The sequence below is a fragment of the Chitinophaga skermanii genome (assembly GCF_003259335.1).
GTDB lineage: Bacteria > Bacteroidota > Bacteroidia > Chitinophagales > Chitinophagaceae > Chitinophaga > Chitinophaga skermanii.
The window spans coordinates 1-230,686 of the sequence record NZ_QLLL01000009.1 but is presented as its reverse complement, the minus strand read 5'-3'; the positions used below and the strand labels follow the sequence as shown (position 1 = coordinate 230,686).

General features: G+C 41.5%; 212 protein-coding genes, 9 tRNA genes, 1 other RNA gene, 1 pseudogene and 1 riboswitch (1 of these 224 cut by a window edge). Of the genes and pseudogenes, 148 read left to right on the top strand and 75 right to left on the bottom strand.

The features are described from left to right. The 5 genes from LX64_RS21930 to LX64_RS21910 form a co-directional block, all read left to right on the top strand. Positions 1-745, top strand: the 3' portion of a protein-coding gene (locus LX64_RS21930) for a Nif3-like dinuclear metal center hexameric protein (protein WP_111599835.1). It extends 356 nt beyond the left edge of the window; 745 of the gene's 1,101 nt are visible here — the last part of the coding sequence; the start codon falls outside the window, past its left edge; its stop codon occupies positions 743-745. A gap of 3 nt (positions 746-748) precedes the next feature. Further along, a complete protein-coding gene (locus LX64_RS21925) occupies positions 749-1,501 on the top strand; it encodes a zinc ribbon domain-containing protein (RefSeq protein WP_111599834.1) in 753 nt (250 codons plus the stop codon). Between the two features lie 131 nt (positions 1,502-1,632). Next, on the top strand, positions 1,633-3,123 hold the full coding sequence (locus LX64_RS21920; RefSeq protein WP_111599833.1) for a tetratricopeptide repeat protein: 1,491 nt from the start codon (positions 1,633-1,635) through the stop codon (positions 3,121-3,123). Positions 3,124-3,216: 93 nt separating this feature from the next. Further along, positions 3,217-4,872, top strand: a complete 1,656-nt coding sequence (recN, locus tag LX64_RS21915) for a DNA repair protein RecN (protein ID WP_111599832.1) — start codon at positions 3,217-3,219, stop codon at positions 4,870-4,872. Positions 4,873-4,972: 100 nt separating this feature from the next. Further along, a complete protein-coding gene (locus LX64_RS21910; RefSeq protein WP_111599831.1) occupies positions 4,973-5,788 on the top strand; it encodes an enoyl-ACP reductase FabI in 816 nt (271 codons plus the stop codon). A gap of 119 nt (positions 5,789-5,907) precedes the next feature. Here LX64_RS21910 and LX64_RS21905 read toward each other — a convergent pair whose 3' ends face one another. Beyond that, on the bottom strand, positions 5,908-6,129 hold the full coding sequence (locus tag LX64_RS21905; RefSeq protein ID WP_012794455.1) for a DUF2795 domain-containing protein: 222 nt from the start codon (positions 6,127-6,129) through the stop codon (positions 5,908-5,910). Positions 6,130-6,228: 99 nt separating this feature from the next. Between LX64_RS21905 and LX64_RS21900 the strand changes: the two genes are divergently transcribed. Beyond that, entirely contained in the window at positions 6,229-6,912 is a 684-nt protein-coding gene (locus LX64_RS21900) for an ABC transporter ATP-binding protein (RefSeq protein WP_111599830.1), read from the top strand. Between the two features lie 18 nt (positions 6,913-6,930). Here LX64_RS21900 and rfbD read toward each other — a convergent pair whose 3' ends face one another. From rfbD to LX64_RS21870, 6 genes are all read right to left on the bottom strand, one after another. After that, positions 6,931-7,794 carry a dTDP-4-dehydrorhamnose reductase gene (gene rfbD, locus LX64_RS21895; RefSeq protein WP_111599829.1) on the bottom strand — a complete coding sequence of 288 codons (864 nt, stop codon included), beginning with the start codon at positions 7,792-7,794 and terminating at the stop codon, positions 6,931-6,933. A gap of 5 nt (positions 7,795-7,799) precedes the next feature. Beyond that, entirely contained in the window at positions 7,800-8,363 is a 564-nt protein-coding gene (gene rfbC, locus LX64_RS21890; RefSeq protein ID WP_111599828.1) for a dTDP-4-dehydrorhamnose 3,5-epimerase, read from the bottom strand. Positions 8,364-8,387: 24 nt separating this feature from the next. Further along, entirely contained in the window at positions 8,388-9,443 is a 1,056-nt protein-coding gene (rfbB, locus tag LX64_RS21885) for a dTDP-glucose 4,6-dehydratase (protein ID WP_111599827.1), read from the bottom strand. A gap of 77 nt (positions 9,444-9,520) precedes the next feature. Continuing rightward, a complete protein-coding gene (locus LX64_RS21880; protein ID WP_111599826.1) occupies positions 9,521-10,465 on the bottom strand; it encodes a UDP-glucuronic acid decarboxylase family protein in 945 nt (314 codons plus the stop codon). A gap of 12 nt (positions 10,466-10,477) precedes the next feature. Beyond that, a complete protein-coding gene (locus LX64_RS21875; protein WP_111599825.1) occupies positions 10,478-11,791 on the bottom strand; it encodes a UDP-glucose dehydrogenase family protein in 1,314 nt (437 codons plus the stop codon). A 7-nt stretch (positions 11,792-11,798) separates the two neighbouring features. Continuing rightward, positions 11,799-12,926, bottom strand: coding sequence for a DegT/DnrJ/EryC1/StrS family aminotransferase (locus tag LX64_RS21870; RefSeq protein ID WP_111599824.1), 1,128 nt, complete (start codon positions 12,924-12,926; stop codon positions 11,799-11,801). A 105-nt stretch (positions 12,927-13,031) separates the two neighbouring features. Here LX64_RS21870 and LX64_RS21865 point away from each other — a divergent pair, with 105 nt between their 5' ends. Beyond that, positions 13,032-14,294 carry a 3-deoxy-D-manno-octulosonic acid transferase gene (locus LX64_RS21865; RefSeq protein WP_245952774.1) on the top strand — a complete coding sequence of 421 codons (1,263 nt, stop codon included), beginning with the start codon at positions 13,032-13,034 and terminating at the stop codon, positions 14,292-14,294. Here the strand turns inward: LX64_RS21865 and LX64_RS21860 are convergent. Continuing rightward, entirely contained in the window at positions 14,264-15,103 is an 840-nt protein-coding gene (locus LX64_RS21860; protein WP_111599823.1) for a hypothetical protein, read from the bottom strand. The genes LX64_RS21865 and LX64_RS21860 overlap by 31 nt on opposite strands. Positions 15,104-15,193: 90 nt before the next feature. Here LX64_RS21860 and LX64_RS21855 point away from each other — a divergent pair, with 90 nt between their 5' ends. After that, positions 15,194-15,763 carry a thymidine kinase gene (locus LX64_RS21855; RefSeq protein WP_111599822.1) on the top strand — a complete coding sequence of 190 codons (570 nt, stop codon included), beginning with the start codon at positions 15,194-15,196 and terminating at the stop codon, positions 15,761-15,763. A 35-nt stretch (positions 15,764-15,798) separates the two neighbouring features. On the opposite strand, the gene LX64_RS21850 is transcribed toward LX64_RS21855, so the two are convergent. Further along, on the bottom strand, positions 15,799-16,329 hold the full coding sequence (locus LX64_RS21850; protein ID WP_111599821.1) for a GtrA family protein: 531 nt from the start codon (positions 16,327-16,329) through the stop codon (positions 15,799-15,801). An 87-nt stretch (positions 16,330-16,416) separates the two neighbouring features. Next, positions 16,417-17,892 carry an acetyl-CoA carboxylase biotin carboxylase subunit gene (gene accC / locus LX64_RS21845; RefSeq protein WP_111599874.1) on the bottom strand — a complete coding sequence of 492 codons (1,476 nt, stop codon included), beginning with the start codon at positions 17,890-17,892 and terminating at the stop codon, positions 16,417-16,419. A 95-nt stretch (positions 17,893-17,987) separates the two neighbouring features. On the opposite strand from accC (LX64_RS21845), the gene LX64_RS21840 reads away from it, so the two are divergent. Further along, complete coding sequence (locus LX64_RS21840; RefSeq protein ID WP_111599873.1) at positions 17,988-18,650, top strand: heme exporter protein CcmB; 663 nt, start codon at positions 17,988-17,990, stop codon at positions 18,648-18,650. Positions 18,651-18,657: 7 nt separating this feature from the next. Here the strand turns inward: LX64_RS21840 and LX64_RS21835 are convergent, their stop codons facing one another. Next, positions 18,658-19,617, bottom strand: coding sequence for a hypothetical protein (locus tag LX64_RS21835; protein WP_111599820.1), 960 nt, complete (start codon positions 19,615-19,617; stop codon positions 18,658-18,660). Positions 19,618-20,406: 789 nt separating this feature from the next. On the opposite strand from LX64_RS21835, the gene ccsA reads away from it, so the two are divergent. From ccsA to LX64_RS21820, 3 genes are read left to right on the top strand one after another with little or no spacing between them, the layout of a single operon-like run. Beyond that, positions 20,407-21,222 (top strand): cytochrome c biogenesis protein CcsA, encoded by an 816-nt coding sequence (ccsA, locus tag LX64_RS21830; protein ID WP_245952772.1) that lies wholly within the window; start codon positions 20,407-20,409, stop codon positions 21,220-21,222. Continuing rightward, on the top strand, positions 21,215-21,454 hold the full coding sequence (locus LX64_RS21825) for a CcmD family protein (protein ID WP_111599819.1): 240 nt from the start codon (positions 21,215-21,217) through the stop codon (positions 21,452-21,454). Before ccsA ends, LX64_RS21825 begins: the two co-directional genes overlap by 8 nt. Before the next feature lie 28 nt (positions 21,455-21,482). Further along, on the top strand, positions 21,483-22,913 hold the full coding sequence (locus tag LX64_RS21820; protein ID WP_111599818.1) for a Glu/Leu/Phe/Val family dehydrogenase: 1,431 nt from the start codon (positions 21,483-21,485) through the stop codon (positions 22,911-22,913). A 74-nt stretch (positions 22,914-22,987) separates the two neighbouring features. On the opposite strand, the gene LX64_RS21815 is transcribed toward LX64_RS21820, so the two are convergent. From LX64_RS21815 to LX64_RS21795, 5 genes are all read right to left on the bottom strand, one after another. Then, the gene (locus tag LX64_RS21815; RefSeq protein WP_148707425.1) at positions 22,988-23,506 is read right to left on the bottom strand and encodes a DUF6169 family protein; all 519 of its coding nucleotides are present in this window, start codon (positions 23,504-23,506) and stop codon (positions 22,988-22,990) included. Next, a complete protein-coding gene (locus LX64_RS26095) occupies positions 23,490-23,645 on the bottom strand; it encodes a hypothetical protein (protein WP_158538706.1) in 156 nt (51 codons plus the stop codon). The genes LX64_RS21815 and LX64_RS26095 overlap by 17 nt, the downstream gene beginning before the upstream one ends. Before the next feature lie 634 nt (positions 23,646-24,279). Continuing rightward, on the bottom strand, positions 24,280-24,819 hold the full coding sequence (locus LX64_RS21810) for a hypothetical protein (protein ID WP_111599816.1): 540 nt from the start codon (positions 24,817-24,819) through the stop codon (positions 24,280-24,282). Positions 24,820-25,707: 888 nt separating this feature from the next. Continuing rightward, a complete protein-coding gene (locus LX64_RS21800) occupies positions 25,708-26,064 on the bottom strand; it encodes a DUF6717 family protein (protein ID WP_111599815.1) in 357 nt (118 codons plus the stop codon). Then, positions 26,064-26,510: a type I restriction enzyme HsdR N-terminal domain-containing protein gene (locus tag LX64_RS21795; RefSeq protein WP_111599814.1), complete on the bottom strand. Its 447-nt coding sequence runs from the start codon at positions 26,508-26,510 to the stop codon at positions 26,064-26,066. The genes LX64_RS21800 and LX64_RS21795 overlap by 1 nt, the downstream gene beginning before the upstream one ends. Positions 26,511-26,574: 64 nt before the next feature. Between LX64_RS21795 and LX64_RS21790 the strand changes: the two genes are divergently transcribed. The 4 genes from LX64_RS21790 (at position 26,575) to LX64_RS21775 (ending at position 31,038) form a co-directional block, all read left to right on the top strand. Beyond that, positions 26,575-27,345: an AMP nucleosidase gene (locus tag LX64_RS21790; protein ID WP_111599813.1), complete on the top strand. Its 771-nt coding sequence runs from the start codon at positions 26,575-26,577 to the stop codon at positions 27,343-27,345. Continuing rightward, on the top strand, positions 27,345-29,105 hold the full coding sequence (locus LX64_RS21785) for an ABC transporter ATP-binding protein (protein WP_111599812.1): 1,761 nt from the start codon (positions 27,345-27,347) through the stop codon (positions 29,103-29,105). Before LX64_RS21790 ends, LX64_RS21785 begins: the two co-directional genes overlap by 1 nt. 105 nt (positions 29,106-29,210) lie before the next feature. Further along, positions 29,211-30,260 carry a tRNA preQ1(34) S-adenosylmethionine ribosyltransferase-isomerase QueA gene (gene queA / locus LX64_RS21780; RefSeq protein ID WP_111599871.1) on the top strand — a complete coding sequence of 350 codons (1,050 nt, stop codon included), beginning with the start codon at positions 29,211-29,213 and terminating at the stop codon, positions 30,258-30,260. A 106-nt stretch (positions 30,261-30,366) separates the two neighbouring features. Further along, a complete protein-coding gene (locus LX64_RS21775; RefSeq protein WP_111599870.1) occupies positions 30,367-31,038 on the top strand; it encodes a 2-C-methyl-D-erythritol 4-phosphate cytidylyltransferase in 672 nt (223 codons plus the stop codon). A 40-nt stretch (positions 31,039-31,078) separates the two neighbouring features. On the opposite strand, the gene LX64_RS21770 is transcribed toward LX64_RS21775, so the two are convergent. Beyond that, positions 31,079-32,251 carry a chondroitinase-B domain-containing protein gene (locus LX64_RS21770; RefSeq protein ID WP_111599811.1) on the bottom strand — a complete coding sequence of 391 codons (1,173 nt, stop codon included), beginning with the start codon at positions 32,249-32,251 and terminating at the stop codon, positions 31,079-31,081. 279 nt (positions 32,252-32,530) lie between these two features. Here LX64_RS21770 and LX64_RS21765 point away from each other — a divergent pair, with 279 nt between their 5' ends. Continuing rightward, positions 32,531-33,505, top strand: a complete 975-nt coding sequence (locus tag LX64_RS21765) for a Gfo/Idh/MocA family oxidoreductase (RefSeq protein WP_111599810.1) — start codon at positions 32,531-32,533, stop codon at positions 33,503-33,505. Between the two features lie 53 nt (positions 33,506-33,558). Here the strand turns inward: LX64_RS21765 and radC are convergent, their stop codons facing one another. Then, positions 33,559-34,275, bottom strand: coding sequence for a RadC family protein (gene radC / locus LX64_RS21760; protein ID WP_111599809.1), 717 nt, complete (start codon positions 34,273-34,275; stop codon positions 33,559-33,561). Positions 34,276-34,482: 207 nt separating this feature from the next. Here radC and LX64_RS21755 point away from each other — a divergent pair, with 207 nt between their 5' ends. From LX64_RS21755 to LX64_RS21740, 4 genes are all read left to right on the top strand, one after another. Then, a complete protein-coding gene (locus tag LX64_RS21755) occupies positions 34,483-35,433 on the top strand; it encodes a ribose-phosphate pyrophosphokinase (protein WP_111599808.1) in 951 nt (316 codons plus the stop codon). 41 nt (positions 35,434-35,474) lie between these two features. Further along, positions 35,475-36,056 (top strand): 50S ribosomal protein L25, encoded by a 582-nt coding sequence (locus tag LX64_RS21750; protein ID WP_111599807.1) that lies wholly within the window; start codon positions 35,475-35,477, stop codon positions 36,054-36,056. Positions 36,057-36,213: 157 nt separating this feature from the next. Further along, positions 36,214-36,783 carry an aminoacyl-tRNA hydrolase gene (gene pth, locus LX64_RS21745; RefSeq protein ID WP_111599806.1) on the top strand — a complete coding sequence of 190 codons (570 nt, stop codon included), beginning with the start codon at positions 36,214-36,216 and terminating at the stop codon, positions 36,781-36,783. Between the two features lie 193 nt (positions 36,784-36,976). Beyond that, positions 36,977-37,588: a fumarylacetoacetate hydrolase family protein gene (locus tag LX64_RS21740; RefSeq protein WP_111599805.1), complete on the top strand. Its 612-nt coding sequence runs from the start codon at positions 36,977-36,979 to the stop codon at positions 37,586-37,588. A gap of 86 nt (positions 37,589-37,674) precedes the next feature. On the opposite strand, the gene LX64_RS21735 is transcribed toward LX64_RS21740, so the two are convergent. Next, positions 37,675-38,109 (bottom strand): MarR family winged helix-turn-helix transcriptional regulator, encoded by a 435-nt coding sequence (locus tag LX64_RS21735; protein WP_211324867.1) that lies wholly within the window; start codon positions 38,107-38,109, stop codon positions 37,675-37,677. Positions 38,110-38,193: 84 nt separating this feature from the next. On the opposite strand from LX64_RS21735, the gene LX64_RS21730 reads away from it, so the two are divergent. The 3 genes from LX64_RS21730 (at position 38,194) to LX64_RS21720 (ending at position 41,039) form a co-directional block, all read left to right on the top strand. Further along, entirely contained in the window at positions 38,194-40,305 is a 2,112-nt protein-coding gene (locus tag LX64_RS21730) for an alpha-ketoacid dehydrogenase subunit alpha/beta (protein ID WP_245952771.1), read from the top strand. A 100-nt stretch (positions 40,306-40,405) separates the two neighbouring features. Next, a tRNA-Met gene (locus LX64_RS21725) sits at positions 40,406-40,479 on the top strand. A 74-nt stretch (positions 40,480-40,553) separates the two neighbouring features. Further along, a complete protein-coding gene (locus LX64_RS21720; protein ID WP_111599804.1) occupies positions 40,554-41,039 on the top strand; it encodes a phosphatase domain-containing putative toxin in 486 nt (161 codons plus the stop codon). A gap of 84 nt (positions 41,040-41,123) precedes the next feature. Here LX64_RS21720 and LX64_RS26520 read toward each other — a convergent pair whose 3' ends face one another. The 6 genes from LX64_RS26520 to LX64_RS21685 all read right to left on the bottom strand — a co-directional run bounded on the left by LX64_RS26520 (position 41,124) and on the right by LX64_RS21685 (position 45,471). Then, the gene (locus LX64_RS26520; protein WP_111599803.1) at positions 41,124-41,981 is read right to left on the bottom strand and encodes a DUF7003 family protein; all 858 of its coding nucleotides are present in this window, start codon (positions 41,979-41,981) and stop codon (positions 41,124-41,126) included. Continuing rightward, positions 41,978-42,703 carry a DoxX family protein gene (locus LX64_RS21710; RefSeq protein ID WP_111599802.1) on the bottom strand — a complete coding sequence of 242 codons (726 nt, stop codon included), beginning with the start codon at positions 42,701-42,703 and terminating at the stop codon, positions 41,978-41,980. Before LX64_RS21710 ends, LX64_RS26520 begins: the two co-directional genes overlap by 4 nt. A gap of 83 nt (positions 42,704-42,786) precedes the next feature. Next, positions 42,787-43,128: a hypothetical protein gene (locus LX64_RS21705; RefSeq protein WP_111599801.1), complete on the bottom strand. Its 342-nt coding sequence runs from the start codon at positions 43,126-43,128 to the stop codon at positions 42,787-42,789. 55 nt (positions 43,129-43,183) lie between these two features. Next, on the bottom strand, positions 43,184-43,636 hold the full coding sequence (locus LX64_RS21700) for a hypothetical protein (protein WP_111599800.1): 453 nt from the start codon (positions 43,634-43,636) through the stop codon (positions 43,184-43,186). Positions 43,637-44,008: 372 nt separating this feature from the next. Then, a complete protein-coding gene (locus LX64_RS21690) occupies positions 44,009-44,818 on the bottom strand; it encodes a TlpA family protein disulfide reductase (RefSeq protein WP_111599798.1) in 810 nt (269 codons plus the stop codon). Between the two features lie 62 nt (positions 44,819-44,880). Next, positions 44,881-45,471 carry a hypothetical protein gene (locus LX64_RS21685; RefSeq protein WP_111599797.1) on the bottom strand — a complete coding sequence of 197 codons (591 nt, stop codon included), beginning with the start codon at positions 45,469-45,471 and terminating at the stop codon, positions 44,881-44,883. Between the two features lie 175 nt (positions 45,472-45,646). Here LX64_RS21685 and LX64_RS21680 point away from each other — a divergent pair, with 175 nt between their 5' ends. Then, on the top strand, positions 45,647-46,900 hold the full coding sequence (locus LX64_RS21680) for an erythromycin esterase family protein (RefSeq protein ID WP_111599796.1): 1,254 nt from the start codon (positions 45,647-45,649) through the stop codon (positions 46,898-46,900). Between the two features lie 614 nt (positions 46,901-47,514). Here LX64_RS21680 and LX64_RS21670 read toward each other — a convergent pair. Then, positions 47,515-48,624 carry a suppressor of fused domain protein gene (locus tag LX64_RS21670; RefSeq protein ID WP_111599794.1) on the bottom strand — a complete coding sequence of 370 codons (1,110 nt, stop codon included), beginning with the start codon at positions 48,622-48,624 and terminating at the stop codon, positions 47,515-47,517. A 194-nt stretch (positions 48,625-48,818) separates the two neighbouring features. Between LX64_RS21670 and yiaA the strand changes: the two genes are divergently transcribed. Next, complete coding sequence (gene yiaA / locus LX64_RS21665; protein WP_111599793.1) at positions 48,819-49,217, top strand: inner membrane protein YiaA; 399 nt, start codon at positions 48,819-48,821, stop codon at positions 49,215-49,217. 389 nt (positions 49,218-49,606) lie between these two features. Then, positions 49,607-49,993: a hypothetical protein gene (locus tag LX64_RS21660; RefSeq protein WP_148707424.1), complete on the top strand. Its 387-nt coding sequence runs from the start codon at positions 49,607-49,609 to the stop codon at positions 49,991-49,993. 82 nt (positions 49,994-50,075) lie between these two features. On the opposite strand, the gene LX64_RS21655 is transcribed toward LX64_RS21660, so the two are convergent. The 5 genes from LX64_RS21655 to LX64_RS21635 all read right to left on the bottom strand — a co-directional run bounded on the left by LX64_RS21655 (position 50,076) and on the right by LX64_RS21635 (position 53,827). After that, a complete protein-coding gene (locus LX64_RS21655) occupies positions 50,076-51,002 on the bottom strand; it encodes a DUF6528 family protein (RefSeq protein WP_148707423.1) in 927 nt (308 codons plus the stop codon). A gap of 93 nt (positions 51,003-51,095) precedes the next feature. Beyond that, on the bottom strand, positions 51,096-52,370 hold the full coding sequence (locus LX64_RS21650) for an MFS transporter (RefSeq protein WP_111599790.1): 1,275 nt from the start codon (positions 52,368-52,370) through the stop codon (positions 51,096-51,098). 31 nt (positions 52,371-52,401) lie between these two features. Beyond that, complete coding sequence (locus LX64_RS21645; RefSeq protein WP_111599789.1) at positions 52,402-52,653, bottom strand: hypothetical protein; 252 nt, start codon at positions 52,651-52,653, stop codon at positions 52,402-52,404. A gap of 16 nt (positions 52,654-52,669) precedes the next feature. Beyond that, positions 52,670-53,263 carry a TetR/AcrR family transcriptional regulator gene (locus LX64_RS21640; RefSeq protein WP_111599788.1) on the bottom strand — a complete coding sequence of 198 codons (594 nt, stop codon included), beginning with the start codon at positions 53,261-53,263 and terminating at the stop codon, positions 52,670-52,672. A 93-nt stretch (positions 53,264-53,356) separates the two neighbouring features. Continuing rightward, a complete protein-coding gene (locus LX64_RS21635) occupies positions 53,357-53,827 on the bottom strand; it encodes a hypothetical protein (protein WP_111599787.1) in 471 nt (156 codons plus the stop codon). A gap of 417 nt (positions 53,828-54,244) precedes the next feature. On the opposite strand from LX64_RS21635, the gene LX64_RS21630 reads away from it, so the two are divergent. The 5 genes from LX64_RS21630 (at position 54,245) to glpK (LX64_RS21610) (ending at position 62,140) form a co-directional block, all read left to right on the top strand. Then, complete coding sequence (locus tag LX64_RS21630) at positions 54,245-57,325, top strand: SusC/RagA family TonB-linked outer membrane protein (protein WP_111599786.1); 3,081 nt, start codon at positions 54,245-54,247, stop codon at positions 57,323-57,325. A gap of 11 nt (positions 57,326-57,336) precedes the next feature. Continuing rightward, positions 57,337-58,911, top strand: coding sequence for a RagB/SusD family nutrient uptake outer membrane protein (locus LX64_RS21625; RefSeq protein ID WP_111599785.1), 1,575 nt, complete (start codon positions 57,337-57,339; stop codon positions 58,909-58,911). Positions 58,912-58,928: 17 nt separating this feature from the next. Further along, positions 58,929-59,699 carry a hypothetical protein gene (locus LX64_RS21620; RefSeq protein ID WP_148707422.1) on the top strand — a complete coding sequence of 257 codons (771 nt, stop codon included), beginning with the start codon at positions 58,929-58,931 and terminating at the stop codon, positions 59,697-59,699. 566 nt (positions 59,700-60,265) lie between these two features. Further along, complete coding sequence (locus tag LX64_RS21615; protein ID WP_111599783.1) at positions 60,266-60,616, top strand: PadR family transcriptional regulator; 351 nt, start codon at positions 60,266-60,268, stop codon at positions 60,614-60,616. Positions 60,617-60,640: 24 nt separating this feature from the next. After that, entirely contained in the window at positions 60,641-62,140 is a 1,500-nt protein-coding gene (gene glpK / locus LX64_RS21610) for a glycerol kinase GlpK (RefSeq protein WP_111599782.1), read from the top strand. A gap of 72 nt (positions 62,141-62,212) precedes the next feature. Here glpK (LX64_RS21610) and LX64_RS21605 read toward each other — a convergent pair whose 3' ends face one another. Next, a complete protein-coding gene (locus LX64_RS21605) occupies positions 62,213-62,995 on the bottom strand; it encodes a hypothetical protein (RefSeq protein ID WP_111599781.1) in 783 nt (260 codons plus the stop codon). A 429-nt stretch (positions 62,996-63,424) separates the two neighbouring features. On the opposite strand from LX64_RS21605, the gene LX64_RS21600 reads away from it, so the two are divergent. The 3 genes from LX64_RS21600 (at position 63,425) to LX64_RS21590 (ending at position 67,391) form a co-directional block, all read left to right on the top strand. Beyond that, positions 63,425-64,984, top strand: coding sequence for a glycerol-3-phosphate dehydrogenase/oxidase (locus LX64_RS21600; RefSeq protein WP_111599780.1), 1,560 nt, complete (start codon positions 63,425-63,427; stop codon positions 64,982-64,984). Between the two features lie 46 nt (positions 64,985-65,030). Beyond that, a complete protein-coding gene (gene glpT, locus LX64_RS21595) occupies positions 65,031-66,371 on the top strand; it encodes a glycerol-3-phosphate transporter (protein ID WP_111599779.1) in 1,341 nt (446 codons plus the stop codon). Positions 66,372-66,452: 81 nt separating this feature from the next. Next, positions 66,453-67,391 carry a glycerophosphodiester phosphodiesterase gene (locus tag LX64_RS21590; RefSeq protein ID WP_111599778.1) on the top strand — a complete coding sequence of 313 codons (939 nt, stop codon included), beginning with the start codon at positions 66,453-66,455 and terminating at the stop codon, positions 67,389-67,391. A 679-nt stretch (positions 67,392-68,070) separates the two neighbouring features. Here LX64_RS21590 and LX64_RS21585 read toward each other — a convergent pair. The 4 genes from LX64_RS21585 to LX64_RS21570 are packed head-to-tail and all read right to left on the bottom strand — an operon-like array spanning position 68,071 to position 70,226. Then, positions 68,071-68,667: a nitroreductase family protein gene (locus tag LX64_RS21585; protein ID WP_111599777.1), complete on the bottom strand. Its 597-nt coding sequence runs from the start codon at positions 68,665-68,667 to the stop codon at positions 68,071-68,073. 19 nt (positions 68,668-68,686) lie between these two features. Then, on the bottom strand, positions 68,687-69,130 hold the full coding sequence (locus tag LX64_RS21580) for an acyl-CoA thioesterase (RefSeq protein WP_111599776.1): 444 nt from the start codon (positions 69,128-69,130) through the stop codon (positions 68,687-68,689). A gap of 1 nt (position 69,131) precedes the next feature. Further along, entirely contained in the window at positions 69,132-69,707 is a 576-nt protein-coding gene (rdgB, locus tag LX64_RS21575; RefSeq protein ID WP_111599775.1) for an RdgB/HAM1 family non-canonical purine NTP pyrophosphatase, read from the bottom strand. A gap of 21 nt (positions 69,708-69,728) precedes the next feature. Beyond that, entirely contained in the window at positions 69,729-70,226 is a 498-nt protein-coding gene (locus tag LX64_RS21570) for a hypothetical protein (protein ID WP_111599774.1), read from the bottom strand. 125 nt (positions 70,227-70,351) lie between these two features. Between LX64_RS21570 and LX64_RS21565 the strand changes: the two genes are divergently transcribed. From LX64_RS21565 to rpsG, 4 genes are all read left to right on the top strand, one after another. Next, positions 70,352-71,461, top strand: coding sequence for a branched-chain amino acid aminotransferase (locus LX64_RS21565; protein WP_245952768.1), 1,110 nt, complete (start codon positions 70,352-70,354; stop codon positions 71,459-71,461). A 210-nt stretch (positions 71,462-71,671) separates the two neighbouring features. Beyond that, positions 71,672-71,971, top strand: a complete 300-nt coding sequence (locus LX64_RS21560; protein WP_111599773.1) for a hypothetical protein — start codon at positions 71,672-71,674, stop codon at positions 71,969-71,971. A gap of 132 nt (positions 71,972-72,103) precedes the next feature. Continuing rightward, positions 72,104-72,484, top strand: a complete 381-nt coding sequence (gene rpsL / locus LX64_RS21555) for a 30S ribosomal protein S12 (RefSeq protein ID WP_111599772.1) — start codon at positions 72,104-72,106, stop codon at positions 72,482-72,484. Positions 72,485-72,515: 31 nt separating this feature from the next. After that, positions 72,516-72,983, top strand: a complete 468-nt coding sequence (gene rpsG / locus LX64_RS21550; protein WP_111599771.1) for a 30S ribosomal protein S7 — start codon at positions 72,516-72,518, stop codon at positions 72,981-72,983. Positions 72,984-73,550: 567 nt separating this feature from the next. Here the strand turns inward: rpsG and LX64_RS21545 are convergent. Genes LX64_RS21545 through LX64_RS21530 form a run of 4 tightly spaced genes read right to left on the bottom strand, consistent with a single transcriptional unit; the run spans position 73,551 to position 79,405 of the window. Further along, on the bottom strand, positions 73,551-77,198 hold the full coding sequence (locus LX64_RS21545) for a collagen-like domain-containing protein (RefSeq protein WP_111599770.1): 3,648 nt from the start codon (positions 77,196-77,198) through the stop codon (positions 73,551-73,553). 2 nt (positions 77,199-77,200) lie between these two features. Further along, the gene (locus LX64_RS21540) at positions 77,201-77,665 is read right to left on the bottom strand and encodes a hypothetical protein (protein WP_148707421.1); all 465 of its coding nucleotides are present in this window, start codon (positions 77,663-77,665) and stop codon (positions 77,201-77,203) included. 36 nt (positions 77,666-77,701) lie between these two features. Next, on the bottom strand, positions 77,702-78,868 hold the full coding sequence (gene porV / locus LX64_RS21535) for a type IX secretion system outer membrane channel protein PorV (protein WP_158538705.1): 1,167 nt from the start codon (positions 78,866-78,868) through the stop codon (positions 77,702-77,704). Positions 78,869-78,898: 30 nt separating this feature from the next. Next, positions 78,899-79,405, bottom strand: coding sequence for a T9SS type A sorting domain-containing protein (locus LX64_RS21530; RefSeq protein ID WP_111599767.1), 507 nt, complete (start codon positions 79,403-79,405; stop codon positions 78,899-78,901). A 525-nt stretch (positions 79,406-79,930) separates the two neighbouring features. Here LX64_RS21530 and fusA point away from each other — a divergent pair. The 38 genes from fusA to carA all read left to right on the top strand — a co-directional run bounded on the left by fusA (position 79,931) and on the right by carA (position 108,899). Further along, a complete protein-coding gene (fusA, locus tag LX64_RS21525; protein WP_211324866.1) occupies positions 79,931-82,078 on the top strand; it encodes an elongation factor G in 2,148 nt (715 codons plus the stop codon). A 214-nt stretch (positions 82,079-82,292) separates the two neighbouring features. After that, entirely contained in the window at positions 82,293-83,750 is a 1,458-nt protein-coding gene (locus tag LX64_RS21520; RefSeq protein ID WP_158538704.1) for a S41 family peptidase, read from the top strand. A gap of 326 nt (positions 83,751-84,076) precedes the next feature. After that, positions 84,077-84,706 carry an outer membrane beta-barrel protein gene (locus LX64_RS21515; RefSeq protein WP_111599764.1) on the top strand — a complete coding sequence of 210 codons (630 nt, stop codon included), beginning with the start codon at positions 84,077-84,079 and terminating at the stop codon, positions 84,704-84,706. 736 nt (positions 84,707-85,442) lie between these two features. After that, positions 85,443-85,748, top strand: a complete 306-nt coding sequence (rpsJ, locus tag LX64_RS21510; protein ID WP_012789286.1) for a 30S ribosomal protein S10 — start codon at positions 85,443-85,445, stop codon at positions 85,746-85,748. A 157-nt stretch (positions 85,749-85,905) separates the two neighbouring features. Next, the gene (gene rplC, locus LX64_RS21505) at positions 85,906-86,523 is read left to right on the top strand and encodes a 50S ribosomal protein L3 (RefSeq protein WP_111599763.1); all 618 of its coding nucleotides are present in this window, start codon (positions 85,906-85,908) and stop codon (positions 86,521-86,523) included. Between the two features lies 1 nt (position 86,524). After that, positions 86,525-87,166, top strand: a complete 642-nt coding sequence (gene rplD / locus LX64_RS21500) for a 50S ribosomal protein L4 (RefSeq protein WP_111599762.1) — start codon at positions 86,525-86,527, stop codon at positions 87,164-87,166. Between the two features lie 85 nt (positions 87,167-87,251). Further along, positions 87,252-87,551 carry a 50S ribosomal protein L23 gene (gene rplW / locus LX64_RS21495; protein ID WP_111599761.1) on the top strand — a complete coding sequence of 100 codons (300 nt, stop codon included), beginning with the start codon at positions 87,252-87,254 and terminating at the stop codon, positions 87,549-87,551. Positions 87,552-87,636: 85 nt separating this feature from the next. After that, positions 87,637-88,470 (top strand): 50S ribosomal protein L2, encoded by an 834-nt coding sequence (gene rplB, locus LX64_RS21490; protein WP_111599760.1) that lies wholly within the window; start codon positions 87,637-87,639, stop codon positions 88,468-88,470. Positions 88,471-88,544: 74 nt separating this feature from the next. Then, positions 88,545-88,811, top strand: a complete 267-nt coding sequence (gene rpsS / locus LX64_RS21485) for a 30S ribosomal protein S19 (RefSeq protein ID WP_111599866.1) — start codon at positions 88,545-88,547, stop codon at positions 88,809-88,811. Between the two features lie 128 nt (positions 88,812-88,939). Further along, a complete protein-coding gene (gene rplV, locus LX64_RS21480) occupies positions 88,940-89,290 on the top strand; it encodes a 50S ribosomal protein L22 (protein WP_111599759.1) in 351 nt (116 codons plus the stop codon). 66 nt (positions 89,291-89,356) lie between these two features. After that, positions 89,357-90,154, top strand: coding sequence for a 30S ribosomal protein S3 (gene rpsC / locus LX64_RS21475; RefSeq protein WP_111599758.1), 798 nt, complete (start codon positions 89,357-89,359; stop codon positions 90,152-90,154). A gap of 76 nt (positions 90,155-90,230) precedes the next feature. Then, the gene (gene rplP, locus LX64_RS21470) at positions 90,231-90,650 is read left to right on the top strand and encodes a 50S ribosomal protein L16 (RefSeq protein ID WP_111599757.1); all 420 of its coding nucleotides are present in this window, start codon (positions 90,231-90,233) and stop codon (positions 90,648-90,650) included. 60 nt (positions 90,651-90,710) lie between these two features. Then, complete coding sequence (gene rpmC, locus LX64_RS21465; RefSeq protein ID WP_111599756.1) at positions 90,711-90,911, top strand: 50S ribosomal protein L29; 201 nt, start codon at positions 90,711-90,713, stop codon at positions 90,909-90,911. A gap of 108 nt (positions 90,912-91,019) precedes the next feature. Further along, entirely contained in the window at positions 91,020-91,277 is a 258-nt protein-coding gene (gene rpsQ, locus LX64_RS21460; RefSeq protein ID WP_111599755.1) for a 30S ribosomal protein S17, read from the top strand. A gap of 80 nt (positions 91,278-91,357) precedes the next feature. After that, positions 91,358-91,726, top strand: coding sequence for a 50S ribosomal protein L14 (gene rplN / locus LX64_RS21455; protein ID WP_111599754.1), 369 nt, complete (start codon positions 91,358-91,360; stop codon positions 91,724-91,726). A gap of 155 nt (positions 91,727-91,881) precedes the next feature. Then, positions 91,882-92,220 carry a 50S ribosomal protein L24 gene (gene rplX, locus LX64_RS21450; protein WP_111599753.1) on the top strand — a complete coding sequence of 113 codons (339 nt, stop codon included), beginning with the start codon at positions 91,882-91,884 and terminating at the stop codon, positions 92,218-92,220. Next, a complete protein-coding gene (gene rplE, locus LX64_RS21445; RefSeq protein WP_111599752.1) occupies positions 92,220-92,795 on the top strand; it encodes a 50S ribosomal protein L5 in 576 nt (191 codons plus the stop codon). The genes rplX and rplE overlap by 1 nt, the downstream gene beginning before the upstream one ends. 96 nt (positions 92,796-92,891) lie before the next feature. Beyond that, positions 92,892-93,161 (top strand): 30S ribosomal protein S14, encoded by a 270-nt coding sequence (rpsN, locus tag LX64_RS21440; protein WP_111599751.1) that lies wholly within the window; start codon positions 92,892-92,894, stop codon positions 93,159-93,161. Between the two features lie 104 nt (positions 93,162-93,265). After that, complete coding sequence (rpsH, locus tag LX64_RS21435) at positions 93,266-93,664, top strand: 30S ribosomal protein S8 (RefSeq protein WP_111599750.1); 399 nt, start codon at positions 93,266-93,268, stop codon at positions 93,662-93,664. Between the two features lie 126 nt (positions 93,665-93,790). Then, complete coding sequence (gene rplF, locus LX64_RS21430) at positions 93,791-94,345, top strand: 50S ribosomal protein L6 (protein ID WP_111599749.1); 555 nt, start codon at positions 93,791-93,793, stop codon at positions 94,343-94,345. A gap of 165 nt (positions 94,346-94,510) precedes the next feature. Further along, positions 94,511-94,864: a 50S ribosomal protein L18 gene (rplR, locus tag LX64_RS21425; protein ID WP_211324865.1), complete on the top strand. Its 354-nt coding sequence runs from the start codon at positions 94,511-94,513 to the stop codon at positions 94,862-94,864. A gap of 66 nt (positions 94,865-94,930) precedes the next feature. Then, positions 94,931-95,449, top strand: a complete 519-nt coding sequence (gene rpsE / locus LX64_RS21420; protein WP_111599747.1) for a 30S ribosomal protein S5 — start codon at positions 94,931-94,933, stop codon at positions 95,447-95,449. Positions 95,450-95,500: 51 nt separating this feature from the next. Beyond that, the gene (gene rpmD, locus LX64_RS21415; protein WP_111599746.1) at positions 95,501-95,686 is read left to right on the top strand and encodes a 50S ribosomal protein L30; all 186 of its coding nucleotides are present in this window, start codon (positions 95,501-95,503) and stop codon (positions 95,684-95,686) included. A gap of 111 nt (positions 95,687-95,797) precedes the next feature. Beyond that, entirely contained in the window at positions 95,798-96,244 is a 447-nt protein-coding gene (rplO, locus tag LX64_RS21410; protein ID WP_111599745.1) for a 50S ribosomal protein L15, read from the top strand. A 78-nt stretch (positions 96,245-96,322) separates the two neighbouring features. Continuing rightward, on the top strand, positions 96,323-97,669 hold the full coding sequence (gene secY / locus LX64_RS21405) for a preprotein translocase subunit SecY (RefSeq protein WP_111599744.1): 1,347 nt from the start codon (positions 96,323-96,325) through the stop codon (positions 97,667-97,669). Between the two features lie 167 nt (positions 97,670-97,836). Continuing rightward, on the top strand, positions 97,837-98,637 hold the full coding sequence (gene map, locus LX64_RS21400; protein WP_111599743.1) for a type I methionyl aminopeptidase: 801 nt from the start codon (positions 97,837-97,839) through the stop codon (positions 98,635-98,637). 160 nt (positions 98,638-98,797) lie between these two features. Beyond that, positions 98,798-99,016 carry a translation initiation factor IF-1 gene (gene infA, locus LX64_RS21395; protein ID WP_012789309.1) on the top strand — a complete coding sequence of 73 codons (219 nt, stop codon included), beginning with the start codon at positions 98,798-98,800 and terminating at the stop codon, positions 99,014-99,016. Positions 99,017-99,125: 109 nt separating this feature from the next. Continuing rightward, positions 99,126-99,242, top strand: coding sequence for a 50S ribosomal protein L36 (gene rpmJ / locus LX64_RS21390; protein WP_072360626.1), 117 nt, complete (start codon positions 99,126-99,128; stop codon positions 99,240-99,242). Positions 99,243-99,297: 55 nt separating this feature from the next. Beyond that, positions 99,298-99,678 (top strand): 30S ribosomal protein S13, encoded by a 381-nt coding sequence (rpsM, locus tag LX64_RS21385; protein WP_111599742.1) that lies wholly within the window; start codon positions 99,298-99,300, stop codon positions 99,676-99,678. Between the two features lie 115 nt (positions 99,679-99,793). Beyond that, the gene (gene rpsK, locus LX64_RS21380; protein WP_111599741.1) at positions 99,794-100,192 is read left to right on the top strand and encodes a 30S ribosomal protein S11; all 399 of its coding nucleotides are present in this window, start codon (positions 99,794-99,796) and stop codon (positions 100,190-100,192) included. Positions 100,193-100,351: 159 nt separating this feature from the next. After that, positions 100,352-100,957: a 30S ribosomal protein S4 gene (gene rpsD, locus LX64_RS21375; RefSeq protein ID WP_111599740.1), complete on the top strand. Its 606-nt coding sequence runs from the start codon at positions 100,352-100,354 to the stop codon at positions 100,955-100,957. 74 nt (positions 100,958-101,031) lie between these two features. Further along, positions 101,032-102,027, top strand: coding sequence for a DNA-directed RNA polymerase subunit alpha (locus tag LX64_RS21370; protein WP_111599739.1), 996 nt, complete (start codon positions 101,032-101,034; stop codon positions 102,025-102,027). Positions 102,028-102,126: 99 nt separating this feature from the next. Then, complete coding sequence (rplQ, locus tag LX64_RS21365) at positions 102,127-102,612, top strand: 50S ribosomal protein L17 (protein WP_111599738.1); 486 nt, start codon at positions 102,127-102,129, stop codon at positions 102,610-102,612. Positions 102,613-102,700: 88 nt separating this feature from the next. Beyond that, positions 102,701-103,732: a hypothetical protein gene (locus tag LX64_RS21360; RefSeq protein ID WP_111599737.1), complete on the top strand. Its 1,032-nt coding sequence runs from the start codon at positions 102,701-102,703 to the stop codon at positions 103,730-103,732. 204 nt (positions 103,733-103,936) lie between these two features. Beyond that, positions 103,937-105,541 carry a hypothetical protein gene (locus LX64_RS21355; protein WP_148707419.1) on the top strand — a complete coding sequence of 535 codons (1,605 nt, stop codon included), beginning with the start codon at positions 103,937-103,939 and terminating at the stop codon, positions 105,539-105,541. Positions 105,542-105,544: 3 nt separating this feature from the next. Further along, a complete protein-coding gene (locus LX64_RS21350) occupies positions 105,545-106,606 on the top strand; it encodes a hypothetical protein (protein ID WP_148707418.1) in 1,062 nt (353 codons plus the stop codon). A gap of 170 nt (positions 106,607-106,776) precedes the next feature. Further along, a complete protein-coding gene (locus LX64_RS21345; protein WP_148707417.1) occupies positions 106,777-107,529 on the top strand; it encodes a flagellar basal body-associated FliL family protein in 753 nt (250 codons plus the stop codon). Between the two features lie 260 nt (positions 107,530-107,789). After that, complete coding sequence (carA, locus tag LX64_RS21340) at positions 107,790-108,899, top strand: glutamine-hydrolyzing carbamoyl-phosphate synthase small subunit (RefSeq protein WP_111599865.1); 1,110 nt, start codon at positions 107,790-107,792, stop codon at positions 108,897-108,899. Between the two features lie 921 nt (positions 108,900-109,820). Here the strand turns inward: carA and LX64_RS21335 are convergent. Both LX64_RS21335 and LX64_RS21330 read right to left on the bottom strand, forming a co-directional pair. Further along, positions 109,821-111,014: a pyridoxal phosphate-dependent aminotransferase gene (locus LX64_RS21335; protein ID WP_111599733.1), complete on the bottom strand. Its 1,194-nt coding sequence runs from the start codon at positions 111,012-111,014 to the stop codon at positions 109,821-109,823. A gap of 158 nt (positions 111,015-111,172) precedes the next feature. Beyond that, entirely contained in the window at positions 111,173-111,571 is a 399-nt protein-coding gene (locus LX64_RS21330; RefSeq protein WP_111599864.1) for a DUF1573 domain-containing protein, read from the bottom strand. A 247-nt stretch (positions 111,572-111,818) separates the two neighbouring features. Between LX64_RS21330 and LX64_RS21325 the strand changes: the two genes are divergently transcribed. The 5 genes from LX64_RS21325 (at position 111,819) to LX64_RS21305 (ending at position 117,313) form a co-directional block, all read left to right on the top strand. Then, a complete protein-coding gene (locus LX64_RS21325) occupies positions 111,819-114,218 on the top strand; it encodes an alpha-ketoacid dehydrogenase subunit alpha/beta (RefSeq protein WP_111599732.1) in 2,400 nt (799 codons plus the stop codon). A 132-nt stretch (positions 114,219-114,350) separates the two neighbouring features. Beyond that, positions 114,351-115,280, top strand: a complete 930-nt coding sequence (locus tag LX64_RS21320) for a DnaJ C-terminal domain-containing protein (protein WP_111599731.1) — start codon at positions 114,351-114,353, stop codon at positions 115,278-115,280. Positions 115,281-115,286: 6 nt separating this feature from the next. Further along, positions 115,287-115,643, top strand: coding sequence for a hypothetical protein (locus LX64_RS21315; RefSeq protein ID WP_111599730.1), 357 nt, complete (start codon positions 115,287-115,289; stop codon positions 115,641-115,643). A 355-nt stretch (positions 115,644-115,998) separates the two neighbouring features. After that, entirely contained in the window at positions 115,999-116,262 is a 264-nt protein-coding gene (locus tag LX64_RS21310) for a hypothetical protein (protein ID WP_148707416.1), read from the top strand. Positions 116,263-116,353: 91 nt separating this feature from the next. After that, positions 116,354-117,313 carry a D-2-hydroxyacid dehydrogenase gene (locus LX64_RS21305; protein WP_111599728.1) on the top strand — a complete coding sequence of 320 codons (960 nt, stop codon included), beginning with the start codon at positions 116,354-116,356 and terminating at the stop codon, positions 117,311-117,313. A gap of 77 nt (positions 117,314-117,390) precedes the next feature. On the opposite strand, the gene LX64_RS21300 is transcribed toward LX64_RS21305, so the two are convergent. Further along, positions 117,391-118,101, bottom strand: coding sequence for a YebC/PmpR family DNA-binding transcriptional regulator (locus tag LX64_RS21300; protein ID WP_111599727.1), 711 nt, complete (start codon positions 118,099-118,101; stop codon positions 117,391-117,393). Positions 118,102-118,303: 202 nt separating this feature from the next. Next, positions 118,304-119,752: an amino acid permease gene (locus LX64_RS21295; protein WP_111599726.1), complete on the bottom strand. Its 1,449-nt coding sequence runs from the start codon at positions 119,750-119,752 to the stop codon at positions 118,304-118,306. Between the two features lie 280 nt (positions 119,753-120,032). Here LX64_RS21295 and LX64_RS21290 point away from each other — a divergent pair, with 280 nt between their 5' ends. The 4 genes from LX64_RS21290 (at position 120,033) to LX64_RS21275 (ending at position 123,853) form a co-directional block, all read left to right on the top strand. Then, positions 120,033-121,283: a dicarboxylate/amino acid:cation symporter gene (locus LX64_RS21290; protein WP_111599725.1), complete on the top strand. Its 1,251-nt coding sequence runs from the start codon at positions 120,033-120,035 to the stop codon at positions 121,281-121,283. Positions 121,284-121,368: 85 nt separating this feature from the next. Next, on the top strand, positions 121,369-122,055 hold the full coding sequence (locus LX64_RS21285; RefSeq protein WP_111599724.1) for a DedA family protein: 687 nt from the start codon (positions 121,369-121,371) through the stop codon (positions 122,053-122,055). A gap of 33 nt (positions 122,056-122,088) precedes the next feature. Next, positions 122,089-123,363 carry an MFS transporter gene (locus LX64_RS21280; RefSeq protein WP_111599723.1) on the top strand — a complete coding sequence of 425 codons (1,275 nt, stop codon included), beginning with the start codon at positions 122,089-122,091 and terminating at the stop codon, positions 123,361-123,363. An 85-nt stretch (positions 123,364-123,448) separates the two neighbouring features. Then, complete coding sequence (locus tag LX64_RS21275; protein ID WP_111599722.1) at positions 123,449-123,853, top strand: VOC family protein; 405 nt, start codon at positions 123,449-123,451, stop codon at positions 123,851-123,853. On the opposite strand, the gene LX64_RS21270 is transcribed toward LX64_RS21275, so the two are convergent. From LX64_RS21270 to LX64_RS21255, 4 genes are all read right to left on the bottom strand, one after another. After that, positions 123,854-124,315, bottom strand: coding sequence for a MarR family winged helix-turn-helix transcriptional regulator (locus LX64_RS21270; protein WP_111599721.1), 462 nt, complete (start codon positions 124,313-124,315; stop codon positions 123,854-123,856). A 222-nt stretch (positions 124,316-124,537) separates the two neighbouring features. Further along, positions 124,538-125,113, bottom strand: coding sequence for a YceI family protein (locus tag LX64_RS21265; RefSeq protein ID WP_111599720.1), 576 nt, complete (start codon positions 125,111-125,113; stop codon positions 124,538-124,540). Positions 125,114-125,284: 171 nt separating this feature from the next. Further along, positions 125,285-126,226 (bottom strand): malate dehydrogenase, encoded by a 942-nt coding sequence (mdh, locus tag LX64_RS21260; protein ID WP_111599719.1) that lies wholly within the window; start codon positions 126,224-126,226, stop codon positions 125,285-125,287. Between the two features lie 90 nt (positions 126,227-126,316). Further along, positions 126,317-126,844, bottom strand: coding sequence for a peroxiredoxin family protein (locus tag LX64_RS21255; protein ID WP_111599718.1), 528 nt, complete (start codon positions 126,842-126,844; stop codon positions 126,317-126,319). A 218-nt stretch (positions 126,845-127,062) separates the two neighbouring features. Between LX64_RS21255 and efp the strand changes: the two genes are divergently transcribed. The 3 genes from efp (at position 127,063) to accC (LX64_RS21240) (ending at position 129,639) form a co-directional block, all read left to right on the top strand. Continuing rightward, a complete protein-coding gene (gene efp, locus LX64_RS21250) occupies positions 127,063-127,629 on the top strand; it encodes an elongation factor P (RefSeq protein ID WP_111599717.1) in 567 nt (188 codons plus the stop codon). A gap of 52 nt (positions 127,630-127,681) precedes the next feature. Beyond that, positions 127,682-128,167 carry an acetyl-CoA carboxylase biotin carboxyl carrier protein gene (gene accB, locus LX64_RS21245; RefSeq protein WP_111599716.1) on the top strand — a complete coding sequence of 162 codons (486 nt, stop codon included), beginning with the start codon at positions 127,682-127,684 and terminating at the stop codon, positions 128,165-128,167. A 134-nt stretch (positions 128,168-128,301) separates the two neighbouring features. Next, positions 128,302-129,639, top strand: a complete 1,338-nt coding sequence (gene accC, locus LX64_RS21240; RefSeq protein ID WP_111599715.1) for an acetyl-CoA carboxylase biotin carboxylase subunit — start codon at positions 128,302-128,304, stop codon at positions 129,637-129,639. Between the two features lie 116 nt (positions 129,640-129,755). Here accC (LX64_RS21240) and LX64_RS21235 read toward each other — a convergent pair whose 3' ends face one another. Both LX64_RS21235 and LX64_RS21230 read right to left on the bottom strand, forming a co-directional pair. After that, on the bottom strand, positions 129,756-130,166 hold the full coding sequence (locus LX64_RS21235) for a hypothetical protein (RefSeq protein WP_111599714.1): 411 nt from the start codon (positions 130,164-130,166) through the stop codon (positions 129,756-129,758). A gap of 121 nt (positions 130,167-130,287) precedes the next feature. Continuing rightward, a complete protein-coding gene (locus LX64_RS21230) occupies positions 130,288-130,485 on the bottom strand; it encodes a hypothetical protein (RefSeq protein WP_148707415.1) in 198 nt (65 codons plus the stop codon). A 1,190-nt stretch (positions 130,486-131,675) separates the two neighbouring features. Here LX64_RS21230 and LX64_RS21225 point away from each other — a divergent pair. Next, a complete protein-coding gene (locus LX64_RS21225; RefSeq protein WP_111599712.1) occupies positions 131,676-134,033 on the top strand; it encodes a TonB-dependent receptor in 2,358 nt (785 codons plus the stop codon). A 2-nt stretch (positions 134,034-134,035) separates the two neighbouring features. Then, on the top strand, positions 134,036-135,085 hold the full coding sequence (locus LX64_RS21220) for a PepSY-associated TM helix domain-containing protein (protein ID WP_158538703.1): 1,050 nt from the start codon (positions 134,036-134,038) through the stop codon (positions 135,083-135,085). Between the two features lie 274 nt (positions 135,086-135,359). Here LX64_RS21220 and purL read toward each other — a convergent pair whose 3' ends face one another. Further along, complete coding sequence (gene purL, locus LX64_RS21215; RefSeq protein WP_111599710.1) at positions 135,360-137,588, bottom strand: phosphoribosylformylglycinamidine synthase subunit PurL; 2,229 nt, start codon at positions 137,586-137,588, stop codon at positions 135,360-135,362. A gap of 398 nt (positions 137,589-137,986) precedes the next feature. Between purL and LX64_RS21210 the strand changes: the two genes are divergently transcribed. Next, positions 137,987-140,179 carry a glutamine synthetase III family protein gene (locus LX64_RS21210; protein ID WP_111599709.1) on the top strand — a complete coding sequence of 731 codons (2,193 nt, stop codon included), beginning with the start codon at positions 137,987-137,989 and terminating at the stop codon, positions 140,177-140,179. A gap of 722 nt (positions 140,180-140,901) precedes the next feature. Then, on the top strand, positions 140,902-141,384 hold the full coding sequence (locus LX64_RS21205) for a hypothetical protein (RefSeq protein WP_111599708.1): 483 nt from the start codon (positions 140,902-140,904) through the stop codon (positions 141,382-141,384). A gap of 142 nt (positions 141,385-141,526) precedes the next feature. Here the strand turns inward: LX64_RS21205 and LX64_RS21200 are convergent. The 3 genes from LX64_RS21200 to LX64_RS21190 all read right to left on the bottom strand — a co-directional run bounded on the left by LX64_RS21200 (position 141,527) and on the right by LX64_RS21190 (position 144,653). After that, positions 141,527-141,600, bottom strand: a tRNA-Thr gene (locus LX64_RS21200). Between the two features lie 579 nt (positions 141,601-142,179). Next, complete coding sequence (locus LX64_RS21195) at positions 142,180-142,902, bottom strand: DUF92 domain-containing protein (protein WP_394337185.1); 723 nt, start codon at positions 142,900-142,902, stop codon at positions 142,180-142,182. A gap of 509 nt (positions 142,903-143,411) precedes the next feature. Next, the gene (locus LX64_RS21190) at positions 143,412-144,653 is read right to left on the bottom strand and encodes an aminotransferase class I/II-fold pyridoxal phosphate-dependent enzyme (RefSeq protein ID WP_111599706.1); all 1,242 of its coding nucleotides are present in this window, start codon (positions 144,651-144,653) and stop codon (positions 143,412-143,414) included. A gap of 130 nt (positions 144,654-144,783) precedes the next feature. On the opposite strand from LX64_RS21190, the gene pafA reads away from it, so the two are divergent. From pafA to LX64_RS21175, 3 genes are all read left to right on the top strand, one after another. Continuing rightward, positions 144,784-146,436, top strand: a complete 1,653-nt coding sequence (gene pafA / locus LX64_RS21185) for an alkaline phosphatase PafA (protein ID WP_245952766.1) — start codon at positions 144,784-144,786, stop codon at positions 146,434-146,436. A 145-nt stretch (positions 146,437-146,581) separates the two neighbouring features. Continuing rightward, a complete protein-coding gene (locus LX64_RS21180; protein ID WP_111599704.1) occupies positions 146,582-147,358 on the top strand; it encodes an enoyl-CoA hydratase/isomerase family protein in 777 nt (258 codons plus the stop codon). 57 nt (positions 147,359-147,415) lie between these two features. Further along, entirely contained in the window at positions 147,416-148,078 is a 663-nt protein-coding gene (locus tag LX64_RS21175) for a DUF4412 domain-containing protein (protein WP_111599703.1), read from the top strand. Positions 148,079-148,319: 241 nt separating this feature from the next. Here the strand turns inward: LX64_RS21175 and LX64_RS21170 are convergent, their stop codons facing one another. After that, positions 148,320-148,748: a hypothetical protein gene (locus LX64_RS21170; RefSeq protein WP_148707414.1), complete on the bottom strand. Its 429-nt coding sequence runs from the start codon at positions 148,746-148,748 to the stop codon at positions 148,320-148,322. A 129-nt stretch (positions 148,749-148,877) separates the two neighbouring features. Between LX64_RS21170 and LX64_RS21165 the strand changes: the two genes are divergently transcribed. The 7 genes from LX64_RS21165 (at position 148,878) to LX64_RS21135 (ending at position 156,022) form a co-directional block, all read left to right on the top strand. Next, a complete protein-coding gene (locus tag LX64_RS21165) occupies positions 148,878-150,308 on the top strand; it encodes a tetratricopeptide repeat protein (RefSeq protein WP_111599701.1) in 1,431 nt (476 codons plus the stop codon). Positions 150,309-150,498: 190 nt separating this feature from the next. Further along, a complete protein-coding gene (locus LX64_RS21160) occupies positions 150,499-151,263 on the top strand; it encodes a phosphosulfolactate synthase (protein ID WP_111599700.1) in 765 nt (254 codons plus the stop codon). Positions 151,264-151,358: 95 nt separating this feature from the next. Further along, entirely contained in the window at positions 151,359-152,102 is a 744-nt protein-coding gene (locus tag LX64_RS21155) for a shikimate dehydrogenase family protein (protein WP_111599699.1), read from the top strand. Between the two features lie 28 nt (positions 152,103-152,130). Continuing rightward, on the top strand, positions 152,131-152,814 hold the full coding sequence (truB, locus tag LX64_RS21150) for a tRNA pseudouridine(55) synthase TruB (RefSeq protein WP_111599698.1): 684 nt from the start codon (positions 152,131-152,133) through the stop codon (positions 152,812-152,814). A 164-nt stretch (positions 152,815-152,978) separates the two neighbouring features. Further along, positions 152,979-153,323, top strand: a complete 345-nt coding sequence (locus LX64_RS21145) for a hypothetical protein (protein WP_148707413.1) — start codon at positions 152,979-152,981, stop codon at positions 153,321-153,323. A 105-nt stretch (positions 153,324-153,428) separates the two neighbouring features. Further along, complete coding sequence (locus tag LX64_RS21140; protein WP_111599696.1) at positions 153,429-153,788, top strand: heavy-metal-associated domain-containing protein; 360 nt, start codon at positions 153,429-153,431, stop codon at positions 153,786-153,788. Beyond that, positions 153,785-156,022 carry a TonB-dependent receptor gene (locus LX64_RS21135; RefSeq protein WP_111599695.1) on the top strand — a complete coding sequence of 746 codons (2,238 nt, stop codon included), beginning with the start codon at positions 153,785-153,787 and terminating at the stop codon, positions 156,020-156,022. Before LX64_RS21140 ends, LX64_RS21135 begins: the two co-directional genes overlap by 4 nt. A 46-nt stretch (positions 156,023-156,068) precedes the next feature. On the opposite strand, the gene LX64_RS21130 is transcribed toward LX64_RS21135, so the two are convergent. Further along, on the bottom strand, positions 156,069-156,563 hold the full coding sequence (locus LX64_RS21130) for a hypothetical protein (protein WP_111599694.1): 495 nt from the start codon (positions 156,561-156,563) through the stop codon (positions 156,069-156,071). Between the two features lie 543 nt (positions 156,564-157,106). Further along, positions 157,107-159,548 carry a translocation and assembly module lipoprotein TamL gene (gene tamL, locus LX64_RS21125; protein WP_111599693.1) on the bottom strand — a complete coding sequence of 814 codons (2,442 nt, stop codon included), beginning with the start codon at positions 159,546-159,548 and terminating at the stop codon, positions 157,107-157,109. Positions 159,549-159,646: 98 nt separating this feature from the next. Between tamL and LX64_RS21120 the strand changes: the two genes are divergently transcribed. Beyond that, positions 159,647-160,393 (top strand): TrmH family RNA methyltransferase, encoded by a 747-nt coding sequence (locus LX64_RS21120; RefSeq protein WP_111599692.1) that lies wholly within the window; start codon positions 159,647-159,649, stop codon positions 160,391-160,393. On the opposite strand, the gene LX64_RS21115 is transcribed toward LX64_RS21120, so the two are convergent. Then, on the bottom strand, positions 160,394-161,626 hold the full coding sequence (locus LX64_RS21115) for an ABC transporter permease (protein WP_111599691.1): 1,233 nt from the start codon (positions 161,624-161,626) through the stop codon (positions 160,394-160,396). 120 nt (positions 161,627-161,746) lie between these two features. On the opposite strand from LX64_RS21115, the gene LX64_RS21110 reads away from it, so the two are divergent. Further along, positions 161,747-163,039, top strand: coding sequence for a type IX secretion system plug protein (locus tag LX64_RS21110; RefSeq protein ID WP_111599690.1), 1,293 nt, complete (start codon positions 161,747-161,749; stop codon positions 163,037-163,039). Between the two features lie 90 nt (positions 163,040-163,129). Here LX64_RS21110 and LX64_RS21105 read toward each other — a convergent pair whose 3' ends face one another. From LX64_RS21105 to LX64_RS21060, 10 genes are all read right to left on the bottom strand, one after another. After that, on the bottom strand, positions 163,130-164,482 hold the full coding sequence (locus LX64_RS21105) for an NAD(P)/FAD-dependent oxidoreductase (protein ID WP_111599689.1): 1,353 nt from the start codon (positions 164,480-164,482) through the stop codon (positions 163,130-163,132). A gap of 221 nt (positions 164,483-164,703) precedes the next feature. Continuing rightward, positions 164,704-165,411, bottom strand: a complete 708-nt coding sequence (locus LX64_RS21100) for an MIP/aquaporin family protein (RefSeq protein WP_111599688.1) — start codon at positions 165,409-165,411, stop codon at positions 164,704-164,706. Positions 165,412-165,461: 50 nt separating this feature from the next. Beyond that, positions 165,462-166,961 carry a glycerol kinase GlpK gene (glpK, locus tag LX64_RS21095; protein WP_111599687.1) on the bottom strand — a complete coding sequence of 500 codons (1,500 nt, stop codon included), beginning with the start codon at positions 166,959-166,961 and terminating at the stop codon, positions 165,462-165,464. Positions 166,962-167,186: 225 nt separating this feature from the next. Next, a complete protein-coding gene (gene fsa, locus LX64_RS21090; protein ID WP_111599686.1) occupies positions 167,187-167,843 on the bottom strand; it encodes a fructose-6-phosphate aldolase in 657 nt (218 codons plus the stop codon). Positions 167,844-167,996: 153 nt separating this feature from the next. After that, positions 167,997-168,096: signal recognition particle sRNA small type (gene ffs / locus LX64_RS21085), an RNA gene on the bottom strand. Between the two features lie 130 nt (positions 168,097-168,226). After that, the gene (locus LX64_RS21080; protein ID WP_158538701.1) at positions 168,227-168,934 is read right to left on the bottom strand and encodes a hypothetical protein; all 708 of its coding nucleotides are present in this window, start codon (positions 168,932-168,934) and stop codon (positions 168,227-168,229) included. Between the two features lie 10 nt (positions 168,935-168,944). Next, entirely contained in the window at positions 168,945-169,727 is a 783-nt protein-coding gene (locus LX64_RS21075) for a glycoside hydrolase family 16 protein (protein ID WP_111599684.1), read from the bottom strand. Between the two features lie 32 nt (positions 169,728-169,759). Beyond that, positions 169,760-170,902: an MFS transporter gene (locus tag LX64_RS21070; protein ID WP_111599683.1), complete on the bottom strand. Its 1,143-nt coding sequence runs from the start codon at positions 170,900-170,902 to the stop codon at positions 169,760-169,762. A 636-nt stretch (positions 170,903-171,538) separates the two neighbouring features. Then, entirely contained in the window at positions 171,539-172,534 is a 996-nt protein-coding gene (locus LX64_RS21065; protein WP_245952765.1) for an NAD(P)H-dependent flavin oxidoreductase, read from the bottom strand. A gap of 32 nt (positions 172,535-172,566) precedes the next feature. Then, positions 172,567-173,187: a riboflavin synthase gene (locus LX64_RS21060; RefSeq protein ID WP_111599682.1), complete on the bottom strand. Its 621-nt coding sequence runs from the start codon at positions 173,185-173,187 to the stop codon at positions 172,567-172,569. A 162-nt stretch (positions 173,188-173,349) separates the two neighbouring features. Between LX64_RS21060 and rpsU the strand changes: the two genes are divergently transcribed. The 22 genes and pseudogenes from rpsU (at position 173,350) to LX64_RS20950 (ending at position 193,131) form a co-directional block, all read left to right on the top strand. Next, on the top strand, positions 173,350-173,547 hold the full coding sequence (gene rpsU, locus LX64_RS21055; protein ID WP_111599681.1) for a 30S ribosomal protein S21: 198 nt from the start codon (positions 173,350-173,352) through the stop codon (positions 173,545-173,547). 77 nt (positions 173,548-173,624) lie between these two features. After that, positions 173,625-174,551: a tyrosine-type recombinase/integrase gene (locus LX64_RS21050; protein WP_111599680.1), complete on the top strand. Its 927-nt coding sequence runs from the start codon at positions 173,625-173,627 to the stop codon at positions 174,549-174,551. A 258-nt stretch (positions 174,552-174,809) separates the two neighbouring features. Then, the gene (locus tag LX64_RS21045) at positions 174,810-175,109 is read left to right on the top strand and encodes an HPF/RaiA family ribosome-associated protein (protein WP_111599679.1); all 300 of its coding nucleotides are present in this window, start codon (positions 174,810-174,812) and stop codon (positions 175,107-175,109) included. A 244-nt stretch (positions 175,110-175,353) separates the two neighbouring features. Continuing rightward, positions 175,354-175,430: transfer RNA gene (locus LX64_RS21040), tRNA-Thr, on the top strand. A gap of 48 nt (positions 175,431-175,478) precedes the next feature. Next, positions 175,479-175,561 (top strand) — tRNA-Tyr (locus LX64_RS21035). Positions 175,562-175,709: 148 nt separating this feature from the next. After that, a tRNA-Gly gene (locus tag LX64_RS21030) sits at positions 175,710-175,782 on the top strand. A 92-nt stretch (positions 175,783-175,874) separates the two neighbouring features. Then, a tRNA-Thr gene (locus tag LX64_RS21025) sits at positions 175,875-175,946 on the top strand. A gap of 99 nt (positions 175,947-176,045) precedes the next feature. Further along, positions 176,046-176,123 (top strand): annotated as a pseudogene (locus LX64_RS21020). A 70-nt stretch (positions 176,124-176,193) separates the two neighbouring features. Further along, complete coding sequence (gene tuf, locus LX64_RS21015) at positions 176,194-177,381, top strand: elongation factor Tu (protein ID WP_111599678.1); 1,188 nt, start codon at positions 176,194-176,196, stop codon at positions 177,379-177,381. Between the two features lie 102 nt (positions 177,382-177,483). Next, positions 177,484-177,554 (top strand) — tRNA-Trp (locus LX64_RS21010). Between the two features lie 109 nt (positions 177,555-177,663). Next, on the top strand, positions 177,664-177,855 hold the full coding sequence (gene secE, locus LX64_RS21005; protein ID WP_111599677.1) for a preprotein translocase subunit SecE: 192 nt from the start codon (positions 177,664-177,666) through the stop codon (positions 177,853-177,855). 1 nt (position 177,856) lies between these two features. Next, positions 177,857-178,423, top strand: a complete 567-nt coding sequence (gene nusG / locus LX64_RS21000; protein ID WP_111599676.1) for a transcription termination/antitermination protein NusG — start codon at positions 177,857-177,859, stop codon at positions 178,421-178,423. 417 nt (positions 178,424-178,840) lie between these two features. After that, entirely contained in the window at positions 178,841-179,527 is a 687-nt protein-coding gene (locus LX64_RS20995) for a response regulator transcription factor (protein ID WP_111599675.1), read from the top strand. A 3-nt stretch (positions 179,528-179,530) separates the two neighbouring features. Continuing rightward, positions 179,531-180,895: a sensor histidine kinase gene (locus LX64_RS20990; protein WP_111599674.1), complete on the top strand. Its 1,365-nt coding sequence runs from the start codon at positions 179,531-179,533 to the stop codon at positions 180,893-180,895. Positions 180,896-180,965: 70 nt separating this feature from the next. Then, positions 180,966-182,255 carry a TolC family protein gene (locus tag LX64_RS20985; RefSeq protein WP_111599673.1) on the top strand — a complete coding sequence of 430 codons (1,290 nt, stop codon included), beginning with the start codon at positions 180,966-180,968 and terminating at the stop codon, positions 182,253-182,255. 8 nt (positions 182,256-182,263) lie between these two features. Then, positions 182,264-183,376 carry an efflux RND transporter periplasmic adaptor subunit gene (locus LX64_RS20980; RefSeq protein WP_111599672.1) on the top strand — a complete coding sequence of 371 codons (1,113 nt, stop codon included), beginning with the start codon at positions 182,264-182,266 and terminating at the stop codon, positions 183,374-183,376. A gap of 3 nt (positions 183,377-183,379) precedes the next feature. Continuing rightward, on the top strand, positions 183,380-186,517 hold the full coding sequence (locus tag LX64_RS20975; RefSeq protein WP_111599671.1) for an efflux RND transporter permease subunit: 3,138 nt from the start codon (positions 183,380-183,382) through the stop codon (positions 186,515-186,517). Positions 186,518-186,898: 381 nt separating this feature from the next. Further along, the gene (locus LX64_RS20970) at positions 186,899-187,108 is read left to right on the top strand and encodes a hypothetical protein (protein WP_111599670.1); all 210 of its coding nucleotides are present in this window, start codon (positions 186,899-186,901) and stop codon (positions 187,106-187,108) included. A 221-nt stretch (positions 187,109-187,329) separates the two neighbouring features. Next, positions 187,330-188,214 carry a helix-turn-helix domain-containing protein gene (locus LX64_RS20965; RefSeq protein ID WP_111599669.1) on the top strand — a complete coding sequence of 295 codons (885 nt, stop codon included), beginning with the start codon at positions 187,330-187,332 and terminating at the stop codon, positions 188,212-188,214. Between the two features lie 80 nt (positions 188,215-188,294). After that, entirely contained in the window at positions 188,295-190,970 is a 2,676-nt protein-coding gene (locus tag LX64_RS20960; RefSeq protein ID WP_111599668.1) for a sigma-54-dependent Fis family transcriptional regulator, read from the top strand. Between the two features lie 2 nt (positions 190,971-190,972). Continuing rightward, the gene (locus tag LX64_RS20955) at positions 190,973-192,349 is read left to right on the top strand and encodes a sigma-54-dependent transcriptional regulator (RefSeq protein ID WP_111599667.1); all 1,377 of its coding nucleotides are present in this window, start codon (positions 190,973-190,975) and stop codon (positions 192,347-192,349) included. A gap of 365 nt (positions 192,350-192,714) precedes the next feature. Continuing rightward, positions 192,715-193,131, top strand: a complete 417-nt coding sequence (locus LX64_RS20950; RefSeq protein ID WP_111599666.1) for an OsmC family protein — start codon at positions 192,715-192,717, stop codon at positions 193,129-193,131. A gap of 59 nt (positions 193,132-193,190) precedes the next feature. Here the strand turns inward: LX64_RS20950 and LX64_RS20945 are convergent, their stop codons facing one another. Next, a complete protein-coding gene (locus LX64_RS20945; RefSeq protein ID WP_111599665.1) occupies positions 193,191-195,311 on the bottom strand; it encodes an outer membrane beta-barrel protein in 2,121 nt (706 codons plus the stop codon). A gap of 310 nt (positions 195,312-195,621) precedes the next feature. Here LX64_RS20945 and idi point away from each other — a divergent pair, with 310 nt between their 5' ends. Next, positions 195,622-196,137 carry an isopentenyl-diphosphate Delta-isomerase gene (idi, locus tag LX64_RS20940; protein ID WP_111599664.1) on the top strand — a complete coding sequence of 172 codons (516 nt, stop codon included), beginning with the start codon at positions 195,622-195,624 and terminating at the stop codon, positions 196,135-196,137. Here the strand turns inward: idi and LX64_RS20935 are convergent. Further along, positions 196,134-196,544, bottom strand: coding sequence for a hypothetical protein (locus LX64_RS20935; protein WP_148707412.1), 411 nt, complete (start codon positions 196,542-196,544; stop codon positions 196,134-196,136). The genes idi and LX64_RS20935 overlap by 4 nt on opposite strands. Positions 196,545-196,855: 311 nt before the next feature. Continuing rightward, positions 196,856-197,428, bottom strand: coding sequence for a DUF1579 domain-containing protein (locus tag LX64_RS20930; RefSeq protein WP_111599662.1), 573 nt, complete (start codon positions 197,426-197,428; stop codon positions 196,856-196,858). A gap of 317 nt (positions 197,429-197,745) precedes the next feature. On the opposite strand from LX64_RS20930, the gene rplK reads away from it, so the two are divergent. The 8 genes from rplK to LX64_RS20890 all read left to right on the top strand — a co-directional run bounded on the left by rplK (position 197,746) and on the right by LX64_RS20890 (position 210,824). Then, the gene (rplK, locus tag LX64_RS20925) at positions 197,746-198,189 is read left to right on the top strand and encodes a 50S ribosomal protein L11 (RefSeq protein ID WP_111599661.1); all 444 of its coding nucleotides are present in this window, start codon (positions 197,746-197,748) and stop codon (positions 198,187-198,189) included. A 47-nt stretch (positions 198,190-198,236) separates the two neighbouring features. Then, entirely contained in the window at positions 198,237-198,926 is a 690-nt protein-coding gene (gene rplA, locus LX64_RS20920; protein WP_111599660.1) for a 50S ribosomal protein L1, read from the top strand. 11 nt (positions 198,927-198,937) lie between these two features. Beyond that, complete coding sequence (rplJ, locus tag LX64_RS20915) at positions 198,938-199,474, top strand: 50S ribosomal protein L10 (protein WP_111599659.1); 537 nt, start codon at positions 198,938-198,940, stop codon at positions 199,472-199,474. 119 nt (positions 199,475-199,593) lie between these two features. After that, positions 199,594-199,962 (top strand): 50S ribosomal protein L7/L12, encoded by a 369-nt coding sequence (gene rplL, locus LX64_RS20910; RefSeq protein WP_111599658.1) that lies wholly within the window; start codon positions 199,594-199,596, stop codon positions 199,960-199,962. Positions 199,963-200,182: 220 nt separating this feature from the next. Then, positions 200,183-203,992: a DNA-directed RNA polymerase subunit beta gene (gene rpoB / locus LX64_RS20905; protein ID WP_111599657.1), complete on the top strand. Its 3,810-nt coding sequence runs from the start codon at positions 200,183-200,185 to the stop codon at positions 203,990-203,992. Positions 203,993-204,113: 121 nt separating this feature from the next. Next, on the top strand, positions 204,114-208,409 hold the full coding sequence (rpoC, locus tag LX64_RS20900; RefSeq protein ID WP_111599656.1) for a DNA-directed RNA polymerase subunit beta': 4,296 nt from the start codon (positions 204,114-204,116) through the stop codon (positions 208,407-208,409). 255 nt (positions 208,410-208,664) lie between these two features. Beyond that, positions 208,665-209,267 carry an OmpH family outer membrane protein gene (locus LX64_RS20895; RefSeq protein WP_111599655.1) on the top strand — a complete coding sequence of 201 codons (603 nt, stop codon included), beginning with the start codon at positions 208,665-208,667 and terminating at the stop codon, positions 209,265-209,267. A 120-nt stretch (positions 209,268-209,387) separates the two neighbouring features. Continuing rightward, entirely contained in the window at positions 209,388-210,824 is a 1,437-nt protein-coding gene (locus LX64_RS20890; RefSeq protein ID WP_211324864.1) for an APC family permease, read from the top strand. Between the two features lie 99 nt (positions 210,825-210,923). Here LX64_RS20890 and LX64_RS20885 read toward each other — a convergent pair whose 3' ends face one another. Beyond that, positions 210,924-211,301 (bottom strand): hypothetical protein, encoded by a 378-nt coding sequence (locus LX64_RS20885; protein WP_111599654.1) that lies wholly within the window; start codon positions 211,299-211,301, stop codon positions 210,924-210,926. 503 nt (positions 211,302-211,804) lie between these two features. Between LX64_RS20885 and LX64_RS20880 the strand changes: the two genes are divergently transcribed. The 4 genes from LX64_RS20880 to LX64_RS20865 all read left to right on the top strand — a co-directional run bounded on the left by LX64_RS20880 (position 211,805) and on the right by LX64_RS20865 (position 218,493). Then, positions 211,805-212,761: a FecR family protein gene (locus LX64_RS20880; protein ID WP_158538700.1), complete on the top strand. Its 957-nt coding sequence runs from the start codon at positions 211,805-211,807 to the stop codon at positions 212,759-212,761. 86 nt (positions 212,762-212,847) lie between these two features. Continuing rightward, positions 212,848-216,054, top strand: coding sequence for a TonB-dependent receptor domain-containing protein (locus LX64_RS20875; RefSeq protein ID WP_111599652.1), 3,207 nt, complete (start codon positions 212,848-212,850; stop codon positions 216,052-216,054). Between the two features lie 66 nt (positions 216,055-216,120). Then, positions 216,121-217,563, top strand: a complete 1,443-nt coding sequence (locus tag LX64_RS20870) for a T9SS C-terminal target domain-containing protein (RefSeq protein ID WP_111599651.1) — start codon at positions 216,121-216,123, stop codon at positions 217,561-217,563. A gap of 114 nt (positions 217,564-217,677) precedes the next feature. Next, a complete protein-coding gene (locus tag LX64_RS20865) occupies positions 217,678-218,493 on the top strand; it encodes a hypothetical protein (protein ID WP_148707411.1) in 816 nt (271 codons plus the stop codon). Positions 218,494-219,478: 985 nt separating this feature from the next. On the opposite strand, the gene LX64_RS20860 is transcribed toward LX64_RS20865, so the two are convergent. Both LX64_RS20860 and LX64_RS20855 read right to left on the bottom strand, forming a co-directional pair. Next, on the bottom strand, positions 219,479-220,828 hold the full coding sequence (locus tag LX64_RS20860) for a S41 family peptidase (RefSeq protein WP_111599649.1): 1,350 nt from the start codon (positions 220,826-220,828) through the stop codon (positions 219,479-219,481). Positions 220,829-220,853: 25 nt separating this feature from the next. Beyond that, a complete protein-coding gene (locus LX64_RS20855) occupies positions 220,854-221,378 on the bottom strand; it encodes an RNA polymerase sigma-70 factor (protein WP_111599648.1) in 525 nt (174 codons plus the stop codon). Positions 221,379-221,518: 140 nt separating this feature from the next. On the opposite strand from LX64_RS20855, the gene LX64_RS20850 reads away from it, so the two are divergent. The 7 genes from LX64_RS20850 (at position 221,519) to LX64_RS20820 (ending at position 226,998) form a co-directional block, all read left to right on the top strand. Continuing rightward, positions 221,519-222,121, top strand: a complete 603-nt coding sequence (locus tag LX64_RS20850) for a DUF4254 domain-containing protein (protein ID WP_111599647.1) — start codon at positions 221,519-221,521, stop codon at positions 222,119-222,121. Between the two features lie 8 nt (positions 222,122-222,129). Further along, positions 222,130-223,158, top strand: coding sequence for a glycosyltransferase family 9 protein (locus LX64_RS20845; protein WP_111599861.1), 1,029 nt, complete (start codon positions 222,130-222,132; stop codon positions 223,156-223,158). 113 nt (positions 223,159-223,271) lie between these two features. After that, a tRNA-Gln gene (locus LX64_RS20840) sits at positions 223,272-223,342 on the top strand. A gap of 54 nt (positions 223,343-223,396) precedes the next feature. Next, positions 223,397-223,467 (top strand) — tRNA-Gln (locus LX64_RS20835). Positions 223,468-223,665: 198 nt separating this feature from the next. Next, complete coding sequence (locus LX64_RS20830) at positions 223,666-224,109, top strand: GNAT family N-acetyltransferase (RefSeq protein WP_111599646.1); 444 nt, start codon at positions 223,666-223,668, stop codon at positions 224,107-224,109. A gap of 74 nt (positions 224,110-224,183) precedes the next feature. Next, positions 224,184-224,374: riboswitch (cobalamin riboswitch) on the top strand. Positions 224,375-224,515: 141 nt separating this feature from the next. Then, a complete protein-coding gene (locus LX64_RS20825) occupies positions 224,516-225,829 on the top strand; it encodes a DUF5074 domain-containing protein (protein WP_111599645.1) in 1,314 nt (437 codons plus the stop codon). A gap of 305 nt (positions 225,830-226,134) precedes the next feature. Then, a complete protein-coding gene (locus LX64_RS20820; protein WP_111599644.1) occupies positions 226,135-226,998 on the top strand; it encodes a pirin family protein in 864 nt (287 codons plus the stop codon). 68 nt (positions 226,999-227,066) lie between these two features. Here the strand turns inward: LX64_RS20820 and LX64_RS20815 are convergent, their stop codons facing one another. After that, positions 227,067-229,436, bottom strand: coding sequence for an ABC transporter permease (locus LX64_RS20815; RefSeq protein WP_111599643.1), 2,370 nt, complete (start codon positions 229,434-229,436; stop codon positions 227,067-227,069). Positions 229,437-229,629: 193 nt separating this feature from the next. On the opposite strand from LX64_RS20815, the gene LX64_RS20810 reads away from it, so the two are divergent. Beyond that, the gene (locus tag LX64_RS20810) at positions 229,630-229,869 is read left to right on the top strand and encodes a hypothetical protein (RefSeq protein WP_111599642.1); all 240 of its coding nucleotides are present in this window, start codon (positions 229,630-229,632) and stop codon (positions 229,867-229,869) included. The last annotated feature ends 817 nt before the right edge of the window (positions 229,870-230,686 follow it).

Here is a 230,686-nt window from a genome sequence, read left to right as displayed (position 1 = left end):
GGGATTGGAAAATAACGTGATTCTGTCGCCAAAACGTGATTTGTTAAAAAAGTTATATACATTCGTACCACTTGCCCAGGTAGAACAAGTAAAGCAAGCATTATTTAATGCAGGTGCGGGCGACATTGGGCAGTATAGTGAATGTAGCTTTAGTAATGAAGGGCAAGGAACCTTTAAAGCCGGCGGGAGTGCAAATCCATATGTTGGCGAGGTAGGCAGTCGCCATACCGAGCCGGAAATGAAGCTTGAAGTTATTTTCCCCCTTCCATTACAGCGAAACATAATAAGTGCATTGTTATCGGCGCATCCTTATGAAGAGGTGGCGTATGATATAATAAGTTTGGATAATGAGTACCAACAAGTGGGCGCAGGATTGATAGGCGAGCTGAGAGAGCCGTTGGACGAGATGGCGTTTTTGAAGATGGTGAAGGAGCAAATGCACACCGGTTGCGTACGTTACACCCCGTTACGCGGTAAGCCCGTGAAAAAAGTAGCCGTATGTGGTGGCGCAGGTAGCTTCCTCTTAAAATCAGCCAGGGCCGCCGGGGCAGATGCATTCGTGACAGCAGATTTTAAATACCATGAGTTTTTTGATGCTGAAAATCAATTGATTATAGCAGATGTAGGGCATTTTGAGAGTGAGCAGTTCGTAGTGGAATTATTTTATCATATATTGACTGAAAAATTCCTTAATTTTGCGCCTCTTAAATCTACCATTTGCACAAACCCGGTAAATTATTTATAATACATGGCTACTGTTAAAGAATACTCTGTAGAGGAAAAATTAGTGTCTGTACTGAAGTTACAGAAGATTGACTCTAAGTTGGACGAGATCCAAATCCTTAAAGGGGAGTTGCCGATCGAAGTTAAAGACTTGGAAGATGAGATCGAGGGCCTTAACCACCGCCAATCTCATATCGAAGAGGAAGTGAAAGGCATCCAAGACTTCATTAGTTCTAAAAAGAACTTGATGAAAGATGCGGACGCTTTGATCAAAAAGTACGAGAAACAACAGAACAACGTTAAAAACAGCCGTGAGTTTGAAGCGATTAGCAAGGAAATTGAAATGCAAACGCTTGAAATTAAACTAGCTGAAAAGCATATCAAAGACGCTAACGAAGAAATTAAAGATAAATCTCGTGTTCTTGAATCAGCAAAAAGAAGCATTAGTGATAAAGAAAGTAACCTGAAACACAAGAAAGGTGAACTCGAAAAAATCATCGGCGAAACTGAGAAAGAAGAAAAAGCATACCGTAAACAAAGTGACGAAGCTCGTGAGAAAGTAGATGCTCGTTTATTGTCGGCTTACGAAAAAATCCGTAAAAACTACCGTAACGGTTTAGCCGTGGTAACAATCGTAAGAGATTCTTGCGGTGGTTGCTTCAACGCTATCCCGCCACAACGCCAAGCAGAAATTCGTCAACGTAAGAAAATCATCGTTTGCGAACACTGTGGTCGTATCTTGGTAGATAATGATCTCGATGCATCCACCGAGATTTAATTGAAATAAGGGTTTATAAAAATACAAGAAAAAAGAGGGCATCTTAGGATGCTCTTTTTTTTATTGCCCGATTTTTGCTAGTCCTAGGCAAAAACAAATCATATCTGCCCATTATTATTAGAATTTCGATTATGCGTTTCGTACTGTTCCTATTACTCGTATGTGTATTCCCTGCTTCAGCACTATTCGCCCAGCAGAAAACTTACGATTTCAACCCACGCTGCCAAGAGGCCTACGATGCTATTATGCAACTCCGCCTTGGTACCGGTAAAGCTTTGTTAGAAGCGGAGAAAAGAGAGAACCCGAATAACCTCATACCGTATTTTTTAGATAATTATTGCGATTTCTTCCCCCTTTTCTTTAATGAAGATCCCGCTGAATATAATAGTAAGAAGCAGTTACGCGCCGAAAGGATCTCCAAAATGCAGGAAGGCCCCTCCGAATCGCCTTATTACCTCTATACCCAAGCCGCCATCAAGTTCCAATGGGCGCTGGTAAGGGTTAAATTCGGGGAGAAATGGGATGCCACTTGGGAAATCCGCCGCGCATACCAACAATTCAAAGATAATAACCGCAAATTTCCCTCCTTTCTACCCAACACGATGATGATTGGCACGATGCAAACCGTGTTCGGTACCATTCCCGAAGGGTATAAATGGATTACCAATATCCTTGGACTCAAAGGCAGCATTAAAACCGGCATGCAAAACATGAATAATTTCGTGAATAGCCAAGCCCCCACTGCCGTTATATTCAAAGAAGAGTCGTATTACTATTACTGCTACTTAAAACTATTTATAGAAAATAAACCCGAAGAACTCTGGCAATTCATTCAACAACGCCAGCTCGATACCAAGCACAATTACCTCTTTGCCTTAATGGTGGCTAATTTGTCGATGAATAACCAAAAGGCTGCCCAAGGCTTAGAAGTACTCGCTAACCGGGTGCCGAGCAACGAGTATACCGATTTATATTACCAATATTACCTCGCCGGCGTAATGCGTCTCGACCATCTCGACGATAGTGCCGTGGTGTATTTCGATAAGTTCTTACGTAATTTCAAAGGCAAGTTCTATGTGAAGGAAGCCTTACAGCGGATGAGTTGGGCCTATTATATTAAAGGCAACCAGGATATGGCAAATAAATACCGCCAAATGATCCTGAACCGTGGCAACACGGAAACGGATGCCGACAAACAAGCCCTCAAGGATGCGAAAAGCGGCAAATGGCCAAATGTAACTTTGCTGAAAGCCCGCTTGTTGAGCGATGGCGGTTATTTCAATGAAGCCTTGCAATTACTGCAAACTAAGAAGGCGGCCGATTTTAGTACCATCAGCGAGCAATTGGAGTATGCCTACCGTTTAGGTCGTATTTACGACGATATAGGTAATGATGATCAAGCAATTAGGATGTACCAGGTAACCATGCGTTTGGGCGCTAACAGGCCGGAATATTTTGCGGCCCGGTCGGCATTACAAATGGGTTATATTTATGAAAAAAGAAAAGATAAAGACAAGGCCATCGAGTGTTTTAACGCATGTTTAGATATGGAAGGCCACGACTATAAAAATTCCTTGGATCAACGCGCAAAAGCAGGCCTATTAAGGGTTAACGGCGGTTGAGCATGCAAACCTGCAATAAATGTGGGTAAATGTAATTTTCTTTGTTGATTTTTATTTGGAATTTGGTGGTCGCAAATAGGAACTACCTGTGATATGTTGCAACGTTTAATTATTCAGAACTACGCCATTATTGAGCACCTTGAAGTTGACTTTTCGGGCAACTTAAATGTGATTACCGGGGAAACGGGCGCCGGTAAATCTATCCTATTGGGTGCATTATCGCTTATTTTAGGCGATCGTGCCGATCCCGGGGTGCTTTTCGATAAAGACCGCAAGTGTGTAATCGAGGGCATTTTTACCGTACGTAAACAGCAAATACAGCCATTTTTCGAGGAACATGAGCTCGACATTGAAGGCGAGCAGGTGATTATTCGTCGTGAAATTAGTTCGGCGGGTAAATCACGGGCGTTTATCAACGATACGCCGGTGAACCTATCCCAATTATCCGATCTCACGAGTTTCTTCGTGGATTTACACCAGCAATTTGATACCCTGGATTTAGGCTTATCGGAGTTTCAACGTGAGGTTATTGATACTTTGTCGTTGAACGCAGAGGTTTTGCATACTTACAGCATTGGGTATGCTAAATACCTCAGCACCCAGCAATCGCTGGCAAATGCTATCCAATTACGCGACGACTCCAATAAAACCACCGATTACAATAAGTTCTTATTAGACGAGTTAGTAGAAGCCAATTTCAGTGAAAACGAAATTGAGCAGGCCGATGCCGATTTGAAAGTATTAAGTCATAGCGAAGAGATTAAGAACACGCTGAATAGGATTTATTATCAATTGGAAGAAGATGAACAACCCATTCTGCAAACACTTAAACAGTTGCAGTCGAGTTTACAATCCCTCGCCAATTTCCATAAAGACATCCCTAGCCTCGCTGGCAGGATGCAATCCTCTTACGTTGAGTTACAAGACATTACCCAAGAGATTGAGCGTTTAAACGACCAAGTGAATTTCGACGGGGCTAAAATGGAACAGTTGAGTGATCGGCTGGCTTTGGGTTATAAACTGTTCAAAAAGCACGGTGTACAAACTACGAACGAGCTATTAGCCATCCAACAGCACCTCCAAGAAGGTTTGGATAATGTGCTGAACCTCGACGATAAGATCAGCCAATTGGAAAAAGAATTGGCCCAACAACAAAGCAAATTACAGCAACAAGCCGATGCCATCACTAAGCGCCGTGCAGCCCAAGTTACGCCGTTCGAGCAAAAAGTAAACGAACTGCTGGTGCAAGTAGGTATGCCAAATGCCCGTATCAAAGTAAGTATGAACACCACCGCTTTAGGTCCTTTCGGGCAAGACGAGATCGTGTTCCTCTTCGATGCGAACAAAAGCAACCATTTTGCGCCTATTAGGAAGGTAGCGAGTGGGGGTGAGCTAAGCAGGTTGATGTTGTGTATAAAATCGCTTGTAGCGAGCAAAGAAGCGTTACCAACCTTAATCTTTGATGAGATTGATACCGGTATTTCCGGGGAAGCTGCCAAACAGGTAGGTATTATCATGAAAGAACTGGCCAAGGCGCACCAAGTAATTTGTATTACGCACCAGCCGCAAATTGCAGGTAAAGCAGATGCACATTATTTCGTGTATAAGAAAACCGAGAACCAGAAGGTGACTTCGCACATTAGGGTACTAAGCCGCGAAGAACGCATTCAAGCCATTGCCCAGATGCTAGGAGGTGAAAAACCAACGGCAGCAGCATTGGAAAATGCAAGGGAGATGGTGATGAATTAAGCCCATGTAACGTAGTCAAAAACTTGACTATAAAACATATAAGGATTTTTCAACTTTAGAAATTCGACTTTAACAACTATTTTTGCCAAAATTTAGATCAATGGCTCAAAACTTATTACAAGGTAAGAAAGGCATCATCTTTGGTGCATTGGATGAAAAATCCATTGCCTGGAAAACAGCTAAGCGTTGTGTGGAACAAGGTGCACAGATCGTACTTACCAACGCTCCAATTGCATTGCGCATGGGCGAAATTAAGAAGCTAGCAGAAGAATGTAACGCGCCGGTTATCCCTGCCGATGTTACCAATATGGACGATTTGAACAATTTGTTCACGAAATCTATGGAGCATTTCGGTGGTCAAGTTGACTTCGTTTTACACTCTGTTGGTATGAGTATCAATATGCGTAAAGGCAATCCTTACACGGATTTGAACTACGACTTCACGCAAAAAACAATGGATATTTCAGCTTTGTCATTACACCGTGTATTACAAACTGCTTATAAATTGGATGCGATCTCTGAATACGGTTCAGTAGTAGCACTTACTTACATCGCGGCACAACGTGTATTCCCTGATTATAGCGAAATGGCAGATGCTAAAGCTATGTTGGAATCAATCGCACGTAGCTTCGGTTACCACTATGGTGTTAAAAACAAAGTGAGAATCAATACCATCTCTCAATCTCCAGTTAGAACAACTGCAGGTAGCGGCGTTAAAGGTTTCGATGGCTTCGTGAACTACGCAGACCAAATGAGCCCATTAGGCAATGCTTCTGCTGACCAATGTGCTGATTACACGGTGACTTTATTCTCCGACTTAACGCGCATGGTAACGATGCAGAACCTTTACCACGACGGTGGTTTCTCTTCAATGGGTATTTCTTTACCGGTTGCTGAGAAAATGGCGTCTGAATAATACTTTCACACGAAAACGTGTACAAATAAAAAAGCCGTCTCTACATTGTAGAGACGGTAAATTTTTTTAGAGCATAAGGAACTATGCTGGGGCGTCTTTCCAAAGACTAAAGACGAATATTAATATTCATCTTCGTTAAAGAAGAAATCGTCTTGTGAAGGATAATCAGACCAAATGTCTTCAATACCTTCATAAATTTCTCCCTCGTCTTCCAGTTCCTGCAAGTTTTCGATCACTTCGATAGGTGCACCGGAACGGATGGCGTAGTCAATGAGTTCGTCTTTGGTAGCCGGCCATGGAGCATCCTCCAAGTAAGAAGCTAATTCTAAAGTCCAGTACATCGTATTAAAAGTTTTACTTTTCTAATTTTTCGCAAAAGTATTATTTAATTTGAAATAAACAACGTTTACTATTTTAACGGTTAATTACATTAAATACTTATGCTTACTGCACACGGTCTCACCAAAAATTATTCCAATCTGCCCGTTTTAAAGGGAGTTGACATTATTGTCAGTAAAGGTGAAATAGTGACCATCGTGGGCTCGTCGGGTGCAGGCAAGAGTACATTACTGCATATTTTAGGGACCTTAGACAGACCCACAGGCGGCGAAGTATGGTTGGGGGATGTCAATATTACAGCCCTGAAAGGCAATAAGTTAGCCGATTTTAGGAACCGGAACATGGGATTTATTTTCCAGTTCCACCATTTATTACCCGAATTCTCGGCCTTAGAGAATGTTTGTATCCCGGGGTATATCAAAGGTTCCAAGAAAGAAGAAGTGAAAGAAAGGGCTATGTATTTGCTCGAAATTTTGGGATTAAAGGATAGGATGGACCACAGGCCTTCCCAATTATCCGGTGGCGAAGCACAACGCGTAGCCGTGGCAAGAGCCCTTATAAATAACCCAAAAATCGTTCTCGCCGATGAACCAACGGGCAACCTCGACTCGAAAAATGCCCGTGAACTCCACGAATTATTCATTTCCCTCAGTCAAAAATTAGATCAAACCTTCGTTATTGTTACCCACAATGAAGATTTAGCACGTATGAGTACCCGCCAGCTAATTATGAAAGATGGCAGAATTGTAAGCGAATCTTCACCTACAACCCCGCCATCGATCTAAAAGAAATAAGGCTATTATTTATTTACCTAGGCAAGTTCTTAAGCTCTCTTTCCAATAAGGAATTTTGATACCGAACGTTTCCTTGATTTTTGTTTTGTTTAATACACTATAAGTAGGGCGCTGTGCCGGGGTAGGGTATGCTTCCGATGTAATAGGGAATACTTCGCAGGCAGCACCTGTTAATTCCTTAATTGCATATGCGAAATCGAACCAAGAGGCAACTCCTTCATTGCTGAAATGGTACACGCCACCCAGTTGGTGATCGCGGTTTACACTAACGGTTTCGATGATGGCCATAATCGCTTGGGCTAAATCGCCGGCATAAGTAGGTGTACCTACTTGGTCGAATACAATGTTTAACTCGTTGCGTTCAGCCATAAGTTGTTGCATTCTGTTAGCGAAGTTTACACCGTAATTAGAATAAAGCCAAGAAGTACGCAGCACAATAGAGCGTGGGTCGCTACCTAATGCCACGGCTTCGCCGCGGGCTTTAGAGGCACCGTATACGCTATTAGGACTGGCTTCTTCGGTTTCTTTATAAGGTTTGTTGGCTTTACCATCGAATACGTAATCGGTAGAAACGTGGATAAGCTGCGTGTTATTAGCTGCACAAGCTTCTGCTAAATACAAGGTGGCTTCGAAGTTTAGTTTAAACGCTATTTCTTCTTCAGTTTCAGCTTTATCTACAGCTGTATAGGCCGCGCAATTGATCAAGTAAGCAAATTGACCACCTGCCAAAAAAGCATTCACAGCATCTTGATTGGTAATATCAAGCTGTTCAACGTCGGTAAATGTAAAATTGTATTGCGGGTAGCGGCCGGCTAATGCCTGGAACGTTTGGCCCAATTGGCCATAACCGCCGGTTACGAGAATATTTTCCATGAGATTTATTGAGCGTTGTAAACGAAATTATGTACACAATTTTCTAAAGTAGGTAACACAACATCTTTTTCAGATACTTGTGCCAGCGAAAGATCGAATCCCCAATCAATGTTCAAAGCTGGGTCGTTATAGATAATGCCGCCTTCGCTGGGTTTGTGATAAAAGTTATCACATTTATACATTACTTCGGCAGTTTCACTAAGTACGGAATAACCATGGGCAAAACCTTTCGGTACGAGTAATTGTAATTTATTTTCTGCTGATAACTCGATCGAGAATACCTTACCGTAAGTAGGAGAACCTTTGCGGATATCTACCACCACATCTAAAATTTTCCCTTCCAATGCACGGATCAATTTTGTTTGTGCATAGGGTTCTTGTTGGAAATGCAAGCCGCGTAATACGCCAAATGTAGAGCGTGCTTGGTTGTCTTGCACAAATTTTATGTCAACGCCCTCTGCCAAGAACGTATTGTAATTATAGCTTTCGAAGAAATAGCCACGACTATCGGGGAACACGCGCGGTTCATAAATCAATAAGTCGGGTATTCCTGTTTGTGTAAACGGCATTGCTAGCAGGTTTGAAATATTCAGTTATCGTTGTTCGTATTGCGTTTCGTAGTATTGTTTGTAGGTGCCGCTCGTAACGTGGTCGAGCCATTCTTGGTTAGCTAAGTACCAATCGACTGTTTTCTCTAAACCTTCTTCAAATTGCAAGGAAGGTGCCCAGCCGAGTTCTTTGTTCAGCTTGGTAGCATCAATAGCATAGCGGAGATCGTGGCCGGCACGGTCTTTTACGAAGGTAATGAGTTGAGCGGATGTACCGGGTTCGCGCCCCAATTTCTCGTCCATAACCTTGCAAAGCAAGTGAATGAGATCGATGTTTTTCCATTCGTTGAAGCCGCCGATATTATAGGTTTCGCCGGTTTTACCATCGTGGAAAATAGTATCAATAGCACGGGCATGATCTTCTACAAACAGCCAGTCGCGTACGTTTTCGCCTTTGCCATATACGGGAACAGGTTTGTTGTTCTTGATGTTGTGGATGGCTAAAGGAATTAATTTTTCCGGGAAGTGGTTAGAACCGTAGTTATTAGAGCAGTTCGATAACACCACCGGTAAATGGTAGGTATGATAATAAGCGCGAACAAAGTGGTCGGAGCTAGCTTTGGATGCTGAGTAAGGAGAGCGTGGATCGTAGGCGGTTTCTTCTGTGAATAGGCCTTCTTCTCCTAATGTGCCGTACACTTCGTCGGTCGACACATGGTAGAAACGTTTGCCCTCGCTATTGTCTTTCCAAATTTTGCGCGCAGCATTTAATAAGATGGCAGTACCTAGTACGTTGGTTTTAATGAAGGCCAACGGGTCGAGGATAGAACGGTCAACATGGCTTTCAGCCGCGAGATGGATAACCCCGTCGAATTGTTGATCTTCAAATAATTTGTTGATAAAAGTTTCGTCGGTGATATCGCCTTTCACGAAAGTATAATTCGGAGCTTGGTCAACATCTTTCAAGTTTTCCAAGTTACCTGCATAGGTTAATGCATCGAGGTTGAAGATGCTATAGTCGGGATATTTATTCACAAATAATCTTACGACGTGCGAACCGATAAAGCCGGCACCACCGGTTATCAACAATTTCTTCTTCATATCTATTACTGGTTAGAATATGGTTCTTTATAAGAAACAATGGCCGACAAATTTGAGGATTGCCGGCCAGTTGTGTTTTATTTTTTGAGTGCTTGTTTAAAGTACTCGTAGGTAATTTTTAGACCTTCTTGGCGGTCGACTTTCGGTTCCCAGCCAAGGATTTCTTTTGCTTTCGTGATATCAGGTTTGCGTTGTTTCGGATCGTCTTTAGGCAGTGCTTGGAAAACGATTTTTTGATCGGCCCCTGTTAATGCTAAGATCTCTTCTGCGAATTGTAGCAGGGTGATTTCGCTTGGGTTACCGATGTTTACCGGCAAATGATAATCGCTGAGCAATAAGCGGTAGATACCTTCCACTAAATCGGCTACATAACAGAAAGAGCGGGTTTGAGAACCGTCGCCAAATACTGTTAAATCCTGTCCGGTTAATGCTTGGCTCATGAAAGCAGGCAATGCTCTACCATCATCGAGTCGCATGCGTGGACCGTATGTATTGAAGATGCGGATGATTCTTGTTTCTACACCGTGGAAATTGTGGTAAGCCATGGTGATCGATTCCATGAATCGTTTTGCTTCATCGTATACGCCTCTTGGGCCTACTGGGTTTACGTTACCCCAATACTCTTCCGTTTGCGGGTGTACCAAAGGATCACCGTATACCTCGGAAGTAGAAGCCACTAAGATGCGTGCCTTTTTCGCTTTCGCCAAGCCTAACAAGTTGTGTGTTCCTAATGAACCCACTTTCAATGTTTGGATCGGCATTTTTAAATAATCGATAGGGCTTGCCGGTGATGCGAAGTGAAGAATATAATCCAATTCACCAGGGATATGCACGAATTTCGTTACATCATGATGATAGAATTCGAAGCTCTCTAAGGGGAATAGGTGTTCAATATTTTTTGCATTACCTGTAGAGAAGTTATCCATACCAATAACATGGTAACCTTCTTTGATAAAGCGATCACACAAATGCGAACCGAGGAAACCTGCGGCGCCGGTGATCAAGATGCGTTTTTTACTCATAGCAAGTAGAAATTAAAGGTTTACAGGTGTGCGTCCAACACTTTCGTAATGGAAACCCAGTTCTTGCATACGGCTCACTTCAAACAAGTTTCTACCGTCGAAAATAACTTGGTTTTTCAATGACGATTTAATTTTATCGAAATCAGGCGTTCTGAAAACACTCCATTCCGTTGCAATGATCAGCGCATCAGCGTTTTCTAAACTATCGTATTGATGTTCGGCGTAAGTAACAATATCACCCACAACACCTCGTACATTCGGCATTGCTTCGGGATCAAATACACTTACTGTAGCGCCAGCTTTCGTTAACGCCTCAATGATGTATAAAGCAGGAGCCTCGCGGATATCGTCGGTATTCGGCTTGAAGGCTAAACCCCACAATGCGAAATGCTTCCCTTTTAAGTCGTTATTAAAATACGCTTCAATCTTCGGCAATAAGAACAATTTTTGCTTCTCGTTCACATCCATTACCGCGTTCAATATTTTGAAGTCGTAACTTACCTCTTCTGAAGATTTCACCAACGCTTGCACGTCTTTAGGGAAACAGCTGCCACCGTAACCTATGCCCGGGAATAAAAAGCGTTTACCAATACGCTCGTCGCTACCAATACCTCTACGAACCATGTCTACATCCGCGCCTAATTTTTCGCAAAGGATGGCGATTTCGTTCATGAAAGAGATTTTAGTCGCTAAGAATGAGTTCGCAGCGTACTTCGTTAATTCAGCCGATTTCTCGTCCATATAGATCACTGGGTTACCTTGGCGAACGTAAGGAGCGTATAAATCGCCCATGATTTTACGTGCTCTTTCGCTTTCAGTACCAATTACCACGCGGTCTGGTTTCATGAAATCGTCAACAGCAACACCTTCACGTAAGAATTCTGGGTTCGACACTACATCGAACGGAACTTTACAATGTTTGGCAATTACTGCGCGTACTTTTTCCGCTGTACCTACAGGAACGGTACTTTTATCAACGATTACTTTGTAATCTGTTAATATTTTACCCAATTGCTCTGCCACTCCCAAAATATAAGAGAGATCCGCAGAACCATCTTCACCCGGAGGGGTTGGTAATGCTAAGAAAATAACTTGTGCATCGGCAATGCCTTCTGCCAAGTTGGTGGTAAAGTGTAGTCGGCCTTCTTTGAGGTTACGTTCAAAAAGCTTTTCTAATCCTGGCTCGTAAATAGTTACTTGGCCGCTAGATAGTTTTTTTACTTTGTTGGCATCAATATCTACACAAACTACGTCATTGCCCGTTTCGGCAAAACAGGTCCCGGTTACTAAACCTACATAACCGGTTCCCACTACTGAAATCTTCATAAGGGGGTTATTTTAAGTATGATAGAACAGATTCTATGATGTGACGCAGTTGGTCATCATCCATTTCAGTGTGTATCGGTAAGGAAATTACTTTCGTTGTTAATTCATCGGTGATTGGCAAGTTGAATTCGTCGCTACCAAATGCTGCGAACATTTTTTGTTTGTGTGCTGGCACAGGGTAGTAAATCATAGCCGGTACCCCTTTTTCGGCTAAGTAAGCCACGAATGCATTTCTATCTACATTCTCGATTTGTAGGGTGTATTGGTGGAAAACATGATAGCTATAAGGTGCTCTAAATGGCGTTGTAATTTGTGGGTGGTTCGCAAAAGCTGCATCGTAGGCATCAGCAACTTTCCTGCGAGCATTGATGTACTCGTCTAACAAAGGCAATTTCACACGTAATACCACTGCTTGCAAGGTATCTAAACGAGAGTTTACACCTACTACATCGTGGTAGTAACGGGCAGATTGACCATGGTTAGCCACCATTCTAATTTGTGCTGCCATTGCATCGTCGTTGGTGAATAAAGCACCACCGTCGCCATAGCAACCCAAGTTTTTAGAAGGGAAGAAAGAAGTACAGCCAATATGACCGATTGTACCTGCTTTTCTTGTTACGCCATCTTTACCGGTATAAGTACCGCCAATGGCTTGTGCATTATCTTCGATAACCAGCAAATTGTGTTTGTTGGCTACTTCCATAATAGCATCCATATCGCAAACATGACCGTATAAGTGTACCGGAACAATTGCTTTTGTTTTCGGTGTTATAGCAGCTTCGATCTTAGTAGGATCGATGCAATAAGTTTGAGGGTCGATATCCACGAACACCGGTTTCAAGTTCAACAAGGCGATCACTTCTGCCGTTGCGATAAAAGTGAAAGAAGGGGTAATAACCTCGTCGCCCGGTTGTAAACCGGCGGCCATCATAGCAATTTGGAGGGCATCGGTACCATTCGCGCAATTGATAACGTGTTTAATACCCAGGTAAGCTTCTAGTTCTTTACCGAACAACTGCACAGGTGCGCCATTAATAAAAGCAGCGCTTTCCAGTACTTCTTGCATGCCTGCATCAATTTGTGACTTTATCTTCGCGTACTGGCGTTTCAGATCAACCATTTGTATTGGAACCATGTGGGATATATATTTTTATTTTAAGTGTGCAAATTTACAAAAAATGAAATTGGCTAGGGGATTATATTTGCATGATTTTAATAACATTTCGTTAAAGTATTTTTAGTGGCATTGCAGATATTTTTCTATAACGTAGGTATTCGCCTGTATTCCTTTGTGGTAGGGCTTGTAGCGATTTTCGGAAACAAGAAAGCGCAGCTGTGGAAAGCTGGTCGGAAGAACTGGCCCGAACGCCTTCAACAGGCCATCCCAACAGGCAAACCCCTTATTTGGGTGCATGCCGCCTCGCTCGGTGAATTTGAACAAGGTCGCCCCGTGATCGAACAGCTCCGGGTCGATTACCCGCAGCACGGGATTCTTCTCACGTTCTTCTCACCCTCCGGCTACGAAATACGCAAAAACTACAATGGCGCCGATATCGTGTGCTACCTGCCTGCCGATACCAAGCGTAATGCCCGTCAATTCGTAAAAATTGCCCAACCCAAGCTGGCTATTTTCATAAAATACGAGTTCTGGTATCATTACCTAACCACCCTCTTTCAACAGAACATTCCCACTTTGCTTATTTCCGGTATTTTCCGCCCGAAGCAAGTATTTTTTAAGCCCCATGGCGGCTTATTCAGGCAGCTATTGGAGAAAATGACGCATCTCTTCGTTCAAAACGAAGAATCGTTACAATTGTTGCAAACCATTCACTTACAAAACGCCAGCCTCGCGGGCGATACACGTTTCGATAGGGTATGGGCTATGCGCGAAAACCCTACGGAGTTACCGGTAATTGAAACTTACGCCACGGGCAGGAAAGTAATTGCCTGCGGCAGCACTTGGCCGGCCGACGAAACTCTACTGGCCAACTGGTGGAAAAACGCCAAGCAAGACGGCCGTGCGTTGATTATAGCGCCGCACGAAATTGGGGAATCGCACATCCAGCAAATTGAACAGTTGTTCCCTGGCGCTGTACGTTATTCACAATACAAAAATGCGCCCGGTCAACAGGTGAACGTGTTAATTATCGACAATGTAGGTATGCTTAGCGCTTTATACCGCTATAGCTACATTTCGTATATCGGTGGAGGATTTGGAAAGGCGGGGATTCACAATATTTTGGAAGCGGCCACGTACAATAAACCGGTGTTATTCGGGCCTAATATCGAGAAGTTCCATGAAGCAGTAACGCTAGTGGGGTTAAAAGGCGCCTTCGTGGTACAAGATGAGTTTACCTTAGCTACCACGGTAGCGGCTTTAAGCGAGGCCGACCTCTACAAGAAAACCGCTACGATCGCCGGCAAATTTGTGGGCGATAACCAAGGTGCTACGAATAAGATTATGCAATATATTCAGGAAAAACGCTTCTTAACGATAGCGTGAAATTGCTGTACCAGGTGATCTTCTTCCTGCCAACCCAACTTAATCACCAATTCTCGCTCGATCCAGTAATTGGCTGAATGATAAGAATCTGCTTCGTTGATGGTTTTAATGGAACGATCGTACATCGCTTTGTCGCCACGGAAGAGCTCCTGTATAAACTGGAACTTGTCGTTAATACCAATGGCATTCCTTAAATCTTGCACTTTCATATCACCGAGCCTTTGCCCTACTTCCACGGTATTTTTACGTAAAATATCGTTTAATGAAGCCCCGTTTGTTTTAGGCGCTTCGGGTTGCTGGGTGTGCTGGTGGCCATTCGAACTACCATTATGATGGGTAGGTGGTTCGTAATGGGGTACTTCGAAAAGTGAAGCTTGGATTTTTTCTTCGATGCTTTGTTTTACCTTCGGCAATTCTTGCACTACCGGTACTTCCATTTGAACAGGTTGCACAGGTGGAGAAACGGGCTGTATGGCCGCTGCTGGAGCAGGAGTTGCTACTGGTGCTACGGGTTGTACAACGGGAATGTCCACATGCTGAACCGGTTGAACCGGAGGAGTAGCGGGGGTAGGAGCAGGAGAGGGTTGAACAGGGCTTGTATGCGCTGTTGGGATGTCTTCTACCACGGCCCTGTTGGGCATTATAACGGCCACATGGCTTTGTGGAGAAGGTCGCTGCTCTTGTAGTAAATGCAAATGATGCATTACCTCGGCCTGCAATAATTGTGAATAATACGAGATAGTGTGCAGGTCCGACCTGGAATTTTTCAATTCCATCAATTTCTCAATTAATGCATTTATTTTTTCCATGCCTTAATTGTTAACGCTTTTAAGGATGATTTTATTTTATTTGCATAAAGTTAAATCAATTTAACAACTTAATAATCAAAATACTAATATATGTTTATTGAACCTTCTCTTTCGGGGGGGCGTAGGGGTTGGATAGAAGTAGTTTGCGGCTCTATGTTTTCTGGTAAAACAGAAGAGCTGATCCGCCGTTTGAAACGTGCCAAGATTGCCAATTTAAAAGTTGAGATATTTAAACCACACGTAGATACACGCTACGATGTGGAAAACATTGTGTCGCACGACGAGAACAAGATATTATCTACCCCGTTGGAAAGCTCGCAGCAGATTTTGTTGTTGGCCACGGATGTGGATGTAGTGGGAATTGATGAAGCCCAATTCTTCGACGAGGAGCTGCCGAATGTGTGTGAACAATTGGCATTAAGAGGTATCCGAGTAATTGTAGCGGGTTTGGATATGGACTTCCAAGGTCGCCCTTTTGGTCCTATTCCCCAATTACTCGCCAAGGCCGATTATATTACGAAACTGCATGCTATTTGCGTAAAATGTGGCAATATCGCCAATAATTCATACCGGAAAGTAGCCGGTGGCAATACGGTATTACTCGGGGAGAAAGATCTCTACGAACCGCGTTGTAGGCATTGTTACCACGAAAATAATTAGGAAGGATTCCGTACCGCGAGGCTACGGAATTTTTTTTATGCAATATTGTTGCCGATCATTTCTTCTTCCAAGTTCTTCTCCACCTCTTCGATGGCTTTCACTTTGAAGGTAAACTTCTTCTGGGTAATGTAACTGAAGCAAACAACGATAATTACGGTTAATATCTTCGCCAGGATAGCGTTGATATGTAATTGTTCTACAAAGAGTTTCAGGAACCCGTAATTCAATAATATACAAGCACCTACGAGTAAAAAGTACCGGAATAGCTGCACGCGCCCACGGAGGTTTGATTCCGAGAACACCACGAATTTCGATAATAAAAACCCTGTAGGGAAGGTAATCGTAAAGGCGATGATAAAAGAAGCAATTGGCGCACTTACCGTTACCAAGTTGCCGATGTGCAGGTTTTGTTCATGCAACACGAAGTAGTAAGAAATCGTGTACAACACAATATCCAACAAAGTATTCCCACCGCCACACGCTAAATAGCGGAACGTTTGAAAAGAAATGTACTTCTCAAATGGTCGGTAGAAAAACGAAAGAATATTGATGATTAATTGTTGCATAAATTACCGGCGCAAAGGTACTCGTTTTTATGTAGTCCGCCAATCTGCTATGATAATTAACAATAAATTATGTTCCGGGTATATATCTTACCGCATTTCTTGTCGTTTCGACCAAGCAGTATCTTGATTAACAGGCAATTGCAAGGTGTTTACTTCTTCCCAAATTTGTGCTGCTAAGATGGCAGCTGCTTGTGTAGCATCTGCATCGTTACTGTCGAGCGATTGGGGGGTGAAGTACTTGCCAATGAAGCCGGTATCGAAATTACCGTCTATGAATTGTGGTTGTTGGAGGGCCCATTCGCCGAAAGGCAGGGTCGTGCGAATGCCTTTTACTTGGTACTCGCCGATGGCGCGGATCAAGCGTTTGCGGGCTTCTTCGCGGGTGCTGCCCCAGGCAATTAACTTCGCGATCATAGGATCGTAGAAAATTGGGATGGTCATACCTTCTTCATACCCATCATCAACACGCACACCGTAGCCTTGGGGGCGGATGTAGGTTTGTAAAGAGCCGGTGTCGGGTAAGAAGTTATTAGCAGGATCTTCTGCGCAGATGCGGAGTTCTATCGCGTGGCCATTTATTTTGAGATCGTTTTGAGAGAAGGTAAGTTTTTCGCCGCGGGCGATGTTGATTTGTTCTTTCACCAAATCTAGCCCAGTAATCATTTCTGTTACAGGGTGCTCTACTTGTAAGCGGGTGTTCATTTCCAAGAAGTAGAAGTTCAATTGTTCATCTACCAAGAATTCCACCGTACCGGCACCGTAATAGTTACAAGCGCGGGCTACATCAACCGCGCAATTACCCATTGCTTCGCGGATATCGGCCGTTAGTACAGATGATGGTGCTTCTTCAATCAATTTTTGGTGACGACGTTGGATAGAGCATTCGCGTTCGAACAGGTATACATAGTTACCGTGTTGATCGCCGAGGATTTGAATTTCTATATGTCGTGGTGCGGCTACATATTTCTCGATAAATACAGCATCGTCGCCGAAAGCGCTTTTCGCTTCGCTTTTCGCGAGGCGGATTTGTTCTTCCAGTTCATTTTCATTTTCAACGATACGCATCCCTTTACCACCGCCACCGGCAGACGCTTTCACAAGAATAGGGAAGCCGGTACGTTTCACAACTTCGCGGGCCTCGTCGAGGTCGCGTAATGGAGTTTCGGTGCCGGGTACCATGGGTACGCCGAATTGTTGTGCGGCTTGTTTAGCGGCTAACTTGCTACCCATTGTTTCGATGGAAGCGGCGGAGGGACCGATAAAAGTGATACCGGCCTCGGTTACTTGTTGCGCGAATTGCGCATTTTCGCTTAAAAACCCGTAGCCTGGGTGAATGGCATCAACGCCTAGTTGTTTCGCTACTTCGATGATCTTGCCCCCGAGCAAATACGATTGCGCGGAAGGAGCAGGCCCGATACATACGGCTTCGTCGGCATATTGCACGAATGGCATCGTACGGTCGGCTTCAGAAAAAACGGCTACTGTTTTAATGCCTAGCTCGCGTGCTGAACGCATCACTCTTAACGCTATTTCCCCTCTGTTTGCTACAAGTATTTTTTTCATGCGAAATTTTATAAAGGTGGGTAAAGTTAAGTAATTCGACATTAGGTTCCGTTTATGAGTGGGAACCTGGATAAAATGATTGTATTTTTGTGCCCGTGAATACAGCAATACAACAAATTTGGTTCTTAGTAAAGAAAGACTTGGTGCTTGAATGGCGCCAGCGGCATGCATTTTTCGGGATATTGATCTACGTTGTTTCAACGGTGTTCGTGATTCAATTGATGGTACATCAACCGGAGGAAAAAATTTGGAACGCCTTATTTTGGGTGGTACAGTTATTTGTATGTGTAAATGCCGTGGCCAAAAGTTTCTTACAAGAGAGCCGAGGACGCTTGTTGTATTATTACTCAATCGTTCACCCCCGCAACTTCATCATCGCGAAATTGCTGTATAACGTGGTGTTGATGATCATCATGAGTTTGATCACGCTAGCATGTAGCGTGGCCTTACTGGGTAACCCACTTATCAAACCCCTTTATTTCACCGGCATTGTAGTGTTAGGTGGCGTTAGCTTATCCTTACTTTTTACCATGCTTGCTGCCATTGCTGCCCAAGCTAGCCAGAATGCTGCGTTAATGGCGATCATGGGTTTCCCCTTAATTCTACCTGTATTGATGTTGCTTGCTAACATTGCCCGTAGTGCCTTTGTAACAGTATTACAACCCGGTTTACCGAGAATGTTTTTGCTGTTAGTGGGCATGGATATTCTTACGATAGCCTTGGCTTGCGTATTATTCCCGTATTTGTGGAAGGATTAGGCAACCGTTAACACTGTAATGTTTCTACGTACCGTTGCCTATTAATAGCCCGGTTGTAGCGTTGTTGCCCAAATACACCTTGCTTCTTTCGTAATTTATTTTGTGGAAATACTGGGGGGATGAGCCTTTCGGGGTGTTCTATTTGCACCTTTTTGTTGGAGGTGTGTATAACTTCTTCTACTACCTTTTCTCCAGTTACTATGGTTGTTTCTTTTGTGGTGGCTTGTTTCGCATAAACAGCAGTCATCGTCATGGCGTTCTGGTAGCCTCCACGGACCTTGTATTCGCGTTCATTTACCATTTCAATAAACACAATGCCGATCGATACAAACATGTGGCGTGGATCGTAAGGTTTTCCTTGCACCTGTAGTATAAGATCGTTGGTGATAGGCGTATTGATGGGTAGCGCTTGTGTAATAACGGCCGTACTATCCATGTCATTGGTATCGAAATTAATAGCATGGAGGCTCATGACCATCTTAAAATGGGTGGTATGTTTGGGGGCGCGTATGCGATCGCTTGGATCGAAAGCCGGTATTGTTAAGGTAGCCAAACCTTGTTGTCGATCGAGATGCACGCTATGTTTGGCCATGCAGGTACGGCGGAAGTAGGCATTTTGATTGAATTCGAAATTGGCGAGTGTTTGGATATCGCCATCTTCCACTGTTCTATTGCCCCGCTCGTGCGTAGTATCGTTTTTCAGTGCCAGCAATAGTTGCGACGATAACCGGCGGTACATCGTATTATCGGGAAACAGCGCAGCTACATCTTTTAAAGCGAATTGCATATCTGCCGCTGTTTGTGCTGCCCGCCCAAACTCCTGGCGGTGAGCGCGAATGCGGTCGTATTTGCTATCTTCCCAGTTAATTGTTTTACGGGATGTGGTATATGTAATGAACCCATTTTTAGTAGGGTAGAAGGAAACGCGTTCCAGTTTTTTCGTGTTTAAATGGATGACTTTGCCCATTGGGATTAAGATTTAGGTTGAACAAATTGTTTCCCTATATACGTCAAAAACCATGCTGAACATGCATCCTGCCAGTAATTTATAATATTGATTATCAATTCATAATGAATAAATTTAACTAACAACAATAACCCCTTGAAACAACCCTATAATAAGCGTTCACCTTACCTCTCCAAGAAGAAGTTCAACAATAAAACCCCATTCAACAAACAGCAACTAAAGGAAAGCCAAGTATGCATACGATAAACACAAAGGAAAACACGACGCTAATAGCATTGAAACACAATGCCTTTACATGGATTTACATGACAAGTACATGGACACTACAAGGAACATACGAACAAACTACATGGCAACTAGCAAACAAACACAATAACTTAATTATATATCACCATTATTGAAACAATAACAATATTGAAAGAAGTAATTCGCCCCCACCCAACAATACACGCCCCCCAACGCCCCACCGCCATTCACCACAGTACTACAAAAGCTAAATCAACGACCCGATCAAACGCCGACGCAGTCTTTCGGCGTTTGTCCTCCTTTCTTTGGTTACTTTCTTTGGAGAAGCAAAGAAAGTAACAAATAGGATTTAAAATAAACAGATATATACGCCCCCGCACAGGCTAACATATAGTAACATTTACTAATTTCGAAGAAAAGCATTACGATGCTAAAGGTTTTTTTAATGGATAGCAAAGCCGTTGGATAGATGTAAATTTCCTGGAAAAGCTTTGCCGTTATTTTTAAAACCTGTAGGTTTGCCCCCACATATATAAAGGAATAATGAAGAAAAGTTGGCTTAGTATTTCAAATATTGCAGTTATACTAGTGAGCGTAGTCATTGCCTTATTGGGTAAAGAAAGCATGGCAATTTCCTTGCCAATCGCAGCAGGCTTATTAGTTGTATACTTCATATTAAAGAGAATGGGCGTACCGATGCAGAATGCATGGAAAGTGCTCAGTGTTTTACTCCTCTTATTTACCATCATCGCCGGTTTCAATGTGAAAGTCCCTTCTATCGGCACCAACGGTCAAACTTCCCGCAACCTCGTTTTTCACGTCCCTATGTGGATAGCCATGTATACTTTGTTTACCATTTCGGTGGTGAATTCGTTACGTTATTTGGCGACGAACGATTTGCGTAAGGATATTTTGGCATCGAGTGCAGGTAGCGTGGGAGTGTTGTTTGGTGTGATGGGTTTTGTAACGGGTTCTTTATGGGCTACGTATACATGGGGTGGCACAATTACCGATGATCCGAAGCAATTGAGCACCTTCATTGCGTTGTTGATTTACTTGGCTTACTTGGTATTGCGGATGTCGTTTACAGATTTGGATAAGCGCGCCCGTGTGTCGGCGATTTATAACATCTTCGCTTTTGCGTTGTTGATCCCGTTGACTTACATCATCCCGAGAATGCAAGATTCGCTACATCCTGGTAGTGCTAGCACCCCTGGGTTTAAATCATCTGATACGGAACATACCTTGCAATTGGTTTTCTACCCGGCATTTATCGGTTGGACATTACTTTCGATTTGGATTTACACTCTCAGAGTGAGATATAAAAGATTAGCGCTTAAAAATATACTTCATGGTTAAGAGAACCTGCTTTTTATTGGCCAACTTATGCTTACTGTTCATTTCAACGGTGGCGATGGCGCAACAACAAAATACTGAAACCGGTGCTGTGAACCAGTGGATGCGTGAAGACGGCAAAATCAATGTTGTCGTATCGGTTTTGGTAATCATTTTCCTTGGTATCGTGTTATACTTGTACCGTTTAGACAGGAAATTGAAAAAGTTAGAAGACGAACAACAACAATCTAAATAACCAAAACAATATCCAAAACAACAATTTTATGGCAAATATAATCGCGCCAGAAGCTCACTATAACTTCTTTCAAAGTGTTGAAAGTAGTTTTGATAAAGCTGCGAAGTTTACCAAATGGGAGAAAGGTATCCTGGAACAGATCAAAGCATGTAACTCCGTTTACAGGATGAAATTCCCTGTACGCGTAGGTAACAGCATCGAAGTAATTGAAGCGTACCGCGTTCAGCACTCTCATCACAAACTTCCTTGTAAAGGTGGTATCCGCTTCAGCGACGAAGTGAACCAAGATGAAGTAATGGCATTGGCGGCTTTGATGACCTACAAATGCGCGATCGTGAACGTTCCTTTCGGTGGTGCGAAGGGTGGTATCAAAATCAACCCACGCAACTATACACCTTTCCAATTAGAGGCAATTACGCGTCGTTATACAGCTGAGTTGGTGAAGAAAAACTTCATTGGCCCTGGCATCGACGTACCTGCTCCTGATTACGGTACAGGCGAAAGAGAAATGAGCTGGATTTTGGATACATACATGAGTCTTCGCCCAGGTGAGGTAGATGGTTACGGTTGCGTAACTGGTAAACCAGTATCACAAGGCGGTGTTCGTGGACGTAAAGAAGCAACTGGTTTGGGTGTATTCTACGGTTTACGCGAATTGTGTAACGTGAAGGAAGACATGGCTAAATTGGGCTTAGAGCCAGGTATTGAAGGTAAGCGTGTTGTAGTACAAGGTATGGGTAACGTAGGTTACCACGCTGCTAAGTACTTCCACGAAGCAGGTGCGAAAGTTATTTGCTTGATCGAGTGGGATGGCGCTATCTTCAACGAGAACGGTTTGAATCCTGATGATGTGTTGAAACACCGTAATGAATCGGGTTCTATCGTGAACTTCCCAGGTGCTAAGAACTTGAATAAAAATACGGAAGGCTTGGAATTGGATTGCGATATCTTGATTCCTGCTGCTTTGGAAAACGTAATTGATGCACACAACGCACCCAACATCAAAGCAAAAATCATCGGTGAAGCTGCGAACGGTCCTTTGACTCCAGAAGCGGATGAAATTTTGGCTAAGAAAGGTGTAATTGTTGTACCTGATATGTTCTTGAACGCAGGTGGTGTAACGGTTTCTTACTTCGAATGGTTGAAAAACTTGAGCCACGTACGTTACGGCCGCTTGGGTAAACGCTTCGATGAAAACATGAACATCCACATCTTGCAAGTAATTGAAGACTTAACAGGTAGATCAGTATCTGCACAAGAAAGAAAATTCATTGCCCACGGTGCTGATGAGGTTGATTTAGTTTACTCTGGTTTAGAAGAAACAATGATCACCGCATTACACGAAGTACGTGCTGTAATGATGAACAATACTCAAATCCATGATATGCGTACAGCTGCTTATGTTGCTGCTATCGATAAAGTGGGTGCCGCTTACGAACAATTGGGTATCTTCCCTTGATTTGTTTGTAGTTGGAAAAATTTGGAGAAAGCCTCACCGGATGGTGGGGCTTTTTTTTGTTTGGGGAATTATTATCATCCAATATCGGGGAAGAATTCCTTTAAGGAATGATAGAATGCTCCGACATATTTTTCCTTTTCTTCGAAATCGGTTCTAACAAGAATGCTAGAGAAAAAGCCTGCTTCAAAATAGGCTTGCCCACATTCATGTATCGAGATGGGGATAGTTTTTGATATCTCTTGTCCCCACTTTTTAAATGTGCGATGCCTATTCTCTGCAAGATCTTCTTCGGTGTCGCATAGGTACAATACTGGAAGGTGTGGATTTCGAATGAAGAATTCTAGTAAGAAATTTTTGATGGTAGTACTTACTTTAGGATCATAGTGTTTTTGTCCTTTTTTACGAATAAGTTTAGGACTACAGTTAAATCCAAAATTCGGAATTAGTAGTTCTTCATTGTCTGTAGAAGTTAGGTGAAATGTAGCGAAGTACATGAAATACTTATAACCAAAGTCGGTCATAAAATAATATCCATCTTCCGTTTCTTCTATAGTATACGATTGGGGAGTTGCGGTATTAGAGTGGCTTAACAAACTTAATATCCTTAAGATTTTTTAATGGCATGTTTTTACATAAAGCATCCGCAATCCTTTTTTTATCAGCTAAAGCTTTTGTAAAAGGATTGTTTTTAGGGCTACCTGGTGATTTAATATGTTTAATTGCTTTTCCCATTATTGTAAAATTACTAATTATGTTTCATGGGGTAAAAAATAATAGTATTTTTTGCCATTTTGAGCATCTATTGTGTTGTAAATCAGATCATTATTTTTTAGTTTATTTACTGCGAATTACGTTTGAATTAAAGGTCAGTGGGGAATCAAACTATATAATCGTATCTCTTTTTAATACTAAAATGATTTAAGATAGTATAAGTCGCTTTTTGAACGGGGTTACAATGTCGGACTTTTTCATCTTTAATAATATTTAGGAGTATTATTGTTGGGCTTATTCAACAATAATATTGTTATTAAAGCATAATTTATTAATGTTGGAGTTGTTAAACATTAATACAGAATATTCTATTTATTGTTGAAAATATTCAACAATATCTTACTTATTTCAATTCCCATAAGTTAATAGATTATTAGTCAACCAATAAATACAATGAGCTTTTGTTGTCCTAATATATGGTAAATCAATGAACAGGGTTAAACTCCATTGTATACAAATTCAAGATTTGTAAAAGCTATTCCATCATTTATAAGTAGCGCATCACCACAAAAAGTTCTACCGTAAAAACATTAAGACTATTGTTAGTTGTTTTTTTGATCCTCATGCTAGGTTATTTGCAAGCATAAGAAGCTATCTAATGACGATAATCTGCATAACTATAGGTTCCTACATTACTTTCTCCTACTATAACTATTTGCCGCGTTTCCAATAAAGCTTTGATTTTTACGATTTCTAATACAAAACTAGGAAAGTATTCAGCTACTATTTTTTTAGTTTCAGGGCTATCAATGCCAACCCGGACACAACTTTCAAAATACTCGATTCCATATTCGAGACCTAGTTTCTCCATGAAAGAGTATCCATCACGAAAGAGCGAATAAAAATCATGGAGAATACCTGGATGTTTATTTCTATCAAGCGCTTCATTTAGCTTACTTAAGAGGGAATAACAAGCAAAATCAGCCGGTATGATAAATTTATCGATGAGTTGAAAAAAATCTGTTGCATGTGCAGACTTAAAAGGGAAGGGGATTAGTTCAAGATAATCATCTTCTGTTAAAAGCGATGGTAATTCTTTGTTTTGGTAAAGCCATGCTTCAAAGTTTTCCTTTGAAATCAAACCCACTTTTGCATGGATGAACATTTCTTTTATGTATGTAGGAGCATTTTCCATTATTATACTGCTTTTAATTATTCCTATTAAGCAAATTACCACGATATCCATAATAACATCCCTGCTAATTTGTCTACTATCTTCTTTTTGATTGGGGCTGGTTTAGCCAAGTTGTATTATGGTTCTGTACTGCTTCAATTTTGATTGATCCATTTAATGTTTCGTAAATAAAAGTTGGGTTGTTTTTCATTGTACTGAAAAAGATTACAACCAATTTTTCTAACGTGATTTAATCATTAATAGATTTCCTTCACAGGCACGAAATACCATCTTCTAATTGCTTAACATGCCATATAGTATCCCCATTGTTGAATCGTCACTATCAGAATTGTCGAACATAAATTGATCGTTCGTTTCCATCCCAGCCCGCATCTAAAAACATTTTCTTTGCGATTGTAATGTATTCATATACATTTTCTACGCATTCAATGGGTGAAATCGTAAAGTTTAGATTATCAATCCACATAAAGGATCGTACCCTGAAAGTTCTTAGATGATTAGGGCTATAACGAATTATTCTTCGTTAGTCTCTACTGAATGACATATAGTTTAGGTTATTAAGCTATTAGGGGAAAGATAGTACCAATTTTTAATATTTGTGTGGATAGTTGATTAGAAGGAAGAAGAGTATTGTTCCACCACAAAAAGTCCTACTGTAAAAACAGTAAGACTATTGTTAGTTGGTTTTTGATCTTCACGCTCGGTTTTAAACCTTTAGATCAAAACCGCTGAATTCAAGGTTAACAAAACAAATGGCGTAATAGTGAAAATCTACATCTCAATATGAGTGTAAAATTAGCACCATTGGGCATTGCAGCCAAATCAAGTATTTCAATAACTACTTGAGATGTGGGCAGATTTACTTCATGTTTTGTGTGAAAATTCTTCCTAATCGATTTTACGTAGGTAGATTTCTGCGGGGAATGTATCGAATACAAATAGGGTGACGTCGCATAACCAAACGGGCATGTCAACGGCAATGCCGCCGAAGAATGGTAGTATGTAATCTGCGCCGCCGCCTAGTTCGTAAGCTTTCTGGGATTGCAAGATCAATACTTCTGCAAAATCGAATGGGTAGATGTCCATTTGAATATGCACGCTCGTGTTACCTTCGGCGTATAGTTCTAGTAGCGTATCGGCGCCTAGTACCATTTCCAATTCAGCTTTATCGCCACCTTGGGCGATGAATTCGGGGAGATCGATATACCATCGACTGTCTTCTTTGTAAAATGTAAAGTTTTTCATTATTTACCGTATGTTGGCAGCGAGGGTAAAAATTCCCAGCGCTGTTGTGCTAAGTTCTTTTTACAGCAAAAAGTATGCTGGCCATTCGTAATCACGAGGTAACTAACGGGAACGGCCATATGATAGCGAATAATTTGCTCCAATACTGTTTGGGTAAGGGGTACTTCCATTTCCTTGCATTCTACGATCATCCAGGGTTGGGTGTTACGATCGTATACAATAATATCACAGCGTTTTTTGAGTTCGCCGAGGTATACTTCCTTTTCGATTGATAGGAGGGCAGCGGGATAGGCGAGTGTTTGGGTTAAATAGTTCAAGAAGTTCTGGCGTACCCACTCCTCGGGTGTTAACTGTACGTACTTTTTTCGGAACACGTCGAATATAACGTGTTGACCGTCTTGCGGTACGATTTTAAAGTTGGGAGCGGGAAATTCGATCTTGATCATCCTGCAAAACTAAGAAATCGAGGTAGTTTGAAGAAAAATCCCTACATTTACTTGTCAAAAAGCTATGAAGACAAAAGAAGAGATTGTAGCTAATTGGCTCCCACGCTACACAGGGGAGAAACTTGAAAGTTTTGGCTCCCACATCCTGCTCACAAATTTTAGTAATTACGTAGAACTTTTCGCTGAATGGAATAACGTGGAAATTGTTGGCCGCGACAGACCTATGCAATGTGCTACAGCCGGCGACATTACCATTATTAACTTTGGTATGGGTAGTCCTGGTGCTGCTACTATCATGGATTTATTATCAGCTATTCACCCTAAAGCCGTACTTTTCCTAGGAAAATGTGGTGGTTTGAAGAAAAAGAACAGCATTGGTGATTTGATTTTACCGATTGCAGCTATCCGTGGTGAAGGTACCTCGAACGACTATTTCCCACCGGAAGTGCCAGCATTACCGGCTTTCGCCTTGCAGAAAGCGATTTCTACTACCATCCGTGAATACGAATGCGACTACTGGACAGGTACTTGTTACTCTACCAACAGGAGGGTTTGGGAACACGACCAAGATTTTAAAGCGTACTTAGAAAGAATTCGTGCAATGGCCATTGATATGGAAACAGCAACAATTTTTTCTGTAGGTTTCTATAACAAGATTCCAACAGGCGCATTATTACTGGTATCGGATCAACCAATGATTCCTGAAGGTGTGAAAACAGAAGCAAGCGACAAAAAGGTAACAACGAAATTCGTTGAACGTCACCTCAAAGTAGGCATCGATTCGTTAAACAACCTCATTAACAGTCACCTTACGGTGAAGCATTTGAGATTCTAATGCATCAACAACCACTGGTTTCAATCGAACAACTACGCGTTACTTTCACCGGCGAACACGAAACGGTGACGGCTGTGAAAGATATTTCACTTAGCGTAGCGCCCGGCGAAATGTTAGCAATTGTAGGCGAATCTGGCTCTGGGAAGTCGGTTACAGCCTTATCAATTATGCAACTGATCCAAGCGCCGGGTAAAATTGCCGGTGGTAAAATTGTTTTTAACGGTGATGGGCATACGAATAGAGATTTATTGTCGCTCTCTCCTGGCGACGTTCGTGCCTACCGGGGGAATGATGTGGGGATGATCTTTCAAGAACCCATGACCTCCCTTAACCCTTTGTATACATGTGGGTTCCAGGTAATGGAAGCCATTCGTGTGCATAAAAAAGTTTCACAAGAAGAAGCGAAGCAACAAACCATTGCACTGTTTTCCCAAGTTAAGTTACCCGACCCTCAAAATATTTGGAAACGTTATCCACATGAACTTTCCGGTGGTCAGAAGCAACGTGTAATGATTGCCATGGCCATTAGTTGTAACCCGAAATTATTGATTGCAGATGAACCAACAACAGCGTTGGATGTAACCGTGCAAAAGAGCATACTGGCGCTTTTGAAAGAACTGCAAACCAGCCTTGGGATGAGTATCATCTTTATTACGCACGACCTTGGCGTGGTGGCCGATATGGCCGACCGTGTAGTGGTGATGTATAAAGGAAGTATTGTAGAAGAAGGTGCCGTAAAGCAAGTGTTCGACAACCCGCAACATCCTTACACCAAAGGATTGCTGGCATGTAGGCCACCATTAGAACATAAATTATTGCGTTTGCCTGTTATCCGCGATTTCATGGAAGTGAATGCCGATGGATCTTTGGAGGCAAAACAAACAGATATAAAGGCGCTGCAGGAGGCTTTGATATTACCACCTGCTGTGAAATCGGCGCGTATTGCGCTTTTGCAATCAAGTGCTCCTATCTTGGAGGTGCAGCATTTGCATAAATGGTTTCCAACACGTACGAATGTTTTTGGGAAAGTGCAAGCGTACTTTAAAGCGGTGAATGACTTGAGCTTTGATGTGAAGACGGGCGAAACACTTGGGCTAGTAGGCGAATCGGGTTGTGGAAAAACAACGCTTAGTAGAACATTGTTGCGGTTAACCGAGCCTACCGCCGGCGATATACTGTATAAAGGGAAAAGCATCACCGGGTTTTCCACATCGGAACTGAGGGATTTTCGCAAGCATATGCAATTGATATTCCAAGACCCATATTCATCTCTTAATCCCCGTATGACGATTGGCGAAGCTATTTTGGAACCTATGCATGTGCATGGATTACATAGCAATGATACACAGCGGAAGGAGAAAGTATACGAGTTATTGGAAAAAGTAAACTTGTTACCTAGTCATTACAACCGTTATCCACACGAATTTTCTGGTGGGCAAAGGCAGCGGATTGTTATTGCCCGTGCATTGGCCTTAGAGCCGGAGTTTATTATTTGCGATGAATCGGTATCGGCATTGGATGTAAGTATCCAAGCACAGGTGCTGAACTTGCTTATGCAACTGAGAGAAGAATACAACTTTACTTATATCTTTATTTCTCACGATTTGTCGGTTGTACATTTTATGAGCGACCGGATGATGGTGATGAATAAAGGCCAAATAGAAGAAATGGGTGCTGCCGATGCTATTTATCAAAACCCGCAATCGCCTTATACGCAGCAATTGATAGCGGCTATCCCGGGGAAGGCATTACATCAATAAAAACTTTATTATAATAACTTTAACTATTCACAAAGGATTGTTTTTTTGATATAATTGATTATATTACGTACCTTCGCCCCCTTAAAATTACATTCATACCGTAATATGAAATTATCACAATTCAAATTCGACCTCCCTCTAAACCTGATTGCTCAACACCCATCTAAAACTAGGGATGAAGCCCGTTTAATGGTTGTACACCGTTCAACCGGTAAAATCGAGCACAAAGTTTTCAAAGACATCTTGGGTTATTTCAACGACAAAGACGTAATGGTAGTGAACAATACGAAAGTGTTCCCTGCTCGTTTGTATGGTCGTAAAGAAAAAACCGGTGCTAAAATCGAAGTGTTCTTGTTGCGCGAGTTGAACAAGGCAAATCGTTTATGGGATGTGATCGTTGACCCTGCACGTAAAATCCGTGTGGGTAATAAATTATACTTTGGCGACGACGAATCATTAGTAGCGGAAGTTATCGATAACACCACATCTCGTGGTCGTACGATCCGTTTCTTGTTCGAAGGTAGCGAAGAGGAGTTCAAACAAGTATTAGATAGCTTGGGTGAAACACCACTTCCTAAATACATCAAACGTAAGCCAGAAGAGGACGATAAAGAACGTTACCAAACTGTATATGCTAAGTATGAAGGTGCAGTAGCTGCTCCAACAGCAGGTTTGCACTTCAGCCGCGAGTTGATCAAACGCCTTGAAATTAAAGGTGTGAAATTCGCAGAAGTTACTTTACATACAGGTTTAGGTACTTTCCGCCCAATCGAAGTAGAAGATTTGAGCAAACACAAAATGGATGCTGAATACTTCCACATCGATGAAACAGCAGTGAAAATTGTAAACAAAGCGAAAGAAGAAAACCGCAAAGTGTGCGCGATTGGTACTACCAGCGTGCGTGCAGTTGAATCTTCCGTAACCGCTCAAAACCATTTGAAAGCAGCCGAAGGTTGGACGAATACATTTATTCACCCTCCTTACGATTTCGCTATTCCAAATGCTTTGGTAACTAACTTCCACTTGCCTAAAACAAGTTTATTGATCATGGTGAGCGCTTTCGCTGGCTACGATTTAGTAATGGAAGCTTACCAACAAGCCATCAAAGAAAAATACCGTTTCTTTAGCTATGGCGATGCTATGTTGATTCTCTAATCGATCTAACATATTGAAGAAAGTTCCGCTGAAAGGCGGGACTTTTTTTATGCCTTGTCGTTAAGCTACCCTATTTTCGTACAGCAGTTCCCGTTAAATGCTCACAATGCAATCAAGACAAAAAATAGCCATTATCGTTGCCGGTGGAGCCGGTTTAAGAATGGGGAGTGATATTCCCAAGCAATTCCTGCATCTCCATGGCAAGCCCGTTATTCACCATACTTTGCAAGCATTCTTATCTGCGTACGATGATATGCAGGTAATACTCGTTTGCCCTTCGGCCCACCAAGTAATTGCCCAAGAGATTGTAGCAGGGTTGTCTAAACCTTCGGCGGTGAAAGTAATCCAGGGAGGTGAAACGAGGTTCCATTCAGTGAAAAATGGTTTGCAGGAGGTTACAGCACCTTCGGTAGTATTTGTACATGACGGGGTGAGGCCCTTGGTATCGACTGAACTGATCCAAACCTGTTACGAGGCGGCCATTGCCCATGGTAGTGCGATTCCGGCTATTCCTATGAAGGATAGTATACGCGAGGTACAAGGCGAGCATAACAAAGCGGTTGACCGCGAGTGTTATAAGATTATTCAAACGCCGCAAACGTTCTTGTCGGAAATTATATTACCGGCCTTTGATCATCCTTACGATCCATTGTTTACCGATGAGGCAACGGTGGCAGAGAAGAATGGTCACCCTGTGCACTTGGTAGCAGGAGAGGAGGCTAACATTAAAATCACAAAGCCGCTGGATTTAATCATCGCAACGGCTTTAATGCAATAAATCATTTTGTTGACGGTCTTTACTTTGTAAAGGCCGTTTTTTATTGTTCTACCACCGTGGTACCGTTTTGCTTGAATTTGTTGTTGACAAGTGTATTGTTATACGGGGCAACATCTTGCATAACACGGGAAGGGTAGCGAATGGTATCAAATTTTCCGCGCCAATCTACATTCTTGGCATCGCCTACGAAAATTGCGGTTTGCGTGTTTTCGATCTTGTTATTCTTTACTACGCAATCGCTGGCCGCTACGTAGAAACCTACTTCGCCTTTATGTTTAACCATGCCGTACATTAAACGGATGCCTGTTTTTACATTCGTAATTTTATTGCCTTGGATGATATGGCCTGTTCCGTTAACCCGGATGCCGCAATTGCCGCCAACAATCGTGTTGTTTTCTATGATGCAATCGTGCCCGCCGCGCATCACAAGTTCTCCGTCGCAATCTTCGAAATAATTATCGCGGTAGTAGTTATTGCTGCATTTATTGCTGATTACTTCGGGTTCGCCTTTGCAACGAATGAATTTGTTGTTGCGCACGGTGGTATTGGTGTAGAAGTGGCCTAGCAGTACGGGGTCTTGACCTATTTGGATACACTCGCCGCCGTTATTGTTCGTCCAGCTAACGGGGGCTTTATTTTCGAACTTGTTTTTCTCTATTAGCGTGTAATGGGGCGCGTTTTCCTTGGTTACTTTTACTTGCACATCTTGGTTATCGATATTGCCGGAGAAGAGGCAATTGTCGACCGTATTGTATTCCCCGGGGCCGCCAACTATTACTAGTGGGAGGTATTGGGATTTAGCAATGTTTTGATAGAAAGTGCAAGCGGTAAGCCGGCAGTGCTTGGTATTGTTCATTTCAACCAGTACGCCGGGTTGTTTGCCTTCGCGTAGGATGGTGCAGTTATTGAAATGGATGCCTTTTAAGATGGTATAGCTGCCTGTTAGTTTAAATATGGGTTGGGTAGCAGTGCCGGTGAATATTACCTTGCCCGGGGTGGCTGCTTCGATAATGACCGGGAGTTTTTGCGTGCCTTGGGTATTGAGTGTAATGGCCCAGGGGGTGTAGGTACCTTCGGCAATCAGTACTTTGTCGCCGGCTTGGAGTTTTGGTACCAGTTCCCGTAGGGCTTGCTCGTTATTAACAGTATAATTCGTACAAAAAGCAGCCTGTGCCAAGAGTAGCATGCACAGCAGGGATAAGAAAAGTTTCATATGCGTGGATATATGTTTCTGTTAATATACAAAATCCAACGCGCTAATTCCCTGCATGTATATTGTAAAGCCTAGCTGGTTGTATGTCAAAGAACTATTTGTTTTTACAGATAGCGGCGTAAAAGGCCTTAATTTTTAATTATTTCGTAATAAGTCAACCATAGAAATTCATGTTATGAAATTCTTAACTGTCTTATATTTTTTTCTTTCTCATTTACCAATTACGCCGTTACTTTGCAGCGTTATATCACTATTGTTATAGTTATTAAATCAATTCACATGCTTAAAATAGGCTTGTTCGGCGTTGGACATCTCGGTAAAATTCACTTATCGCAACTTACCACCATGAAGGATGTAGAAGTGGTAGGCTTCTTCGATCCTAATGATGCAAACGCGGCGAGTGTGCACGATCAATATAATCTTCCCCGTTACTCTTCAGCCGAAGAGCTTATTCATGCAGTGGATGCGATTGATATTGTGGCGCCTACTACCTTGCACTTTCAATTATGCGAGTTGGCCATTCGGAATGGCAAACACGTATTTGTTGAGAAGCCAATGACGAATACGATCGAGGAAGGTAAAACCCTCGTGAAGCTCGTAGAAGAAGGCAATATCAAATTCCAAGTAGGTCACGTTGAGCGTTTCAACCCGGCATTCTTGGCGTTGAAAGGGTATGAACTGAAACCTATGTTTATCGAAGTACATCGTTTGGCGGAGTTTAATCCACGTGGTACAGATGTAAGCGTGATCCTTGATTTGATGATTCACGATATCGATATTGTATTGAGTATTGTAAAATCTACGATCAGCCGTATTTCTGCGAGTGGTGTTGCTGTTATGAGCGACACGCCTGATATTGCCAATGTTCGTATCGAATTCCATAATGGTTGTGTTGCGAATCTTACTTCTAGCCGTATCTCTTTGAAGAAAATGCGTAAAATGCGTTTCTTCCAGAAAGACGCTTATATTGGTATTGACTTCCTTGACAAGAAAACTGAGATTATCAAGTTGAAAACGCCGGAAGATGAAGGCAAATTCACCCTTGATATTGCTACTAATTCAGGTAAGAAGACAATCGCGATCGACAACCCGGAAATCAAGCAATCGAACGCCATCCGTATGGAGCTCGAGATGTTCAGGGATAGCATTCTTCAAAACAAGCCGGTAGCTGTCAATGTAATCGACGGTTTCCAGGCATTAGAAGTAGCACACCAGATTCTTGCGAAAATCAGTAAAACCCAAACTGAGGCATAATTTTCAGTTTATCAATATTTTCACAAAGCCATGCGTATGCATGGCTTTGTTGTTTATATGAGGCCATCATCTTTGAAGCTATAATAGCCTGCATCCGACACGATGATATGATCTATTATATCTATATCAAGGAGTTTACCGGCATTTGTTAGCTTCTTTGTGATATTTATATCGTGGGTGCTTGCCCGTAAACTTCCGGAAGGGTGGTTGTGGCAGATCAATAACTTGGTGGCTTTTAGATATAGCGCTTCTTTGAACAAGATTTTGGGATCTACTACGGTGCCTGTAATGCCTCCTGTGCTCAAACAACGATGGCTGAGTACTCTTTGAGATTGGTTCAAAAACAGTACGAAAAATGATTCTGTAGATTGATCGGCCAACAATGGTTGAAGGTAATGGGCAGCGTCGGCACTGTTCCTTACGATAACTCGTTCATCCAAGAACCCGTTTCGCCGTCTTCCAAGTTCTAAAGCGGCTAAAATAGTAACGGCTTTTGCGGTGCCGATGCCGTAATTATCTTCCAATTGCTGTATATCGTATTTTGCCAGGTTAAACAAACTGTTATCTACCTTTTCGAGTAAGCTTTTGGCTATATCTATGGCCGATTTTGAGCCTTTCCCGGCATTGATCAAAATGGCTAATAGTTCAACATTGCTCATGAATAGGGGGCCTTTAGCAACTAGCTTTTCACGTGGTTTGTCTTCTTCTGGCCAATACTTAATACTGGTTTGCTTAATGGGTGTTTTCTTGGGGGTAACTATTGTGTTCATCTGGATGGCTTTTTTCAAATCTAATATATTTAGTAAAATTGGCTAATTATTTTAGTATTATTTTTTCGTTTTCTTTTAAAACATAATACCAGTAAGGCTTCTATTTTGTTTTTCTATTTACCCTCCTTTCATGCTCTTTAAAAAATCTTACGGAATGTGTACCAGGAGCTCTCAAATTCCGTAGTTTTGCACCTCTTTTCCTCGATCATGAATCCATCTGTTAAAATCTTTACGGGCAATAGTAATCCTGCTTTGGCAGAGAGAATTGCAGCTAAGTACGGTAACGGCTTAGGCAAGGTCAAAATCCAGAAATTTAGCGACGGCGAATTTCAACCGGTATTTTTAGAAAGCATCCGCGGTGATTATGTTTTTTTAGTGCAAGGCACGAATGCTCCTACCGATAACCTTATGGAACTACTTTTAATGATTGACGCTGCAAAACGTGCTTCTGCAGGCTATATCACGGTAGTTATTCCATATTTTGGTTTCGCTAGGCAGGATAGAAAAGACAAGCCACGTGTAGCCATTGGGTCAAAATTGGTAGCTAACTTGCTTACTTCGGCAGGTGCTAACCGTGTGATTACTATGGATTTGCACGCTCCGCAGATTCAAGCTTTCTTCGATATCCCGGTAGATCACCTCGATAGTTCGGCGATTTTTATTCCTTATATAGAAAATCTAAAGCTAGAAAACCTTACCTTTGCGTCCCCTGACGTTGGGAGTACTACGCGTGTTCGCGAGGTAGCCTCTTACTTCAATGCTGAGATGGTTATTTGCGACAAACACCGTAAGAGGGCGAATGAAATTGCTTCGATGGTGGTGATTGGTGATGTTACAAATAGGGACATTGTGTTGATTGATGACATTTGTGACACTGCCGGTACTTTAACGAAATCAGCATCATTGTTGATGGAGAAAGGGGCAAGAAGTGTGCGTGCTTTTTGTACACACCCGGTATTGAGTGGTAAAGCTTATGAAAATATCGAGAATTCGGTATTGGAAGAATTGGTGGTGTGTGATACGATTCCTTTGAAACAAGAGAGCTCGAAGATCAAGGTGATTAGTGTAGCGGAATTGTTTGCAGTAGCGATTCGTAACATGCATGAAAATAAATCTATTACGAGCTTGTTTATTCACAGCCAGCGCCGCGATAGGTAATTACAGCGAAATTTATTTTTAAAAACATAAATGTTTAAACAATGAAAACAATAACCGTAGAAGGACAACTCAGAAGCGAATACGGCAAAAAAGCCACCCGCCAACTTCGTTCTGAGGGTAAAGTGCCTGGCGTTATTTACGGGGGTGCCGAAATTATCAGCTTTTCTGCTCCAGCTGTAGCATTTAAACCATTGGTTTACACTGCACAATTCCAAGTTGCTGAAGTACAGTTGAACGGTAAATCTTACAAATGTGTAATTAAAGATTTACAATTCGACAAAGTAACGGATGAATTATCTCACGTAGATTTAATGGAATTGGTTGAAGATAAACCAGTTATCGTAACTATTCCATTGAAAATGGTTGGTCAATCAGTAGGTGTTAAAGCCGGTGGTAAATTGGTTGTTAAAATGAAATCTGTTAAAGTGAAAGCTTTACCAAAAGATTTGAAAGAGAACATCGAAGTTAACATCGAGAACTTAGAATTGAACGGTAACATCCGTGTTGAAGATATCGTAGCGCCAGGCTTAGATATTCAAAACTCAGCACGTATTCCAGTTGCTTCTGTAGTAATGACGCGTCAATTACGTCAAGAAGAAGCAGCAGATGCTAAGAAAAAATAAATTGACAAAATAATTATATAATTAGCCCGGCTCTATTTTCGGCCGGGCTTTTTATTTTTGAACCGGGATTTTAAAATAAAGTGGCAATCTTTTTGCTACTATACACTGAAAAATCGGTTACAACGTTATAAAAGGTTGAATAAGGAATAACGCTAATATGAAATACCTGGTTGCTGGCTTGGGTAATATTGGTGCAGAATATGCGCATACCCGGCATAATATAGGATTTGATGTAGCAGATGCGTTTGTGGCGAAACACAATGCTACATGGAAGAGCGACCGCTTGGCAGACGTTGCGGAGGTGAGATGGAAAGGGCGAATATTTGTTGTGATCAAACCCACTACCTATATGAACCTGAGTGGTAAAGCGGTGAAGTATTGGATGGATAAGGAAAGAATACCTATCGAAAATATTTTGGTAATACTTGATGAATTAGCCTTGCCTTTAGAAACGATGAGGTTAAGGGGAAGCGGCAGTGATGCCGGCCATAACGGGTTGAAAAACATTCAGGAAATACTGGGTTCTGATAAATATCCCCGCTTACGCTTTGGAGTTGGAAATAATTACCCCAAGGGCAAGCAAGTAGAATTTGTACTGGGAAAATGGAATAAGGAAGAACTACCTATAGTGAATGCTAAAATCGAGAAAAGTACTGAGCTGATCGAAAGTTTTGCTACGATTGGAATTCAACGAACTATGAACAATTTCAACAACCTTACTTTTTGATTATAGAAGTAAATTGTATATTTCATGGTTAAAGGTACCCCTACCTTTACACTATTGAATATTTAACGGGTACACCGACAGTTTTATAACCTGTAACTAATAGCCTCTTTGGGGTATGAAAATGCAGTGTGCTTCGCGAATAATCTATAGTAAATGACCATAGGCTTTATTAACCTTACAAAATACACGCATTATGAAAATTATCTGCGTTGGAAGAAACTATGCCAAACATGCAGAAGAACTTAAGAATGAAGTGCCCTCCGAACCCGTGATTTTCATGAAACCCAAAAATGCCCTGCTGCAAAACAACCATCCATTCTATTATCCGGAGTTCACCGAAAGTTTGCATTATGAATGCGAATTGGTACTACGTATTTCTAAGAATGGTAAACACATCCAAGAGCGTTTTGCAAACCGGTATTACGATCAAATATCGGTAGGGATCGACTTTACAGCACGCGATATCCAAGAAAAACAAAAAGCAAAAGGTTTACCCTGGGAAATCGCGAAATCGTTCGACAACTCTGCTGTAGTTGGTAAGTTTATCCCCATTACCCCTGAAACGGACTTGGCGGATATTAATTTTTGTCTCTACAAGAACAAGGAAATTGTCCAACAAGGTAACACGAAAGAAATGCTCTTCCCATTCGATCGTTTACTGGCGTACATTTCTAAGTACTTTACGCTCAACATCGGTGACTTAGTTTTCACTGGAACACCTGCAGGTGTTGGGCCAGTAGAAATTGGAGATACTTTAGAGGCCTTTATTGAAAATGACAGTTTGCTAGAATTTATGGTAAAATAATATTGGCTTAGCTGCGAAACCGGAGTTGATAGGTCGTGAGTAAGTTCAACGAAGGTAACCCGGGCTTCGCAGGGCTAATTTATTTCTTAAGGAATATTACTATAAATCACATCTAAAATCCGTGTTAACTCCGCATAATCGTGTTCGGTTAAGTCTTGCCATCCAGTTTTCCTCATTTCTAATACCAAGGGGCGGACATCTTTATATTTTAAATTACCTGCTTCCGTTAGCTGTAAATACACCTTCCTACGGTCGTCTTTCGAGCCAATTCTCAGCACTAACTCCTTCTTTACCAACAATTCAATAATGCGTGAAACCGTAGTGATATCCTTCGAGGTAAGTTTCGCTAACTCATTGTGTGTGATCTTTTTATGCTTGTAGAGGTGCTCTATCAACAGCCACTGGTCTACCGTAATGTCCTTGTTTTGCGCGTCAAACTGTTTTTGCCAGTAATTGCGCAATTTCTTCAATGTAGCATCCAACTTATAAAATGAAGGATTACTGATGAATGTATCTTGCATATTATTATATTTGCATTAGCAATAGTTGCTACAACAACTATTATTTATTTCAAAAACCAACCATCACAACCAAAACTTTCTTACGTGTTTAAAGATAATGTAAGCCTTTCAACTTTGAAAGCAACGCCTTTTAACCGCGATAATAGCGAAGACGTAAAAGACCTGCTTATTACGGCCTTTAAACTCATGTGCACTGCGAAAAGCATGGCGGAAACCTATGAAGCAAACCGTCCTATTTGTAAATACGTTCACTCCACCTCTCGCGGCCACGAAGCTATACAAATCGCAACAGGCTTGCAACTACAATCGCATGATTTTGTAAGTCCGTACTACCGCGATGATTCTATGATGCTCGCAATGGGCTTTACACCCAAGGAGTTAATGCTACAATTGCTGGCTAAAGCAGCAGATCCATTTAGTGGTGGTAGATCCTATTATTGCCATCCTAGTAGTAAAGATCCACTTAAACCCACTATTCCGCATCAAAGTAGTGCCACCGGTATGCAAGTTATTCCTGCAACAGGCATGGCGCAAGGGGTGAAATACTTGGAAAATGCCGGTCTCCGCGATACAAAACATGCCGTGGTAGTATGTTCACTAGGCGACGGTAGTGTTACAGAAGGTGAGGTGAGCGAGGCTTTCCAGTTTGCTGTATTGCACGAATTACCGATTATTTACTTGGTACAAGATAATGAATGGGGTATTTCTGTAAGTGCCGATGAAGCCCGTACGATGGATGCTTACGAGTATGCGGCTGGCTTCAAAGGTTTGGAAAGAATGCGGGTAGATGGAAGTGATTTTGAAGCGAGTTATGAGGCTATGGCTTCAGCGATTGCCTATGTTCGCGAACAACGTAAACCTATTCTCGTGCATGCTACTGTACCGTTGTTGGGGCACCATACTTCCGGTGTTCGTAAGGAATGGTACCGTACAACAGCAGATCTTGAGAAACACAGTGCTAACGATCCATTACCGAAATTATATACCCGTTTAATTGAAATGGGAGCAACAGCTGAAACACTTAGCTGGATAGAGTCGCAAGCATTGCAATTAGTACAAGAAGATTTCTCTGTAGCGTCTCAATCAGCCGATCCTTCCTTGGAATCGGTGCAGCAACATGTGTTTGCTCCAACACCTATTACGGAAGAAGCCGGTACCCGTACACCTGCAAACGGAAGTAAAGTGGTGATGGTAGATGCAGCCTTGCATGCTGTTGAAGAAATCATGCGTACCTATCCAGAAGCAATTTTTTACGGCCAAGATGTGGGCGGAAGATTGGGCGGTGTATTCCGTGAAGCAGCTACTTTAGCCGGAAAATTTGGCGACAGTAGGGTGTATAACACGGCCATCCAAGAAGCATACATTATAGGAAGCACGGTAGGGTTATCGGCAGTGGGTGTGAAACCTATTGTGGAAGTACAGTTTGCGGATTACATATACCCAGGTTTTAACCAATTGGTGAGTGAAATTTCTAAATCGTGTTACCTGAGTAATGGTAAGTTCCCTGTACAATCGCTTATACGCGTTCCAATTGGCGCATATGGTGGTGGTGGACCGTATCATTCCGGCAGCGTAGAAACGACGTTATTGAGCATAAAAGGCATCAAAATCGTATATCCTTCAAATGCCGCGGATATGAAAGGATTGATGAAAGCGGCGTTTTTAGATCCTAATCCTGTTGTGATGTTAGAACACAAAGGGTTGTATTGGAGTAAAGTACCCGGCACACTCGATGCTATGATGATAGAACCTGCTGATGATTACGTGATTCCATTGGGTAAAGCGAATACTGTTTTAGAAGCAGCAACGGCACAAGTAGAGCAAGGTAATAGCATGTGTATTATTACCTATGGGATGGGAGTGTATTGGGCAAAAGCAGCAGCCGCTAAATTTGAAGGAAGTGTAACGGTGATTGATTTAAGAACACTGTTTCCTTTGGATGAAGAATTGATTTTTGAAACGGTTCGACAGCATGGTAAATGTTTGATCTTAACAGAAGAGCAAATGAACAATTCGTTTTCACAAGCATTAGCTGCACGCGTACAACAAACATGCTTTAAGTATTTGGATGCACCTGTATTTACGATGGGTGCACTTGATTTACCGGCTGTTCCATTGAATATGGAATTAGAGAAAGTGATGTTACCAAATGCAGAAAAAGTAGCGGCGAAAATTGCTGAAATATTAGGGTACTAAAATTTTTTTCAAACTTTTTTACACTTTACTTTGAAATTCAATTTTTTTGCACTTATCTTTGCACTCCGATTTTGAGAGAACGACAACGTGGAGTGCATATGGCGAGGTAGCTCAGGTGGTTAGAGCACAGGATTCATAACCCTGAGGTCTCGGGTTCAAGTCCCGATCTCGCTACTGGTAAAAAGGCTTAGATGATTCATCTAAGCCTTTTTTGTTTTTGATAACCTCTTATATATTCCCTCTAATTCATGCCTACAAAAATTTACTGGATTCATTCTTTTACAAATGATGCCAAGATTGGCATTATGCCTCGCCCACGTGGTGGCGATTGGTTAGAGGACGAGATAGTTTTTCTTAAGCGACAGAAAGTTACTTTACTCGTTTCCCTTCTTGAAGTTAACGAGATCATGGAATTGGGATTGAAGGATGAAGAAGCACTTTGTATTAAATATGGAATTAAGTTCATTCACTTTCCGATTGTCGATAGAAGTACTCCTGTTAATGCCAATGGATTTATTCAAAAACTATTTGATAGTATTAATGATGGAGCAAATATTGTTATTCATTGTCGAATGGGAATTGGACGATCATCTATTATTGCTGGTGCTGTGTTAACAATAGAAGGATATAATGCAGATGAAATTTTAGAGCGTATCGGAAAGGTGCGTGGATTAAGTGTGCCGGACACAGAAGCGCAAGTCGTTTGGCTTAGAAATAGGATACATGAGAAATAGTATGAACCTTGTACAAGAGATAATTCGTGAAAGAAGATAGATGCATAGATAATATAACATTTAGGCAGTAGAAAGGAGGCATCATTACAAATTCCCAGACTCCCAATTCCGCCAATGATTATTAGCTGCTTGGGTTGGTTTCCATTGTGTAGTATCCTTTGAGACCAATACTTTTGCAACGAGTTGCCATAATTCCTGCTTGCTAGGTAAAATGGATTGTTCATAGGCGCTGGTAAAATGGAATTGGTTTAACACCATCAGCTTATTCAAATGCTGTGGAATATGTTTACGGATATCATATTCAGTTGCTGCAATTAGTGTGGGATTAGTTTCATTCCAAAAACGCAAAATATCTTCAAAAGCAGCAAGGTTTCGAGGGTTCTCATAATCCCGCCATTGTATACCCAAGGCTGCAAACTTTTTAGGTTGATGGGAAAACGGTATAGGTTTATTACGTAACAATATGGTGGTAGTCGTAGGGTCAATAAGTTCAAATTGTTCCATATCGCTGCCAGTACTATTTTGTATGCTCTCGAACGTGGAAGGTTCAATCAATGTAATGTAATCGGTATTAGAAATAGATTTTCTACCAGGGAAGGTATCAATGATATAATCGATACAATTACCAAAATAGTACAAAGTTATTTCGGCTGAAGTGCTGCGGTTATAATACCCGCTTTTTTCAAATACAATTGCCCATTTTTCACCCTCGCTATATAAATGAATCTTACTACTCGCAGTGGCACAGTATCCCTGTTCTAAATCGGGATAGAAAATAAACTTGGTATCGTTAGGTGATATACTGGGCAAATGGAGTGATGTTTGTTCAAGAAATGCAGCATCCATCTCTTGAAGAATATCTTCTTCTGTAAACACTTTTTTATCAATTGGATGATCACAGGCTAAGAGTAATATACATAAGAAGCAAATGGCAATTTTCATCTTTTATTTCTTTTTGTTTTGATGGCTTTATTGTAAGCCGCAACGCATGAATCTAAAGGCTTTCCTTGGTTGTGCACACAATCACAAAAATTGATGCAGGCTTGGGGATCTTCCGAATTTTGACAGTTTTTAGTACAATCGTTGTAAGAATTCCTCGGCATAATTGAGAACACGTTCGTAACAGTAAAACCAACTGCCAGGATTGTTACGAATACACCAAGGAAGAACCACCCCGGGAAGCGGTTATCCCGTGTAAAGTTGGGTGGCAAGGTATCTTTATTACGGTAAAAGGGAAATATGTACTTAAACTTATGGTAATCCCAACAAAGTAAATAAGTACAAGCCAATACCATTAATGGTGAGCTAATAAGTGAACCATCGAATCGAACGGCAAGCGAAAGAATACAAATATTCAAGATCACCGGGAAATATAACACGGCACCCAATGTAGCTGTACGCGGAATCAGCAAAAAGATAGCGGCTAATACTTGTACTACACCAATAAACGTATAATAATAACCGGTATGGTGCAATGCTTCAAGGTAGCTGCCCATTGGGTGAATATTGGGTAAAGCGGTGAAGCGTTCGCCTAGAATTTTTACCATCCCAGAAGGAATAAACCCGGCCGCTAGTGCCACTCTACAAAAAACAGTAAAGTACCCTAGCCACTTATTTTCCCGGGCTCGTAAATGAAGTTGATCAAGCGTGTAGACGATTTTCATAACAGTGAATACTTATTTGAAAGTACTTTGTGTTGCAAAGTTAAATGAAAAATTCATTCTACCAAATCATCTTCAATGGAAGTTTATTGGGTGGGTGAGAGGTATAATTTATCTAAGAATAATAGCACAATTGGATCTTCTAAGCTCTTTACATTTACAGCATATTGCCAGTAGTAGTTCACTTTATATGCACCGTCATCGAGGAATTCAATTTTGATATATTCTTCTTTCATCGCAAGACGAGTATGGCTGTTACGTGTAAAAAAAATATTCCATAGCGAGGTGCCACTATATAGCTTATGTTGGTAACCTTTCTCCATAAGATTTTGGAGGAATGCCAAGGCTGCTTGAGATTGTTGGGTACGAATGTTCGCTTGTATATGGGATTGAATAACTGCAAGGGTTTGATACCAACTTTCTTCCATGGTTTTTATTTCTTATGCTGATAGGGTAATAGAAAGCGGGGCGGACGCCAACCGCTTAGCAATCTCGAAAATTGTAGTTGACTTTATCCAGTACGTCAATGTATTTTTTCTTGTCGTTTTCGGTCAGCTTCTTTTCTTTTAATTCTACTTTCTTTTGGGTAGTACCATTCGGGTGCATCCAAATACCGCTAAATCCTCCATTTTCCTTTTTTAATATTAGCACGCCTGTGAACCTTTCTTCTGCCATAATAAATTGTTCATTATCATTATAATCAATGTTTAATAACAGCCAATTATCTCCTTTCGCCTGCATTTTATTGTACTTGTAAATGCCTTGGTATACTAACTTGGGCTCGCAAGGGTGTGGTTCAGTAGTTAGGAACATCGTAATTTCTATTTTACCATCAACACTACCCGTTAGTAAATAGCCTTTCAATTGTTCTTGTTCCTGCGCCATAACGTTGTATGAGAATAATACGCTACATGCTAGGATGAATAGTTGTTTCATAGTATGAAAATTTCGTAACTCGAAAGTAAGCATTCCTTGCCAACAAAATTTTTTACTAACTTCCTTTGTATGAAATGGAAAATTTTCTTGTTGGCCATACCGGTTATTGTTTTGTTGTACGTTTTCCTGTTGCGAGATAGGTTGGAAAGAGGGGATAGTATTGGAGGCGGGTCGTATGACCTTACTAAATTATATACGGTATGCTTTGCGGGGATTTATTTATTCGTATTGAATATTTTTTTCTTGATACAAGATGCAAGTACAAATAGGTTATTGTTACTGGTTGGAGCGCTTACATTTTTATTTACGGTTTTTATGTTTTCGAAGATGTTATAAAAAAGGCTCCACCTTTTTGTGAAGCCTTTTAGCTATTTATTGTGCTAATAATTTTTTGATAGCGGCATTTAAATCGGTCATATTTTTTTCCGTAAAACCTACCGAAAGAAACCTGATCACCCCATTTTTATCCACTAAGAAGTTACGTGGAATACTGGATGTTCCATATGCTTTACCTACTTCTTTTGTAGGGTCTAATGCTACATTAAAAATAACACCGTTCTTTTTTAAACCGTCCATTGTTTTTTCTACTAGTTCCCTTTTTTCACCTTCTGAAATTGGAAGGAAAACAAGTTCTCCTTTTTCAATCTCTTTTTTGAATGGTTGGAGAATCATTTCCGGTATCTCGTAAAATTCTTTAATACAAGGTGCGCACCAGGTAGCCCAGAAGTTAACCAATACTACTTTGCCCTTTAAGTCCGACATTTTCACTTTTTCGCCGGTAAGCATCTCTACGGTGAAATCTGCTGCTGCATCATTCTCCTTCAACACGTATTCAATTTTACGAGATGGTAAAGTAATGCTGGGTTTGTTGCCAGTAGGTGCGGAGGTAGGTTGTGCAGTAGCCACTTTTTGTTCTCCCGGTGAGTATTGTTCGATATACACAATAAAACGACGATCAATACCCACGGCATCACCCAATTTCTCTTTTAACATAGCATATTTCTCCTCGGTAACACCGTTCGACATACCTTTAATACTACCCATTGGAATCAAATTCAAATGTTCTTTGGACACAACAGAGTCTCCAACGATATAAATAGTTTTGGGCTTTTTTATGGGTTGATCTTGTGCAAAAGTTTGAATGGTCAACAGCAATAGAACGACCGTTAGCATCTTGTTCATATGAAAGTTAATTTAGATTACGAATGTTTCGTAATATTACGAATATTTCGTAAACAATACAATTAACCAATAATTCTTTTTAAGAATTGTAGTAAGAAATCTTGGGTTTCGAAATTATAGTGATGTTCGGCGTGCCCCGTATTACAAACCAGCGTATCATCCAACCAATGAATGGTTTGTACGCGTTCTTTGATCCAAGGATGCTCTTGGATATAATACAACCCGTTTTCATCACGGGTAAGCAGGAATTTTTGCTGCTGCGTGGTTTTGTGAAGGTCGAGTGTAACAAGCTTTCCATCCTCATAATGTAGATGAATGGCATCTGTATCAGTTTCATTGAAGTTGAAGCCGGTTTGCGCAATGGTTGCAAACAGTTCAAATAGCATATAGTCGTAATGAAACTCGCTGCTAATATGGAATGTAGTGGGTTGATAACGGTAATTGGCATCGAAGCTGATCTGCTTGTAATCTAATGCTGCAAATACATCGGTTAAAATGGATAAAACAGGCTCGCCGAAAGGGTTTTGATCAATGGCGAACGCATTTGTATATGGATCGAAAAGAAACTTCTCACCGGCTACAATGCACAAGTACGCGGTTTGGGGTTCGTATATGAAGGTCGTTTCTTTCGGCTGAATTCTTTTAATGGGCATGTGGCGGGATTTTATAATATAAATGTAAAGAATTCACTTCATAATGGCTGCTAATTGATCCTTCGCTACATCTCTTTCATTTCGCACAATAGTACCATTCACCACAAAAGCCGACTACCAACTATAATTTCTACACACAGATTTGTAAGTTTATATCACCCTTTATGATACACGTATGAAGAAACTATGCTTTACTTTGGCTTTTACAGCCATTATTTCCCTCTTTTTGCAATTACCCGTAATTGCCCAGGTAAAACCGCTCAACCCTGCTACAAACGACTTTTCTGCCTTAAAATCGGCTATTGGCAACGCTAGAATTGTTCTCTTAGGCGAACAAACCCATGGGGAAGCGTCGACTTTTGAAATGAAAACCCAGTTAATCAAGTATTTACATGAAGAAATGAACTTCGACGTGCTGGCATTCGAAAGTGGCCTGTTTGATTGCGCAGAAATTTGGCAACGTACCCTAAAAGGCGCCGATTTTGCTGCACAGTTACCAGGTAACCTTTTTTATATGTACGCCGGTTCACAAGAAATGAAACCGCTTTTCAATTATGTACAATCTTTAGTAGGCACTCCACAGCAGCTTTCAATTACTGGTTTCGATAGTCAACACTCGGGCGGTTTTGCGAAAAAGGAATTGTTTCCTGCTTTCGAAGCGTTCCTCCAAAAGCGAGCTGCAAATTTATTGGATAGCAATTTTAATACGTTCAAAAAAGTGACTATTGCAACTATAAATAGTAACACTTACCGACCAAGCGAAGAAGAGAAAAAAGCGTTCTTATCAACCGTACAAAGACTTAAAATTTCCTTGAATGGCAATTTGATAACGGATAGGATGGAAGGTGAAAATATATTTTCAATGCTAGGTTTTTGGAACCAAGTAGTGGCCAGTATTGAATCCCAAGCACTCCGTTATTGGCAAATGGTAGAAGGAAATGAAGTAAGTGTTCGCGATCTCCAAATGGCTAATAACCTTATTTGGTTGGCTGAACAAGCATACCCCGGGAAGAAAATTATCGTATGGGCGCATAATATCCACATCGCGAAAAATACAGATCAAATGATCGTACCCAATTCGCCAGATTTACAAGCGTACCTATCGTCGTACAAGCCAATGGGTGAAACAATTAATAGGTATTTTGGAAAAAAAGCATTTACAATTGGCTTCAACAGCAGCGAAGGTACATTTGTCAATTATACAGATTTTAAAGTCCTCCCTGTTCCCGCAGTCGATCCTACCAGCTTAGAGGCTAAGTTTGCTCAAGAAAAGCTTCCTATTCAGCTATGTAATTTCCATGGCTTGGGTAAATGGTGGCACACACCACAGTTAAGTACTTTATTCGATTTTGTACCTGTAAAAGCGGATTGGTCGAAGGTGTATGATGCAATTTTGTATATTAAAACAGCCACTCCAACAACTAAATAAAATGAATTCTTTCGCTTGCTTTCAACATGTTTTCTACGTCGTCATATAAACATAATAAAGTTGTGCTTCCATTCGATCTAGTATTTTAATAGAAGTTGAAGAAAAATTGAGTTGTTGAACAGCAACCTCTTATCCTGTTTGATGTATTATTCGGTAAATACATTAAAAGCAACACTCCCACTATGATTATAAGCATAGTGGGAGTGTTGAAAGATATGTGAGAATTATTGTTACTAATTCCCTGTATAGTGCGTTATCTAGTGGCTAGAAATTACTTTCCTACATTTAGGAATAGCTTGATTACATTTATGAGCTCTTCTTCTGTTACTTTCCTACCTTCCTTTATCACATGTAGTTTATCTATTTGAATGGGGTCAAGGATTTCTAAATCATAATCATAGTGCAGGATAATATTATCCAAATAGAGATAATTTGTTATATACACCATTCTGTTCTCCCTTACGAAGCCAATTGCACAAAGATCAGCGTCCCAATAGTCGACGATTTGAACTTGATCGAAATTGACGCTCAATTTCAATGTTTCAATAAAATTTAATATTGTAATGTGTTTCTCTAGCTGCATAAGGAGGTGTTTGCTTTTTTAAGCAAAACTATCAATACAAAAACTCGCGCTGCTTCACCACATGGTTATTCCCCGCGTTAATCAATTCTTCCAGCAAAGTAAACCCACCATTCAATACCTCGTGTGCATATTTACGTTCACCTTCCGAAATCGGCATCGCCCAGAATAAATTCACCGGCTCACCATAAATCATAGGCATATTAATCGCTTCCCCATTGTACAATGCTGAAGATAAAATCAAGCTTTCGTAAGGAGCCTCAAGGCTTTGAGAACCCACGGTATGACCTTCTCCAAACCAAGTTACATTGCGCCATGGAGAATCGGCTATACCGCTTAGAATTTCAGCGAATTGCATGATTTGTTGCTCTGTGAAATCCGATTTCTTTATTGCTACAGCTAACTCCATTCTACGGAATCCAGCTGCATTATCATTATACAAGAAATCGACCCATGGCATTGGGCGAATACTCATGCCCAAACTGGCAAAATATACAATGCCATCTTTCTCGAATTGACCCAAAGCCATTGGCGGCCAAGTATCACCATCAATAGAATAATACTTCTCTAAAGTGCCAAAAACTGTTTCGTATGCAGCAATATATTGACCTTGTAAGGTAGCCCATTCTTCTCCCGATTCATCTTCCCATGCTGCCCAAAACGCTTTCGCTTTATCAACTTGTTCGTTAAGCGTTGTCATTTTCGCTGGGTTGTAAGGGAATACCATGCTATCGTCGTCAGCATCTATACAGTCTTTCGCGTAAGCAACGGGTTGATCGGTATATAAACTCCAACCAGGAATGATCCCGATTATTTCATCATCATAAAAAACGGTCACACCATCACCCGCTTCCGACCACAAAATGCTTACTCTTGCAGCTTCTAAAGGTGCTTGCCCGTCGGGATGGTTTACAAATTTAGCTTCCAACATAGGAGCCATGCCCAAGTTCATGGCATTTAAATCCTTACCGGTTGGTGCAGCTTGTATATTTCGTAGCCAACATGGGCGTGGCTTAAATTCATGTGGTAACTTCTCTGCAGGGAAAACATAGCAGTATGCTACGCGGTTATCTTGCTCAACCACGGCATGCATGGTGCCCCTATTATTCGATTGTTCTAATAACACTTCTGGTGCTTGGTACATATAGGAGAGTTTTTTCGTTCATCTAAAAACAGCTTCAAATGTAAGGCAATTGCGTTTCTCTACATTCATTTTATGTTGCTTAACAAAGGGAACCGGGGAAACTAGAAATACTTTACAATTTGTTAAAATACGAAGCAAGTATAGTAAATCCCAAATCTTCGCCGTTATATTGTACTGTAACAATACCTATACGCATGAAACAAAAAACATCTATCGCATTCGTTGCTCTATCTTGGTTAGCATTAGTTATTGGTCTCGCTGGCTATATCATCGGGCTTGTAAATGCAACCATGCAATTGAATGAGAAGGGTTATTATTTCACTGTATTAATGTTCGGTTTATTCGCCGCTGTATCTGTGCAAAAATCTGTACGCGATAAGGCAGAAGGTATTCCCGTAACAGATTTGTACTTTGGCTTAAGCTGGTTCGCTACTTTATTATCAATTGTATTATTGATAGTGGGATTATGGAATGCGACCTTATTACTGAGCGAAAAAGGATTCTACGCATTTGCGTTTATCTTGGCTTTGTTTGGCGCCATTGCAGTACAAAAGAATACACGCGATAATTTGAACGCATCTAAAACAGAATAATCTAATTATTGATTGATTTATTCAAAGCGCCGCCGGTAGTTCCGGTGGCGTTTTTTTTATGTTGAAACCGGGGCAAGATTGTCCGGTTTTGGGATAAACTGTCCGATTTCGCAAAACGGGATTTTTTCAATACCGCCAATCACCTGGTGCGAATCGTCTTTTATAGCAATAGGAAGTAATCGATAACTGCCTGTAACTATTAACTGTATTGGGTTTGAAGTATGCTTGGTGCCCTGTTCGCTTCGTACAAAAATGAACGTTTCGGTGGAACGGGGCTTCCTTTCATCCACTAATAACTATTCATTTCTCACACCTCGAATTGCGTTCTACCTTTGATTCATCAAACGAAACAAACACAAATTTTACAACTCATTTATAAAATTACTATCATGAAAACTATCATCACTCTCATCGCACTTTTAGGTATAGGCTTCCAAGCTATGGCACATAACGATAAAGCAAACCTTGCGAAAATCGCCGTTGAAAATGTAACAAATGTTGCTGCTGTTGGTCCGAAGAAAGTAATGACGGTGAAGAATGCAGCGGGCGAAATTATCATGATGTCACGTTATATCAACGACACTGATTTGCCTGTTGCACTGGTTAATAACTTGATGAAGAAATTACCCAACGAAGTGTTTACATCTATTTTAGAAGTAACTGCACAAGGTGAAAAAACATTCGTGATCACTTTAGAATCTGCCACAGGTTTCAAAGTATTAAAATGTAATACCGATGGTAATTATGAAATCACGATACAGTTCTCAAAAGCTTAATATAATAGTCCAGTTTTGGCAAAATAAATAGTCTCAGTTTACAGGATGAAACACGGCCGGGGTATACACCTCGGCCGTTTATTTATAATTTGAATAGATCGTTCTTTTTGTAACTGAATTCGTTTGGTAATACCCACCGTGCTTTATAAATTTTTGTACTAGGAAGCAGGATAATTGAATGACCATCGATACCGAGTACTTCATCTGTCCACCATTTTTCTTTTGGGATAATGATGGCTGTTGGCCAACCTTTCGGCCCGTTCGATACACTTTTGATACCTTTGCTACGTGGTGTTTTGACGGGGGATAATGTTTTTGTTTTTGTAGAGAAACGGTAGATGTTGTCGTGGTTAGTAAACCACAAATCACGTTCACCCCATACAGGGAATAAATCATGCCCTTCCTTACCTGGCAGTGATATTTTTTCTTGCAAAACCAAATGCGCACTATCCTTCGTTTCGAAACGATATACATACATATCATGCATACCTGCCGACCATAACACTTGCTGCTTGCGGTCCCATACCACGTTATGCGCAAACGGCAATTCAATTTTTTGTATTTCCTTTTCAGCCTTCACGTTTGTTGTATCTATTTTGTACAACATCAAATAATTCCCCGTACTGGAAGCTGTTACAATATACCCGCCCGGTAATACTTCCGCGGAATGCGTATTGCCGACTGGTTGGGCATAAAACATAACTTTCTTATCGGCAATTCGTATAAGCGCTGCGCCGCCGCCAGAAGCAACGGTTAATAAATATTCACCATTGTATACAATCTTCGCTTCGCTTGGATTAGAGAATAGTTTCTCATCGCCATTTTGCATATTGTTAGCATCGGCTTTCCATTGCCAAATGATGTTTTTGGTGGGCACATCTACAACCTGTATGCTTTGTGATGCTTGTTCTGCTATTACTAAACATTGTTTGCATGCTTGCAAGGTGTATTGTGCATTTCCTTTCATCCAAAGGAAACACCCCAATATCGCCGCTATGTAAAGTTTCATTTACGTGATTTTATTGTCAACAAGATAACCAATGTAAAGGCAAAAAAATAGGCTGCTTTGCGAGCAACCTATTTCTTAAATATGTATGTTTTACTATTCTGCTGGAACACTAACCGGTTCAGGATTTGGCACCTGGACTGGAGCTGCCTGGGTTTTGGATTGTACCATTTTATTCACTTTATACATCATAAAGATGGTGAAGATCATAGTGCCACAAATCACGTACCCCAATTTATCAAAATTAACAAGCGAGTGATCTGGCCTTTCCGATACAATCAATCCCGCTAAGGCGGCAGCAATACCACCAGAAATTTGCTGTACAGATGAGTTGATACTCATAAAGGCACCACGATCTTGCGGCGTTGGAACAGCTGATAATAATGTTGATGCAGCAATCATCCTAGAACTTACACCGGCAAACATAACCACGCTAATGGCAATTACTACAGGTAATGTACTATGCGTCATGTTGCAATAAATAAATACCAAAATCATAGACAAAACTGATCCTGCCACGAACATTTTGTATTTACCTATTTTATCACTCAAACGCCCTGTAAGTGGACTAATAACCAAGGTAAATAAACCTGTGATAAAGTATACCATAGGCACATCATCAATGGAAATACCGAGGTTATGGGTATTGAAGGCGGTGCCAAATGGCATCAACATAAAACCACCTGTAGCCATTAAAGTAGTTGCCGCAAAACCAAGTAAATATTGTGGTTTGCTAATGGTGTGTTTCAAGTGTACAAATGCGTTGCTATTACGTTCAGTTACTGCCTGTGGAGGCATGTTTTTCAAACCTAGCAGTGCAATACCCAATAATACGCCCAATACAGATAATAGGGTAAATGGCGCATGCCAATTATAAGCGTTCGCTAATTTCAGCCCTATGGGCATACCCAATACTTGGCTGGCACCAAATGCCATTTGAATTAGTCCCATCACGCGTCCACGTATTTCCAACGCGAATAAATCCGTGATGATGGCAAACCCGATAGCGCCCGTTACACCTCCGAACATGCCCGTTACAATACGGGCAATTAATAAGAAATGATACGAAGTAGCAAGGGCACAAAGCATGGTACCCACTACGAATCCTACGTAAAAGAATAATAACATCTTCTTACGATCGAATTTGTCGGCATAACCTGCGGCTAAAAATCCCGTAATACCGGCACTAATGGCATAAGCAGATACAACTAGGCCGAATTGAGAAGGAGTGATGTGCATCGTAGGCATTAAAATCGCACCTAGCGGAGATAATACCATGAAATCGAGCACAATAGTAAATTGCAATACCGCTAGTAATACGATCACGTATACCTGGTACCGCGAAAACAGACGATTTTTCTTGGCTTCCATAAAAAATTATAAGTGTTAAGTATGCGGGTACTTAATCCACTAGCTCCTCGCACGCATACCCGGCGGCATGGAGTAGGGTGGCAATACCTGGTAAGTAGTGTGATGACGAAGTAACAACCCTTAATATTTTATCTTCATCATCCAGCGCAACATTCCAACGCTGTATTTGCGGGTGTTTGTCGAGTGCCGGCTTTACTTTGAGCACATCCCCCGTGTTTTGTAAACTTGTTTTAAACACGCCGACCGCTTGCATGGCGGGCTGGTCGTGGTTTGAGTTCGACATAGAAAAAGTGTTAACGTTAAGAAGGTTTTAAGGCCTTCAATACGAGTGCTAGTGTTTGTTTCATAATGTCGTCGGATAGTTCGAACTTTTCGTTGTGGTAACTTCTCGTTTGTGTATGGAACTTGATGAGTTGATACAACGGTGCAAAGGCAATCGACCAATAAACTTCGAATGGGAGAGGCATTAATTCTTTGCGAGCGATAGCGTTTTGAACGAATGGACCCAGTGTTTCCCGGAAGTGTTGCGTAATAATTTGCCGCGGTTTTTCGTACAAGTTGGAATAACGGATTTTTTCAACGAATTCCACCTCGTTTTGATGCTGGGTGAAATACTTGGCCCGGTTAAACCATTGTAATGCTAATCCTTCCGCAAAACTCATTGTAGGATCAAAGCCTTTCAACGATTCACTCATCATTTCCAACGACGCCTGGATACAGGTCTGAACGATAAGATCCTCCTTGTCTTTATAGTAGATATAAAGTGTGGCCGGTGAAATACCCGCCGCTTTGGCCAGTTTATTCATACTGAATCCATCCAATCCTTCGCTGACGATCAAGGCCATCGTCTTTTCCCGGATCGCTAAAATTTTGTTTTCGTCTCTTGCCCTCATTCAGTCACAAAGATAAGTGAATGAACGTTCATTTATAAATTAATTTTTGCTTAAAACATATTTATCGAGGGAAAGTGCTTCATGCTTAATCGCTTATCTTTTATAATACCGTTCTGCTAACACCACAATAGGCCAGCCAACCGCCACGATCAATATCCCCATGCCTATTAAAACCTGTTCTACGCTCGGTACAATCCGCGGGAGCAGCGAAAGGGGTAACACAATTAAGTTCATCACCAACCAAGTACTCACCCCAAAAAGCACAGCCGCCCAAAATCGGTTCTTTACCACGCGTAGCACCCTAGGGTATAACAAGAAATACATCGCGGTGAAGCCCATGGCTATGCAATAATGTAATACTATACCCAGCAACACAACGCCCATACCTCCCTGGAAGGCCGTCTTTCCCAATACACCACCTGCTATAAACAAGAAAATCTTTTCTACAGCAAAGCCACCGCTACGGATAATAAATTGTATACAGGCTGCTAATCCATCTAGCGTACCCACTATTAAGCCGGCGGTCATGATATGAGAGAAGATTGATTTTTTAACGGGGTGCATAGTAACAAAACGGTGGTTTTTGAAGCCGCTACTACTAATTTACTGCGCGCTTTCGATACCTACAACTGCTGCCGTTCATTTCTCTTAAAGTAGCTATAGTGGCTTATAGTTATCATATTATACACCCACTTATGGGCTTGTTTTGTTAACATATGAACCCCCAATTGTAAACATTCCCAGCACCTCGCCGAACAACCCTTCGCTTAAATTTGAAAAATCGATGTAGGTAGTTTGAAAAGCACGATTGAGTTCCACGTTAGCATAGTCTAAAAATGAAAATTATACACCAGGTCACCCAAATTCATGGCTACATGGATAAACCATTGCCTGCCGGGTTTTAATGCTTTGTAAATACACATTCAACACATAACCAATTATTTATTCCACCGTACAATCCAATTTCTAAAAATTCCAGTTATGCGAAACATGTACAAACAATGCTGCACATGGAAGCTTTGGGCCATGCTATTGGCTATCTTTCTACTGCACCAAGCGCCGGGTTACGCACAATCTAACCAGGTTACGGGTGTAGTAACCACTGATAAAAATGAACCCGTTATGGGCGTCACGATCCGCGTAAAAGGGACCAATGTTGGTACTGCAACTACAGCCGACGGCCGCTACACTATCCAAGCTAAAAAAGGTAATGTTCTTGTAGTTTCCTTTATCGGCTACGCCTCGCAAGAAGTATTAGTAGCAAATTCTAATACGATAGATATCAAACTTGTAGAAGCAAATGCCAACCTCGAAGAACTCGTAGTGGTTGCTTTCGGTGTACAAAAAAAGAAGGTTGTTACCGGCGCTACCGTTAAAGTAAATGCCGGCGATCTGCAAAAGAACCACGCCCTTAGTATGGAGCAAGCCCTGCAAGGCCAGGCTGCAGGTGTGCAAATTACTTCCAACTCTGGTCAACCCGGCGATGCCTTAAAGTTCAGTATCCGCGGTGTAGGCACAAATGGTAATTCTAATCCCTTGTTTATTGTCGACGGTATCGCGGTAGATGATATTTCTTACCTAAACCCCAATGACATTGCCTCTATCGACGTATTAAAAGATGCGGCATCAACAGCTATTTACGGCGCCCGTGCTGCAAATGGCCTAGTAATGATTACCACGCATAAAGGCAAATCTGGCAAAATGCAAGTATCACTCGATGCTTATTATGGTTGGGCAAATCCTTACAAAAAACTCGATGTGCTCAACGCTAAAGAATATGCGATCATTATGAATGAAGCGGCCATCAATTCCGGTAAGGCGCCATTCTATAGCTATGAACAAATTCAACAAATGGGCAAAGGCACCGATTGGCAAGAGGCTGCTACTCGCAAAAACGCACCTATTCAAGCATATACGCTTGGAGTAATGGGGGGAAATGATGTATCAACCTATTCTTCCGCTATTTCTTACCAAGGTCAAGAGGGGGTGATCGGTTTAGAGGATCAATCGTATTTTAACCGTACCAGTTTCCGCTTCAATTCTGAACATAAATTGTATAAAGATCGTGTACGTTTCGGGCAGAATTTAACCTACACGCATGCGCAAAGTAATGGTATCGGCACCGGTAATATCTATAATAACTCGATCCGTGGGTTACTCAATGCCAGTCCTACTTTTCCTGTAAAAAATGAAGACGGAACTTGGGGCACTTCTGCTTTAAGCGCGGAAGAATTGAACCCAATCGGTATCATGTACTACACAAATATGAGTAAGAATATCTCCGATAGAATTGTAGGTAATCTCTACTTAGATGCCCAGGTCGTAAAAGGGTTACGTTTTCGTACAGATTTTGGGCTGGATGTGGGCATGAATTCAACCAATAATTTCGTTCCAAAATATCAACTCACTACCAATAACAAGAATGCTGTTGATTACGCTTCACAGGGTTTATATAGAAATACTACCTGGAATTGGGATAATTACTTTACCTATCAAAAGAATTTTGGTCACCACGACTTAAGCGTAATGGTAGGTATGACGGCCCGCAATACGCAAGGCTTTAACGTGAGTGGTACAAAAGAAGATTTATTGGTGAAAGATTTTTATCATGGCGTCATCAATAATGGGCAGAACAACAACACGCAAAAAACCTATGGCACCCGTAGCGAGTATGCCCTTAGCTCTTACTTCGGCAGGCTTACATACAGCTACAAAGAAAAATACTTGTTGAACGCCACCTTGCGTAGAGATGGCTCTGTGAAGTTCGGCGCTAACAACCGTTACGGCACATTCCCTGCATTATCTGCCGGTTGGATTGTAACCAACGAATCGTTCGACAAACCAAGCTGGCTAAATTTCTTGAAAATACGCGGTGGTTGGGGCCAGAATGGTAACGACCGTATCGTGTCTGATGCTTACTTAGCAACTGTAAGCTCGCAATATCGTGGTTATTATTTCGGTGGCGATACACGCGCCGTGGGAATTTCGCCCGATTATATTCCTAACCCGAATGTAAAATGGGAAGCTTCAGAACAAACCAATATCGGTTTCGATTTGATTCTTTTTAAGGATGTCGAATTAGGATTTGATTGGTACAATAAAACCACCCGCGATTGGCTAGTACAAGCGCCTATTCCTGCTATTGTAGGTACCGGTGCTCCTTATATTAACGGTGGTAACATTGTGAATAAAGGGGTAGAAATTACCGCTAACTATCACCACAATTTCGGAGAATTATCAATTAACATCGGTGGTAATATTGCTTTCAATAAAAACAAAGTAAATGCTATACCAAACCAAGAAGGCGTTATTCACCCAGCATATGGCAACATCCTATCTTCTAATATGGATGAATATTACCGCGCTCAAAACGGTTTCCCCATTGGCTATTTCTACGGTTTAAAAACCAATGGCATTTTCCAAAACCAAGCTGAAATCGATAACTACAAAAACGATAAAGGTACCGTGATCCAACCAGGTGCAAAGCCCGGTGATGTACGCTTCCAAGATCTCAATGGTGATGGCGTCATCAACGGCGATGATAAAACATTCCTCGGCGATCCTAACCCTTCACACACATACGGTATCAATCTTAGCGCTCACTACAAAGGCTTCGATTTCTCCTTGCTATTGAGCGGTGTAGGTGGTAACCAAGTTGTAAATGGTAGCCGCGCTTATGATCGCTTCTATAACAACTACACAACGCAAATATTCGAACGCTGGACGGGCGAAGGTACTTCTAACCGTATTCCTCGCGTAACTATGGGCGATGAAGCGAATGGTAACTACACGAAGTTCTCCGACTTGTACGTAAGCAACGGCGCTTTCATGCGTTTGAAATCTTTGAACATTGGGTACGATTTTAAGAAAACAATCGCTAAACGATTGCCGGTAGAACAACTACGCCTATATGTTTCTGGCCTGAACCTTTACACTTTCACACATTACAAAGGTATGGACCCAGAAGCAGGGTTTGGTGTAGATGCATGGTCGTCGGGTACCGACTTAGGTTATTACCCAATGCCCCGCACGATTATGGTTGGTTTAAATGTTAAATTCTAAAGTCCACGGTTATGAAAAAAATATCCTTATTCATCATTATCGCTGGTATGCTAAGCGCTTGTGGAAAAAACTTCCTCGATATACAACCGGTAGATAAAAAAACAATCGAAAACTTTTATCAAACACCCGACGATGCTTTTGCCGGTTTAGTATCGGCATACAGCGTATTAAACTGGGATGGTTATGGGAATATATTGTTAACAACCGAGATCGCATCTGATAATAGTCACGGCGGTGGTGGCGCTTCTGATAATGGTTTGCGCCAGTGGGATAGAAGCGAGAAAATTTACGATCATAATGCCGCTGCATGGACGAAATACTACACGGGTATTTACCGTGCAAACGTATTACTAGAGAACATCGAACGCGTAGATTTTAAAGGCAATGATGCACAAAAAAACATGTATATCGCTGAAGCTAAATTTTTACGCGCCTATTATTATTTCGATGTAGTGCGCATGTTTGGTCATGTACCATTGGTAACAAAACCATTGAAAACCGGTGAATACTATGTGAAGCAAGCAAGCCCGGATTCGGTGTATGCTCAAATCGCAACAGATTTAAATGAAAGCATTCCTCATTTATTGAATAAAAAATACAGCGAGTATACCAGCACCGAATACGGCCGTGCTACCAAGTGGGCAGCTGAAGCCCTACTTGCCCGCGTGTATTTGTATTACACAGGCTACTACAATAAGCCCGACCTTGCAGGTATTGTAAATAAATCCAACATGCTTACTAACCTCGCAGATGTTATCAATAACAGCGGTTACGACCTAGTTGAAAAATATGGCAACATCTTCCGCGCGAGCGCAGCAAGCACCGCAGAATACGCAGGCCAGAATAGCAAAGAAGGCATCTTTAACATTCAATACACGTATAAAGGATTGAAAGATGGTAACGAACGAAATGGTAACCGCGTACAGGTGATGATTGGTATTCGTAGTCAAAATTTATTGCCTTACTACACCGGTTGGGGTGCTGCCACTATAAACCCCAAAACATGGAACGCTTTTGAAGCAGGTGATACCCGTAAACTGGCCTCGGCTATTTCTATTGCCGAAGAAGGCTTTGGTAACGTTTATTCACTAGGCGACCAGGTACAATACACCGGTTTATTCCAAAAGAAATACACACCATTAAACGATAAAAAGCCCGAAGATTTAGGCGGCGATTTCCAAATTGATAACTATGATAATTACTTAGCTATTCGTTTCTCGGATGTGTTGTTAATGGCTGCTGAATTGAATTTGGATGTGAATCTTGGAACAGCCCAAACATATTACGATCGTGTAAGAGACCGCGCCTTTGGTGATCAAACGCACCGTAAAACATTAGTAGCAGGAGCAACAGGCGTGAAGTTGATTATGGATGAACGTCGTTTCGAATTTGTAGGGGAGGGTTTGCGTTATTGGGATTTGTTACGTCAAGGATTGAACACAGCGAAAGCCGCGATTGATAATACTTCTAGTGATGCTACGCTGAATGTAAATTTCCGTGTAGAAACGAAAGGCTTGTTTGCCATTCCAGAATCGCAAATCAATTTATCCAACGGCACCATCGTCCAAAATGAAGGATGGAACTAGTGCATAAAATATTGATCATGAAAAAAATTACATCGACATTATATATCGTGTGCATCGCTTTGTTGAGCGCGTGTTCTTCGAAAGAAGATCGCATCGCCTTAGGCAATCCATTACCTGCTTCCTCGTTAAAATTCACCGTTACACAAACCGCTGGTTACGATAACGAATTAACCATGGAAGCCACTACCCCCGGAACAATTCCGTTTTGGGATTATGGATTTGGTGTTAGTAATGAAAGGAAATTCAAAGCCGTTATTCCATTCGCTGGCCAATACCCCGTTAAGTATTACGCCTATGGAAAATCGGGCCCTAGTGTTGATTCGGTATCTGTAACCGTTTCGCAAAACGACCCCAACTTTTTCAGCGATGCTAAATGGGATTTACTCACCAACGGCATCACCGGCAAAACATGGGTATGGGCTCCCGATAATCCATTCAAGTGCATCACAGGCGGCGGAAACTACACCGATACTGAACCCACTTGGTGGAAAGACAACCTTGCAGATGCCACCCCGTATCTCAATGATAAAATGATGTTCGATTTAAACGGCAACTACAACTTCGTCCTAAAAACCCCCACAAAAAACTCCCCCGGGAAATTCTCCTTCAACCCCGCCACCATGAAACTTTCATTCATTGGCACAGACATATCAAAAGGACAAAACTGGAATTACGATGTCATCAAACTCAACACAAACGAACTCGTTATAGCAGCCACCCACATCGAAAGCTGGGGCGGCTACCGCAACTTCTACTATTTTAAACGCGAAGGCTACGTTTACCCGTAACCCTTAGTTTTTGGTGTCCTAAAAATCAAAGGGCTGCACCCCAGAAATGCAGCCCTTCTTCAAAAAACTACCTATATACCTAGCCCCATTTACCTCAACATAAACCTTCAATTCCCAATCCCCTCCAACCAATCGTCTCACTCAATCACCTAACTCAATCACCCCTCCCAACCAACAAACTCGCATTAACCCCATCAGCATTGTATTGAGGAAACTTGGTTATGCGGAAAACCGCCGCACTAAACCCCAATAACACCCCACCGCCCCATACGACGCAAATCCCCCAATAGCCCCCATACGCCCGCAAAACCACATTCCGAAATACAATGCGGGGCCCCGCCCCGGCCCAGGAGGGGCAAAGTCAAATAGAGAACACCTTCCCAAAAAATAAACAAAAAGAAGAAGATAGTTCTAAAGCCCCCTCAAAACACCTAAACAAAACAAAAAAATCACATAATAAAAAAGCAAGCAGTTCTTCAAAACACCTGGACAAAACAAAAACAAAAAATCACCTATAAAGAAGAATAGCAATAAACCCTTCGGAGAAAATCCCCTACATTTATCCAATGGAGAATAAGCAAAACGCCTATTTCATCACCCGTTGGCAATCTCAAATCAAAAAAGGTTTGTTCGAATACATTATCATGTTATTACTTCAAAAGCAAGAACGCTATGGGTATGAACTGATCAATGAAATAAAACAACTCGCCGATATGGATATTGCCGAAGGAACTATTTACCCTTTGCTGAGCCGACTAAAGAAAGAAAAATTACTCGATTCTCGTTGGGTGGAAATGGATGAAGGCGTACCTAGAAAATATTATAAACTTACACCTTTAGGTAACGATTACCTCGAAGCCATGTATCAATACTTAGGCGAATTAATGACGGCCATTGCCGACTTAAAAAAAGTGTAAACTATCTCACGTAAGGAAACGGATATGAACGATCAACCGCAATATATTTTGTCATTAGACCTCGGCTCAAGTGCTGCAGGCGTTGTATTGTTTAATAAGAAAGGGCAGGTGGTCATGCAGTTGCAGAAGGAGTATGAAAAATACTACCCGCAGCCCGGTTGGATTGAAGTAGATCCCAACGAAATATGGTTCACATTACTTTCGGTGATTGAAGAATTGAAAGCCGCTAAAGGATTAACAGCCACGCAAATTGCCGGTATCGGTATTGCGAACCAAAGAGAAACCACCGTCATCTGGAATAAACAAACAGGGCAACCTATCTACAATGCTATCGCATGGCAAGATAGAAGAGCCTCTAAACTGTGCGACGAATTCCGCTATCAAGGCTTCTCCGAAATGATCCGCGAGAAAACCGGCTTAATGCTCGATGCCTATTTCTCGGCCAGTAAAATTTCTTGGATACTCGAGAATGTACCCGGTGCACGCATTAAAGCAGAACAAGGTGAACTGGCTTTCGGTACCATCGATGCTTGGTTAGTATGGCGACTAACCGGCCAACGCCAACACGTAACTGATATTACCAACGCATCGCGTACGATGCTCTTCAATATACATTCGCTGCAATGGGATCAAGAACTGTTGAAACTGTTTAACATCCCGCACAAGCTATTACCAAACATTTGTAGCAATAGCGAAGTAGTAGGACATACCATTGCCAGTATGTTTGATGGCCCTGTAGCCATTGCTGGTATAGCAGGCGATCAGCATGCCGCTTTATTCGGCCAAATGTGCTTAGAGCCCGGTATGGTAAAGAATACGTACGGAAGTGGTTGCTTCGCCCTAATGAATATTGGCGAACAACCTATTTTGTCGCAACATAACTTGTTAACCACCGTTGCTTGGAAGCTAGGCGATAAGGTAACCTATGCTTTAGAAGGCAGCGTATTTGGTGGTAGCTCTGTATTCCGTTGGATAAGAGATGGCTTGGGGATTATTGAAGCCACAGCCGAAATTGAAGAATTGGCACAAACTGAAGAAGATAACGGTGGCGTACTATTTGTACCAGCTTTATCAGGCTTAGGTGCCCCTTATTGGGACCCATACGCTCGTGGTATGATCATCGGTATCACACGTGGCACCTCTTCCGGTCATATTGCACGGGCTGCCTTAGAAGGTGTAGCCCTAGGAATTGCCGATGCATTAGAGGCAATGGAAAAAGATTATGGCCAAGGTATCCGCGAACTACGTGTAGATGGTACATCGGCCACATACGAGTTCTTCATGCAAATGCAAACTGATATCTTGCAATACCCGGTTATTCGACCAAATGTAATGCCTGCCTCCGCCTTAGGCGCCGCTTATTTAGCAGGCTTAGCTACAGGTTTTTGGTCGTTGGATGAATTGCAATCCCAATACGCTGTAGGCCAAATGTTTAAACCCGGCCACGCCAGCGAGCAACGTATACAACTCAAACAAAAATGGAAAAAAGCCATCGCCCGGGTGAAAAACTGGGATATGGATTAAGATACAAACAAGCCGCCTCTAACCCGTAAGAGGCGGCTTGTTTGGTTTTAAGTGATTATAGAAATTAATTAGTTAGAGTTGTTTGGAACAATATATGCCACATGCTGCTGTAACAGTAACTGCAGCTCCTACAACAACAGGAGCACCTCCTGCAATTAAAGTAGTTAAACAAGTTGAATAATAACCTGTACATACCGCGGCAGCCGTTACCATACATGATCCTGTACAATTAAGCCAAGCACGAACTGATCCCGTTTCTTGTGGGTAAGGATCATTAGGATTAATTATCGGTGAAAACATTGGATCATAAGCATGTATTTCATCGATAATACCATTCCTAACTTTATAGTACCCCGCTTTTGCACCATGTAAGGAAAGAACTTCGATAGAAGTATCTGGTGTCATAGGCCATGTTGTCTTAACTTCATTTAACAGGATATCTAGGTAATCTCCATTGGGTTTCTGTATTGATAGCAAGCCTCCTTTCAAAGGCTTACCGCTAATCTGTGAACCACCACGAAATTGAGTCGTATATACTAATGTCGTGTCTCCATTTGTTTCAACAGCTTTAGTAATTTCTGTTGTCCTAAAATCAAGATTGACAACATATAGATCAGAGCCAGCACCAACATAAAAATTGGTGTCACGCGCAAATTCAGAACTCTTTCTTTGGGTAATTAAAAGGGATTTTTGCTCTGCTATTTTTAATTGCGTTCTATGGATATAAGAATCTTTGGCAATTTCATCTGCACTTTTATCCTGAATGGGAGTAATGGCGTGTTCCTTTTTACAAGACGCTAATAAAGAAATAATGAGCACAACAAGTGTTGGCACTAAATAAAATAAACGTTTCATGATGAAAAGTAGAGTTTGGGTTATAAATGCTAGTTAGGTTAACCTTACTAAGGTTTAAAAAATCATTACGGGTTAATTGTCTTTTCGAAAAGATGTATTCTAAAGTAATATCAAAGTATCAATTATTCAAATGTTTTGTTTAAAAAAATATAAACAAAGTTTATAACGTATTGATATGTGCACTCTTACTAGATAAAAATATTATACTTCGCTTTCAGCAGGCCTTTAGCATCATTATTAATATTTTCCTTACTGTAAATAAACCAATTCACTGCTAATCATGTTAATTTTTTATCATTCTTATGATTTAATTTGGACTTATATCGTATTCCGATGTACCTTGTATCGCCATGGTAACATATCATTACGAGGTATGAAATGAACCAGGGGCCAAGATTCTTGTTTTCGAATGGAGAAAAGCAATACACAATGAGGGATAAAATTTATCAACAATTCAAAGCACAAGTCGATACTGAATACGACGTGGTGATTATCGGGGGTGGTGCAACTGGTTTAGGCGCTGCTTTGGAAGCGGTAACGAGAGGGTACAAAACTTTGTTAGTAGAACAAAACGATTTTGCAAAATCAACTTCCAGCAAAAGCACAAAACTCGTACACGGCGGCGTACGCTATTTAGCACAAGGCGATGTCGCCCTCGTACGCGAAGCCAGCATCGAACGCGGTCTCCTCATTAAAAATGCTCCTCACTTAGCACATAACATGTCGTTCGTTATCCCAGCTTACTCCTGGTTCGACGGCATCTTCTATACTATCGGGTTAAAGATGTACGATTGGATGGCCGGCCGCTTAAGCCTTGGCCGCTCAATCCACATTTCCCGCAAAGAAACCATTAAGCGTTTACCTACCATCAACGAACAGAAATTGTCGGCCGGTGTATTGTACCACGATGGCCAGTTCGACGATTCCCGCCTCGCGGTAAACCTTATGCAAACCATCTGCGAACACGGCGGTATTGCTTTGAACTACATGAAAGTCGTTTCCTTACAAAAGAACGTCTTAGGTAAAGTAAGCGGCGTAAAAGTGCAAGACGTAGAGTCGGGCGAAACCTTCAATATCCGCGCTAAAGGTATCATCAATGCCACAGGTGTGTTTACAGATGATGTATTGCAAATGGATGATCCTAACGAACCGCGCTCTATCGTAGCCTCGCAAGGTGTACACTTGGTTCTCGACCGCTCATTTATGCCAGGTAAAGATGCCCTCATGATTCCTAAAACCAGCGACGGCCGCGTATTATTTGCTGTGCCTTGGCATAATAAATTGGTAGTAGGTACCACCGATACACTCGTTGAAGGTATCAGCCTCGATCCAGTAGCTTTAGAAAAAGAAATACAATTCATTCTCGATACCGCAGGTCAATACCTCGTGAAAGCACCGCAACGCAGCGATGTACGCAGTGTTTGGGCAGGCTTACGTCCTTTGGCAGCGCCTACCGGCAACAATGCCAAAACGAAAGAGATTTCTCGCAACCACAAAATCATGGTCACGCCATCGAACCTCGTTTCTATTCTCGGGGGTAAATGGACAACCTACCGTCGCATGGGCGAAGATGTGGTGAACAAACTAGAAGAAGTGCACCAATGGAAACGTACACAAACAGCTACCAAGCATTTGCCTATACATGGTTTTAAAGAAAACCCGGATGAAAATAATCCTTTGTATTTCTATGGTGCCGATATGCCTAGCATTCAAACCATTGCCAACGAAGGTTACAACGAAACGATCAGCGAATCTTTACACATCATTGCAGCGCAAGTGATTTGGGCCGTTAGAAATGAAATGGCAAGAAATGTTGAAGATGTGCTCGCAAGAAGAACTCGCGCCCTCTTCCTCGATGCCCACGAAGCGGTAAAAGTAGCACCAAAAGTAGCGGCGCTCATGGCAAAAGAATTAGGCAAAGATGAACAATGGCAACAAGCAGAAATTCAATCTTTTAATACCTTAGCGAAAACTTACATGCTCAATTAGCATGTGATATCTATTCCACTTTACTGATACAAGAGATTTATACCTAATGAATTGGTTGAAACCACCGGCGCATAAGCCAACTATGCCCGCAGAGAAAATAGATGGTGCGTATAAACTATTACGCTGGCAAGTATTTATCGGGATTTTTATCGGTTACGCAGGCTATTACCTCGTCCGTAAAAACTTTTCAATGGCCATGCCTCATTTGCAGGATCAAGGCTTCTCGAAAGGCGAACTCGGTATTGCCCTGTCGGGTGTTTCGGTTGCATATGGCCTCAGTAAATTTTTAATGGGTAACGTGTCGGATCGAAGTAACGCACGCATTTTCATTTCCCTCGGCTTATTCCTATCTGCGCTTACTATTATGCTGATGGGATTGTTCCCTTGGGCCACCAGTAGTGTAGCGATTATGTTTACCTTGTTGTTCCTCAATGGTTGGTTCCAAGGTATGGGCTGGCCGCCAAGTGGTAGGGTAATGGTGCATTGGTTTTCGGTGAAGGAAAGGGGAACGATGATGTCGATCTGGAACGTGGCACACAACGTAGGAGGTGGCTTAGTAGGACCATTAACCGTTTGGGGCTTAGCGATATTTGGAAAAGAAGAATGGAAAAGCGCCTTTTACTTCCCCGCAGCTGTAGCCATGGTTATTGCAGGTATTGCCTATTTACTAGTACGCGATACCCCGCAATCATGTGGATTACCACCCATTGAAGCGTATAAAAACGATTACCCAAAAGATTACTCTGCTTCGCATGAGAAAGAAATGACAGCGAAGGAAATCTTCATGGAATACATCTTGCGTAACCGCTTATTGTGGTATATCGCATTGGCAAACATTTTCGTGTATTTATTGCGGTACGGCGTGCTCGATTGGGCTCCTGTATACTTAAAAGAAGCGAAAGGTTTCGACGTGAAACAAGCATCATGGGCCTACTTTGCATATGAATATGCCGGTATCCCAGGTACGCTATTATGTGGTTGGATCAGCGATAAAGTATTCAAAGGCAGGCGCGCTCCAGCCATGGTTATTTACATGCTCGCAGTATTAGTATTCGTCATCATCTACTGGAAAAATCCAGCCGGTAACCCAATGATCGATAATATTTCACTCATTGCCATCGGCTTCTTAATCTATGGTCCCGTGATGTTAATAGGTGTACAAGCCTTAGACCTAGTACCGAAAAAAGCAGCCGGTACTGCAGCCGGGTTAACAGGCCTATTTGGTTACCTCGGTGGTGCCGTATTTGCGAACGTAGCACTCGGTTATATCGTTGACCACTTTGGGTGGGACGGTGGCTTTATTGTGCTAACAGCAGCTTGTATACTCGCTATCTTCTTCACCTTACTAACTTGGAATAAGGAAAAAGAGAAGATGGCCGCGGCTTAAGGATTTGATAATAACTTCTTAACACGCTGCATTCGTATCATTACAAATTTGTCAACTATTTTTAACGCTTAATCATATATCATGAAACTTCGTGTAACCGTTCCCGTGCTATTGGCTGGTGCTATGATGTTGAACGCCTGTACTGCTCAGAAAAAATCTGCTCAACATATGAATGCATCTACTAGCAGTTTTCCTGCATTCGATAAAGAAGGCCATCGCGGCGCAAGAGGCTTGGTGCCTGAAAACACAATCCCTGCGATGAAAAAAGCCATCGATCTAGGGGTTACAACGTTGGAAATGGATGCTTCGATTACGAAAGATTTGCAAGTCATCTTATCACACGATCCATATATCAATCAAGATATTGCCACTAGTCCTAATGGTCAACCCGTTACGAAAGATGAAGCGAAGAAATTGATTATCTACCAAATGGATTATGCCACGGTACAGAAATATGATGTAGGACAACGTGGCAACCCTCGCTTCCCGCAGCAAGAGAAAATGGCCGTAACTAAACCTAAGTTGGCTACAGTTATTGCCGAAGCTGAGAAATACGCGAAGGAGAAGCATGTAACGCCATTATGGTATAACATCGAAACCAAAACAAACCCTAAAACCGATAACGTACGTCATCCTGAACCGGCACAATTCGTAGCCTTGCTTATGAAGGTAATTGAAGAAGGTGGTATCATCGATCGTACTGTTATTCAATCTTTTGATAGGAGAACGTTACAAGTGTTACACAAAACACACCCGCATGTGAAAACGTCGTACCTCATCGAAGATTACAATAAAAACACGCTGGACCAAAACTTGGCCGACCTCGGTTTTACGCCAACTGTATATAGTCCTCATTACTCGCTTGTTACGCCTGCACTCGTAAAAGCTTGTCACGATAAAAACATTAAACTCGTTCCCTGGACGGTGAACGATAAAGAAGATATTAAGAAATTAAAAGAGATGGGTGTAGATGGTATCATCACCGACTATCCCAACTTTTACAACGAACTAGGCATGTAAAAATGAATAGTGGACGAACAAGAGAAAAAAGCTGTCTTTCCAGGCAGCTTTATTTTTATAATAACTTGAAAACCAACCCTGCCATCCCAATACCCCCATAATACCGTATCTTTACCTTTCAATATACCACCCACACACCTCCCTAATCCATGCAGCTTCCACCCCTTATAATACCCCATTACCCCCAGTCACCCAATCAATCACTTACATGTTAATTTACTATAACTCCCAAGTAACAACCAAGTACTCCCCATGTAGTTTCTAAGTAGCTTCCATGTAATTTCCATGTAACTGCCATGTAAATCCATGTAGTTTCATCGATATTACATCGATATACCATCGATACTCCCCTTATGTTTTATACTATTTTGTCTATATCCCCCCAATCAATCCCCAATCAATCCCCAATCAATCCCTTGAACCTCTAACAAAACACGCCCCCCAAAGCCCCCAACGCCCTTCACCACAGTAGCACCAAACCCCAATCGACGCCCCGATAAAACGGCGACGCAGTCTTTCGCCGTTTTTCCTCCTTTCTTTGGTTACTTTCTTTGGAGAAGCAAAGAAAGTAACAAATAGGATTTAAAATAAAGAGGTAAACACGCCCCACAACCGGAAAAAAAAAGGGAATTCAATTAAGAACTCCCTACTTTATAAAAGAATATTGAAAACAAACGCCTTACATCCATTTTACTTTCTCACTCAACGGGCGTTTACGCGTACCCACAAAAGCAGAAGGCTCATCAGAATAACCAAGGTAAAGAACACCCAACACTTGGTCCTCTTCAGCTAATTGCAAATATTCCTTCATTGCCGGTTTCAAAATCATACCGCCGGTACCCCAATAAGAAGCAATACCCATAGCTGTTGCACCCAACAAAATGTTCTGGATAGCACATGATGTTGCAGCGATCTCTTCCAAGAACGGGATTTTAGGGTTCGCACCGCGTTTCGCCACCATTAAAATAACGTGGGAAGCTTGGTCGCCCATGTGCAATAATTTGTCGTAAGTACCTGGTACAAAGCTTTCTGCAGTTGCATTGGCTTTGTAGAGGTTGGCGTGGTCGGCACAAAATTCTTGTACTTTCTCGTTGCTATACACAACAAAGTACCAAGGTTCTGTGAAAGCATGGGTAGGGGCCCAGTTCGCCAATTCAAATAATTGCTCAACTTGTTCGTTGGCAATTTTCTGGCCGTTCATCTTTTCGGGTTTCGTCGTACGACGGGTTGTAATAATCTCCTTTACCACAGGTAATTGTTCAGTGACTGTATTCATCGAATTCTATTTTTACGTTTTATAAGGAAGGAACTCCTTGTAGTTTTTGTTGTAATTCTGCGGGTACTTTTGCTACTTTTTTAGCAGCATAATCGTAACATACCATACCTGTTTTCCCTTCCGCGATGAGCAGGTGCTTCTCTTGGCGTACGGTAGAAACGCGGTAATAGAGGTCGAACCCAAAAGGCGTGAACTCATCGGCCGTTACTTCGAATAGTAAAACGTCGCCTTGAAAGCTTTCGTTCTTATAAATAATTGCTACATCCGCCATAATTAACCCCGTACCAAAAGCCTGTAGCTCGGTGGCTCCTAAATGATGGAGGTATTGTACGCGTGCATCGTGCATCATCGACAAAATAGCGTCGTTGCCTACATGGCCGCCATAGTTTACATCCGAAATTCTTACGGGAATGTGTGTATTGAAGTTGAATTGTGCCGGTAAGCTAAGTTTGATCCGTGCCATATTATCGTTGTTGTAAAAATGCTATCAATTTCGCAAATGCCTTTCCGCGGTGACTATATCCATTCTTTTCTGCCATATCCATTTCGGCAAAGCTTTTAGTAGCGCCGGTAGGCGTGAAGATGGGATCGTACCCAAAACCCTTACCGCCGGTACGTGCTGTTAAGATGGTGCCTTCGCAAATGCCCTCGAACTGGTGTTCTTTTCCCTCCAAAATCAAAGAAATCACCGTTCTAAACCTAGCTGTACGTGTTGCCATACCCTGCATTTTCTCTAACACCAGCGTAATATTATCTTCCGACGACTTCTGTTCCCCTGCGTAACGTGCCGAAAGCACACCAGGTTCCCCGTTCAGCGCATCGATTTCCAGCCCGGTATCTTCCGAAAAGCAATTCTTGCCGGTCATATCGTGGATAACCGTCGATTTCTCACGGGCATTTTCTTCGAGGGTAGGATGTGGCTCGGGGATGTCGATATCAATACCTGCTTCATGTAAAGTAATGATATTGAATTCGTTACCCAGCATACTGCGGATTTCCTTTACTTTATTTTCGTTATTGGTGGCAAAAACTAATTCCATACTATATAGCTAATATTTTCATTATACATTAAATAATACCTTCAAGGCTTGCCAGAGTTGTCCTTTCATGGCTTTATCATTATTAATCACCTGTAAATCGTGTGAAAATACGAGGGAAATATCGCCTAACTGTTGTATTTGAAAAGGAGGAATATCTTCATACCCGAGTTGTTCCGGTGAGATACCGAAGGCGACACATTTATTAAAAACAACGCTTTTTTTGATAGTTGATAGGCTCGTTGCAGGCTGTTGGGCTAAATTTATAAGCGCCACATCTTGCATGCCGAGTTTACACGCATTCAATATATTGGTAAGCAGATTGAATAATTCATCATTTAAATAGGCTTCGTTTTCGTTTTGTATGAGTAGGGCGATGTTTTTTTGATTTTCGCCTAAATATTTGAGTTTAGGGGCCTCTTTTTCCTCCTTTGGCGGCGCCACTCTAACTCCCGGAATGATAGGCTGGGCGTATATTTTAGCCAAAAAGTAAGGATCTAGATTAATTCTGTCTAAGCTCATACAGATTACGATTATAGTTTATGTGATGATTTCCCGTGTAGGAAAAATCGTTTATTTGCAATTCGTTCTAGGAACGAGTCTTCTTGCAAGAAAGTGTAAAAATATTGAGATAAAACCGATTAACCATGATGGTAGCAGATAATCCAACAACAAAATCGACAGCAATGATGGAAGAAGCTGATAAGAAGATTAAGGTGACAAGAACCACGGCTTCGACTATCGGAGAGGTGGATTTTAACAACTTGGCATTTGGTAAGAAGTATGCCGACCATATGTTGTTAGCTGATTTTGATGGGAAAGAATGGATCAACGCGGAGATTGTGCCGTTTGGCCATATTAGTGTGAGTCCTTCAAACGCTGCATGGCACTACGGCCAAGCTATTTTCGAAGGCATCAAGGCGTACAAAGATCAGCAAGGAAACCCCATGATTTTCCGTCCGTACGATAACTATAAACGTTTTAACCTTTCCGCGGAACGTATGGGTATGCCCGATGTACCGGAGTGGTTGTTTATAGGAGGTATGGCTAAATTAATAGATATCGACCGTGATTGGGTACCTACAAATGAAGGTTCTTCCTTGTATTTACGCCCATTCATGATTGCGGCAGATGAGTTTATTGGTGTTCGCCCGTCGGATACTTATAAGTTTGCCATCATCAACAGCCCTTCTGGTCCTTATTTTAATAAGCCGATTAAACTGTTGGTGCAAGATAAATATGTACGTGCCTTCCCGGGTGGTGTGGGTTATGCCAAAGCAGCCGGTAACTATGGCGGCGCTATGTATCCTACGATGCAAGCCCGTAAAGATGGGTACGATCAAATTTTGTGGGTAGATGGTTACGACTATAAATTCTTACAAGAATGTGGTACGATGAACGTATTTGTGATCATCGGTAACCGTGCTATTACCCCTGATCTTACACAAGGTACCATTTTGGCAGGTGTAACACGTGCCAGTGTAATGGATGTATTAGTAGATATGGGTCTTGAACTTGAAGAAAGACCGATTTCTATTGAAGAAGTGGTGGAAGCCTATAATAATGGTACGTTAAGAGAAGTATTCGGTACAGGAACAGCGGCTAGCGTAGCATACGTAGAGCAGCTCGACTATAAAGAACACAAAATCAGCCTCGATACCACTAAATACACCGTAGGTGCGGAAGTAATTAACCGCCTCGATGCAATTAGAACAGGTAAAGTGGCAGATGAGAAAGGTTGGAACTTCCATATCTAATCAACAAGTCGTTATGTAAATGTTTGAATAGGTGGAGCCCAACAAAAAAATGTTGGGCTTCGTCATATAATTATAAGGAGTGTGTTAGTAGGGAAATGATATATGTAATACCAACCAAAACAATCATTTAATTAACAAAAGCAGTCTTTTTTATACATATAATATATAGGCAAGCACATTAATTAACCATCTTACACCCCTTTTACGATTATGACAATTACAGAATTTAACGCATCTTTGCAGCTTACGCAACCACCGGCCGATTTATCGCCAGCTTTAGAAGCATTATGGTGGGACGCTAAAGAAGAATGGAACAGGGCGCATGATATTGCGCAGGACATTAGAGACAATGCAGGTTCGTGGATTCACGCGTACTTGCACAGAAAAGAAGGCGACAATCTGAATGCCGAATATTGGTACGATAGGGCTGGCAAACACATGCCCCCAGTGCCTTTGCAGGAAGAGTGGCACCAAATTACGGCAGAATTATTAAGCGCGAGCGCAAAATAATTGGTCGCTTTCCCAAAAAACTTGCAAACAATTTTTGTAAATCTAATAGTTAGTTATACCTTTGCCCTCCCAAATTCCCATTCTGGGTATTTGGTTGTCATTGTAAACCGACAGCAAAAAACATAGGTAAGAATGCCTACAATACAACAATTAGTAAGAAAAGGAAGAGAAATTATCCGGGCTAAATCAAAATCCAGAGCATTGGATAGTTGCCCTCAGCGCCGTGGTGTATGTACCCGTGTGTACACAACCACGCCTAAGAAGCCAAACTCCGCTTTACGTAAAGTAGCGAAGGTTCGTTTGACTAATAAAGTAGAGGTGATCGCTTATATCCCAGGTGAAGGTCACAACCTTCAAGAACACTCAATCGTGTTGATCCGTGGTGGTAGGGTGAAAGATTTACCAGGTGTACGTTACCATATCGTACGTGGTTCACTCGATACTGCAGGTGTGAAAGATAGGAAGAAGAGCCGTTCTAAGTATGGTACTAAGAAGGAAAAGGCTAAGAAATAATTGTTATAAATAGTTGAAATTTTTCAAATAAATGAGAAAGCAAGCTGCGAAAAAATTACCCTTAGCACCAGATCCTAAATTCGGTGATAAAGTGGTAACCCGTTTTGTGAATAACATTATGGAGCAAGGTAAAAAGAGCATTGCCTACAAAATTTTCTACGACGCACTTGATCGCGTTAGCCAAATGACTAACGAGAACGGTTACGAAGTATGGAAAAAAGCGTTGTCTAATGTAACGCCTGCTGTAGAAGTTAGAAGCCGCCGTATTGGTGGTGCTACCTTCCAAATTCCTGCAGAAGTTCGTGCTGATAGAAAAGTATCTTTGAGCATGAAATGGTTGATCCGTTACGCTGGTGACAGGAATGGTAAGAGCATGGCTGAAAAATTAGCGAACGAAATCGTTGCTGCTAGCAAAGGTGAAGGTGCTGCTTTCAAAAAGAAAGAAGATACTCACCGTATGGCAGAAGCTAACAAGGCATTCTCTCACTTCAAGGTTTAATAGCCATAACAACGGGCATTGTTCCGTTGCTTAGATGGTTTGCAAAATATTATGGCAAATATTACTTCCTTAAAAAAGTGATATTTGCCGTATTTTTTGACCTTCTTGGGATAACAACCAAAATAGTGCGGCCCCGCACACACCTCATATGCCTCCCGGCAATGAGCTTTTTTTATTTTAGCCCCAATGGTGATATCGGTTTAACTACTATTTTGACAGTTGACTCGCCAATAGTAATAGTAGGGCGAAAGATTTTTATCTTTTTTAGTGTGATTAATTAGAGATACGATTTGTTTAAACCCATTTATTAGTTCTTGCTGAGGTAAAGTTCTACTTCCGAGAACGTCTGCCATCAATATATAATTTAGTTTATTCACACTTGGTATTGCCAAAATTTGGAAATAATAGGATTATTGCACGATTATGGAAATAGTGCATTATCCTTATGTGTTAAACTCATAATGCTAACATCTACCATTTTACTTTAATTGTACTATCTCAATACGCAAAAAAAGGGGCCACCCGGGAACGGGCAGCCCATCATGAACATGTTTTACCTTCTAAAAGTTATTTGATACTTACTAATACCTTAATTTTTCCTTCACCATTACCGGTAAACTCTTGCAAAGCTTTACCGATTACTTGGCCTGGCTTAACTTTATTGATATCCGCTTTCATAGCGTAACCCGGTTTGCTAGAAGTTACCAGCAAGTCGCCACGGCGAATCTCACCACCTTCATTACAAACTTTCGTTGGAATTACACCAATCACACCCATCGGAACTTCACCCGATAGGTCTTCATCAATACCTTTTTCTGTTAATAAAAGCCCTGGTTTAGTGGCATATACACCCGCTACTAATGTAGAATAGGCCTCTTGGGATTTTTCAACTGTACGGTCGTTACTTGTTGAAATAACTAATACATCACCTGGTTCGTACGAAGTAGCATGACCTTCTACTTCAAACGATTCTGCTAAATCAGCACCGCTTGTTTGTATATTTCCATTGAAAAAACCACGACCAGCTTTGTTAATACGAGCAACATTCGCGTTTGCACTCCTAAACACCGCGATACTACCAGATGCTCCCCGGTGATCTACCAACAAGGCAGAACCTGTACCATCGTTACGGATATCTACAGTAGCTTGTCCATTGGATGTATTAAAATTCGTGAAGCGACCAGCACGACCGGTACCAAAATTTGGTGTCCAGCCATAAATGGCAGTACCAGAACCATCGGCATTTGCTTCGATGGCATTGCCATCATTAGCATTCGCGATAATACCTTCACCTGTACCATTGGTAATGGCTATCAGCGCTGGACGAGGTGTAGTAGCGCTCGAATTGTAGAACAATCCGGCTGTACCACCAGTACCTTCATTACGACCATAAATAGCTGCAGTACCGAAGTTGGCAAATATGGAATTCACCACACCTACCACACCGGCCGAAGTACCTTGGTTGTTATCGACAAAGCCTTCGATAGCGTTACCGTTGCCTACTGTTTTGGAGGTAATTACCACGTTATCATTGTCTTCATTGAAGTTCTCGAAACGACCTGCTCTACCTGTTGCAAAAGAAGGGACCCAGCCATAAACAGCCGTACCATCAGCATCGATGTTGGCCTCTACTGCATTGCCCGATGTAGAATTTGCGCGGATAGCATTACCATTACCATCGTTAATGGCCACCAAGGTGGAACCATTGCCAGCGGGGTTGCTAGAATGGAATAAACCGGCAAAACCACCTGTTCCGGAAGAAATCCCAAACACACCGGCAGCACCAAAGTTGCCGAAGATGGTATTAACTTCAGCACGAACAGCTGCTGCTACACTGTTTGTATTATCTACGATAAAAGAAGACGCATTGCCAAGTGTATTATCCGGAATGTTACCGTTACCATTGGTTACTACTTCCAAGGTATTGGCATCTGTATTTGTTTGGTTAAAGTTCTCGAAACGACCGGCACGACCTTGCCCGTTATTCAAACCAGCTCTACCATAAACACCAATCGAGGTACCTGTTGTATTAGTGGCTACAAAGCCATGTACACCATAGCCGCCACCATCGTTTCTACCTACCACGGCACCTGCAATATCGCTTGTATTGCGACCTACTACAGCCTCACCGCCGCTAGTATTATCGCCAACAACACCCGCGGAAGATTGCGACGATGTAATACCATGAAGGGCAAAACCACCGGCAGTAGATGCAAGTACCCCTTTACCATTACCTGTTGTTGTAATACTGATGCCATTACCATTACCTACGGTATTTACATTCATCACATTATTATTATTGGCATTGTTAAAGATGCTCATTGCGGCAGCAACACCATTATTAGAAGTTGCTTGTAAACCTGTACCGGTATTACTATTAGCATATACTCCGTAACCATTCGCTGAAGAGTTACCATATACTCCCAAACCATTTGGTGTTGTACCATATACACCCCAACCACTACCGGATTGGCTGCCATATAGGCCAATACCCAAACCACCCGTACCATTGTTTATACCTCTTACAGCAGCTGAAAAGCCACCAGGTGCTGTACTGCTAACAATACCACGAATAGCAGCAATATTGGATGTAGTTGTATTATTTATGCCTTCTATAGAAGTGCCATCACCATCGTTGGTTATAGAAAACAATGTAGTCGCATTGTTTTCAATGGTTAAGTAAGGAAGTGTGAAACCACCGCCACCAATAGAAGTAGGTACCCATTGTGCGCCATTAAATCCTAATACCTGGTTTGCTAATGGGGCTACGTTCGATACTGGTACATTTTGTAATCTTGCCACCCCGGGGTTGGGATAGTTACCCGATAAATCACCCCCTGCAGCTCCGCTTGGTGGAAGTGTTGTTGGAATCACACCTGGGGCAATCTTAGCCAAGGTAATGGCACCTGCAGCTACCGCTGGATTAGGATAATTACCTGTTAAATCACCACCTGCTAAGCCGTTTGATAAGCCCGGTTCACCTTGAATACCTTGCGGACCTGCAGGACCAATCGGACCTGCTGGACCTTGTGGGCCAACTGCACCTGCCGGACCAACTGCTCCTGCCGGACCAACCGGACCAACCGGACCTTGTGGTCCAACTGCTCCTGCAGGACCCGCTGCACCTGCATCTCCTTTATCGCCTTTTGCACCCGCTGGGCCAACTGCACCCGCTGGACCAATAGGGCCAACTGGGCCAGCAACCCCTGCATCTCCTTTATCGCCTTTTGCACCCGCTGGGCCAACAGCGCCAGCTGGCCCTATCGGACCTACTGGGCCTGCAACACCTGCATCGCCTTTATCGCCTTTTGCACCCGCTGGGCCAACAGCACCCACTGGACCAATAGGGCCAACTGGGCCAGCAACCCCTGCATCTCCTTTATCGCCTTTTGCACCAGCCGGGCCAACTGCACCAGCTGGACCAATAGGGCCAACCGGGCCAGCGACACCCGCGTCGCCTTTATCGCCTTTTGCACCCGCTGGGCCAACAGCACCCGCCGGGCCTACTGGGCCAACTGGGCCAGCAATACCTTGCGGGCCAGCAACCCCTGCATCTCCTTTATCACCTTTAGCACCCGCTGGGCCTGCAACACCAGGAGCCCCTTGAGGGCCAACTGGGCCAACAGCACCCACTGGGCCTACATTACCTTGATCGCCTTTGTCGCCCTTATCGCCTTTATCACCTTTTGCACCCGTTGCACCAACCGCACCCGCTGGGCCAATAGGACCAACTGAACCAACCGCACCTTGTGGACCGGCCGGACCCGCATCACCTTTGTCACCTTTATCGCCTTTAGGGCCAGGAACTGCAGCGTTAGCAGAATACAACGCATACGGTACAGATAGCAATTGCGTAGTACCCAAAGTGGAAAAGCTGCTGCTACCAACAGCTACTTCTACCTTTAAATATTGATTTCCATTTGCCCAAGGAACACCGGCGAAAGTACCTGTATTAGCAGATCCACGGCCGATTTGCAAATTGAACAAACCGAGGTTATTTGTAATGATATCGTGCGTTTCTTGGTACTGTACGGCACCATTGGCGCTACCTCCTAAGATGGAAATACGCACGGAAATGGATTGATTAGAAAGTACGGTACCGTTTGCATTCCGGGCTACTGCTTGGTAGTTCATTCCCGTTAACCCACTTTGCCCAAAAGCCCAGTGAGATGTGAATAGCAAACAAATGAAGAGTGTAAAAATGAGCTTTTTCATTATCAGTTCTTTTTAGGGGTAGTAGTGGATTTTTCAGCGTTCTGAGTAGGGGTAGGGAAAGGAATACCTTTCGGTTCCGCAACTCCACCTTGCATGTCCGGAACAATAGCAGCTGCTTTTTTAGCGCTACGCCCCGAAGTGTCTTTAGCTGCTGCTACATCAGATAACAATGGCTGGCGGCTATTAGTAGCACCGGCACGGCGAGCATTCGAACTTTTATTCGCTGTATTTTGAGGGGTATAATCTTTAAACGTGTATTCTTTAAAGCGTTTACCGGAAGTTTCGTTTTTAGGCGCTGCAGTACGTGCCGACTTCGTTTTCACATTCATGGTATCTTTTTGAATGGTGGGAAACAATTGGTTAATTGTTTTTTCCCGGGAATTTGGGTCGAGCACCGATTTGCGCTCTTGCGCCATTAAAAAGCCGGTCTGAAGTAGCAAGAATAGTACAAAGAGTATCGGTTTCATATCAATTGAATTTGAATGATATTGGATAAGAAGGTTTTATTTTTCTGGTGACAAATTGAAGAGTAGCCCAATTTTGTAGGTACGCGCTTGGTACACATAGCCATCAGTTGGCATAATGTACGCTACGTTCAACTCAATCGGTGTAAACCGTACACCGGCGCCAACAGAAGCGTGCTGGCGGTGACCTTTCGCCTCGTTTTCATAGAAGTAACCTACGCGCAAAAAGAGAAGGTGCTTATAAGCATATTCAATACCTGAAGCAAAAGAGAACTCTTTTAACTCCTCTTTGAAACCTCCTGGAGCATCTCCAAAGGAAGAAAAGATAGATTCTATCACGCTACGGTCGGGGTCTTTACCTTTTGCAATCTCGCTAGTAGGGTTGCCCAAAGAATCCGTTTTGTAAATAGGGGGAGTGGGAACTAGTAGCTTATTAATATCGAGGGCTACTGTAAATTGATGATCTACAGTATGAACAAAGGTATAGCCGCCACCAATGCGTAAATTCATGGGTAAAAAGGCTTTTTTACTTTGATCGTTCGAGTATTTGAGCTTCGTACCGATGTTAGTGAAACTTACACCCCAAGAATACCGGTTACCATAGTCGATGTGATCTGCATAGTTCTGGTAGTACAACGATACGTCACCTGCGAAAGCATTAGCGGGGCGTTGTTCGATACCGTTATAGGTACCCTCTCCTAAATCACTCCGGATATACCGTAAAGTGGCTGCCAGTGAGAACTTGGTGCCTAGTTTCCTGCCATAAGAAACGTCGAAGGCAAATTCGCGCGGCTTATATGTGGAGATCAATTGGCCGTTATCGTCGCGGAAGTTGAGCGTTCCGTGCGACATATACCGTAAAGATGCTCCCACGGCTTGGTCGCCGCCGAAGTTTTTGAATCCCGATAAGTAGGCAATGGTCGACGAGCTTTCGCCGCTATTGAGTTCGTAGATCCAAGGGGAAAAATTAGCACCGATGCCCCAGTCGCCCGCGAAAACCAGCTTAGCAGCATTGGCGAATTGGTCGTTTGCACTCGGTTCGAAACCGGTATATGCATCGCCAAGTCCACTGGTGCGGGCATCGGGGTTAATGAGGAGGAAAGGTGCGCCGACGTTGAGGGCTTGCTGTTGTGACTTCTGCGCATGTAATGGCAGGAAGCACATGCTGGCGCCGGCTAAACAAATTGCTTTGTAGAGATGTCTCATGATGAGCTTTTTTGCTATCATTAATTGGGATTATTGCACGACAATTTTATCCGTGAAGACGTAGCCATTCACTTTTACGATGAGGTTGTAAATACCGGATGCGAACTTCTCGACTTCAATGGGGAGGGTAATTTTACCGGCACCGTAATCGCGTACGTCTTGGAATACAACTTGCCCGGCGCTATTCATCATCATCGCAGTAACAGTAGCAGGGCTGGCGAGGTCGAGTTGAATTTTCAACGTAGACTTAGCCGGGTTGGGGAATGCCACGAAATTGGAGGCGATGTTGGTAGCGAGGGGTGGTTTAGGCAATACTTCTGGTTGATGGAACCCTTGGGAAACGATGCGACTGCCGGATGCAAATGTCACAATAGCAATTTCGCCAATGGTGTATTCGTACATCACACCGTTAATATTGTTGGTGCCGCCGCTGCTGGCCACCACTTGCCTAACCAGTTGGACCTGGGAGAATGCGGGAATAGAAAGTAAAAAGATACCGCAACACGCGATAATAGGGCGTAGAATTTTATGCTTCATACACTTTGTTTTCTAAGGGGTTAGAAGGTAATGAAGGTAGTAGGGTACAATAAGACAAATAAACCGTATACGGTATTGGTTGCAGGGAATGCATGGGCATTCGACGCAAGATTGCCGGGGTTTAGGGACTAATTAGAAGGTAATTAAGTAAAACAGTTCACATGAAGTTGGTGTTGCCAACTATTAATTTTGGTGATTCGAGCGCTTAGATAGCGCGGTTGTTTGATGGATTAAAGGTAGGAATAAAATTGATGTAGAAACTTTTAACACATGGAAAATTTGTAAGTGGCGGTTAAATGCTAAAAGCTGGTAAGATATAGGGGGGTGGGTGGAAGGAATGGTAGGCCGTATAGCTTGCGTAATTTGCCTTTTTGGGGTTATTTGCGTAAATTTGTGCCTTCATTTTCGGAAAAGAGTGGCAAAAGTATCGAATTAACATTTTAACAAAATGGGGATTACGATTATTTCTAAAAATAGCTTACCTTTGCCCCCCAAATTGCATTATATTTTAGTCATTTAATAATTATGGCAGACTTACGTTTTCAAAGAAACTTTGGTATTGCGGCGCACATCGATGCCGGTAAAACCACTACCACAGAGCGTATCCTGTATTATACAGGTAAAACCCACAAGATAGGTGAGGTTCACGAAGGTGCAGCGACCATGGACTGGATGGCGCAAGAACAAGAGAGAGGTATTACCATCACATCGGCTGCTACTACCTGTTTCTGGAACTTCCCAACCTTACAAGGTCAAACTACGCCAGACTCTAAAAGCTATAAATTTAACATCATTGACACCCCAGGTCACGTGGACTTTACCGTAGAGGTAGAACGTTCATTGCGTGTATTGGACGGTTTAGTGGCGTTGTTCTGCGCTGTATCAGGTGTAGAACCTCAGTCAGAAACTGTTTGGCGTCAAGCTAACCGTTACCGCGTACCTCGTATCGGTTTCGTAAACAAAATGGACCGTTCTGGTGCTGATTTCTTGAACGTTGTAAAACAAGTAAGAGAAATGTTGGGCGCTAACCCAGTTCCATTGACTTTACCAATCGGTGCGGAAGATACTTTCAAAGGCGTGGTTGATTTGATCACCATGAAAGGTATCATCTGGGACGAAGCAGGTAAAGGTGCTACTTACCAAGAAATCGAAATTCCAGCTGACATGAAAGATGAGGCTGACGAATGGAGAGCTAAATTGGTAGAAGCAGTTGCTGAATATGATGACACTTTGATGGAGAAATTCTTCGAAGATCCTAACTCGATCTCTGAAGCTGAAATCCACGAAGCGATCCGTAAAGCTACGATCGATATGGCCATCATCCCAATGATGTGTGGTTCTTCTTTCAAAAACAAAGGTGTTCAGAAAATGTTGGATGGCGTTTGTCGCTACCTTCCTTCTCCTTTGGATGTTGAAGCTGTAAAAGGTACTAACCCTGATTCAGGTGAAGAAATCGAACGTAAACCAGATGCAAAAGAACCATTCGCTGCATTGGCATTCAAAATCGCTACTGATCCATTCGTAGGTCGCTTGGCGTTCTTCCGCGTATACTCTGGTCACTTAGACGCAGGTTCTTACGTATTGAACACTCGTACAGGTAAAAACGAACGTATCAGCCGTGTAATGCAAATGCACGCTAACAAGCAGAACCCAATCGACTTCATCGAAGCTGGTGATATCGGTGCTGCTGTTGGTTTTAAAGATATCAAAACTGGTGATACCCTTTGTGACGAAAAGAATCCAATCATCTTGGAATCTATGACGTTCCCAGAACCAGTTATCCACATCGCTATCGAGCCTAAAACTCAAGCTGACGTAGATAAAATGGGTATGGCTATCGCTAAATTGGTAGAGGAAGATCCTACCTTGAAAGCAAAAACTGATGAAGAAACCGGCCAAACAATCTTGTCTGGTATGGGTGAGCTTCACTTGGAAATCATCGTTGACCGTATGAAACGCGAGTTCAAAGTTGAAGTTAACCAAGGTGCTCCTCAGGTTGCTTACAAAGAAGCTTTCACACAAACTATCTCTCACCGTGAAACGTTTAAAAAACAATCTGGTGGTCGTGGTAAATTCGCTGATATCCAAATCGAAATGGGCCCTGCCGATGCAGAATGGTTAGCAGCTAACGAAGGCAAACAATTCCAGTTCATCAACGATATCTTCGGTGGTGCGATTCCAAAAGAGTTCATCCCTGCTGTTCAAAAAGGCTTCGAAGCTTCTATGAACCAAGGTGTGTTGGCTAACTTCCCAGTTGATCACTTGCGTATCCGCTTGTTCGACGGTGGTTTCCACGCAGTTGACTCTGATGCTATGTCTTTCGAACTTTGTGCTAAACAAGCGTTCCGTGAGGCTGGCCGCAAAGCAAAACCAGTATTGTTAGAACCAATCATGAAAGTTGAAGTTCAAACGCCAGACCAGTACATGGGTGATGTTACGGGTGACTTAAACCGTCGTCGTGGTATGCTCGAAGGTATGGAAATGAAGAACGGTGTTCAAGTAATCAAAGCTAAAGTTCCATTGAGCGAAATGTTTGGTTACGTTACACAATTACGTTCTTTGTCTTCTGGTCGTGCTTCTTCTATCATGGAGTTCTCTCACTATGCTCCAGCTCCAAACAACATCGCTGAAGAGGTTGTTGCTAAAGCTAAAGGTAAAGTGAACCAAGACTAATCAAGTAAAGTTTGATAGATTTAAGTATAAAAAACCCCTCTACACGTTAGAGGGGTTTTTTTATGCCCTTTTGGGGCATTTTAAAGGCATTAATAAGCTCCCTTACTACTAAAAGCCTTCCTACGTAGTAACCCGTATTTTCCCCCTTAGCATGCAACCTGGCCACTGTTACTGTTTCATTATTCATGTAACAAATAAATTCAATCCCCCTTATATGAAACAGAACATGCTAAAACAAACATTCTTCGCCCTTGTATGCCTCTTCTCCCTACAAGCGAAAGCCCAAAAAACACTACAGCCGGCAGAACTTAAAGCCGACTTCGTCGTTTTCAAAAGTATCCTCCAACAAGCACACCCCGGTTTGTACAGGTACACCTCCAAAGAGCATATCGATGCTCATTTTAAAGCAATTGAAGCCCAATTAAGCAAGCCAATGGACGAAACAGCCTTCTACCAATTGCTGATGCCGTTAATTGCGCAAATTAAATGCGGTCACACTAAATTCTTCCCAAAAGGTAAGCCCAGTGATAAGTTCCCTTATTACATAGACCAGCTTTTCCCCCTTCACCTGCATTTCAAAGACAAAGAAACGGTGATCGTAGGAGGCTTTAGAGAAAATGAACCGAATGTACCCGTGGGTGCCAAAGTAATTGCTATCGATGGGTATAAAATGGACGCTTTGCGTGAGAAATTGATGGGATTCATTGTAGCAGATGGCGATGCCATTGGGTCTAAACAGTTGGAATTAACCTACTTTTTTCCCGGCTATTTGGCAGCCTTTCATCACCATAAAGCACAATACGAGGTTACCTATCAATTACCCGGTAAAACACCCCAAAAAGCGGTCTTCCCGGCAGTTGATCTCGGTACCATTGGTGCATACGGTCAAAAGTATGCCCAAAAGAAAGAGCCGTATACTTTTAAAATGCTCAACGAGCATACTGCACTCTTGAGTATGAATACCTTTTCTTTTGGTAATAGTGAGCAATATGAAGATTTTCTATCCAAAACCTTCACACAGCTTAAAAACAAGCAAGTTAAAAACCTTGTTATTGATCTTCGGTACAATGAAGGTGGAACTGATAAATTTGGAGGGATGTTGTTTTCATACCTTATTAATAAGCCTACGAAGTACTACACTAAAATTGAAACCAATGTGAATAAGCGTTTGGAAAGTACTCAACCGGTTTACGTACCTGCCCAGTTCGATGAGTATGTGAAACTGCTTCAACCAGGTGAAAATGGCAAATTTTTGTGGAGGAACGAGTATGTGGATACTGTTCAGCCTAAAGCAAATCATTTTGAAGGAAATGTATACTTATTAACAAATGGATGGAGTTTTTCTGTAACCACTGAATTCATAGCGGCTACACGTTATAACAACTTGGCAAGAATAGTAGGGGAAGAAGCTGGTAGCCAGTACCAAGGGAACAATAGCGGCTTTTTTGCCATCTTACAATTGCCTAATTCTGATTTTGAACTGGGTATACCTATGTGGTCATATTATATGGCTACGGATGGAAAACAGGAGGATCGCAAAGCTATGCAGCCAGATATGCTGTTGGAGCCAAGCACAAGTGATATCCTCTTCAAAACTGATACGCAATTGGCCCGCTTAATGGATATTATAGCAAAGAATGCGCCCCATTCTACGCTTTCGAAGGCTAAATAATTGATAAATAATTGTTTGAAATGGATGGTAAGTGAATTATAGTAGAAACTTATCATCCATTTTTAATTGATAACGATTCAAGAAAAAAATTAACATTCCTTTCAACCTTTTAATGAAACAAATGTTAAGAATTGATATACAGTGTTGGCAAGCACCGTTTTATAAAGCTGCAAAGCAAATCTCCTTTTTACTTCCTATCCTATATGTTCGAGAATGCACATACATTCCTGCTTTCAGCCATTTATGGTTAGGGAGAGTATAAGGCAAGCATATTTTCCCTAATCATCATAACCAAAACATCACCAATTATTTTAAAAACTATAATTATGAAAAAAATCCATCTATTAACCCTGGCGGTATTTACACTTTTTATTAGCTCTACAGCATTCGCACAAACGCAAAAGGGCAATATTATGGTGGGTGCAAGCTTAGGTAACATTACAGGAACTTTCAGCGATGGTAGCGATAAGTTTCAAATTAATATTAACCCTAAGGTTGGCTGGTTTATCAAGGATAACTTAGCATTGGGTGTTGACGTAAACTTGGGTTATGCACACACCAGTTTTGATAATGATTCTAAATTGAATGATTTCAACTATGGCATTGGTGCCTTTGGTAGATACTATATTTCCGATAAAAGCATCGAGTTTTCAAAGAGATCAAGATTCTTCTTTGAAGCGAATGCAGGTTTTGCCGGAACAAACAGTAAAACAAAAACACCGGGTGGTGCTAGTAGTAGCTCAAATACCAATGGTTTAGCATTGGGATTTGGCCCTGGTTTGGCGTATTTTATTACGCCGAACGTAGGTTTGGAAGCATTGTTGAAATACGATGTGACAGTTGGTTTTGGTAGTTCTACAACGGTTCAACGCCTTGGCTTGAACGTAGGTTTCCAAATTTACTTGCCATCGAAACGTGCGAAGGAGTTATTACGTGCTGAACAGCAAGGTAAATAAGAACGAATTCATTTTCAATACATTAAAGTCGGCTTATGGCCGGCTTTTTTTTATGCCTAGGCTGCATGTTTTAGTTTCTGAACAAAATGAACAAAAGTCATTGAGAATGAATAAAATGAATGCTTACTGATTGAAAACCAGTATTTATTTTCGCGATGGTTTAAACCAATGGGATTGCCGAAAACCATAAATAGAGTAGGCGTAAACCTCATGAAAAACCTAGCAACCATGGATTTAATTTCGCAATTGTTAGCGACAATCTTAGGTCTTCTCCAATCATTATTGGGAGGTCTCTAGTCGCCCGTTACCCGCAGAAGATATTTTTTCGCGGAGAAAACATGTAGCCCCGATGCAAATCGGGGTTTTTTGTGCTTGCTAGGTATGTTATGCTTGGGTTTTGCGTTTTGATGCCCGTATGGGGCTGATTGCGTTTTGGAGGGAGGAAAGAGGAGGGAGGGGGTGCTTGGCGCGATGGGGTGAATTTTGTTGAAAAATGGTGGGTAATGAAGATTTTGAAGAAAAAGTTATGAGGTTAAAAAAATATCTATAAATTGCAGTGAGAATGTGTTACTTAGCAGCCCGGGAAATGGGTTGTGGGAGTAATGCGAAGCTGTTGCCCAAAAATATTTTTACTCCAACGCGAATTTTTCCCCGAAATAATTTGTTCAATATAAAAAGTTGCCTACCTTTGCCGTCCCAAATCAATTGGGGTCAATAAAGAAGAAGTTCATTGCATATGTCTCAGAGAATAAGAATCAAGCTGAAGTCCTACGATCATAACTTAGTAGATAAGTCTGCTGAGAAAATCGTAAAAACCGTGCGTAACACGGGTGCCGTGGTAACAGGTCCAATTCCTTTACCTACAGAGAAAAAGATTTTCACGGTATTGCGTTCTCCGCACGTAAATAAGAAAGCGCGTGAGCAATTCCAACTTTGCACGCATAAGCGTTTGTTGGATATTTATACATCTTCAAGCAGAACAGTTGATGCTTTAAGTAAGCTCGACTTGCCTTCTGGTGTAGAAGTAGAGATTAAAGCGTAATGGACATTCAGCAGGTGGGCAAAAGGCCCGCCTGACGTATTTTCGGAACGTAATCACATTAGGTCACGCCTTCTGGGTGGCCACCAATAGCGTATTTAAACCGCCCATCCTGTGGATAGCTAGACATCCCCCAGGCGCTGGGTATAATTATATAACAATGAAAGGTATTATTGGAAAAAAGATCGGTATGACCAGCATCTTCGAGGCCAATGGTAAGCAAACTGCTTGTACCATTATCGAAGCTGGACCTTGCGTGGTAACACAGGTGAAAACTCAATCATCTGATGGCTACACCGCTATTCAAGTTGCTTTTGGAGATAAGAAAGAAAAGCACACTCCTAAAGCTGAGCAAAATCACTTCGCGAAAGCACAAACCTCTCCTAAACGTTACGTTGTAGAATTCCGTAACCCAGACGTAGAAAAAGCCCTTGGTGACACAATTACAGTAGATATCTTCGCTGAAGGCGAAGAAATCGACGTTGTGGGTACATCAAAAGGTAAAGGTTTCCAAGGTGTTGTTAAACGTCATGGATTCTCTGGTGTTGGTGAAGCAACACACGGTCAACACGATAGAAGCCGCGCTCCGGGTTCTGTAGGTGGATCGTCTTACCCTTCTCGCGTATTCAAAGGCATGCGTATGGCTGGCCAAACTGGTAACGAAAGAGTGAAAGTTAAAGGTCTTAAAGTCTTGAAGGTATTCCCTGAAAAGAATTATATCCTGGTAAGTGGTTCAGTTCCTGGCCACAATGGTTCAATCGTTTTAATCCAGAAGTAATATGACACTCGATATTTTAAATATAGAAGGTAAGAAGACCGGAAGAACTGTAGAACTTCCTGCAGAAATTTTCGGTGTAGAGCCTAACAATCACGTAATCTACCTTGCTGTTAAACAATACTTAGCGGCTCAACGTCAAGGTACTCACAAGGTAAAAACACGTGCTGAAGTAAAAGGTGCTTCTCGCAAATTGCACAAACAAAAAGGTACTGGTGGTTCCCGTAAAGGTAACATCCGTAACCCATTGTATAAAGGTGGTGGTACTATCTTCGGTCCAAAACCTCACGGTTACGCTTTCAAATTGAACAGGAAAGTTAAAGATTTAGCAAAAATCTCTGCTCTTTCTGCGAAAGCTAAAGATAACAGCATCATCATCTTGGAAGATGTAAACTTTGCTGCGCCTAAAACAAAGCAATTCTTAAGCATCCTCAATAACTTGAACATCAACGCTGCAGGTAAAAAGACTATGTTCGTTATGCCTGAGTTCAACGATAATGTTTACTTGTCATTGAGAAACATTCCAACAGTAAACGGTGCTATTCTTAGCGATATCAACACTTATGATATCATGAACAGCAACTACGTAGTATTCACTGAAAGTGCAGTTAAAATCTTCACTGAAGACGAATCAGTAGTAGCTTAATTGATTAAGTGTACGTTCCTGTTTAGCTAATTAAATTTAAAAAACTAGCAGAGGGCTTTGGCCCGAAAGCGAAAAGCGATAAACAATGAATCTTTCAGATGTTTTAATCAGACCGGTTGTTTCCGAGAAGGTAAACAAAGCCACTGAAAAATTTAACCGCTACTATTTCATTGTAGACAAAAAGTCTAACAAATTAGAAATTAAGAAAGCAGTTGAAGAATTCTACGGCGTAGCTGTAGCAGAAGTTAACACTGCTGTTATGCCGGGCAAAACTAAAACCCGTTTCACGAAAGCAGGTTTTATTTCAGGTAAAAAATCGTCTTACAAAAAGGCGATCGTTACCCTCGCAGAAGGCGAATCAATAGATCTATATGCTAACATATAGTGCCCAATTGCTCTAAACAAGCAAGATGGTTGTATATATAGATCGACATATAAACTAGATTTTAGAATTTTTTGAATCGAAGAAAATGGCACTTAAAAAGTTCAAACCGATGACAGCCGGTACGCGCTGGAAAATCGGTAACGCTTACGCTGAAATTACAACAGACACGCCTGAAAAAAGCCTTTTAGCTCCTGCTAAAAGAACTGGTGGTAGAAACGCACAAGGTAGAAGATCTATGCGTTACATCGGTGGCGGTCACAAACAACAATATCGTATCGTAGATTTTAAACGCGATAAGGCTAACATTCCTGCAACCGTTAAATCTATCGAGTACGATCCAAACCGTACAGCATTCATCGCTTTGTTGAGCTATGCTGATGGTGAGAAACGTTACATCATCGCTCCTCAAGGTTTGCAAGTTGGTGCTACTGTAATTAGTGGTACTGAAGTTGCTCCTGAAGTTGGTAACGCGCTTTTGTTGAAAAACATGCCTTTGGGTACTGTAGTTCACAACATTGAATTACAACCTGGTAAAGGTGGTGCTTTAGCACGTAGCGCTGGTACTTACGCTCAATTGAACGCGAAAGAAGAAAAGTATGCTGTATTGAAAATGCCTTCTGGAGAGTTACGTAAAGTGTTAAGCACTTGCATGGCTACTGTAGGTACAGTTTCTAACTCTGATCACGCGTTACAATCAATCGGTAAAGCAGGTGCTAACCGTTGGAGAGGTATCCGCCCAAGAAACCGTGGTGTTGCGATGAACCCAGTAGATCACCCAATGGGTGGTGGTGAAGGTAGATCTTCAGGTGGTCACCCAAGATCTAGAACGGGTAAATATGCGAAAGGCTTGAAAACAAGAAAGACGCATAAGAGCTCAAATGCTTTGATCATCAGCAGAAAAAACGGTAAAAAATTATAATATCTAAAATCCCGGGTTGTGGGAAGTAAGCAATTGCTTCCCATAATTTGAAAAAGGAATTTAAACATAAAGATATGGGTCGTTCCATTAGAAAAGGTCCTTATGTAGACCTAAAATTAGAAACTAAGGTGTTGAAAATGAATGAAGGCACAAAACGTACCGTGATTAAAACATGGAGCCGTCGTTCTACCATCACTCCTGATTTTGTGGGCCATACTTTTGCTGTACACAATGGTAACAAATTCATCCCCGTTTATGTAACTGAATTCATGGTTGGTCATAAATTAGGTGAGTTTGCTCCAACTCGTAACTTCAGAGGTCACGCAAACAAAAAAATGTAATAGCTAAAGTTTGTAGGTTTCGGTTCCTGGATAGTGTAGTATAGAACTAGTATAAGAATCGAATATATGGAAAACAGAAACCGGTAACTTTATAACAATAACTGTAAACTACTTAGAAATAAATAACAATGGAAGCAGTAGCTAAGCTGAATAATAATCCAACATCTACGCGCAAAATGCGTTTACTCGCAGACCTGATCCGCGGTTTGGATGCTGAGAAGGCTTTGAATATTTTGAAATTCCACCCAAAGCACCCAAGTGTACCTTTGGAAAAACTCCTGTTATCAGCAGTTGCTAACTGGAAAGTGAAAAATGAAGGTGTTAGGGCTGAAGATGCGAACCTTTACGTTAAGACAATTTTCGTAGATGGTGGCCGTATCCTCAAAAGAATGCGTCCTGCTCCACAAGGTAGAGGTTACCGTATCCGCAAGAGAAGTAACCACGTAACTATTGTAGTGGATAGCCGTGTTGGTCAATAATCGGTGCAGAAAGCAAAAATTGACAAGAAAAATTCAATTAAACTCATAGACAAATAAACCAGACACATGGGTCAGAAAACAAATCCTATTGGTAACAGGTTAGGTATCATCAGAGGATGGGACTCTAATTGGTACGGTAGCAAGAAAGATTTCGCTACTAAACTGATCGAGGATAACAAAATCAGGACTTACTTAAATGCTCGTATCAATAAAGGTGGCATTTCAAGAGTAGTGATTGAGAGAACGTTGGGTAAACTTATTGTAACTATCCATACTTCTAAACCTGGTATCATTATAGGTAAAGGTGGTAACGAAGTTGATCGCATCAAAGAAGAGTTAAAGAAATTGACTGGTAAAGAAGATGTACAAATCAACATTCTCGAAATCCGCCGTCCAGAAATCGATGCAAACATCGTTGCTGAAACAATTGCTAAACAAATTGAAAGCCGTATTAACTACAAACGTGCAATCAAAATGGCAATCGCTACAGCTTTGAGAATGGGTGCTGAAGGTATCAAAGTAAAAGTAGGTGGTCGTTTAGGCGGTGCTGAAATTGCTCGTTCTGAAGAAATGAAACAAGGTCGTGTTCCTTTACATACATTCCGTATGGACATCGATTACGCATCTTTGTTTGCCTTAACTGTTTATGGTAAAATCGGTATCAAAGTATGGATCTGTAAAGGTGAAGTTCTCGGTAAACGTGACTTGAACCCTAACGCCATCTCTGGTAAAGACGGTGAAACAAGAGGCGGTGACAACCGTGGCGGTGATAACCGTGGTGGTGGTCGTGAAAGAGGCGAAAGAAGAGGCGGTGATAACCGTGGTGGTGATAGAAGAGGCGGTGCTCCTCGCAAACAAGCTTAATCTTGTCACTGGAAACGATTTGAATACTTTGGTGCAAACCATAAGAATTACTAAACAACTATTAACAACATAAACGATGTTACAGCCAAAGAGAACGAAACACAGGAAGATGCACAAAGGCCGCATCAAGGGAGATGCAAAGAGAGGCGCAGCCATTTCTTTTGGATCTTTCGGTCTTAAAGCATTAGAACCTAAGTGGATCACAGACCGGCAGATTGAAGCTGCTAGGGTTGCTCTGACAAGGGCTATGAAGCGTGAGGGTAATGTGTGGATCCGTATTTTCCCAGACAAACCTATTACAGCTAAACCATTAGAGGTAAGGATGGGTAAAGGTAAAGGTGCTCCTGATCATTGGGCTGCCGTAGTTAAACCAGGTAGAATCCTGTTTGAAGCAGACGGTGTTCCTTTAGAAGTTGCTAAAGCAGCGATGGAACTTGCAGCACAAAAATTGCCTATTAAAGTGAAGTTTGTTGTGCGCCGCGATTTTGAAGCATAATTGCTTTAAATCGTAGAGAAACAAAATAACTCAACTAAACAAGTAACAAAACTAAATACAATGGCAAAAGCTAAAGTGGATCTTAAAGGCCTTAGCGAACAAGATTTAAGAGAGAAAATCTCTGAAGATCAATTACGCTTGAAGAAAGTTACTTTCAGCCATGCAATTACGCCGATCGAAAATCCAATGAGCATTCGTGCTATGAGAAGAGAGATCGCTCGCATGAAAACTGAATTACGTAAGAGAGAATTGGGCTTCTAAATCCAAATGATCTGGTTATAAGGTTGAAAAATATTATACGAAGATCACCTAAACATTAAGTTTAATTCACCCTTCCGAAAGGAAATAAGGTGGTAAAATACTTTCAAAATGACCGAAAGAAAATTAAGAAAAACCAGGATTGGTGTAGTATCCAGCAATAAAATGGAGAAAACTATCACTGTGAGTGTTGAACGTAAAGTAAAGCACCCAATCTATGGTAAATTCGTTAAGAAAACTACCAAATTCATGGCGCACGACGAGAAAAACGAGTGCAGCATTGGCGATACTGTGAAAATCATGGAAACTCGTCCGTTGAGCAAGAACAAATCTTGGAGACTGGTAGAAGTTATCGAAAAAGTAAAATAATTTATTTATTGTTTCAAGCTGTACGCAGTTATTTCAAGATCGCTGCAGCCTCTGCTTAAACAACATAAAATCGTATTACGATGATCCAACAAGAATCAAGACTCAGCGTTGCTGATAACTCAGGTGCAAAAGAAGTTCTTTGTATCCGTGTATTAGGTAACTCTGGTCAAGACTACGCTAAAGTAGGTGATAAAATTGTAGTTACTGTAAAGGACGCAATTCCTGCTGGTGGTGTAAAAAAAGGTACAGTAACTAAAGCAGTTATTGTTAGAACTAAGAATAAATTGCGTCGTAAAGATGGATCTTATATCCGTTTCGACGACAACGCGGTTGTATTGCTGAATAACTCCGACGAGCCACGCGGCACCCGTATTTTCGGTCCGGTTGCACGTGAACTCAGGGATAAAGGCTACATGAAAATTATCTCTTTGGCACCAGAGGTGTTGTAAGAGTGAAAGATATAGGAAGTCGAAAGTCGCAAATAAAATATTGCGGTTTTCGACTTTCGAAATATTTATGTATCTTTGCAGCCCGTTTCCTAAAACGAATAAAATATTAATCAAGCGGAACCGGTGTTTCGCTTGGCGTTTAAATAAACAAACTGATGAAAACTAGATTCAAGCCTAAGTTCAACATTAAAAAAGGCGATTTGGTAGTTGTGATTGCCGGCGACGACAAGAACAGAACAAAACCTGTTAAGGTTCTCGAGGTATTTCCTGACAAATCTCGTGTTTTGGTAGAAGGTGTAAACATCATCACTAAGCACACTAAACCTACTGCACAAAACACAAAAGGTGGAATTGTTAAGGAGGAAGCTCCTATCGCTATTTCCAACGTAATGTTGTGGGATGCTAAGGCTGGTAAAGCTACTAGGGTTAGCAGAACGAGAGAAAATGGTAAATTAGTTCGTATCGCTAAAAAATCAGGGGAGGTAATTAAATAATGGCTAACACATCATATAAACCAAGGCTCCAAGGCAAATACCGTGATGAAGTGGTTGCTGCTTTGATGAAGAAATTCAACTATAAGAGTGTAATGCAAGTTCCTCGCTTGACTAAAATCTGTTTGAACCAAGGTATCAACGGAGCAGTTAGCGATAAGAAATTAGTTGATATTGCTGTAGATGAGATGACGCGTATTGCTGGTCAAAAAGCGATCCCTACTTTATCTAAAAAGGATATCTCTAACTTCAAATTGAGAAAGCACATGCCTATTGGTGCTCGCGTAACTTTGCGTGGTGTAAACATGTACGAGTTCTTAGATCGTTTGATCTCTGTATCTTTACCACGTGTACGTGACTTCAAAGGTGTTAACGATAAAGCATTTGATGGCCGTGGTAACTACACAATGGGTATCACTGAGCAAATCATCTTCCCTGAGATCGATATCGATAAAGTTACTAAGATGACTGGTATGGATATCACTTTTGTTACGACTGCAAATACCAACGAAGAAGCATATGAATTGCTGAAAGAAATGGGTATGCCGTTCAAAAACATTAAGAAAGGCGATAACTAATCGTAATCGTTTAACATATACCTTCTTATCAAATTCCAAATTCCGGTAACGGAGTTTGGGATTTGGAATTTAAAAACTGGAATTTCAAATTTTATTATGGCAAGAGAATCCGTAAAAGCCAGACAAAGAAAGAGAGAAGCAATGGTTGCCAAATTTGCTGAGAAACGTGCTGCTTTGAAAGCTGCAGGTGACTACGCTGCTTTGGATCAATTACCAAAGAATGCATCTCCCGTTCGCCTGAAAAACAGATGCCAATTGACCGGTCGTCCTAAAGGATATATGCGTCAATTTGGTCTTTGTCGTAACATGTTCCGCGACATGGCATTGGCAGGTAAAATCCCTGGTGTAAGAAAAGCAAGCTGGTAATTCAGCTAATACCGAGCACGACTGTTCGGTTTATTTTATCGAATTGATTTTCCTTTCTGATCGATTGGATATCGCATTGTAAACAATTTAGAAACAGCACAACAATGGTTACTGATCCAATAGCTGACTTTTTAACTAGAATCCGGAACGCGCAAATGGCTACCCACAGGATCGTGGAGATTCCGGCATCAAAATTGAAAAAACGTATTACTGAAATTTTGTACGACAAAGGTTACATCTTAAAGTACAAATTCGAAGATGATAACAAACAAGGTGTTATCAAAATCGCTTTGAAATACGATCCACAAACGAAAGAACCTGCAATCAAAGATTTGCAGCGTATTAGCCGTCCAGGTCTTCGTCAATACGCTAAACCAACTGAGTTTAAGCGTGTTAAAAACGGTTTGGGTGTTGCTATCGTGTCTACATCTAAAGGTGTTATGACCGATAAAGAAGCAAAAGCTCAAAACGTTGGTGGTGAAGTAGTTTGCTACATTTACTAAGAAGTAATTATATCCCGTCTAACAACGGGATTTAGGCATATCCGGGACTTAAGCATACTATACGGTCGCTGAAACAACGGGTACGTTCAAACAAGATTTCAAAAAATATTATAAACTTTATAAGTTATGTCTCGTATAGGTAGAAGTCCTATCAAATTGGCAAGTGGCGTTACGGTTACCGTTTCTCCTGCTAATGAGGTAACAGTAAAAGGTCCTAAAGGTGAATTGAAAAAAGCCATCGATAGGGATATCACAGTAGAAGTGAAAGAAGGAGAGTTAATCGTAACTCGTCCGACTGATCAAATTCGTCACCGCGCTTTACATGGTTTATACCGTGCATTGATCGCTAACATGGTGAAAGGTGTAACTGATGGTTATACTAAACAATTGGAATTAGTGGGTGTAGGTTATAAAGCTGCTCACCAAGGTCAATTGTTGGATTTGGCATTAGGTTATTCTCACAACATCATATTCGAAGTTCCAAAAGAATTGAAAGTGAATACGATTACTGAGAAAGGTAAAAACCCTCAGATTATTTTAGAAGGTTCTGACAACCAATTATTGGGTCAGGTTGCTGCTAAAATCCGTGGTTTCCGTAAACCTGAGCCGTACAAAGGTAAAGGTGTACGCTACAGCGATGAAGTTGTACGTAAGAAAGCTGGTAAATCTGCTGGTAAATAATAGCCACAAATTACAAGCTGCCTAACGCTTAGAATATTTGGAATACCTGGTTTTGGAGAGTTCGGAATTAGGAGTAAAGCAACAAGGCTAGGTATTCTTTCAACAAAGCATTCACACAAACTTTAATTCGTAACCCGGCAGCATCGGGTGACTAAATAAATAATAATGAGCACAAAAGCTAATAAAAGACAGAATATCCGCTACCGTATTCGTAAGAAAATTAGCGGTACAGCACAAAAACCAAGATTATCTGTATTCCGCAGTAATGCTGACATTTATGTGCAATTGATTGATGATACTAACGGTACAACTTTAGCATCAGCTTCTTCTCGCGATAAAGATATTAAAGCACAAAAAGGTACTAAATCTGAGCTTTCTAAATTAGTAGGCGGTGCAATCGCTACTAAAGCAACTGCTTTAGGTTTAACTACTTGTGTATTTGATAGAGGCGGTTACCTTTACCATGGTCGTATTAAATCTTTAGCAGAAGGTGCTAGAGAAGGTGGTCTCCAATTCTAATCCGGGTGGGTTTAAATTAAACTCAACAAAGAAGTAAATTTCAACTCGTAATTCTTAATAATAAAAATGGCAAAGAATTCATTCAATAAAGTAAAAGCTGGTGAACTGGAGCTGAAAGAAAAGGTTGTAGCTATCAACAGGGTTACAAAAACCACTAAAGGTGGCCGTACTTTCAGTTTTTCAGCATTAGTTGTAGTTGGTAACGAAAACGGTGTGGTTGGTCACGGTTTGGGTAAAGCCAAAGAAGTACAAGAAGCTATCACCAAAGGTATCGACGATGCTAAGAAGAACTTGATTAAAGTTCCTATTATGCACGGTACTATTCCTCATGATCAGTTCGCTAAAGAAGGCGCTGCTAAAGTATTGATCAAACCAGCTGCTCATGGTACTGGTGTGATCGCGGGTGGTTCTATGCGTGCTGTATTGGAAAGCGCAGGTGTAACCGACGTATTAGCAAAATCTTTAGGTTCTGCTAACCCACACAACGTGGTAAAAGCTACTTTCAAAGCATTGGGTATGCTCCGCGAACCAATAAGCGTTGCAAAAACAAGAAGCGTTTCTTTGAAGAAAGTATTTAACGGCTAATTTGGTTTATTCCCGGTTTATACCGGTATAAACTGCAAACTGATTCACAAAATGGCAAAGATTAAGATCACACAGGTAAAAAGTGGAATCGATCGTCCTGAAAAGCAAAAATTGACTTTGAAGGCATTAGGTATTAGCAAATTGAACCGTTCTGTAGAAGTTGAGGCAACTCCTCAAATTCTTGGTATGGTGCGTGCCGTTAATCACCTTGTAAAAGTTGAAGAAGTTAAGGGATAATATAACACAAAAATTACCCTTTCTTTTTAGGTCTTTTACGATCAACGATATACATTTACATTTATCTTACAAGCGAGCGGTTAATTTCCGCGTAAGTCAAAACAATTAATTATGAATTTGCATACATTAAGGCCTGCTAAAGGTGCTGTACATAAAGAAAAACGTCTAGGTCGTGGTGAGGCTTCCGGTAAAGGTGGTACTTCTACGAAAGGTAACAAAGGTGCTCAATCTAACACCGGTTACTCAAGCAAAATTGGTCACGAAGGTGGTCAGATGCCTATCCAACGTCGCTTGCCTAAACGTGGTTTCATTAACAACAACCGCGTTGAATACAAAGTGTTTAACGTAGGCTTTATCGACCAGATCGTTGAGAAATACGGCTTACAAGAGATCTCTTTGGAAACCTTGTATATGAACGGGCTGATCAACAAAACTGCAAAAGTTAAAATACTCGGCCAAGGTGAGCTGAAATCAAAAGTAGCCTTGAAAGTGAACGCGATTAGTGAGAAAGCTAAGCAAGTAGTTGAAGCTGCAGGTGGATCAGTAGAACTGGTATAAGACTTTACGACCGAGAAGGCGCCTACGGAGTAGTGCGTCTTTTCGTATTTTACAAGCGCTATTAAACCTAATCTTCCTGTGAAGAAATTTATCGAAACAATCAAGAATATTTGGAGCATTGAGGACTTGCGTAATCGCATCCTTACAACGTTACTCCTGGTCCTCATTTACCGTGCGGGTTCTTACATTGCTTTACCCGGCATTGACCCAACGGCTTTGGCAAACTTCCAGAAAACCTCTAACCAAGGTATTTTAGGATTGTTTAATATGTTTGCAGGTGGTTCATTCTCGCGTGCATCCATATTTGCATTGGGGATCATGCCATACATTTCCGCGTCTATCGCAATTCAACTGTTAACCATCGCGGTTCCTAAGTTCCAAAAATTGCAGAAAGAGGGAGAGAGTGGTCGTCAAAAAATCAACCAATACACCCGTTTGCTCACGGTAGTTGTAACTGCTTTGCAGGCTAGCGCTTACGTAGCTTATTTGCGTAACCAGTCTGCCGGCGCTATTATACAGGAGTACGGTTCTTTCATGTTCTGGTTGTCAACCACCATCGTTCTTACAGCGGGTACGTTGTTCGTAATGTGGTTGGGCGAGAAAATCACAGATAAAGGTATTGGTAATGGTACATCTATCATCATCATGATGGGTATCCTTGCACGTTTGCCAGAATCATTGTTACAGGAGTTCGCTTCTCGTACAACTGATGGTGGTGGCGGATTGTTGATTTTCTTAGTGGAAATCGCGTTCTTTATCCTTATCACGATAGGTTTGATCCTGCTTATCCAGGGTACTCGCAAAATCCCTGTTAACTACGCTAAAAGAATCGTTGGTAACAAACAATACGGTGGTGTACGCCAGTTTATTCCATTGAAAGTAAACGCAGCAGGTGTAATGCCTATCATCTTTGCGCAAGCAATTATGTTCATTCCTGCAACTGCGATCGGTTTTGCCACTTCTTCCGAGGATGCAAGCGGTTTCGTGAGAATTTTCAGCGACCATACTAACCCGTATTACAACATGATTTATGCTGTATTGGTGATCGTATTCACGTTCTTCTATACTGCATTGATCTTCAATCCAACTACAATGGCCGATGAAATGAAGAGCAATAATGGCTTTATCCCGGGTGTTAAACCTGGTCAAGCTACTGCCGACTACATCGGTGCTGTAATGGATAGAATCACGTTACCAGGTGCATTTTTCTTAGCTTTGGTGGGTGTTTTACCTGGTATTGCTGCAGCTCTCCATATCAACACTAACTTCGCTACCTTCTTCGGTGGTACGTCATTGTTGATCATGGTAGGTGTTATCCTTGATACATTACAACAAATCGAAAGCCAGTTACTTATGCGCCATTACGATGGTTTAATGAGCTCTGGTCGTATCAAAGGAAGAACTTCACCAGCAAGCGCTCAATAATTCATTCGTACGATTAGAATATCATTATAGACCACCAGGATATAGCGCATAGGTTATTCTCCCGTGCATCTATCGTCCTGGTGGTTATTTATTTAGGTTGGATGATAACAATCGGAAGTATCTAGGGTTATATAACCCAGTAAACCGGTATATCAAAAATTGAGGCTATGATTCATTATAAAACGAAGGAAGAGATCGAGCTAATGCGCAAAAGCGCTATGCTTGTGAGTGCGACACTTGCGCACGTGGCGAAAGAACTTAAACCGGGTATGAGCACCCTCGATGTTGATGCCATCGCTTATAAGTTCATCGTAGATAACGGTGCAGTGCCTTCTTTCCTCAATTATAGAGGCTTCCCAAATACAGCGTGCATTTCCGTAAACGAAGCCGTTGTACACGGAATTCCTAATAATTACCAATTGAAAGACGGGGATATTATCTCTGTTGATGTGGGCGTTTTCATGAACGGCTTCCACGGTGATAGCGCGTATACATTCGCAATTGGTAACGTTCCAGCCGATATTTTGAAATTGATGAGTGCCACGAAACAATCCTTGCAGCTAGGTATCGAGAAAGCAGTAGTGGGTAACCGTGTAGGGGATATCTCTTACGCGATCCAGAACTACATCGAGAAAGAGCATGGATACGGTATTGTGAGAGAATTAGTGGGTCATGGATTAGGTAAACAACTTCATGAAGATCCACAGGTTCCAAACTATGGCCGTAGAGGTTCTGGCCAAATTTTAAAAGAGGGCTTGGTAATTGCCATCGAACCGATGGTAAACTTGGGTTCAAAAGATGTTGCCTATTTAGAAGATGGTTGGACGGTAGTTACGTATGACGGTAAACCATCGGTACACTTTGAGCACACCGTGGCGGTAATGAAAGGCAAAGCAGATGTGCTTTCGTCGTTTGAAATTATCGAAGAAGCGGAAAAAAATAACCCGGCGCTTTGTTCGAACTATTAATTATTGCTATTTATAATTAATTGGAGTACAGCAGCAAAAACGGTTAAATTAATTTTACTCATAACAAAACGCACAGAATGAGTAGAAATGAAAAGAATTCTGATTCAGAATTTTTCAATTTCAAATCTTTTGTGCTATCTTTGCAGTCCTAAAAATTTTTATGGCAAAACAGGCACTCATTAAACAGGATGGTATTATTTTAGAAGCCTTATCGAACGCTATGTTCCGTGTTAAATTGGAAAATGGGCATGAAATATTGGCGACCATTTCTGGAAAAATGAGAATGCACTACATTCGCATTCTTCCAGGAGATAAAGTGGGAGTAGAGATGAGTCCATATGATTTGTCAAGAGGTAGAATAATATTTAGGTATAAGTAAGTCTGGAGGTTGTTATTTGCTTTTTTAAAATGGTAAATGACCCTTATGCTGACAACTTAGACGGAAATACAAATACAACTTTTAACTTTTTACTTATAACTTTTATATCATGAAGGTAAGAGCTTCAATCAAAAAAAGAAGTGCAGATTGTAAAATTGTGCGCAGAAAAGGTAAACTGTTGGTGATCAACAAAAAGAATCCTCGTTTTAAACAACGTCAAGGGTAATTTTGATTACCACGGAACTAATTTACACATAGAATCATAAAACTAAAAAAGTGATATGGCACGTATAGCCGGTATAGATCTTCCTAAAAACAAAAGAGGTGAAATTGGCCTTACCTATATTTACGGTATTGGTCGCTCGACAGCTCAATATATCCTTACTCAATCGGGTATTGATTTCGACAAGAAAGTGAAAGATTGGAATGATGATGAGCAAGCTGCGATTCGTAACATAATCAACAGCGAGCTTAAAGTTGAGGGTCAATTGCGTTCTGAAATTCAAATGAACATCAAGCGTTTATTGGATATTGCTTGCTACCGTGGTCTTCGCCATAGGAAAGGTTTACCGCTTAGAGGTCAACGCACCCGTACTAACAGCCGTACACGTAAAGGTAAGCGTAAGACAGTAGCAGGTAAGAAAAAAGCACCTAAGAAATAGTAGGTAGATCCTAGTATTTGAAATTCACTGATTTCCAAATCCGGATTTCAAACACAAAAGGTTTTTTTATGTTATATTAGGATTTGGAATAGCATTTTGGAATTCATAAAGTATTATGGCAAAAGCAAACAATGCAAAAGCTGCCGCTAAAAAGCGTGTAGTGAAAGTAGATAGCTACGGAGATGTTCATATCTCAGCTAGCTTCAATAATCTTATCGTGAGCATCACCAACAAACAAGGTCAAGTTATTTCTTGGTCTTCTGCTGGTAAAATGGGTTTTAAAGGTTCTAAAAAGAACACTCCATACGCTGCACAATTAGCTGCATCTGATGCTGCAAAAACTGCAATGGATGCAGGTTTCAAAAGAGCAGATGTATTCGTTAAAGGTCCAGGTGCTGGTCGTGAAAGCGCTATCCGTGCTATCGCGAACTCAGGTATCGAAGTAACTCAAATTAAAGACGTTACTCCATTGCCACACAACGGCTGCCGTCCTCCGAAAAAACGTAGAGTCTAGTCTAAGATATTTATTCCAAAGCAATTACCCTGGATTATCCGGGGTTTTCGCTTTGGAATACGTGTAAGATATTATCATTTTTAAATGGGTGTGCGATCAGGTTTTCAGATTTTTTGAGGATCGTACATCGTAACTAAAAAATCTATTTAATTTAACAACATGGCAAGGTATACAGGCCCAAAGACCAAAATTTCCAGAATTTTTGGCGAACCAATCTTAGGTAATGGTAAGTATTTAGGTAAAAACAGCAACCCTCCCGGTCAACACGGTGCTACACGCAAACGTAAACAATTGGGTGAATACGCATTACAATTAAGAGAGAAACAAAAAGCAAAATACACTTATGGTGTATTGGAAAAACAATTCCGTAACCTCTTCGAAGAAGCTAACCGTAGAAAAGGTGTTACAGGTGAGGTTTTGATCAAATTGTTAGAAGCTCGTTTGGATAACACAGTTTTCCGTATGGGTATTGCTCCATCTCGTCCTGCTGCTCGCCAGTTGGTATCTCACAAACACGTTACAGTTAACGGTGTTGTTGTTAATACTCCTTCTTACCAATTGAAACCAGGCGATATCGTAGGTTTGAAAGCTAAAACTGCTGGTAACACAGCGTTGACTAGCGCAATCCGTGGTAAAAACCCTAAATTCAGCTGGATCGATTACAACGAGAAAGAAATGAAAGGTACTTTCATCTCTTACCCAGAAAGAGAAAGCGTTCCTGAAAACATTAAGGAACAATTGATCGTCGAATTGTACTCTAAATAATTAGTTAGAGCCACCTACGGGTGGCTTTTAGCCATATATAAGTATATCACAAAACTCATAAATCTAGCATATCAATGGCAATTCTAAATTTCCAAAAACCTGATAAGATCGTATTGCAGAAGTCAACAGACTTTGAAGCTCAATTCGAATTCCGTCCATTAGAACCAGGTTATGGTGTGACAATCGGTAATGCGCTCCGTCGCGTTCTGTTGTCTTCATTGGAGGGCTATGCCATTGTGGGAATCAAGATTGAAGGCGCCGATCACGAGTTCGCTACCCTTAAAGGTATTACCGAGGACGTAACAGAAATTATCTTGAACCTTAAACAAGTTCGCTTTAAGAGGATCGTTGAAAATGAAGTAAGTAACGAAAAGGTGCAGATCTCTATTAAAGGTAAATCAGAGTTCCGTGCGGATATGATTGAGAAAGCAACAAACTCTTTCCAAATCATGAACCCAGAACTTTTGATCTGTACACTCGATCCTTCTTCTAAGCTGGATATTGAACTTACTATCGGTAAAGGCCGTGGTTACGTTCCTGCAGAAGAGAACAAACCCAAAGATGCGCCATTCGGCTACATCGCTATCGATTCTGTGTTTACACCAATCAAAAACGTGAAATACAGCATCGAAAATACCCGTGTTGAACAAAAGACCGACTACGAAAAGTTAATCATGGAAGTGATTACTGACGGTACTATTCACCCGGAAGAAGCGGTAAAACAAGCATCACGCATCCTGATCCAACACCTGATGATCATCACTGATGAAAACATCAGCTTCGATACAAAAGATACTGAGAAAGAAGATGTTGTAGACGAACAAACTTTACAACTCCGCAAGATCTTAAAAACACCACTCGAAGATTTAGATTTGAGCGTTCGTGCATTCAACTGTTTGAAAGCTGCGAAAATCAACTCTTTGAGCGAATTAGTTCAATACGAGCAAGAAGAATTGATGAAGTTCAGAAACTTCGGTCAAAAATCTTTGAGCGAAATCGAACAAGTTCTCGGCGAAAGAGGTCTTCATTTCGGTATGGACTTGTCTAAATTAAAATTAGACGAAGAATAGTAGCCCTCCGGGTTTCTATTACCAACATTTCAACTTAAACAAATAACATAAGTACCCTGTAATTCCTGACACGGTATAGGGGAACACAAAATTAACGTCATGCGTCACGGAGTAAAATTGAACCGTTTGAGCAGAACTTCTGCTCACCGTAAAAGCTTAATGTCAAATTTAGCTTGCGAATTGATCAGCCACAAAAGAATCTCTACAACTCTTGCTAAAGCGAAAGCTTTGCGCGTTTATGTTGAGCCTTTGTTGACTAGAGCTAAAAACGATAGCACACACAACCGTCGTATCGTATTCAGCTACTTGCAAGATAAAGAAGCTATTAAAGAATTATTCGGTGTAATCAGCGAAAAAATCGCTACTCGTCCAGGTGGTTATACTCGTATCATCAAATTGGGTAAACGTGTAGGTGATAACGCTGAAGTTGCTTTGATTGAATTAGTAGACTTTAACGAAATCTACGGTAAACAAACAGAGAAAGCCGAAGCTAAGAAAACTCGTCGTGCTGGTGGTAGCAAGAAAAAAGCTACTGAAGGTGCAACTGAGGAAGCTCCTAAAGCTGAAGAAAAAACTGCTGAATAGTAGTTTAAATAGTTATTTTTTTAAAGGACAAGGCTTACAGTCTTGTCCTTTTTTTATTTTTACCCCTGATTGAATTGAACATCCTATTATGTCGAATATACATCCTCAAGAAAGCAACTCCGAATCGATACAAGATAACGGTATTCCAACATTCGAAAATCCCATAGAAGAAACTGTTACACATGCAGTTGATATGCCTGTTGAAAATCAATTACCACCTACCCAGCAAGAGGAAGGCACATTTCACGTTTCTAACGTAGCAAACACTCGGGCAGAAGATACCTATCATTCAATTAACACAGCTGAAAGTAGGCCTGTCACTATAAATACAGATAAAACTGCTACGCATGAAATAACTGAGCAGGTAATACTTACCACCGAGGTTGAAAATACAGCCGGCAATTCAGCGCCAGAAACTCCCTTAAAGCCAGTAACATCTGGAGATTCTATATCCAAAGAAGAACCAGTTAGCAATAAAGACGGGGCACCAAATACAGTTAATCAACCTCCTAAGTCCTCCTTGAAATCGAGGATATTGCAATATGCATGGATGATGATACCAACAATGGTCATCATTATTTTGGTAACTGTTTTATATTCAACTACAACCAATAAGCCACTTGGCCTGCCCAAAACTATTCTAACGGAAGAGTGGAAGGATTTTTATAATGGCCAGAATGGATTGCACGTTAGTTTACCCTATAACCTGCAGAAGGCAGAATTAGAGGAAGACATGAAGGAATTAAAGAAGCTTGCACGTACTGTAAGAACTTTTAAAGGTGGTAATGAAGATTACTGTTCCGTAGATTATAACTATATCTATTTTAATCGTGGTACTAAGGTAAATATCAAAGATGCTAAAGATGGTGCTATTAATGCCCTTAAGAAGAAAAGTGATCTTCATGATATAACCTTTCAAGGAGAAGCAAAAACTATCAATATGATTCCTAGCTACTTAGTACGTGGGAGCTACGATTATATGCATGTGAAGAAGATTAATTTTATGTTCCTTGTCAGCGGAAAGAATGAGCAAATGTGGCAAGTAATGGTATTCTGGCAAGCACAAGATGATATTGGTAAGCAAGTGGCAGAGCGTATTATTAATTCTGCAAAATTTTAGATACACGAAAATTGGATTGATTACTCGACGCGAAATTCAATCCAATTTTCTACTCATATTGTTAATATCTTCCCCTAATTCTTTCACTACTGTTTCGTTTTTCAACAGGCGTCTCTAATAAACATATCAGCCAATAATATTTAATGAGTGAATTATTTATATAATTTATTAATTTCATGTTTTACCATTTAGTCCTAAAATTCCATGTACTACCTCTCTTGTATAAAATGTTTTCATCGCAATAAATTGACTGGTGAGTCGGTTACTTTTTGCGAGAAATGTGGGGAAAGATTACCCTTTAACTTTCAAGACTTTAAGGCGAATAGACCTAATTCCACTTTCCAAGAATACCTTGCCTTGCAGCCCGGTTTAGGAAATGATGGGGAATTAGATACTGTTTCTAACCCACCACCAATACCAACATCATCCAATTCTCAAAGGAAAACACCCCAGCCCGATATTCTCGACATTTTCGAAAAAAAAGAAGAAGTTCAAAGGATGTCTAAAGCGAATGAGCAAGAACGCCGGCATAATAGGGCAATCATTGCCATGGTTCTAGTTGCCTTCTTATTCTTTGCTGGTTGGGTGGTAAAAACATACATTATTGATCGTTTAGATCCATATAGTTATACCACTTTTCATGATGGCAGCGAGAAGAATATCACAATTCAGACACCATTCGAAATGAAGAAACTGGACAAAATGCCAGATTACACGAAAGCTTCAGCCATTTACTTTGGCGGTTCTGATACTTTAGGTGTAATATATGGATATCAAGAAATGGCTAAAGGCTATGGCTTAGACTTTAAATCAGTTGCACAAAATATTACCAGCTCATTCAAAAGCCAGTTCAGCAGTATGAAAGATATGGATATTACAGAAGGTGTTGTAGGTCAGCAATCTGCCTGGTATTGTGCTAGCGAAATGACATACAAAGGAGCTGCCTACGAGTTAAAGATTGTAGTAGCTGGTGGCTTACTTGAAGCCTCATATGTTGGCGTATTTTGTAGAAAGGACCAGCCAGCCATGTTGAAATCTATGGAGAAAATTATTAAATCAGCTGGCTTCAAAACTTATAAACAACATGCTGACGATTTGAATAGAAATTCTTCGCCAACAACACCAACAGCACCCACTGCTAGTACCAATGAACAAGATAAAGAACAGCCCAAAGTAGAGGAAATCAAACTCGATAATCCTAATGCCCCTGCCAATCAACCCGATGAGTATTCGGAAGAATATACCGGTGAAAATTCTACAATTGATCCAGCATATGGTCTGGGCATGAGTAATATAAAGATCACGTCTGCTTTAAGTGGTGGCCAAATTTTCTCAAAAGGTCCAGTTGAAAAATCATTAGCCGTTGAATATGATCATGCTTTTGTAAAATCGAGTGATTGGGGATTAACATATTGGGAAAATACGCAGCGTTATACTGCAAAAAGTGCCAACCTTGAAGTTGTATATGAATATAGTAAAGGCAGCACTTATGATACTTACGATCCTGCAAATTTTACGAGCATGTTAGAGGTAAGTTTTGGCGGTAACGATTATTTGGATTTTATATCCAAAACAGATGCAAAAGGTGTGGTGAGTAAATACGATGATAATGGTGTACAAGTTGAAATAGCGGCAAATATGTCGAAAGGATTGTTCAAATATGCAGGTCGCGATCGCGGTTTTTACGTTGTACATGCTGGCCAAGCGAAAGAGTTGTGGGTTATAACTATTGTTTACGATCCAAAGGATAAGGCAAGTGAAAGAAAGGCAGTAGAGGTTTTTATGTCGATTAACTTTAAGAAGAAATAGCATATGCAGAAGTATCTCGTGTGTGGATATTGTCACGATAAGAACTTGCTTAGTAACGAAAGTAGTGTAACAGTTTTTTGTAATGGCTGTGGGAAGCGTTTGCCATTTAACTATGAAGATGTAAAGGTTCAATACCCAAGCATGACGTATCAGCAGTATTTGGATAGTTGCCCGGCTGTGCAAGCAGTACCTTCCTCCCAGTCAACAGCTACGCAAAACAACAGCGCAGTAGATACGTTGTTAACCGATTTTGCATCGAAGCCAATGCCAACAAGGTCTAAAGAAGAAAAACCAAAGAGTTATGCCTTGTTGGGAGTGCTATTAATAATAGTAATTATTGGCGGGGTGTGTTTCAAGATTTTCTACTTAGATAAACAGGCTAGTAAGGCTACAACTATCGTGACTACCGGTGAAACACAAACAACATCGAACGGTACTCTATCCAAAAGCGATGGAGATAGAATCACTTTTACAGACGATGCTATTATTGTAACACCCAAAGAATTGGTGGAAAAGGAAGAAAAAGAAAAACTAGCACAGCAGCAACAACCTGCAAAGGCCCAGTTGCTTAACGGTTGGGAGTACTACGAATCCAATTATATTGGCTTCCAGGTGCCTAATAAAGTTACACCCGCTCCTCGCAATGAATATCCACCTATCAATTCAAAGCACTTTTCTTTTGAACCATTCAGAACTGAGGCCGTAAATGGTAACCTACAGTTCGACCATGTTGTATTCGAGTTACGCCCAGGGGAAACGAAGACCAATGATTGGGCTAAAGTGATCCTGGCTGACTATGATAAAACAGGTGGACATGGACGTGGGGATGAGTCGTCGAAACGTTTGCAACGTTTTTCAGATCTAAAGGAAGGTTATGAAGGGTATTACACAATTGATCAAATGCCACTAGGCACTGGTGAAGAAGAAATTGTGTATTTCCAAGCAGTTATTGGTAATGGGCAACATTATGATTTCTTTCAAGTAAAATACAACCAGAAAGTGGCTGTTGCAAAGGAGTATGCAACGCGCATCATAAATTCTCGCAGTATAAAATATACTAAGTAAGTATTACACTAATAAACCAAGCCATTTAACCTATGAACAAATTCCTCGTCTGCAATAATTGTCAACATAGAAATACGCTACGTGATGAACAGGCCCCTGTAACTTTCTGTACGCAATGCGGGGCAAGACTGCCATTCAACTTCGAAGATGTGAAAACGTTGTACCCAAGTATGACATACGAACAATATCTTCAAACAACACCTGGGATTGTTACAGAACTGCCTTCAAAAGCAGCCCAAACATCCCAGGCAACTGAAATTTTGGAGCAACCAGCTAATTATCATAGTCCTTTTGCTGAATCACCAAAGAAAAGTAGGTGGCCAATTATTTTACTAGTCGCAATTATAATTGGAGGGGCGAGTTATTATTGGTATACAACTTATAGTGGAAGTAAGAATAGTCATACAGAAATAATTACTACAAAAGCTTTTGAACCTAAAGTGCCAACACCGCAAGGTTGGTCTACTTTTACCGACGAGCATGTTGCAATAAATTTACCTACCCAACTAGCTAAATTCCGCCATTCATTCTTTCCAACATTTAGGTCGGGATTTGAACAGAAAACCTACAAATGCACAGTAGAAGGAGGTAAATTCACATTTTATTATATTTATTATAAATCGTTGGGAAGTGACCAAGTTAGCCATGATGAGATATTACAGAAAAACTGGATGGCATTATTAAAACAACCTGGGCAGTATAATTTCCAAGTAGTGACCGCAAAAGGAAAGATGAATACAAAAGCCCCCGGTTATTATTCCACAGGCGAATGGTTGGATGATTATGGGCAGCGATTAAGCGTAGAAACTTGCGTTGTAGGGGATGGGTCTTACATGCAGTATTTTTGTATGATCTATACAAGCCGAAACAAAGAAGCCGAAGATATCGCCCAAGCAGTTATTGATTCACGGAATTTGCAATAATTCAAATAATAAAAATTAACATACTAAATGCAAGTCGAAAGGCTTGCATTTTTTTATTGAGCATGAATCATTTACAATTAACAGTAAATCAAATTTTTACTATAATAAACAAACATGGCCGGCAATTGTAAAACATTCAAAATAATTGCACGAATTACCTGTTGGTTTCCTAACTTTGCACAGTTTTTTTCACCGGGTCGGAGTTGTACTCCAGGGAATGCAACACCACCATAAAAAATACAAAACAAGGAAGAAAGAAGATGCCTCAGTCAAAATCCGCCCAGCCCGCCATGCTGTTGTTAGAAGATGGTACTGTTTTTCATGGGAAAGCGTTCGGTAAAATTGGTACCGCTTCCGGGGAACTTTGTTTCAATACAGGTATGACCGGTTACCAAGAAGTATTTACTGATCCTTCATATAAAGGACAGGTGCTGATTATGAATAATTGCTACGTGGGTAACTATGGCACTAAAAAAGACGATGTTGAAAGCGATACCGTTAAGATTAGTGGCCTTATCTGTAAGAACATTGCTTACAATTATTCCCGCAAAATGGCTGATAATTCGTTAGAGCAATTTTTATTGGATAATAACTTGGTGGCAATTTATGATGTAGATACCCGCGCGTTAGTTTCTCACGTACGCAGTAAAGGTGCTATGAACGTCATCATTTCTTCCGAAATTCTCGACGAAAATCAGCTGAAAGCAGAATTGGCTAAAGTGCCTTCTATGGAAGGTTTAGCATTGTGTACAGAAGTGTCAACAAAAGAAGCTTACCATGTAGGTGACGCAAACGCAGAGATCCGTATCGCGGTACTCGACAATGGTGTAAAACGCAACATGTTGAAATGTCTTAGCGAAAAAGGCGCTTACTTGAGAGTTTTCCCAACTGCTACAACATTTGAAGAAATGGAGGAATTTAAGCCACACGCTTATTTCATCTCTAATGGTCCTGGCGATCCAGCGCCACTTACTTACGCAGTAGACACTATTAAGAAAGTATTAGCAGCAAACCGTCCATTATTCGGTATTTGCTTGGGCCACCAATTGCTTGCAATGGCGCACGGTATCCCAACATACAAAATGCACCATGGTCACCGCGGTTTGAACCATCCAGTTAAGAATCTCTTAACAGGTAAATGTGAAATCACTACGCAAAACCATGGTTTTGCGATCGATGCAACCGCAGTCGCTGCTTCTGAAAACATCGAAGTAACGCACATCAACTTAAACGATAACACCGTTGAAGGTATCCGTATCAAGAACAAGCCAGCCTTCTCTGTGCAATACCACCCAGAATCTACCCCGGGTCCGCACGATTCAAGGTATTTGTTTGATGATTTCTTCACGATGATCAAAGCAAATATGTAATTTAAAAGGTGGGCACTTCGCTCACCTTTTTTTATGCCATTTTGTTTTGTACTTATTGTTCCTGGCGCATCTTTTCCATTCGTCCCCTATTGCGTCGATTTCTACTTATTATTCTCTCTTATTGCTTGCTTTAAGCGCTAATAATTAAATATCTAGAAGCTATTTAAATAAGGACGGTCCCGAAGATTCAGGACCGCGCATTTTAAAAATTCCACGTTATGAAAACTAGCGAAAGAATCATGTATGCACACGATTCTCTACTTGTCTTTTCATTACATAACAATAATATGAAAAAAAACTGTGGGAACTATAGATTAGTCCAACGTTTTTTATGATTAGTATAAAAGATGAATTATAGGCCCAATAAAGAAAGTAAGGGGAGTTGACTAAATGTTTTGCTAAAAGGATTTACCTAATGGAAATGGAGGGAGAGGAAAAAAATACGGCTCTGTGATCAGAGCCGTTTGCCTTTATAAATTCCACGTTATGAAAAACTGATACAAAAATATGATTAATTTGCTAAAACGTTTTAGTTTGTCGCAGACTTTTTACATAATTATTATAATACAAAGTTCGGACCATTTAAACGTTTGGCAAAATTATACAAGTTAATTTTTTGCTAAACAGGTTTAGGGATTTGTTGCAATCATATGTAATTTTAATACATATTTCCTTTTTTCTTTGTTGTCGTAAGAACTGATACAAATATACACACCTAAATTGGAAAATAAAAGCGATTCACTTAAAATTTTCATCTTTTTATTGAAAAAATAAAATATAGAATATTTTATAATGTGTTTATTTTCCTTGGTAAGGAATAATGGAGCGAAATTACGGGGTTTAAAGAGAACCCGGGTTTAATTTTATATTAACAATTCAGTTACATAAAAAATAACCCGGGTGTATATAAATGGTCGCGTATTAAACGCGACCAGGATAAACTTCTAATGCTTTACCTAATGCAATCATTGCTTTAGTAATATCTTCCCTATTCAAAACGTATGCTAAACGTACTTCGTTTGTTCCCAAGCCAGGTGTTGCATAGAAACCAGTGCCTGGTGATAACATAACTGTTTGCTTCTCATACTCGAATTCTTCCAATAACCACTGGCAAAATCTATCAGCATTGTCTATCGGTAATTTAGCCATTGCGTAGAATGCGCCACCTACATTAGGGCAGAACACACCTGGAATCTCGTTCAACATTTTTACAAGAATATCTCTACGAGATTGATACTCAGCTTTAATTTCATCGAAGTAATCCCCTGGTAGGTCAACAGCTGCTTCGCCTGCTAATTGCTCGAAGCTTGGTGGTGATAATCTTGCTTGGGCAAATTTCATAGCAGCATCCAAAACGGCTTGATTCTTCGTTACCAAAGCCCCAATTCTAGCACCGCATGCACTATAACGCTTAGAAATGGTATCCATTAACACCACGTTATTGTCCATTCCTTCCAAGTTCATCGCTGAAAAATGTTTACCGCTGTAGCAAAACTCGCGGTAGGCTTCATCAGAGAACAAGAACAAGTTATATTTCAAGCAAATTTTCTTCAATACTTCCAATTCTTCTTGACTGTACAAATAACCTGTTGGGTTGTTTGGATTACAGATCATGATCGCTTTCGTTTTTGACGTAATCACTTTCTCGAAATCTTCGATTGGTGGCAACGCGAATCCTGTTTCGATACTAGAAGAAATTGGTACTACATGTACACCCGCTGCTACAGCAAAACCATTATAGTTTGCATAGAACGGTTCCGGGATGATGATTTCATCGCCTTGATCTAAGCACGACATAAACCCGAACAAGATAGCTTCAGAGCCACCGGTTGTAACAATGATTTGTTGTGCTGTTAAATCAATATCAAAGCGTTTGTAATACTCTGTCAATTTCTTGCGGTAGCTTTCATTACCGGCACTATGACTGTATTCCAATATTTTGAAATGAGAATTGCGTACCGCGTCTAAAACCTGTTCAGGTGTTTCGATATCGGGCTGGCCGATGTTCAGGTGGTAAACTGTCGTTCCTCTTTTTTTGGCTGCTTCGGCAAATGGCACCAATTTCCTGATTGGGGACGGTGGCATCATTTGGCCTCTCTGGCTAATGGTAGGCATGATTGTTTCGTTTTTGCTTTGCAAAGGTAGGGAAAGTAGATATATCAAATCGTTGACGATCAAAGCGGGCAGGGGATTTTATTTAAACGGCGAAGATTTTGGGTAATAAAAAAGGCCGCTCTTGTGAAGCGACCTTTATTATAAAAAATAATGTCAGACTAGTTTTCTACTTTACCTTGTAAGTAAAGTTCTTTCTCAGTATCAAGGTTTTTGAATTTTACCCAGATAGTTTTTCTTTGTTGACCTACGCCATTTGCAGAGTAAGTAGCCGTTATTTTACCAGATTTACCAGGTAAAATTGGCTCAACAGTCCAAGTAGGTTGTGTACAACCGCAGGAAGCTCTAGCAGTTTCAACTAAAATCGGTTCTTTTGTTGTGTTGGTGAATTCAAAGTTAACGGTAACAGCTTTGTTCAATTTCGTTGTACCGAAATCAACTGTTTCGCTTTTGAATTTCACTTTTGCATCAACTGGGTTGGTGCTGCCTGATTGAGCTTGTGCGAATAGAGCTGTTGCTAAAAACATACTCGCAAATAGGGATAAGATAAATTTTTTCATCTTTAAAAACATTTGGTTTTTTAAACGAATGGTTAAATACGATTGATTTAACGATTGATAGCAAAACAAATTTACTGCCAAAATTTTAAGTGTGTATGGCAATATATTAAAATCTTCTTAAAAAATCTTTTCCTTTTTATGAATGTATCTATAAAATAATACAGGATGTTAAAAGGTTTCAACACCTTTTGGTTGGGTATTCACTTATTATTTTTTAACCTTACATTTGTACTTTAACAGCAAAGGCATGAAAGCAAATAATGAATTAGCTATGAAAACGGATAGCCAGTTATCATTCGATGAATTCCGCAAGGAAGTGATTCAAGATTATCGTATTGCCTGTGAGAGTAGGGAAACGAGTTTACTCGCTAGAAGAGAAGTTTTAACAGGTAAGGCGAAATTTGGCATTTTTGGGGATGGTAAAGAAGTAGCGCAGATTGCAATGGCTAAGTATTTTCAGCCCGGCGATTTTCGTTCTGGATATTACCGCGATCAAACCTTTGCATTTGCTAGTGGTATTGCAACGATTGAGCAATTCTTCTCGCAATTATATGCAGATCCTAACATCGCAAACGACCCATTCTCTGCCGGTCGACAAATGAACTCCCATTTTGCAACGCCTAATATCGATGCAAATGGTGATTTCTTACCGATTGCACAAATGAAGAACACAGCCGCTGATATGGCGCCAACTGCTGGTCAAATGCCCCGTGCAGTAGGGTTAGCATATGCTTCGAAAATGTTCAGAAACGTTAGTGAACTTTCATCATATACACATCTTTCTAATAACGGTAACGAAGTTGCTTTTGCAACGATCGGTGATGCTTCTACTTCTGAAGGCCATTTCTGGGAAACCATTAATGCTGCCGGCGTTTTAGAAGTGCCTTTAGCCGTATTTGTATGGGATGATGGTTATGGTATTTCAGTTCCTAGAAAATATCAAACCACAAAAGGCTCTATTTCAGAAGCTTTAGAAGGTTTCCGCAAACAAGCCGACACAAACGGTATCGAAATCTACAACGTTAAAGGTTGGGATTATGCCGGTATGTGTGAAGCTTTTGAAGAAGGTATCCGCAAAACACGCGAAAATCACGTACCAGTATTGTTCCACGTAGAAGAAATCACGCAACCGCAAGGTCACTCTACCTCTGGTTCACACGAAAGATATAAATCGAAAGAACGTCTTACATGGGAAAAAGAGTTCGATTGTAATTTGAAATTCCGCCAGTGGATTATCGAAAATGCATTAGCTGATGATGCTATTTTGTTAGAAATAGAAGCAAATGCTAAAACAACCGTTCTTGAAGCAAAGAAAAGCGCATGGGAGAAATACATCACCACGATCAAATCCGAAGTAAATACTTTCGTTGAGCAAGCTAGTAATGTTGTAAATGAAGGCCAAGCAGACGCTGCTTTCATTACTCATATTATCCAAGAATTACAAGCTAACCGCGAGCCTCAACGCCGCGATGTGTTGAAATCGGCTGCTAATATTCTTTTCCATTCTAATAAACTTCATACGCCTGCTATTGCTCAGTTGAAGGCTTATTACGATAACCTGCTTGCTAGCGAAAAAGAAAATTACAATTCGTACTTACATGCTACAGGCAACAACTCGGCACTTAATGTACCAGTTGTTCCCGCTACATATAACGAAGAGCCTACTGTGCTTAATGGTTACGAAGTGTTGAATAAATATTTCGACCAGCTTTTTACAAATAATCCTAAAGTTTTTGCTTTTGGTGAAGATGTTGGTAAAATTGGCGACGTTAACCAAGCGTTCTCTGGGCTCCAACAGAAGCACGGCAAAAACAGGATTACAGATACAGGTATCCGCGAATTAACCATCATGGGTCAAGGTATCGGGATGGCACTACGTGGCTTACGCCCAATTGCCGAAATCCAATACCTCGATTATTTACTCTATGGTTTACAACCACTTAGTGATGATGTCGCGAGCTTACAATACCGAACAAAAGGTCAACAATTCTGCCCGATTATCGTTCGTACAAGAGGTCACCGCCTAGAAGGTATTTGGCACTCAGGTTCCCCAATGGGTATGATTATCAATTCTTTGCGTGGTATGTTCGTTTGTGTGCCACGTAACATGGTACAGGCAGCAGGTATGTACAATACCTTGTTAAAAGCAAATGAACCTGCAATTGTGATCGAATCTTTAAACGGTTACCGTTTGAAAGAAAACTTACCAACAAACCTAGAAGAATTCACTGTTCCATTAGGTGTTGTAGATACACTGCACAGTGGCGACGATATTACAATTGTTTCTTATGGCTCTACTTTACGTATTGTGGAAGAGGCATTACCAGTATTAGAGAAATTGGGTATTTCAGTTGAATTGATCGACGTGCAAACATTGTTGCCATTCGATTTAAGCCACGATATTTTGGCTTCATTGAAGAAAACAAACCGCATCTTGTTTGTTGATGAAGACGTACCAGGTGGCGCTTCGGCCTACATGTTCCAACAAGTGATGGAAATTCAAGGTGGTTACCGTTGGTTAGATACTGCTCCAAGAACATTAACCGCACAGGCACACCGCCCTGCATATGGTTCTGATGGCGATTACTTCTCTAAACCTAACGCTGAAGATGTAGTTAAAACTGTAATGGAAATGATGGCTGAATAAGTCATCCTGTTAGATATTTGAAAAGCGCGGCCGAACAACAGCCGCGCTTTTTTTGTTTAAGAATTTCGGCCGGGTTATTGTGCTAACCAGCATACCACCTTCTTACAAATCGATTTAAACACGGCATTGTACATGGATTATAAAGATTATTACAAAGTTTTAGGTGTTGAAAAAACTGCCACAGCAGACGCCATCAAAAAAGCATATCGCAAACTGGCAGTAAAGTACCATCCCGACAAGAATCCCGACGATAAGCTGGCAGAGGAAAAGTTCAAAGAAATCAACGAGGCATATGAAGTCTTGAGTGACGAAGAAAAACGTAAAAAATACGATGCCTTTGGTGAAAACTGGCGTTATTATGAACAAGCCGGGGGCCAAGAAGGTAATTTCGACTGGTCGAAATGGCAAGGAGCTAACGGTGGTGGCCAGTATCAATACCAAGGCAACATGGAAGATATGTTTGGCGGCGGTGGAGGTGGAGAGCACTTTTCAGATTTTTTCGAACATTTATTTGGTGGGGGTTTTAGTGGCCGAAGTAGGGGAGGAAGAACGAGATCGAGCCGTGGGCGTGATATTAATGCAAGTATGAGCATAAGTATTTCAGATGCTATAAACGGCGCAACAAAGCAAATTGAAGTAAACGGGCTAAAGCTAAACTTGAAAATTAAACCCGGTACTTACGAAGGTCAAATCTTACGCTTGAAAGGCAAAGGGGAGCCAGGGCGTAATAACAACGAAGCTGGCGATTTACTCATTAGTATCAGCATTGATCACAGCGGTTACGAAATCAGCGGCAACGATATTTACAGCGATATACAAATAGATATATATACAGCTATATTGGGAGGCAAAGTACAAGTAAATACACCTAGCGGCGCTTTACAATTAAGCATTCCCGCTGGAACGGATAGTGGAAGACTATTTAGAGTGAAAGGAAAAGGCATGCCCAATGCGCAAGGTGGTACAGGCGATTTTTTCGTGAGAATTGGAATAACGGTACCGAAAAACTTAACGGACGAGCAAAAAGAAGCATTCGGCAAATTGGCAAACCCGGAAAAATAAGTTTTTATGTTGAAGATATATGAGTACTTAGATGAAGTGTTGTCGGTTGAGCACTTTAATTTGCGGCACGAACCATTGGAGTATTATGCCAGTGAAGTAATGGAAAAGCTGGGGTATAATGACAATGCCCTTGTAAAAACAGCTTTATTCCGCGCAATGGAAGCCTGTGTAGCATTGCAATACCCAGTCAGCGAGCATTTCAAGAAAACTTTTTGCAGCAAAGATGGGCATGTATCGGCCGATTGGCAAATGAGCATTTTAGGATGCTATTTCCTCATTATTAATTGTGATCCATCCAATCCAAATGTGGCGAAAGCACAATTATTCGCATGGCTCCAAGGCGGTAGAAAAAAGGTTATCTAATACATAAAAATAGCCTATTCATTTTGTTCAATATTGAATCCTTCTGTTCATTTTGTTCAGAAGGATTTTTTTTGTTCATTTCCTATTCATTTTCAATACAGGAGAGACTTTGCTAGCTTCCATTTTTTCAATGCATTATCTTAGCAGCATTGAACTTTAAATTGCTTAACGGTTTTTTTATAAGCTGATAGGGGTTAATCTTCCGGTTGACCTCTTTAAGTTTTTTAAAGCAGCGTAAACCACTATTATAAAGACACCCACCCGTTTCTTAAGCCGGGTTTGTAAAAGGAATAAAGTAGAAAATTGCCCAAACAAACTTTAATGATTCACCTTACCCAAACAACCAAATCTTAGTATGGAAGCTAGATGTTTACGCTGTAATAACATGGTTATCACCCATCAACGTTTCGAACACAGCAAATGTGATCGCTGTGGTGGCGGTATACAACGTATGCGTTTCGTGAGACTGATGGAAGGAATCCATCCTCTCGGTAAAGAACACAACCTCGTACTCAATGGCAAATTTTGTTACGGCACATATAAATCGGTATTAGGCATTTTCGTGATCGATAAGATCAAAAACACTTTCGAGCAGATTAGCACTTCTCAAGCAATTTGACATTGTTTTTGCATTTCCGCAAGCGCCCGGCATATATTCGTATAGGCCGGGCGTTGTTGCTTTTTGTAACTTCGTCGCTCAATTGTTACTTATGCGCATTGTTGTACTCGACGCTTATACGCTTAATCCAGGCGACTTAAACTGGGATGCTTTGCAGGCCCTCGGAAATGTAAAATTATATGATAGAACGCCGCCAAACGAAATAGTGTCGCGTGCAAAAGATGCTGACATCGTGCTCACTAATAAAGTTGTGTTGAACGCTGATACAATTGCGCAACTCGATCAACTTCGCTATATCGGTGTAATGGCCACTGGCTTTAACGTGGTGGATTTACAAGCAGCCGCTGAACGGAAAATCCCCGTTACGAACGTTCCTGCTTATTCTACAGCTAGTGTAGCTCAAATCACGATGGCTTTGATCTTGGAATTATGTCATCATGTAGGCGACCATAGTGCCAGCGTGCATAATGGTGACTGGGCAGCTAGTGCCGACTTTGCATATTGGAAATCCCCACTAATCGAGCTATATGGGAAAGTGATGGGTATCGTAGGCTTCGGAAATATCGGGCAGGCAGTGGCTAAACTCGCTATGGCTTTTGGTATGAAGGTGATTGCTCATCATAAACACCCAGAACGCGATCGTATGGAAAATGTTAATTTTGTGGATGTTGCTACTTTGTTCCAAGAGGCTGATATTATATCCTTGCACTGTCCATTAAACGATGCGAATAAAGGGTTTGTAAACGAAGCTAGATTAAAAACAATGAAACCTACAGCATTTTTAGTAAATACTAGCCGTGGCCCCTTGTTGAACGAAGCCGATGTAGCAAAAGCATTAAATGATGGCATAATAGCCGGTGCTGCATTAGATGTATTATCGCAGGAACCCCCAAGCTCATTGAATCCATTACTGGGCGCGAAGAACTGTATTATTACACCGCATATTGCATGGGCTACCAAGGAAGCACGTACACGTTTAATGAATACCCTTGTTGCGAATATCCAAGCATTCCAAGCAGGTGACATGCAAAACGTTGTGAATAAATTCTAGTACATAATTCATCCTTCATACACTAAAAAAGCCTTCTCTACATAGTAAAGAAGGCTTTTTATATTGATAATAATATCTTATCGCAAGTTGTGGAATACTTGTTGAACGTCGTCGTCTTGCTCTAATCTATCCACTAATTCCAATACTTCTTTCGCTTGTTCTTCCGTTAACTCTACTGTGTTCAAAGGAATCCTTTTCAATTCTGCACTTTCAGGTGTAATACCTCTATCTTCCAAACCTTTCGACATGTTACCGAAATCTGTGAAAGCAGTGCGGATGATGATATTACCGTCAGCATCTTCACCGATTTCTTCTAAACCGAAATCAATCAATTCCAATTCTAAGTTCTCGATATCTTGACCTTCAGCTTTGATTTTGAATTCACCCATACGGTTGAATGTGAAAGCTACCGAACCACTGTTACCGAGTGAACCACCCATTTTGTTGAAGTGCATACGCACATTTGCAACGGTACGAGTTGTATTATCAGTAGCAGTTTCAACCATTACCGCAACACCATGTGGAGCGTAACCTTCGTATACTACTTCTTCGTAATCAGTTTTGTCTTTACCCATCGCGCGTTTAATCGCAGCTTCAACACGGTCTTTAGGCATGTTCACACCTTTAGCGTTTAACATACAGCGACGGAGGGCAGGGTTGTTATCCGGGTCTGGGCCACCAGCTTTAACAGCAATAGCGATCTCTTTCCCGATACGGGTAAATTGTTTAGCCATTTTGTCCCAACGGGCAAACATGGTGTGTTTTCTTACTTCGAATATTCTTCCCATATGAATCTTTATTTATTGGATTGATGGGAGCAATCGGCTAACCATCAACGAGGATGCAAAAATATTAAATAATGTGGATTTGGGAATTTCCTGGCTGAAAAAGAAGGGTTAAAAAATCCTAAACCGCCGTTATTCCTACCTCCTTGCTAAAATAAAAAGCCGCTCTTTTGCAAGAGCGGCCATATATGTAAGTTTTTTAGTACTAAAGTTTATTACCTAAAACGCTGTTTTTCTTACTGTAAGCGAAGTAGATAATCACACCCAAAGCCATCCAAACTGCCAAACGTAACCAAGTATCAAATGGTAATGATGCCATTAATGCAAAACAAATGATGATACCTAAGATTGGAACGATTGGAACCAATGGTGTTTTGAATGGACGAGGTACATCTGGTTGCGATTTACGCATTACCATTACGCCCACACATACTAACACGAAGGCGAATAATGTACCGATACTCACCATTTCCCCTACGATATTCACTGGAACGAAAGCCGAGAACAAGCTCACGAATACCATGAATAACAAGTTTGATTTATACGGTGTACGGAATTTCTTATGTACAGTAGCGAATGATTTTGGTAATAAACCGTCCATACTCATAGAGTAGAATACGCGGGATTGACCCATTAACATTACCAAGATTACAGAGGTGTAACCTGCTAAGATCGCAACGATGATAGCTTGTTTCAACCATTCGTACGGTGTTTTTTCAATGGCAACAGCAACCGGTGCAGCGCTACCAGCGAATTCTGTATAATGCGCTAAACCTGTCATTACGTGAGCAAACAATACGTATAAAATAGTACAAATCAACAAAGAACCTAAGATACCACGTGGCATATCTCTTTGCGGATTTTTCGCTTCCTGGGCAGCAGTAGATACTGCATCAAACCCAATGAAAGCAAAGAATACAACCGCTGCGCCACGGAATACACCAGACCAACCGAAATGACCAAATTCACCTGTATTTGCAGGGATATATGGATCGTAGTTAGCTTGGTTGATGTGACCCCAACCTACAGCAATGAAAACTAATACTACAGCCACTTTTAAAGCAACGAGTAAGCCGTTGATGAAAGCAGATTCTTTCGTACCCTTGATCAATAACATAGATAAACATACTACGATCAATACAGCCGGTAAGTTTAACCAACCGTGTACAACAGAACCATCCAACATAGTAACCGTTTCGAATGGCGAACTGGTTAACTGTGCCGGTAAGTGAATGTTATAGTGATGTAAGAATTTTACAAGGTACTGCGACCAGCTAATACTTACTGTAGCCGCACCTAAAGCGTATTCCAAAACTAAATCCCAACCGATGATCCATGCAATGAATTCACCCATGGTGGCATAAGAATAGGTATAAGCACTACCCGCAATCGGGATCATAGAGGCAAATTCCGCGTAGCATAAACCAGCGAAAGCACATCCAATAGCACCAATAATGAAAGAGATTGTAACAGCAGGACCAGCATTATTTGCTGCAGCGAGACCGGTAAGAGAAAATAAGCCCGCACCAATGATGGCTCCAATTCCGAGCGCGATTAAACTGTTGGCTGATAATGTTCTTTTTAAACCCTTTTCTGATTCTGAAGCTTCATTCAAGAGTTGTCCGAGTGGCTTTTTGACAAAGAGTCTACTCATACAAAGTTGTTGTTGTAAGGTTGATATTAGAGAGTTTAGATTTTATAGATTCGCCAAATATAGAATTTCTAAAATAAAATGCCTCAATTTTTATTTATGCGGAAATTCTCGAAAACAGCACCAGAACAATTCGTGTTTACCGTTTGAAACCTTATTTTTGGGAAATTTTACGCCCGGCATTACCTGTAACTGGATAGTCATTCAACCTATGCCAAGCCTGGGTTGTAATAAATGGGACAATAATTAGCAACAATAACATACAGCAAAACTATTATTAGGCATGAAGAAAAAATCGAACCTGCTGACAGTATTCATTTTAATAGCCATGGTAATCGGTATCGCCACCGGCGCAATTGTACGGGAATCGACCGACGACCAGGAAACTATCAAAACCTTCGGCGATAACGTTTCGATTTTGACCGATATATTCCTCCGCCTTGTAAAGATGATCATCGCACCATTGGTATTCTCTACTTTAGTGTTGGGCGTAGCTAAACTCGGTGATATTAAGGCTGTTGGCCGTATTGGAGCTAAAACTATGTTATGGTTTATCTCGGCTACCTTTGTTTCCTTGTTTTTAGGAATGGTACTCGTAAACCTTTTAAAACCAGGGGTGGGCTTACATTTACCATTACCCGATGTGCACGCAAACTCGGGCGTTGCTAAAGCTTCAATGACTCTCAAAGGCTTCTTTACGCACGTTTTCCCTGAAAGCGCGATCGAAGCAATGGCTCATAATGAAATTCTCCAAATCGTTGTATTCTCCCTATTCTTCGGTGTGGCAACAGCTGCTATCGGGGAAGTAGGCTTACCGGTAGTGAAACTAATGGATGCTGTTTCACATGTAATGTTGAAAGTAACAGGTTACGTGATGAACTTCGCACCTTTTGCCGTATTTGGCGCCATGGCTAACATCATTGCACAAAAAGGGTTAGGTATACTAGTTACCTACGGCGTATTCGTTGTTCAATTCTATGGCGGTCTGATCGCCTTATGGATATTACTGGGTTTAGTAGGATTTTTAATTATCGGTAAACCAATTATTCACCTATTCCGCCGTTTAGTAGAGCCTATTTTAATGGCTTTCAGTACAGCATCCAGCGAAGCGGCTTACCCGCGTACCATGGAGGCATTAGAAAAGTTTGGTTGCGATAACAGGATTGTAAGTTTCGTATTACCATTAGGTTACTCGTTTAATCTCGATGGTTCCATGATGTATATGACCTTTGCAAGTTTATTCATTGCACAGGCCTATGGTATTCACTTAGGTTTCGAACAACAAATCTCCATGTTGCTCGTACTCATGATCACCTCTAAAGGTATTGCCGGTGTACCAAGAGCCTCCTTGGTGGTAATTGCCGGTACCCTGGCTATGTTCAATATTCCTGAGGCGGGCTTATTACTTTTATTAGGTATCGACCACTTCTTAGATATGGGTCGTTCCGCTACTAACGTAATCGGTAATGCCATGGCATCGGCGGTTGTGTCTAAGTGGGAAGGCAAGCTGGATCTTAGCAAGAACGAAAAATAACTTTTGTTTAGCATATAAATCATTATTTTTCCACGTCTATTTCACGTAAGCGATTGTAGTAGTTTGTCATAAATTAAAATTTTGCATGGACCAGTTTTTAGAGTTTTTGAAGCATTTGATTAATCCCAAGTGGATCATTGAGCATGGAGGATTGTATTTATTATTATTTATCATTTTTGCAGAAACTGGTTTATTCGTAGGTTTCTTTTTACCGGGTGATTCTTTGTTATTCGTGGCCGGTATTTACAGTGAATTACTGTGCGAAAGTTTCTTCAACATCCCATTCTTTGTTTTAATGTCCCTTATCGCATTGGCGGGCATTATCGGTAACTTAGTCGGCTATTGGTTTGGCAAGAAATCAGGTCCTATGTTATTCCGTAAAAAAGATACTTTATTGTTCAAGAAGAAACACTTGCAACAAGCACACGATTTCTACGAGAAATATGGTGGTGGCGCTATTTTTATCGCGCGCTTCCTTCCTATTGTGCGCACTTTCGCGCCGATTATCGCAGGTATCGTACAAATGGATCGTAAAAAATTCATGTTCTATAACATCATCGGTTCCATCACTTGGGTCTTCTCCCTTATGTTAGCAGGACATTATCTCGATAAAATATTCCCGAATTTAAAAGAGCATTTAGAGCTGATTATCATCGTGATTATTTTGATCACTACATTACCTGTATTGATTAAAATCTTCTTTGGTAAACCAAAACAAAGAACGGTTTTGCCAGGTGAAAATAAAGAAGCACCGTCGCAGCAAGGAGAGTAGGGGCCATACAACGTTATTTCACGTTAACTATATATGCATCCTGAATCCACGTCAACCAAAAAAACAAAAATTTTAAATGCTGCTGTCATCGTAGCATCGTTGGGGTATTTTGTAGATATCTACGACTTATTATTATTCGGTATTATCCGTATCAAAAGCTTACAGTCTTTAGGTTTGAATAAAGAACAAATCGAAGAAGTAGGGCTTGCGCTGATCAATTACCAAATGGCCGGTTTGTTAATCGGCGGTATCTTTTGGGGCATTTTAGGCGATAAACGCGGGCGATTGTCGGTGTTATTCGGGTCTATTTTGCTGTATTCCGTGGCAAATATTGCCAATGGATTAATTGATGGGGAAAACGCAATTGTTTGGTACAAGATCTGGCGCGTTGTTGCAGGCTTAGGCTTAGCGGGCGAACTAGGGGCTGGTATTACATTAGTAGCAGAGGTACTTCCGAAAGAAAAACGCGGTATTGGGACGATGATCGTTGCCAGTATCGGGATTTCTGGAGCCGTTGCTGCTTACTTTGTATCCCAAGCATTCGGAGAAAACTGGCGCGCTTGCTACTTTATTGGTGGCGGCCTAGGTTTAGCTTTGCTTTTACTCCGCGTAAGCGTAGTAGAATCTGGTATGTTCCACAACAGTAAGCAACAAACCAATGTCAGCCGCGGGAATTACCTCAAGTTCTTCACCAACGGCGACCGGTTCAAGCGGTACCTAAAATGCATTCTCGTTGGGATGCCCACTTGGTATGTTGTTGGGATTCTCGTGTTCTTCTCCAATTCATTCGCTGAAAAGTTGGAAGTAAAAGGCACAGTTGATCCTGGTAAAGCCATTATGATCTGTTACGCTGCCTTAACCTTTGGTGATTTAGCCAGTGGCGCTATCAGCCAATGGTTAAAAAGCCGGAAAAAAGTGCTGTACATCTTTTACACGATGACCCTCGTAAGCGTATTGCTCTATTTCAGTGCCCATGGCGTAAGTGTAACAACATTCTATGCAATTTGTGGTTTACTGGGATTCAGCGTAGGTTTCTGGGCTATTTTCGTAACAATGGCAGCCGAACAATTTGGTACCAATTTCCGCGCTATGGCCGCTACAACAGCACCAAATTATGCGCGTGGAATGCTGAACTTAATTACACCGATCTTCTTATACCTTCAAGTTGGCTTGAAGGACTATTTTGGATCACCCTATCTAGCAAGTGGCCTTATTACAGGCTTACTTTGCATCCTCATTGCGTTTGTTGCCGCCATCACAAGTAAGGAGACTTTTGGAAAGGATCTCGACTATGTTGAAGAGGAATAAACAACCGAATGTAACAATTTCATTAGCGGGCATCGATTTATAACGGTGCCCGTTTTTTATTGTAAATTGAAGAAAATCAATCGGTATGCTACAGCAATTAACACCTATGTTTTTTGTGCGTGATATAAGGGCCTCTGTAAAGTACTATACAGAAGTATTGGGGTTTGAATGTTTAAATATAATGACCAGGTGTGAAGGCGGCGAAGCTTTCTGGGCGAGCCTTCGCCGGGGAAAAGTAGATATCATGTTCCGTCTTAAAAATTCGGTAATGAAAGAGGAGGCACCACAATACACAGGTAGCTTCTACATTTATGTTGATAACGTAGACGAGGTTTGGGAAGAATTGAAAACCAAGGCCAATATCCTGTACGATATCGAAGATTTCGAACATCAAATGCGCGAGTTTGCCATCACGGACCCAGATGGGTATGTGTTCAACTTCGGGGAAGATATTGAAAGTGTAAAAGCTAGAACTGGGGCGGCGAAGTAATTATTGGTTATCCAAGATTTTATCAAGCAATTTGTTGAGTTGCGAAACTTCCTTTTCTGTGAGGTTATTGCTGAGGTTGACTTCTAATTTCTGTAAGTCTTCGTCAATCACTTTCAGTAATTCTAATCCTTTCTCAGTAATACGAACATCAACAGCACGGCGATCGAGATCACAACTTTTTGTATCGATCAGGCCGGCTTTACGGAGGCGTTGAACAAGGCGCGAAACATCACTCATTTTATCGAGCATTCTTTCCTTTAGGGTGTTAATGCTAGCAACTTTGGGATGTTGTCCACGGAGGATGCGCAAAATATTGTATTGCTGCATGGTAATGTCGAACTGTTTGAAGAACTGTTGATGACGGGCGATCATCCAGTTGCCTACGTAAATTAAACTTACCATACCCTTGTGGTATTCATTTGAGAATGATTTAGTTGCAATCAGCTTTTCGAGATTCGACATAAGATGCGCAGTAATAAGGTGTTTGAGAAGAAATGCATTTGACCTAATTCTATAAAAAGTAAGGCTAACCGCACGAGTTACAAAGTTTGCGTGGTAGGTTTTTCTGTTTGTTCACTTCTTATAAAGAAATTAAAGTTAAGCATATTGTTAATTCTGATCAAAAAAAGGGCGATGAAAATCACCGCCCTATATTCCTAACCTATCATCTATCAATTGAAGCGATTACGCTTTTTTCTGTGTGAATTCGAGGTGTAAAACCAAGTTTACAGTTTTACCAACGGCGTTGTTGTCTTTACCAAAATCGATATGGTAATCAAAACGGTTGATGCTCGTAGTAGCATCGAAACCCGCGCGGTTATTACCCCATGGATCTACCACTGTACCACCGTAAACAACATCAAATTTTACTTTCTTCGTAACATCTTTGATTGTTAAGTCGCCTTCCAATACATATTTATTTCCGCTTACTTTCTTCAAAGAAGTACCTACAAACTTCATAGTTGGGTATTTCTCTACGCTAAAGAAATCGTCGCTTTTTAAGTGCTTGTCACGTGGTTCTACAGAGGTATTCACGCTAGTAACATCAACTGTGAAGTTGATTTTAGCATCGGTGAAGTCTTTTTTATCGCTTTGGATAGCACCTTCGAACTTATCGAATTTACCGGCTACTTGGGCAATGCCAAGGTGCGTAACATTGAAGTTAATAGAGGTGTGAGCCGGGTCGTTGTTCCAAGTTGTTGACTGTGCGAACATCGTAAGTGGGGCAAATGCCACGAGGGCGAGCAATAACTTTTTCATAATGTTTTTGATGTGTTTTGATGAAGCAAAGGTAACAGCAATTAATTAGATGTTGCAACATCTAATTGTCAATATACTGTTAAATAAATATTTACAGTTTCCGTTGAGGTATAAAAAAAGGACTCCCTACCATTGGCAGAGAGTCCCTTTAATATATTGAGAAAGAATTACTTAGGCAGTAACTACTTTCATGTTATCTAACACGTCCATTACTTCTTTCACGTGTGTTGCAGAAGTACTTAACAATGCTTTTTCATCTTCGTTCAAATCTAACTCGATGATTTTTTCGATACCGTTTTTACCCAATACTACCGGTACGCCCAAGTAGATATCTTTCAAACCGTATTCACCGGTTAACCATGCACAGCATGGGAAGATGCGTTTTTCGTTTTTAACGATCGCTTCAACCATTTGAGCAGCAGCAGCACCTGGTGCATACCAAGCTGAAGTACCCAACAAGTTAACGATTTCACCACCACCTACTTTTGTACGTTGAATAATAGCTTCTAATTTATCAGCTGCTACCAATTCAGTTACAGGAATACCTGCTACTGTAGTGTAACGTGGCAATGGAACCATTGTATCACCGTGGCCACCCATCAAAATTGCTTGGATGTCTTTAGGAGAACAACCGATTTCATCAGCCAAGAACGCACGGTAACGTGCTGTATCCAAGATACCGGCCATACCAAATACTTTGCTGCTGTCTTTCTTTGCAGTTAAGAACGCGCAGTAAGTCATTACGTCGAGTGGGTTAGACACAACGATGATGATGGCATTTGGAGAATATTTGTTGATGTTTTCTGTAACAGATTTAACGATGTTTGCGTTGGTAGAAATTAAGTCATCGCGGCTCATACCCGGTTTACGTGGTAAACCAGAAGTGATTACCACTACATCGCTATCGGCAGTTCTAGCGTAATCGTTCGTTACACCCACTGTTTTTGTGCTATAGTAATCGATTGGGGCTTGTTGCCACATATCGAGTGCTTTACCTTCTGCAGTACCTTCTTTAATATCGAGTAACACTACTTCTTGTAAGAAATCCCTGTGGGCTAAAACATTGGCGCAGGTTGCACCTACGTTTCCAGCACCTACTACAGTAACTTTCATTTTATCTTATTATTTTGAGTGAAGAATATTTGGGTAACAAAAATAGTGATTCTAGCTAATTATCGCCGTTAAAATCTAGCAAAAATTAGATTATAAATTGGCAAGTAAAGTTTCGAGTTTTACGCCACCTTCCCAGCCTTTCGTATAAGATTGCTTTTTATCATATATGTATACCCCAGGGAAATAATGTAAGTCATAAAACCGCATGATCTGGCGAGTAGGCTCACTTACCATGGTAATATTTTTATAGTTACCAATCTTAAACTCATCATAATATTCCTTCATGCGATCCACTTTAAAAGGGGTGATCATAAGAATTTGACTGTTGCTGAACTTGGCAATGTTTTTTTGAATTTCTTCGGTCATAATCCTACAATGGTCACATTCCACGCTAAAAATAAATACCACGGTAGGTTTATTTTTTTTGAGCCTAGATTTGTCGAATGGCTTATTGTCGACGGTGTAAAGTGGGAATGCAGGGATCGTTGGATATTTACGGTATAATGGCACCGTATCGGCCACAGGGCTGGTTTGGGTCTGATGTTTCACTAATTGGCTAAACACATGATTGGGCGCACAGCACGCTGCCAAAAACAGCATCAAAAGAAATCTACGCATAGTCTCTAAATGAATTAATGATTAATATTCTCGTAAACTAATGAAATGGTAAAGTTAAAATTACCCTATTTTTGCTAGGATTTCGTGAAAAAACACGAAAATTGGGCCAAAATGGTAAGATTTCATGGTAAAAATGGCAAACTTTGTTTGTACATATCATTAAATTTTTACTTTTGCAATCCTAATAAATTTCTAACTTTAAATCAGTAACCTATTTTATGGCTACAACTGCAGATATCAGAACAGGATTAATTATTAAACTGGATAACAGTTTATATTCTGTTGTAGAGTTTGGACAGAATAAAACCGCCCGCGCCGCGGCCAAAGTATGGGCAAAGTTAAAGGGGGTTGACAATAGCCGTTCAATCGAGCATACTTGGAACTCTGGCGATACCATCTTCCCAGTTCGCGTAGAGAAAAAACCTTTCCAGTTCTTGTACAAAGACGACTCAGGTTACAACTTCATGGATAACGAAACGTTCGAGCAAGTAGTATTACCAGAAACTATGATCGATGCTCCACAATTCTTAAAAGACGGTCAAGAAGTATCTGTTGCTATCAATACAGAAACAGAAGCACACATGAGCGTTGAATTGCCTGACAAAATCGTTATGCGCATTACTTACTCAGAGCCAGGTATGAAAGGCGATACAGCTACACGTACTTTGAAGCCAGCTACCGTTGAAACAGGTGCTACAGTGATGGTTCCTTTGTTCTGCGACGAAGGTGAATTGATTAGAATCAACACCAAAACAGGCGAATACATCGAAAGAGTAAAAGAATAGTAGATATAATTTAACACCGCAAACTAAAATTTCTAAACCAAAAACTGTTTACATGGATTTTAAACAAATCCAGGAGCTGATTAAGATTGTTAACAAATCTAATATCAGTGAACTGAGCATTGAGCAAGACACGTTTAAGATTACTATAAAACAAAAAGATCTTGAAGGACAACAAATAGTAACTGTTCCAGTAGCAGCGCCTATTCAAGCTGTTGCTCCTGTGGCTGCTCCAGTTGCTGCACCAGTTGCGGCTCCTGCTGCTGAAAAACCTAAACCAGCTGCTGAAGCTCCTGCTAGCAACTTGGTTACTATCAAATCTCCAATGATCGGTACCTTCTACCGTAGCGCAGGTCCAGATAAACCAGCATTCGCAAGTGTTGGCGATGAAGTGGCTCCTGGCAAAGTTGTATGCATCATTGAAGCAATGAAATTGTTCAATGAAATCGAAAGCGAAATCAGTGGTAAAATCGTGAAAGTATTGGTAGAAGACGCTTCTCCAGTAGAGTACGACCAGCCTTTATTCTTAGTTGAACCATAAACTTGTTATAAAGTTGAAAGGTTGAAACGTTACCCGGTATTCAACTAGTTACATGTAAATGTTACCTAGCCCAAAATACCCGCTAACTTTTCACCCTTTCAACTTTAAACTTTTTATAACCTATTACTTTAACAATGTTTAAAAAAATATTGATTGCCAACCGTGGCGAAATCGCCCTGCGTATTATTCGTACGTGTAAAGAAATGGGTATCAAAACGGTGGCGGTTTATTCAACTGCTGATAGAGACAGCCTTCACGTACGCTTTGCGGATGAAGCTGTTTGCATCGGTAAGCCGCAAAGTAGCGACTCTTACTTGAACATTCCACATATCATGGCGGCAGCCGAAATCACAAACGCGGATGCAATCCATCCAGGTTACGGTTTCTTGGCTGAAAACGCTCGTTTCGCTGAAATCTGCGGCGAACACGGTATCAAATTCATCGGCCCAACTCCTGAGATGATCAGGAAAATGGGTGATAAAATGACCGCGAAAGAAACCATGATTGCTGCCGGTGTACCTGTTATTCCAGGCTCCGATGGTTTGTTGAAAAGCGTAGAAGAAGCACAGAAGTTAGCAAAAGAAATGGGTTTGCCCGTTATCTTGAAAGCAACTGCTGGTGGTGGTGGTAAAGGTATGCGCGTTGTATGGGAAGAAAGCGAACTCGAAAATGCCTATAACATGGCTAAAAACGAAGCTCGCGCCGCTTTCAGCAACGATGGTATCTATATGGAGAAATTCGTAGAAGAACCTCGCCACATCGAAATCCAAGTTGCCGGCGACCAATACGGTAAAGTATGTCACCTTTCTGAAAGAGACTGCTCTATCCAACGTCGTCACCAAAAACTCGTAGAAGAATCTCCTTCTCCATTCATGACGCCAGAATTGCGTGAGAAAATGGGTGAGGCTGCTATCAAAGCTGCTTCTGCTATCAATTACGAAAGTGTTGGTACCATCGAGTTCTTGGTTGATAAACACCGTAATTTCTACTTCATGGAAATGAATACACGTATCCAAGTAGAGCACGGCGTTACGGAAGAGGTAATCAACTTCGATTTGATTAAAGAACAAATCAAAATCGCTGCTGGTATTCCTATCTCCGGTAAAAATTATATCCCGCAAATGCACGCTATCGAGTGCCGTATCAATGCCGAAGATCCGTATAACGACTTCCGTCCTTCCCCGGGTAAAATCACGGTATTGCACACGCCAGGTGGCCATGGTGTACGTGTAGATTCTCATATCTACGCGGGTTACGTTATTCCCCCGTTTTACGATTCAATGATCGCTAAGATCATTACGATCGCGCAAACACGGGAAGAAGCTATCAACACAATGGAACGTGCGTTGAGCGAATTCGTTGTAGAAGGTGTGAAAACAACCATTCCTTTCCATCAGCAATTGATGCGCAACGAAGATTTCCGTAAAGGTAATTTCACCACCAAGTTTACAGAAACCTTTAAACTGGTGTAAACCAGATTTCTCTTTTTGGGAAAAAAGACGCTGGCCATTGTGCAAGCGTCTTTTTTTATGCAAAAAAAATCCCGCCCTTATTGCTAAGAACGGGAAGTATACTTGTGAAAATTGGTTTAAGGTTTTGTTTTCTTATCCTTCTTTTCTTCTTTCTTGTCGCCTTTCTCTTGCGCAAGTTTTGTGCGCTGTTCTGGCGTTAATACCGCATCTACTTGCTGTTTACGGGTGTCTTTAAGTTGTTTGATTTGTTTCTTCTTTGCATTGTCATCCAAAGCCGCGTTCTTTTCAACAGCGCTAACGCCATCGTGGTACGACTTGTTAATGCCTGCAAGTTTGGATTTTTGTTCATCATTCAACCCTAATCCTTCCCATTCTTTCTTCAAAGTACGGTGCTCGTCACCATCTTTCTTCTTTTTATCCTTCTTCGGTGCCTCTTGTTGGTCTTTAGGCGCTTGTTTAGGCGCTGTTTGGGCATGAACCAACTGTAGGCTTGCCATGGCTGCGATGAGTAGCAAAATTCGTTTCATATTGCACTTTTTAGTATAAATATGACAAGTTCCCAGCCGGAAGGTTTAATGCGCAATGGAATTGCGTATAACCAAGCGGCTTGTTTTAAACGAATAACCGTGTATGGATGAGATCAAATAGCTAGAAGGCAGCTAGGTGATGACCTGCACGTTTGTTTTTCAGCTTGTAGTATTTAGGCTTGATAGTGAAAACGTTGGTATATTTTTTTGCTTCGTATGCTACGGTAGGCATAGCATCGGCGCCAATTGGGTAAGTGTAAACGTTTTCGTCTGATTCTTTGAGGAATTTCCTTTTTTTGGAAAATAAAAATTTGAACATAAGCTTGTGTTTTACCCCGCCCTTCAGCAGGAACACGCAGCCGCGTTCTTACAAAGGCGAGAGAGTTAAAAAATTAAGTTTGATACAATCCTGGTGACTGTCCATCTTATTGTTTATTGGTGAAAATATTTCGGGCATAGTTTGTCTATGCGAGTTGCAAAGGTACGAAATTTTTTTTACGGGGTTTGTGAATGAAATTAGAATATTATTAGAAGCAGGTGTGGATTGTTAATCGCTTGCAAATCAACTGATCATCCGCCACTCATACCGCTATATAATTAAAAATACGAATACATCCTGCAATGGTTTTGCATCCCCCATTTTTCTATTGAAAGGAGAAAAAAAGGGGTTAATAAGCCCTAGGGGGCGTAGCCAAAGGCTGAATAGGCAGCATGTTCCTAGAATTTGATGCCGGGTTGATGAAAGTAAAGGAAGGATAAGGATATAGTAAGGGGAATATCGATAAAATACTATGGTTAGTAAGGGAAACATCGATGATGTATCGATGTAGTATCGATGAAACTACATGGAATTACATGGAAACTACTTGGAAACTACATGGTAGGTACTTGGAGATTACTTGGTACTTATATTAAATTAACTTACTTCAAATAGGTAATTATAGTATCGAGTATATGATGTGCTTCGGGAAAGGATAAGTGGCCGGTATAGGAAGGTATAGCACTTCACAAGAAAACAGTGCATTCCTACACAAGGAGCAACAAATACTTGGAAATCAACCAGCAAGGGTACAATAAAAATGGGACTGATTGCTCAGTCCCAACAAAACAAATACTTCTTTCACTAGGTGTTTTAAATAATGGAATTCATCAATCTGGACATGGTAAAAATTACTTAAAGGCTTCTTATAGGAAATGGTCATCCAAATAAGTCAAATGTGTTTAAATAAAGGTTAATTAGTTCTCTTAGAATGGGACGGAAAAAAACAAAATGCTTAAACTGCTCTATTTAAAGATAGTACATAAAAATAGTATATCTATACCACGAAAGTTGTAATCTGTTAATAACTTGTTAAGAACAGGAAGGGATTGTCACGGTGAGCATGTAACTATTGAATAATTCGTTAATATTTCCCGATTTGATCAATGATTTTCCCTTTTGCGTAAGTAACCCCACTTTCACACCTAGTACCTTTGCGCCTCAATTACACATTACACACATTGCAAATCATGCTTCGCAGTTCGGTTTTAACATTCATAGGCTTATTTCTAGCTATCTCTACTTTTGCGCAAAAGGCGACTATTAAAGGCACCGTGAAAAGCGATGCAGGTGAAAGCGTACCTTTTGCGAATATCAGCGTTATTGGTTCTAAAACAGGTGCTGTGGCGAATAACCAAGGTGCTTTCGTATTACAACTACCAAGCGCAGGTGCTTACCACTTGAAAATTACAAGCGTAGGGTTCAAAGCAGCTGAACAAAACGTACAAGTAAATGCCAACGATACAACTACCTATACTTTTACTTTAGTGCAAAACGGGAACCTACAAGAAGTCATTGTTTCCGCATCTCGTAAACAAGAAACCTTGGATGAAGTGCCTTCTTCTGTTACCATTATCGGTGCTAAAGATTTAGCCATTCAAAAGAATATCAGTAACAACATCGCCGATATCTTGGCGGTAAGCGTACCGGGTTTAGGTTTTGGTAGTAATACAACAGGTAACTCTGGTCAAACTTTACGTGGCCGCGACCTTTTGGTGATGGTTGACGGTATCCCACAATCTACACCACTCCGTAACGGTGGCCGTGATATCCGCTCTATCGATCCTTCCGCGATCGAAAGAGTTGAGGTAATCAAAGGGGCAACCGCTATCTATGGTAATGGTGCCGATGGTGGTTTGATTAACTACATCACTAAAAAGGCGGATCGTTCTAAAGCATTCAGTGGTTTAACCACCCTTGGTGCTAATACCCAAGTGAAAGAGGCACAACACACCGGCGGCTTCAAAGTAGGTCAACAATTCAGCGGTTACTACAAAGATTTCGATTACGTAGTATCGGGCCAATACGAACAAACAGGTGTTTATAAAGATGCTAAAGGTGTAGTTATTAACCCCGATTACGGTTTGGGTGAAACCACTATCTGGAACGCTTTTGCGAAATTGGGTTACAATATCAACACCCGCAACCGCGTAGAGTTAATGTATAACTTCTTCGGTAGCGAGCAACGTACCGATTATATTCGCCAAAATGGTAAATACGGCGAATCTCCTACCATCGGTGTTTTTGGTAAACGCCCAGGCGATCCAGAAGGTACTCCTTACAACCACAATGCTAGCTTACACTGGAGCAGCGAGAAAATTATCGGCAATACCAGCTTAGATGTGAATTTGTACATGCAGAAGTTCTACACAGTTTTCTTCTGGACTGATTCTTGGCCAGGTGGTGGTCAATCTACGATCACTTCCGATAAAAAAGGTGCACGTGTGAATTTCTCTACACCTTTTACCGTATCTAAAAACATTGATGCCGACCTAGTATATGGTGTCGACATCTTAAACGATAAAACTGCACAAACATTAACAGACGGCCGCTTATGGGTACCAGAAATGGACATGAAAAACACGGCGCCGTATGCACAGTTGAAAGCTACTTTCTTCAAACACTTCGTGTGGAAAGCAGGTGCACGTTACGAGAACATTAGCATTGATGTACCAGATTATACTACCATCATTTCTTTGAACCAAAAAACGGGTCAATATGATGTAGGTGGTGTACCTGTAAAAGGTGGTAAAATCGAGTACAATGCATTTGTCTTTAACACGGGTTTACGTTACAACCGTTGGTCGTTCTTCAAACCATTTGTAAGTTATTCACAAAGCTTCTCTGTGAACGAATTGGGTAGAATCTTACGTTCCGCGGAAGAGAATACGGTATCTCGTTTAAAAACAAAAGCGGTGATTGCGAATAACTACGAAGCAGGTTTCAGCAGCACTGTGGGTCCTGTTGATTTCGAAGGTAGCTACTACATCAGTACTTCTAAATTAGGTGCGAACTATGTATTAACACCAGAAGGTAAATTTGAAATTGCCCGCGATCCACAAAAGATCTATGGTTACGAATTTGCTGCTGATGTACGCATCTTGAAAAACCTAGGTGCGGGTGGCTCTTACTCTTATACAGAAGGTAAATTGGACTTGAACAAAAACGGTAAATACAACGATAAAGAAGATGCTTACATGTTGGGTGATAAAATTGCCCCACCTAAATTAACTGCTTATATACGTTATCAGCCCATTAAGCAATTATACATTCGTTTGCAAATGTTGAGAGCTTGCAGCCGCGAGCGTTTCAACCCCGATCCCACTACAAAAGCGTATGCTTATGGTAAAGGTCCGGTGGAAGCATTCTCGATATTTAGTTTGAATACTAGTTATAACTTTGATGCGCATAGCACTATTAACGTAGGTGTAGATAACCTTTTCAATAAAGATTATTACACTGTACCTTCGATGTGGAATTCGCGTGTTGATTACTATGCTAAAGGAACGGGTACACGCATTAGCATTAACTATACCTATAAATTCTAAGGGTGAAGAAAATATTTAAGATACATTCCCTTGCGGGAATCATAGCAGGAGCTTTGCTCCTGCTTTTGAGTTTAACAGGCAGTTTATTAGTTTTTAGCGACGAGATTGATGAAGCCATGCATCCCATGTTGTTTCATGTGCAACCACAAGGCGAAAGAAAGCCCTTGGATAGCATTTACCAAGCAGCAGCAAAATCGCTTGAAGGCAATCCCATTATGAATATTCTTCGATTGCCGCAAGAGCCGAATGCGACGTGTATTTTACGTGCAGAATACGGCCCGGAAAGAAGGATATACGTAGTGGTGAACCCTTATACAGCAGAAGTAATTGCACAACGTAGTAATACAGGCTATTTTTCGGGTTGGGTCATGTATTTACACTTTACCTTGTTAAGTGGGTTTAAAGGTGCTTGGGTGATTTTAATTACGGGGATATTATTTGCTATATCGATTATTACAGGGATTATAATTTACCGGAAATCGTTCGCGAAAGTACTCACCTTTAAAACGAAATTGGAGTGGCGTAATAAGAACCGTCGTTGGCGCAACTTGCACCGCATCATAGGCGTTTGGGCCTTGATCTTTAACTTGATCATTGTGGTTACGGGGATAATGATGGAGATTAAAGTGGTGAATGCTCGCAAGAACGGGAAAGTGATTCAAAGTACGGATTTAAGCGCTATTTCATTTGATGCGTTGTATACAAAGGCGAAAGAGGTGTTCCCGGATTTGCGCATTATGGGTATACGTACTCCAAAAAAGCAGGGCGACCCAGTACTTTTCATGGGGAATACTGGTGGTACGAAGTTCTTTGGCGAATATAACTCGAGCGTTGCGTTATCGGCTACGGGTGAGGTGAAGAAGTTAACGAACCTCAACAAAGCCACCTTCGGCCAGAAGTTCCAAGCATGTATAGCGCCGTTGCACTTTGGGAATTTCGGGGGTTTATTTGTGAAAATCATTTGGTGTTTATTAGGCTTAACACCGGGGATACTGGCGTTATCGGGTAGCTGGATTTTATACAAACGTACCAGTAAGAAAAAGCGGAAATAACTTGCTAAGCATAATTGTTAAAATGGCCCTATTTCTACGTTGTAGAGATGGGGTTATTTTTTTGTGGGAGGGTATAGGCTATATAAATTCTATTCAACCGTAGTGGCGTCGCACAGGCGAGGGTAGGAGCCGCATTGGGCTACGCTCTATAGTAGCACAAACCCCGATACGGGCGACGCAACTAGGGCTGCATAATACTACAACCGTTCACTACAAAAAGAAAGCCTCCATTCTAAAGTAGAGCGGAGGCTTTCTTATATAAGTTGTAATATAATTACGCTTCGAAGTGTTTTTCGATAGCAGTATCGTACTTGTTTTTCCAAGTTTTAACATCGCCCCAGTTTTCACCGTCGATAGCAATGCTTTCACCTTTAACAGTACCGATTTTTTCGTAGCGAACAGATTGTTCTGTAGCGTCTACTAAACCGTGTAATAAAGCTTCGAATTTCTCTTTGTTAGCAGGTTTTACAGATACAACTACGCGGCTTTGAGATTCGCCGAACAAGTAAGCATCTTTACGGAAGATCTTGTTAGTAGTTACATCGAAACCGAGGCCATTCACCATTGCTTTTTCCAACAATGTAGTGAACAAACCACCTTCGCTAACGTCGTGTGCAGATTCGATTAAGCCTGCTTTGATCAATTTAGTGATCGCTTTCTGCAATTGTGCTTCTTCTTCGAGGTTGAAGTGAGGCGCAGGAGAGAACTCGATACCGATCAATTTGTGCAAGTATTCTGAGCTGCTGATATCGTTATAGCTACGACCTACTAAGTAGATCAAGTCGCCATCATTTTTGAAATTGAGGGTTGTGCGTGTAGCATCCATGTTGTCTAATACACCGAGCATACCGATAGTAGGCGTTGGGTAAACAGGACCGTCTGGAGATTGGTTGTAGAAGCTTACGTTACCACCTGTTACCGGTGTATTGAATTTCTTACAAGATTCGCTCATACCTTTAATTGCGTAAACGAATTGGTAGTAAACTTCTGGATCGTAAGGGTTACCGAAGTTCAAGCAGTTCGTGATGGCAACTGGTTCGCCACCGCTACATACAATGTTACGAGCAGCTTCAGCCACCGCAATTTGGCCACCTACGAAAGGATTAGCGTATACATAACGGCTGTTACAGTCGGTTGTAAGTGCTAAAGCTTTCTTCGTACCTTTTACGCTTACGATAGAAGCATCTGAAGGTGCGTTTGTGCTAGCATTTGCAGTACCTACCATGCTATCGTATTGGTTGTAGATCCAACGTTTAGAAGCGATGTTAGGGATTTGGATTAAGCGTTCAGCAACAAATTTCGCGTCAACAACATCAGCGATTTTATGGATATCGAATGCTTTAATTTTTTCGAAGTAAGCAGGTTCAACGTAAGCACGGTGGTATTGAGGAGCACCGCCGCCGAGTACCATGCTATCAGTTGGAAGGTCGGCTTCCAATTCGCCGTTCATATAGAACTTCAAGTTGGGTTCTTTTGTAACCACACCGATTTGTTCAGCGTGTAAGTCCCATTTCTCGAATACATCGAGTACTTCTTGTTCGCGGCCTTTGATTACTACGATGAGCATACGTTCTTGGCTTTCGCTCAACAACATTTCCCATCCTTTCATATTTTCTTGGCGAGTAGGTACTTTTTCGAGGTCGATTTTCATACCGTGTTCACCTTTCGCACTCATTTCGGAAGTAGAGCAAGTGATACCGGCAGCGCCCATATCTTGCATACCTACTAAAGCGCCGGTTTGGATAAGTTCCAAGCAAGCTTCCAATAATTTCTTTTCTTGGAAAGGATCACCTACTTGAACGGCAGGTAAATCTTGCGCGCTTTCTTCCGTGATATCTGCAGAAGCGAAAGAAGCACCACCGATACCATCTTTACCGGTTGCAGAACCTACGATGAATACAGGGTTGCCTTCGCCGTATGAAGTAGCGGAAACGGTTTGACCAACTTTCACGATACCAACGCTCATAGCATTTACAAGCGGGTTAGTGCTGTAACAGTTTTCGAAGTAAACTTCACCACCTACGGTTGGAACGCCGAAGCAGTTACCGTAGTGACTGATACCGTGAACGACACCTTTTAATAAGTGTTGATTTTTTTTATCGTTGATGTTACCAAAGCGGAGCGAGTTGAGGGCAGCGATAGGACGAGCACCCATTGTGAAGATATCGCGGTGAATACCACCAACACCCGTAGCGGCACCTTGGAAAGGTTCGATCGCAGAAGGGTGGTTATGCGATTCAATTTTAAATACGCACGCTAAGCCGTCGCCGATGTCAACTAAGCCTGCATTTTCTTCACCAGCTTTTACGAGTAAGCGGTCGCCTTCACGGGGCAAAGTTTTGAGCCAAACGATTGAGTTTTTGTAGCTACAGTGTTCACTCCACATAACGGAGTACATACTGAGTTCCGTGAAATTAGGCGTTCTGCCCATTACGGATTTTATACGCTCAAATTCGTCTGCTGTTAGACCTAACTGTTCGGCTGTTTCTACTGTGGTTTGCATGTAACAATTACGATTTAAAAAGAAGATGCAAACCTACGTGATTTCTTGTTGATTGACAAGCGTGGGCTTTGAAAGCTGTTAATATTATATGTTAAAGTGGAAAAGACTGGGAGGGAAGGGGTAGAGGGGAGGGGAATTTCCCACTTTGGCGGGTCTGAAATGGCATAAATCTATGATCTATGTCAGCAAATTTGGCCTTCGTGATGGGAAACGGGCCTTAAAATCATATTATCGAATTTTATATACATGTGTTTTGGAGAGCTGAGATGCTCGATTTTTACTCAAATCGCAAAAAAGTCGGGATTTTTTCAACCTGATTGTAATTTTTTTTGATTTTTTGAACACTTTCTTGCTTTTTAAATTTAATGGATGTTTTTTTGTATAAAATTTCTCACAGCATGCAATCTTTACGCTTAACAGCGCTGGAAGGTTTAACCGGCGTAGATGTTAAAACCAAAGCAGACAACGGTAAAATCACTGATGCTTTCGGTATCAATGTATTTTCAGCCAAAACTTCTCGCGAATTCTTGAGCGACGAGGCTTACAAAAGTTTGATGAACTCTATTAAAGCGGGTTCTAAAATTGAACGTAAAATGGCCGACCAAATTGCTTCAGGCTTGAAAGCTTGGGCAATGAAAAAGGGTGTCACTCACTATACACACTGGTTCCAACCTTTAACAGGTACTACAGCAGAAAAACATGACTCTTTCTTCACATTGAAAGGTGATGGTACTGCGATCGAAACTTTCGATGGCGATGCATTAGTACAACAAGAACCAGATGCTTCCAGCTTCCCTAACGGTGGTATTCGTGCTACTTTTGAAGCTAGAGGTTATACTGCATGGGATCCATCTTCACCTCCATTCATCATCGATCAAGGTGCAGGTAAAACACTTTGCATTCCTACGATCTTCGTTGCTTACACTGGCGAATCTTTAGATTATAAAGCTCCATTGTTAAAAGCTACGGCTGCTTTGGATAAGGCTGCTGTTGAAGTTTGTAACTACTTCGATAAAAATGTAACAAAAGTAACTACTACTTTAGGTTGGGAACAAGAATATTTCTTAGTTGACGAAGGTTTGGCGAATGCTCGTCCTGACTTAGTAATGTGTGGCCGTACAGTTGTTGGTCATGCGCCTGCTAAAGGTCAACAATTGGAAGATCACTACTTCGGTGCTATCCCTGAGCGTGCGTATGCTTTCATGCGCGATTTCGAAGAAGAATCTTACAAATTAGGTATTCCTTTAAGAACTCGTCACAACGAGGTAGCTCCTGCTCAGTTTGAGTGTGCGCCTATCTTCGAAGAAGTGAACATTGCAGTTGATCACAACTCATTGTTGATGGATGTGATGAACAAAGTTGCTAAGCGTCATAAATTACGTGTATTATTCCACGAAAAACCATTCGCTGGCATCAACGGTTCTGGTAAACACAATAACTGGTCTTTGGCTACGGATACTGGTGTTAACTTATTAGCGCCTGGTAAAACACCAAAAACTAACTTGATGTTCTTGACTTTCTTCGTGAACGCGATTAAAGCAGTACATGATAACGCAGATTTGTTAAGAGCGTCTATCGCTTCACCGAGCAACGATTTCCGTTTAGGTGCAAACGAAGCTCCTCCAGCCATCATTTCTGTATTCTGTGGTAAATACTTATCAGAAGTATTACAAGAAGTGAAAACTCGCGTTAACAATAAATTCGACGAACAAGACGAAGCTATCCTTAAATTGGATCTTCACCGTCATATTCCAGAATTGTTATTAGATAATACAGATCGTAACCGTACTTCACCATTCGCATTTACAGGTAATAAATTCGAATTCCGTGCAGTAGGTTCTTCAGCGAACTGTTCTTCTGCAATGACAGTTTTGAACACGATCATGGCTAACACACTTCAAAACTTTAAAGTAGAAGTGGATGCGTTGATCGAAAAAGGCGAGAAAAAAGAAATCGCCATTATGCAAACTTTACGCAAATACATCGTAGATTCAGAAAGAATTTTATTTGAAGGCGATGGTTATAGCGAAGAGTGGGAAAAAGAAGCTGAAAAACGCGGCTTAGAAAACATCAAAACTACACCACGTGCATTAGATGCGTTTGTTACGCCTAAAGCTACTGCATTGTTCGTAGGTACAGGTGTTTACAATGAGAAAGAATTGCACGCTCGTCATGAAATCTTGTTAGAAGATTACGTGAAGAAAGTACAAATCGAAGCTCGTGTTATCGGCGAAATCGCTACTAACAACATTTTACCTTCAGCCGTTAAATACTTAAACGAATTGTTGGTAAACATTAAAGGCTTAAAAGAAATTGGTTTCCCTGAATCGGCTTACAAAGCACAGGTTCAAATTGCGAACAAAATTTCTGAACATATTAATGTCATCAGTGAAAATGTACAGGCAATGATCGAGGCGCGTAAAACAGCTAACAAGCTGTCTGATAGCCGTCAAAAAGCGATCGACTACTGTGAGAAGATCAAACAGCCGTACTTCGACGTTATCCGCTACCATGCAGATAAATTAGAATTCTTAGTAGATGACAAGATTTGGGGATTACCCAAATACAGAGAGCTGCTTTTCTTGCGATAAAAAACCGTAAGATTGTTTTGGTGTATGATGGCCCCCGGTTTTCACCGGGGGTTTTTTATTTTGATATATTGTGTAAGATTTAACCGAACTATATGATAAAGTACCTAGTTGTTTTAGCAATATGCATCGCATACTGCTCCCTACCTAGTAACAGGCATATTGCGAGCTCGCAAGGGGATTTGACACACTTTTGGTTTTCCTCTATGCTACTAACTGCCCTACAAGCTACAAGTTGACAGTAATTACCAGTATGAAGCGAATAATTACGCAAGCTTTTCGTTTATAGGTAACCATTGTGTTAAGCGTTCAGAAGTATTTTTAGATACTTTAGGAGAAATAGATTCAGCGGCCATTTATCTTCCTGAAGGGCCTGTGCCTTATACAAAGGAGGCCTTATTACAAGATACCTTGTTTACAGCTGGACATCAGACATCACTGGCAAGGGAAAATGTACTTATAACGAAAGGACACAGCAATTTTGGGCACTTTTTACCTGTAAGTGAAGTTAGGGGGCACTTATTTAACAAGGAGCACGGCTTCGTTTATATTGGTATTGGCGGAAAGGTACTTGTATGTATTTACATAATACGATCAGAGCGCTGCATTTATGAGGAAGTACTGTAAAACAAGGTGATAGGGGTTTATTTTAAGATTTAAACCAGTGTTTACAATATTACTGGCACGGTTTTTTTAATTTTGTGCGCTCAACATCTTATGCCCATATGAAATTGAAGTATTTAACTGTCATTATTCTCTTCATCACTGCCTGCGGCAAGAAACCCGAAAAGGTGGTAACCGTTGCGCCACCCCCAAAGGTGGATACAATTTGGTTGAAGTCGATGTTGCAGTTAGAATTAGTAAAGCCTGATTACCGTTATTGTGCCGATCCTGCTACTTGCTTATGGAAGTTTGATGGTGATACTTATTTGCGAAAATCACGCATAGAAATGGGGCCTAAAGGTGAAATAGAGAAAGCGCAGGTATATAAGCCGACGGGGGAATTTATTCATTACGAGAAAGGCTCTTTGTTAGCAGATCCTATGCTGCTGGAAATGGAAAGCTGGCGGCCTAAGATGTTCATGATAAAAGAACAACAAGGGCTGGTATACCCAGAATTACCAAGTGGAGGAGAATGGATTCAAAAAGGAGATAGTGTATTGTATCGCAATAAACCTACCTTGTTTGTATTTGTTGTGCAACCATAGAAATAGCATTATAACGTACTATATTTGAAAAGCATTGGTGTAAAACCCAGTGCTTTTTTTATGCCTATATCAGAGTGAAGTATTGCAACTTTTTTAAACGAAAAAAGCACCAGGAGAACCTAGTGCTTTTAATTTTGTTGGGAGCCAGCAGAGGGATTCGAACCCCCGACCCACTGATTACAAATCAGTAGCTCTGGCCAACTGAGCTATGCTGGCATATTATTTTCTTTCTGCAGAAGTATGTTACTGTCTTGAAAGGAGTTGCAAAATAACAGGTGTTTTGTTAAACTTCCAAATTTATTTTCCAAATACTTGAAAATTTTTTCAACACCATCCAATTGGGTCATACAATAGCGCATGATGATGATGAAATGATGGCAAAAATAATCTGCAAATATGCAGCTACACTGCGTTTATAACTATTTATAAGTGTAATATGCTATTGAAATATAACATCTAAAGATAAGATGTATATTTAAAGCCTTGGATGCAAAATTTGAATGGAAGAATATATTGATCAGTTTCTTCTAGGACAGCTATCCATATATTTCTTCTCACAAGATTATTTGCATTAATACCAATTCTCTACTTTCGATCATGTTTTACTTGGCATAGATCAACTGGAATTTGAATAACTTGATGCAGTGCTACAATATCTTCATAAGTACCTAACAAGTGAACACGCTATTTATTGGGTTGTAGTATAGCTGAAATGGAGGAGTGCAAACTTGTTGAATTTAAATATGAATAAAAAGAAAAAGAGAGAGTGTGAATTAATCTTTCATCAAAATTTCCCTACACCAACAACAACGCCGTCACTACAGCCCCTGCTGCGGTATTACAAACGTTCACCATGTTGTTCGTCATCACAAGCCTGCGTTCAAATACAGCGCCCAATATCGAATCTACATAGTTGCCAATAACCCCAGCAGCAGCAATCACAATTGTGGCCGCGCCGAATCCATATTGAATAGAAAACAAAATAGCTAACAATAAACTGCCGGCAGCGCCTATAATTGTACCTTCTAAACTAATCACCCCATCCAGCCCGCGTTCATCCGGTTTAAAGGAAAGTACGTTCACGAATTTCTTACCGTATACAGTACCTAGCTCAGATGATAGTGTGTCGGCAGTTGCGGCCGCTAAGCTGCCCACCATCATGGCGTGGTATAAAAAGGTATGTTTATGATCGAAGATGGCTAAAATGGCCATTAAAGCAGCAATACCGCCATTGGCAAATACTTGGCCTGGTCGGCGGCCTGTAGATTGTTGTTCTAGATCGTCGTGTGAAAGTTTATGTTGTTTGCCGTGTGCCGTCGCTAATGTGCCCAATAAGAAGAATATACCAAGGTATAAGAGGCCCCACCATCCTGCACCTAGGAATACAGGAATGCCTACTAGCATCCCAGTTATACCGCCCCATATGGTTAACTTCTTCAGGCGTATAAAAAAGAGCATAAAAACAATGATAAAGCATATGGTTGCTAAACTTGAATTAGCAAGGTTTAACGATGACATACGGCCAAAAATATTGAATTCTCCCCTTATCATCAATAGTATGGCGCAATTTGGATAATTACATATAAAGATTTGATCTTAAAGCCTTTTGGAGCAACAATTTTGATTAAAGTGATTTAACACTATTTAACAGTTGCTAGCGTGTAAGTGATAAAAAGAACGTCCTTCCTGCGAAAATAACCTGTTGTTGATAAAGTTGTTTGTTCCATGAAACCGGTTTTCCGAAGAGTAGGTTAGATGGGAGTGAATAGGAATGTTAATGGTTGGAAATTGCGATTTTATAATGATATGGATAATGATGTTATAGATCCGCAAGAGATCGATATACCATTACTAGTAACAACGTAGTTCCGTGTAGGGAAGAGCATTGCTTGATACCTGTTATCTCAATAGGTTTTAATGCATATCCATAAGATAAGGAACGATTATTTGATAAGTCAAATATTGATAAAAAAAACCGCCTTCACAAAGTGAAGACGGCCTTTTTTCTAAAAAGAATGTATCAAAAATTAGGTCATTGGAATTTCCGCAACTTTGTACACTTGCGCATCCAATTTCTCTTTTGTTTCTTTGAAAGCTTTCAATGTTAATTCGATGTCTTCATCTGTGTGGGCCGCGGTTGGGATAATACGGTAGATGATTTGACCTTTCGGAATAACTGGGTACACTACGATTGAACAGAAGATGTTGTAGTTCTCACGTAAATCCAAACACATCGCAGTTGCTTCAGGGATATCACCTTTCAAGTAGATCGGTGTAACCGGTGAATCTGTAGCGCCGATATCGAAACCGTTATCGCGTAAACCTTGTTGTAATTTCTTAACGTTCGACCATAATTTCTCTCTCAATTCCGGCCTGTTACGTAACATGTCTAAACGCTTCAAGTTACCTAATACATAAGGCATTGGTAACGATTTCGCGAAGATTTGTGAACGCATGTTGTAACGGAGGTAAGTGATGATGTTTTTATCGCCACTGATGAAACCACCGATAGATGCCATTGATTTTGCAAATGTTGAGAAGTACAAGTCGATACCATCTTGGCAACCTTGCTCTTCACCACAACCCGCACCTGTTGCACCAATCGTACCGAAACCATGCGCGTCGTCTACCAACAATCTAAATTCATATGTATCTTTCAAGGCAACGATTTCTTTCAATTTACCTTGATCACCACCCATACCAAACACACCTTCAGTGATAACCAAAATACCACCACCGCTTGTTTTAGCTAACTCAGTAGCACGCTTTAATTGCTTTTCGCAATCTGCTACGTCGTTGTGCTTAAACACATAACGGTGACCTGGATGCAAGCGAACGCCATCAATAATACATGCATGGCTTTCAGCATCGTAAACGATAATGTCTCTACGGCCGCAAATCGCATCGATTGCACTCAAAATACCTTGGTAGCCGTAGTTTAACAACATGGTGTCTTCCTTCTTAACAAACTCAGACAATTCCTTTTCTAACCTATCATGATGATCAGAGTTACCACTCATCATACGTGCACCCATCGGGTACGCTAAACCAAATTGAGATACAGCATCGATGTCAGCTTGGCGAACTTCCGGGTGGTTGGCTAACCCCAAGTAGTTGTTCAAACTCCATACGATTTTCTCTTTACCTCTGAACTGCATGCGGTTACCAATTTCACCCTCCAATTTTGGGAAAGCGAAATATCCATGCGCCCTATCAGAGTGTTGGCCAATAGGTCCTAAGCTTTTCAATAGCTTCTCGAAAATATCCATATTATTAATAACTTTAAATTAATGGTTATCAAAATTCCGGTTACAAAGGTATTAAAATTATGTTTTTTGTAAACTTAGGTTACTTTTGTTTCTTCACCATTTTTGCTTTTTTATTATGAACCGGAAGAAAATGCTTGCCGGTCTGTTGCTTATTTTGTCACCATTTGGCGTTTTTGCACAGAAAACCGCCAATAATGTACCATCTAATGGTAAAATAGTATCAAAAGAGCTCGCCAGGCCGAAATTAGTGGTAGGAATCGTTGTAGACCAGATGCGTTGGGATTTTTTATACCGCTACTATGATCGTTACACGAATAATGGATTCAAAAGACTCGTACAGCAAGGTTTTTCCTGCGAAAACACGTTTTTACCTTACACTCCCGCCATTACAGCTTGCGGCCACGCCTGTGTTTATACAGGTTCCGTACCTGCCCTCCATGGCATTCTCGGGAATAACTGGTACAGCCGCGATTTAAACCGCCGCGTTTATTGTGTTGAAGATACCACCGTGCAAACCGTTGGTACCGATACGAAAGATGGCTTAATGAGCCCGCGTAACATGCTTACCAATACGATCGGCGACGAACTCCGTATCGCTACCAATTTCAAAAGTAAAGTAGTCGGCATCGCGTTGAAAGACCGCGGCGCTATCCTGCCAGCAGGCCACGCTGCCAATGCAGCTTTTTGGTATGATGGAGAAAGAGGGGCTTTCATTACCAGCACTTATTACATGAACGATTTACCAGCCTTTGCGAAAGAATTCAACGCGCAAAAATGGCCGGAAAAATACCTTTCTACGCCTTGGAGTACTTTGTACCCAATTAACACCTATACCCAAAGCACAGCCGATGATGTAGCTTGGGAAGGTAAATTCAAAGGCGAGAAAACTTCCACTTTCCCGCACGACCTTAGCAAATCAACCAATATGGAAGATTTGTGCAGCACCCCGTTCGGTAATACTTATACCTTAGAATTCGCGAAAAAAGCATTGGATTTTTACCAATTGGGTAAAGGAGATGTAACCGATATGCTCAACGTTAGCCTGTCTTCAACCGACTATGTTGGCCATCAATTCGGCCCGAATTCCATCGAAACAGAAGATACTTACCTCCGCCTCGATAAAGACCTTGGTGCTTTCTTCGATTATCTCGATGCAAAAGTGGGTAAAGGCAACTATACCTTGTTCCTTACAGCCGACCACGGCGTGCAAAATATTGCTGCTTTTAACAAAGAACACGGTATTCCTGCAGGCGTGTGGAACCAATCTGCTTTCACCAAAGCCATTAACGAAGCTGCAAAGAAAGAATTTGGTATCAGCGACGCAATTCTCACTATCCAGAACTACCAAGTGTACATGAACTACAAAGCGATTGAACAAGCCGGTAAAAAACTGGAACAAGTAAAAGCATTCATTCACCCGTTGATGAAACAACAAGTAGGCATTGCTAACGTAATCGATGAAGAAAGATGGGGCGATGCTCCATTAATCGAGCCGATCCGTAGCATGGCACTCAACGGTTATAATACCCAACGCAGCGGCGACTTCATGTTGTTCTTACAACCAGGTTGGTCGTACGGCGGTGCTACGGGTGCTAACCACGGTGTTTGGAACCCGTACGATACGCATATCCCGTTAGTGTGGATGGGCTGGGGTATTAAGCAAGGCGGCTCAACGAACCGTACTACTTACATGACCGACATTGCCAGCACGGTAGCAGCTTTATTGCATATACAAATGCCAAATGGCGCTGTTGGACATGCGATAGAAGAAGTGAAAAAATAATATAGGGATAAGGATGGTATAAATCCTTACCTGGCAAATACTTAGAAAGCTCCGGGCAAATCCCGGGGCTTTTTTATGCCTGCTAGGGAAAGAAATACATAATATGTAAGCGATTTATCCGCTGATAATTGCTTAATTTTCGGACATGTATTCATATGTAACTTACGAAGTGAGGAACCGCGTAGCGTATATAACGCTCAACAGGCCCGAAAAGCGCAATGCATTGAATGGAGAAGTCGTTGCAGAACTCCAATCCACCTTTACAGCAGCCGGTGCCGACGATCATGTAAAAGTGATTGTACTCCAAGGCAGCGGCGAAGCTTTTTGTGCAGGTGCCGACCTTGGCTATTTACAGCAATTGCAAAAGAATACATTTGAAGAAAACTTGGCCGATTCATCGCAATTAAAGTTGCTCTTCGAAACCATGTATACCTTACCGAAGGTGATTATTGCCATGGTAGAAGGCCATGCGATTGCCGGCGGTTCGGGATTGGCAACGGTGTGTGACTATTGTTTCGCGGTGCCACATGCTAAATTTGGGTACACGGAAGTGAAGATTGGGTTTATCCCGGCGATTGTAGCCGTATTTTTAGTGCGGAAGATCGGCGAGGGCAGGGCAAGGGAGTTGTTGTTGAGTGGAAAATTGATAGAAGCACGGTATGCGCGCGAGATTGGGTTAATTAACGAGATCGTGGAAGCAAAAGACATGAAACAATACGTGGATGACTTCGCGCAAACGCTGTGTAATGATGCTTCGGCCAATTCTTTGGGCTTAACGAAGCAATTAATCGCGGCCGTGCAAGATGTACCTTTAAGGGATGCGTTGAATTATGCAGCCACGTTAAACGCTAAAACCCGCGAGCATGCCGATTGTAAAAAGGGCATTGCCGCTTTTATAAACAAAGAAAAACCAGCCTGGTAGCGGATATGCGTACTTTGGCACACATTTTTCACCCTTTCCCTATGAAACTAAAGCACTATGAAGAAATTAGTATTATTACAAAGTTTAGTGGTGGTGTTTTTCACTAGTTTGAGCCTGCATGCGCAGGCACAACGCACTATTTCAGATGCTAAAATCACGTACAAAATTGAGCTGCCTGCAGAGCAAGCCCAAATGGACGCGATGATGGCCAATTCAACCATGGTTCAATACATTCGCGGCGATTTAAGTCGTATTGATATGTCGTTTAACGTGGTGAATTACATTTATATCACCAATGCAAAAACATCTACCATGGTTACCTTGCTAGATAACCATGGCGATAAATATCTTATTCGTACACCGAAAGATGCTTTCGAGAAGGAATGGAAAACCTTCGATAATATTCAATTCGTAGACCAAGAAGGTACGAAGGAGATTGCAGGCTATACTTGTAAGAAAGCGATCGGTAAAATGAAGGATGGACAACAGTTCGAGGTGTACTACACTACCCAGTTAGTACCAGAAAGCCGCATGTACAACCGCCGCTTCTCTAACCTAAAAGGATTACCGCTTGAATTCGAAATTCCCATGAAGGCTAATCATAAACTGAAAGTGCTCGCTACCAAGGTTGATCTTAGCCCTGTTCCTGCCAGTGTATTCGATATTCCGCACGGTTACCGCGAAATTTCTCAAGATGAATTAAAGAAGTTAAGAGGTTAATGCCGGGTAACGTTTTTTGATAGCAAAAAGGGCACTGTATACAGTGCCCTTTTTTTATGTGATGTAATTATTTGATGTGTCAATGATTGATATGGTTCAGTAGTGTTGAAAGTCGTACAAGTGAGTAACACAACAACGGTACCATATAGCCTCAAAAGCCCGTTCCATAATCGACCTAACTGGGCATAAAAAAAGAGGTACCGAACCAGGTAGCCTCTTTAAAATATCTTTGCGATTAACGTTAGCCTCTTCTTAAAGGAATTGAAATTTGCACTTTATGATACTTTTGAATATCTACAGGTGCAGTTTGTTGCATTTGGAAATTCGCCGGTAAAACGAATGTAAAATTACCTTTCTTGAAGGCTGGCGTGGTGACCTGTGGTTCAGGTGCGTAGGTACTAGATAATTTAAACGCAGAATTGATCATGCCCGATGTTTTGAAACCAGCGTCCATGCTGAGATTGGTTTTAGGCATGAAAAGTCGATCATCCACTTTTTTCGCAATCTTGTCTTTATTGTCGTCAGGCAGCACTGATTCATTTGCCTGTGCTTTAAATCCAGTCAAAATGAGTATACCTGCCAACAGGCAAGACAATGATAAAGATTTGGTTATATGTATTATGCTTTTCATTGTATAACAAAGATACGAGTTTTTGAGCAATTCTAACATATCCTTAACTTAAGATAACACAAAATCTTAAGAAAATGTTAAAGAAACTGTAAAATCGGTCTAAAACGTGCATAAGTGGTGCGTAACTGCTGTTTGGTTACGGCAGTATTTCTCCCTATATTTGAATTAATGAGTCACGATTTCCCATCATTTAACGAGTTTAACGAGGATTTTGAAGATTTGAGGGATTTGCTCCAGCAATTTGAGAATCTTAAAGAGGGTCGCTCGCATTCCTTCCTGGACGAGGATTCTTTTGAACAGATTATTGATTATTATGATGAACACGATGAGTTGAACAATGCTATTCAAGCGGCCGAAATGGCCATCGAGCAGTTTCCCTTCTCATCGCAATTACTGCTCAAAAAATCCAGCCTCCTCATAGAATCGAAGAAATATAAAGAAGCGCTTGATATTCTCGAAAAAGCCGCTCTCCTCGATAGCAACGATATTAACTTATATATCTTAAAAACAGACGTCTACCTCGCTCTCAATCAACACGAAAAAGCCGCAAGATTAATTGAAAATCATATCGACCAGTTTTCTGGTGAAGACCGCACCGAATTATTATTGGAATTAGCCGATGTGTACGACGATTGGGAGGAGTTTGAAAAGGTATTCGATTGCCTGAAAATGGTACTCGAACACGATCCCAATAATGTAGAAGCTCTGCATAAAATATGCTTCTGGACCGAGTTTACTGGTCGTAACGAGGAAAGTATCCGTTTGCACAACAATATCATCAACGAATTCCCATATAATCACCTCGCATGGTTCAACCTGGGTACTGCTTACCAAGGGTTGAAACTGTACGAAAAAGCCATCGATGCCTACCAATACTCGGTAGTAATCGACGAAAAGTTCGATTATGCCTACCGGAACATGGGCGATGCCTTTATCCGCTTACGCAAATACAACGAGGCCATCGAGGTATTGCAGAAGCATTTAGAGATTGCCAAGCCGGAAGATGTGATTTACGAAGCTATCGGGCATTGCTATGAACGCATGCACCGGTACACCCAAGCCCGTTACTACTACAGGAAAGCGGTGCATTTAAGTCCTACCGACGATAAACTATACTACAAAATCGCCGTGGCTTACATGCTCGAAGAGAACTGGGAAAATGCCGTAAAATCACTCCAAAGCGCCATTAAGATCAATAAACAGAGTGCAGAATATAACATGTCGATGGGTGGCTGCCTGCTGGAACTCCAGCGCAATAAAGAGGCCTTAGGCTTCTTTATGAACGCAGTTCGCTTACGACCAAGCAGTATCAATGCCCGTTTGGAGCTCATCCGGGGATTATACGCCAGCCAATTTTACGAGGAAGCAATAGAACAAATTGAGTTCGCAGAAAGCAAAATCGGCCATAAACCGGTATTTATCTACTACAGGGCAGCGATTCTCATCGCCACGGGAAAGTCGAAAGAAGGCCTTATCCAGCTCGAAACCGCTTTACAAATGGCGCCCAAGCTGTTGAAAAAGATGGTAGAGCTAGACCCTTCCGTATTGCAACACCCGAGCGTTGTAGACCTCATCGGTCAATATCGTAAGAAAAAGTAGAAAAAATAATTTCTCCCATCAATTAATAGGACTTCTTATTTTTGCGGCGGTTTTCTAAATTGGTCCCTTAATTTTTAACGGACTATTTTGTTGTTTAAAATTTATTGAATCAATAATTGTTTGTCGCTTTGCGGCAGCATAGGAATTAGTTTTGGCCGACCAGCCAGTTAGAAGAAAAACATGTTTCAAAATGAATTTTAACCTTTCGCAGATGCCGGATCGCACGGTTAAACCGCGCACGAACGGCCTTACCATGGTGATGGATAAGGGCTTGAGTATTCAAGAAGTAAAGAATTTTTTGTCCATTTCCACACCACATGTGGATATCGTGAAGCTGGGTTTTGGTACTTCGTATGTGACGCCAAACTTGAGAGAAAAAATCGAAATATATCAACAAGCTAATATTCCTATTTACTTCGGTGGTACACTTTTCGAAGCTTTCCTCATCAGGAACCAATTCGAAGACTATATTAAAGTGATCCAAGATTATGGTATTACTTATATGGAAGTGAGTGATGGTTCTATCACCATCCCGCATGCCGAGAAATGTGGTTATATCGAGAAATTGGCCAATTATGGTACCGTTTTATCGGAAGTAGGTTCGAAAGATGCTGAACACATCATTCCACCATACAAATGGATCGAGTTAATGCGTGCTGAATTGGAAGCAGGTGCAACGTATGTGATCGCGGAAGCCCGTGAAAGTGGTAACGTTGGTATTTACCGTGGTTCAGGTGAGGTGCGTGAAGGTTTGGTACAAGAGATCTTAACGCAAATTCCTTCTGAAAAAATCATTTGGGAAGCGCCACAAAAAGCACAACAATTGTACTTCTTGGAATTAATCGGCTGCAATGCAAACCTCGGTAACCTAGCGCCGCATGAAGTAATCGCACTCGAAGCTATGCGTGTAGGTTTGAGAGGTGATACCTTCCAATTATTCCTCGACAAAGAATAATCTTCTCCCTAGAATACATTATTTCCAAAACAGTACCCAGCTTGCCAGCAAACTCGGTACTGTTTTGTATTTTCCCCCTATTAAAAACACATCGTATGAAACTTTACGGCCTGATCGGTTTTCCTCTTAGCCACTCTTTCTCCAAAGGCTACTTCGCTAACAAGTTCGAAACCCAAAGCATTCAAGGCTGTACATACGACACCTTTCCCATTCCCAACATCAACGATTTCCCGGCTTTATGGGCATCCCATAAAGAACTCCAAGGGCTTAACGTTACCATTCCTTACAAGGAACAAGTGATCCCGTTCCTCCACCAGCTCAGCGATGCCGTGCAAAAAATTGGCGCCGTCAACTGTATCAAAAAGGAAAAGGATGGTAAACTAACCGGTTATAATACCGACGTTATCGGCTTCGAAAACTCTTTAAAACCCCTCTTACAGGCACACCATACCCAAGCACTAGTATTAGGCACCGGCGGGGCAGCCAAAGCTGTACAATACGTGCTGGAGAAACTAGGTATAGCCTACCAAGTAGTAAGCCGTACGAAGCAAGATGGTATTTTGAGCTATGAAGATGTAACCAGTGAGTTGATAAAATCGCATACCCTCGTTATTAACACTACGCCTTTAGGCATGTACCCAAATGTAGATGCCGCACCGGCATTGCCCTATAGCGATATGGGGGCCAAACATTTATTGTACGATCTCGTGTATAACCCAGCCGAAACATTGTTCCTTCAAAAAGGAGCAGCGCAAGGCGCGGCAACGAAGAACGGGCATGAAATGTTGATATTACAGGCGGAGGCATCTTGGGATATTTGGAACGATCGCCTCGCGTAAATCGCTAAAGCCTTGCTATCTTTGCAGGATGGAACAAGCTGAAAAAAATAAATATCATGAAGGCGCAGTGATCTTGATCGATAAGCCACTTACGTGGACTTCCTTCGACGTAGTACGCAAAATCCGTAATACAACGAAAGCGAAGATTGGTCATGCCGGAACCTTAGATCCATTAGCCACGGGCCTCTTGATCTGTTGTACAGGTAAAATGACGAAGAAGATCAACGAGTACCAAGCACAAATCAAAGAATACACAGGTACGTTTACCTTGGGCGCAACTACGCCTACCTTCGATTTAGAATCCGAACCAACAGATTTCAAAGAAGTGCCGGCACTCAGCTTGGAAGAATTGCAAACGGTGGCCAACAAATTCCTCGGTGAGCAAATGCAATTGCCACCTATTCACTCGGCTATTAAGCAAAATGGGAAACCTATTTACCACTTAGCCCGCCAAGGGAAAGAGGTAACAGTGGAACCACGCAGGATTGTGATTGAAGAATTCGAGATCGTATCGGCCGAATTACCGATCGTATCGTTTAGGGTAGTATGCAGTACGGGTACTTATATCCGTTCATTAGCCAACGATTACGGTGCAGCCATCGGTTGCGGCGGCCATTTAAGTAAGCTTTGCCGTACACGCATTGGTGATTTTACCTTAGAAAAAGCACAGAGTGTCGACGAGTTTATCGCGGCTTACCAAGCAGAATCATAAATTATTGAAGGAAGAGGAAAGGAGACTTTCCTCTTTTTTTATGCTCAAATAACTGTGTATGAATGTTGTATGTTAGGTTAGTGCGATCTATAAGCAATAAAGCATTCCTCCTGCGTTAAAATGAGAGATTGAATAGGTATATTTGAGTCATCTAAAAGGTTTTCATGCGAAACTGGTTAAAATGGATAGGGTTTTTATGTATGCTGGTTGTGATGATGGTCGCAACGGCCAGCCCTGTGTTTTCCATTGAACCAAGAATCGATTGTTGTAAGCATGAAGCCGGCTCTGCCGATACTTGTAACGATGATGCCGATACAGAAAAAGGATGCAAGAATGAAGGCAATCCTTTCCAGTTTTGCGCTTGTTGCGTACATGCATGGCTACCCGCTTATACTGAAACAAGCATTATACAAGAACAACCTGTAGCCACCATTTTTGTGCTACATGGCCAAGATAAATTACCCCTCGTACCCGTATTCGATTTTTGGCAACCTCCCCGCTTTTTATAGTTCCTTTTTATTTGTGTTGAACATATGTTCTACTGTAAAACTGTGCTGGCCAGTAACGGCGAGTAACAGCCTATTTCCTATTCTTTTTATTGCAAATAATTACACATGAAAAGCGTTTTATTTTTTCTATTCGCCATCGTATGCTTTGTTGTTACACCACGAGTAGCATCCGCTCAATCCAATAACAACGAACCCAAGAAAGTAGAGATTAACATTACCAATCTTACTTGCGACGGCGATATGCCCACCATTAAAAAACAGCTCGTTAACTTAGATGGTATTGAAGCGGTGGAATTTACCAAACGCAAATCCAATATCTCTAAGTTCACGGTGCAATTCGACGAAACGGTTATTAGCTTAGAACAAATCTACAAAGCCATCGAAACAACCCCTGGTTGCGACGATAAAAGCACCACGCCTTACCGTGTAAAACAAAACAAATCGCCTAAATCCAAGCAAGCATGAGAACGGTAAGCGTTGTAATTTTCTTACTCCTTACCCAGGTACTCCAGGCACAAACAATCAAAGGCAAACTATTCGGCAAAACTGTTGAAGGCAGGGAAATATTACCCGGCGGAACTGTACGTTGGATAGGTAGCCAAACTGCTGTAGTAGCAAACGAAAACGGCATGTTTTCGATCGTAGCCGACAATGTAACTGATAAGCGCCTAGTAGCTACGTTTACAGGTTATAAAACGGATACAATTGCTTGGGATGGTAAGTTATATATGAGCATTACGCTCGAACAACTCCCTGGAGAGCTAAGTGGCGTAACCGTCACAACCCGGAACGGGGCATATATTTCCAGTCTTTCTACGGTGAAAATCGAGGTGATTAACCGCCACGAACTAAGCAAAGCTGCTTGTTGTGATTTGGCCGGTTGTTTCGGTACACAAGCATCGGTACAGCCGCAAACCACGAACATCGTTACCAATGCACAGGAGTTGCGCATTCTTGGGTTATCGGGTGTGTATAACCAAGTGCTGGTAGATGGTTTGCCCATGATACAAGGGCTGAGTTATACTTATGGTATTAGTTCTTACCCCGGCACCGTAGTTGAAAACATCTACGTGGCTAAAGGGGCCACCTCGGTATTACAAGGTTATGAAAGCATTAGTGGACAAATTAACCTGGACACAAGGCACGTAGATAAAGCAGAACGTTTGCACTTAAACGCTTACATGAATAGTTTCGGCGAAAAACATTTGAATGCGAATGTAGCCACAGCTGTAGGCGAGAAAAAGAAGTGGCACACCATGCTTGCTTTACATACAGTGCAACCTTCGAGGCGGGTAGATGGTAATGATGATGGTTTCCTCGATTTGCCCTTGTTAACACGTTACATGGTATATAACAAGTGGAAGTATGGCAATGATGGCGAGACGGGTTGGAATGCCCAATTCGGCTTGCGTTATGTGCACGAGCAAAGGGTAGGTGGCCAAGTGGGCTACCAAGCTTCCGGCGATAAAGGGAGCGACCAAGTGTACGGGCAGCAAGTAGCGTACAACCAGCCGGAAGCCTATGCAAAAGTGGCATACCGGTTTTCGCCGCAACATGCATTGAGTGTAAACGTAATGGGCTTTGGACATCACCAAAACGCCTACTTCGGCACGCTTGCTTACAAAGGCAAACAACAAGTAGGCTACCTCAATTTGCAACACGAAGTACAATGGGGCCAACATAACCTTAAATACGGCGCTAGCTACCGCTACCAGGCACTAACAGAAGATATTCAATTCACAAAACCGGAACCCACTAAAACGTATGCCGGTCGCTACCTTACGCGTTTACGTGTACCAGGTGTGTTTGCCGAAAATACGTTTCATTGGTTCGATGATCAATTGGTGTTCATCGCCGGGGCAAGAATGGATCATCACCAAACGGAAGGATGGTATTTTACACCCCGCGGTATGTTGAAATACTCGCCGCATGAAAACCATATTTTCCGCGCCTCTGCAGGTACAGGGTGGCGACAAGTGAACTTGTTCAGCGAACAACCCGTTGTGCTCACCAGCTCGCGTAATATCGTGTTCGAATCTACATTACGACCAGAACAAGCTGTTAACTGGGGCCTTAGCTACACTTGGCGATTCGAACTAGGGCAAACCATTGGTACCCTTAGTGCCGACTTTTACCAAGCCCGCTTCCAACGACAGTTTTATGCCGATTACGATCAAGATCCCGGTAAAATAGTGATGCGCAATTTAACGGGCGGTTCTCGTTCTAACGGGCTACAAATTGATGCCGCGCTAACGTTTTTCCAACAAATGGAATTCCGTGCTGCCTACAACTATTTAGCTGTGTATAGAAAAGAGAATGGTCAACAATTGACGATGCCTTTTAACCCGCGTAACCGTGCTATGTCGGCCTTATCGTACCGTACAAAAAACAACCGCTGGCAAGCCGATGTAAATACACATTGGTTTGATAAAATGCACTTGCCGAATACGCAAGCGAATCCACCCCAATACCGCCGACCTACTACGTCGGATGCGTATGCTACGGTGAACATCCAGGGAACTTTCAGATTAAAAACATTGGAGCTATATGCAGGCTGCGAGAACATCGCGAACTATCGACAACCGAACCCGGTTATTAGTGCCGAGCATCCATTCGGACCTTATTTTGATCTTTCTTCTGTATGGGGCCCCACTAGGGGGCGAGAGTTTTATGTAGGCGTTAGATATTCAATCAAATAAAACAAAAGGCATCTCTACCAAGTAGGGATGCCTTTTTTACAAGCGGTTATTTATTTAAAACATATGGACGGTAAACTACCGACGTATCTGTAGTAGGCACTTTATTATCGAATTTAATTGATTTCATTTTGTATTGGCAATTCGTTTCTGCCGATCTTCCCATGTAACTAATTTCCAGTTTGTTGCTAGGCGTTTGTGCATCGCCGTATTCTACATAGAACGTGTTTGTTTTATTAATACTAGCTTCCAACACATCCATCACAATAATCACAGGGTAAGCCAATTGCTCATTTTCCCCTGCATTCCTTGTATTGAAATATCTTTTTTGTCCATCCACGTTTTGATACACTTTTACTTTACTAGCCGCTTCATTGGAAATAGCTTTGCCATTCTCTTTAATCATTATAAACAAAGGCGGTGCAAACATGGTACGCATAAATTCGCTACAATCGGATTTGTGATTGTCTTTCGTGCATTTTCCTTGGCTGAATAAGCCAATGATGGCGATCCCATAGAGGATACTCCATAGCGTTTTCTTCATTTTGGTTGTATTAAACGTGAAAAAGGGGGAACAACAGCACGCATAGCTAGGTCACTATATGTAAAGCGTTTTGGTCGGTGAAATGTTACACTTTGTCGTTATATTTTCCATTTTAAGGCGAAATAAGGCTTTTTGAGGTTGAATTAAGTATTAAGTGGGTGTAGGAGATTGGAGGTTGATATGGGGCTGCAAAGATGATTAAGTAGGATGTTGACATATGAGGTGCTGGGGATTATTATGGCCGTTAGTCGCATTTAGCCCTAAGAGGATGGTTTTTGTAGGTGAAAAATTGATAAGGCTTTATAAATGAATTAGTTGTAGAGAGTGGATTTAACTCGAAATTTCCTAAGTAATTGATTATGCAGTTTTTATAAAGGAGGGGGATAGGGTGGGGATAGGCTTTAGATAGGGTCGAGATAGGCTTGAGATAGGCAAAGGATAGGCTAAAGATAGGGTAGAGATAGGGGGAAGATAGGCTTTGTTTATATCATACCATAGAAAAAGGATAGGGATGGCTTAGTAACATATGTTGATTTTTAAGTATTAGAAAGGATAGCCGATAGCGATGTTCCAGATGATGTTATTCCTTCTCCAAGTGGCGTTATTTAACTCCCAATCTTTGATGTACCAGCCGCTTGGGTTAGTAGGTGAATAAGGTTTCTTTAGTGGAATACCCCAATCCAGGCGCACTAAGAAGAATGAGAAATCCAAACGAAGCCCAACACCCGTACCAATGGCTAAATCTTTGTACAAGTTCTTAAACTCAAAGGCTGCTCCCGGGCGGGTCGTATCCGTTTTCAACATCCAAATGTTACCAAAATCCAAGAAGGTAGCACCCCGTACATACATCGACCCACCAAACATCCGCAACAAGTTGAATCGATACTCTACATTACCTTCCAATTTCATATCACCCGTTTGATCAGGGAATTGTTGCGCCGTAGCGGAAGTATCTACATAGCTACCCGGGCCAAGTGTACGTAACCTAAAGGCACGTATACTATTAGGGCCACCGGCCGTAAATTGCCTGATGTAAGGTAATACATCCGATGAGCCATATGGTATACCCACCCCCATATAAAAGCGCGTGGCTACGTTCGATTTAAAGTAATTCCAATAGTGCTTAAACTCCGTTTCCAAGCGTACAAACTGGGAAATTTTTACGCCTGTTAAGGTTTCTAAGTTCTGCTTCTTACCACTGATGTCATACCACAAACTATTAATACCCTTTAACCAAGCTCCCGCTTCTTCTGCACTGACTCTAAAATAAGAGTTCTGCCTTTTATGGAATACGTCGTTATTGCTATAAATAAATGAGAACTGTTCACCACCAATAAAAGCTGGTTCGAAGCTGCGTTTCAAGTAAGGACTGCTATCTACTACCGTTGCTTTAAAGTTCGGGTTTAATTTCACCCCTACGTACGTTAAGTTGAACGGCGTTAGCTGCCAACGTTTATTTAGCGATTGCGCCCATTCGTAACCGAATGAACCAGAAATGTTCGTGATATCGAATTTATCTACCCGTCGGAGGTAGTTCACACCGGCGCCGATTCTCGTTTTGGCCATCAACCGGTTACCTTGCCGAATGTGGAAGAACGGGGTCACAAATCGCGGCAGCGTAACGGCTGTATTAATGCCATACTCGATGGATTGTACATCGAAATGACCAACGTTGCGTACTAATTCAACACCTGCTTTCGCTTGTATTTGCAACTGGTTCGCTGCCCGGTTAAGGTTTACGTGGCGGTGGTTAATGTTGAAACCGCTACCAATGAAATAATCGGAGCTGGTGGTTACCTCGAAGTTGAGCCCCAGCTCTTTTTTCTTCTTCGGGGTGAGGTAGATGTAAGCATCCAAGCTATCTTTCGTGCCTGGTGTTTCGATATACTGCAGGTTTACGAACTGCCATACGTTTAAGTCGTACAGCTTGTTGATGGTACCTGTATAATTTTGAATGGAATATTTGTCACCAGGCCGTATAAGAATGGCCGAGGCCAATACCCGGGGCCGGATAATATCTTGGTGGTAACGCATGGTGAAGTACTTGCGTACTTCTTCACTAAGGGCCGAATCGCTTACGGTTTGTCCTGTTAAGCTATAATCGGGATACACGTATACTTTGTTTACGTAGTATAGCTTCTCGCCTTCGTTTAAAGTATCTTCCGGGGCGGGTTCAACGTTTACTTCCACATCCATCGTTGGTTTTTCGATGCGTTTATTCGTGTTGAAAATTTCGAATAAGCCATCGAATGGGTTAATGGAGTTGCGGAGCAAAGATTTATTTACGGTATCGAGTACAAAAGAGATATAATCCCGGTTAAACTTGTAATAGCCCGAGTCGCGAATAACGCGCATGAGGCGGTCGCGTTCGGCACTAAGGGTTTCGCCTTTATACGGGATGTTTTTTTTCACCAACGATAGTTTATTGCTACTTTCTACTATGCGCGCAATATCGGGATTGGGAATGTTGTAAGTTACCGTATCGATGATGAAGCTTTTACCGGTATTAACGTTGTAATCGACTTCTGTTTTCTTTCTTTTTGTATTGACGCTATAATCCACGGTGGCATAAAAGTAGCCTTGGTTTTCCAAGTAGCTTCTCATGCGTATTACAGATTCGGCGATTCTTGTAGAATCGTAAATAACGGGTTCTGCTAAGTTTTTGGGCGATAGCACGGCGTTCCAGAACCAGTTGGATTTGTTCTCGTTATATTTCTGGTTGTATAACCAAACTTTTAAACGGGTACCGAGGAATTTATTTTGCGGTTGTTGTATGGCTAATGATTTGGAGGAAAGTGCGCTACGAAGATCTTGTTTCTCGGCAGTCGTTAACTCACCTTTTACGTCGAACTGGTTAGCAACGTAAAGTGATTGTCCATCTTTCAAGTATTTTGTGTTGGAGCAACTGAACAGCGTGCTACAGGCCACTACCAGCAAGAGAATTTTTATGTATGATGAAAAGGCGAAGTACGGCTGATTCTTCACTTGCTAATAGTATTATCTAAATTGGTTATAACTTGTTTTGCACTGTCGTAGGACGGGGTTCCTTGGCCAAATGAAGTATTTCATGTAGGTTTGACCCCATGTTATCAAAGGCGCAAATTAAATATATTCACGCATTACAGCACAAAAAATACCGTCAAAAATTTGGCCAGTTTATAGCCGAAGGCGATAAGATTGTGCTCGAAATCGTGCTTACCCAACCACAACTAGTTACCGCGGTATATGCTACTACTCAATGGCTCTCTCAACACAGCACCGCCATTCACCAATACCCGGCCGCGCAATTACATGAAGTTACAGAAACGGAATTAAAATCAATTTCTTCTCTTACAACACCCAACCAAGCTATTGCCTTGGTGAATATGCCTGCCCGCTCCGAAAATATCGAGTTGGCAAACCGGGTAACCATTGCCGTGGAAACTTTGCAAGATCCCGGTAACTTAGGTACTATTATTCGCATTGCAGATTGGTTCGGCGTGGCACAAGTAATTTGCTCGCCCGGTAGTGTTGATCCTTATAATGCCAAAACCATCCAAGCTACGATGGGCAGCTATGCCCGTATTCCCGTGTTGGAAGCAGATTTGGCCGCACTTTTTCAAACCAATACATCTATTCCCGTGTATGCGGCTACGTTACATGGACAAAATATCACTTTATTCGACCCTATCAAGGAAGGTGTTATTCTTATTGGTAACGAGTCGAAGGGTTTAAGTGATGACTTGCTACAATACTGCACACACCAAATCACCATCCCGCGTATAGGGCATGCCGAGTCGTTGAATGCGGCTGTGGCCACGGGCATTATCTGCGGACGATTACTCTTGTAATTATTTGAATTGAATGGCTTTTACCGGTACAATCCTACGAATGATCAGTGCCGGTATGCTTATAATAAGCATACAAACCAGCAAGGTACCAACATTAATGGCTATTACTTTCCACCATTCAATATCGATCGGTGCCACCGACATGTAATATGTTTCTTCGGGAAGTTTGAAGAAACCGGTTTGTAATTGTAGGAAGGCTAATCCCAATCCCAATAAGTTCCCAATTACAATACCTAACAGTACTATATAGCCCGCTTGGTATAGGAAAATGGTTTGGATAGAACGATTGCGCATACCCAGTGCCTTCAAAATCCCGATCATATTCGTACGTTCGAGAATGAGGATAAGTATGGCTGTAATCATGTTAATAACGGCTACTATGGCCATGATAACAAGTATAATGATTTCGTTTTTATGCTGTAAATCCAACCAGTCGAATATGTTCGGGTAAATGTCTTGCATCCGGCGAATACCTAAGTCTTCCGGGATATCGTCTATTAGGCTGTAAGCGATCGTATCAATTTGTTTGTAGTTATTGATGAAGATTTCGTACCCACCGATATCATCTTCATGCCAATCGTTCAGGCGGCGTACTAGGTTAATATCGCCCACCATGTAGGTTTTATCGTATTCTTCAATACCGGTTTTATAAATTCCGCTAATGTTCAACTTCCTAGCACGGGGGGCTTGGCCGGCGCCTTGGATGAAGTACACAATTACTTTATCGTTTAGCTTTAATTGTAAGCGGTTGGCGAGGTATTGTGAAATAAGTACGTCGCTGGAATAAGTAGAATCGTTGAACTGGATAAATTTACCTTCTATGATGAAGCGTTGCCAATTATTGAGGTGGAAATTTTTATCCAATCCTTTGTAAATCAAACCTTCGATCTCCGTAGGTGTTTTAACTATAACCGATTTCGTTGCGAACTCGTTGATCGATTTTACACCGGGCGTGGCTAAAATACTTTTTACCAGCTTGGGATCGGCGGCAAAAGGGGCTTGCTCGGTAAGGGGGCCTGCATTGGGTTGATACTTGTTAATGTGAATATGTCCCCAGAAGCTGAAGATTTTATCTTGGATGGTTTGTTGGAACCCGTTGATGAGCGCTGTCGACAAAATCATCACCGCTACGCTAATAGCAGTTGCGATAATCGCAATGCGGATAATGAACTTAGAGAATGATGAGGATTTGTTGAACGCAATACGCCTACCCAAGAAAAAAGATACCTTCATGCAAGATGATTTACCAAGCTTCAAACCTAACTAAAATTTTTAATAGTATTCCAAACAAGCGCTTCGAGATGCGCTGATTCCGTAAATAATTGTACCTTAAAGTTTATTATTATGTATACTATGAGGACAGGAAAACCATTCGTTTACAACCTATTCGTTGCCATTGTTTTGCTGGTGTCTAACACTAGTTGGGCGCAAAGCGGTATTACACCCGAGCATATTTACATGCCGAACATACGCACGGTTAAGTTGAATTTAGTGGGCGATTATTTAACCTACCCCATTATTTCATTAAATGGTTCGGAGAAGGTAGAGTTGAATTTCGATGATTTAGACAATGATGTAAAGAGCTACTTCTACACCTTGGTGTTGTGTAATGCCGATTGGTCGGTGGCACAAGTGAACCAAGTGGATTATTTGCGTGGATTTGCAGAAGTACCGATCCGTGATTACCAATTTTCCAGCGTCAGTTTCCAACGTTATACACATTACAGGATAGAATTACCGGGCCAGAATTGTTACCCGCGCAAATCAGGTAACTACTTGTTGAAAGTATACCTCGATGGTGATACATCGAAATTAGCTTTTACAAAGCGCTTACTGGTGGTAGATAACCGCGCAGGTGTAACCGGTTTCATTTCCCAACCCGTTAACCCGAAGTTCTTCAAAACACATCAAAAAGTAAACTTCGCCGTTAATACGCAGATGTTGAATGTGAATAACCCTTTCGACCAAGTGAAGATCGTGATCTTGCAAAATAACCGTTGGGACAATGCCATTCGCAATTTAAAACCCATGTTCCTCAAAGGCACTATAATTGAATATAATGCCGAGAATGATTGTTTATTCCCCGGGAGTAAAGAGTGGCGTTGGGTTGATTTACGCAGCTTCCGTTTACAAACAGAACGTGTGCAGAAATCAGATTACCGCCGGAATGGTACCGATATTTGGGTGATGCCCGATGCGGAACGATCTAATACGCGGTATTTCTACTTGAAAGATATTAACGGTCAATATTTCCCAGGTACCTTAGATGGTACCGATCCAAGTACACAAGGCGATTATGCACTCGTGCATTTCTCGTACCCATCACCCGAGCCATTAGCTGGGTTTGATATGTATTTGTACGGCGAGTTAACAGGGTACGAATATGATGTTAGGAATAAGCTAACGTATAATGCGCAAACAAAAGCATATGAAGGCAACTTGTTCTTGAAGCAAGGATATTACAACTATATGTATGGTACGGTAGATAGGTTTAATAATACCGGTTTATCGATGGAAATAACAGAAGGGGATAGTTGGGAAACCGAAAATAACTACACGATACTTGTTTATTTCCGTGCATTGGGTGGCAGGGCAGATGAGTTAGTGGGAAGATTAACTTTGAATACTTTGATAGATAGAAGGTAGTTCATTCACCTACTTAACTTATAACAGAAAACGGTTCAAACTCGCAAGAAGATGAACCGTTTTTTTATAACACCAAAAACTGTTTCTTAATTATGCAGGTAACTGCTTTTTCGCTGGATCTACAGGGTCGATATCTGTTACCGTTTGCCTTAACTTCACGATGTTGGCTGCACCACGTTTGATAATGATACGCGTGCCCATATCGTATGTGAAGTAGCGGTAAACCCAGTTCATTACGGTGACCATTTTATTTCGGAATCCCATGAGGTTCAGTAAGTGCACCACCATCCATGCAATCCAAGCGATATAACCGTATAATTTTAAACCGGCGAACTCGCTTACGGCATGGTTTCTACCGATGGTAGCCATACTACCGAGATCTTTGTATTTAAATGGCTTCAGCGGTTCTTTATTCAATAAACGCTTAAAGTTTTGTCCTACGTTTTTACCTTGTTGCATAGCTACTTGTGCTACTTGCGGGTAACCTTTCGGGAAGCGTTCATCGTTGGTCATTTGTGCTAAGTCGCCCACCGCGTAGATGTTGCTAGTGCCTTGTACCAAGTTCTTATCGTCTACTAATATTCTCCCATTCGGCAGCAACACTTCTTTTTGTAAACCTTCAATGGGGAAGCCTTTTACACCCGCTGCCCAAATTAAAGATTGGGTGCGAATTGCTTGGCCATCGCTGAGGGTAACGGTTTGACCGTCGTAGGCTTTTACACCAATGCCGGTTAATACATGCACACCTAGTTTTTCCAAAGCTTCTTTAGTACGTTCGGATGACTTTTCCGTCATACCGGCTAATACACGCGGCCCTGCTTCAATCAAATACACATTCATGTATTGAATGGGTAGCTCGGCATAGTCTTTCGGTAAAATATATTTCTTCAATTCTGCGAAAGCGCCGGCGAGTTCTACACCTGTAGGGCCGCCGCCTACCATCACGAAATTGAGTTTAGATTTAATTACTTCCGGGTCGGTGAACAACAAGCTTTCTTCAAATTGTTTCAACACGTAGTTCCGGATTTGCACTGCCTCTATGAGTGATTTCATACCAATGGCGTGTTGTGCAATTTCTTCGTTGCCGAAGAAGTTGGTGTTGGTACCATTACAAAGCACGAGGTAATCGTACTTAATTTCGCCGATACCGGTATCGAGCGTATTGTTGGCGGTATCAACTGAGCGCACTTCGGCCATGCGGAAGTGCAGGTTTTTATACTTTTTGAAAATACCTCTTAATGGAAAGGCAATACTATCTGGTTCGAGACCTGCAGTAGCTACTTGGTAAAGTAGCGGTTGGAATAGATGGTAATTATTACGATCTAGCAACACCACTTGAACAGGTGCATTTTTCAATGCCTTGGCTAAATTAATACCGGCAAAACCGCCGCCTACGATAACAATGCGTGGCAGCTTTGTACTTGGAATATTGGGCTGTACCATCGTGACTTTTTTTATAAACCTCGATCATGTTTCCGAATAGGGTATAAAATAGGTTCGAACCAAATATGCTATTCTTATTGAGCGGCAAATCGTATGCCGTGCAATTATTTATCAAAAGTACGAAACTTTCAGAAAAGAATGAAAGTTTTGAAAGAAAAAAATACTGTTAAAATTGGGCGCTTTTTTTACTCCTCTCTTCTAACAGTATTTATATAAAAAAGTTATTGCATACTCATATACACAAACGTGGCGATGAGCGCCCCGACAATAGGCCCTATAACGGGTACCCATGCGTATCCCCAGTCGCTATCGCGTTTACCTTTAATGGGTAAAAGGAAGTGCGCAATACGTGGCCCGAGATCCCTAGCCGGGTTAATAGCGTAGCCGGTAGGGCCACCCAAAGAAAGCCCTAATGCCAATACTAAAAAGGCAACCGGTAATGCTTCCAAGGCTCCTAAACCAACGCCGGGAGCAGCGATATATAATACCCCGAGTATTAATACAAAGGTGCCGATGATTTCGGTGAGCAAGTTATTCCCCTTTTTGCGGATAGCAGGCGCCGTACAAAATACGCCGAGCTTAGTATCTGCATCGGGCGTAGCATCGAAATGATCGCGGTACACGAGGTACACGATAACAGCACCTAAAATAGCGCCTAGCATTTGCGCGGCAATGTACATAGGCACTAATGCCCATTCGAATTTACCCGCGGTGGCTAAGGCAATACTAACAGCTGGGTTCAGGTGTGCCCCGCCAAATCTGCCTGTTACAAAAACGCCTACAAACACGGCCATGGCCCAACCCATGGTAATAACCATCCAGCCGCCGTTTTGGCCTTTCGATTTGTTTAATATAACGTTGGCTACTACGCCGTCGCCAAGTATAACAACGAGGGCGGTGCCGATTAATTCTGCGATAAATGGTGACATACGCTAAGTGCGATTAAATTTGGTAGTATAGGTAATGATGAGTGTGGTGATTAGTCTTCTTTTGTCCAAGCTTGTGCAGCGCGGATAGCGCGTTTCCAACCTTTGATATAAGGTGTACGCTCCTCGTCGGTCATACTTGGTTCAAATACTTTATCTACGAGCCACTGCTGTTTAATGGTGTCTATATCTTTCCAATATCCCACGGCGAGGCCGGCTAAGTAAGCGGCACCCAGCGCGGTTGTTTCGGTAATTTTCGGGCGAATTACATGGGCTTGCATCATATCGGCTTGGAACTGCATTAAATAGTTGTTAGCAGTAGCGCCACCATCTACACGTAATTCCTTGATTTCAATACCGGCATCTGCTTTCATGGCATTCAATACATCCATGGTTTGGTAAGCAATGCTATCGAGGGATGCACGTGCAATATGACCGGCAGAAGAGCCGCGTGTTAGGCCTACCATGGTACCACGCGCATCTTGGTTCCAATAAGGTGCGCCTAGGCCAGCGAAGGCGGGCACCATGTACACACCATCGGTATCGTTTACGCTGGCGGCTAATTTTTCTACGTCGGCAGAATGACGAATAATACCCAAGCCATCGCGCAACCATTGTACTACTGCGCCCCCGATGAAGATGCTACCTTCGAGTGCATAATGCGTGGTATCGCCAATTTTCCAAGCAATGGTGCTTAATAGGTTATTGTCGGAACTGGTTACGCGGGTGCCGGTGTTCATCATCATGAAACAGCCTGTACCGTACGTGTTTTTCACCATGCCGGGTTCGATACACATTTGCCCGAATAAAGCAGCTTGCTGGTCGCCCGCGATGCCTGCAATAGGAATCGTGTATGGTGTAACGGTGGCCACAGTATGGCCATATAATTCGCTGCTGGATTTTACTTCCGGCATCATAGATACTGGAATATCGAGCAGTTCGAGGAGTTCATGATCCCATTGTAGATCGTGGATGTTGTAGAGCATGGTGCGAGAAGCATTGCTTACATCGGTTACATGCACTTGGCCGCGGGTGAAGTTCCACACGAGCCAGCTATCTACGGTACCGAAAGCTAGTTCGCCGTTTTGGGCTTTTTCACGGGCGCCTGCTACGTTATCTAAGATCCATTTGATTTTGGTACCAGAGAAGTAAGCGTCGAGGATTAAGCCTGTTTTGGCTTTTATTTTATCGGCATAACCTTCTTTACGGAGTTGATCGCAAAAACCTGCTGTTCTACGATCTTGCCATACGATGGCGTTGTGTAATGGTTTGCCTGTTTTTCTATCCCATACAATCGTTGTTTCACGTTGATTGGTAATACCAATGGCAGCAATTTGGTCGCCTTGGATGCGTGCCTTCGTGATTACTTCGGCCGTTACACCTGCTTGTGAGCTCCAAATTTCCATGGGATCGTGTTCTACCCATCCTGGTTTGGGAAAATGTTGTTTGAATTCCTTCTGTGCAACTGCTACAACTTGACCATTATGATCGAAAATGATAGCGCGCGAGCTGGTTGTTCCCTGGTCCAGGGCCATGATATACTTGTCTTCCATGCCGTTTGATGTATGGTGATGAGATCTAGTGTTTTGTTGGCTTATTAGTTATATTCGATAACGTGGTACATCGCTAAACGAGGTAGTAAGTTAGTAAATATTTTGAACAACCAACATGTAATCCAAAGTTTAACATTGGAGGAGCCGCCTTGGTTGCGGAAAATAAAAAATCCCACTGCACAAGTTCGCACAGTGGGATCGTTGAAAGATCTTAGCTAGTATATATTACAATTTTTTAGCGTCTTCTAAGAACTGCGCCAAACCGAGGTCAGTCAACGGGTGTTTCAACAAACCTAAGATAGAACTCAATGGGCAAGTAACTACATCTGCACCGGCTTCAGCACATTTCACAATGTGTAAAGGTGTACGGATAGAAGCGGCCAAGATTTTAGTTTTTGCTTCGAATTGTTGCACGCCATAGATGTGCGCGATTTGAGCGATCAAATCAACACCATCCCAGTTGCTATCATCGATACGACCAATAAACGGCGACACGTAAGTAGCACCTGCTTTAGCAGCCAAGATAGCTTGACCGGCAGAGAATACTAATGTACAGTTGGTTTTAATGTTGTTTTCAGAAAACCATTTGATCGCCTTGATACCGTCTTTAATCATCGGAACTTTCACCACGATGTTTGGGTGAAGGGCTTTTAATTTTTGACCTTCCTCGATAATGCCGGCAAAATCGGTAGATAATACTTCTGCACTTACAGGGCCATCTACGATATCGCAGATATCTTGGTAGTGTTTAGCAATATTGTCTGCACCACTGATACCTTCTTTCGCCATTAGCGATGGGTTCGTGGTTACGCCGTCGAGGATACCCAATTCGTGCGCTTCTTTAATCTGTGCAAGATTTGCGGTGTCAATAAAGAATTTCATATGTCAATTATGTGTTGTTTGTAACAAGCAATTGTATCACTGCAAATGTGATAAATAGTGCGGTGTTTTGCAATTAAATCTTAGTCAAATGTAAGTAAAAAGAAAGTTTGCGGGGAGAGGGGAGGAAATCTATGCGACAATTTATTGCATAAAAAAAGGCAAGTTACTTATATCGCACCGCTACAACCACCTACCCTTGCTACATTCCTGTCCTGGGGGAGTTCAGTAGGAGCTGGTCGTATAAGACTTGCCGGGTGCAAAGGTAAGAGAATAAAGGAAACGAACAAATTTATTCTGTTGTTTTTACGAAAGTTTTTTGAAAAGTATTGTTGGTGAATTGCTTGAAAGTGTTTGTGGTATTGGGTTTGGAGAGGTGATGTTTTTTATTGATTTTTCTTTTTGCGTGATGGGGTTTCGGTTTGAATAGGGGCATTTACACGCAAGTCTTCGGCTGAAAGGGTTTGTTTTATTGGTATTTCCGTTACAATAGTAAGCTTGTTATTTGCTTTTACGGTGGCGCGTACATCGATGAATTTGATGCTATCGTCTTTCGATGCTAGTAGAAGGTCTTGCCCAATTAGGCGCCCAGCAGAGCTTTCGAAGCGAATGATGCTGGTATCTAATGGTAAAATTTTATCGCTGCTAAAAATTCCTTCTACGTTTAAATAGAAGTGAATTCCAATTTTCAAACTATCCGTGTAATGATTAAATCGAATAGCAGTAAGGGTTGGCAGCTGTATAGTGGCGGTTAATTTTTCTTGCGGCGCGTCGGCAGGAATAATGGTGAAGGTAGATTTGAATCCTTCTTGTATTAATTGTGCGCGGTTAACATGCCACACACCGTTGTTGAACGTACCGTTGTTAGGGCTTACCTGTAAAGATTTCCAGCGAATGTTGCCGTGTAAGAATCCAGCTGTTTTAATACTACTTCCATCTTCATAATGAAAAATAAATCCAACATTCACCAAGTCGAATAACTCCACAATGTTGGTACTATCGTACACAGCTTCGATGCTTTTCACTTTAACCTTCTGCCCGAAAGTCAACACAGGTAAGCATAACAATATCATTAAACAAAGGCGTTGTATCATATTATCAAAGCTATTGATAAACGCGCACATAATCTACTTCCATGCGAACAGGGAAAATAGTGTCGTCTACACCTTTGGCCCCGCCCCAGTTTCCACCAACGGCAAGGTTCAAGATTAAATAGAATTTCTCGTCGAACGGCCATTCATTTTTACCGGTTTTCTCGTTGCCGAACTTGTAATACACTTGTTTATCTACGCTGAAATGGATACTGTCTTTCGTCCATTCAACGCCGTATTCGTGGAAGCCGGTTGCGGAGGTAGGCACTGGTTGCATCCCCGTTTTTTGGGTGTTGATAACGTGGTTATACGTTTTGGTATGAACGCTGCCGTATACTTTACCAGGTTCGTAACCTACGGCTTCCATGATGTCGATTTCGCCATCGTCGGGCCACTTCATATTGTCTTTATTCGGCAACATCCAAATGGCGGGCCATGTACCTCTACCAGCAGGTAGCTTGGCGCGTACGAGGATTTTACCATATTGCCAAGTGGCGATATTTTTTGTCCATAGTTTGGCAGAAGTATACTCGCGGTTTTCGTGTTTTTCTTTGCGGGCTTCGATAATCAATTTCCCGTTTTCTACCCAGGCGTTTTGATTCGTGTAGAATTGTAATTCGTTATTGCCGAAGCCATTGCCAGCTACTTGGAAAGCCCACTTCGTGGGATCGGGTGCACCGTTTTTATCGAACTCATCACTCCAAACGAGTTTCGGACCTTTTTCTGTAGCGGGATGTTGTGCTTTATTGCAAGCAAAGAGACATGTGAAAAGGGCTAGGCCCAGTAATTTTTGCATAGCGTGTGGTGTGTATTTTGGATTGAAAATATTTAGTTACGAATACTGCGTTTGGTCATCCAAACAATCACCAATCCCATAAGGGCAATAATGGCAAACGATAAGCGTAAGTTCACCGCGGCTGCTACGAACCCAATGAGCGGTGGCCCCGTTAAAAAGCCGAGAAACCCTAACGAAGTAACAGCAGCAATGGCCATACTAGGTTGCATAGTGGTAGACTTACCAGCGCGGCTATATACAATGGGAATGATATTGGCTACGCCCAAACCTACTAAGAAAAACCCTAGCATTGCCGTACCAATATACGGGAAGATAACACTAATGGCTAAGCCCAATGTGCTTAATAACCCGCTACATATGAGCGTTTTTTGTACCCCTAAACGTAAAGAAACAGCATCGCCGGTTATTCTTCCGCTGGTGGTAGCAAAAGTAAAGGCTGTAAAGCCCATGGTTACCAGGCCGGGTGGCGAATCGACCACCTTCTTGAAATACACGCCGCTCCATTCGTACATAGCACCTTCGCAGATCATACAGCAGAAAGCGATAATCCCCAGGGTAATTAATGGCTTACCAGGCATCACAAAAATCGGTTGCTTCGAGGTTTGCTGGGTACTTTGTTGCAGGGTGAACTTGAAAGTGAGGAGAATGCATAGGAAAGAGAAAGCGGCCACTGTAAAGAAGTGCTGCATCGGTTCCCAATGCAAATTCACCATTAGCATACCAATACCTGCACCGGCTAACCCTGCCAAGCTCCATACGGCGTGAAACGACGACATAATTGTTCTGCCATACAAGATTTCCAAGCCCACCGCCTGCGTGTTGGTAGAAATATTGCCAAGGTTGCCCATCATCCCGAAGCAGAATAAAGTACAAACGAGGGCGAATACTGTTTGCGTGGTGCCAATCACCGCTAATAGGCTGGCATATAAAATAGCGGCGCAAATCATCACGGGCCTACTACCGAACTTAGTAATAATCCACCCGGCAAGAGGTAAAGAAACGGCCGACCCAATAGGAATGGCGAGTAATACGCTTCCTAACCCAGCTTCACTTAAATGCAAGTGGGCTTGGATAGCGGGAATACGCGATGCCCAACTGGCGAAACAGAGGCCGTTAATAAAGAAGAATACGCTAAGCGCAAGGCGGGCCTGCCGCCGGATTAAAGGATCGGACATTCAATAAGATTTATGAGCGCTACGGAAGAAAGAATTCGAGAAGAAAAATAGTAAAAGTTTTATGTGTTTGGTAGTGAAATGATTGGGAATTATGACAGTTAGCAAGGTATGGTATAGGTAGTAAGGAAATTGCCTACTTAGGGCATGCTAGGGTAGGATGGGCATGAAGGTAACTGGAAGGTGGGGCGTGATGGGGTACATGTCGACTAATTATGGGGTTGATATTGGGTGTTAACTGGTGGAAATACAGGAAGTTACAAGGGTAACTACAGAGAGATTACAGAGAAACTACTGAGAGATTACAGGGGATGCTGGCTTTTAGGCACAAATTGGCTACTTGTTAAAGCCGGTTAAAGGCAAGTTAAAGTCTTTCAAAGGCAGGCCAAAGTCTTTTAAAGGAGCGTCAAAGGCATTTCAAAGGCTTTTCAAAGGCAAGTCAAAGGGAAGTTAAAGGGAAGTCAAAGGCTTTGCATATAATTTTCGCAGTGAAAAGGCGGTTACAAGGCATAGAGTTGTACGATTTTAGCCCATTGAATACCTATTTGCGACAAATTAGATAAACTATGGCACATTTACAAGCATGCCAAGCTTGGCGAATTATAGATTGTAAAGTTACAAAATGCCACTGTTGGTATTTTACGCTTGCGGGGGTAGTTGGGCGATACTGGATTTGTATTCTTCCAAGAGTTGTTGCACGATTTCGCTTACTGGTAGAATATCGTGCACCATTTCTACACTTTGGCCGGCTGTCCAGAGGTGATTATAGGAGCCGGGTTTTACGGCTTGTTCGAGCTTTTTCATACCGCGTACTTGAACGAGCATTTTGAAGTATTTTTTAGTGCGGGGGCTATTGGATAAGAGTTTTTCGAACCAGTTTTGTTTGTACCCGATTTTCTGCGCGGTGGGGGTATTGATAATATTACAGGGAGTGCCTGAGAGGCGTTCTGTTAATACAATATCTTCCATGCCGCTGGAAACGATCGCTTGTTTGTAAGCATCGCTTACGCTGGCTTCGGGGGTGGCAATAAAGCGGGTACCTATGGAAACACCTTTGGCACCGAGGAGTACTGCACTGGCAAACTGTTGGCCGGTGGCGATGCCGCCTGCTGCAACAAGTAATTTACCGGGGAACGCTTTTTCCAAGGCTGGTACGAGTACGTGCATAGGATAGGGGCCTGCATGGCCACCGGCGCCTGCACATACGGCAATAAAGCCATCACAGCCTTCTTTCGCTGCTTTTTCGGCGTGTTGGAGATTGGTAACATCACACAGTACCTTGGCGCCATAGCTATGGGCCGCGTCGATCACTTCGCGGGGATTGCCCAGCGAAGTGATGTACAACGGTACCTTGGCTGCTACGCAAGCAGCTAAATGTTTTTTATAAAGGGGATTTGTTTTTTGCACAATGAGGTTTACGCCATAGTTCCCGGGTGAGTGGTGGGTGGCGCGGTATTCATTTAGCGTAGTGAGTATGCCTGTTAGTTCGCCATCGTTGCGGTAATTCAACGTGGGGAAGGTACCGGCAATACCGGCGTCCATTGCTGCTTTTACCATGGCTTCATTACTCACAAGAAACATGGGCGCCATGATGATAGGGTGCTGAATGTTTAGGCTTTGGGTGAAATTTTTCAAAGTAAAAGCAGTGTTTGGGTGAATAAAAACGCCTATGGCTCTACACTTGCTGGAACTAGGTTCACCAAGTTCGCTGCAATTTGGCGTGCTACATATTTCCCTAATATATCAAATTCTAAGTTAACGGCATCGCCTGCTTTGAGCGATTGCATTGTGGTGTGTTCGAAAGTATACGGGATAATGGCTACTGAAAACGCATTATCAGTAATATCGAAAACAGTGAGGCTGATACCATTGAGGCAGATAGAGCCTTTTTCTACGATTAAAGCGGCAAACTGGCGTGGGTATTGGATACGGAACACCCAGCTACCATCTTGCGGGGTAACGGAGATGCATTTTCCAACCCCGTCTACATGCCCTTGTACCATGTGACCATCGAGGCGTTGGGTGGGGAGCATCGCTCTTTCGAGGTTGACGATGGCGCCGGTTGCGAGTTGCGCTAAATTGGTTTTTTGCAAGGTTTCATCTACGGCTACTACGGTGTATTCGTCGTTTTTAATGCCGGTCACTGTTAAGCAAACCCCGTTATGGGCTACACTTTGATCTATTTTAAGTTCGTGCGTAATGGAGGATTGCAGGGTGATGGTTAAGTTACTTCCTTCGCGGCTGGTGGCGGTTACGCGTGCCAGCGATTCAATAATTCCGGTAAACATAGTTTGTTCATTTTCCGCATCAAATTTCGGGTATTGTCGTGTGAAATAATAATTTAACTTTGTACCCAGGAAAGAAGTAATAAAAAATTGGGGTAAAGAGTTTTGTTTTTTCCTGGAAAGTGTTATCTTTGCCTCCTCTAAAAAAAATAATAAAGGAGTATTATGTTAATCATCGATTCTAAAGATTGCGAAAACATCGACAAAGCGCTGAAGAAATATAAAAAGAAATTCGAAAAAGCACGTATCCTGTTGCAATTGAGAGAGCGTCAGTCTTTTACGAAACCTTCAATTAAGCGTCGTACGAAAGTGTTGAAAGCAGTTTACAAGCAGCAATTAGCTTCTGGTAAATTTGATGCTTAATTTCGATTTAAGTTTATCTTCATACAATATTGTGATGATTGTAAGGTTTTTAATAACTTTACAATCATCATTTTTTTGTGTCAGCAGCAACATATATACAATACATAGAAGATTTCCTGGCTTATATCCAGTTGGAGCGCCGGTACTCGGTGCATACGATTACGGCCTATCGTAAAGATCTTTCCCAATTTTTTACCTTCATAGAAGGCACTTACGGGGCTATTCCCCTAGGTGCGATTCAGCATGCGCATGTACGGTCGTGGATGGCTGCCGATTTGAAAGACGAGCAGCAGGTAACATCCCGTACTATTAACCGTAAAATCTCCGCGCTTAAATCATTTTTCAAGCATGCGTTACGACAAAAATTGGTGTCGAACAGCCCTATGTTGAAAGTGATTCCCCCGAAAATAAACAAACGCCTCCCTTTATTTGTAGAAGAAGAGGGTATGGAGAAGTTGGAGCAAAATGGAACCCTCACCGAACCAATTTTCAACAATGATTTTAATGGTGCTACGCAGCAATTGGCATTAGACATATTTTATCAAACCGGTATACGATTATCGGAGTTGATAGAATTAAAGGTGCGTAATATTGATTTGAGTAACCGGTATGTAAAAGTGTTGGGAAAGGGCCGGAAGGAACGGATAATACCGGTGAGCGAGAATTTATTGGCGCATATAGAGAAGTATTTAGCGAGGAAGGCCGCGGAATTGGCGGAGTACGACGATGAGATATTATTAGTAAACGACAAGGGCAAGAAATTATATCCCAAATACGTTTATAGAGCAGTAAAGGCCGCATTGAGTAAAGTAACAACCATAGAACGGAAGAGCCCGCATATTTTACGGCATACATTTGCCACGCATTTAACGAATAACGGTGCTGATTTAAACGCCGTGAAAGAGTTATTAGGCCATAGTAGCTTGGCATCTACCCAGGTGTACACCCATAATACGGTAGCAAGATTAAAAGAGATCCACAGCAAGGCGCATCCTAAAGCGTAGAATAATTAACAACAGAAATGGTTTAGAACTGGCGACTACAAAGGATTGTAGCGTTTTTTTGCATCCCTTAAAGAACTGACGTACGTCAAATGAAAGGGTGATTTTCATCATTTTAACAAAATAAAAGCGAGCAAATTGATTGTTGAATGATAAAGTTTGCTAAATTAGTTATGAAGTTCTTTAACATGCAAAAATCGCCTATGAAACGTTTATTACGTGCTTGAACTTAGATTGTTAAATATTTAAAAAAATTGTGCTATGAATGTTCAAATTCAAACAGTGCGTTTCGATGCTGACGCAAAATTAATTGATCATGTGAATAAGAAAATCCAGAAGCTGTCCACATTTTATGATCGTATCGTTAGTGTTGAAGTATTTCTCAAGTTGGATAATTTAGCGCACCAGGTTAAGGACAAGATTGCTGAAATCAAAGTACACATTCCCCGCCACGACTTCTTTGTAAAACATGAAAGTAAATCCTTCGAAGAGTCATTTGATCTAGCCTTTGACTCGCTTGTAAACCAAGTAAAACGCCAAAAAGAGAAGAATTTTCATTAATTTCTTAAAATAATTTTGGAAATATCATTTGCTTTACTACCTTTGCCATCCCGAACGAAAAAAGACGGTCGGCAAAGGTAGTAAAGTTCTTTCCTGTAGGGTGTTTTAGCCGATTTTAGAAAGTGAATGCTTCAAGAAAAAAGCTAAAAAAAAGTTGAAAAAGATTTGGTGGTTTCAAAAATTCTCACTTACTTTGCAACTCCTTTTGAAACAGTAACTTACTCGTTAAAAAAGAAAATAATATGCCAGCATAGCTCAGTTGGCCAGAGCTACTGATTTGTAATCAGTGGGTCGGGGGTTCGAATCCCTCTGCTGGCTCCAAAAAAAGTTTCGAAGGTAACTTCTGGAACTGGAGTAAAGAAATAAGTTGGGCAGGTTCCAGAGTGGCCAAATGGGGCGGACTGTAAATCCGCTGTCTTTCGACTTCATAGGTTCGAATCCTATCCTGCCCACAGAATCAATTTGTTCCGCTTTTGTTTATCAGGGGCGGAACTAAGTTGTGTAAGGGGTTTAGTGATCGACAGACTTGTGTAAGTGAAAGAGGAGTAGTGAGAGCGATTGGAATTAGTTCTTTAGAAGATATTTATTAAGCATTCATTTGCGGGAGTAGCTCAGTTGGTAGAGCGACAGCCTTCCAAGCTGTAGGTCGCGGGTTCGAACCTCGTCTCCCGCTCACTCTAAGACACGAAAGTGATTTTGTGTCTGCGACCAGTGAAAGAGGATATAGATCAGTGAGATTTTATCATTTATTTACATTCCTTCCATGCTGTTGTAGCTCAGGGGTAGAGCACTTCCTTGGTAAGGAAGAGGTCGAGAGTTCAATTCTCTTCAACAGCTCAAAGTTTTTGACAACAGGAGAAAACATGCGAGTATCGTTACGTTTCCATTCTTAATCATTAACGCAATAAATTGATTCGATTAAAAGAATCGCAAAACGGTGTTGTAGCTCAGTGGAAGAGCAGTTTCAAATAATTCGTTTGAAAAAGGTCATGAGTTCAATTCTCATCAGCAGCTCAAGTTTGTAATAACCGTTTTTTAACAACTATCAATACAATCTTTACAAACCATCTAAAAAGAAAATACAATGGCAAAAGAAACCTTTAAGCGGGATAAACCCCACGTAAACATCGGTACCATCGGTCACGTAGATCACGGTAAAACTACCTTGACTGCTGCCATTACTACAATTTTGGCAAACAAGGGCTTGGCAGAGAAGAGAGGCTACGATGAGATTGATGCAGCTCCTGAAGAAAAAGAAAGAGGTATTACTATCAATACAGCTCACGTTGAGTATCAAACAGCTAATCGTCACTATGCGCACGTTGACTGTCCAGGTCACGCTGACTATGTGAAAAACATGATTACTGGTGCTGCTCAGATGGACGGTGCTATCTTGGTGGTTGCTGCTACAGATGGTCCAATGCCACAAACAAAAGAACACATCCTTTTGGCTCGCCAAGTAGGTGTTCCTCGTATCGTAGTATTCATGAACAAAGTTGACTTAGTTGATGATGCTGAATTGTTAGAATTAGTTGAGTTCGAAATCCGTGACTTATTGTCTTCTTACGGTTTCGATGGTAACAATGTACCTATCATCAAAGGTTCTGCAACTGGCGCATTAGCTGGTGACGCTCAGTGGGTATCTGCTATCGACGAGTTAATGACTTCAGTTGATGAGTATATTCCATTGCCTCCACGTCCAGTAGATCAACCATTCTTGATGTCAGTAGAAGACGTGTTCTCTATCACAGGTCGTGGTACTGTAGCAACAGGTCGTATCGAACGCGGTCGTATCAAAGTTGGTGACAACGTTGAGATCGTAGGTTTGATTCCTGAGTCTTTGAAATCTACTTGTACAGGTGTTGAAATGTTCAAGAAATTATTGGACGAAGGTGAAGCTGGTGACAACGCAGGTTTGTTACTCCGCGGTATTGATAAAGCTCAAATCCGTCGTGGTATGGTTATCTGCCAACCAGGTTCTATCACTCCACACACTGAATTCAAAGCTGAAGTATACGTATTAAGCAAAGAAGAAGGTGGTCGTCACACTCCATTCTTCAACAAATACCGTCCTCAGTTCTATTTCCGTACAACTGACGTAACTGGTGAATGTGAATTACCAGCAGGTGTTGAAATGGTTATGCCTGGCGATAACATCGGTTTAACAGTTAAATTGATCGCTCCTATCGCTATGGAAAAAGGTCTTAAATTCGCTATCCGCGAAGGTGGACGTACAGTAGGTGCTGGTCAAGTTACTGAAATCGTTAAGTAATAAAACCACGGTAAGCGTAAATACCTTATATTTACTTGCTTGCTAAAAATAACATACAGCGTTCTATCGAGAGCGTAAGTTTGAGAAGAACGCTGTATATACACGGGCATGGTGCAACGGTAGCATACGGGTCTCCAAAACCTTTGATGTGGGTTCGAATCCTACTGCCCGTGCAAGATTGATCTGGTTATCGTATTATCGTTATCTTTATTCCGGATATGTGAGTCAGTTTTGATTTAACGATATACGGTTATCTTCTAAATAACGTTAACACATTTCGAAATGAGCAAGATCAGAAATTACTTTAGGGAGTCATACTACGAATTGACTGAGAAAGTATCCTGGCCTACATGGCAAGAGCTTCAGGCGTCAACAATGATTGTTTTGGTAGCCACAATAATCATCACCTTGATGGTATGGGGCATGGATGCCGTATCTCACTTTGTTCTAACTCAATACTACAATTTACTATAATATGGATGCAGCCAATAATCCCACTCAGGAAACTAAATGGTACGTGCTGCGCGTGGTGAGTGGTAAGGAAAAGAAAGTGAAAGAATATCTTGACATTGAAATTCGTCGCTCAGATTGGGCAAACGTGATCAGCCAAGTGTTCTTACCTGTAGAAAAAGTTTACAAGGTGCAAGCCGGTAAAAAAGTAATGCGGGAGAAAAACTTCTATCCTGGCTATGTAATGATCGAAGCGGTAGATGGTAAAATGACAGACGAAGTGATCCAAGCGATCCGCAACGTTTCTGGTGTTATCCACTTCCTCGGTAAAGATCAACCCATTGCATTGCGCAAATCGGAAGTAAATAAGATGCTTGGTAAAGTAGATGAATTATCTGACCAAGGTATCCAAATGAGCGAACCGTTTATCGTAGGTGAAACTATCAAGATTATCGACGGTCCTTTCAACGACTTCAACGGTATCATCGAAGAAGTAATCGAAGACAAGAAGAAATTGAAAGTAACAGTAAAAATCTTCGGTCGCGCTACGCCTGTAGAACTGAACTTCATGCAGGTAGAAAAAATCAGCTAATATTTTTTTTAGAGAATATTCACAAAACGCCTTCCTTTCGGAGGGCGTTTTTGTTTGTGTTACTTGCTGTATGTATAGAATTGTGGAAATCGCCTATTCCAAACTTTACATTGCCAATAACTTGCATGTTTTTGATTGCATAACCTGTGAAAACCAAATTCGTGCAAATCACTCGTAATTGTTTGCACATAATTGTTTCCACTTCCAGGCATGATAGTAGAATCCCAACTCAGCAAAAAACTATTACCATAGCGTACTCCCCAATATCCACTACCTTCTGCTTTTGGAAAATTAGAGGATGATACAATGTCTTGGGTGAAAGTGCGCACCACTACAAAGCCTTGCTTAACTTTTCCAATCACTTTTTAATCCCCCTTTAAAACCCGCTCTGCCCAAAATGCCGTAATTTTATCTATCATGAAAATATTGCTGATCGAAGATGAACCGAAAGTAGCCGCTTTTATTAAGCAGGGACTGGAGGAACATCAACATACCGTGGAAGTGGCCTACGATGGCCTAACGGGAGAGCGAGCCGCCTTACAAAACGACTACGATCTCGCGATTATCGACGTGATGTTACCTTATAAGAATGGGCTGGAACTGTGCACGACCATTAGGTCGAGAACGTCGCATTTGCTTATTTTAATGTTGACGGCCTTGAATACTACGCAAGATATTGTAGATGGTTTACAGGCAGGGGCAGATGATTATTTGGCGAAGCCATTCCACTTCTCGGAGTTGTTGGCGCGTATACAGGCATTGGGTAGAAGGCAGCAACAGTTTGTGTCGAATGCTATTAACCCGGTACTTACGTACGCCGATCTTACCTTGAACACATATACGAAAACAGCTTCCCGCGAAGGCAAAGAAATTCGCCTTACAGCGCGTGAATACTCGTTGTTGGAACTGTTTATGCGTAATTCTAATAAAGTATTGTCGCGCATTCAAATCGCCGAAGCTGTATGGGGCTTCGACTTCGATACAGGTACCAATACCATCGATGTATACATCAATTATCTCCGTAATAAAATCGACAAAGGTTTCAACGGCGGCCAGTTAATTCATACTGTTATTGGTATGGGTTACATGATGAAGTTGAAATAAGCTATGAAAATAAGGAACAGGTTAGCATTGCAATTTACGCTTATCTCCGGGGTCATACTCTCGGTGATTTTCGTATTGCTATACCTGTTATGCGCACAGTTTATGCGTAATAGCTTTTATAGCTTGCTACAAGAACGGGCTTATATTACCGCCCAGGTGTTCCTTGAAAAAGATGAGCTGGCTGTTAAGAAATTCCTAGATGTACAAAAGCGTTATCAACAAGGTATACCAGGTGAAACGTCGAACATTTACGACGAGAATAATGCCCCCGTTTTTATTGAAGAATCCAAATATAGCTGGCCTCCCGGTTTATTAAACACCGTACGTGCCCGCGAAGAATACCGGTTTGTACACAATGGGAAACCTGCCCTCGGTATTTATTACAAGGATAACCAGGGGAACTTCGTTGTTATCGTAATTGCCCGGAATAAGGTGGGCAATGCCCAGTTGAACTTTTTAATGTGGCTATTGATCGGGTTATATGCTTTCGGGTTGACGATCGTGTTTTTTATGGGGCGCTGGTTTTCAAGGAAAGCATTGCAGCCTGTACATACGATTAATGAAGAGGTAAAGAACATTCGTTCCAATAACCTGCATTTAAGGGTTAATTACAGCAAGAATAAAGACGAAGTAGATGAATTGGCCCATAACTTCAACGAGCTGTTAGAACGCTTGGAAATAGCGTTTGCGAAGCAAGCATCGTTTGTTAGTAATGCTAGTCATGAGCTGCGCACCCCTTTAACCACTATTATTGGGGAAATAGAAGTGAATCTACAAAAAGAGCGCACAACAGCTGCGTATATACAAACCCTGCAATCGGTACTCGACGAAGCGGAGAAACTGCGTAGTATTTCCAATGGTTTGTTAGAACTTACCCGTGCCGATTATTCGATGATCGGGGTATTACCGCAAGATATACGGATTGATGAAATGCTATGGGAATTGCAGGCCGAATTCCGTCAACAACAACTCCAATTAAACATTATACTCCAAGAACTGCCCGAAGATACCGGCGCTTTAATTGTTTGGGGAAACCGCCAATTACTCAAATTAGCCATTAACAACATCATTAGAAATGCCTTCAAGTTCTCGCACAACAAACCGGTAGATTGTTTGTTGAAATATAGCAAAGAAGGGTTGTTGTTGGCTATACAGGATAGGGGTATCGGCATTGCGCAAGAAGATGTAGAACAAATATTTATGCCCTTATTCCGTGCCCACAATGCCCGTAGTTTTAGCGGTTTTGGGATTGGTTTAGCGATGTCGGAAAAAATAATTGCACTCCACGATGGCAGTATTTCTGTGGATAGCGTACTAGGAGAAGGCAGTACATTTAACATTTTATTTCTACCCCGCAACGTATTCTAATCTTGTTTTAATCCCAATTTAATTCCCCGCTAATAAGCCCTTCTCATTTTTGTGCTAGAAACCAAGAAGTATGCATATTAGTTTATCTACGCGGATGACCTGTATATTGTTGTTATCGTTGTTATGCTGTCGACTACACGCCCAACAAGCCGATTCTACCAGGCTTAGCTTGCACGACGCAGAAAAGTTGCTACTCGAGAAAAACATCCCTTTACTCGTTCAACGCTATAACATCGACGCAGCAAAAGCTGACGTTATTACCGCCAAATTGTATGATAACCCCCAAGTAAGCTTTGAGAACGTTATCTACAATCAAACCAACCACAAATGGTTCGACCTTTCCTATGAAGGGGAGAATACATTTCAATTACAACAAGTTATTAAACTCGCCGGTCAACGTAACAAAGCTGTAAAACTCGCACAACAAAATGTAAAAATGACCGAGTACCAATTCTACGATCTCATGCGTACGTTGCGTTACGAGTTACGCGACAATTTCTTTAAAATCTATTATCTCCAGCAATCATTACAACTCTTCCATACACAAGTAAACACCTTGGAAGCCATGTTGAAAGCGTTTGAAGATCAACAGAAGAAAGGCAATATTTCCATGAAGGAAATGCTGCGAATTAAATCGTTGTTGTACGATTTGCGTTCAGATGAAGACGAGGTATTGCAAGACTTACAGGATGCACAAAGCGATTTTAAATTGTTGGTGCGCTTGCCGGCTACAGCTCAAGTGATTCCTACGTTGGGCGATGATATGGAGCAACAATTAGCGAAAAACTACACGTATCAATATCTCTTGGATAGTGCACGGAATAACCGTTACGATTATAAAACAGCGGAAGCTAATATTGAGTACAACGAGTTAAACTACAAGTTGCAAAAATCGATGGCGGTGCCCGATTTACAAATCGGCTTCAACTACGATAAGCAAGGGAACTTCACCAGGAACTACAATGCCCTTACCTTATCGATGCCATTACCGGTTTTCAACCGCAACCAAGGGAATATTAAGTTAGCGAAAACCATGTTGGAAAGTAGTAAGCTCCAAAAAGTAGGGAATGAAGACCAGTTGCAACAAGAAGTTATGAATAGCTATAACACGGCCATTCGTACCGAGAATTTGCTGGGAACTGTTGACCCTTCTTTTGGGAACGATTTTACGAAACTGATCGGCGAAGTGCAACGCAATTACCAACTGAGGAATATTAGCTTGTTGGAGTTTGTAGACTTATACGACGCTTACCGTAATAGTATCTTAAAAATCAATACCCTTCGCTATAACCACGCGAGTGCGCTGGAGGCTATCAACTTCTCTACCGGCTCACTCATTTTTAATCCTACTAAAAATTAATTTTCTATATGAAACCTGCAATGGTACAACGTTGGGGCAAAGCACTACTGGCAAGCAGCTTGTGCGCATGCATTTTGTCGAGTTGTGATTCTAAACAACCAAAAGAAGAACCGGCTTCAAGTGATTGGGTATTGAGTGATTCGTTGTTGAAGCAGTTGCGCATCGATACCGCTACGAATAATCCCGTGGAAAGTGAGATGGCTTTAACAGGTAAAATCACCGTGAATGAAGATCAAGCGGCGCGGATTTTTCCTTTCGTGAGCGGTATCGTAACAAGCGTGAATGTACATTCTGGCGATTTTGTGAATAAAGGACAAGTGCTGGCGTCGATTCGAAGCGGTGAAGTGGCCAACTTCACAGCAGATGTTAGCGTGGCGGAATCGAACTTGGCTACAGCGAAGAAGAATTACGAAGTACAACAGTCGTTCTTACAAAGCGGCTTAGCATCGGAAAGAGATGTGACAGAAGCAAAAAGTGAATTTGATAAAGCGAAAGCAGAGCTGAATAAATCGAAGGCAGTATTGTCGATCAACGGTGGTGCTTCGCACGATAATTACGTGGTGCGTTCTCCAGTTCCGGGATTCGTGATTATGAAAGAAGCTACGGAGAACTTACACTGGCGTAGTGATAATGCAGATCCCATTTTTATTGTAGCAGATTTGAAAAACGTGTGGGCGATGTTGAATATTTATGAATCCGATATCGCGAGCATCAAAACGGGTGACCAAGTTAGCATCACAACGCTTTCTTATCCCGATAAAGTGTTCACCGGTAAAATCGATAAGATCTACAACATGCTCGACCCGGAAAGCAAAGTAATGCGTGCAAGGGTGGTGATTGATAACCCCGGTTATTTATTGAAGCCGGAAATGTTCGTAAGTGTAAAAGCAAAACGTAACATCAACGAAGAAATGGTGAGCATCCCCAGCCGCGGTGTTGTATTCGATAATGATAAATACTATGCGCTCGTATTAACACACGATCAACACAAAGTGGCGATCCGTGAAATCCATATCGTTAAAACAGTGGAAAACCGTGCTTACGTAGATAAAGGTTTGAAGAACGGCGATCAAATTATCGCGTCGAAACAAGTATTTATTTACGAATCATTGAAGAAATAACAGATGAACAAGTTTATCAAGAAAATACTCGCCTTTTCACTTAGCAATAGGTACTTCATTTTCTTTGCAGCAGCTGTAATGGCGGTGGCAGGTTATTGGAGCTACAAGCAAATTGGGATTGAAGCGTTCCCCGATGTAACCAATACATCGGTAACGATTATTACCCAGTGGCAAGGTAGAAGCGCGGAAGAAGTAGAAAAGTTTGTAACGCGACCCATAGAAATTTCTATGAACCGCGCACAAGGGAAAGCGTACATCCGGTCATCGTCGCTATTTGGTTTGTCGGTAGTGAAAGTGATTTTTGATGATGATGTAAATGATACGGATGCACGTATTCAAGTGAATAACAACATTAGCTCAGCCAGTGTACCCGATGGTGTTGAACCAGAAATTCAGCCGCCATACGGGCCAACGGGCGAAATTTATCGCTATACTTTAGAGAGTAATAAACGTTCTGTTCAAGAATTGAAAACCATCCAAGATTGGACGGTAGAACGGAATTTACTGGCTGTACCCGGTATTGCCGATATCGTAAGCTTTGGTGGATCTGTGAAGATTTACCAGGTAACGGTGAACCCCGATAAAGCTGTGCAGTATGGGATTACGGCACAAGAACTTTACCAAGCATTGTCTAAAAGCAATATCAACGTAGGTGGCGATGTAATTGTAAAAAACTCGCAGGCATACGTCGTTCGTGGTATTGGGGTGTTAAATAATGCCGATGAAATCAAGAACATTATCGTAGATCATATCAACGACGTACCCATCTTAGTAAAAGATGTGGCCGAAGTAAGTATCTCATCATTGCCTCGTTTGGGGCAGGTAGGGCGTGATAAAGAGAATGATGTAGTAGAAGGTATTATCGTGATGCGTAAAGGGGAAAACTCTGGCCGCGTGATTGAAGCGTTAAAAGCAAAAATCATAGAGCTAAACACGAAAATTCTTCCTCCCGATGTTCAAATCAAACCTTTCTATAACCGTGAGGATCTTATCGGCTACGCAACGCATACGGTGTTGCACAACATGCTGGAAGGTATCATCTTCGTAACGGTGATTGTATTCATCTTCATGGCCGATTGGCGCACGACGGTAATTGTATCGATCGTGATTCCACTGGCGCTTTTATTCGCATTCATTTGCTTGAAGTTAAAGGGCATGAGCGCCAATTTATTATCGATGGGGGCGATCGATTTCGGGATTATCATTGATGGTGCCGTGGTGATGATGGAAGGTATTTTCGTGATACTCGACAAACGTGCGCATCATAGTGGTATGGAGCGTTTCAATAAGATGAGTAAAATGGGTATGATTCGTAAGGCCAGCTTAGAAAACGGTAAAAGTATTTTCTTCGCGAAGCTAATCATCATCACCTGTTTGTTGCCCATTTTCTCCTTCGAAAAAGTAGAAGGCAAAATGTTCTCGCCGCTTGCGTGGACGCTTGGTTTTGCCTTACTCGGCGCTTTAATTCTCACCTTTACCTTGGTGCCGGCTTTAGCGAGTGTATTGTTGAAAAAAGATGTTCGGGAAAGAAACAATCCTTTCATCAACGTATTGTTGAAAGGGGTAAGTAAAGGCTTCAATTTCTGTTTTAAACGTCGCCGACCTGTATTTTTTGTTACGATGTTAATACTTGGCTTTGGATTATATGCTTTTAAATTCTTAGGAACGGAATTCTTGCCGGAACTGAATGAAGGGTCGATTTATATCCGGGCAACGGGGCCGTTGAGTATTTCATTGGATGAATCGGTGTCGGTGGCAAATAATATTCGTAAGAAATTGTTGACATTCCCAGAAGTGAAGCAGGTAATGTCGCAAACGGGCCGTCCGAATGATGGTACAGATGCAACGGGTTTCTATAATATAGAATTCCACGTAGATATTTACCCGCAAAAGGAATGGAAATCTGGTCTTAGCAAAGAGGAACTGATTAGCGCCATGCAACGCAAGTTGGATGGCATACCGGGGATTTCGTTGAACTTCTCGCAGCCTATTATGGATAACGTAGAGGAAGCGGTTTCGGGGGTAAAAGGCTCGATTGTAGTGAAGATGTTTGGTGATGATTTCAACGTAATAGAGGAGAATGAAGAAAAGATTGAAGCGATCTTAAAAGGAGTGGACGGTATTACGGATTTGGGTATCCTCCGCAACCTCGGCCAGCCGGAATTACGCATCAACCTCGATCAACAAAAAATGGCCATGTACGGTGTTACTACCGAAGATGCCAACAGCGTGATTGAGATGGCTATAGGTGGTAAAGCAGCTACTAAAATATACGAAGGCGAAAAATACTTCGACTTACGCATTCGCTATCCCGAAAGCTTCCGTGAGAACGATGAAGCAATTGGTAACCTCATGGTGCCTACCATCCGTGGGAACAAAGTGCCGATTAAAGAGATAGCTACTATTCAAAAAATCGTTGGTCCAAGTATTATATACCGTGATCGACATACCCGTTATGGTGCAATTAAATTCTCGATCCGTGGTCGCGATATGGGTAGCACCATTGAAGAAGCCCAAAGAAAAGTAAATGAACAAATCAAAATCCCGGATGGCTATAACCTCGAGTGGGCCGGCGATTTTGAAAACCAGCAAAGAGCCACCAAGCGTTTAGCGCAAGTGGTGCCCATTAGCTTGTTTATCATCTTCCTGATCCTTTTCATTCTATTTGGTAAAGTAAAAGACGCGTTGTTAGTGCTAGGAAATGTACCGTTTGCTATTATCGGTGGTATTTTCTCGTTGTGGATAACAGGCGTGAACTTTAGTATATCTGCGGGCATTGGGTTTATTGCTTTGTTCGGTATCTGTGTGCAGAACGGGGTGATCCTGCTAACAACTTTTAAAACAAATATCCGCTTAATGAACCGCGATCCTAATTTCAGCCTTGCGGAAGCCGTGAAACAGGGCGTGATTTTACGAACGAGGCCGGTTGTAATGACCGCCATGATGGCTGCCATCGGTTTATTACCGGCTGCTATCAGTACAGGTATTGGTTCGGAAACTGCAAGGCCGTTGGCGCGCGTAGTAATTGGCGGTTTAATCACGAATACAGCGTTTGCATTGTTCATTTTCCCGGTTATGTTTTATTGGACATACTTAAAATCGGAAGGTGGGCATCATCCGTCGAAACGTACTGAATCATAACAAAGGTTTTCGTTATACACCGCTATATCAATTTAAAGAACAGGCGTGGGCTTCTGCCCGCGCTTCTTTATTTGTGGGAAATGGGGGGTGGACCAGGCATTTTTTCGCTGTGGGGCATTCGTGGCGTCGCATTCCTTTCATCGATTGCAATACTAGCGGTGTGGGTTAATGAAATTAAAATCAATTACTTAACTATAATAATGAACAGCATATAATCTACTGAATGAAATGAACAAAATCATTAGAAATGGATGAAAATGAACGATTTAAATAATCTAGGCTCGTCTTAAATTGTGCCACCAGTCCTAGTTTCACAAGGATTAACTCCTATAAAAACCAGTACGTTTCATTTTTTAATTGTTTTAAATTTCATTTAGTCCCATGGAAAACATTTCACAATTCGGTTGCGAAGAATTATCATTTGCAGCACAACAAGAAATCGAAGGTGGTGCATTACTTTCTTCTTTGAAAGCATTTTTGACAGACCTTCTCACTAACTCGCAAGTTATTGTTGCAACTGTTCCAGTAGTAGGAACAACCGCATTTAGTTTAACAGCTCCTTTATTAGCTGCCGTTAAAAACGCGCTCTAATAATTAGGGTTGTTTTTGAGATCATGTTGGGCCCATTTAGCTTCCAGCTAAATGGGCTTTTTGTTTTTTATATGTTTCACCATATTTCACCATTATTCTGATCAATTGTTCATATATGAACAAATAAAAGTGGAGGGTTTATTCATAAATGTCTATTAATCAATTAATTGCATCGTGGCACGACGATTGAATAATAGGGTGCATATCCAAACTGCATTATTATGAATGAACTATTAGTGTTTAAGCCAGCCCGCGACGCCAATACCCTGCGTCAACCCCTCGTACCTGTTTTTGATATTCAGCCCTTAGCCGGTTGGGATGAAGTGCCGGGAGGCAGCCTATCTACTTTACAAAAAACCGACGCGTACGAATTTATATGGATACAGCAAGGCACAGGTTCTTTAATGGTAGATATGCAAAATATTCCTTTAAAACCTTACCAAGTGTATAGTTTAAGCGCCGGGCAACTTCGGAAAGCCAGCTTCTCCAACGACGTAAGCGGTTTTTACATCTCGCTATCCCCCGAATTATTCTACCTACTCGCCAATGAAACCAATTCGGCTTTCTTATCGGCCCAGTGCATCGGTATTCAACAAGTTACCTCTGTTCAGCTCGATGAAGAAACGATCGACGAAACGGGTGAAGTGCTGCGCAAAATTGAGCGTGAGTATGTGAATAACGGCACCCACAGGCTAGAGATCATTAAAGGTTTATTCAGGATTTTCTTGTTGTATGTAGCCGGTAAATACGTGCAACCCGAACAGCAAGAACTACAAAACAAAGACGCACAATTGGTGAAAGAGTTTATGATGTTACTGCGAAAACAATTTAAACAAAAACGCCTTGTACTCGATTATGCTAAAGAATTATGCGTTACACCTAATTATTTAAACCGTGTAGTTAAAAAAGTATCAGGATTTACAGCAAGTCATCACATCCAACAATACATTATCCTGGAAGCCAAGCGCCGTGCATCGCATTCTCAAAGTAGTATGAAAGAAATTGCATATACCTTAGGATTTAATGATAACGCACACTTTAGCAAGTTCTTTAAGAATAATACCGGGATGAATTTCACCAGTTACAAACGAAAAGTAAGCGCCTAGCGCATCACAGCGGGCACAGTTGATTTTCTATGATATTGTATTATTTTTGCAGCGATGGCAACGCGAAAAAATAACCTTTCATGATGAAGTCCCGCAAGAACACAAATGATATGACAGGAGCACATCCAAGCGGGATTGCCCAACAACTCGCTACTCAACAATCTTTACTGCAAGCAGCTATGGCATTGCAACAAATAGATTCTACAGTGGCTTTACAAAGTTTTATTAAAACCGGTTACCAATCTATTATTAGGTATACGGATGCACATATTTTCATTTACAACGAAGCATCCAACAGCTATGTACACATCATACACCCGGAATTAAAGCACACAGCAGGGGCATTGAAAAACTTGTCGAAAGCAATAGCAAATCAAACACCCCTTCTTATTTCTTGTAAAAACGACGACGCACTACAACAAAAGAGATTATATACTTTATACGCAAGTTTACTACCTGCCAATGTGCAGCAAATACTGGTGCTGCCATTTTATTTAAACGATAAAATTATTGGATACGCTTGTTTATTCGCGGAAGATGCCCATGCTTTTGCCGATGACAAACAAGTCGATTTTCAAATTATACAATTACAATTAGCGCAAGCCACCATCCGGTTGCTTGCGCTTTCATCCCACGCTGCTGCTTCCTTCAATTCTAATTATTTATTACACAACAGCGAGGCGCTTGCCAATGTAAAATCCAAGGAAGAACTCCGTAAAGCGCTACAACAGCTAAAATCTTGCTTGTCATTCCAAGATACGGTTATCATTAAACTGGAAGAGAACGACAGTATTTTCACTGTTTTCTTGCACGATTGCGAGCCTGAACGTAGTCGCCAGCAAGCATTTGATAACTTGGTGAATTCGGTACATACTACGAATGAGAAGTTATGCACGGCTGTTATTAATTCTGCGCAACCTATTGTTTTTGATATACAAACATTGGTGGAGGAAGGTAGCCACTTGGGTTTCAACTTCATGCAGGAACATGGTATACAGGAAGTGATCTGTATGCGTTTACGGCGGGGAAACGAGTCGTGGGGCATTTGGATGTTAATGTCGGAAGAGAAAGGTGCATTTACATTGTCGAGCCAATTATTGATACAACAATTATCTTATCAAATAGCGAATGTTTCGTCGGATTTATTCTCGCAAGAGATGTTTTTATCCCGCGAAGCAGAGCAACTATTATTACTTGGAATTAGTAATGAAATAGGGAAAATACGCGGGAAGAAGGATTTGCAAGGTATTATGCAAAAAACAAAGCAGGTATTGCCTTTCAATGAAGTGATGATAGGTGTGTATAATCCCACGAAAACCACGTTCCAAGTATGGGCGATAGCAGCCGATGACATACATACTACGAAGCCGGGATTTGAAGAAATCGCTTACGCCGAGTATCCTGTAAACAATGGTATTCAAGATGTATTGCTGCAAGCCTCTACACCACAGGTTTTCTATATCGAAAATCTTGTGATGAAAAATGCCGGCCAAAGCTCTTGTATTCCTTATGTATTTGAACTGGGTATCCGCGAAATAGCGGCGATGCCTTTATTGGCTAGTAATAACGACGTGATTGGGTTTATTACATTACTATCTACCAACCGGGGTGCCTTTAGGAATAAGGATTTGCGCTTGTTGGAAGGAATAGGTACGCAATTATCTGTTGCCCTAAGTAACGTATTAACCAACGAGAAAATCGAGCAACAACTCGAGGAAATTAACGAGTACAAAGAGAAATTAGAGGAAGAAAAATCATATCTCCAAGAAGCCGTTACCGGCGGCTATACTTATAGCGACATTATTGGCTCATCGGCTGCTATGCAGCATGTTTTCCAGATGTTGTCGCAAGTTTCGTTTGCTGAAAGTACTGTATTGGTACTGGGCGAAACAGGTACGGGTAAGGAATTAGTAGCGCGCGCTATTCACAATTCTTCACCCCGGAAAGATAACTTGATGGTGAAGGTCAATTGTGCGGCACTTCCACCGTATTTAATAGAAAGTGAGTTATTTGGTCATGAAAAAGGCGCATTCACAGGCGCCGTGGAAAGAAGAATTGGGAAGTTTGAACTAGCCAATGGCGGCACCTTGTTCTTGGATGAAATTGGTGAGATGCCCATCGATTTGCAAGTGAAGTTATTACGGGCTATCCAAGAACGCGAATTCGAACGGGTAGGGGGCAAATCTACCATTAAAGCCGATGTACGCATTATTGCTGCTACAAACAGGAACTTACAACAAGAGGTAGCAGCAGGCAATTTTAGAAGCGATTTGTTCTACCGTTTACACGTATTCCCCATTACACTTCCTTCCTTAAGAGAAAGAAAAGAAGATATTCCTTTGCTGGCAGCACATTTTATTGCCCGCTTTGCTAAAAATGCAGGCAAGCAAGATATTCGTATAGCGGCAACGGTGATGAAGCAAATGATTACATACGATTGGCCGGGGAATGTGCGAGAACTAGAACATGTGTTGGAAAGAAGTGTGCTCTTATGCCAAGGGAATACCATCAAATCTATGCAACTCGACCAACGCGATGCACGATCTAAATCCAATACGGAGATCAACTTCACTCGTTCCTTGGAAGAAGTAGAGCGAGAATATATCTTAGGGGTGTTGCATCATTGTAAAGGCAAGGTATTCGGCCCCGGTGGTGCGGCCGAAATATTAGGTATGCATGTTTCTACCCTCAACCACCGCATGAAAAAATTAGGCATTCATAAAACGAATGTCTTCACGATACAACAGGCTAATTAAAAATGAAAGAGCGCATTCTTATAGTAGAGGACCAGTTTATTGAAGCGAATAATCTCCAGTTAATATTGGAACGTGCGGGCTACCAAGTGAGTGGTATTGCTCGTTCTGTGCCTATTGCGTTGGGGATGCTTGAAAAGGAAACGCCTGATTTCGTTTTACTCGATATTTATTTAAAAGGCCCCGCCACGGGTATCGATCTTGCAAAAATTCTTCGTGAACGCAAGATCCCATTCATCTATCTCTCCGCCAATTCTAATAAAGCTACACTCGATGCAGCCAAGGCTACCTATCCATATGGTTTCTTGGTGAAGCCTTTTAGGGAAAAAGACGTATTGGTAACCTTAGAAATTGCCCGCTACCTGCATGGCAATAACTTAGCATCTATGCTACAAGAAGAGGAGAAAACAGCACCAACGCTAAACCCCTATTCGCAAGCAATTATTGGTCAGAACGAGAAGTTACAGAAGATATTACGCCACTTGCAAATAGTAGCCCCTACCGATACCTCGGTGTTGTTATTGGGCGAAAGTGGTACTGGGAAGGAACGACTAGCCGATTTGTTACATGATTTATCGGGTAGGCAGGAGCAACCGTTTATCAAAGTCAACTGCGCCGCTTTGCCTGCTACGCTGATAGAATCTGTTTTGTTTGGCCATGAGAAAGGTGCATTTACGGGTGCCTACGAAACCAAAGTAGGTAAATTTGAACAAGCCGACGGCGGTACCCTTTTCTTAGACGAAATTGGCGAAGTGGAGCCTGCTATGCAAACCAAGTTGCTACGGGTATTACAGGAAAAGGAGATCGAGCGAATAGGCTCCAATAAAACGCGCAAAATTAATGTGCGCATTATTGCGGCTACGAATTTGAATTTGGAAAAAGAAGTGGCCGAAGGTAGATTCCGTATGGATCTTTACTATAGGCTGAATGTGTTTCCCCTACAATTACCTCCATTGCGTGAACGTTTAGACGATATTCCGTTACTTGTTCATCACTTCTTACAAACCTATAGTAAGAAAATTGGTAAACCCATGATGGAGTTGAGTGAAAAGGCATTAGAGTCGTGCTATAACTATCATTGGCCCGGTAATATCCGCGAATTGGAACATACTATCGAGCGGGCTATATTGCTGAATGATGGCCCCATTATCCCCGAATTGCCCATTCATACCCCCGCTACACCTACCATGCCAACAGCCGGCAATGCAGCTATGGGTATTGTTAAAACCATTGAAGAGAACGAGCGAGAGCATATTATGGCTGTGCTTAAATTAACCAACGGTAAAATATTTGGGAAAGGCGGGGCCGCAGAATTACTCGGTATGAACGTGTCTACCCTGAATGCCCGTATTAAGAAGCTAGGTATTGAAAAGGTAAAGTAAGCGGTACGCTTTATACAATTATTTACTGTAGTTTAACATTGTTAGGAATACATACCTGTTCTAGTTTTGTATAGATATAAACACTTATTACGCTTGAATAAAAGCTTGTTAACCATGTAATGCAGAAGAGAAAACTACCGGTATTTTATACGAGGAACAATGCACAAAGTTTATCGTATCAGCGGTACGCACTATCTTACACGGAACTTTCTTATTATTCCTGTTTCACTACAATTACATGTGTTGCCTGCTCAATAAGGCATTGCGTTTGTATTTCTTTTACTCATTGGAAAATACAGTGTTTGATTTTGTTTATATTATAAAATTGATAGATCAAATATTGATAAAAAATAAAACAGGATTTTATGAAACGTAATGCAACGGCCGTATGGAACGGACCAGGGAAAGATGGTAATGGTACGCTTACTACGCAAAGTACAGTGCTCGATCATACAAAGTATTCTTTTAACAGTCGATTCGGTGAAGAGAAAGGCACTAACCCAGAAGAATTATTAGCGGCTTCCCATGCAGGTTGCTTTACGATGAAGCTCAGTTTTGTATTAGGAGAAGCTGGTTTCGCGCCTACACAGTTGGAAACTACAGCGTATGTGAATTTTGAAAACGGTGCTGTAACGGGTTCTCACCTTGTTGTTAAGGCGCAGGTGCCTGGCATTAGCAACGATGCTTTTCAGAAGGCTGTGAAAGAAGCAGAACAAAATTGCCCTATTAGCCGCGCTTTAGGAGCGATTGCTATATCTTCTGAAGGTACTTTACAAGCCTAATTCAAATAGAAAGCCGCTCTCTATACTATAGAGAACGGCTTTTATGTTTTGTTTGTACATTATTTCCCGATTCTATACCCAGCGCGGATGGCCAACATGCTTGCCGGTAAAGCATTGTTATAGCTGAGTTCCATTGCTTGTTGTGGTATGAACGTAGATTTTACATCGTACTGTTGTTTGTAATGCCAATGGTCGTTTATGAAGTTATGGGCTTCCAACGATACAAATCCCCTTCCTTTCGCTACTTCATGAACATAGGCTAAGGCGTAATTGCGCAGGTTGTAGGTTTCGCCGTAGGTGGTGGCCATATTGGTGCCATAGTAACCATTCAACTTAAAATAGGAACGTTGAAAGGCTTGGTAGGTAATATCAAGATTGGTTAGGCTATAGAACGATTCTTTCTTCTTCTTCACATCCACAAATTCAAATTGCAAATAATTGAAAGTATTCATCAACGAGAAGTTGAATTTGCCTGCCCGCTTTTCTACACCTACGTATATAGCTGCTTGCGATTTCTTGCTGTTGCTATAAAGGTAGGTTTCAGGGTAATAAGTGAATATATCGTGTGAGTAGATATCGGTAGGTTCGTAGTAAGTGAGCGATGCTTCGCGGCCAATATTGTGCGGCGTATATTGGAAACCTACACCATAAAAATAACTAGTACCATGTTGGTTTACTTGGTGCAAGGTTACATGAATGGCATGCGTGGTTTGCTGGTATAATTTGAAGTTCGGATCGTGTGTAACAAATTGTGGATAAACGCTGCCTGGGCCTAGTATGCCTGTATGGTAATTCGGCGCGTTGGAGTGTTGTAAATAAGGATCGAACGAATCGCGCGCGTTGCTTAGCTCTAAGAAGTTTGTTTGCTGAACTTTCGATTGGTAAGCAATTTGGATGAATTGATTCGTATCAATTTTAATCACCAAGTTCACATAGGGCAGCACGTTAAAATAACTGGTGTCTTTCGCAAACGAACGGGTATATTTTGTAGTCATCACGTTTAGACCTGCATTAATAGCCAGTTTGCTAGTATGATGTGTGAATCCTACATAGCCATGATGGCTTGTTCCTTCTTTTTCGCTATATAAGGTCGTTATCCAGCTTAACTGCCCACTTTGACTTTGAAAGAAAGTGGCTACTGCATCGCTCATGATGTTACGGTTATTGTATTGATAGCCCGCTTGTAAACGCGCATGTTTACCAATGGGCAAGGTGTAATCAATATTGGCGAGCAGGTTTTGTAAGTAGTTATCGTTGATGTGCGACAGTGCTTGCACGTTTGTTGGTGAGATATTCTTTGTATTACCCCAAGTTCTGAAATTGTGATCCTTGCTCGACTTTTGTACCGATAACATCAACTGGTGCCCTGTTTTAGAGAAGGCTTTCGTGATGTTGGTGCCTATGGTGTAATCGTAAATTTTATGTTTATAGTTGCCGCCCCAATTTGTAGTAGGTGTACCGTCTTGGTAACCTAGTTGGTAGTATTTTATATCATTTTCTTTTTTCAACTGGTCCCATCCTGTTGTACCGTAAAGGTTCACGTACCAAGTACGGCCCAACTTCGTACTGTAAGAAAGGCCTAACGCGTACAAATTCGAGCGCCACGTTGTAGTTTGATCTTCTTCTATGCCGGTATTATTCGAGGAGCTTGATTTGATATGATCTTTATTGGCCGTGGTATTGTATTGAAGATTGAATTGAAGACTGGATTTTTTGCCTTGTCGTGCCCAGGAGAACTGGTCGTCGGATTGTAACCGGGTATCTACGTTGCCTTGTATATATGCGCTGTTGCTGGTTGCGAGTTCTTTTGTAATAATGTTTACAGTTGCATCGTAGCCACGTAAGCGGTATTCATCGCTTGCTTGGAGGTTTAATTCAATGCGCTCAATACTTTCGGCGGGTAATGCTTTTAAAGCCCGGTTGATATCTAGGCTTAATAAACCTTGTTGTTGCCCATTTACGAGTACAATGTAGGCTTGTTGTTGTTTGAATTGCAGAGTACCATCGAGGTTCGTTTGCATAAATGGCAATTGAGCGATGGCGGCGGCAAATGATTGTGCTGGGTGTAAAGCATCTTTGTTGATAGTTATTTTTTGTTGTGCGAATAATTGACACGACAATAAGACGGCCGTCAACAATGCCAAGCATTTTTTGGCGATAGGGTGCAAATAAGTTTTCATGCTGGGTGCTCTAAAGCATAGTTAGTTTGGTTAGCTGGTGGCACGGGATCGATTCCTGTTAAAAGTATGAAAAAAAACTTGTATTCGTTTCTTTATTATAGCTTATAACCGTTACCTGTATTGATTCTTTATGCATACTGTACAGATTTTCAATATCATCTACATTTAACACGAAGGGGTTGTAAAATGCAGCGGAAGGCCGTATTTTTAATAGGGTAGATGAAGAAAAGATGAACTTAGTGATTTTGTACAACTTGTAGCCTGTTTCGTTTGTATTTACATCGTATTCCGAACTTAAAAATTCAACGTTATGACAGCCCCCGTACATGTTATCCTTGTGGATGAAAATGATGAAGTAGTAGGCGAGATGGAAAAGATCGAAGCGCACCGGAAAGGTTTGCTGCACCGGGCTATTTCGGTTTTCATCTTTAATAAAGACCAGAAACTTTTATTACAAAGGCGTTCCCAATCGAAGTTTCATTCCAGTGGCTTATGGACAAATACTTGTAGTGGCCATCCTTTACCTGGAGAAACCCCGTTGCAAGCTGCAGAACGCAGGTTATTGGAAGAAATGGGAGTTGCCTGCAAGTTAGAAAAGCGTTGGGAAGTACGTTATGAGCTGCCTGTGAATAACGAGCTTATAGAAAACGAGTATGGGCATGTGTATTTCGGTCAATCGGATGCGCTTCCAGCCGTAAACCCCGATGATGCCGACGATTACACGTATCTCTCCCTCAACGAAGTACAGCAACAAGTAATGGACTACCCCAGTAAGTTCACACCTTGGTTCAAGCTGCTATTACCCGATGTAATATTACACCGTTAAATGCGCCACATTTTCCATGTACCTCGCATGGTATGCCGTTTTTTAAAGAAGTATAGAAAAGGTACTTCCATGGGAAATGTCCATTCACCGCTCATGGTATCGCCCTCCACGATGCCGCGGTAATACACAGGAATGGGTTCATCTTCAAAATATTGCTTTGTACAGCCATCGTCCTCCACGGAGGTTCCTCCCCGGTACGTTTTTACGAAATTGATGCTATTCTTTTTGAGTTTCCCTTCGATGGTGGTTGCTACGCCTGTATCGGCGTCGATGCAAGTACCCGTGATTTTATCGTTTTGTTGTTGAAAAGTAATCTTGTAGTAATAGGTGGTGTCTTTTATCATAAAGGCGAAGTCCTCGCTAATATAAAACGAGCCTTCCCAGTTTCCTTCAATAGTTAGCAGCATAGAGGAGCTTTTGTGATAGGCTAGTAAAATATAGCTTTTATCTTGAAAATGAAGCATTTATTGCAATTGATAATTGCTTGTTTACACACAAAAGATGTAGAAATACGCCTGTATATATCCAGGATATACGTCGAATATACCTGGAACATTGGGATAACATTGGAAGAACATTAGAAGAACATTGGAAGATATTATAAATGCTATTAAAAGAATACTAATAGCATGGTATTCATTTAATTAAGTAACTGCGGTCAATTATCCATGTAGTTTGTTTAAAGCGCCCCGCTTTGGGGGCGGGGCTTAGTGGAGGATTACTTTCTTTTGAATATGATTTCCATGTCTTTTTGTTCTTTTCCATTGTCTACCCGGAACATTTCCATTTTGTGTTCATTAGGTCCAACGATCGTATACACTTCTTTTACCTGGCATGTTTTGTTCACAGCGGGGTCTACCATTTCTCCTGCTAGTACGATGGTGTTACCGGTGGGGTCGAATTTGCCTTGGAGGGTCATAATACCGGTGCCCATATTGTCGAACCAGGTGCTGATGAATAATTTACGGGCGTTGTCGTAGGCCATGTAGCCGCGGCCTTCGAAGGGTTCGCCCATGAAATCGCCTTTAAACGCGGTTTCTAGGAATCGGCCGCCGTATAGCATGGAGTTGGTGCAAGTGCCTTCCGACTTCATGGGATCGGTGCCGGGAGCGTGCCAGGCGGTCATGTGGGTAGACCAGTTGCCGGTCATTTCAGCTAATTTTTTGTGTGGGGCGCCTGGGGTCATGTATTCCATCCATGCTTTTTGGGTGGCGTCGTCGACCTGTGCAAGCAGTTGCGTGGTACCTAACAGGAGCAGGATGGCTGTTAGGGTGTAGGTGAGATTTTTCATGCGTGAGTGGATTTAGGTAGTGAATATACGTATAAAGGGTGGGGTGAGGTGTTAACTGTGTGATAATGAGGGGGAAGAAAAGGGATTGAAATTGGGGAGAAAAGCTTATATTTGTCATCCAACGGAAAAAAAATGACCCATATTTAGCAAAAAAGATGCCGATTGCCAAAACAATTTTGGTAAATCAGTATTATTGCCTACCTTTGCATCCCCCTTAAAGGGTCTTTTTTAATAGTATTTAATTAATATAGAGCTTTTAAGTTTTGGGAGTTCTCGCTATAAGGCGGGAGCGTTTTAACCAAATTAAAATCACCATCATGGCAAAAGAGATCGCAACGTACGTGAAATTGCAGGTTAAAGGCGGCCAAGCCAACCCTGCACCTCCGATTGGTCCTGCTTTAGGTTCCAAAGGTGTGAACATCATGGAGTTTTGCAAACAGTTCAATGCCCGTACCCAAGATAAAATGGGTAAAGTATTGCCGGTTTTGCTGACAGTTTACACTGACAAATCCTTTGACTTCGTAATCAAAACCCCTCCTGCTCCAGTACAATTATTGGAAGCTGCAAAGTTGCAAAGTGGTTCTAAAGAGCCTAACCGTAACAAAGTAGGTAAAGTAACATGGGCACAAATCGAAGCTATTGCTAAAGATAAAATGCCTGACTTAAACTGCTTCACAGAAGAAAGCGCTATGAAAATGGTTGCTGGTACTGCCCGTTCAATGGGTATCACTGTGGATGGTAAAGCTCCTTGGGAAAACTAATTGTGTAAGTCCTGTTTATACAGGTCAACTTTAAAACATTTCACAAAATGGCAACAAAGAAAAGGAAAGTGGCTGAAGCAAAGGTGGACAAAAACAAAGTGTACTCCTTAAAAGAGGCTTCAACGCTCGTTAAAGATATTAACTGTACTAAATTCGACAGTTCTGTTGATTTACACGTACGCTTAGGGGTAGACCCTAAAAAAGCTGACCAAGCTATCCGTGGTTCTGTTACGCTTCCTCACGGTACTGGTAAGACTAAGAAAGTATTAGTACTTTGCACACCTGACAAAGAAGCTGAAGCAAAAGCTGCTGGTGCTGATTTCGTAGGTTTAGACGAATTTATTCAAAAAATTGAAGCAGGTTGGACAGAAATCGATGTTATCGTTGCTACTCCAGCTGTAATGCCTAAAATTGGTAAACTCGGTAAAATCCTCGGTCCTCGTAACTTAATGCCGAACCCTAAAACTGGTACTGTTACCAATAACGTGGGTGATGCGGTTAACGATGTAAAAGGTGGTAAAATTTCTTTCAAAGTAGATAAAGCTGGTATTATCCACGCTTCAATCGGTCGTGTTTCTTTCTCTCCAGAGAAATTGGAACAAAACTCATTAGAGTTCATTTCTGCGATCATTAAATTGAAACCATCTACTGCGAAAGGTACTTACTTGAAAGGTTTATCTATGGCTTCTACAATGAGCCCTGGTATTGTGATCGACACTAAATCTGTTCAAAACTAATTTTTTGAGTCATGAGAAAAGAACAAAAAGCAGAAGTAATAGAACTACTGAAAGGTAAGTTCTCACAATATAGCAACTTCTACGTTACCAATACCGAATCATTGACTGTAGCTCAAGTTAACCATTTGAGAAGAGTTTGTTTCAGCAAGAACGTAGAAATGAAGGTGGCTAAAAACACCTTGATTAAAAAAGCGTTAGAGTCTTTGGACAACGAAAAATACGCTGGTATCTACGAATCATTACACGGTGTAACTGCATTGATGTTCTCTGATTCACCAAAAGAGCCAGCAGTAATTATCTCTGACTTCCGTAAGGCGAATGCTAAATTGGAAAAACCGGTATTGAAAGCTGCGTTTGTAGCTGACGAGATTTTCATCGGTGATAACCAATTGACTAACTTGAAGAACATCAAAACCAAAAACGAGCTTATCGGCGAAGTTATTGGTTTGTTACAATCTCCTGCAAAACGCGTTATCGCTGCATTGCTTGAGAAAGGTAAGAACGAAGGTGGCGAAGTTGTTGCTGCCGAAGCTCCAGCTGCTGAGTAATTCTCAGTATTGGTACGGTTATCCTGCGAGGGATAGCACTTATAAATATGGCTTCCAAGTCGTAATATAAACTCAGTTTTAATTTTCTATTTACAAAAACAATTTAAAAACATTATACAATGGCAGACGTAAAAGCTTTAGCTGAACAATTAGTTGGCTTGACTGTTAAGGAAGTACAAGAATTAGCAGATGTGTTGAAAAATGAATACGGTATCGAACCAGCTGCTGCAGCTGTAGTAGTTGCTGCTGGTGACGCTGCTCCAGCTGCTGAAGAAAAAACTGCATTCAATGTAATCTTGAAATCTGCAGGTGCTAGCAAATTGAACGTTGTTAAAGTAGTTAAAGATCTTACAGGTCTTGGTCTTAAAGAAGCTAAAGAATTGGTAGACGGTGCTCCGAAACCAGTTAAAGAAGGCGTAAGCAAGGCTGAAGCTGAAGATTTGAAAGCTAAATTAACTGAAGCTGGTGCTGAAGTAGAGATTGCGTAATTCTTTGCTTATTATACATCTTTTATAGGTCAAAAGTGCTCAAGGGCACTTTTGGCCTTCTTCCCTTTGGGAACGTGTCTTTTCGAGAGAGTCAATTATGGGAAAACTACCACGCAAGTGGGGGTGACGTTCGAGCAAGGCAATGTGTATTGATGTTTTTTTGGTAAAGAAGTCTTAATTTCCCTTTTTCTTACAAGTTATTTAACTGCTAACTTCGAATATGTCTCTAAAAAAAGCCCAAACTAACGAAAGAGTAAATTTTGGAAAGATCAAACAAGTTGCTGAGACACCGGATCTGTTGGCTATCCAAATTCAATCTTTCAAGGATTTCTTCCAATTAGAAACCACACCAGACAAGCGAAACAACGAAGGCCTTTTTAAAGTATTTAAGGAGAACTTCCCGATTACTGATACGAGAAATATCTTTAACCTGGAATTTCTAGACTATTTCGTAGATCCTCCGCGTTACACTATTGAAGAGTGTATCGAACGGGGGCTTACTTATTCTGTGCCTTTGAAAGCAAAGCTTCGCTTGAGCTGTAATGATGAGGAGCACGTTGATTTCCAAACGATTGTTCAGGATGTATTCTTAGGAAACATTCCTTACATGACCCCTAGAGGTACGTTTGTAATCAATGGTGCTGAGCGTGTAGTTGTATCGCAATTACACCGTTCTCCAGGTGTGTTCTTTGGTCAATCCATCCATCCAAATGGTACAAAAATCTACTCTGCAAGGGTGATTCCTTTCAAAGGTGCTTGGATGGAGTTTGCTACAGACATTAACAATGTTATGTACGCTTACATCGATCGTAAAAAGAAGTTCCCAGTAACGACTTTATTACGTGCTATTGGCTACGAAACAGATAAGGACATCCTTACTTTGTTCGGCATGGCAGATGAAGTGAAGGCAGATCGTAAAACACTAGAAAAGTACTTTGGTAAAAAACTCGCAGCTCGCGTACTCCGCAGCTGGGTGGAAGATTTCGTGGATGAGGATACCGGTGAGGTTGTTACCATCGAACGTAACGAAGTTGTATTAGAACGCGATAGCGTACTTGATGAAGCCAACATGGAGCTCATCTTGGAAATGGAAGCGAAAACCGTCTTCTTACAAAAAGAAGAAGTAAGTGGTGATTTCTCCATTATCTACAACACATTAAATAAAGATACATCTAACTCCGAGCTTGAAGCCGTTCAGCACATCTACCGCCAATTGCGTGGTGCCGATGCGCCAGATGATGAAACAGCTCGTGGTATCATCGATAAATTATTCTTCTCCGATAAACGCTATGATCTCGGTGAAGTAGGCCGTTACAAAATCAACCGCAAGTTGAACTTGTCAACAGCCCTCGATAATAAAGTGCTGACCAAAGATGATATCATCTCCATCATTAAATACTTAGTACAATTAACGAATGGTAAAGCAGAGATCGATGATATCGATCACTTGTCGAACCGTCGTGTTCGTACAGTAGGTGAGCAGTTATATGCTCAATTTGGTGTGGGTCTTGCACGTATGGCACGTACGATCCGTGAAAGAATGAACGTTAGGGATAACGAGGTATTTACCCCGGTAGATTTGATTAACGCTAGAACTTTATCTTCTGTTATCAACTCTTTCTTCGGTACTTCCCAGTTGTCTCAGTTCCTTGATCAAACCAACCCGTTGTCTGAAATCACGCACAAACGTCGTATTTCTGCCCTCGGTCCAGGTGGTTTGAGCCGCGAAAGAGCAGGCTTCGAGGTACGTGACGTACACTATTCTCACTACGGTCGTTTATGTACCATCGAAACACCGGAAGGTCCGAACATCGGTTTGATCTCTACCCTTTGTGTTCACGCGAAAGTGAATGAAATGGGCTTCATTGAGACGCCTTACCGTAAAGTAGCTTCTGGTAAAGTAGAAATGGACGAGGTTGAATATTTAAGTGCAGAAGAAGAAGATACCCTCAAAATCGCGCAGGCGAATGCTCCGCTCGATGAGAAAGGTAACTTTGTGAATGATAAAGTAAAATCTCGCGAAACAGGTGACTTCCCTATCTTGGATAGAGAAGAAATCGAATACATGGACGTTGCGCCGAACCAAATTGTAGGTTTAAGTGCTTCGCTCATTCCGTTCCTTGAACACGATGATGCCAACCGTGCATTGATGGGTTCAAACATGCAACGCCAGGCTGTTCCTTTGATCGCTCCACAAGTACCTATCGTAGGTACAGGTTTGGAAGGTAAAGCTGCTCGCGATTCTCGCTTGCAAATTACCTCTGAAGGTAAAGGTGTGGTTGAGTTCGTAGATTCTAACGAAATTCATGTTCGTTACGAACGCGACGAAATGCAAAAATTGGTGTCTTTCGAAGACGATTTGAAAATCTACCAATTAACCAAATTCGTTAAAACGAACCAATCAACATGTATCAACCTTCGCCCTGCCGTGAAGAAAGGTCAACACGTTGAATTCGGCGACTTCTTAACAGAAGGTTACGCTACACGTGGTGGTGAATTAGCATTGGGTCGTAACTTGAAAGTGGCGTTCATGCCATGGAAAGGTTACAACTTCGAGGATGCGATCGTAATTTCTGAAAGGGTTGCCCGTGAAGACTGGTTCACATCTATCCATATCGACGAATACGAATTGGAAGTACGTGATACTAAGTTGGGTGAAGAAGAATTGACGCCAGATATTCCTAACGTAAGTGAAGAGGCTACAAAAGACCTTGACCAAAACGGTATTATCCGTGTAGGTGCTCACATTAAAGAAGGCGATATCTTGATCGGTAAGATTACACCACGTGGTGAGTCTGATCCTTCTCCTGAAGAAAAATTATTGAGAGCGATCTTCGGTGATAAAGCTTCTGACGCGAAAGATGCTTCTTTGAAGGCACCTCCATCAACTGAAGGTGTGGTAATTGATAAGAAATTATTCTCTCGTGCTAAGAAAGATAAAAACTCTAAGACACGCGAAAAAGCAGCATTAGAAAAACTCGAGAAAGTACACCAGAAGAATGAAGAAGATCTTTTGGAAGTATTGATGAGCAAATTGCTTGTGTTGTTGAAAGATAAAACCTCGCAAGGTATTACCAATACTTATGGTGAAGTATTGATTTCGAAAGGATCTAAATTCTCTCAAAAGAACTTAGTGAACATCGACTTCCAAAACGTAAACCCATTAGGCTGGACTACCGACGATGTTACCAACGATCAAATCAATACATTGTTGCACAACTACAGCATCAAGTATAACGAAGAATTGGGTCGTTACAAACGCGAAAAATTCAATATCTCTATTGGTGACGAGTTACCAGCAGGTGTATTGAAACTTGCTAAAGTTTACCTCGCTAGCAAACGTAAGTTGAAAGTGGGTGATAAGATGGCGGGTCGCCACGGTAACAAGGGTATTGTTGCGAAAATTGTACGTGATGAAGATATGCCATTCTTGGCCGACGGTTCTCCAGTAGATATCGTATTGAACCCATTGGGTGTACCTTCCCGTATGAACCTTGGCCAGATCTATGAAACCGTATTAGGTTGGGCTGGTCAGAAATTGGGTGTTCGTTTTGCAACGCCGATCTTCGACGGTGCAAACACGGAAGAAATCGCATCATACATCAATGAGGCTGGTTTACCAAGCTTCGGTCACACTTACTTAAGTGATGGTGAAACTGGTGAACGTTTCCACCAAAAAGCAACAGTAGGTATCATCTACATGCTCAAATTGAGCCACATGGTGGATGATAAAATGCACGCACGTTCTATCGGGCCATACAGCTTGATCACACAGCAACCTTTGGGTGGTAAAGCCCAGTTTGGTGGTCAGCGTTTTGGTGAGATGGAGGTATGGGCACTTGAAGCTTACGGTGCTGCAAACATCTTACAAGAATTATTGACGATCAAATCCGATGACATTGTTGGTCGTGCGAAAGCTTACGAATCTATCGTTAAAGGCGATAACATTCCAAAAGCAGGCGTACCTGAATCCTTCAACGTATTGATCCACGAGTTACGTGGTTTAGGTTTGGATTTGAAGTTTGAATAGTCTTTTCAGCTACCAGCTATAAGCAGCACTGCTTATGGCTGGTAGATTTTATATAGGTTCTCCAGGGAAAAAATTTTAGTGCCAATAGCAACGCTAACGGTTCACAGCTAAAAGCTCACAAATGGCCATCAAGAAAGAAAATCGTCCTAAATCAAATTTTAACAGCATTACCATTAGTCTTGCTTCTCCAGATGCAATCTTGGAGCGTTCTTATGGTGAAGTGTTGAAACCTGAAACTATCAACTACCGTACTTACAAGCCGGAACGTGATGGTTTATTTTGCGAAAGAATATTCGGTCCGGTAAAGGATTACGAATGCTATTGCGGTAAGTATAAACGTATCCGTTATAAGGGTATCGTGTGCGACCGTTGTGGTGTGGAAGTGACTGAAAAGAAAGTTCGTCGCGAAAGAATGGGACATATCCGTTTGGTAGTGCCTGTAGTACACATTTGGTACTTCAAATCGTTGCCAAACAAAATTGGTTACCTCTTAGGTATGTCATCTAAGAAATTGGAAACAATCGTATACTATGAAAGATACGTTGTTATTCAATCTGGTATCAAACAAGAGAAAGGTCTTAACCACGGTGATTTATTAACCGAGGAAGAATACTTGGATATCTTGGATACTTTACCAAAAGATAACCAACTCTTACCGGATGAAGATCCGAATAAATTTATCGCTAAAATGGGTGCTGAAGCGGTAGAATTGTTGTTATCCAGAATTGATTTGGATGGCCTTTCTTACCAACTTCGTAACCAAGCAGCTACAGAAACTTCTCAACAACGTAAAGCTGAAGCGTTAAAACGTTTGAGCGTTGTAGAAGCTTTCCGTGAAGCAAATACACGCGTAGAAAACCGTCCTGAATGGATGGTTATGCAATACATCCCAGTTGTTCCACCAGAGTTACGCCCACTCGTTCCATTGGATGGTGGTCGTTTCGCTTCTTCCGACTTAAACGACTTATACCGTCGTGTAATCATCCGTAACAACCGTTTAAAACGTTTGATCGAGATTAAAGCACCGGAAGTAATCTTACGTAACGAAAAACGTATGTTACAAGAAGCGGTTGACTCGTTGTTCGATAACTCAAGAAAATCGAACGCGGTGAAAGCTGAAGGTGGTCGCGCTTTGAAATCATTATCTGATGTATTGAAAGGTAAACAAGGTCGTTTCCGTCAGAACTTGTTAGGTAAACGTGTGGATTACTCTGGTCGTTCTGTAATCGTAGTAGGTCCAGAATTGAAACTCCACGAATGTGGTTTACCGAAAGATATGGCGGCTGAATTGTTCAAACCATTCATCATCCGTAAATTGATCGAAAGAGGTATCGTAAAAACCGTTAAATCTGCTAAGAAATTAGTAGATCGCAAAGAAGCGGTGGTTTGGGATATCTTGGAAAACGTATTGAAAGGTCACCCAGTGATGTTAAACCGTGCCCCAACGTTGCACCGTTTATCTATTCAAGCGTTCCAACCTAAATTAGTAGAAGGTAAAGCTATTCAATTACACCCACTCGTATGTTCTGCGTTCAACGCCGATTTCGATGGTGACCAAATGGCGGTACACGTTCCTTTGAGCAATGCCGCAATTTTGGAAGCACAATTGTTGATGCTTTCTTCTCACAATATCTTGAACCCTCAGAATGGTACGCCAATCACCCTTCCTTCACAGGACATGGTACTCGGCTTGTACTACATTTCTAAGGGTAAAAAATCTACACCTACTGAAATCGTGAAAGGTGAAGGTAAAGCCTTCTACTCAGCGGAAGAAGTAATCATTGCACACAATGAGAACAGGGTAGACTTGCACGCTCACATCAAAGTGAAAACTTGGGTGAGAGAAGCAAACGGTGAGCTTGCTTACAAATTAATCGAAACGACTGTAGGTCGCGTATTGTTCAACCAACACGTACCAAGAGAAGCCGGTTATGTAAACGCATTGCTTACTAAGAAATCGTTAAGGGAAATCATCGGTGATATCATTAAATACACTGATATTCCTAAAACAGCTAAGTTCTTGGATGATATTAAACAACTCGGTTTCCGTACGGCATTCCGTGGTGGTTTGTCGTTCAACATCAATGACCTTATCATTCCTGAAGTGAAACAACAAATGGTTGATAGCGCTGCAGGTGAGGTTGATGAAGTTTGGGACAACTACAACATGGGTCTTATCACCAACAACGAACGTTATAACCAAATCATCGATATCTGGTCGAGGGTAGATACCAAAGTAACAGAAACATTGATCCGCGAGTTAGCAACCGATAAACAAGGTTTCAACTCTGTGTACATGATGTTGGATTCTGGTGCGCGTGGTTCAAAACAACAGATCAAACAGTTGGCTGGTTTGAGGGGCTTGATGGCTAAACCTCGTAAATCTGGTTCTACAGGTAGCGAGATCATCGAAAACCCGATCTTGTCGAACTTTAAAGATGGTTTGAACGTACAGGATTACTTCATCTCTACGCACGGTGCTCGTAAGGGTCTTGCGGATACGGCCTTGAAAACGGCGGATGCGGGTTACTTAACACGTAGGCTTGTGGACGTTGCTCAAGACGTAGTTATTAATGAAGAAGATTGTGGTACATTACGTGGTATCGCTACTTCAGCATTGAAAGATAATGAAGAGATCGTTGAACCATTATACGATCGTATCTTGGGCCGTACATCATTACACGATGTGTACGATCCACTTACCGAAGAATTATACGTAGCTGCCGGCGAACAAATCACGGAAGACGTAGCAAGACGTATCGAAGACAGTTCAATCGACACGGTTGAAATTCGCTCTGTATTAACTTGTGAAAGCCGTCGTGGTGTGTGCGTAAGATGTTACGGTAAAAACTTGGCAACAGGTTACACTGCACAAAGAGGTGATGCTGTAGGTATCATCGCTGCACAGTCAATCGGTGAGCCAGGTACACAGTTAACACTTCGTACCTTCCACGTGGGTGGTGTTGCGGGTTCTGCTTCAGTAGAATCTACGCTTACTGCTAAATTCGATGGCACCATCCAATTCGATGGTTTGAGAACAACCGTGTTCGAAAACAAAGAGGGTGATAAAGTACATGTTGTTATCGGTCGTACTGGTGAGGTACGTATCATGGATGTTAAAAACGATCGCTTGTTGATCACAAACAACGTTCCTTACGGTTCTACATTGTTAGTGAAAGACGGCCAGAAAGTTGCGAAAGGCGACGTGATCTGTACTTGGGATCCGTTCAACGCCGTTATCGTTTCTGAAATTCCTGGTTCAGTTCGTTTCGACAGTATCATTGAAGGTATCACATTCCGCGAAGAGGCCGATGAACAAACTGGTCACCGCGAGAAAGTGGTTATCGAAACAAAAGATAAAAACAAGATCCCGTCAATTGTTGTAGAAGGTAACAAGGAATTGAAATCTTACAACTTACCGGTAGGTTCTCACATCGTTATCGAAGAAGGTGAAACCGTTAGATCAGGTCAAGTACTCGTTAAGATCCCACGTGTACTCGGTAAACTCCGAGATATCACGGGTGGTCTCCCACGTGTAACTGAATTGTTCGAAGCGCGTAACCCATCTAACCCAGCTATCGTTTCTGAAATTGATGGTGTGGTTGCATTCGGTAACATCAAACGTGGTAACCGTGAAATCATCATCGAAAGCCGCGAAGGTCAAATCAAGAAATACTTGGTGCCATTAACACGCCACATCCTGGTACAAGATGGTGACTTCGTAAAAGCAGGTATTGCACTTTCTGATGGTTCTACAACCCCGGCTGATATCTTGGCAATTAAAGGTCCATTCGCTGTACAAGAGTACTTGGTGAACGAGATCCAAGAGGTTTACCGTTTACAAGGTGTGAAAATCAATGATAAACACATCGAAGTAATCGTGCGTCAAATGATGCGTAAAGTAACCATCGAAGATCCAGGTGATACAAGATTCTTGGAAGGTGATACAACCGATAAATTCGAATTCTTCGAAGAAAACGACCACATTTTCGATAAGAAAGTGGTAACAGAAGCAGGTGAATCTACTACGCTTAAAGCTGGTCAGATCGTTACGCTCCGCCAAGTGCGCGAAGAAAACTCGCTTCTCCGTCGTTCAGATAAACAACTCGTTGAGTTCCGCGATGCGAACCCAGCAACATCTTCACCGTTGTTGTTAGGTATCACCAAAGCATCTCTTGGTACTCACAGCTGGATCTCTGCAGCTTCGTTCCAAGAAACTACGAAAGTATTATCATCTGCAGCTATCAACGGTAAAACGGATGATATGCTCGGCTTGAAAGAAAACGTTATCACTGGTCACCTCATCCCTGCAGGTACTGGTTTGCGCGAATTCGAAAACATGATCGTAGGTTCTAAAGAAGAATACGATATCTTATCTTCTACGAAAGAAGTATTCCAATTCGATGAAGAAGAATAATCTTCCCAGCGAATAAACATCATACAAAACGGCCTCTACTTGTAGGGGCCGTTTTTATTTTATCATCTCTGCACGCCATCATCCTTCATAATAAATTAACCTCCTGCGCCCAATTCAAGCCCTGTATAAAAAATCTTCTTAAAAAAAAGCCCCAACCCGCACTAATATTCATTTTTAACGTTTTTTATTTTCTGGAAAATCTTATTTTAGCTACTTATTACGAACTAAATCCAGTAGTCAAAATCTACAATCAACATGTATACTAAAAAACAAATTGTGAAAAACGGGTTTTTAATGGCCATCGTAGCTGGCACTTTTATGGCTTGCGGACAATCCAACAATGCGAACAATGCAGCTAAATCTGCGTCCGACAGTGCATCATCTGCAGCGACTGGTTTAAAAATTGCTTATGTAGATCTTGATTCACTCGAAGCGCATTACGAATTCTTCAAACAAAAGAAAGCAGAACTCGAAAGAAAACAATTGGCGATGGATAACGAAATCCAAGCCGATGCACGCGTTTTACAAGAACAATACAACAGCTTGCAAAGACGCGCTAATACTTTAACCCAAGCAGAAGGTGAAGCTATCCAACGTGATTTGATGGCGAAAAACCAAAACTTGGAACAAAAACGCCAAACGTTATCTCGTCAATACATGGAAGTAGAACAATCTTTCAACGACGAATTGCGTAAAAAATTGGATTCATTCTTATTGAAATTCAATGCAGATAAGCGTTACGGTTATATCTTCTCTTACCGCGACGGTGGTACCAACATCTTGTATAAAGATCCTGCGTACGACATCACCGACGTTGTAACAAAAGGTTTGAACGACGAAGCTGCTGCTAAAAAATAATACGGGGAAACCCGCAAAGTTTTTATAAATTGATCCCGGTTTTCAATGAAATCCGGGATTTTTTTTGGACATACGCCAACAACTTCCTGTAACTTTTACTTGCTTATTCATCTCGTCTACATGTCGACAACAATCAACCAAAATTCACAATTTAAGCCCAGCCTGGGCTTATTAGATGCTACCATGTTGGTAGCCGGCTCTATGATCGGGTCGGGTATTTTCATCGTTTCCTCGGAGATTGCGTATAGTTTGGGTTCTGCTGGCTGGTTAACGGCTATGTGGGTGCTAGCGGGCATTGTGACAATTATCGCGGCTATGAGCTACGGCGAATTATCCGGGATGTTTCCACGTGCGGGTGGTCAATACGTTTACCTCCGCGAAGCCTACAACCCTTTCATCGCGTTCTTATTTGGATGGACGCAATTTGGTGTAATACAAACAGGTACTATTGCCGCTGTGGCTATGGCATTTGCGAAGTACACCGATTATGTGTTCCCCGTATTGGGCGAATCCACCGTTATATTGCCGCTAGGCATAGTGGATATCACTGTTGGGCAATTGGTGGCTATAGGCTCCATCGTATTACTCACCTTCATCAACACGCGCGGTGTGCAACACGGTAAATGGTTACAAACCATCTTCACCTTGGCGAAGCTATTATCGCTCTTTGGGTTGATCGTTTTTGGCTTCTTACTGGGTGCTAAAGCAGAAATTTGGAACGCTAACTGGGTAAATGCTTGGGCTCCAGCAGCATTAACGAAAGATGCTACTACCGGTACTATTTCCAGCGTTGCATTAGGTGGTCTAACCTTGTTAGGTGCTATTGCAGTATCCATGAAAGGTTCTCTTTTCTCTAGTGATGCTTGGAATAACGTTACTTTCATCGCTGCAGAAATTAAGAACCCGCAGAAAAACATTGGCCGCTCTTTATTCCTCGGTACATTAATCGTGACCATCATTTACGTGAGTACAAACCTTATGTATTTATCGGTATTGCCATTCAATGAAATCGCTTTTGCGCCTAACCAACGTGTAGGTGTAGCAGCGGCGCAAGCCATATTCGGTGGCGTTGGATCATTGGCTATTGCAGTAATGATTATGATTTCTACATTCGGTTGTAATAACGGCTTAATCTTAGCGGGTGCGCGCATGTATTATACGATGGCGGAAGATGGAGTATTCATTAAAAAGGCCGCGGTTTTAAATAAGAACAGTGTACCAGCTAACGGTTTGTGGTTACAATGTATTTGGGCATCCATTTTATGCTTAACAGGTAGCTATAATAAATTATTGGCATTGGTGATTTTCGGGGTATTATTATTCTATGTGCTTACCATTTATGGTATTTTCAGGTTGAGAAAAACGCAGCCCGATGTGCCACGTCCTTATAAAGCATTCGGTTACCCTGTATTACCGGCGATCTATATTGTAGTGGCTTCTGCCTTGGCCTTGTTGTTATTATATACAGAAACAACGTATGCGCTCTTTGGCTTGGGTATTATCATCTTGGGTATACCTTTCTACTACATTGCGATGAAAACGAAAAAAACGTCTTAAAACATACAATTCAATACATTTCCTGTTTCAATAACAAACGGTCTCTACAATGTAGAGACCGTTTTGTTTTATGTTACTTTTTGGCGGAAGTAGAGGGTATTATGATTTTTGGAAAGATTCCATCGCGCGGTAAGATCCGTCGGCGTCTACACGTACAACGTTTACGCGGCTTTCAGTTTCCAAGGTAATGATGTAGTATTTGCTGCCTTGTTTATTGATTTCTTGTACTGCTTTGATGTTTTCATTAGGGCATTTCAAAATCAAAGTTTCGATAGCAGCTTGTGGTAATTCAACATCTGAAATGAAGCGGCTAGTGGCTAATAAGGTGCCGTTTTCAGCAAAGAATTGTCTTACTTTTTTAACAGCTACTTTTTCGGTGTTAGTAGTGGCTACTTTAGCGATGTTGATTTTTTTATTGTTTGCAGCAGCTACAGTAGCGATGCAGATGAAGGCGATAAAAGTGATAATGTTTTTCATGATAGTAATTTTTAAATATTTTGAATGCGTTTGTGTATTTGTTGTTTGATGACTCAAAGGTATGAACGGTTTTAAAGTAGGTAAAATGAATAGTTATTAGCGGATGATCGGTAAACTGAAAATGTAAAAGTGTTCGTTTTTGTACAGAGCGGACAAACGGGGGGATTGCCTTGTAAGTCTTTGCTGTATTGGGTTTTGGCGAATTGAGCGGGGATTTTTGAGGAAGAAAAGTTCGGCTTCACATGATTTTAACACTAGGGGCGTGTGGTATTTGAAAAATGGGCATTTTCGATAGTGGACGGTTTGTCTCATTTTCGGACAATTTTTATCTACATACACCACAATAGTCGCAAAATCAATCCATTACATGCATCTTCCTAGAGGGCAGCAACCAAATACATGTTACCAAATTGTGAACTCCAATTTTTGATTGGTACAATTGGTCGTTTGAAACGTACTCTTATTGTAAGCAGGAAATTTTAGCGCGAAAGATGCTTTATAACATGGAAATAAATCAACACATACTCGAACGATACTTTGCAGGCACTGCCTCTGCTGAAGAACAAGCACAAGTAGAATTGTACTTGCAGCAAACAAGCACGCCCGGGTTAGATCATTTCCTGTTACAAACATGGCACAAGGCTAACCCCGAAACGCCGGTTGTTCCAATACATAATAAACAACCCAAAAAAGCATGGTTCTACGGCGCGGCAGCCGCTGCCGTAACGGCCATCGTAGGTATGTTTGCTTGGCATGCGCAAAAAGAATTGCCTCAGCAACCACTAGCACAAGCATTCGATACATTATATAATGCACAACCGAACGTAAAAACCGTGATAATGCCCGATGGCTCGAAAGTTTGGTTGAATAGGCATGCAACCCTCGTATATGCTACGAACTACAACGAGCAGAAACGCGAACTGTGGTTGCAAGGTGAAGCCTATTTCGAAGTGGCACAGAACAGCCAATTACCTTTCAAGGTGCATGCAGGTGGCGTTATTACCACCGCCTTGGGAACTTCATTCAATATCGCTACCGGCAATAAGGCCGACGGCAGTGTGCAAATCAGTTTGTTATCGGGTAAAGTTGGGATTAGTTTAATGGATAGTAGCAGTCATAATTATTTGCGCGTATTAGCGCCCGGTGAAATGCTCTCATTTAAACAAGGAAGTTTGCTCGCGCATGCCACGCAGTTCAATGAAGAAGAAGTAATGGACTGGAAAAATGGAAAATTGTTGTTTGAAAAAAATACGCTCGCCGATGTATTAGCCAAGCTGCAAGGACGCTATGGTGTTAACATCCAATTAAACGACGAATCGTTAATACATCGGAAAGTGAGCGGTAAGTTTTCCTCGAGTGTTTCACTAGAACACGTATTGAAGTCGTTGCAATTTGTTCATCAATTCAATTATCAACGCACTACTAATGGAACGTATATCATAACATCGATCAAAAAGTAATTTACCCGTACCGAGTAATATGCAATAGGCTGCGCTGAAGAATCAGCTGTAGGAAACATTTTCAACATTTTTAAACTAAACAACGTATGCAAAAATCTACAAAGGGATTTTGTACTGGAATTGTCGTGCCATTTAAAACCTACTCTTTGTGTATCCTGCTGTGCTGCTTGGCTCCCGTGGCGCTGTTCGCGCAATCATACAAATCGCTTAATAACAAAGTGCAAATTTCATTGCAACAAACGAATGCAGAACAAGTGGTAAAGCTCTTGGAAAAACAAACACCATTCACATATGTGTACGATCCAGAGCATTTATCGAACTGCAAATTGCAAACCGTAAAGTTCCCGAATAACACCCTCGGCGAAGTACTCGATTACCTCGACCAATCTGCGCCGATTGATATAGATTATAATGATAACACGGTTGCTATTCGCAAGGGCAAACAAACCTCGAAAGCAATCGAAGAAAATGGTACCATCACCGGTAAAGTAGTAGATAATAAAAATGAAGGTTTACCGGGTGTAACCGTATTAGTGAACGGTTCGCAAGGTACTGTTACTTCCGTAGATGGTTCTTACACGATTCCATTACCGCCAGGTAAGTACACGGTAGAGTACCGTTATATTTCCTTCACTACGCAACGTGTAACAGATGTGTTGGTAGCTGCATTACAAAACACGCCCTTAAACATAGTTATGGCAGCTTCTAAGAACGCCTTGAAAGAAGTGGTGGTAACAGCCAACTTTCAACGTTCTTCTGTAGAAGGTTTATATGCTTTGCAAAAGAACAACGCCGGTATTACCGATGGTATTAGTGCAGATTTGATTGCCCGTACACCCGATAAAAACGTGGGCGAGGTGTTGAAACGTGTAAGTGGTTTGGCAACGGTTGATAATCGTTATGTCGTTATCCGCGGTTTAAGCGAACGTTATAACCAAGCGATGTTGAACAACCAAATTATGCCAAGCACAGAGTTAAACCGTAAGAACTTTAGCTACGATGTTATTCCTACAAGTTTGATCGAAAACATTACGGTAATTAAAACTTTAACACCAGGTATGAGTGCCGAATTTGGTGGTGGTTTAGTGGAAGTTAATACGTTGGATGTGCCGACAAGGAATTTTTTGAACATCGGGATCGGTGCATCTTATAATGATAATACAACCGGTAAGAATTTCCGATTAATGGGGTTCGATGGTCGGGAATACTGGGCTACGCCTTCTAAGCAACGCGATTTTGCAGGTAAGCTGAATTGGAATTCTAGGGCAGGTATGATCAAAGCCTTTGATGCTTCCCCGAAGAATACTGCTGTGCAAAATAGTTGGGGTATTAACCAATGGAGTGCGCAACCTTCTAGCAATTATAGAATTGCTTTGGGTAGAACAATGAAAATGAATAATGGTCAAGCCGGTTTAGTAGCGGGTTTTAGCTACCGGAACAACTTGAATACCCAGGATATTCAATCTACCCGTGCAGGGTTTATCAACGATTTATCGGTGTTGAAGAACCCGGAGCTGATGAATAACAGCAAACGATATTTATTCAATACCAACATGAGCGGTTTAGTGGGCTTGGGGTTTCGCAACGCACAGCATAAAGTAAGCTTAAATGGTATTATGATTCGCAATTTGGACCAATCGATGCAATTGGGTTCAGGCCAAATTAGCAGCGTAGACAAGATGGCCATCTATGATATTACAGCACAAACGGAGTTATACCAAGCACAGTTAAAAGGTGATCATGCTTTAGGCAAAAAAGGAATGAAGTTAAAATGGTGGGGAAGTTATACTTACCTCGATCGTAAGAAACCGGATAACCACGAAGCCTTGGCCGATTATATGCATGCAACTGATGAAGTACCTGGAGAATTGTTAAACGTGGGTTCTATTGGTAGCAGTATGATTTCTGTGGGCTCTTTACGTTGGTGGAGTAGGGCAGTAGAAAACAACCTAGGTTGGGATGCTTCTTTATCGATGCCATTTACCTTCAAATTAGGTAACCAAACGGTGAATAATACGGTGAAAGGTGGTTATGGTGGTTGGACGAAAGATCGTAAGTTTTACGTGATGAACTTGGCGAATGCTGCGAGTCCTGGCGAGAAATACCCATACTTAGGCGATGTATTTGCTGCACCTTATTTGGATAGCATTTTCGTAAACCAGTTTGGTGATGATATGAATAAAACAGCTGTATTACATTCAGTTTACGGCATGTTAGATCATAAATTAGGCGATAAGTTAAGGCTTGTTTGGGGGTTAAGAGGAGAATATATCAACTTGAACAGGTTGAATGAACAAGTGATACCAAAAGTAAAAGCATTGTTAGGAAGTGGTTATAAGAATGATATTGATATGTCGGCCTTGTTTGAATTAGAACCTAACTGGCATTTATTTCCATCGGCTAACTTAACCTACAGTCTTACCCAAAAAATCAACTTACGCTTAGCATACGCTAAAAGTATTGTACGCCCAGATTTGAGAGAATATGCCTACTTCCGTGAGTTCGACTTTGAATTAGGCGGCGACTATCAAGGTGGTATGATTCGTTCTACGTTAATCGACCACTACGATTTTAGATTTGAATATTACCCGAAACCGGGCGAAGTAATGTCGGTTTCATTGTTCTATAAATATTTGAAAAACCCGTTAGAGATTTACAAAGAAGGTATCAACCGCCAGTACAGTTTGTATAACAACCATAGTGCTACAAATACGGGTATTGAATTAGAATTGCGTAAATCGTTAGCTTTTACCAATGTGCCTGTTATTCGTAACCTAAGTGTGTATGGCAACTTTACATATTTGGATGCCTATGTTACCCAGTTACATTTTACATATTTCCCCGATAACCCGCAAGATCCAAAAAAGATCATCGTAGAAGAAACAAAAGGTGAGCGTGAACATCGTCCTCAATCAGGCGCCAGCAACTTTATGTACAACTTCGGATTGTATTACGATACTAAGCCTGTTAGCCTGTCTGTGATGTATAACAAAGTAACGAACCGTATGTATCGTCCATCTTTGATCTACACAGAATCATTGTACGAACAACCCATTGAATCGCTGGATGCACAATTGGCGTTCCGTATGTTACAACGTAAGTTGGAATTGCGTTTGAATGCATCGAATTTGTTGAACAGCATTTCGTATATCTACCGCAACTATACCCAAGAAGGCGGCAATTTAGTTGACCCAAGCAAGAAAGACATCCGTTACCAAAAGGATCGTGATGTATTGGATTATAGTGTGAAACAAGGACGCACATTCAGTGCAACATTTACGTACAATTTTTAAAATAATTGAAGATATACCTTGGCCAGGTACCTAGATCTATAATCAAAACAAGAAAAAGAAAACCCAATGAAAAAACATCCTTTGATTTTAGCAGTTGTTGCATTAGCAGCTCTCGCTACAGCTTGTAACAAAGATCACAAAGCTGAGCAACAACGCCCTGTTTTAGCCGGTGTATTAGCCGGTTGCGAAACGCCAGGTTCTTGCGGCGATAGCACTATTAACACTAACATTACTGCTAACCTCACATTGCGCAGCTGTAAAAAATACAAACTTTCGGGTTTAGTATACGTTAAAAACGGCGCAACGTTGACTATCGAGCCAGGTACACGTATCGAAGGTATCAAAGGTTCACCAGGTGGTACTTTGATCGTAACAAGAGGTTCTAAAATTATTGCAGATGGTACTGCATCTTGCCCAATCGTTTTCACATCAGACCAAACATCTCCACAATCAGGCGACTGGGGTGGTATCGCGATATTAGGTCGTGCTGAAATCAACCAACCGGCTGATACTGCATTTATCGAAGGTTTGAACGTTACACCTGGTCCTGATGGTTACTATGGTGGTTTAAACAACAGCGATAACTCTGGTATCTTACGTTATGTAAGAATTGAATACGCTGGTTACGAATTAGGTACTGACAATGAATTGAACGGTTTAACATTAGCCGGTGTTGGTTGTGGTACAATCGTTGACTATGTTGAAGTATTCAAATCTAAAGATGATGCATTCGAATTCTTCGGTGGTACAGTGAATGCTAAACACTTGATCGCTGTTGATGCTTTGGATGATATGTTCGATTTCGATAACGGTTACCGTGGTAGCATCCAGTATGCTTTAGGTTTATCAGATACTACACGTGCTGATAAGAGCCAATCAAATGGTATCGAATGCGATAACGACGCTTCTTCCTCTACCAATTCTCCGAACACTTTACCGGTTATCTCTAACTTAACAATCATTGGTGTTCCGAATGCTACTAAAGCTAGCATTACTAACGGTGCTCCATCTGGTACTGGTAGATATGGTCGTGGTGCACACTTCCGCAGAAATGCAGGTTTCACATTGGTGAACTCAATCGTAATGGGCTTCAACTTAGGTGTTTCTTTGGATGGTACATTAACACAAGACAAATTATTGGTGAGCGGTGTTTCTTGTTTCAAAAACAACTTGGTTCACGCCTTCACATCTAGCAAACAATTTGCTACAGAAAGCGCGGCAGGTTCATTCACTCCATCAACTGATAACTTAGGTTATAACGATGTGAACCCTAACACAAGCATCAAATTGGTTGCTCCATTCAGCAGAACAACTGCTAAATTCTACATGCCTGTACAAGGTATTCCAGCATTAACATCTCCAGCTTTAACACAAGGTACTACTACAAGTTGCTTAACAGTTACTTGTACAGCTACTCCTTGGAGCTGGGTTACAGAATCATTCCGTGGTGCCTTCGGTTCTAACACCGCTGGTACTGACTGGGCTGCTGGTTGGGCTATTTTCCAATAAGCATATTGTAGAGCGATTGAATGCGACTGCATTCAATCGCTCTTTTACTGTTCGTATTATAGATCATACTCTTCAAATTTCTAGGTAACAATCATCAAGCGCATTTTAATTTATATGAAACCGATTATTCGAATTATTTGTAGTCTTTTTTTATTGGGATGTGTAGTTAGTTTTACAGCATGCAAAAAAGGCGAGGCTGTTGAAACGATCAAATTGACTGCTATAAGTGTAGGTGCAAACGGGGAAGACATTCCATTAGACGTTTATGTAAATGGTAAAAAATTGGGTAGCGTAAACGGTATCAACCCCGTACTACGTCAACAATCCATTGTACCCCAAACACTCGATTCTTTAAGGATATCATATAATCGACATGATGATGGAGCCCTTGTGCGCGACACCGTTATCAAACAAGTAAAAGGCGATGTGTACCTCGATTTACAATATATGCCTTCCCTCAACATCGTTCAATTTGGTAGTTTGCAAATTGATCGTCCTTCCAATGATTCTATCGCCGTTTCATTCTTAAACGACGTGAACTTTGAATCGAAAAAAATTACCGTTCAAATTTTCATATCGCACGACGGTGGCTTCACTTATGATCCTTCTGAAAAAGTTTTTGAGCAAAAAGACTTGGCATTTGGAGCCTATTCCAACTTTGTAAAATTGCCGGTTCGTGATGCGAATGGTCAATTGATTGATTATGCCGCGAACTTTATCGACAGCGAAACAGGCTACGATGGTACCCGTGCGTATTATTTGAGCATTGGGTTAGATATGTATGGTGGATTACCATTGAATGGTAATGGTGGTATTGATGCACAGTGCAACCCAGGCAAGCTAACATACATTCGCTTTTATGTGGAACCTTATACCGAGAATGGACAAACTTATCAATTACAATACCCTAAAAAATTGCTCGAACTCTAATATCATTCACTATCCAGTGAAAACCCTATTTTTCAAAGGTGCTGCGTTTCCTTATAGTAAATTAAATGCAGCATTTTTAACGACAGCACGGGATATTTTTATCCCGTGTTTTTTATTTATTTCCCGCAGTGAACCTATCCTGCAAGTAACCAGCTAGTTAAAGTCAAAAATGAGCCTAAAAAGGCGCATTTATAATATCTCCCAATGTTCTTCTAATGTTCTTCTAATGGTCTCCTAATGTTCTCCCAATGTTCCCCATATATCCAGGCTATATATCATCCTAACCGGTTATCGAAGATGGAAAAGGAACGAACAGCTTCATAGCATGCTTGTAATAAGGTAAATCGATTTTTTCATACCTCTTTCGTGTTACTTGATGGAGGGGATCGATAGCTTGCAAAATCGTATAGTACGTGTATTTACGTCAAAAACAGGATGTATTATATCATAACAAAATAATTATTTCAAAGAATAAAATATCTACAAGATCAAAGCGTTTGATAGTGAATACGTAACCATAAGAAAGGCCCTTTAACCCAGGTGAACAGAGAGGAAAATTTTGAAATAATAATTTTTAATAATAGTTTTTTTCCGTAATTTTAAACCAAGCAAATAAAAAGTGACTGCTGTTTAGATTGCAGTGAGCCTTTGTAAATTGCATTAACCTCAGAAATGTGACAGATAACGAAAACGAAAAGAGGACAGTTTAAACACAGCTAACTTTAAGTATTTTTTTTAACCCGTTAATACCGATTAGAAGTACCGTTAAAAGAAGTTCAACAATTAACTTAATAGACCATGCGCACAACCCGCACAGGCAACATTGAAAAATGTAACACTGTGGCTGTTTTTGGGCGCGTCAATATAAAACTTATGCTGTTTTATACAGGCCTCGTTTTGCCTGTTAAAACGTAAACTATTGCATTCTCGAACATTCACATGATTTTATGCACGGCACATTGTTTCTACAATGTGCCTTTTTATTTTATCTAACCGGTAACACAATAGGTAATCCATCACTTTGTGTACTTAGTAAGCGTGCACGTGGTATAGGAAGAAGTGTGTTTTGAACGCGTGCTTGCCCTCCGATAAGTTGTAAGGCCTTTGCGATTAATACATCTTTCTCATCTCCCAAAGTCAATAAGGGCAGATGATCCAGTTCGTTAACGCTATAAGTTGGTGTAATCCCACGATCATAATTTCCTTGTCCATTTGCATTCGATAATTTGTAAGCAATAGGCAGCATGATGTAGGGAATCCTTTGAGGTACACGCAAGTCGCGCACTATGATAGCGCCTACATCTTTGCCATGGGTAGTTTCACCAATGGTAACTACGTTCATATGTACCGGGAGATTATTGATGAGTAATTCTGCCGCCGACATTGTTCTTTTGGTACAAAGGATAAATATGCGTGGTAATTGAAGTCTTGCATCTTGTAGTTGTGATAAAGTGTAAGGTTGACCACTTTCAACTGCACGCATTATTTGTTGATATGTCAATAATTGATGACCAATTTTTTTATTACCGGTATATCCTACGAAATTACTATTCTCTTGTACACCCGGAGCTACCATTGCAGCCATTATACCGGCAGCTGCAACGCTACCGCCATTGTTGTAGCGGAGGTCGAGTATAAGCTCATTCACCCCATTATTCTTAAAAGCCCGGAAACTTTGTAACAAGTTTGTGTTATAGGCATCGTTGAAGCTGTTATAAAAAAGGTACCCCACTTTGCGCCCACCTACCGTAAATGTCCTGGTAACATAAATGGGATTTTCGCCTTGGGTAGCACCGTTCAGCATAAGTGTAATGCTATCGGCTGAGAAATCCCTTTTTAAGAGGGTAAAATGCCCCGTTCGGGCTGTTAGGAGGGTTTGGGTTAATGTAGCGGCATTTTCCGGCGTAAGTACTTGGTCGTTGATTTTTGAGAAACACAAGCCGCGGGCAAACCCGTTATTGGCTGCTGTGCCTCCCGGGATCACTAACTCCACTACCCCTACTTGTAAGCCGTTGACAGGTACGACGCTATAATGCATCCCAAAGGTATACAGGAAGTTCGTAGGGCGCGTATTGGGCTCGTTTGGGTTGTAAATGGCTGAATAGGGATCGGAAGGATGTAAAAGGCTGTAAAAGTACGGGGAGGCTGCTAGGTTGCTTTGCATGGCATTATGGGGTAGGCCGGCTTCCCAATAATAAAGGAGGCGAAGGCTGTCGAGTATCCATTGGCGGGTTTCGGTGTTGGTAACCGGGCCTAGAGGCATGGGATTATCCTCCTTCTTGCAGGCAGTAAAACATAGTGCCAGTAGAAGTATTGGCGTAAATACTTTATGCATAATGTAATGATTGAAAGCATGGATGTTATTCGGCTAAACGGGTTTTTAGTTCTTGCCGGATAAATTGAATGGCCAGCCCAATGTGGTTCCTGACCGTAGTAGGTGATAGGGATAACTGGGAGGCAATTTCCTTGTGCGACTTGCCTTTTTCGCGGCTAAGAATGTACACTTGGCGGCGTTGTTCTGGCATTTTCGCAATCACTTTACGCATTTGTTGCTGTAATTCTTTGTCTTCCAATTGCCTAGGTTCGCCGGTGGAGGGCTCTTCGGAAGCGTGTTGCTCCTTTATGTTGGCCATTATTTTTTGCTCGCGGTAGAAGCGCCGGGCTTCATCGACGACGAGGTTTTTGACAAACACGAATAGTAAGGGGAATACATCTTCACCCGGTTTTACGGCGTGGATGTTTTCCCAAAGGCGAATAAAGCAAAGTTGTGTGATCTCGTCGGCCCGGGATTCGCTCCCGGTTAATTTCAGGGCAAAACGGTAAACTTTGTCTTTATTGGCTTCAAACAGTTCATCAAACAATATATGCAACGGGTTGTCACGCATAAATAGGTTGTTAGCGCATTTCGGGAAATAAATGTATAAATCACATATTACCTGGATGTTAAGAAGCGCTGTTTTCCTACAAAAAAATGAAAAGAGCGCCCGCCTTTTATTTTTCCAGAATAGAGATTTACATTTGTCGCATGTTTACAGAATTGTGTACCAAAGTATTTAACCAAGCCATCGCGGATTTTCATGTGCATAACGATGTGTACAAAGCGATGGAGAACCCGTATGAAAAAGCGGCAATCGAGCACTTGCTCTATATGAAAAACTATATCGACACGGTGCAATGGCACTTGGAAGATATTATCCGCGATCCGAAAATCGACCCAGTTGCAGCCTTGGAATTGAAACGCTGGATCGATCGTTCGAACCAAGAGCGTACCGATATGGTGGAATACATCGACAGCTATTTCTTACAACAATACAGCCAAGTAACGCCCCAAGCAGGCGCTTCAATCAATACAGAAAGCCCGGCATGGGCCATTGATCGCTTGTCGATTTTGGCACTGAAGATCTACCATATGCAAGAGGAAGCAACCCGTGTAGATGCTACACCAGAACACCGCGCGGCTTGCCAAGCAAAGCTGGATATTTTGTTAGCACAACAGGTTGACTTATCCACTGCCATCGAGGAATTGTTGCAAGACATTGCCAATGGTCGTAAATACATGAAAGTGTACCGCCAGATGAAGATGTACAATGATCCATCATTGAACCCGGTATTATACGCGAAAAAATAATGGAATCTTTGAAAACGATAGTTGCCATACGCTTTTCGGCGATGGGAGATGCGGCCATGACCATCCCGGTAATGCGGAATGTTTTGGCCGCTAATCCTGGCATCCAAATCGTGTTTGTAACAAATGCGAAATGGGGCGCCATGTGCGAAGGCATTCCTAGGTTAATATTTTTCCCGGCCGATTTAAAAGGTGAACACAAAGGCGTACCCGGTTTATTTAAGCTTTTCAGGCAAATTAAAAGTCGCTATAAAGTGAGTGCCGTGGCGGATTTACACCAAGTATTACGCTCGCAAATTGTACGTACCTTCTTTAGATGTACATTCACGAAAGTGGCCGTAATCGATAAAGGAAGGGCAGGAAAGAAAGCATTAACCAGGCAAGAAAACAAGGTAATGGAACCGCTTACTACTACAGTGGAGCGCTATGCCGAAGTGTTCCGAAAGTTGGGATACCAAGCACCATTAGACCCATTGCCACGCGAGCGGAAGCCTTTGCCTGCGAACGTTTCAGCAATTGTAGGAGAGAAAGGTGGAGATCATTGGATTGCCATTGCTCCCTTTGCTACTTACCGTGAAAAGATGTATCCATTAGCAAAAATGGAAGCAGTGATCGCGCATTTCTCCCAACAAGCGAATACAAAAATATTGTTGTTTGGCGGGGGAAAGAAGGAAGTAGAACAATTGCAAGCCGTACAAGAGAAATACCCGAATACTGTACTACTTGCTGGCCGCGTAGGTTTGGCAGAGGAGCTAGCGGTGATTTCGAATGTAGATGTAATGGTGAGTATGGACTCGGCTAATATGCATTTAGCTTCGTTATTTGCAGTACCGGTTGTGTCGGTTTGGGGCGCTACGCATCCATTTGCCGGCTTTATGGGGTATGGACAAAGCGATGCAAATGCAGTGCAAATAGAATTAAGTTGCAGGCCATGTTCTGTGTTTGGAAATAAACCTTGTTTTAGAGGCGATTGGGCATGCATGGAAGACATATTGCCTAGTCAAATAATATATAAAATAGAACAACTGTTAAAAAAATAATTCGTTGTAAGTCTTACTGGTAAAGGGTTTTAGCTGATGCTTCAAAAAAAATAGAAAAAAATATTTTGCAGTTATCAAAAAAGTTCTACTTTTGCCATCCAATCGAAAATGATTGCCCAATAGTATAATGGTAGTACAGCAGATTTTGGTTCTGCTTGTCTTGGTTCGAATCCAGGTTGGGCAACAAAAAATTCGGCTTAAAAAGTAGGTCGATTTGCTCAAGAAAAACATTTTAGATTGCCCAATAGTATAATGGTAGTACAGCAGATTTTGGTTCTGCTTGTCTTGGTTCGAATCCAGGTTGGGCAACAAAAAGCGACTCGTTTTCCGGGTCGCTTTTGTTGTTTTAGGGCGCTTGTGTTTTAGTTAATCCCGTTCAGTAGAATAACCAACCTTGAAGTGAGTGACACAACGGTGGCCACACCATAGATACCCACGCTCGTTACCCCGCTAAAAAAATCCTTTCATATTTTATGATAACCTGGTAATTTGAATAAAAATTTATTCATGCACATACGTATTGCCGAGCCGCGCGATTATCCTCGAATAATAGCCTTGATACAAGAATTTGCCGCCTTTATTGGTACACCGGGAAAAGTAAGTGTTACCGTGGAAAGCATGGAGCGTGATCAAGCTATTTTTAATGGGCTTGTGGCCGAGGAAAACGGGGATATTATTGGTTTTGCTACTTATTTCTTCGCCTATTATTCTTGGTCGGGAAAGGCGCTTTATTTGGATGATTTATTTGTGCAAGAAACTTACCGTGGAAGGAATATTGGCACCCAATTATTCGACCAGGTATTAACCATTGCTCGTTCCCAAGGCTGTGTGAAAATGCGTTGGCAAGTATCGCGATGGAATGAGGCGGCAAAAGCATTCTATGTAAAGCGCGGCGCCGTATTAGATGAAGTTGAAATGAATTGCGATATAAATTTCAATGAGCCATTGTAACATTCCCACCCACCGCAGCGTTTTACCAATCGAGTATTGGTAAAGTGAATTTTGGATTTTAAAGATCGATCGTGTAGGTTTGCACCGCGTTTGGTTACATGTAGTATGTATGAAAAGGGAACCCAGTGTGAACCTGGGGCTATCCCCGTAGCTGTAAATTTGCAAATCGTTCTCGGCACTCCAATGCCACTGTCTCTACATAGAGACGGGAAGGCCGCCGGGAAAGCAATCAAGCCAGAAGACCTGCCAATCTGCATTCTAAAATAGTGTTTGCTTTCGGGAGAAAGGCTGCATGAAATTTATTTTCACATGATTCAAAGAGCACAATCATAGGCTATATAGCCGGTATGGACTATTGACGCATGTGTGTATCAAGAATCGTAAATATTTATTTTAAATAAGCAACATGAAAAAAAATCTACTTGGCTGGATGGCACTTGCTGCCTTGAGCGTTACGGCTGCTTGTAACAAGGATGATAATAGCCCTACCATTCGCCCGCATATTACAACCGAATTCGCAGCGGATACAATTGAAATTGGTGAGAGTGTTACCTTGTCGCCTAAGCTGGATATTCGTGACGGTGTGTCGTACGAATGGAAAGTAGATAATGTTCCTGTAAGTAAAGATACTGCCTATACTTTCAAAGCCACTGCCCGCGGTAGCTACCGTGTAGTATTAACGGCTGCTAACAAGGCTGGTAGAGATTCTGGTGTATACTCGATCTTTGCGCCTGGTCCTTACGATTTAGGTTTCGCGTTGATTACGGAAGGTTGGTTCGGACATGGTACCGGTAACTTACAGTTCTATAGCTATAAAACAAACACGTTAAAGGATTCTGTTTTCTTGAAAGAAAATCCATCTGCTACCTTGGGTGCTAACGGTAATACTTTGCAATACGGTACTTTCTTCAATAACAAAATCTACATGGTAGTAAAAGCCGGCGGCCCAGTTGTGGCGGTAGATGCGTTCACAATGAAAGAATCGGCTCGTGTTGCAGCAGGTGGCCAATATACTTCTATTGTTGGTATTGAAGCGAACCGTGGTTTAATTGGTGGTAATGCCGGTTTGAACGAGATTGATATGACGACCATGACTGTTGGTAAGAAAATCAACAATGTAACAGGTTATATCGGCAACATGTTACGTGCGAATGATAAAATATTTGTATTGTCGCAAGACAGTGGTATCGTGGTATTGAAACAAAACGATTACTCTATTGTAAAAGTAATGGGTAAAGCAAACTATGGTTTTGTAACAGGTACCGATGGTTTGATTTATGCCGCTACAGGTACAAAAATGTGGAGCATCAACCCTTACAACTTAGCAACAGATTCCGTTACGCTTCCATTTACAGTTCCATCACCATGGGGTGTATGGAGAAGTGTTCCCATGGCAGCTTCTACAAAAGATGCTTACATTTTCTTAGCGCCTGCGAACGGTTATCAAGGCGGTACAAAAATATACCGTTATGTAAAAGGTAATGCAACTTCTGTTACTACACCATTCATTACCGTACCAAGTGGCCAGTTCATCTACGGTACCGGTATTGCTTATAACGCTTGGAAAGATGAGTTGATCGTTACAACTACCAACTCTGGTTGGGGTGGTAGCACCAACTACTTATTGTTCTATAACGCGAAAACAGGTGAATTAAAAACCGATAAAACGGTTACATACAGTGGCTGGCACTTTACAGCTATGCCAATTATGTTGCAGTAATTATATTGTAGGATGAAGAATATTACCCCGGCATGCTTGCATGCCGGGGTTTTTTATGTAGAGGACTTACTTTGTAGCGCTTTAATTTCATCGGTTTGAAATAAGTATCGACCATCTTCGTTTTTTATCTGCTTAAACCAATCATGGGGTTTGAATTCCTTTACAATCGAGGCAAGAGGTATGTTGTTGACCAGTGTGTATTTCTCAATATATTGTTCCTTACTAAATGTAATAAATACTGTTAAACTTTATATACCCTATCAACCTCTCCGCCGAATTTTTGTTACCTAATAAAAACCGCGCGGATGAGAAAAAATATCGTTCATATTTTACCTGCCACTGAAAGAATTACCGGCGAGAAAATAATCGTGCTGGAAACTTTGCCCAACGAAGCCTTCAATGCCAATCCCTTTATTCGTTTACAACATCACCCGCCGGCCGATATCCCGGCCTGCTCGCAGTACGAACGCCTAAGGCCACATCCACACCGCGGCTTTGCCCTGGTAACGTTTATGCTGCAAGGTGAAAGCTTTCATAAAGACAGTGACGGGAATGATGCGATCATCAAACCCGGGGATGTGCAATATATGTTTGCCGGCAAAGGGTTATTGCATAGTGAAGGCCCTTCTGCACAGTATATAGAATGCGGAGGCCCGTATGAATATATCCAGCTATGGTTAAATGTGCCTGCCGAGCATAAACTCGACCCACCCACTTATCAACGTGCAGTTAAGGCGGCTATCCCGTCGGCCATCGACGACTTAGGAGTTAATATTCGTTTACCCATGGGGAATTACCAAAGCATGCAAGCACCTATTCAAACCTTTACACCTACCACGGCACTATTCGGCGAATTGGTGAATAACCACGATATTCTCCTTACTGTGCCCAGTGGCGAGCATACTTTGTTGTACGTGGCGAATGGCAGTGTAACCATCAACGATGACGAAGATAATCTCATCACCGAGCATCACTTAGTCGTATTTGAAAGCGAAAATAATGAAGTGAAAATAACCGCTGATGGAAGTGCACAAATATTGTTTTTATCGGCCATGCCACTTCAAGAGCCTATACAGGTAAGCGGAAACTTCGTGATGAATACGGAAGAGGAAATTAAGCAAGCCTACAGCGACGAGATAGAAGGCAATTACGGGGAATTACCATATTAACAAAACAATAAAAAAACGTCCTCCATGCAAGAGGACGTTTTTCATTTCTATATAAAAAAATAGGAACATTACTCTGATCGTAAACTCTTAATTGGATTGGCCAAAGCCGCTTTCACCGATTGGAAACTGATGGTGAATAAAGCAATCAAAATAGCGAGCATGCCACTGGTAGCGAACACTGTCCAACTTAATGCAATCCTGTATTCAAAATCGTTCAACCAATGTTTCATGGCGAAGTAAGCAATTGGCATCGAGATGAGAATAGAGATGAAAACCAATTGGATAAAATCTTTGCTAAGTAATGTAATAATACCGCCTACGCTTGCGCCTAATGCTTTACGTACGCCAATTTCGCGTGTACGTACATGAGCTGTATAAGTGGCCAAGCCAAATAAACCTAAGCAAGAAATGAATATCGCGATGATAGAGAATACTTGGAACAATTGGCTGGTACGTGTTTCGAACGCGTATATGCGGTTGTACGTTTTATCGAGGAAGTTATAATCACTCAGCAAATTGGGATTGTATTTTTTCCAGGTTGCTTCAATGGTGGCAATAGCTGCAGCGGCATCTTTCCCCGTTGTTTTTACGTACATCATGCTCGATTGTTGTTCGCCGGCATAGAAGATAATTAACGGGGCTATTTTCTTTTTGAGGGAAGCAAAGTGGAAATCTTTCACCACCCCAATGATGGTGCCTTTACGCCCACGAACGGTGAATGAATGCCCAATAGGGTCTTTAATATTGGCTTCGCGTACCGCCGTTTCGTTGAGGATATAATGGGTTGAATCGCTGACTGCTCCTGTAAAATTAGCGCCTGCGGTTAATTTCATCTTATAGAACGGGATGAAATCTTTATCGATACCCGTCATGAAAACCATGAAAGTTGTGTTCGGTTCTTTTTCTGGCCAATCGTTATTACCCGTTTGCCATTGGATGTTAGCTACGTTGGATGTACCTCTTGCTACATCTTTGATGGCTGGGTTTTTTAACAATTCGTCGCGTACTGCATCGTAATGTTTTCCAATATTGCGCATACTTAAACCAATCACGTGCTCTTTGTTGAAGCCAAGTTCTTTTGAGCGCATGTACTTCAATTGCGACCCAATTACGAAGGTGCCGATGATGAGTAAAATAGAAAATCCAAACTGCACTACCACTAACGATTTACGTAGGAAATTGCTAGAGATACTACCCTTAATTTTACCTTTTAATGCTTTTAACGGTTCGAAAGATGACAGTAACAATGCTGGGTAAATACTAGCCGCTATCATGGTGCCAACGATCGTATAAAAAATAACCAACCATATGCTTGTGTTGGTTAAATCGAACCTAAGTTCTGTGCCTGATAGGTCGTTAAAGTAAGGTAAGCATACTTTTATAGCTACCAACGCGAATACCGCTGCCAGTGAAAATAGCAAAGCTGTTTCAATGATGAACTGTAGGAATAATTGGAATTTACCTGCGCCCACAATTTTTCTTAAGCTCACTTCTTTCGAACGAAGCATAGCACGAGCCGTAGACAGGTTTACGTAGTTAATGCTAGCGATCAACAAGATAATGATGGCGATAAGCGTGAACATACGAACAGTGGAAAGCCCGGCTGGTTCAGTGTCGGTTGCCCATAAATGTATTTTTCCTACATTAAGGAGCATGTATGTTAAATCGGTATCGTCGGGTTTCTGTTGCAAGTGTAAAGCTAGCATCTTCTTTTTCAGTTGCACAAGGTCAATGCCCGGTTCCAATAATAAATACGAGTTGTATTCAAAGTAGTTAAAGTCGTTTGTTAGTGTATACCCTGGTCTCGATTCTTGGTAGAGGGCTTCGTATTTCTTTAATGGCATCATCGCCGAGAAATCGAAATTAGAGTTGGTGGGGAAATCTTCTAGTACACCTGTAACGGTGAAGGTGAGGTTATTTTCGGTTTGAATGGGTTTACCCATGGGGTCTTCCTTTCCGAATAGTTTTTCGGCTGTTTTTTGGGTGATAACAATAGAGTTGTTATCTGCGAAGGGGTGATTTCTATCGCCGCTAATGAACCTAAAATCGAACATGGTGAAGAAATTAGGATCAAGGAAAACAGTGTTTCCATCGGCAGACATCACGTTTTGATTATGTTTGAATTGTGTGATCAGCCAGTTGTTAGTAATGCGTGTTGCATCTTTCACCCCAGGTGCTTGCATTTTCGCAAGGTGGGTAATGGGTGAAACGGAGGCGTTCCAAACTTGTTGCGTGGTGCCGCTGCCCACTAATGATTGCACCTTGTAAATGTTTTTTGATTCCTTGTGGAAGGTATCGAAACTAGTTTCGTGTTGTACCCACAAGATAATCATCAATCCAACTGCTAAACCAATAGTGAGGCCAGCAATGTTAATTGCCGAGTAAAACTTGTTTTTTACTAGGTTACGCCATGCTGTCTTGAAATAGTTTTTAAACATAATAAGGTTTTAAAAAGGCTAATGTTAGTGCTGGATGCAGCAGCATGCTTGCTGCGCCAAAAAACATACCATGGTCAATTTTATTTTTAAACTATTGATGATCAGTTAGTTGATGTTGAATGCAGTTTCCTTAAACGTCCGATTTCGCACATTGTTTGTTCGGAATTGCACGTAACTCATGTAAATTGCAGGCATGGACGCTTTCACAATTGCTATACCCTTTAACAACGAAGAAAAAGAAGTCACCATCCTCCCAGTGCAACAAGGTTACGTGATGAAATTAATGGTTACCATCGATGATGTAGAATTTATTTATGAATTAGACGATGAAGGTAAATGGCGTGCTATTATGCCCGGTGATTTGCCAGCAAAAATGCCGGGTAACGACTTATTACAAGCAGTGGCCGATGAGTTGGATAAATACCTATCCTAACAAGCCGTTTCTGCACCATCTGAATACTTCCTCTCATAACCTCTTTTAAAGCCGAATTTTGGACGATCTCCTGCTTCAAGTACACAAAGGCGAATCACCCATTTTAAATCAAAAATGAAGCCCTAAATGGGTATTTGAGCCATCCCTGGCAAATATTGATAAGATTCATTTGCATCCAAGCGAAATTAGATAAATGCATGTAATACTGTGCTTACGTAACATTTTAGGTCTTGCGTAATCAATGTGCGTGGTTGAACAAAGGATAGGTGCTTTTCGTGCGCCTAACCCACTTAAAGCATTGGATGGGCTGAAAGGCCTGTCGTTACAGGGGGTACGTTTTTAAACACTTGAAGATAAATTAGTTACAAAGGCGAGGATAGGCTACCTCTATACTGGGCTTGAGTTTGGATAGGCTGGAGATAGGCTTTAGATAGGGTAGGGATAGGCTTAGGATAGGGTCGAGATAGGGTAAAGATAGGGTGGGGATAGGGTGCAAATATGGTCGGGATAGGGAATGTCACGTCCTAAAATAGGTTTACACCCTTGTTAGATAATCCGGATAAAGGTTTACACCTGTAGTTGTTAATCCGTATAATAGTTTACAGTTCCAAAGATTAAAAAAAAGAACCTATTACTACTACTTATTATAGTTTTTCTTTTTTTGCTTCTTTTTTTCTTTTTACAATCCACCTGGATTTGTGGATAACCGGCCTTGGGCACCTGTAGGTGACGCACCCTTTTGCTGCCATCTCATGGCCATTTTACCATGTTGATGATGCGCTTGTGCAGGGGTTAAGTAGTTGCAGCTACTGTGTGG

Bases quoted from the DNA above. Each gene is read 5' to 3' on its own strand.
- LX64_RS21925 (WP_111599834.1), top strand. From the start codon at position 749: ATGGCTACTGTTAAAGAATACTCTGTAGAGGAAAAATTAGTGTCTGTA.
- LX64_RS21920 (WP_111599833.1), top strand. From the start codon at position 1,633: ATGCGTTTCGTACTGTTCCTATTACTCGTATGTGTATTCCCTGCTTCA.
- recN (WP_111599832.1), top strand. From the start codon at position 3,217: ATGTTGCAACGTTTAATTATTCAGAACTACGCCATTATTGAGCACCTT.
- LX64_RS21910 (WP_111599831.1), top strand. From the start codon at position 4,973: ATGGCTCAAAACTTATTACAAGGTAAGAAAGGCATCATCTTTGGTGCA.
- LX64_RS21905 (WP_012794455.1), bottom strand. From the start codon at position 6,129: ATGTACTGGACTTTAGAATTAGCTTCTTACTTGGAGGATGCTCCATGG.
- LX64_RS21900 (WP_111599830.1), top strand. From the start codon at position 6,229: ATGCTTACTGCACACGGTCTCACCAAAAATTATTCCAATCTGCCCGTT.
- rfbD (WP_111599829.1), bottom strand. From the start codon at position 7,794: ATGGAAAATATTCTCGTAACCGGCGGTTATGGCCAATTGGGCCAAACG.
- rfbC (WP_111599828.1), bottom strand. From the start codon at position 8,363: ATGCCGTTTACACAAACAGGAATACCCGACTTATTGATTTATGAACCG.
- rfbB (WP_111599827.1), bottom strand. From the start codon at position 9,443: ATGAAGAAGAAATTGTTGATAACCGGTGGTGCCGGCTTTATCGGTTCG.
- LX64_RS21880 (WP_111599826.1), bottom strand. From the start codon at position 10,465: ATGAGTAAAAAACGCATCTTGATCACCGGCGCCGCAGGTTTCCTCGGT.
- LX64_RS21875 (WP_111599825.1), bottom strand. From the start codon at position 11,791: ATGAAGATTTCAGTAGTGGGAACCGGTTATGTAGGTTTAGTAACCGGG.
- LX64_RS21870 (WP_111599824.1), bottom strand. From the start codon at position 12,926: ATGGTTCCAATACAAATGGTTGATCTGAAACGCCAGTACGCGAAGATA.
- LX64_RS21860 (WP_111599823.1), bottom strand. From the start codon at position 15,103: ATGGAAAAAATAAATGCATTAATTGAGAAATTGATGGAATTGAAAAAT.
- LX64_RS21855 (WP_111599822.1), top strand. From the start codon at position 15,194: ATGTTTATTGAACCTTCTCTTTCGGGGGGGCGTAGGGGTTGGATAGAA.
- LX64_RS21850 (WP_111599821.1), bottom strand. From the start codon at position 16,329: ATGCAACAATTAATCATCAATATTCTTTCGTTTTTCTACCGACCATTT.
- accC (WP_111599874.1), bottom strand. From the start codon at position 17,892: ATGAAAAAAATACTTGTAGCAAACAGAGGGGAAATAGCGTTAAGAGTG.
- LX64_RS21835 (WP_111599820.1), bottom strand. From the start codon at position 19,617: ATGGGCAAAGTCATCCATTTAAACACGAAAAAACTGGAACGCGTTTCC.
- ccsA (WP_245952772.1), top strand. From the start codon at position 20,407: ATGAAGAAAAGTTGGCTTAGTATTTCAAATATTGCAGTTATACTAGTG.
- LX64_RS21825 (WP_111599819.1), top strand. From the start codon at position 21,215: ATGGTTAAGAGAACCTGCTTTTTATTGGCCAACTTATGCTTACTGTTC.
- LX64_RS21820 (WP_111599818.1), top strand. From the start codon at position 21,483: ATGGCAAATATAATCGCGCCAGAAGCTCACTATAACTTCTTTCAAAGT.
- LX64_RS26095 (WP_158538706.1), bottom strand. From the start codon at position 23,645: ATGGGAAAAGCAATTAAACATATTAAATCACCAGGTAGCCCTAAAAAC.
- LX64_RS21810 (WP_111599816.1), bottom strand. From the start codon at position 24,819: ATGGAAAATGCTCCTACATACATAAAAGAAATGTTCATCCATGCAAAA.
- LX64_RS21800 (WP_111599815.1), bottom strand. From the start codon at position 26,064: ATGAAAAACTTTACATTTTACAAAGAAGACAGTCGATGGTATATCGAT.
- LX64_RS21795 (WP_111599814.1), bottom strand. From the start codon at position 26,510: ATGATCAAGATCGAATTTCCCGCTCCCAACTTTAAAATCGTACCGCAA.
- LX64_RS21790 (WP_111599813.1), top strand. From the start codon at position 26,575: ATGAAGACAAAAGAAGAGATTGTAGCTAATTGGCTCCCACGCTACACA.
- LX64_RS21785 (WP_111599812.1), top strand. From the start codon at position 27,345: ATGCATCAACAACCACTGGTTTCAATCGAACAACTACGCGTTACTTTC.
- queA (WP_111599871.1), top strand. From the start codon at position 29,211: ATGAAATTATCACAATTCAAATTCGACCTCCCTCTAAACCTGATTGCT.
- LX64_RS21775 (WP_111599870.1), top strand. From the start codon at position 30,367: ATGCAATCAAGACAAAAAATAGCCATTATCGTTGCCGGTGGAGCCGGT.
- LX64_RS21770 (WP_111599811.1), bottom strand. From the start codon at position 32,251: ATGAAACTTTTCTTATCCCTGCTGTGCATGCTACTCTTGGCACAGGCT.
- LX64_RS21765 (WP_111599810.1), top strand. From the start codon at position 32,531: ATGCTTAAAATAGGCTTGTTCGGCGTTGGACATCTCGGTAAAATTCAC.
- radC (WP_111599809.1), bottom strand. From the start codon at position 34,275: ATGAACACAATAGTTACCCCCAAGAAAACACCCATTAAGCAAACCAGT.
- LX64_RS21755 (WP_111599808.1), top strand. From the start codon at position 34,483: ATGAATCCATCTGTTAAAATCTTTACGGGCAATAGTAATCCTGCTTTG.
- LX64_RS21750 (WP_111599807.1), top strand. From the start codon at position 35,475: ATGAAAACAATAACCGTAGAAGGACAACTCAGAAGCGAATACGGCAAA.
- pth (WP_111599806.1), top strand. From the start codon at position 36,214: ATGAAATACCTGGTTGCTGGCTTGGGTAATATTGGTGCAGAATATGCG.
- LX64_RS21740 (WP_111599805.1), top strand. From the start codon at position 36,977: ATGAAAATTATCTGCGTTGGAAGAAACTATGCCAAACATGCAGAAGAA.
- LX64_RS21735 (WP_211324867.1), bottom strand. From the start codon at position 38,109: ATGCAAGATACATTCATCAGTAATCCTTCATTTTATAAGTTGGATGCT.
- LX64_RS21720 (WP_111599804.1), top strand. From the start codon at position 40,554: ATGCCTACAAAAATTTACTGGATTCATTCTTTTACAAATGATGCCAAG.
- LX64_RS26520 (WP_111599803.1), bottom strand. From the start codon at position 41,981: ATGAAAATTGCCATTTGCTTCTTATGTATATTACTCTTAGCCTGTGAT.
- LX64_RS21710 (WP_111599802.1), bottom strand. From the start codon at position 42,703: ATGAAAATCGTCTACACGCTTGATCAACTTCATTTACGAGCCCGGGAA.
- LX64_RS21705 (WP_111599801.1), bottom strand. From the start codon at position 43,128: ATGGAAGAAAGTTGGTATCAAACCCTTGCAGTTATTCAATCCCATATA.
- LX64_RS21700 (WP_111599800.1), bottom strand. From the start codon at position 43,636: ATGAAACAACTATTCATCCTAGCATGTAGCGTATTATTCTCATACAAC.
- LX64_RS21690 (WP_111599798.1), bottom strand. From the start codon at position 44,818: ATGAACAAGATGCTAACGGTCGTTCTATTGCTGTTGACCATTCAAACT.
- LX64_RS21685 (WP_111599797.1), bottom strand. From the start codon at position 45,471: ATGCCCATTAAAAGAATTCAGCCGAAAGAAACGACCTTCATATACGAA.
- LX64_RS21680 (WP_111599796.1), top strand. From the start codon at position 45,647: ATGAAGAAACTATGCTTTACTTTGGCTTTTACAGCCATTATTTCCCTC.
- LX64_RS21670 (WP_111599794.1), bottom strand. From the start codon at position 48,624: ATGTACCAAGCACCAGAAGTGTTATTAGAACAATCGAATAATAGGGGC.
- yiaA (WP_111599793.1), top strand. From the start codon at position 48,819: ATGAAACAAAAAACATCTATCGCATTCGTTGCTCTATCTTGGTTAGCA.
- LX64_RS21660 (WP_148707424.1), top strand. From the start codon at position 49,607: ATGAAAACTATCATCACTCTCATCGCACTTTTAGGTATAGGCTTCCAA.
- LX64_RS21655 (WP_148707423.1), bottom strand. From the start codon at position 51,002: ATGAAACTTTACATAGCGGCGATATTGGGGTGTTTCCTTTGGATGAAA.
- LX64_RS21650 (WP_111599790.1), bottom strand. From the start codon at position 52,370: ATGGAAGCCAAGAAAAATCGTCTGTTTTCGCGGTACCAGGTATACGTG.
- LX64_RS21645 (WP_111599789.1), bottom strand. From the start codon at position 52,653: ATGTCGAACTCAAACCACGACCAGCCCGCCATGCAAGCGGTCGGCGTG.
- LX64_RS21640 (WP_111599788.1), bottom strand. From the start codon at position 53,263: ATGAGGGCAAGAGACGAAAACAAAATTTTAGCGATCCGGGAAAAGACG.
- LX64_RS21635 (WP_111599787.1), bottom strand. From the start codon at position 53,827: ATGCACCCCGTTAAAAAATCAATCTTCTCTCATATCATGACCGCCGGC.
- LX64_RS21630 (WP_111599786.1), top strand. From the start codon at position 54,245: ATGCGAAACATGTACAAACAATGCTGCACATGGAAGCTTTGGGCCATG.
- LX64_RS21625 (WP_111599785.1), top strand. From the start codon at position 57,337: ATGAAAAAAATATCCTTATTCATCATTATCGCTGGTATGCTAAGCGCT.
- LX64_RS21620 (WP_148707422.1), top strand. From the start codon at position 58,929: ATGAAAAAAATTACATCGACATTATATATCGTGTGCATCGCTTTGTTG.
- LX64_RS21615 (WP_111599783.1), top strand. From the start codon at position 60,266: ATGGAGAATAAGCAAAACGCCTATTTCATCACCCGTTGGCAATCTCAA.
- glpK (WP_111599782.1), top strand. From the start codon at position 60,641: ATGAACGATCAACCGCAATATATTTTGTCATTAGACCTCGGCTCAAGT.
- LX64_RS21605 (WP_111599781.1), bottom strand. From the start codon at position 62,995: ATGAAACGTTTATTTTATTTAGTGCCAACACTTGTTGTGCTCATTATT.
- LX64_RS21600 (WP_111599780.1), top strand. From the start codon at position 63,425: ATGAGGGATAAAATTTATCAACAATTCAAAGCACAAGTCGATACTGAA.
- glpT (WP_111599779.1), top strand. From the start codon at position 65,031: ATGAATTGGTTGAAACCACCGGCGCATAAGCCAACTATGCCCGCAGAG.
- LX64_RS21590 (WP_111599778.1), top strand. From the start codon at position 66,453: ATGAAACTTCGTGTAACCGTTCCCGTGCTATTGGCTGGTGCTATGATG.
- LX64_RS21585 (WP_111599777.1), bottom strand. From the start codon at position 68,667: ATGAATACAGTCACTGAACAATTACCTGTGGTAAAGGAGATTATTACA.
- LX64_RS21580 (WP_111599776.1), bottom strand. From the start codon at position 69,130: ATGGCACGGATCAAACTTAGCTTACCGGCACAATTCAACTTCAATACA.
- rdgB (WP_111599775.1), bottom strand. From the start codon at position 69,707: ATGGAATTAGTTTTTGCCACCAATAACGAAAATAAAGTAAAGGAAATC.
- LX64_RS21570 (WP_111599774.1), bottom strand. From the start codon at position 70,226: ATGAGCTTAGACAGAATTAATCTAGATCCTTACTTTTTGGCTAAAATA.
- LX64_RS21565 (WP_245952768.1), top strand. From the start codon at position 70,352: ATGATGGTAGCAGATAATCCAACAACAAAATCGACAGCAATGATGGAA.
- LX64_RS21560 (WP_111599773.1), top strand. From the start codon at position 71,672: ATGACAATTACAGAATTTAACGCATCTTTGCAGCTTACGCAACCACCG.
- rpsL (WP_111599772.1), top strand. From the start codon at position 72,104: ATGCCTACAATACAACAATTAGTAAGAAAAGGAAGAGAAATTATCCGG.
- rpsG (WP_111599771.1), top strand. From the start codon at position 72,516: ATGAGAAAGCAAGCTGCGAAAAAATTACCCTTAGCACCAGATCCTAAA.
- LX64_RS21545 (WP_111599770.1), bottom strand. From the start codon at position 77,198: ATGAAAAAGCTCATTTTTACACTCTTCATTTGTTTGCTATTCACATCT.
- LX64_RS21540 (WP_148707421.1), bottom strand. From the start codon at position 77,665: ATGAAACCGATACTCTTTGTACTATTCTTGCTACTTCAGACCGGCTTT.
- porV (WP_158538705.1), bottom strand. From the start codon at position 78,868: ATGAGACATCTCTACAAAGCAATTTGTTTAGCCGGCGCCAGCATGTGC.
- LX64_RS21530 (WP_111599767.1), bottom strand. From the start codon at position 79,405: ATGAAGCATAAAATTCTACGCCCTATTATCGCGTGTTGCGGTATCTTT.
- fusA (WP_211324866.1), top strand. From the start codon at position 79,931: ATGGCAGACTTACGTTTTCAAAGAAACTTTGGTATTGCGGCGCACATC.
- LX64_RS21520 (WP_158538704.1), top strand. From the start codon at position 82,293: ATGAAACAGAACATGCTAAAACAAACATTCTTCGCCCTTGTATGCCTC.
- LX64_RS21515 (WP_111599764.1), top strand. From the start codon at position 84,077: ATGAAAAAAATCCATCTATTAACCCTGGCGGTATTTACACTTTTTATT.
- rpsJ (WP_012789286.1), top strand. From the start codon at position 85,443: ATGTCTCAGAGAATAAGAATCAAGCTGAAGTCCTACGATCATAACTTA.
- rplC (WP_111599763.1), top strand. From the start codon at position 85,906: ATGAAAGGTATTATTGGAAAAAAGATCGGTATGACCAGCATCTTCGAG.
- rplD (WP_111599762.1), top strand. From the start codon at position 86,525: ATGACACTCGATATTTTAAATATAGAAGGTAAGAAGACCGGAAGAACT.
- rplW (WP_111599761.1), top strand. From the start codon at position 87,252: ATGAATCTTTCAGATGTTTTAATCAGACCGGTTGTTTCCGAGAAGGTA.
- rplB (WP_111599760.1), top strand. From the start codon at position 87,637: ATGGCACTTAAAAAGTTCAAACCGATGACAGCCGGTACGCGCTGGAAA.
- rpsS (WP_111599866.1), top strand. From the start codon at position 88,545: ATGGGTCGTTCCATTAGAAAAGGTCCTTATGTAGACCTAAAATTAGAA.
- rplV (WP_111599759.1), top strand. From the start codon at position 88,940: ATGGAAGCAGTAGCTAAGCTGAATAATAATCCAACATCTACGCGCAAA.
- rpsC (WP_111599758.1), top strand. From the start codon at position 89,357: ATGGGTCAGAAAACAAATCCTATTGGTAACAGGTTAGGTATCATCAGA.
- rplP (WP_111599757.1), top strand. From the start codon at position 90,231: ATGTTACAGCCAAAGAGAACGAAACACAGGAAGATGCACAAAGGCCGC.
- rpmC (WP_111599756.1), top strand. From the start codon at position 90,711: ATGGCAAAAGCTAAAGTGGATCTTAAAGGCCTTAGCGAACAAGATTTA.
- rpsQ (WP_111599755.1), top strand. From the start codon at position 91,020: ATGACCGAAAGAAAATTAAGAAAAACCAGGATTGGTGTAGTATCCAGC.
- rplN (WP_111599754.1), top strand. From the start codon at position 91,358: ATGATCCAACAAGAATCAAGACTCAGCGTTGCTGATAACTCAGGTGCA.
- rplX (WP_111599753.1), top strand. From the start codon at position 91,882: ATGAAAACTAGATTCAAGCCTAAGTTCAACATTAAAAAAGGCGATTTG.
- rplE (WP_111599752.1), top strand. From the start codon at position 92,220: ATGGCTAACACATCATATAAACCAAGGCTCCAAGGCAAATACCGTGAT.
- rpsN (WP_111599751.1), top strand. From the start codon at position 92,892: ATGGCAAGAGAATCCGTAAAAGCCAGACAAAGAAAGAGAGAAGCAATG.
- rpsH (WP_111599750.1), top strand. From the start codon at position 93,266: ATGGTTACTGATCCAATAGCTGACTTTTTAACTAGAATCCGGAACGCG.
- rplF (WP_111599749.1), top strand. From the start codon at position 93,791: ATGTCTCGTATAGGTAGAAGTCCTATCAAATTGGCAAGTGGCGTTACG.
- rplR (WP_211324865.1), top strand. From the start codon at position 94,511: ATGAGCACAAAAGCTAATAAAAGACAGAATATCCGCTACCGTATTCGT.
- rpsE (WP_111599747.1), top strand. From the start codon at position 94,931: ATGGCAAAGAATTCATTCAATAAAGTAAAAGCTGGTGAACTGGAGCTG.
- rpmD (WP_111599746.1), top strand. From the start codon at position 95,501: ATGGCAAAGATTAAGATCACACAGGTAAAAAGTGGAATCGATCGTCCT.
- rplO (WP_111599745.1), top strand. From the start codon at position 95,798: ATGAATTTGCATACATTAAGGCCTGCTAAAGGTGCTGTACATAAAGAA.
- map (WP_111599743.1), top strand. From the start codon at position 97,837: ATGATTCATTATAAAACGAAGGAAGAGATCGAGCTAATGCGCAAAAGC.
- infA (WP_012789309.1), top strand. From the start codon at position 98,798: ATGGCAAAACAGGCACTCATTAAACAGGATGGTATTATTTTAGAAGCC.
- rpmJ (WP_072360626.1), top strand. From the start codon at position 99,126: ATGAAGGTAAGAGCTTCAATCAAAAAAAGAAGTGCAGATTGTAAAATT.
- rpsM (WP_111599742.1), top strand. From the start codon at position 99,298: ATGGCACGTATAGCCGGTATAGATCTTCCTAAAAACAAAAGAGGTGAA.
- rpsK (WP_111599741.1), top strand. From the start codon at position 99,794: ATGGCAAAAGCAAACAATGCAAAAGCTGCCGCTAAAAAGCGTGTAGTG.
- rpsD (WP_111599740.1), top strand. From the start codon at position 100,352: ATGGCAAGGTATACAGGCCCAAAGACCAAAATTTCCAGAATTTTTGGC.
- LX64_RS21370 (WP_111599739.1), top strand. From the start codon at position 101,032: ATGGCAATTCTAAATTTCCAAAAACCTGATAAGATCGTATTGCAGAAG.
- rplQ (WP_111599738.1), top strand. From the start codon at position 102,127: ATGCGTCACGGAGTAAAATTGAACCGTTTGAGCAGAACTTCTGCTCAC.
- LX64_RS21360 (WP_111599737.1), top strand. From the start codon at position 102,701: ATGTCGAATATACATCCTCAAGAAAGCAACTCCGAATCGATACAAGAT.
- LX64_RS21355 (WP_148707419.1), top strand. From the start codon at position 103,937: ATGTACTACCTCTCTTGTATAAAATGTTTTCATCGCAATAAATTGACT.
- LX64_RS21350 (WP_148707418.1), top strand. From the start codon at position 105,545: ATGCAGAAGTATCTCGTGTGTGGATATTGTCACGATAAGAACTTGCTT.
- LX64_RS21345 (WP_148707417.1), top strand. From the start codon at position 106,777: ATGACATACGAACAATATCTTCAAACAACACCTGGGATTGTTACAGAA.
- carA (WP_111599865.1), top strand. From the start codon at position 107,790: ATGCCTCAGTCAAAATCCGCCCAGCCCGCCATGCTGTTGTTAGAAGAT.
- LX64_RS21335 (WP_111599733.1), bottom strand. From the start codon at position 111,014: ATGCCTACCATTAGCCAGAGAGGCCAAATGATGCCACCGTCCCCAATC.
- LX64_RS21330 (WP_111599864.1), bottom strand. From the start codon at position 111,571: ATGAAAAAATTTATCTTATCCCTATTTGCGAGTATGTTTTTAGCAACA.
- LX64_RS21325 (WP_111599732.1), top strand. From the start codon at position 111,819: ATGAAAGCAAATAATGAATTAGCTATGAAAACGGATAGCCAGTTATCA.
- LX64_RS21320 (WP_111599731.1), top strand. From the start codon at position 114,351: ATGGATTATAAAGATTATTACAAAGTTTTAGGTGTTGAAAAAACTGCC.
- LX64_RS21315 (WP_111599730.1), top strand. From the start codon at position 115,287: ATGTTGAAGATATATGAGTACTTAGATGAAGTGTTGTCGGTTGAGCAC.
- LX64_RS21310 (WP_148707416.1), top strand. From the start codon at position 115,999: ATGGAAGCTAGATGTTTACGCTGTAATAACATGGTTATCACCCATCAA.
- LX64_RS21305 (WP_111599728.1), top strand. From the start codon at position 116,354: ATGCGCATTGTTGTACTCGACGCTTATACGCTTAATCCAGGCGACTTA.
- LX64_RS21300 (WP_111599727.1), bottom strand. From the start codon at position 118,101: ATGGGAAGAATATTCGAAGTAAGAAAACACACCATGTTTGCCCGTTGG.
- LX64_RS21295 (WP_111599726.1), bottom strand. From the start codon at position 119,752: ATGAGTAGACTCTTTGTCAAAAAGCCACTCGGACAACTCTTGAATGAA.
- LX64_RS21290 (WP_111599725.1), top strand. From the start codon at position 120,033: ATGAAGAAAAAATCGAACCTGCTGACAGTATTCATTTTAATAGCCATG.
- LX64_RS21285 (WP_111599724.1), top strand. From the start codon at position 121,369: ATGGACCAGTTTTTAGAGTTTTTGAAGCATTTGATTAATCCCAAGTGG.
- LX64_RS21280 (WP_111599723.1), top strand. From the start codon at position 122,089: ATGCATCCTGAATCCACGTCAACCAAAAAAACAAAAATTTTAAATGCT.
- LX64_RS21275 (WP_111599722.1), top strand. From the start codon at position 123,449: ATGCTACAGCAATTAACACCTATGTTTTTTGTGCGTGATATAAGGGCC.
- LX64_RS21270 (WP_111599721.1), bottom strand. From the start codon at position 124,315: ATGTCGAATCTCGAAAAGCTGATTGCAACTAAATCATTCTCAAATGAA.
- LX64_RS21265 (WP_111599720.1), bottom strand. From the start codon at position 125,113: ATGAAAAAGTTATTGCTCGCCCTCGTGGCATTTGCCCCACTTACGATG.
- mdh (WP_111599719.1), bottom strand. From the start codon at position 126,226: ATGAAAGTTACTGTAGTAGGTGCTGGAAACGTAGGTGCAACCTGCGCC.
- LX64_RS21255 (WP_111599718.1), bottom strand. From the start codon at position 126,844: ATGCGTAGATTTCTTTTGATGCTGTTTTTGGCAGCGTGCTGTGCGCCC.
- efp (WP_111599717.1), top strand. From the start codon at position 127,063: ATGGCTACAACTGCAGATATCAGAACAGGATTAATTATTAAACTGGAT.
- accB (WP_111599716.1), top strand. From the start codon at position 127,682: ATGGATTTTAAACAAATCCAGGAGCTGATTAAGATTGTTAACAAATCT.
- accC (WP_111599715.1), top strand. From the start codon at position 128,302: ATGTTTAAAAAAATATTGATTGCCAACCGTGGCGAAATCGCCCTGCGT.
- LX64_RS21235 (WP_111599714.1), bottom strand. From the start codon at position 130,166: ATGAAACGAATTTTGCTACTCATCGCAGCCATGGCAAGCCTACAGTTG.
- LX64_RS21230 (WP_148707415.1), bottom strand. From the start codon at position 130,485: ATGTTCAAATTTTTATTTTCCAAAAAAAGGAAATTCCTCAAAGAATCA.
- LX64_RS21225 (WP_111599712.1), top strand. From the start codon at position 131,676: ATGCTTCGCAGTTCGGTTTTAACATTCATAGGCTTATTTCTAGCTATC.
- purL (WP_111599710.1), bottom strand. From the start codon at position 137,588: ATGCAAACCACAGTAGAAACAGCCGAACAGTTAGGTCTAACAGCAGAC.
- LX64_RS21210 (WP_111599709.1), top strand. From the start codon at position 137,987: ATGCAATCTTTACGCTTAACAGCGCTGGAAGGTTTAACCGGCGTAGAT.
- LX64_RS21205 (WP_111599708.1), top strand. From the start codon at position 140,902: ATGAAATTGAAGTATTTAACTGTCATTATTCTCTTCATCACTGCCTGC.
- LX64_RS21195 (WP_394337185.1), bottom strand. From the start codon at position 142,902: ATGTCATCGTTAAACCTTGCTAATTCAAGTTTAGCAACCATATGCTTT.
- LX64_RS21190 (WP_111599706.1), bottom strand. From the start codon at position 144,653: ATGGATATTTTCGAGAAGCTATTGAAAAGCTTAGGACCTATTGGCCAA.
- pafA (WP_245952766.1), top strand. From the start codon at position 144,784: ATGCTTGCCGGTCTGTTGCTTATTTTGTCACCATTTGGCGTTTTTGCA.
- LX64_RS21180 (WP_111599704.1), top strand. From the start codon at position 146,582: ATGTATTCATATGTAACTTACGAAGTGAGGAACCGCGTAGCGTATATA.
- LX64_RS21175 (WP_111599703.1), top strand. From the start codon at position 147,416: ATGAAGAAATTAGTATTATTACAAAGTTTAGTGGTGGTGTTTTTCACT.
- LX64_RS21170 (WP_148707414.1), bottom strand. From the start codon at position 148,748: ATGTTAGAATTGCTCAAAAACTCGTATCTTTGTTATACAATGAAAAGC.
- LX64_RS21165 (WP_111599701.1), top strand. From the start codon at position 148,878: ATGAGTCACGATTTCCCATCATTTAACGAGTTTAACGAGGATTTTGAA.
- LX64_RS21160 (WP_111599700.1), top strand. From the start codon at position 150,499: ATGAATTTTAACCTTTCGCAGATGCCGGATCGCACGGTTAAACCGCGC.
- LX64_RS21155 (WP_111599699.1), top strand. From the start codon at position 151,359: ATGAAACTTTACGGCCTGATCGGTTTTCCTCTTAGCCACTCTTTCTCC.
- truB (WP_111599698.1), top strand. From the start codon at position 152,131: ATGGAACAAGCTGAAAAAAATAAATATCATGAAGGCGCAGTGATCTTG.
- LX64_RS21145 (WP_148707413.1), top strand. From the start codon at position 152,979: ATGCGAAACTGGTTAAAATGGATAGGGTTTTTATGTATGCTGGTTGTG.
- LX64_RS21140 (WP_111599696.1), top strand. From the start codon at position 153,429: ATGAAAAGCGTTTTATTTTTTCTATTCGCCATCGTATGCTTTGTTGTT.
- LX64_RS21135 (WP_111599695.1), top strand. From the start codon at position 153,785: ATGAGAACGGTAAGCGTTGTAATTTTCTTACTCCTTACCCAGGTACTC.
- LX64_RS21130 (WP_111599694.1), bottom strand. From the start codon at position 156,563: ATGAAGAAAACGCTATGGAGTATCCTCTATGGGATCGCCATCATTGGC.
- LX64_RS21120 (WP_111599692.1), top strand. From the start codon at position 159,647: ATGTTATCAAAGGCGCAAATTAAATATATTCACGCATTACAGCACAAA.
- LX64_RS21115 (WP_111599691.1), bottom strand. From the start codon at position 161,626: ATGAAGGTATCTTTTTTCTTGGGTAGGCGTATTGCGTTCAACAAATCC.
- LX64_RS21110 (WP_111599690.1), top strand. From the start codon at position 161,747: ATGAGGACAGGAAAACCATTCGTTTACAACCTATTCGTTGCCATTGTT.
- LX64_RS21105 (WP_111599689.1), bottom strand. From the start codon at position 164,482: ATGGTACAGCCCAATATTCCAAGTACAAAGCTGCCACGCATTGTTATC.
- LX64_RS21100 (WP_111599688.1), bottom strand. From the start codon at position 165,411: ATGTCACCATTTATCGCAGAATTAATCGGCACCGCCCTCGTTGTTATA.
- glpK (WP_111599687.1), bottom strand. From the start codon at position 166,961: ATGGAAGACAAGTATATCATGGCCCTGGACCAGGGAACAACCAGCTCG.
- fsa (WP_111599686.1), bottom strand. From the start codon at position 167,843: ATGAAATTCTTTATTGACACCGCAAATCTTGCACAGATTAAAGAAGCG.
- LX64_RS21080 (WP_158538701.1), bottom strand. From the start codon at position 168,934: ATGATACAACGCCTTTGTTTAATGATATTGTTATGCTTACCTGTGTTG.
- LX64_RS21075 (WP_111599684.1), bottom strand. From the start codon at position 169,727: ATGCAAAAATTACTGGGCCTAGCCCTTTTCACATGTCTCTTTGCTTGC.
- LX64_RS21070 (WP_111599683.1), bottom strand. From the start codon at position 170,902: ATGTCCGATCCTTTAATCCGGCGGCAGGCCCGCCTTGCGCTTAGCGTA.
- LX64_RS21060 (WP_111599682.1), bottom strand. From the start codon at position 173,187: ATGTTTACCGGAATTATTGAATCGCTGGCACGCGTAACCGCCACCAGC.
- rpsU (WP_111599681.1), top strand. From the start codon at position 173,350: ATGTTAATCATCGATTCTAAAGATTGCGAAAACATCGACAAAGCGCTG.
- LX64_RS21045 (WP_111599679.1), top strand. From the start codon at position 174,810: ATGAATGTTCAAATTCAAACAGTGCGTTTCGATGCTGACGCAAAATTA.
- tuf (WP_111599678.1), top strand. From the start codon at position 176,194: ATGGCAAAAGAAACCTTTAAGCGGGATAAACCCCACGTAAACATCGGT.
- secE (WP_111599677.1), top strand. From the start codon at position 177,664: ATGAGCAAGATCAGAAATTACTTTAGGGAGTCATACTACGAATTGACT.
- nusG (WP_111599676.1), top strand. From the start codon at position 177,857: ATGGATGCAGCCAATAATCCCACTCAGGAAACTAAATGGTACGTGCTG.
- LX64_RS20995 (WP_111599675.1), top strand. From the start codon at position 178,841: ATGAAAATATTGCTGATCGAAGATGAACCGAAAGTAGCCGCTTTTATT.
- LX64_RS20990 (WP_111599674.1), top strand. From the start codon at position 179,531: ATGAAAATAAGGAACAGGTTAGCATTGCAATTTACGCTTATCTCCGGG.
- LX64_RS20985 (WP_111599673.1), top strand. From the start codon at position 180,966: ATGCATATTAGTTTATCTACGCGGATGACCTGTATATTGTTGTTATCG.
- LX64_RS20980 (WP_111599672.1), top strand. From the start codon at position 182,264: ATGAAACCTGCAATGGTACAACGTTGGGGCAAAGCACTACTGGCAAGC.
- LX64_RS20975 (WP_111599671.1), top strand. From the start codon at position 183,380: ATGAACAAGTTTATCAAGAAAATACTCGCCTTTTCACTTAGCAATAGG.
- LX64_RS20970 (WP_111599670.1), top strand. From the start codon at position 186,899: ATGGAAAACATTTCACAATTCGGTTGCGAAGAATTATCATTTGCAGCA.
- LX64_RS20965 (WP_111599669.1), top strand. From the start codon at position 187,330: ATGAATGAACTATTAGTGTTTAAGCCAGCCCGCGACGCCAATACCCTG.
- LX64_RS20960 (WP_111599668.1), top strand. From the start codon at position 188,295: ATGATGAAGTCCCGCAAGAACACAAATGATATGACAGGAGCACATCCA.
- LX64_RS20955 (WP_111599667.1), top strand. From the start codon at position 190,973: ATGAAAGAGCGCATTCTTATAGTAGAGGACCAGTTTATTGAAGCGAAT.
- LX64_RS20950 (WP_111599666.1), top strand. From the start codon at position 192,715: ATGAAACGTAATGCAACGGCCGTATGGAACGGACCAGGGAAAGATGGT.
- LX64_RS20945 (WP_111599665.1), bottom strand. From the start codon at position 195,311: ATGAAAACTTATTTGCACCCTATCGCCAAAAAATGCTTGGCATTGTTG.
- idi (WP_111599664.1), top strand. From the start codon at position 195,622: ATGACAGCCCCCGTACATGTTATCCTTGTGGATGAAAATGATGAAGTA.
- LX64_RS20935 (WP_148707412.1), bottom strand. From the start codon at position 196,544: ATGCTGCTAACTATTGAAGGAAACTGGGAAGGCTCGTTTTATATTAGC.
- LX64_RS20930 (WP_111599662.1), bottom strand. From the start codon at position 197,428: ATGAAAAATCTCACCTACACCCTAACAGCCATCCTGCTCCTGTTAGGT.
- rplK (WP_111599661.1), top strand. From the start codon at position 197,746: ATGGCAAAAGAGATCGCAACGTACGTGAAATTGCAGGTTAAAGGCGGC.
- rplA (WP_111599660.1), top strand. From the start codon at position 198,237: ATGGCAACAAAGAAAAGGAAAGTGGCTGAAGCAAAGGTGGACAAAAAC.
- rplJ (WP_111599659.1), top strand. From the start codon at position 198,938: ATGAGAAAAGAACAAAAAGCAGAAGTAATAGAACTACTGAAAGGTAAG.
- rplL (WP_111599658.1), top strand. From the start codon at position 199,594: ATGGCAGACGTAAAAGCTTTAGCTGAACAATTAGTTGGCTTGACTGTT.
- rpoB (WP_111599657.1), top strand. From the start codon at position 200,183: ATGTCTCTAAAAAAAGCCCAAACTAACGAAAGAGTAAATTTTGGAAAG.
- rpoC (WP_111599656.1), top strand. From the start codon at position 204,114: ATGGCCATCAAGAAAGAAAATCGTCCTAAATCAAATTTTAACAGCATT.
- LX64_RS20895 (WP_111599655.1), top strand. From the start codon at position 208,665: ATGTATACTAAAAAACAAATTGTGAAAAACGGGTTTTTAATGGCCATC.
- LX64_RS20890 (WP_211324864.1), top strand. From the start codon at position 209,388: ATGTCGACAACAATCAACCAAAATTCACAATTTAAGCCCAGCCTGGGC.
- LX64_RS20885 (WP_111599654.1), bottom strand. From the start codon at position 211,301: ATGAAAAACATTATCACTTTTATCGCCTTCATCTGCATCGCTACTGTA.
- LX64_RS20880 (WP_158538700.1), top strand. From the start codon at position 211,805: ATGGAAATAAATCAACACATACTCGAACGATACTTTGCAGGCACTGCC.
- LX64_RS20875 (WP_111599652.1), top strand. From the start codon at position 212,848: ATGCAAAAATCTACAAAGGGATTTTGTACTGGAATTGTCGTGCCATTT.
- LX64_RS20870 (WP_111599651.1), top strand. From the start codon at position 216,121: ATGAAAAAACATCCTTTGATTTTAGCAGTTGTTGCATTAGCAGCTCTC.
- LX64_RS20865 (WP_148707411.1), top strand. From the start codon at position 217,678: ATGAAACCGATTATTCGAATTATTTGTAGTCTTTTTTTATTGGGATGT.
- LX64_RS20860 (WP_111599649.1), bottom strand. From the start codon at position 220,828: ATGCATAAAGTATTTACGCCAATACTTCTACTGGCACTATGTTTTACT.
- LX64_RS20855 (WP_111599648.1), bottom strand. From the start codon at position 221,378: ATGCGTGACAACCCGTTGCATATATTGTTTGATGAACTGTTTGAAGCC.
- LX64_RS20850 (WP_111599647.1), top strand. From the start codon at position 221,519: ATGTTTACAGAATTGTGTACCAAAGTATTTAACCAAGCCATCGCGGAT.
- LX64_RS20830 (WP_111599646.1), top strand. From the start codon at position 223,666: ATGCACATACGTATTGCCGAGCCGCGCGATTATCCTCGAATAATAGCC.
- LX64_RS20825 (WP_111599645.1), top strand. From the start codon at position 224,516: ATGAAAAAAAATCTACTTGGCTGGATGGCACTTGCTGCCTTGAGCGTT.
- LX64_RS20820 (WP_111599644.1), top strand. From the start codon at position 226,135: ATGAGAAAAAATATCGTTCATATTTTACCTGCCACTGAAAGAATTACC.
- LX64_RS20815 (WP_111599643.1), bottom strand. From the start codon at position 229,436: ATGTTTAAAAACTATTTCAAGACAGCATGGCGTAACCTAGTAAAAAAC.
- LX64_RS20810 (WP_111599642.1), top strand. From the start codon at position 229,630: ATGGACGCTTTCACAATTGCTATACCCTTTAACAACGAAGAAAAAGAA.